207 protein-coding genes, 1 tRNA gene, 1 pseudogene and 1 riboswitch (2 of these 210 only partly in view) are annotated in these 228,743 nt (G+C 68.0%); of the genes and pseudogenes, 108 read left to right on the top strand and 101 right to left on the bottom strand.

Annotated elements, in window-relative coordinates; genetic code table 11:
* On the top strand, window positions 1-39 hold the final stretch of the coding sequence (locus tag IEW34_RS17370) for a hypothetical protein (RefSeq protein WP_188610480.1). Its footprint begins 546 nt before the window's first position; only the last 39 of its 585 coding nucleotides appear in the window; the start codon falls outside the window, past its left edge; it ends in the stop codon at window positions 37-39.
* A gap of 7 nt (window positions 40-46) precedes the next feature.
* Here IEW34_RS17370 and IEW34_RS17375 read toward each other — a convergent pair whose 3' ends face one another.
* The 3 genes from IEW34_RS17375 to IEW34_RS17385 form a co-directional block, all read right to left on the bottom strand.
* On the bottom strand, window positions 47-394 hold the full coding sequence (locus tag IEW34_RS17375; RefSeq protein WP_188610481.1) for a DUF1491 family protein: 348 nt from the start codon (window positions 392-394) through the stop codon (window positions 47-49).
* A gap of 164 nt (window positions 395-558) precedes the next feature.
* On the bottom strand, window positions 559-1,203 hold the full coding sequence (locus tag IEW34_RS30310; protein WP_210324524.1) for a peptidoglycan-binding domain-containing protein: 645 nt from the start codon (window positions 1,201-1,203) through the stop codon (window positions 559-561).
* A complete protein-coding gene (locus IEW34_RS17385) occupies window positions 1,196-2,044 on the bottom strand; it encodes a sensor histidine kinase (protein ID WP_188610483.1) in 849 nt (282 codons plus the stop codon). The genes IEW34_RS30310 and IEW34_RS17385 overlap by 8 nt, the downstream gene beginning before the upstream one ends.
* Before the next feature lie 219 nt (window positions 2,045-2,263).
* Between IEW34_RS17385 and IEW34_RS17390 the strand changes: the two genes are divergently transcribed.
* The 4 genes from IEW34_RS17390 to IEW34_RS17405 all read left to right on the top strand — a co-directional run bounded on the left by IEW34_RS17390 (window position 2,264) and on the right by IEW34_RS17405 (window position 6,007).
* Window positions 2,264-2,590 (top strand): hypothetical protein, encoded by a 327-nt coding sequence (locus IEW34_RS17390; RefSeq protein ID WP_188610484.1) that lies wholly within the window; start codon window positions 2,264-2,266, stop codon window positions 2,588-2,590.
* A 60-nt stretch (window positions 2,591-2,650) separates the two neighbouring features.
* Window positions 2,651-3,094, top strand: a complete 444-nt coding sequence (locus IEW34_RS17395; protein ID WP_188610485.1) for a SufE family protein — start codon at window positions 2,651-2,653, stop codon at window positions 3,092-3,094.
* A gap of 91 nt (window positions 3,095-3,185) precedes the next feature.
* Entirely contained in the window at window positions 3,186-5,285 is a 2,100-nt protein-coding gene (locus tag IEW34_RS17400) for a S9 family peptidase (RefSeq protein ID WP_188610486.1), read from the top strand.
* Window positions 5,286-5,371: 86 nt separating this feature from the next.
* Window positions 5,372-6,007 carry a LysE family translocator gene (locus tag IEW34_RS17405; protein ID WP_188610487.1) on the top strand — a complete coding sequence of 212 codons (636 nt, stop codon included), beginning with the start codon at window positions 5,372-5,374 and terminating at the stop codon, window positions 6,005-6,007.
* Window positions 6,008-6,027: 20 nt separating this feature from the next.
* On the opposite strand, the gene IEW34_RS17410 is transcribed toward IEW34_RS17405, so the two are convergent.
* Complete coding sequence (locus IEW34_RS17410) at window positions 6,028-7,089, bottom strand: hypothetical protein (RefSeq protein ID WP_188610488.1); 1,062 nt, start codon at window positions 7,087-7,089, stop codon at window positions 6,028-6,030.
* Between the two features lie 208 nt (window positions 7,090-7,297).
* Here IEW34_RS17410 and IEW34_RS17415 point away from each other — a divergent pair, with 208 nt between their 5' ends.
* On the top strand, window positions 7,298-7,891 hold the full coding sequence (locus IEW34_RS17415) for a superoxide dismutase (protein ID WP_188610489.1): 594 nt from the start codon (window positions 7,298-7,300) through the stop codon (window positions 7,889-7,891).
* A 15-nt stretch (window positions 7,892-7,906) separates the two neighbouring features.
* Here IEW34_RS17415 and IEW34_RS17420 read toward each other — a convergent pair whose 3' ends face one another.
* The gene (locus tag IEW34_RS17420; protein WP_188610490.1) at window positions 7,907-8,752 is read right to left on the bottom strand and encodes a ChbG/HpnK family deacetylase; all 846 of its coding nucleotides are present in this window, start codon (window positions 8,750-8,752) and stop codon (window positions 7,907-7,909) included.
* A 186-nt stretch (window positions 8,753-8,938) separates the two neighbouring features.
* Between IEW34_RS17420 and IEW34_RS17425 the strand changes: the two genes are divergently transcribed.
* Entirely contained in the window at window positions 8,939-10,021 is a 1,083-nt protein-coding gene (locus IEW34_RS17425) for a glycosyltransferase family 2 protein (protein WP_188610491.1), read from the top strand.
* The gene (gene murJ, locus IEW34_RS17430; protein ID WP_188610492.1) at window positions 10,021-11,550 is read left to right on the top strand and encodes a murein biosynthesis integral membrane protein MurJ; all 1,530 of its coding nucleotides are present in this window, start codon (window positions 10,021-10,023) and stop codon (window positions 11,548-11,550) included. The genes IEW34_RS17425 and murJ overlap by 1 nt, the downstream gene beginning before the upstream one ends.
* Before the next feature lie 159 nt (window positions 11,551-11,709).
* Here the strand turns inward: murJ and IEW34_RS17435 are convergent, their stop codons facing one another.
* The 3 genes from IEW34_RS17435 to IEW34_RS17445 all read right to left on the bottom strand — a co-directional run bounded on the left by IEW34_RS17435 (window position 11,710) and on the right by IEW34_RS17445 (window position 15,363).
* Window positions 11,710-12,246: a nuclear transport factor 2 family protein gene (locus tag IEW34_RS17435; RefSeq protein ID WP_188610493.1), complete on the bottom strand. Its 537-nt coding sequence runs from the start codon at window positions 12,244-12,246 to the stop codon at window positions 11,710-11,712.
* A 155-nt stretch (window positions 12,247-12,401) separates the two neighbouring features.
* Window positions 12,402-13,787, bottom strand: coding sequence for a M20/M25/M40 family metallo-hydrolase (locus IEW34_RS17440; protein WP_188610494.1), 1,386 nt, complete (start codon window positions 13,785-13,787; stop codon window positions 12,402-12,404).
* Between the two features lie 52 nt (window positions 13,788-13,839).
* A complete protein-coding gene (locus tag IEW34_RS17445; protein ID WP_188610495.1) occupies window positions 13,840-15,363 on the bottom strand; it encodes a helicase HerA-like domain-containing protein in 1,524 nt (507 codons plus the stop codon).
* Window positions 15,364-15,764: 401 nt separating this feature from the next.
* Here IEW34_RS17445 and IEW34_RS17450 point away from each other — a divergent pair, with 401 nt between their 5' ends.
* Window positions 15,765-17,705, top strand: a complete 1,941-nt coding sequence (locus IEW34_RS17450; RefSeq protein ID WP_188610496.1) for a methylmalonyl-CoA mutase family protein — start codon at window positions 15,765-15,767, stop codon at window positions 17,703-17,705.
* Window positions 17,706-17,806: 101 nt separating this feature from the next.
* The gene (scpA, locus tag IEW34_RS17455; RefSeq protein ID WP_188610497.1) at window positions 17,807-19,969 is read left to right on the top strand and encodes a methylmalonyl-CoA mutase; all 2,163 of its coding nucleotides are present in this window, start codon (window positions 17,807-17,809) and stop codon (window positions 19,967-19,969) included.
* A 4-nt stretch (window positions 19,970-19,973) separates the two neighbouring features.
* Here the strand turns inward: scpA and IEW34_RS17460 are convergent, their stop codons facing one another.
* Window positions 19,974-20,402: an anthrone oxygenase family protein gene (locus IEW34_RS17460; protein WP_188610498.1), complete on the bottom strand. Its 429-nt coding sequence runs from the start codon at window positions 20,400-20,402 to the stop codon at window positions 19,974-19,976.
* 293 nt (window positions 20,403-20,695) lie between these two features.
* On the opposite strand from IEW34_RS17460, the gene IEW34_RS17465 reads away from it, so the two are divergent.
* The gene (locus IEW34_RS17465; protein WP_188610499.1) at window positions 20,696-22,072 is read left to right on the top strand and encodes a cytochrome P450; all 1,377 of its coding nucleotides are present in this window, start codon (window positions 20,696-20,698) and stop codon (window positions 22,070-22,072) included.
* A gap of 36 nt (window positions 22,073-22,108) precedes the next feature.
* Here IEW34_RS17465 and IEW34_RS17470 read toward each other — a convergent pair whose 3' ends face one another.
* On the bottom strand, window positions 22,109-23,116 hold the full coding sequence (locus tag IEW34_RS17470) for an alpha/beta hydrolase (protein WP_188610500.1): 1,008 nt from the start codon (window positions 23,114-23,116) through the stop codon (window positions 22,109-22,111).
* Window positions 23,117-23,349: 233 nt separating this feature from the next.
* On the opposite strand from IEW34_RS17470, the gene meaB reads away from it, so the two are divergent.
* Complete coding sequence (meaB, locus tag IEW34_RS17475) at window positions 23,350-24,321, top strand: methylmalonyl Co-A mutase-associated GTPase MeaB (RefSeq protein ID WP_373288268.1); 972 nt, start codon at window positions 23,350-23,352, stop codon at window positions 24,319-24,321.
* A gap of 127 nt (window positions 24,322-24,448) precedes the next feature.
* On the top strand, window positions 24,449-25,123 hold the full coding sequence (locus IEW34_RS17480) for a pyroglutamyl-peptidase I family protein (RefSeq protein ID WP_188610501.1): 675 nt from the start codon (window positions 24,449-24,451) through the stop codon (window positions 25,121-25,123).
* Here the strand turns inward: IEW34_RS17480 and IEW34_RS17485 are convergent.
* On the bottom strand, window positions 25,083-25,853 hold the full coding sequence (locus IEW34_RS17485; protein WP_188610742.1) for an SDR family NAD(P)-dependent oxidoreductase: 771 nt from the start codon (window positions 25,851-25,853) through the stop codon (window positions 25,083-25,085). The two genes, IEW34_RS17480 and IEW34_RS17485, sit on opposite strands and share 41 nt — an antisense overlap.
* Window positions 25,854-26,027: 174 nt before the next feature.
* Here IEW34_RS17485 and IEW34_RS17490 point away from each other — a divergent pair, with 174 nt between their 5' ends.
* Window positions 26,028-26,816, top strand: coding sequence for an FkbM family methyltransferase (locus tag IEW34_RS17490; RefSeq protein WP_188610502.1), 789 nt, complete (start codon window positions 26,028-26,030; stop codon window positions 26,814-26,816).
* Here the strand turns inward: IEW34_RS17490 and IEW34_RS17495 are convergent.
* The 10 genes and pseudogenes from IEW34_RS17495 to IEW34_RS17540 form a co-directional block, all read right to left on the bottom strand.
* The gene (locus IEW34_RS17495; protein WP_188610503.1) at window positions 26,800-28,125 is read right to left on the bottom strand and encodes an adenylate/guanylate cyclase domain-containing protein; all 1,326 of its coding nucleotides are present in this window, start codon (window positions 28,123-28,125) and stop codon (window positions 26,800-26,802) included. The genes IEW34_RS17490 and IEW34_RS17495 overlap by 17 nt on opposite strands.
* A 1,108-nt stretch (window positions 28,126-29,233) precedes the next feature.
* Window positions 29,234-29,641: pseudogene (locus IEW34_RS17500) on the bottom strand (Ros/MucR family transcriptional regulator); the annotation flags it as partial.
* A gap of 1,245 nt (window positions 29,642-30,886) precedes the next feature.
* A tRNA-Pro gene (locus IEW34_RS17505) sits at window positions 30,887-30,964 on the bottom strand.
* Between the two features lie 218 nt (window positions 30,965-31,182).
* Window positions 31,183-31,965 carry a MerR family transcriptional regulator gene (locus IEW34_RS17510; protein ID WP_244642049.1) on the bottom strand — a complete coding sequence of 261 codons (783 nt, stop codon included), beginning with the start codon at window positions 31,963-31,965 and terminating at the stop codon, window positions 31,183-31,185.
* A 268-nt stretch (window positions 31,966-32,233) separates the two neighbouring features.
* Window positions 32,234-32,581 carry a GatB/YqeY domain-containing protein gene (locus IEW34_RS17515; protein ID WP_188610505.1) on the bottom strand — a complete coding sequence of 116 codons (348 nt, stop codon included), beginning with the start codon at window positions 32,579-32,581 and terminating at the stop codon, window positions 32,234-32,236.
* Window positions 32,582-32,965: 384 nt separating this feature from the next.
* Window positions 32,966-33,280, bottom strand: a complete 315-nt coding sequence (locus tag IEW34_RS17520) for an integration host factor subunit alpha (RefSeq protein WP_188610506.1) — start codon at window positions 33,278-33,280, stop codon at window positions 32,966-32,968.
* A 100-nt stretch (window positions 33,281-33,380) separates the two neighbouring features.
* Window positions 33,381-34,358 (bottom strand): beta-ketoacyl-ACP synthase III, encoded by a 978-nt coding sequence (locus tag IEW34_RS17525; protein ID WP_188610507.1) that lies wholly within the window; start codon window positions 34,356-34,358, stop codon window positions 33,381-33,383.
* 13 nt (window positions 34,359-34,371) lie between these two features.
* The gene (gene plsX / locus IEW34_RS17530) at window positions 34,372-35,418 is read right to left on the bottom strand and encodes a phosphate acyltransferase PlsX (protein ID WP_188610508.1); all 1,047 of its coding nucleotides are present in this window, start codon (window positions 35,416-35,418) and stop codon (window positions 34,372-34,374) included.
* A gap of 270 nt (window positions 35,419-35,688) precedes the next feature.
* Complete coding sequence (locus IEW34_RS17535) at window positions 35,689-36,234, bottom strand: YceD family protein (RefSeq protein ID WP_188610509.1); 546 nt, start codon at window positions 36,232-36,234, stop codon at window positions 35,689-35,691.
* Entirely contained in the window at window positions 36,231-36,800 is a 570-nt protein-coding gene (locus tag IEW34_RS17540) for a ubiquinol-cytochrome C chaperone family protein (protein ID WP_188610510.1), read from the bottom strand. Before IEW34_RS17540 ends, IEW34_RS17535 begins: the two co-directional genes overlap by 4 nt.
* Window positions 36,801-36,959: 159 nt before the next feature.
* Here IEW34_RS17540 and IEW34_RS17545 point away from each other — a divergent pair, with 159 nt between their 5' ends.
* Complete coding sequence (locus IEW34_RS17545; protein WP_188610511.1) at window positions 36,960-37,421, top strand: outer membrane protein assembly factor BamE; 462 nt, start codon at window positions 36,960-36,962, stop codon at window positions 37,419-37,421.
* A gap of 424 nt (window positions 37,422-37,845) precedes the next feature.
* Here IEW34_RS17545 and IEW34_RS17550 read toward each other — a convergent pair whose 3' ends face one another.
* The 11 genes from IEW34_RS17550 to IEW34_RS17600 form a co-directional block, all read right to left on the bottom strand.
* On the bottom strand, window positions 37,846-39,984 hold the full coding sequence (locus tag IEW34_RS17550) for a sodium-translocating pyrophosphatase (protein ID WP_188610512.1): 2,139 nt from the start codon (window positions 39,982-39,984) through the stop codon (window positions 37,846-37,848).
* 383 nt (window positions 39,985-40,367) lie between these two features.
* On the bottom strand, window positions 40,368-41,372 hold the full coding sequence (gene thiL / locus IEW34_RS17555) for a thiamine-phosphate kinase (protein ID WP_188610513.1): 1,005 nt from the start codon (window positions 41,370-41,372) through the stop codon (window positions 40,368-40,370).
* 91 nt (window positions 41,373-41,463) lie between these two features.
* The gene (nusB, locus tag IEW34_RS17560) at window positions 41,464-41,937 is read right to left on the bottom strand and encodes a transcription antitermination factor NusB (protein ID WP_188610514.1); all 474 of its coding nucleotides are present in this window, start codon (window positions 41,935-41,937) and stop codon (window positions 41,464-41,466) included.
* Window positions 41,930-42,418, bottom strand: a complete 489-nt coding sequence (gene ribH / locus IEW34_RS17565; RefSeq protein WP_188610515.1) for a 6,7-dimethyl-8-ribityllumazine synthase — start codon at window positions 42,416-42,418, stop codon at window positions 41,930-41,932. Before ribH ends, nusB begins: the two co-directional genes overlap by 8 nt.
* Before the next feature lie 100 nt (window positions 42,419-42,518).
* Window positions 42,519-43,157: a riboflavin synthase gene (locus tag IEW34_RS17570; RefSeq protein ID WP_188610516.1), complete on the bottom strand. Its 639-nt coding sequence runs from the start codon at window positions 43,155-43,157 to the stop codon at window positions 42,519-42,521.
* On the bottom strand, window positions 43,157-44,323 hold the full coding sequence (gene ribD / locus IEW34_RS17575; protein ID WP_444542163.1) for a bifunctional diaminohydroxyphosphoribosylaminopyrimidine deaminase/5-amino-6-(5-phosphoribosylamino)uracil reductase RibD: 1,167 nt from the start codon (window positions 44,321-44,323) through the stop codon (window positions 43,157-43,159). Before ribD ends, IEW34_RS17570 begins: the two co-directional genes overlap by 1 nt.
* On the bottom strand, window positions 44,323-44,805 hold the full coding sequence (gene nrdR, locus IEW34_RS17580) for a transcriptional regulator NrdR (RefSeq protein ID WP_188610518.1): 483 nt from the start codon (window positions 44,803-44,805) through the stop codon (window positions 44,323-44,325). Before nrdR ends, ribD begins: the two co-directional genes overlap by 1 nt.
* Window positions 44,806-44,832: 27 nt before the next feature.
* Window positions 44,833-46,134 (bottom strand): serine hydroxymethyltransferase, encoded by a 1,302-nt coding sequence (glyA, locus tag IEW34_RS17585; RefSeq protein ID WP_188610519.1) that lies wholly within the window; start codon window positions 46,132-46,134, stop codon window positions 44,833-44,835.
* A gap of 415 nt (window positions 46,135-46,549) precedes the next feature.
* Window positions 46,550-47,866 (bottom strand): L,D-transpeptidase family protein, encoded by a 1,317-nt coding sequence (locus IEW34_RS17590; protein WP_188610520.1) that lies wholly within the window; start codon window positions 47,864-47,866, stop codon window positions 46,550-46,552.
* Window positions 47,867-48,095: 229 nt separating this feature from the next.
* Entirely contained in the window at window positions 48,096-48,563 is a 468-nt protein-coding gene (locus tag IEW34_RS17595; protein ID WP_188610521.1) for a DUF6163 family protein, read from the bottom strand.
* A gap of 183 nt (window positions 48,564-48,746) precedes the next feature.
* The gene (locus IEW34_RS17600; protein WP_244642050.1) at window positions 48,747-49,817 is read right to left on the bottom strand and encodes an enoyl-CoA hydratase/isomerase family protein; all 1,071 of its coding nucleotides are present in this window, start codon (window positions 49,815-49,817) and stop codon (window positions 48,747-48,749) included.
* A gap of 253 nt (window positions 49,818-50,070) precedes the next feature.
* Between IEW34_RS17600 and hemB the strand changes: the two genes are divergently transcribed.
* The 5 genes from hemB (at window position 50,071) to IEW34_RS17625 (ending at window position 54,087) form a co-directional block, all read left to right on the top strand.
* Complete coding sequence (gene hemB, locus IEW34_RS17605; RefSeq protein WP_188610523.1) at window positions 50,071-51,132, top strand: porphobilinogen synthase; 1,062 nt, start codon at window positions 50,071-50,073, stop codon at window positions 51,130-51,132.
* Complete coding sequence (locus IEW34_RS17610) at window positions 51,125-51,622, top strand: hypothetical protein (RefSeq protein WP_188610524.1); 498 nt, start codon at window positions 51,125-51,127, stop codon at window positions 51,620-51,622. The genes hemB and IEW34_RS17610 overlap by 8 nt, the downstream gene beginning before the upstream one ends.
* An 81-nt stretch (window positions 51,623-51,703) precedes the next feature.
* Entirely contained in the window at window positions 51,704-52,162 is a 459-nt protein-coding gene (locus IEW34_RS17615; RefSeq protein WP_188610525.1) for an RDD family protein, read from the top strand.
* A gap of 132 nt (window positions 52,163-52,294) precedes the next feature.
* Complete coding sequence (locus IEW34_RS17620; protein WP_188610526.1) at window positions 52,295-53,041, top strand: arginyltransferase; 747 nt, start codon at window positions 52,295-52,297, stop codon at window positions 53,039-53,041.
* The gene (locus tag IEW34_RS17625) at window positions 53,038-54,087 is read left to right on the top strand and encodes an acetyltransferase domain-containing protein (protein WP_188610527.1); all 1,050 of its coding nucleotides are present in this window, start codon (window positions 53,038-53,040) and stop codon (window positions 54,085-54,087) included. The genes IEW34_RS17620 and IEW34_RS17625 overlap by 4 nt, the downstream gene beginning before the upstream one ends.
* Window positions 54,088-54,639: 552 nt before the next feature.
* Here IEW34_RS17625 and IEW34_RS17630 read toward each other — a convergent pair.
* From IEW34_RS17630 to IEW34_RS17640, 3 genes are read right to left on the bottom strand one after another with little or no spacing between them, the layout of a single operon-like run.
* On the bottom strand, window positions 54,640-55,836 hold the full coding sequence (locus IEW34_RS17630; protein WP_188610528.1) for an acyl-CoA dehydrogenase family protein: 1,197 nt from the start codon (window positions 55,834-55,836) through the stop codon (window positions 54,640-54,642).
* A 16-nt stretch (window positions 55,837-55,852) separates the two neighbouring features.
* A complete protein-coding gene (locus IEW34_RS17635) occupies window positions 55,853-57,007 on the bottom strand; it encodes an acyl-CoA dehydrogenase family protein (RefSeq protein WP_188610529.1) in 1,155 nt (384 codons plus the stop codon).
* A 2-nt stretch (window positions 57,008-57,009) separates the two neighbouring features.
* Entirely contained in the window at window positions 57,010-57,858 is an 849-nt protein-coding gene (locus IEW34_RS17640; protein ID WP_188610530.1) for an enoyl-CoA hydratase, read from the bottom strand.
* Between the two features lie 199 nt (window positions 57,859-58,057).
* On the opposite strand from IEW34_RS17640, the gene IEW34_RS17645 reads away from it, so the two are divergent.
* Window positions 58,058-58,498, top strand: coding sequence for a hypothetical protein (locus IEW34_RS17645; RefSeq protein WP_188610531.1), 441 nt, complete (start codon window positions 58,058-58,060; stop codon window positions 58,496-58,498).
* A gap of 21 nt (window positions 58,499-58,519) precedes the next feature.
* Here the strand turns inward: IEW34_RS17645 and IEW34_RS17650 are convergent, their stop codons facing one another.
* From IEW34_RS17650 to IEW34_RS17710, 13 genes are all read right to left on the bottom strand, one after another.
* Window positions 58,520-59,110, bottom strand: coding sequence for a GNAT family N-acetyltransferase (locus tag IEW34_RS17650; RefSeq protein ID WP_188610532.1), 591 nt, complete (start codon window positions 59,108-59,110; stop codon window positions 58,520-58,522).
* Between the two features lie 70 nt (window positions 59,111-59,180).
* The gene (gene parC, locus IEW34_RS17655) at window positions 59,181-61,424 is read right to left on the bottom strand and encodes a DNA topoisomerase IV subunit A (RefSeq protein ID WP_188610533.1); all 2,244 of its coding nucleotides are present in this window, start codon (window positions 61,422-61,424) and stop codon (window positions 59,181-59,183) included.
* Between the two features lie 59 nt (window positions 61,425-61,483).
* Window positions 61,484-62,752, bottom strand: a complete 1,269-nt coding sequence (locus IEW34_RS17660; RefSeq protein WP_188610534.1) for an MFS transporter — start codon at window positions 62,750-62,752, stop codon at window positions 61,484-61,486.
* Window positions 62,753-62,812: 60 nt separating this feature from the next.
* Entirely contained in the window at window positions 62,813-63,601 is a 789-nt protein-coding gene (gene recO, locus IEW34_RS17665; RefSeq protein ID WP_188610535.1) for a DNA repair protein RecO, read from the bottom strand.
* A 168-nt stretch (window positions 63,602-63,769) separates the two neighbouring features.
* Window positions 63,770-64,363, bottom strand: coding sequence for a fasciclin domain-containing protein (locus IEW34_RS17670; RefSeq protein ID WP_188610536.1), 594 nt, complete (start codon window positions 64,361-64,363; stop codon window positions 63,770-63,772).
* 232 nt (window positions 64,364-64,595) lie between these two features.
* On the bottom strand, window positions 64,596-65,348 hold the full coding sequence (locus IEW34_RS17675; protein ID WP_188610537.1) for an anti-sigma factor: 753 nt from the start codon (window positions 65,346-65,348) through the stop codon (window positions 64,596-64,598).
* On the bottom strand, window positions 65,345-65,962 hold the full coding sequence (locus tag IEW34_RS17680; protein WP_188610538.1) for a sigma-70 family RNA polymerase sigma factor: 618 nt from the start codon (window positions 65,960-65,962) through the stop codon (window positions 65,345-65,347). The genes IEW34_RS17675 and IEW34_RS17680 overlap by 4 nt, the downstream gene beginning before the upstream one ends.
* A 149-nt stretch (window positions 65,963-66,111) precedes the next feature.
* On the bottom strand, window positions 66,112-67,035 hold the full coding sequence (era, locus tag IEW34_RS17685; RefSeq protein ID WP_188610539.1) for a GTPase Era: 924 nt from the start codon (window positions 67,033-67,035) through the stop codon (window positions 66,112-66,114).
* Window positions 67,032-67,742 (bottom strand): ribonuclease III, encoded by a 711-nt coding sequence (gene rnc / locus IEW34_RS17690; protein WP_188610540.1) that lies wholly within the window; start codon window positions 67,740-67,742, stop codon window positions 67,032-67,034. Before rnc ends, era begins: the two co-directional genes overlap by 4 nt.
* Window positions 67,743-67,752: 10 nt before the next feature.
* Window positions 67,753-68,523 carry a signal peptidase I gene (gene lepB / locus IEW34_RS17695; protein ID WP_188610541.1) on the bottom strand — a complete coding sequence of 257 codons (771 nt, stop codon included), beginning with the start codon at window positions 68,521-68,523 and terminating at the stop codon, window positions 67,753-67,755.
* 256 nt (window positions 68,524-68,779) lie between these two features.
* A complete protein-coding gene (gene acpS, locus IEW34_RS17700; RefSeq protein WP_188610744.1) occupies window positions 68,780-69,196 on the bottom strand; it encodes a holo-ACP synthase in 417 nt (138 codons plus the stop codon).
* A gap of 168 nt (window positions 69,197-69,364) precedes the next feature.
* The gene (gene aqpZ / locus IEW34_RS17705) at window positions 69,365-70,069 is read right to left on the bottom strand and encodes an aquaporin Z (protein ID WP_188610542.1); all 705 of its coding nucleotides are present in this window, start codon (window positions 70,067-70,069) and stop codon (window positions 69,365-69,367) included.
* Between the two features lie 630 nt (window positions 70,070-70,699).
* The gene (locus IEW34_RS17710) at window positions 70,700-71,449 is read right to left on the bottom strand and encodes a pyridoxine 5'-phosphate synthase (RefSeq protein WP_188610543.1); all 750 of its coding nucleotides are present in this window, start codon (window positions 71,447-71,449) and stop codon (window positions 70,700-70,702) included.
* Window positions 71,450-71,665: 216 nt separating this feature from the next.
* Here IEW34_RS17710 and IEW34_RS17715 point away from each other — a divergent pair, with 216 nt between their 5' ends.
* Complete coding sequence (locus tag IEW34_RS17715; protein ID WP_188610544.1) at window positions 71,666-72,355, top strand: dienelactone hydrolase family protein; 690 nt, start codon at window positions 71,666-71,668, stop codon at window positions 72,353-72,355.
* Window positions 72,356-72,507: 152 nt separating this feature from the next.
* On the opposite strand, the gene IEW34_RS17720 is transcribed toward IEW34_RS17715, so the two are convergent.
* Window positions 72,508-73,746 carry a diguanylate cyclase domain-containing protein gene (locus tag IEW34_RS17720; RefSeq protein ID WP_188610545.1) on the bottom strand — a complete coding sequence of 413 codons (1,239 nt, stop codon included), beginning with the start codon at window positions 73,744-73,746 and terminating at the stop codon, window positions 72,508-72,510.
* Window positions 73,747-74,459: 713 nt separating this feature from the next.
* Between IEW34_RS17720 and rpsF the strand changes: the two genes are divergently transcribed.
* The 6 genes from rpsF (at window position 74,460) to alr (ending at window position 80,218) form a co-directional block, all read left to right on the top strand.
* Window positions 74,460-74,948, top strand: a complete 489-nt coding sequence (gene rpsF / locus IEW34_RS17725; RefSeq protein ID WP_188610745.1) for a 30S ribosomal protein S6 — start codon at window positions 74,460-74,462, stop codon at window positions 74,946-74,948.
* Complete coding sequence (rpsR, locus tag IEW34_RS17730; protein WP_188610746.1) at window positions 74,945-75,187, top strand: 30S ribosomal protein S18; 243 nt, start codon at window positions 74,945-74,947, stop codon at window positions 75,185-75,187. Before rpsF ends, rpsR begins: the two co-directional genes overlap by 4 nt.
* Before the next feature lie 208 nt (window positions 75,188-75,395).
* Window positions 75,396-76,346, top strand: a complete 951-nt coding sequence (locus tag IEW34_RS17735) for a DUF2232 domain-containing protein (RefSeq protein WP_188610546.1) — start codon at window positions 75,396-75,398, stop codon at window positions 76,344-76,346.
* A gap of 29 nt (window positions 76,347-76,375) precedes the next feature.
* Window positions 76,376-76,942 carry a 50S ribosomal protein L9 gene (rplI, locus tag IEW34_RS17740; RefSeq protein ID WP_188610547.1) on the top strand — a complete coding sequence of 189 codons (567 nt, stop codon included), beginning with the start codon at window positions 76,376-76,378 and terminating at the stop codon, window positions 76,940-76,942.
* A 540-nt stretch (window positions 76,943-77,482) separates the two neighbouring features.
* On the top strand, window positions 77,483-78,976 hold the full coding sequence (locus IEW34_RS17745; protein WP_188610548.1) for a replicative DNA helicase: 1,494 nt from the start codon (window positions 77,483-77,485) through the stop codon (window positions 78,974-78,976).
* A 93-nt stretch (window positions 78,977-79,069) separates the two neighbouring features.
* Window positions 79,070-80,218, top strand: a complete 1,149-nt coding sequence (alr, locus tag IEW34_RS17750; RefSeq protein ID WP_188610549.1) for an alanine racemase — start codon at window positions 79,070-79,072, stop codon at window positions 80,216-80,218.
* Window positions 80,219-80,243: 25 nt separating this feature from the next.
* Here the strand turns inward: alr and IEW34_RS17755 are convergent, their stop codons facing one another.
* Window positions 80,244-81,455 carry a cytochrome P450 gene (locus IEW34_RS17755; RefSeq protein ID WP_188610550.1) on the bottom strand — a complete coding sequence of 404 codons (1,212 nt, stop codon included), beginning with the start codon at window positions 81,453-81,455 and terminating at the stop codon, window positions 80,244-80,246.
* The gene (locus IEW34_RS17760; RefSeq protein ID WP_188610551.1) at window positions 81,452-81,673 is read right to left on the bottom strand and encodes a ferredoxin; all 222 of its coding nucleotides are present in this window, start codon (window positions 81,671-81,673) and stop codon (window positions 81,452-81,454) included. The genes IEW34_RS17755 and IEW34_RS17760 overlap by 4 nt, the downstream gene beginning before the upstream one ends.
* Before the next feature lie 199 nt (window positions 81,674-81,872).
* Here IEW34_RS17760 and radA point away from each other — a divergent pair, with 199 nt between their 5' ends.
* From radA to IEW34_RS17780, 4 genes are all read left to right on the top strand, one after another.
* Entirely contained in the window at window positions 81,873-83,279 is a 1,407-nt protein-coding gene (radA, locus tag IEW34_RS17765) for a DNA repair protein RadA (RefSeq protein WP_188610552.1), read from the top strand.
* Window positions 83,280-83,352: 73 nt separating this feature from the next.
* The gene (locus IEW34_RS17770) at window positions 83,353-83,967 is read left to right on the top strand and encodes a CvpA family protein (RefSeq protein ID WP_188610553.1); all 615 of its coding nucleotides are present in this window, start codon (window positions 83,353-83,355) and stop codon (window positions 83,965-83,967) included.
* A 401-nt stretch (window positions 83,968-84,368) separates the two neighbouring features.
* Entirely contained in the window at window positions 84,369-85,817 is a 1,449-nt protein-coding gene (purF, locus tag IEW34_RS17775) for an amidophosphoribosyltransferase (protein WP_188610747.1), read from the top strand.
* Window position 85,818: 1 nt separating this feature from the next.
* Window positions 85,819-86,559 carry an SDR family NAD(P)-dependent oxidoreductase gene (locus tag IEW34_RS17780; protein WP_188610554.1) on the top strand — a complete coding sequence of 247 codons (741 nt, stop codon included), beginning with the start codon at window positions 85,819-85,821 and terminating at the stop codon, window positions 86,557-86,559.
* 20 nt (window positions 86,560-86,579) lie between these two features.
* Here IEW34_RS17780 and IEW34_RS17785 read toward each other — a convergent pair whose 3' ends face one another.
* Window positions 86,580-87,149: an FMN-dependent NADH-azoreductase gene (locus tag IEW34_RS17785; RefSeq protein WP_188610555.1), complete on the bottom strand. Its 570-nt coding sequence runs from the start codon at window positions 87,147-87,149 to the stop codon at window positions 86,580-86,582.
* Between the two features lie 80 nt (window positions 87,150-87,229).
* Here IEW34_RS17785 and IEW34_RS17790 point away from each other — a divergent pair, with 80 nt between their 5' ends.
* Window positions 87,230-87,634 (top strand): winged helix-turn-helix transcriptional regulator, encoded by a 405-nt coding sequence (locus IEW34_RS17790; protein ID WP_188610556.1) that lies wholly within the window; start codon window positions 87,230-87,232, stop codon window positions 87,632-87,634.
* A 220-nt stretch (window positions 87,635-87,854) separates the two neighbouring features.
* On the opposite strand, the gene der is transcribed toward IEW34_RS17790, so the two are convergent.
* The 9 genes from der to IEW34_RS17835 form a co-directional block, all read right to left on the bottom strand.
* Window positions 87,855-89,231, bottom strand: a complete 1,377-nt coding sequence (der, locus tag IEW34_RS17795; protein WP_188610557.1) for a ribosome biogenesis GTPase Der — start codon at window positions 89,229-89,231, stop codon at window positions 87,855-87,857.
* Between the two features lie 7 nt (window positions 89,232-89,238).
* Complete coding sequence (locus IEW34_RS17800) at window positions 89,239-90,030, bottom strand: tetratricopeptide repeat protein (RefSeq protein WP_188610558.1); 792 nt, start codon at window positions 90,028-90,030, stop codon at window positions 89,239-89,241.
* Between the two features lie 302 nt (window positions 90,031-90,332).
* Window positions 90,333-91,160 carry a 3-methyl-2-oxobutanoate hydroxymethyltransferase gene (gene panB, locus IEW34_RS17805; RefSeq protein WP_188610559.1) on the bottom strand — a complete coding sequence of 276 codons (828 nt, stop codon included), beginning with the start codon at window positions 91,158-91,160 and terminating at the stop codon, window positions 90,333-90,335.
* A 194-nt stretch (window positions 91,161-91,354) separates the two neighbouring features.
* A complete protein-coding gene (locus IEW34_RS17810; protein ID WP_188610560.1) occupies window positions 91,355-91,927 on the bottom strand; it encodes an NnrU family protein in 573 nt (190 codons plus the stop codon).
* Between the two features lie 145 nt (window positions 91,928-92,072).
* Window positions 92,073-95,246: an efflux RND transporter permease subunit gene (locus tag IEW34_RS17815; protein ID WP_188610561.1), complete on the bottom strand. Its 3,174-nt coding sequence runs from the start codon at window positions 95,244-95,246 to the stop codon at window positions 92,073-92,075.
* A gap of 32 nt (window positions 95,247-95,278) precedes the next feature.
* Entirely contained in the window at window positions 95,279-96,484 is a 1,206-nt protein-coding gene (locus IEW34_RS17820) for an efflux RND transporter periplasmic adaptor subunit (RefSeq protein ID WP_244642052.1), read from the bottom strand.
* Between the two features lie 216 nt (window positions 96,485-96,700).
* Window positions 96,701-98,140 carry a UdgX family uracil-DNA binding protein gene (locus IEW34_RS17825; RefSeq protein ID WP_188610563.1) on the bottom strand — a complete coding sequence of 480 codons (1,440 nt, stop codon included), beginning with the start codon at window positions 98,138-98,140 and terminating at the stop codon, window positions 96,701-96,703.
* Window positions 98,140-99,351 (bottom strand): putative DNA modification/repair radical SAM protein, encoded by a 1,212-nt coding sequence (locus tag IEW34_RS17830; protein WP_188610564.1) that lies wholly within the window; start codon window positions 99,349-99,351, stop codon window positions 98,140-98,142. The genes IEW34_RS17825 and IEW34_RS17830 overlap by 1 nt, the downstream gene beginning before the upstream one ends.
* An 84-nt stretch (window positions 99,352-99,435) precedes the next feature.
* A complete protein-coding gene (locus tag IEW34_RS17835) occupies window positions 99,436-100,113 on the bottom strand; it encodes a GntR family transcriptional regulator (RefSeq protein WP_188610565.1) in 678 nt (225 codons plus the stop codon).
* Between the two features lie 162 nt (window positions 100,114-100,275).
* On the opposite strand from IEW34_RS17835, the gene IEW34_RS17840 reads away from it, so the two are divergent.
* The 9 genes from IEW34_RS17840 (at window position 100,276) to atzF (ending at window position 110,493) form a co-directional block, all read left to right on the top strand.
* The gene (locus tag IEW34_RS17840) at window positions 100,276-101,901 is read left to right on the top strand and encodes an ABC transporter substrate-binding protein (RefSeq protein ID WP_188610566.1); all 1,626 of its coding nucleotides are present in this window, start codon (window positions 100,276-100,278) and stop codon (window positions 101,899-101,901) included.
* Between the two features lie 219 nt (window positions 101,902-102,120).
* Window positions 102,121-103,134, top strand: coding sequence for an ABC transporter permease (locus tag IEW34_RS17845; RefSeq protein WP_188610567.1), 1,014 nt, complete (start codon window positions 102,121-102,123; stop codon window positions 103,132-103,134).
* On the top strand, window positions 103,131-104,039 hold the full coding sequence (locus tag IEW34_RS17850; RefSeq protein WP_244642054.1) for an ABC transporter permease: 909 nt from the start codon (window positions 103,131-103,133) through the stop codon (window positions 104,037-104,039). The genes IEW34_RS17845 and IEW34_RS17850 overlap by 4 nt, the downstream gene beginning before the upstream one ends.
* A 14-nt stretch (window positions 104,040-104,053) precedes the next feature.
* Complete coding sequence (locus IEW34_RS17855) at window positions 104,054-105,751, top strand: dipeptide ABC transporter ATP-binding protein (RefSeq protein WP_188610568.1); 1,698 nt, start codon at window positions 104,054-104,056, stop codon at window positions 105,749-105,751.
* Window positions 105,744-105,959 carry a DUF4089 domain-containing protein gene (locus IEW34_RS17860; protein WP_244642056.1) on the top strand — a complete coding sequence of 72 codons (216 nt, stop codon included), beginning with the start codon at window positions 105,744-105,746 and terminating at the stop codon, window positions 105,957-105,959. The genes IEW34_RS17855 and IEW34_RS17860 overlap by 8 nt, the downstream gene beginning before the upstream one ends.
* A 9-nt stretch (window positions 105,960-105,968) precedes the next feature.
* Window positions 105,969-107,336 (top strand): AtzE family amidohydrolase, encoded by a 1,368-nt coding sequence (locus IEW34_RS17865; protein WP_244642059.1) that lies wholly within the window; start codon window positions 105,969-105,971, stop codon window positions 107,334-107,336.
* A gap of 14 nt (window positions 107,337-107,350) precedes the next feature.
* Window positions 107,351-108,019: a cysteine hydrolase family protein gene (locus IEW34_RS17870; RefSeq protein ID WP_188610570.1), complete on the top strand. Its 669-nt coding sequence runs from the start codon at window positions 107,351-107,353 to the stop codon at window positions 108,017-108,019.
* A gap of 75 nt (window positions 108,020-108,094) precedes the next feature.
* Window positions 108,095-108,478: an oxalurate catabolism protein HpxZ gene (gene hpxZ, locus IEW34_RS17875; protein ID WP_188610571.1), complete on the top strand. Its 384-nt coding sequence runs from the start codon at window positions 108,095-108,097 to the stop codon at window positions 108,476-108,478.
* A 239-nt stretch (window positions 108,479-108,717) separates the two neighbouring features.
* Window positions 108,718-110,493 (top strand): allophanate hydrolase, encoded by a 1,776-nt coding sequence (atzF, locus tag IEW34_RS17880; protein WP_188610572.1) that lies wholly within the window; start codon window positions 108,718-108,720, stop codon window positions 110,491-110,493.
* An 85-nt stretch (window positions 110,494-110,578) separates the two neighbouring features.
* Here the strand turns inward: atzF and IEW34_RS17885 are convergent, their stop codons facing one another.
* Window positions 110,579-111,406, bottom strand: a complete 828-nt coding sequence (locus tag IEW34_RS17885; RefSeq protein WP_188610573.1) for a hypothetical protein — start codon at window positions 111,404-111,406, stop codon at window positions 110,579-110,581.
* A 352-nt stretch (window positions 111,407-111,758) separates the two neighbouring features.
* On the opposite strand from IEW34_RS17885, the gene IEW34_RS17890 reads away from it, so the two are divergent.
* Complete coding sequence (locus tag IEW34_RS17890; RefSeq protein WP_188610574.1) at window positions 111,759-112,565, top strand: hypothetical protein; 807 nt, start codon at window positions 111,759-111,761, stop codon at window positions 112,563-112,565.
* A 284-nt stretch (window positions 112,566-112,849) separates the two neighbouring features.
* Here the strand turns inward: IEW34_RS17890 and IEW34_RS17895 are convergent, their stop codons facing one another.
* The 5 genes from IEW34_RS17895 to IEW34_RS17915 form a co-directional block, all read right to left on the bottom strand.
* Complete coding sequence (locus tag IEW34_RS17895; RefSeq protein WP_188610575.1) at window positions 112,850-113,683, bottom strand: enoyl-CoA hydratase/isomerase family protein; 834 nt, start codon at window positions 113,681-113,683, stop codon at window positions 112,850-112,852.
* A gap of 13 nt (window positions 113,684-113,696) precedes the next feature.
* The gene (locus tag IEW34_RS17900; protein ID WP_188610576.1) at window positions 113,697-114,122 is read right to left on the bottom strand and encodes a VOC family protein; all 426 of its coding nucleotides are present in this window, start codon (window positions 114,120-114,122) and stop codon (window positions 113,697-113,699) included.
* Window positions 114,123-114,207: 85 nt separating this feature from the next.
* The gene (locus tag IEW34_RS17905) at window positions 114,208-115,815 is read right to left on the bottom strand and encodes an AMP-binding protein (RefSeq protein WP_188610577.1); all 1,608 of its coding nucleotides are present in this window, start codon (window positions 115,813-115,815) and stop codon (window positions 114,208-114,210) included.
* A gap of 47 nt (window positions 115,816-115,862) precedes the next feature.
* Window positions 115,863-119,150 carry an acetyl-CoA carboxylase family protein gene (locus IEW34_RS30925; RefSeq protein WP_188610578.1) on the bottom strand — a complete coding sequence of 1,096 codons (3,288 nt, stop codon included), beginning with the start codon at window positions 119,148-119,150 and terminating at the stop codon, window positions 115,863-115,865.
* A gap of 73 nt (window positions 119,151-119,223) precedes the next feature.
* Entirely contained in the window at window positions 119,224-120,444 is a 1,221-nt protein-coding gene (locus IEW34_RS17915) for an ABC transporter substrate-binding protein (protein WP_188610579.1), read from the bottom strand.
* Between the two features lie 150 nt (window positions 120,445-120,594).
* Between IEW34_RS17915 and IEW34_RS17920 the strand changes: the two genes are divergently transcribed.
* The 13 genes from IEW34_RS17920 (at window position 120,595) to IEW34_RS17980 (ending at window position 134,849) form a co-directional block, all read left to right on the top strand.
* On the top strand, window positions 120,595-121,320 hold the full coding sequence (locus IEW34_RS17920) for a TetR/AcrR family transcriptional regulator (RefSeq protein WP_188610580.1): 726 nt from the start codon (window positions 120,595-120,597) through the stop codon (window positions 121,318-121,320).
* Between the two features lie 964 nt (window positions 121,321-122,284).
* Window positions 122,285-123,592, top strand: coding sequence for a transporter substrate-binding domain-containing protein (locus IEW34_RS17925; protein WP_188610581.1), 1,308 nt, complete (start codon window positions 122,285-122,287; stop codon window positions 123,590-123,592).
* Window positions 123,593-123,695: 103 nt separating this feature from the next.
* Window positions 123,696-124,571 carry an urea ABC transporter permease subunit UrtB gene (urtB, locus tag IEW34_RS17930; RefSeq protein WP_373288270.1) on the top strand — a complete coding sequence of 292 codons (876 nt, stop codon included), beginning with the start codon at window positions 123,696-123,698 and terminating at the stop codon, window positions 124,569-124,571.
* A gap of 16 nt (window positions 124,572-124,587) precedes the next feature.
* Entirely contained in the window at window positions 124,588-125,691 is a 1,104-nt protein-coding gene (urtC, locus tag IEW34_RS17935) for an urea ABC transporter permease subunit UrtC (protein WP_188610583.1), read from the top strand.
* 1 nt (window position 125,692) lies between these two features.
* Complete coding sequence (gene urtD / locus IEW34_RS17940) at window positions 125,693-126,436, top strand: urea ABC transporter ATP-binding protein UrtD (RefSeq protein ID WP_188610584.1); 744 nt, start codon at window positions 125,693-125,695, stop codon at window positions 126,434-126,436.
* A gap of 3 nt (window positions 126,437-126,439) precedes the next feature.
* Window positions 126,440-127,138 (top strand): urea ABC transporter ATP-binding subunit UrtE, encoded by a 699-nt coding sequence (urtE, locus tag IEW34_RS17945; RefSeq protein WP_188610585.1) that lies wholly within the window; start codon window positions 126,440-126,442, stop codon window positions 127,136-127,138.
* 53 nt (window positions 127,139-127,191) lie between these two features.
* On the top strand, window positions 127,192-127,632 hold the full coding sequence (locus IEW34_RS17950; protein WP_188610586.1) for a N,N-dimethylformamidase alpha subunit family protein: 441 nt from the start codon (window positions 127,192-127,194) through the stop codon (window positions 127,630-127,632).
* Window positions 127,633-127,998: 366 nt separating this feature from the next.
* Window positions 127,999-130,392 (top strand): N,N-dimethylformamidase beta subunit family domain-containing protein, encoded by a 2,394-nt coding sequence (locus IEW34_RS17955; protein ID WP_188610587.1) that lies wholly within the window; start codon window positions 127,999-128,001, stop codon window positions 130,390-130,392.
* A 74-nt stretch (window positions 130,393-130,466) separates the two neighbouring features.
* Entirely contained in the window at window positions 130,467-131,564 is a 1,098-nt protein-coding gene (locus IEW34_RS17960; protein WP_188610588.1) for a Rieske (2Fe-2S) protein, read from the top strand.
* On the top strand, window positions 131,561-132,274 hold the full coding sequence (locus tag IEW34_RS17965; RefSeq protein WP_188610589.1) for a tetratricopeptide repeat protein: 714 nt from the start codon (window positions 131,561-131,563) through the stop codon (window positions 132,272-132,274). The genes IEW34_RS17960 and IEW34_RS17965 overlap by 4 nt, the downstream gene beginning before the upstream one ends.
* 8 nt (window positions 132,275-132,282) lie before the next feature.
* A complete protein-coding gene (locus IEW34_RS17970) occupies window positions 132,283-132,597 on the top strand; it encodes a hypothetical protein (RefSeq protein WP_188610590.1) in 315 nt (104 codons plus the stop codon).
* 451 nt (window positions 132,598-133,048) lie between these two features.
* The gene (locus IEW34_RS17975) at window positions 133,049-134,272 is read left to right on the top strand and encodes an ABC transporter substrate-binding protein (RefSeq protein WP_188610591.1); all 1,224 of its coding nucleotides are present in this window, start codon (window positions 133,049-133,051) and stop codon (window positions 134,270-134,272) included.
* Window positions 134,273-134,414: 142 nt separating this feature from the next.
* Complete coding sequence (locus IEW34_RS17980; protein ID WP_244642061.1) at window positions 134,415-134,849, top strand: acyl-CoA thioesterase; 435 nt, start codon at window positions 134,415-134,417, stop codon at window positions 134,847-134,849.
* Here IEW34_RS17980 and IEW34_RS17985 read toward each other — a convergent pair.
* The 8 genes from IEW34_RS17985 to IEW34_RS18015 all read right to left on the bottom strand — a co-directional run bounded on the left by IEW34_RS17985 (window position 134,846) and on the right by IEW34_RS18015 (window position 143,334).
* The gene (locus tag IEW34_RS17985) at window positions 134,846-135,376 is read right to left on the bottom strand and encodes a MarR family winged helix-turn-helix transcriptional regulator (RefSeq protein ID WP_188610593.1); all 531 of its coding nucleotides are present in this window, start codon (window positions 135,374-135,376) and stop codon (window positions 134,846-134,848) included. The two genes, IEW34_RS17980 and IEW34_RS17985, sit on opposite strands and share 4 nt — an antisense overlap.
* Before the next feature lie 132 nt (window positions 135,377-135,508).
* The gene (gene ssuE / locus IEW34_RS17990; RefSeq protein ID WP_308424383.1) at window positions 135,509-136,153 is read right to left on the bottom strand and encodes an NADPH-dependent FMN reductase; all 645 of its coding nucleotides are present in this window, start codon (window positions 136,151-136,153) and stop codon (window positions 135,509-135,511) included.
* 60 nt (window positions 136,154-136,213) lie between these two features.
* The gene (locus IEW34_RS17995; protein ID WP_188610595.1) at window positions 136,214-136,969 is read right to left on the bottom strand and encodes an ABC transporter ATP-binding protein; all 756 of its coding nucleotides are present in this window, start codon (window positions 136,967-136,969) and stop codon (window positions 136,214-136,216) included.
* A complete protein-coding gene (locus IEW34_RS18000) occupies window positions 136,966-137,973 on the bottom strand; it encodes a FecCD family ABC transporter permease (protein ID WP_188610596.1) in 1,008 nt (335 codons plus the stop codon). Before IEW34_RS18000 ends, IEW34_RS17995 begins: the two co-directional genes overlap by 4 nt.
* The gene (locus IEW34_RS18005) at window positions 137,970-138,875 is read right to left on the bottom strand and encodes an ABC transporter substrate-binding protein (RefSeq protein WP_244642063.1); all 906 of its coding nucleotides are present in this window, start codon (window positions 138,873-138,875) and stop codon (window positions 137,970-137,972) included. Before IEW34_RS18005 ends, IEW34_RS18000 begins: the two co-directional genes overlap by 4 nt.
* Window positions 138,872-141,034 carry a TonB-dependent receptor gene (locus IEW34_RS18010; protein WP_244642064.1) on the bottom strand — a complete coding sequence of 721 codons (2,163 nt, stop codon included), beginning with the start codon at window positions 141,032-141,034 and terminating at the stop codon, window positions 138,872-138,874. Before IEW34_RS18010 ends, IEW34_RS18005 begins: the two co-directional genes overlap by 4 nt.
* The gene (locus IEW34_RS30610) at window positions 141,031-141,774 is read right to left on the bottom strand and encodes a class I SAM-dependent methyltransferase (RefSeq protein ID WP_244642065.1); all 744 of its coding nucleotides are present in this window, start codon (window positions 141,772-141,774) and stop codon (window positions 141,031-141,033) included. The genes IEW34_RS18010 and IEW34_RS30610 overlap by 4 nt, the downstream gene beginning before the upstream one ends.
* 313 nt (window positions 141,775-142,087) lie before the next feature.
* Window positions 142,088-142,297: riboswitch (cobalamin riboswitch) on the bottom strand.
* Window positions 142,298-142,344: 47 nt separating this feature from the next.
* A complete protein-coding gene (locus IEW34_RS18015) occupies window positions 142,345-143,334 on the bottom strand; it encodes a helix-turn-helix transcriptional regulator (protein WP_244642066.1) in 990 nt (329 codons plus the stop codon).
* Window positions 143,335-143,484: 150 nt separating this feature from the next.
* On the opposite strand from IEW34_RS18015, the gene IEW34_RS18020 reads away from it, so the two are divergent.
* Genes IEW34_RS18020 through IEW34_RS18030 form a run of 3 tightly spaced genes read left to right on the top strand, consistent with a single transcriptional unit; the run spans window position 143,485 to window position 147,895 of the window.
* Window positions 143,485-145,479, top strand: coding sequence for a TonB-dependent receptor (locus IEW34_RS18020; RefSeq protein WP_210324525.1), 1,995 nt, complete (start codon window positions 143,485-143,487; stop codon window positions 145,477-145,479).
* Window positions 145,479-146,726, top strand: coding sequence for an MFS transporter (locus IEW34_RS18025; protein WP_188610599.1), 1,248 nt, complete (start codon window positions 145,479-145,481; stop codon window positions 146,724-146,726). Before IEW34_RS18020 ends, IEW34_RS18025 begins: the two co-directional genes overlap by 1 nt.
* A complete protein-coding gene (locus IEW34_RS18030; protein ID WP_188610600.1) occupies window positions 146,723-147,895 on the top strand; it encodes an FAD-dependent monooxygenase in 1,173 nt (390 codons plus the stop codon). The genes IEW34_RS18025 and IEW34_RS18030 overlap by 4 nt, the downstream gene beginning before the upstream one ends.
* 72 nt (window positions 147,896-147,967) lie before the next feature.
* Here the strand turns inward: IEW34_RS18030 and IEW34_RS18035 are convergent, their stop codons facing one another.
* The gene (locus IEW34_RS18035) at window positions 147,968-149,059 is read right to left on the bottom strand and encodes a citrate synthase (RefSeq protein WP_373288264.1); all 1,092 of its coding nucleotides are present in this window, start codon (window positions 149,057-149,059) and stop codon (window positions 147,968-147,970) included.
* Between the two features lie 81 nt (window positions 149,060-149,140).
* Here IEW34_RS18035 and IEW34_RS18040 point away from each other — a divergent pair, with 81 nt between their 5' ends.
* The gene (locus tag IEW34_RS18040) at window positions 149,141-150,328 is read left to right on the top strand and encodes a citrate synthase family protein (protein WP_244642067.1); all 1,188 of its coding nucleotides are present in this window, start codon (window positions 149,141-149,143) and stop codon (window positions 150,326-150,328) included.
* Window positions 150,329-150,869: 541 nt separating this feature from the next.
* The gene (locus tag IEW34_RS18045) at window positions 150,870-152,303 is read left to right on the top strand and encodes a flavin-containing monooxygenase (protein ID WP_188610601.1); all 1,434 of its coding nucleotides are present in this window, start codon (window positions 150,870-150,872) and stop codon (window positions 152,301-152,303) included.
* On the opposite strand, the gene IEW34_RS18050 is transcribed toward IEW34_RS18045, so the two are convergent.
* Genes IEW34_RS18050 through IEW34_RS18060 form a run of 3 tightly spaced genes read right to left on the bottom strand, consistent with a single transcriptional unit; the run spans window position 152,289 to window position 155,427 of the window.
* The gene (locus IEW34_RS18050; RefSeq protein ID WP_188610602.1) at window positions 152,289-152,801 is read right to left on the bottom strand and encodes a hypothetical protein; all 513 of its coding nucleotides are present in this window, start codon (window positions 152,799-152,801) and stop codon (window positions 152,289-152,291) included. The two genes, IEW34_RS18045 and IEW34_RS18050, sit on opposite strands and share 15 nt — an antisense overlap.
* Window positions 152,798-153,865, bottom strand: coding sequence for a phosphotransferase family protein (locus tag IEW34_RS18055; protein WP_188610603.1), 1,068 nt, complete (start codon window positions 153,863-153,865; stop codon window positions 152,798-152,800). The genes IEW34_RS18050 and IEW34_RS18055 overlap by 4 nt, the downstream gene beginning before the upstream one ends.
* Before the next feature lie 8 nt (window positions 153,866-153,873).
* A complete protein-coding gene (locus IEW34_RS18060) occupies window positions 153,874-155,427 on the bottom strand; it encodes an acyl-CoA synthetase (RefSeq protein ID WP_188610604.1) in 1,554 nt (517 codons plus the stop codon).
* Between the two features lie 203 nt (window positions 155,428-155,630).
* On the opposite strand from IEW34_RS18060, the gene IEW34_RS18065 reads away from it, so the two are divergent.
* Window positions 155,631-156,842, top strand: a complete 1,212-nt coding sequence (locus IEW34_RS18065; RefSeq protein WP_188610605.1) for an ABC transporter substrate-binding protein — start codon at window positions 155,631-155,633, stop codon at window positions 156,840-156,842.
* Window positions 156,843-156,911: 69 nt separating this feature from the next.
* Window positions 156,912-158,027, top strand: coding sequence for an Rv3169 family protein (locus tag IEW34_RS18070; protein ID WP_188610606.1), 1,116 nt, complete (start codon window positions 156,912-156,914; stop codon window positions 158,025-158,027).
* A gap of 38 nt (window positions 158,028-158,065) precedes the next feature.
* On the opposite strand, the gene IEW34_RS18075 is transcribed toward IEW34_RS18070, so the two are convergent.
* On the bottom strand, window positions 158,066-158,731 hold the full coding sequence (locus IEW34_RS18075) for a TetR/AcrR family transcriptional regulator (RefSeq protein ID WP_188610607.1): 666 nt from the start codon (window positions 158,729-158,731) through the stop codon (window positions 158,066-158,068).
* Between the two features lie 512 nt (window positions 158,732-159,243).
* Here IEW34_RS18075 and IEW34_RS18080 point away from each other — a divergent pair.
* The 13 genes from IEW34_RS18080 to IEW34_RS18140 all read left to right on the top strand — a co-directional run bounded on the left by IEW34_RS18080 (window position 159,244) and on the right by IEW34_RS18140 (window position 173,244).
* The gene (locus tag IEW34_RS18080) at window positions 159,244-160,566 is read left to right on the top strand and encodes a phytoene desaturase family protein (protein WP_188610608.1); all 1,323 of its coding nucleotides are present in this window, start codon (window positions 159,244-159,246) and stop codon (window positions 160,564-160,566) included.
* A gap of 5 nt (window positions 160,567-160,571) precedes the next feature.
* Window positions 160,572-161,426: an ABC transporter ATP-binding protein gene (locus tag IEW34_RS18085; protein WP_188610609.1), complete on the top strand. Its 855-nt coding sequence runs from the start codon at window positions 160,572-160,574 to the stop codon at window positions 161,424-161,426.
* Window positions 161,423-162,241 carry an ABC transporter ATP-binding protein gene (locus tag IEW34_RS18090; protein WP_188610610.1) on the top strand — a complete coding sequence of 273 codons (819 nt, stop codon included), beginning with the start codon at window positions 161,423-161,425 and terminating at the stop codon, window positions 162,239-162,241. The genes IEW34_RS18085 and IEW34_RS18090 overlap by 4 nt, the downstream gene beginning before the upstream one ends.
* The gene (locus IEW34_RS18095) at window positions 162,234-164,168 is read left to right on the top strand and encodes an AMP-dependent synthetase/ligase (protein ID WP_188610611.1); all 1,935 of its coding nucleotides are present in this window, start codon (window positions 162,234-162,236) and stop codon (window positions 164,166-164,168) included. Before IEW34_RS18090 ends, IEW34_RS18095 begins: the two co-directional genes overlap by 8 nt.
* The gene (locus IEW34_RS18100) at window positions 164,165-165,037 is read left to right on the top strand and encodes a branched-chain amino acid ABC transporter permease (protein ID WP_188610612.1); all 873 of its coding nucleotides are present in this window, start codon (window positions 164,165-164,167) and stop codon (window positions 165,035-165,037) included. The genes IEW34_RS18095 and IEW34_RS18100 overlap by 4 nt, the downstream gene beginning before the upstream one ends.
* Window positions 165,037-166,083, top strand: coding sequence for a branched-chain amino acid ABC transporter permease (locus IEW34_RS18105; protein ID WP_188610613.1), 1,047 nt, complete (start codon window positions 165,037-165,039; stop codon window positions 166,081-166,083). Before IEW34_RS18100 ends, IEW34_RS18105 begins: the two co-directional genes overlap by 1 nt.
* A gap of 212 nt (window positions 166,084-166,295) precedes the next feature.
* Window positions 166,296-167,453: an ABC transporter substrate-binding protein gene (locus IEW34_RS18110; RefSeq protein ID WP_188610614.1), complete on the top strand. Its 1,158-nt coding sequence runs from the start codon at window positions 166,296-166,298 to the stop codon at window positions 167,451-167,453.
* 197 nt (window positions 167,454-167,650) lie between these two features.
* On the top strand, window positions 167,651-168,388 hold the full coding sequence (locus IEW34_RS18115) for an NAD(P)H-dependent oxidoreductase (RefSeq protein WP_188610615.1): 738 nt from the start codon (window positions 167,651-167,653) through the stop codon (window positions 168,386-168,388).
* 149 nt (window positions 168,389-168,537) lie between these two features.
* The gene (locus tag IEW34_RS18120; protein WP_244642068.1) at window positions 168,538-169,788 is read left to right on the top strand and encodes an aromatic ring-hydroxylating oxygenase subunit alpha; all 1,251 of its coding nucleotides are present in this window, start codon (window positions 168,538-168,540) and stop codon (window positions 169,786-169,788) included.
* Window positions 169,788-170,279 carry an aromatic-ring-hydroxylating dioxygenase subunit beta gene (locus tag IEW34_RS18125; RefSeq protein WP_188610617.1) on the top strand — a complete coding sequence of 164 codons (492 nt, stop codon included), beginning with the start codon at window positions 169,788-169,790 and terminating at the stop codon, window positions 170,277-170,279. The genes IEW34_RS18120 and IEW34_RS18125 overlap by 1 nt, the downstream gene beginning before the upstream one ends.
* 184 nt (window positions 170,280-170,463) lie before the next feature.
* Window positions 170,464-171,255 carry an enoyl-CoA hydratase/isomerase family protein gene (locus tag IEW34_RS18130; RefSeq protein WP_188610618.1) on the top strand — a complete coding sequence of 264 codons (792 nt, stop codon included), beginning with the start codon at window positions 170,464-170,466 and terminating at the stop codon, window positions 171,253-171,255.
* A gap of 1 nt (window position 171,256) precedes the next feature.
* Window positions 171,257-171,991 (top strand): SDR family NAD(P)-dependent oxidoreductase, encoded by a 735-nt coding sequence (locus IEW34_RS18135; protein WP_188610619.1) that lies wholly within the window; start codon window positions 171,257-171,259, stop codon window positions 171,989-171,991.
* 56 nt (window positions 171,992-172,047) lie between these two features.
* The gene (locus IEW34_RS18140) at window positions 172,048-173,244 is read left to right on the top strand and encodes an acyl-CoA dehydrogenase family protein (protein ID WP_244642069.1); all 1,197 of its coding nucleotides are present in this window, start codon (window positions 172,048-172,050) and stop codon (window positions 173,242-173,244) included.
* A gap of 90 nt (window positions 173,245-173,334) precedes the next feature.
* On the opposite strand, the gene IEW34_RS18145 is transcribed toward IEW34_RS18140, so the two are convergent.
* The 4 genes from IEW34_RS18145 to IEW34_RS18160 form a co-directional block, all read right to left on the bottom strand.
* Window positions 173,335-173,643: a 2Fe-2S iron-sulfur cluster-binding protein gene (locus IEW34_RS18145; protein ID WP_188610620.1), complete on the bottom strand. Its 309-nt coding sequence runs from the start codon at window positions 173,641-173,643 to the stop codon at window positions 173,335-173,337.
* The gene (locus tag IEW34_RS18150; RefSeq protein WP_188610621.1) at window positions 173,640-174,896 is read right to left on the bottom strand and encodes an NAD(P)/FAD-dependent oxidoreductase; all 1,257 of its coding nucleotides are present in this window, start codon (window positions 174,894-174,896) and stop codon (window positions 173,640-173,642) included. Before IEW34_RS18150 ends, IEW34_RS18145 begins: the two co-directional genes overlap by 4 nt.
* Before the next feature lie 162 nt (window positions 174,897-175,058).
* A complete protein-coding gene (locus tag IEW34_RS18155; RefSeq protein WP_188610622.1) occupies window positions 175,059-175,829 on the bottom strand; it encodes a PspA/IM30 family protein in 771 nt (256 codons plus the stop codon).
* Window positions 175,830-175,836: 7 nt separating this feature from the next.
* The gene (locus IEW34_RS18160) at window positions 175,837-176,280 is read right to left on the bottom strand and encodes a DUF2170 family protein (protein WP_188610623.1); all 444 of its coding nucleotides are present in this window, start codon (window positions 176,278-176,280) and stop codon (window positions 175,837-175,839) included.
* Between the two features lie 271 nt (window positions 176,281-176,551).
* Here IEW34_RS18160 and IEW34_RS18165 point away from each other — a divergent pair, with 271 nt between their 5' ends.
* Genes IEW34_RS18165 through IEW34_RS18180 form a run of 4 tightly spaced genes read left to right on the top strand, consistent with a single transcriptional unit; the run spans window position 176,552 to window position 179,431 of the window.
* Window positions 176,552-177,208, top strand: coding sequence for a DUF2491 family protein (locus IEW34_RS18165; RefSeq protein WP_188610624.1), 657 nt, complete (start codon window positions 176,552-176,554; stop codon window positions 177,206-177,208).
* A gap of 16 nt (window positions 177,209-177,224) precedes the next feature.
* Window positions 177,225-177,629, top strand: a complete 405-nt coding sequence (locus tag IEW34_RS18170; RefSeq protein ID WP_244642070.1) for a DUF350 domain-containing protein — start codon at window positions 177,225-177,227, stop codon at window positions 177,627-177,629.
* A 48-nt stretch (window positions 177,630-177,677) separates the two neighbouring features.
* The gene (locus IEW34_RS18175; RefSeq protein ID WP_188610625.1) at window positions 177,678-178,268 is read left to right on the top strand and encodes a DUF1190 domain-containing protein; all 591 of its coding nucleotides are present in this window, start codon (window positions 177,678-177,680) and stop codon (window positions 178,266-178,268) included.
* Window positions 178,268-179,431, top strand: a complete 1,164-nt coding sequence (locus tag IEW34_RS18180) for a glutathionylspermidine synthase family protein (RefSeq protein ID WP_188610626.1) — start codon at window positions 178,268-178,270, stop codon at window positions 179,429-179,431. The genes IEW34_RS18175 and IEW34_RS18180 overlap by 1 nt, the downstream gene beginning before the upstream one ends.
* 6 nt (window positions 179,432-179,437) lie before the next feature.
* Here the strand turns inward: IEW34_RS18180 and IEW34_RS18185 are convergent, their stop codons facing one another.
* From IEW34_RS18185 to IEW34_RS18205, 5 genes are all read right to left on the bottom strand, one after another.
* Window positions 179,438-179,818 (bottom strand): DUF930 domain-containing protein, encoded by a 381-nt coding sequence (locus IEW34_RS18185; protein ID WP_188610627.1) that lies wholly within the window; start codon window positions 179,816-179,818, stop codon window positions 179,438-179,440.
* A gap of 320 nt (window positions 179,819-180,138) precedes the next feature.
* The gene (locus IEW34_RS18190) at window positions 180,139-181,419 is read right to left on the bottom strand and encodes an acyl-CoA dehydrogenase family protein (RefSeq protein WP_210324526.1); all 1,281 of its coding nucleotides are present in this window, start codon (window positions 181,417-181,419) and stop codon (window positions 180,139-180,141) included.
* 79 nt (window positions 181,420-181,498) lie between these two features.
* Complete coding sequence (locus IEW34_RS18195) at window positions 181,499-182,935, bottom strand: LLM class flavin-dependent oxidoreductase (protein WP_188610629.1); 1,437 nt, start codon at window positions 182,933-182,935, stop codon at window positions 181,499-181,501.
* 69 nt (window positions 182,936-183,004) lie between these two features.
* A complete protein-coding gene (locus IEW34_RS18200) occupies window positions 183,005-183,805 on the bottom strand; it encodes a MetQ/NlpA family ABC transporter substrate-binding protein (protein ID WP_188610630.1) in 801 nt (266 codons plus the stop codon).
* 228 nt (window positions 183,806-184,033) lie between these two features.
* Window positions 184,034-185,608 carry a rhodanese-like domain-containing protein gene (locus IEW34_RS18205; protein WP_188610631.1) on the bottom strand — a complete coding sequence of 525 codons (1,575 nt, stop codon included), beginning with the start codon at window positions 185,606-185,608 and terminating at the stop codon, window positions 184,034-184,036.
* 389 nt (window positions 185,609-185,997) lie between these two features.
* Here IEW34_RS18205 and IEW34_RS18210 point away from each other — a divergent pair, with 389 nt between their 5' ends.
* Entirely contained in the window at window positions 185,998-186,231 is a 234-nt protein-coding gene (locus tag IEW34_RS18210) for a hypothetical protein (RefSeq protein ID WP_188610632.1), read from the top strand.
* 157 nt (window positions 186,232-186,388) lie between these two features.
* Window positions 186,389-187,009: a helix-turn-helix domain-containing protein gene (locus tag IEW34_RS18215; protein WP_188610633.1), complete on the top strand. Its 621-nt coding sequence runs from the start codon at window positions 186,389-186,391 to the stop codon at window positions 187,007-187,009.
* 167 nt (window positions 187,010-187,176) lie between these two features.
* Here the strand turns inward: IEW34_RS18215 and IEW34_RS18220 are convergent, their stop codons facing one another.
* Both IEW34_RS18220 and IEW34_RS18225 read right to left on the bottom strand, forming a co-directional pair.
* Window positions 187,177-187,503, bottom strand: coding sequence for a hypothetical protein (locus IEW34_RS18220; RefSeq protein WP_188610634.1), 327 nt, complete (start codon window positions 187,501-187,503; stop codon window positions 187,177-187,179).
* Window positions 187,504-187,735: 232 nt separating this feature from the next.
* Window positions 187,736-188,626, bottom strand: coding sequence for a LysR family transcriptional regulator (locus tag IEW34_RS18225; protein WP_188610635.1), 891 nt, complete (start codon window positions 188,624-188,626; stop codon window positions 187,736-187,738).
* Between the two features lie 341 nt (window positions 188,627-188,967).
* On the opposite strand from IEW34_RS18225, the gene IEW34_RS18230 reads away from it, so the two are divergent.
* The 11 genes from IEW34_RS18230 (at window position 188,968) to IEW34_RS18280 (ending at window position 199,607) form a co-directional block, all read left to right on the top strand.
* Window positions 188,968-189,702, top strand: a complete 735-nt coding sequence (locus IEW34_RS18230) for an SDR family NAD(P)-dependent oxidoreductase (RefSeq protein WP_188610636.1) — start codon at window positions 188,968-188,970, stop codon at window positions 189,700-189,702.
* A 203-nt stretch (window positions 189,703-189,905) separates the two neighbouring features.
* Window positions 189,906-190,508, top strand: a complete 603-nt coding sequence (locus IEW34_RS18235; protein ID WP_188610637.1) for an NADPH-dependent F420 reductase — start codon at window positions 189,906-189,908, stop codon at window positions 190,506-190,508.
* A 210-nt stretch (window positions 190,509-190,718) separates the two neighbouring features.
* Window positions 190,719-191,084, top strand: a complete 366-nt coding sequence (locus IEW34_RS18240; RefSeq protein WP_188610638.1) for a nuclear transport factor 2-like protein — start codon at window positions 190,719-190,721, stop codon at window positions 191,082-191,084.
* Between the two features lie 195 nt (window positions 191,085-191,279).
* Window positions 191,280-192,956 carry an FAD-dependent oxidoreductase gene (locus IEW34_RS18245; RefSeq protein WP_244642071.1) on the top strand — a complete coding sequence of 559 codons (1,677 nt, stop codon included), beginning with the start codon at window positions 191,280-191,282 and terminating at the stop codon, window positions 192,954-192,956.
* Between the two features lie 7 nt (window positions 192,957-192,963).
* Window positions 192,964-193,272, top strand: a complete 309-nt coding sequence (locus IEW34_RS18250) for a UBP-type zinc finger domain-containing protein (protein ID WP_188610639.1) — start codon at window positions 192,964-192,966, stop codon at window positions 193,270-193,272.
* A gap of 236 nt (window positions 193,273-193,508) precedes the next feature.
* The gene (locus IEW34_RS18255; protein ID WP_188610640.1) at window positions 193,509-194,222 is read left to right on the top strand and encodes a hotdog fold domain-containing protein; all 714 of its coding nucleotides are present in this window, start codon (window positions 193,509-193,511) and stop codon (window positions 194,220-194,222) included.
* A 57-nt stretch (window positions 194,223-194,279) separates the two neighbouring features.
* Window positions 194,280-195,329, top strand: coding sequence for a phosphotransferase family protein (locus tag IEW34_RS18260; RefSeq protein WP_244642072.1), 1,050 nt, complete (start codon window positions 194,280-194,282; stop codon window positions 195,327-195,329).
* A gap of 241 nt (window positions 195,330-195,570) precedes the next feature.
* Window positions 195,571-196,803: an acyl-CoA dehydrogenase family protein gene (locus tag IEW34_RS18265; protein WP_188610641.1), complete on the top strand. Its 1,233-nt coding sequence runs from the start codon at window positions 195,571-195,573 to the stop codon at window positions 196,801-196,803.
* Window positions 196,804-196,958: 155 nt separating this feature from the next.
* The gene (locus tag IEW34_RS18270; RefSeq protein WP_188610642.1) at window positions 196,959-197,741 is read left to right on the top strand and encodes a GntR family transcriptional regulator; all 783 of its coding nucleotides are present in this window, start codon (window positions 196,959-196,961) and stop codon (window positions 197,739-197,741) included.
* A 67-nt stretch (window positions 197,742-197,808) separates the two neighbouring features.
* A complete protein-coding gene (locus IEW34_RS18275; RefSeq protein ID WP_188610643.1) occupies window positions 197,809-198,891 on the top strand; it encodes a phosphotransferase family protein in 1,083 nt (360 codons plus the stop codon).
* Between the two features lie 113 nt (window positions 198,892-199,004).
* Entirely contained in the window at window positions 199,005-199,607 is a 603-nt protein-coding gene (locus IEW34_RS18280) for a TetR/AcrR family transcriptional regulator (RefSeq protein ID WP_188610644.1), read from the top strand.
* 39 nt (window positions 199,608-199,646) lie between these two features.
* Here IEW34_RS18280 and IEW34_RS18285 read toward each other — a convergent pair whose 3' ends face one another.
* Together IEW34_RS18285 and IEW34_RS18290 are read right to left on the bottom strand one after the other, a co-directional pair.
* Complete coding sequence (locus tag IEW34_RS18285) at window positions 199,647-200,876, bottom strand: MFS transporter (protein WP_188610645.1); 1,230 nt, start codon at window positions 200,874-200,876, stop codon at window positions 199,647-199,649.
* A 164-nt stretch (window positions 200,877-201,040) separates the two neighbouring features.
* Complete coding sequence (locus IEW34_RS18290) at window positions 201,041-202,081, bottom strand: molybdopterin-dependent oxidoreductase (RefSeq protein ID WP_188610646.1); 1,041 nt, start codon at window positions 202,079-202,081, stop codon at window positions 201,041-201,043.
* A gap of 106 nt (window positions 202,082-202,187) precedes the next feature.
* On the opposite strand from IEW34_RS18290, the gene IEW34_RS18295 reads away from it, so the two are divergent.
* Window positions 202,188-203,093 carry a LysR family transcriptional regulator gene (locus tag IEW34_RS18295; protein WP_188610647.1) on the top strand — a complete coding sequence of 302 codons (906 nt, stop codon included), beginning with the start codon at window positions 202,188-202,190 and terminating at the stop codon, window positions 203,091-203,093.
* Between the two features lie 34 nt (window positions 203,094-203,127).
* Here IEW34_RS18295 and IEW34_RS18300 read toward each other — a convergent pair whose 3' ends face one another.
* The gene (locus IEW34_RS18300; protein ID WP_188610648.1) at window positions 203,128-203,820 is read right to left on the bottom strand and encodes a winged helix-turn-helix transcriptional regulator; all 693 of its coding nucleotides are present in this window, start codon (window positions 203,818-203,820) and stop codon (window positions 203,128-203,130) included.
* A gap of 143 nt (window positions 203,821-203,963) precedes the next feature.
* Between IEW34_RS18300 and IEW34_RS18305 the strand changes: the two genes are divergently transcribed.
* Window positions 203,964-205,121, top strand: coding sequence for an acyl-CoA dehydrogenase family protein (locus IEW34_RS18305; RefSeq protein ID WP_188610649.1), 1,158 nt, complete (start codon window positions 203,964-203,966; stop codon window positions 205,119-205,121).
* Window positions 205,122-205,206: 85 nt separating this feature from the next.
* Here IEW34_RS18305 and IEW34_RS18310 read toward each other — a convergent pair whose 3' ends face one another.
* On the bottom strand, window positions 205,207-206,817 hold the full coding sequence (locus tag IEW34_RS18310) for an MDR family MFS transporter (protein ID WP_188610650.1): 1,611 nt from the start codon (window positions 206,815-206,817) through the stop codon (window positions 205,207-205,209).
* Between the two features lie 260 nt (window positions 206,818-207,077).
* On the opposite strand from IEW34_RS18310, the gene ftsH reads away from it, so the two are divergent.
* Window positions 207,078-208,904, top strand: a complete 1,827-nt coding sequence (ftsH, locus tag IEW34_RS18315; protein WP_188610651.1) for an ATP-dependent zinc metalloprotease FtsH — start codon at window positions 207,078-207,080, stop codon at window positions 208,902-208,904.
* 172 nt (window positions 208,905-209,076) lie between these two features.
* Window positions 209,077-210,222 (top strand): S1C family serine protease, encoded by a 1,146-nt coding sequence (locus tag IEW34_RS18320; RefSeq protein WP_188610652.1) that lies wholly within the window; start codon window positions 209,077-209,079, stop codon window positions 210,220-210,222.
* A gap of 84 nt (window positions 210,223-210,306) precedes the next feature.
* On the opposite strand, the gene IEW34_RS18325 is transcribed toward IEW34_RS18320, so the two are convergent.
* The gene (locus tag IEW34_RS18325) at window positions 210,307-210,738 is read right to left on the bottom strand and encodes a DUF6841 family protein (protein ID WP_188610653.1); all 432 of its coding nucleotides are present in this window, start codon (window positions 210,736-210,738) and stop codon (window positions 210,307-210,309) included.
* 671 nt (window positions 210,739-211,409) lie between these two features.
* Window positions 211,410-212,192: an NYN domain-containing protein gene (locus IEW34_RS18330; RefSeq protein WP_188610654.1), complete on the bottom strand. Its 783-nt coding sequence runs from the start codon at window positions 212,190-212,192 to the stop codon at window positions 211,410-211,412.
* Between the two features lie 308 nt (window positions 212,193-212,500).
* On the opposite strand from IEW34_RS18330, the gene IEW34_RS18335 reads away from it, so the two are divergent.
* The 3 genes from IEW34_RS18335 to IEW34_RS18345 all read left to right on the top strand — a co-directional run bounded on the left by IEW34_RS18335 (window position 212,501) and on the right by IEW34_RS18345 (window position 214,384).
* Window positions 212,501-213,004 (top strand): peptide deformylase, encoded by a 504-nt coding sequence (locus IEW34_RS18335; RefSeq protein WP_188610655.1) that lies wholly within the window; start codon window positions 212,501-212,503, stop codon window positions 213,002-213,004.
* 118 nt (window positions 213,005-213,122) lie between these two features.
* Window positions 213,123-213,914, top strand: coding sequence for an SDR family NAD(P)-dependent oxidoreductase (locus IEW34_RS18340; RefSeq protein WP_188610656.1), 792 nt, complete (start codon window positions 213,123-213,125; stop codon window positions 213,912-213,914).
* Window positions 213,915-213,925: 11 nt separating this feature from the next.
* Window positions 213,926-214,384 (top strand): PPC domain-containing DNA-binding protein, encoded by a 459-nt coding sequence (locus tag IEW34_RS18345; RefSeq protein WP_188610657.1) that lies wholly within the window; start codon window positions 213,926-213,928, stop codon window positions 214,382-214,384.
* Between the two features lie 27 nt (window positions 214,385-214,411).
* Here the strand turns inward: IEW34_RS18345 and IEW34_RS18350 are convergent, their stop codons facing one another.
* A complete protein-coding gene (locus IEW34_RS18350) occupies window positions 214,412-215,185 on the bottom strand; it encodes an SDR family oxidoreductase (RefSeq protein ID WP_188610658.1) in 774 nt (257 codons plus the stop codon).
* Window positions 215,186-215,530: 345 nt separating this feature from the next.
* On the opposite strand from IEW34_RS18350, the gene IEW34_RS18355 reads away from it, so the two are divergent.
* Both IEW34_RS18355 and IEW34_RS18360 read left to right on the top strand, forming a co-directional pair.
* Window positions 215,531-216,748, top strand: a complete 1,218-nt coding sequence (locus IEW34_RS18355) for an adenylate/guanylate cyclase domain-containing protein (RefSeq protein WP_188610659.1) — start codon at window positions 215,531-215,533, stop codon at window positions 216,746-216,748.
* The gene (locus tag IEW34_RS18360; protein WP_188610660.1) at window positions 216,735-217,391 is read left to right on the top strand and encodes a uracil-DNA glycosylase family protein; all 657 of its coding nucleotides are present in this window, start codon (window positions 216,735-216,737) and stop codon (window positions 217,389-217,391) included. The genes IEW34_RS18355 and IEW34_RS18360 overlap by 14 nt, the downstream gene beginning before the upstream one ends.
* A gap of 118 nt (window positions 217,392-217,509) precedes the next feature.
* Here the strand turns inward: IEW34_RS18360 and IEW34_RS18365 are convergent, their stop codons facing one another.
* Window positions 217,510-220,362 (bottom strand): ATP-binding protein, encoded by a 2,853-nt coding sequence (locus tag IEW34_RS18365; RefSeq protein WP_188610661.1) that lies wholly within the window; start codon window positions 220,360-220,362, stop codon window positions 217,510-217,512.
* Between the two features lie 180 nt (window positions 220,363-220,542).
* Between IEW34_RS18365 and IEW34_RS18370 the strand changes: the two genes are divergently transcribed.
* The 5 genes from IEW34_RS18370 to IEW34_RS18390 all read left to right on the top strand — a co-directional run bounded on the left by IEW34_RS18370 (window position 220,543) and on the right by IEW34_RS18390 (window position 225,906).
* Complete coding sequence (locus IEW34_RS18370) at window positions 220,543-221,817, top strand: epoxide hydrolase family protein (RefSeq protein WP_188610662.1); 1,275 nt, start codon at window positions 220,543-220,545, stop codon at window positions 221,815-221,817.
* A 31-nt stretch (window positions 221,818-221,848) separates the two neighbouring features.
* A complete protein-coding gene (locus tag IEW34_RS18375; RefSeq protein WP_188610663.1) occupies window positions 221,849-222,268 on the top strand; it encodes an Ohr family peroxiredoxin in 420 nt (139 codons plus the stop codon).
* 165 nt (window positions 222,269-222,433) lie between these two features.
* Window positions 222,434-223,501 carry an alpha/beta fold hydrolase gene (locus IEW34_RS18380; RefSeq protein WP_188610664.1) on the top strand — a complete coding sequence of 356 codons (1,068 nt, stop codon included), beginning with the start codon at window positions 222,434-222,436 and terminating at the stop codon, window positions 223,499-223,501.
* A 29-nt stretch (window positions 223,502-223,530) separates the two neighbouring features.
* A complete protein-coding gene (locus IEW34_RS18385; protein ID WP_188610665.1) occupies window positions 223,531-224,040 on the top strand; it encodes a cytochrome P460 family protein in 510 nt (169 codons plus the stop codon).
* A gap of 162 nt (window positions 224,041-224,202) precedes the next feature.
* A complete protein-coding gene (locus IEW34_RS18390) occupies window positions 224,203-225,906 on the top strand; it encodes a dihydroxyacetone kinase family protein (protein WP_188610666.1) in 1,704 nt (567 codons plus the stop codon).
* On the opposite strand, the gene IEW34_RS18395 is transcribed toward IEW34_RS18390, so the two are convergent.
* Window positions 225,901-226,746: an oxidoreductase gene (locus IEW34_RS18395; protein WP_188610667.1), complete on the bottom strand. Its 846-nt coding sequence runs from the start codon at window positions 226,744-226,746 to the stop codon at window positions 225,901-225,903. The two genes, IEW34_RS18390 and IEW34_RS18395, sit on opposite strands and share 6 nt — an antisense overlap.
* A gap of 52 nt (window positions 226,747-226,798) precedes the next feature.
* Between IEW34_RS18395 and IEW34_RS18400 the strand changes: the two genes are divergently transcribed.
* On the top strand, window positions 226,799-227,452 hold the full coding sequence (locus IEW34_RS18400; protein ID WP_188610668.1) for a TetR/AcrR family transcriptional regulator: 654 nt from the start codon (window positions 226,799-226,801) through the stop codon (window positions 227,450-227,452).
* Window positions 227,453-227,551: 99 nt separating this feature from the next.
* Here IEW34_RS18400 and IEW34_RS18405 read toward each other — a convergent pair whose 3' ends face one another.
* Window positions 227,552-228,743, bottom strand: the 3' portion of a protein-coding gene (locus IEW34_RS18405; RefSeq protein WP_188610669.1) for an FAD-binding oxidoreductase. It continues 542 nt past the right edge of the window; the window shows 1,192 of its 1,734 coding nt (coding positions 543-1,734); its start codon lies beyond the right edge, outside the window — the gene reads right to left on this strand; it ends in the stop codon at window positions 227,552-227,554.

Below are 228,743 nucleotides of genomic sequence, written 5' to 3' on the forward strand. Positions count from 1 at the left end.
GTCACCTGCACACGCGAGGACGGCTCGGAGGCCGAATAGGCACCCCTCAGGCCGGCGGGCCCACCAGATCGAGAAAGCAGCGGCCGTCGCGGTCCTCGATCTCGACGATCCAGAGATCCGGGTCGAAGGCCCGCTCCTTAGCCAATCTCTCCTCGGCCTCCAGCGGCGTCGACGCGGCGAGCGGCACGGGCGCGAACAACCGCTCCTCCGGCCGATCCATTGTCCAGCTCTGCGGGGCCGGGCCGAACAGCGCCACCGTGCCATCGAGCCTATCCAGCTTGACGAAGATGGCCCCCGCCTCCTCGGCCCCACGCTTACGCAGTACCGCCGCCGCCCCTTCCAGGTAGCAACGGCGAATATAGGCGGCGACCCAGAAGTCGGCGCGTAGCCTCATGGCGGGTTCCTGCCCGGCACAGTCATCGCCCGGCCTCGGGCGCATCCGTGCCAATGAATGTCATCATCCAATGGCACGGACATGCCCATCAGCCCTTTTTTGAGATCCGGAGCGCTTCGCGATGGGTGGTTTTTGCCCATCGCGGAGTGCGCAAGCCTGGCATCCTATTCGATCGCCATGCCGGCCGCGGAAGCAAGCGCCTTGATGGTCCGCGGCCCGAACTCGCCGGTGACCGGCAGGGCCTTGTCCCTCTCGAAGCGCTCGAGCGCGGTGCGGGTGCCCGGGCCCGCGACGCCGTCGGCCTTGAGCGGACCGTAGCCCAGCTTCGTCAACGCGCGCTGACCGGACATGACGATGCCCGCCGCAGCCGGGCGTGTCGCGTCGGCCGGCACCTTCGGCGCGCCGCCGCCGCGAATCAGGTCGCCGATGATGTCCCTGCTCCGGCTGGAAGCCGGGGGCGGGGGTGGGGGCGCCGTCTCGTCGGCCAGTGGCGCAAGGCTGGGAGGCTGGCTCGGCTGACCGATGGCGCGACCGACGGCCCTCGTCGCCCCCATGCTATGGCTCGCGACGGCCGGCGCGGCGGCTTGCGGGGCGAACAACGGGGCCGGGTGTTGCCCGGTCTGCATCAGGAGCGCGTTGGCAATCACGCCGCCGGCGAGACCGACGGCGCATAGGCTGAACAGCAGGCGACCCAGGCGCGGGAGGCGTCGCGCGGCCGACTTGCGCTTGGCTTCCGGCTTCCGCCCGCGTGGCGTAGGGCGATCGTAGACGACAACGTCATGGTGGGAGCGGGCGAGGGCTTCACGCACAAGAAAGAGCCATTCTGTAGGAGTTGGATGAGGAGGAAACGGCAGCCGCGGCGGTTTCGGGCAAAGTCTCCATCGGCGCCTCGTCCGGGCTCAGCTGCCGCGGCAGCGTGACACGGACCAGGGTGCCGGCCGGATCGACGGGGCGGATCGCGAGCTCACCGCCGTGCAGTCGCGCAAGACTACGCACGAGGCTGAGGCCCAGGCCACGTCCCTGCCCCGGATGCGGACCGGCCGCCTCGCTCGAGCCGGCCATGCCCACCCCGGTGTCGACGATGGTGAGCACCGCCAGTTCGCCCTCTGTCGTCGTCGCCGCCCGGATGGCGCCACCGGGCGGCGTGAACTTGATGGCATTGCCGAGCAGGTTGAGCACGATCTGCCGAACGGCTCGGGCATTGCAGATGGCGTCGATTCTCGGTGCACCACTCGGCGCGTGCAGCATCACCCCTCGTCTCTCCGCGTCGAGCCGCACGAGTTCGCAGCACTCCGCCAGCACCGTCGACAGGTCGACCGGCTGGCGGTCGAGCCCTGGGCTCGAGAGACCGCGGGCGCCTTCGTCGACCACGGCCTTGACCAGTTCGTCCAGATGCCTGGCGGCAACGTAGCAGGCGGAGGCATAGGCGCGCCGCTGCGCCTGGTCCATATCGCCGTCGGCCTGGAGCAGTTCCGCGTAGCCGAGCAAGGCTGCGAGCGGCGTGCGCAGCTCGTGCCCGAGGGTGGCGATCACATCGGACGGCAGCGCCGGCTCCATGGTGGCGGCCTGTTGCGGCGCGGCGGCCTTGGCCGGCCGCACGCGCGGTATCACGCGACCGACAGCACGGCCGAGCGCTCTAGCTGTCTTCATGAGCGTCGTTCGTTCCGGCAAGAATCGCCCCCACTGCACGCAGTCCCGTCGGCTCCGTCACCCGTCCCGCGACATTGGCAGAAGCGTCTTTACGCAATGCTAAAGCCTTGGCGCGACACTGGCGCGTGCGGCGCCGGCTGGCCCGGCGGCGCACGACGCCGCAGGCACCAGCCGGCGGGGATGCCGACCATTCTCGTGCGCCCAACGAAGGACGCGGCCATGCGCCATCTCGTGAAGTGCCTGATCGGCATCGGCGTCGTCTATGCGCTGTCGCCGCTGCATGTCGACACCAAAGCGCCGCCGAGCCCTTCCGAGCCGCAGGCCATGGCAACCCGGTCGATGAAGGACCTCGCCGCGGCAGCGGCGAGCGCCGACGCCGCCGCCAGGACCATCGATTGGTCGCAGCTCGCCAGCATCGGCGAGGCCGGCGCCACCGAGCTTTCCCGGGTCGCCACCTTGCTGGCGGCGCGCCTGCTGTCCGCGAAGACCGAGGCCGGTCCGCCGGCCGAGCGGCCGGCGGCGCTCGCGACCGACCCAGATCGCTGATCTCGAAAACGCCGGCCGAAGGGCTTAGGTTGATGGCAGCCCCTTTTGGACCGATGTTTCATGCCTGCTTCGATCGATACGATTCTCGATGACTTCGCCTTCCTCGACGAGTGGGAAGACCGCTACCGTTACCTGATCGAGCTCGGCCGGACGCTGGAGCCCCTGCCCGACGAGGCGCGCTCGGACGCCAACAAGGTCCGCGGCTGCGCAAGCCAAGTCTGGCTCGACAGCCAGGTCGCGGCGACCCCGGACGGGCCGCACCTGACGTTCAGGGGCGATAGCGACGCCCATATCGTGAGGGGGCTCATCGCGGTGACGCTCGCGTTTCTCTCCGGCCGCCCCGCGCGCGACATCGTCACGGCGGACACCCAGGGTCTGTTCGCCAAGCTGGGCCTCGCCGGACATCTGACCCCCCAGCGCTCCAACGGGCTGCGTTCGATGGTCGACCGGATCAAGCACGACGCCGCCACCGCCCTGTCGCACTCCGCCGCCGCGCCGGCGTGAGCGCTCCGGAGCCACCCGCCTCCGCATCATCTGTTTGACCGGGATGCCGGGCCGCTCGCCCACTTCGCCTCTCCCCCATCAGGTACACGCCATGACAGCGCCCTCCCCCGAGCCGGCCGCACTCCCGCCCAAGGCTTCGCCGCAGCCGACCACGCGTCTCGTGCATGGCGAACGGCTCACCGACGAGTTCGGCTGGCTGCGGGCGGACAATTGGGCACAGGTGCTGAAGGATCCGGGCGCGCTGCCGGCCCCGATCCGCACCCATCTGGAGGCCGAGAACGCCTATTGCGCCGCGGTCATGGCACCCGCGAAGGCGCTCCGCGCCAAGCTCATCAAGGAGATGCGCGGACGGATGAAGGAGGACGAATCCTCCGTGCCAGAGCCGGACGGCCCGTTTGCCTATTATGAGCGCTACAATGCCGGCGCCGAGCATCCGCTCGTCTGCCGAACCCCGCGGGACGGCGGCATCGAGGAGGTACTGCTCGATGCCGAAGCCTTGTCCAGCGGCAAGCCGTTCTTCGATCTGGGCGGTGTGACCCATACCCATGACCATGCCCGCATCGCCTACAGCGTCGACGAGCGGGGATCGGAGTACTACCGCATCCGGATCCGCGACCTGCCGGACCGGGATCTGGGCGATACCGTCGATGACACGACCGGCGACATCGTCTGGACCGCCGCGGGAGACGCCTTCTACTACGTCATGAACGACGACAACCACCGTCCCAGCCGCGTGTTCCGCCACCGCGTGGGCGCACCGCAGGCGCAAGACGACCTGATCTATGCGGAGGCGGACCCTGGCTGGTTCGTGAATATCGACTCGACTCAGTCGAGCCGCTTCCTGGTCATCGCCGCGGGCGACCACGAGACCTCGGAATCCTGGCTGGTGGAGCTCGACGATCCGCAGGCCAGGCCCGTGCTGGTGGCGCCGCGCCAGGGCCAGGTGATGTACGACGTGGAGCACCACGGCGACCGCCTGATCATCTCGACCAACGCCGACGGCGCCGAGGACTTCAAGCTGGTGGAAGCGCCGGTCGCCAGCCCTGGGCGCGACAGCTGGAGCGATCTGGTGCCCTACCGTGCCGGCGTCATGATCCTCTCCCACATCGCCTTCGCCCGGCACCTGGTGCGGATGGAGCGGCAGGACGCCCGTCCGCGCATCGTCGTGCGCACCTTCGCGACCGGCGAAGAGCACGCCATCGCCTTCGACGAGGAGGCCTACGCACTCGGCCTGGATGGCGGCCTCGAGTACGATACGGATGTGGTCCGCTTCATCTACGCCTCGCTGACCACCCCGGCGACGACCTACGCCTACGACATGGCCACGCGGACGCGGACGCTGCTGAAGCAGCAGGAGGTGCCGTCGGGGCACGACCCGGCCGCCTACGTAACGCGGCGCCTGCTGGCACCGGCCCCCGACGGGGCACTCGTACCGGTCTCCCTGCTCTATCGGCGCGGCACCCCACTCGACGGCACGGCGCCGGCGCTCGTCTACGGCTACGGCGCCTACGGCAGCGCCATGTCGGCGTCGTTCCGCACCAATCCGCTCTCGCTCGTCGACCGCGGCTTCATCTATGCGATCGCCCACGTCCGCGGCGGCACCGAGAAGGGATGGGCCTGGTATCTGGACGGCAAACGGCACAAGAAACCCAACACCTTCAGCGACTTCGTTGCCGTGTGCGAGCACCTGGTGGCGGAAGGCTTCACCGGGCGGGGCCGCATCGTGGCCCATGGTGGCAGCGCCGGCGGCATGCTGATGGGCGCCGTCGCCAACATGGCGCCGGCGCTCTTTGCCGGCATCGTTGCGGACGTGCCCTTCGTCGACGTGCTCAACACCATGCTTGACGGCGAGCTGCCGCTGACCCCGCCCGAATGGCCCGAATGGGGCAATCCGGGCGAAAGCCGCGCCGACTTCGACTTCATCCAATCCTATTCGCCCTACGATTGCATCCGCCCGCAGGACTACCCGCCGATCCTGGCGCTGGGCGGCCTCACCGATCCGCGCGTCACCTATTGGGAACCCGCAAAATGGGTGGCCAAGCTGCGTGCGACCATGACGGGGGGCGGACCGATTCTGCTCCACACCAACATGGATGCGGGCCACGGCGGCGCCGCCGGCCGCTTCGACAGCCTGAAGGAGACGGCGCTGATCTACGCCTTCGCCCTGCAGGCCGTGGCTGGTTTCGACTAAAGCCCTTGGCGCTCGGGCAAATCACCCGAACGCCAAAGAAATGCTCCGGGTATAGTGGAGCGAGCCTCAGCCGGAGCCGTCAGGCCATGCCCGACATCGAGCATCTGTTCGCGTTCGCCTTGCTCGCCTTGGGGTTTGTGCTGACCCCCGGGCCGAACATGATCTATCTCGTGTCGCGCTCCATCAGCCAGGGCCCCATGGCCGGGCTGGTCTCGCTCGCGGGCGTTGCCCTGGGCTTCGTCGTCTACATGGTGTGCGCCGCGTTCGGCATTACCGCGCTGCTCATGGCCGTGCCCTACACCTACGATGCACTGCGCGTCGGCGGGGCGCTCTATCTGCTCTACCTCGGCTGGCAGGCCCTGCGGCCGGGCGGTCGTTCGCCCTTTCAGGTGCGGAGCCTACCGAAGGACAGCGCCCGCAAGCTTTTCGCCATGGGCTTCCTGACGAACCTGCTCAATCCGAAAATCGCAGTGATGTATCTCTCTTTGCTGCCCCAGTTCATCGACCCTGGGCGCGGCGAGGTGCTGGCCCAGTCCCTGGTTCTGGGCTCGGTCCAGATCGCCGTCAGCATCTCAGTGAACGCGCTCATCGCCCTGCTGGCGGGTTCGGTCGCCACGATGCTGGCGGGGAGGCCGACGTGGCAACTCGTCCAACGCTGGCTGATGGGCACGGTCCTCGTCGGGCTGGCGGTCAAACTGGCCGTGGACGGCAGGAAGTCGTGACGCGCCGAAAGCTGCCGGGCTCAGCTCATCTCGCCTTTCGACACATGCTCCTTGAGCGCGTCGAGTGACGCGAAGCGCAGGACGCCGGTCGCAGTCTCGGCCTCGATCGAACCATCCGAGTACATCACATACAGCGTGCTTCCGGCGGTATAGGTGCCGACCACCGTGGGGGACGCAGCCTGGGCGGCCTCGGATGCGGGCGTCGAGGCCGGCTCATCGACAGGCTCATCGAGAGCCTCTTCGAGAGGCTCTTCGGCAGGCTCTGGGGCAGGCGGTCGCGGCTCCGGTCGCTCGGCACGGAGCGGCTCCGGCCGTTCGGGCCACTCGGGGCGTGGCGGCTCGGCCGGCTCGGGGCGAAGCGGGTCCGGCCGCTCGGGGCGCAGCGGCCCGGGCCGCTCGGTGCGAATCGGCACGTCGGCGGTGGCCTCGGCGGGCTCGGGGAGGATCGGCGGCACCGGGGGCGCCGCCCGATCGCGCACGCGGCCGAACAGCGCGCCGATGCGGCTCGTTCGGGCCGCTTCATCTGGCTGGGCCGGCCGGGACCCGAGCGGCAGGGGGACCCGCGGCGGTGGCGCCATGGTTTCGGAGACCGTGATCCGGGTATCACGCTCATCGAGCGGCTCGACCGCTCCATCGCGGCCGGCCGGGGGCACGATCGGGGTATCGCGCTCAGCCCGCACCGGGACTGCCCGCTCCGGGGCCTTCTCGCCAGCCGGCTTGCTCACCCCGTCGGCCTCATCGTCCTTGAGAGGCACGAGGGGTGGCACGGACGGAGCCTTGGGGGCCTGCCCCGGCAGGTCCGGCAGCGCCGGCCGGAGCGCGGTGCGTGGCGCTGCCGCAGCGACCGCCTCGACGTCCGGCACCAGTTCCGGGTGAGCCGCCTCGAGATGGTCGGGCAGCCGGTGCAACGCCCGCACGATCAGCGCGAGAGCGAAGACGATGAAGCCGGACGAGGCGAACATGCTGCCCGCGATGATCCAGGTCCAGCCGCGTTCCATCACGATCAGGGGAATGCCCCAATAGATCGAGTAAAACCCGCCGCCGACCAGCGCCAGGGCAAGGACAAACAGCACGTTCACCATAGCGGGGCCTCAGGGAGTGTGAGGCGCGGATGCGCACGCAACATAAGTCTCAGGACTCTTGATATATGCCATTGGGGCATGTGGCCAGATGAACCGAGCGCTTGCCGTCGCGCTATGGCTTGCCGCCATCGCGGCCGGGCCTTAACTAGCCTGGCATCCGGGCGTCGCATCGGCGCCATCGGACCTGCGGAACCCAAGGAAGGAAGCCATGACCTTCACGCTGCCCGACCTGCCCTACGCCTATGACGCCCTCCTGCCCCACATGTCGAAGGAGACGCTGGAGTACCACCACGACAAGCACCACAAGGCTTACGTGGACACCGGCAACAAGCTGCTCGCCGGTACCGATCTGGAAGGCAAGAGCGTCGAAGAGGTCGTCAAGGCTGCCTTCGGCAAGAACCAGCCGCTCTTCAACAACGCCGGCCAACACTATAACCACCTCCATTTCTGGCAGTGGATGAAGCCCAACGGCGGCGGCGCCGTTCCGGGCGCGCTGGAGAAGAAGATCATCGCCGATCTCGGCTCCGTCGATAAATTCAAGGAAGACTTCATTCAGGCCGGCGTCGGCCAGTTCGGCTCCGGCTGGGCGTGGCTCGCCGTCAAGAACGGCAAACTCGAGATCATGAAGACGCCGAACGGCGAGAACCCGCTGGTCCATGGCGCCAAGCCGATCCTCGGCGTCGACGTGTGGGAGCATTCCTACTACATCGACTATCGCAATCGCCGAGCCGACTATCTGAAGGCGTTCATCGACAACCTGGTGAACTGGGAGCACGTCGAGAAACTCTTCAACGAGGCTTGATCGGCCGGCTTCCCGTCAGTGCCAATCCCGTGCGAGGCGCATCCGCGCCGCCTCGCACACCTCCTCGAGGTCACGGGAAACCAGGAACATGAGTTCGCGCGGCCGCGATTCGACCGCTGGGTCGAGGCCGCGCAGTTCGTCGTCGACGTAGCCGGGATGGCACATCACCAGGTGCCGCTGGCCCGGAGCGATCAGGTAGGTCGCGAACTCCCCCGCATAGTCGCCGGCCGCTGCGAAGCGGCTGAAGCCGGCGAACCCCGCGTTGGTGGCGAACCCCGATCGCCGGGCCGCAGCGGCGAAACCGTGGGCGAACAGACGGAGCAGCAGCGCCTTGCGTGTGCAATGGCGCCGGGCGAGAATCGCCGCCGGCATGTCGCCGGGGTCGCGGATCCACAGGCGGCCGGCAAGCCCCTCTCCGCCAAGGACGGCGAGCAGTTGCTCGCGCACGCCCGGCAGCACATGCACGTGCTGATGTCCGTCCACGTAGTCGGGCATGCGGCCGAGGCCCTCGCCGAAAGCATCCAATTGCGCCGCGATCTCGGCCCGCAGCTCCGCCGCCACGAGTCGGCCGGCGAAGGCCCGGCGCACGATCTCGCCGAGGGGCCGGAAGCGGCCAGCCGCGGCAAGGCTCGGCGCCCGCGTCAGCGGCTCGCCCAACGTCAGGTTGAGGTGCAGGCCCACGCTGAGCGGCCGACCGAGAGCGCCGAGCGCGGGCGCCAGACGCCGCCATTGAGGCCGGTTGGTCATCGCGCTGGTCGCTCCGAGGCGCCCGGCGGCGGCAAGCTCCAAAATCCCGCGGCTGACGCCATCGGTGAGTGCGTAATCGTCGGCGCAAAGGATGAAGGGTTTGAGGGCAGGCATGTCCATCCGCAAGCTTGGATGCCGGGGAACGCATCCTCATGTTGACATCGCAGGCCCGGCGCGGCCACGCCGCAATTCCGCGGTCGTATTCGCGGCGGCGGCGCTGAGATAGGCTTTCCACCCTGCGGGTGGACCTCGAGCGGGCTTTTGTTGCGGCCGATGCAGGCACCCGGGAGCGGACCCGACATGTCCCAGTTCAAACCCACGCCCCCCTTGAGATCGGTCGCCGCCGCGCGCGCGGCCGGCGAGAGCCGCACGCGGCCGGACGTCGAGCTCTCGGTGGTGGTTCCGGTCTACAATGAGCAGAGCAACATCGCGCCGCTGCTGGCACGCCTGCGCCCGGTGCTCGAGCGCCTGGCAGCGCACTATGAGATCATCTTCGTCAACGACGGCAGCCGCGACGAGACGGTCGTCGCCATCAGGGCGGAGCGCGCCGCCGATCCGCGCATCGGCCTGCTGTCGTTCAGCCGCAACTTCGGCAAAGAGATCGCCATTGCCGCCGGCCTGGAGCATGCCCGCGGCCGCGCCGTCGTGCTGATGGACGCGGACCTGCAGCACCCGCCCGAACTGATCGCGGACTTCGTCGCCAAATGGCACGAGGGTTACCAGATGGTCTTTGCCGAGCGGAGCGACCGCGCTGCCGATGCGCCGGCGCGGCGCTGGCTGGCCCGCGCCTTCTACCGGCTGTTCAGCGCCCTGGGCGAGGTGACGTTGCCGGTCGGCGCCGGAGACTTCCGCCTCATCGACCGGGCGGCTGCCGATGCCTTGGGGACCATGGGCGAGCGCGCGCGCTTCTCCAAGGGCCTCTATGCCTGGGTCGGCTTCTCGTCCGTCGGCGTGCCCTACACCGTTGCCGAGCGCGAGAGCGGCTCGTCGAAATTCAACCTGCGGCGCCTGGTGCATTTCGCCCTCGACGGGATCACCTCGTTTTCGACCGCGCCCCTGCGGGTGTCGACCTACTTCGGCCTCATCATCTCGGCCGCGTCGATCGCGTCGGCGGCCTTCTTCCTGATCAGGACAATGTTGTTCGGCACCGATCTGCCGGGCTATCCGTCGCTGATCGTGTCGATCATGTTCTTTTCGGGCATCCAGTTGCTGTCCCTCGGCGTGATCGGCGAGTATATCGGGCGCATCTTCGCCGAGGTGAAAGGCCGCCCCCTGTACATTCTGGCTGAATCGCTGGAGCCGCGGATCCAAGCCGACATGGGCTCGGGCGAACCGCCGGCTCCTCCCCATCCTGCCGACCATCCCCTGTCCAACAGCCGCTGATGCTCCGCAAGATCCTGTCGGTCGGCGGCTTCACGCTGCTCTCGCGGCTCACCGGCTTCGTCCGCGACGTGATGATGGCCGCCGTCATGGGCATCGGCCCGGTGGCCGACGCCTTCGTTGTGGCCTTCAAGCTGCCGAACCACTTCCGCGCCATCTTCGGCGAGGGCGCGCTCAACGCCGCCTTCGTCCCGGCCTATTCACGCATCCACGAGACCCGGGGGAGCGAAGCCGCCCGCCTGTTCTCCGATCGGCTGTGGACGGCGATGGTGGCGCTGCAGGCCGTCCTCCTCGTGCTGGCCTGGATCTTCATGCCGCAGCTGGTCGAGCTGCTGGCGCCCGGCTTCGTGGCCGAGCCGCAGAAGTTCGAACTCGCCGTCACGCTGACCCGGATCACCTTCCCCTACCTGCTGTTCATCACGCTGGTCACGCTGATCTCGGGGGAGCTCAACGCCGTCGACCGCTTCGCGGCCGCAGCGGCCGCACCCATCCTGCTCAACGTCGCCATGGTGGCGGCGCTCGCGGTCGCCTTCCTGTTCCCCACCGCCGGCCACGCGGTCGCGTGGGGAGTCACCATCTCCGGCCTGCTGCAGCTCGCCCTGGTCGTCGCTGACGCGCGCCGGGCCGGCATCGGCCCCCGCTGGCGCAGGCTCGCGTGGGACGACGACATGCGCCGCTTCTTCAAGGTGCTCGGGCCGGCGGTCGTCGGCTCGGCCGGCGTGCAGATCGCCATGTTCGCCGACACGATCATCGCCTCCCTCCTGCCCACCGGCGCCGTATCGTCGATCTACTACGCCGATCGCCTCTACCAGCTGCCCGTGGGCGTGGTCGGCATCGCCGCCGGTACGGTGCTACTGCCGGAGATGAGCCGCAAGCTGGCGCTCCACGACGTTAGCGGCGCGCACGGCGCACAGAACCGCTCGATGGCGCTGACCCTGCTGCTCGCCGCGCCGTTCGCCGTGGCGTTCCTGACGGTGCCGACGCTGATCATGCAGGCCCTCTTCGGACGTGGCGCCTTCACCGCCGCGGATGCCGCCGCCTCCGGCGCCGTGCTCGCCGCTTACGCCATCGGACTGCCCGCGATCGTGCTGATCCGCTCGGCGGTGGCGAGCTTCTATGCCCGCCACGACACCACCACGCCGCTCATCGCCTCGCTCACCGCGGTGGCCGTCAACGTCGCGCTGAAGATCGTGCTGGCGCAGGACTGGGGCGCGCCCGGGCTGGCCGCCGCGACGGCTGTCGGCGCCTGGGTCAATGTCGCGCTGCTCATCGTGTTGGCCACGCGCCGCGACTGGATGAGCACCACCCCCGTCTTCCTCCGGACCGTCGCCTGCATCGCGGTGGCCGCCGCCGCCCTGATCGTCACGACCGTGCTGCTCGATCCGATCGCCGCAGGCTGGGCGGCAACGCTCCCCGCCTGGCAGGCGGAGGCGCACCTGGCCGTGCTGGCCCTTGCCGGGCTCGTCGTCTACGGCGGGCTGAGCGTTGCGGGGCTGAAGCTTACGGGCGTCGGCTGGCGCGGCCTGCGCTGAGCGGCGAGCGGCGGCAAGGACATGTCCCGATCAGATGCAATCATCCGGTCGGACCGAAAATGCCCCAGGACGACGGATCCGAAAGCGCGCGTTCAGATCGGTGAGTTCACCCGATCGGAACGCGCTCAAGCATCAGCGGCACGCAACAGTAAGCAGACGTTACCGCGGCTTCGGCACGCGGTTGGCTTGGCTGACCGCCACTTTCCAGGCGCCGTCGGTCTTCACATACACCGTGAGCCACTGGAACTGCGCGGACTTGCCGTTCCTGCGGTCCTTGATCGGGCTGACGCCGCTCAGCACCACCGTGTCGGGGCCGTAGGCCTGGATCAGCATCTGGTCGTCAGGCGCGATCTCGATCCCATCTTGGCCCGACAACAGCAGATCGATGCGCTCGCGCTTCAGGTCCGTGCGGCCATTCTCGCGGATGTGGTTGAAGCGGTCATCGTACAGCGCCTCGAGCGCGGCGCGATCCTTGCGAGCGATGGCCGTACGGATCTTCTCGCGCAGCGCAAGGATCTGCTGGGTGATCGGGTCGTCCTGCACATTCGTGGTCTGCCCCCAGGCCGCGACGGGCGCGCAGAGCAGCATTGCTCCGACCCACAGAATTCGCCAGCTTCGCATCGGCCCTGCCCCCAGCACCTCGATCGAACGAGCATTAGATCGATTCGCGCCGTCGCGCAGGGGCGGCACCCGCATCGGCTGCGAATCGGGGCGAAATTCCCGATCTCGGCAGGCACTCAAGCATTTCTAACCGATCAGATGGAACCATCTGATCGGTTAGAAATGCTCCAAGTCTTTGAATCCAGGGCACTTCTCCTTGATCGGGTGGTTCCACCCGATCAGGGAGCGCTCTAGGCCTGCGCCAGGGCCGCCAGGATGCGCGCCCAGCTGCGCGTGCCCTTGTGGAAGCTCGTCAGGTCGTACTTTTCGTTGGGCGAGTGGATGCGGTCGTCATCGAGGCCGAAGCCCACCAGCAGCGTATCGAGGCCGAGCGTCCGCTTGAAATCGCCGACGATCGGGATCGAGCCCCCCGAGCCGATGGCGAGCGCCTCCCGCCCCCATTCGTCGGTGAGCGCCTGCTGCGCCCGCTTGAGGGCGGGCATGGTGTAGGGCAGCGCCACCGCCGGGGACGAGGAGAAGGCGCCGAACTCGGCCTCGCAATCGGCCGGCAGGCGATCGCGCACGAAGGCGCGGAAGGAGGCGCGGATGCGATCGGGATCCTGGGCGCCAACGAGTCGGAAGGAGAGCTTGGCCGTCGCCTGCGCCGCGATCACCGTCTTGGCGCCGGGGCCGGTGTAGCCGCCGAAGATGCCGTTGACGTCGCAGGTCGGGCGTGACTGGATCTGCTCGATGACCATGCGGTCGCGCTCGCCGGCCGGCACCGACAGCCCGACGGGCCCCAGAAAGGTCTCCGCCGTGAGGCCGAGCCCCCGCCATTGCTCCACGACGTCGGCCGGCGGCTCTGGCACGCCGTCGTAGAACCCCGGCAAGGTCACGCGCCCTTGCGGGTCGTGCAGCGCAGCGATGATGGCGGCGAGCACGCGGATCGGGTTCTGCGCGGCACCGCCGAACAGTCCGGAGTGAAGATCCCGGTCCGCCGCCTTGACGGTGACCTCCTCGTAGACCAGCCCCCTGAGCGATACGGTGATGGCCGGCGTGCGCGGATCCCACATGCTGGTATCACAGACCAGCGCCACGTCGGCCTCCAGTTCATCGCGACGGCTCTCGACGAAACCGGGCATATGGCGGGAGCCCACCTCCTCCTCGCCCTCGACCAGCAGCGTCACGTCGACCGGCAGCGAGCCGGTGACCGCCTTGAAGGCGCGGCACGCCTCGACGAAGGTCATCACCTGGCCCTTGTCGTCGCAGGCACCGCGCGCCACGATCGCCTTGCGGCCGTCGGCCAGCGTCGCCACGCGAGGCTCGAAGGCCGGCGTCTCCCACAGCTCCACCGGATCGGCCGGCTGCACGTCGTAGTGGCCGTAGAACAGCACCCGGGGCTTGCCCGGCGCCGGCGCGCGGCCAAGCACGATCGGATGCCCTGCCGTCTCCTCCAGGCCGGCGGTGAAGCCGAGACCTGAAATGTCGCGCGCGAGCCATTCCGCGGCGCGGCGGCAGTCCCCCGCATGGGCGGGATCCGCCGACACCGACGGGATCCGCAGCCAGTCGAACAGCCGTTCGAGGGATGGGTCGAGATCTGCGTCGATCCGGGCGAGGACGGCATCGAGCTCGGACATGGAAACCTCTCGACGGACGGTGGAAGGGGGACTGAGAACGACGGCCCGGGCGCTACTGGCGTGACATCGAGCCGAGGACGCCGCGCAGGATCGCCCGGCCGATCTGGGTGCCGATGGTGCGCGCCGCCGACGACGCGACATTGCCGATGACGCGCTCGGACAAGGTCTGCGAGCCGCGGCGCCTGCCCTTGCCCGATCCGCCACCGCCCATGAGATCATCGACGACGGAGCCGAGGATGCCGCCGAGACCGGATTGCGCGGGCGGCGCCTCGTCGGGCACGCTGGCCTCGGTCCGCTTCTGCAGGAGCTCGAAGGCGGACTCCCGGTCGATGACGTTGGCGTATTTGCTCTTGAAGGGGCTCGTGTCGATGAGGGCCTGGCGCTCCTGCGCGGTGATCGGCCCGACCCGCGCGGCAGGCGGCGCCACCAGCGTGCGCTGCACGATCGACGGAGTACCTTTGTCCTCGAGCACCGACACCAGCGCCTCGCCGACGCTGAGCTCGGTGATCACCCGGGCGGCGTTGAAGGTGGGATTTTGCCGAAACGTATCGGCCGCGGCCCGGACGGCTTTCTGATCGCGCGGGGTGAAGGCACGCAGTGCGTGCTGCGCGCGGTTGCCGAGCTGGCCGAGCACCGAATCCGGCACGTCGAGCGGATTCTGCGTCACGAAATAGACGCCGACGCCCTTGGAGCGGATCAGCCGCACCACGCGCTCGACGGAATCGAGCAGCGCTTTGGGCGCACCGTCGAACAGCAGATGGGCCTCGTCGAAAAAGAAGACGAGCTTGGGCTTGTCCGGGTCGCCCACCTCCGGCAGGGCCTCGAACAGCGACGACAGCAGCCACAGCAGGAACGTCGCGTAGAGACGCGGATTGTCCATCAGCTTGTCGGCAGCGAGGATGTTGACGATGCCGCGGCCGCTGGCGTCGACGTGCAGCAGATCGTTGATGTCGAGCGCCGGCTCGCCGAAGAACTCATCGCCCTTCTGATTTTCGAGCACGAGCAGGCGGCGCTGAATGGTGCCGATCGACAGTTTCGAGACGTTGCCGTACTTGGCCGTGATGTCCTTGGCGTTGTCGGACACGAAGGTGAGGATGGCGCGCAGGTCCTTCAGATCGAGCAGCAGCAGCCCCTGCTCGTCGGCGACGCGGAAGACGATGTTGAGCACGCCCTCCTGCGTGTCGTTGAGCTCGAGCAGGCGCGCCAGCAGCAACGGCCCCATCTCCGAGATGGTGGCTCGCACGCGGTGCCCCTGCTCGCCGAACAGGTCCCAGAAGATCACCGGAAAGCGATCGGCCTTGTAGTCGAAACCCAGCTCCTTGGCCCGGTTGACGAAAGCCGGCTTGCCATCTCCGAGCTGCGAGATGCCGGACAGGTCGCCCTTGATGTCCGAGGCGAAGACGCTGACACCGGCCGCCGAAAGCCCTTCGGCCAACACTTGCAGGGTCACCGTCTTGCCGGTGCCCGTGGCTCCCGCAACCAGCCCGTGGCGGTTGGCGAGACGCAACATCAGTTCCTGGGGCTCCGGATCCTCACCCGTGCTCACGCCGATCAGGACGAAGCCGTCGTTGGCCATGTAACTGATTCCTCCGTTCGAATCGCGAAACCGGCAGCGCTCCGCAGCGCGGCGTCGCGGCAGGTCCCGCATGCGCCCAAGCAGTCGCGCCCGCTACCGCCCTTATAGGCGATGGCGGGGGGCGCGGCCAGACAAGCGGGCGCCCGGCCGGGAGGGCCCGGCGGCACGGCCATGGCGGGGCGCGATCAGCACAGGCGGCGCATCAGACTGTCAAGCAAGCGTTTGAAGCATACGCAGATCGTGGCATCTTGCGGCTGCCGGCAAGCAACGCGGCGCACAGCACTTGCGACGACCTCCTGGCGCCGAAATTGACGGTCGCGCGGCACATGCTCTAAGACCCGCGAGGGAAAGGCTCAGCACCTGTCCCGCCCACGCCCTCTCGGTGAAGGTCGCGCCGCGCCATGGACGATACCAGCCTCGCCCCCGCATTCCCGGCCTATACGGACGCCGACTGGCGTCAACTGGTCGACAAGGTCCTGAAGGGCGGAGACTTCGCCAAGAAGCTGGTCGCCCAGACCTACGAGGGCATCGCCATCCAGCCCCTCTACCCCAAGGCCGAGGGCGACACGGCGCGGGCGGTCCGCGCCGGCGACGGGCCGTGGACCACCATCCAGCGCGTCGATCATCCCGCGCCGGGCGATGCCAACCGCTACGCCCTGGCCGACCTCGAGGGCGGGGCGAGCGGTCTTGCTCTCATCCTGGCCGGGGCGCCGGCGGCGCACGGCGGCGGCGTGCGCATCGAGACCCTCGCGGATCTGACCGCCACGCTCGACGGCGTCATGCTCGATCTGGTGCATCTGCGGGTCGAGACCGCACCGTTCATGGGCCGCCATGTCGCCGCCCTGCTCGCCGCCCTCGTCGATGCGCGCAAACTGGCACCCGACGCGGTGTCCATCGACTTCGGCCTCGATCCAGTGGGCGACATGGTGCGCACGGGCGTGAGCCCGCTGCCGGTCGACGGGCTGCTCGACAGGCTCGGCGAGACGGTGCGGGACCTGGCCGCCCGCGGCTTCAAGCGCTCGCTGGTCCGTGTGGATGCACGCGCCGTGCACGAGGCCGGCGGCTCGCAGGTCGACGAACTGGCCTTCGCGCTGGCGACCGGCGTTCACTATCTGCGGGCGCTGGAGGCGCGCGGCCAGTCGCTCGAGGCGGCCCGGGACGCGCTCTCCGTGCTGCTGGCCGCGGACGACGACCAGTTCATGACCATGGCGAAGTTCCGCGCCATGCGTCTGCTCTGGGCCCGCGTCGAGGAAGCCTGCGGGCTGGCGCCGCGGCCGCTCGGCCTCGCCGCGGAGACCTCCTGGCGGATGACGACGCGGCGCGATCCCTGGGTCAACATGCTGCGGGTGACGGTCGCCGCCTTCGCCGCCGGCCTCGGCGGCGCCGATTCGGTCACCGTGCTGCCGCTCACCGCCGCGCTCGGCCTCGCCGACGGCTTTGCCCGCCGCATGGCCCGCAACACGCAGCTGATCCTGCTCGAGGAAGCCAACCTGTGGCGGGTGGCCGACCCGGCCGCCGGCGCCGGCGGCATCGAGACCCTTACCGACGAGCTCGCGCACCGCGCCTGGGATGCCTTCCAGACGATCGAAAAGACGGGCGGCATCGTCGCGGCGCTGGGCTCCGGGCAGGTCCAGTCGGGCATCGCCCAAGTTCGCGCGGCCCGCCAGAAGGCGATCGCGCAGCGCAAGGTGCAGATCACCGGCACCAGCGAGTTTCCCAACGTCCACGAGGCGGCGGTCGAGGTGTTGACGCCGGCGCAGGCCAATGCCACGCCGCACGCCGAGCGCATCGCGCCCTCCGGCCCGTTCCCCGATCTCATCGCCCAGGCGCGCGCCGGTGCCGCAATGCCGGAAGGCTTCGCCCGCGTCGCCACTCCCGTGTTCGCCGCACTGGCCAGCCATCGCGACGGCGAGGCGTTCGAAGCACTACGCGACGCCGCCGACGCCAAGCTCGCCGCGAGCGGCAGCCGCCCGAAGGTATTCCTGGCCAATCTCGGGCCGATCGCCGCCTTCACCGCACGCGCCACCTTCGCCAAGAACTTCTTCGAGGCGGGCGGCATCGAGGCTCTCTCCAACGACGGCTTCCCGTCGAACGAGGCCATGGCCGAGGCCTTCAAAGCCTCCGGGGCGCGCATCGCGTGCCTGTGCTCGTCCGATGACGTCTATGCGGCGTCCGCCGTCGAGGCGGTGGGGGCCTTGAAGGCGGCCGGCGCTGGCGAGATCTATCTGGCAGGGCGGCCCGGCGACCTGGAGGCCGCGCTCAAGGATGCGGGCGTGACGCGCTTCGTCTACGCCGGCGCCGATCTGGTCGCGACGCTGACCGAGGCGATGGAGCACGCGTGAGAGAGGGGCGACGGCGACGTCGCCCGTTTCGCCGCGATACATTGAAGGCGGCCCGGGATCAGGGCTAAGTTGAATGAGTATTTAAGAGTGGTGGCCGGCCGATGACCCGCATCCCTGACTTTACCGCCTTGGCCTACAAGGCGCCGCACCTGCCCGCGCCGGCGGCGTCGGGCGAGGCGTGGACGACGCCGGAGGGCATCGACGTCAAGTCGGTGTACACGGCGGCCGACCGCGACGGCCTCGCCTTCGTCGACACCTTGCCCGGCCTGCCGCCCTACGTCCGCGGCCCCTACCCCACCATGTACGTCAACCAGCCGTGGACGGTGCGCCAGTACGCCGGGTTCTCCACGGCCGAGGACTCCAACGCCTTCTACCGGCGCAACCTGGCCGCCGGCCAGAAGGGCCTGTCGGTCGCCTTCGACCTCGCCACCCATCGCGGCTACGACAGCGACCACCCGCGCGTCTCCGGCGACGTCGGCATGGCGGGCGTGGCGATCGATTCCATCTACGACATGCGCACGCTGTTCAGCGGCATCCCGCTCGACCAGATGAGCGTGTCGATGACCATGAACGGTGCCGTGCTGCCGGTGCTGGCCCTCTACGTCGCCGCCGCCGAGGAGCAGGGCGTGCCGCCGGAAAAACTCGCCGGCACGATCCAGAACGATATCCTCAAAGAGTTCATGGTGCGGAACACCTATATCTACCCGCCCACGCCCTCGATGCGGATCATCGGCGACATCTTCGCCTTCACCTCCGCTCACATGCCGAAATACAACTCGATCTCGATCTCCGGCTATCACATGCAGGAGGCGGGAGCGACGCAGGACCTGGAGCTCGCCTACACGCTGGCCGACGGCGTCGAGTACATCCGCGCCGGCCTCGCCGCCGGGCTGACCATCGACCAGTTCGCCCCCCGCCTGTCGTTCTTCTGGGCGATCGGCATGAACTTCTTCATGGAAGTCGCCAAGATGCGCGCCGCCCGCCTGCTGTGGGCGCGCCTGGTGAAGGACTTCAATCCCAAGAGCGACAAGTCGCTGCCGCTGCGCACCCACTCGCAGACCTCCGGCTGGTCGCTCACCGCCCAGGACGTGTTCAACAACGTGTCCCGCACCTGCCTGGAGGCCATGGCGGCGACGCAGGGCCACACCCAGTCGCTGCACACCAACGCCCTCGACGAAGCGCTGGCGCTGCCGACCGACTTCTCCGCCCGCATCGCCCGCAACACCCAGTTGTTCCTTCAGCAGGAGAGCGGCACTCCGCGCATCATCGACCCGTGGGGCGGCTCCTATTACGTCGAGCGGCTCACCGCCGAGCTCGCCAAGAAGGCCTGGGCACACATCGAGGAGGTGGAGAAGCTGGGCGGCATGGCCAAGGCCATCGAGGCCGGCATCCCCAAGCTGCGCATCGAGGAAGCGGCGGCCAAGACCCAGGCGCGCATCGACTCCGGCGCCCAGTCGGTAATCGGCGTCAACAAGTTCAAGCCGAACGGCGAGACGCCCATCGACGTGCTCAAGGTCGACAACTCGGCCGTCCGCACGCGCCAGATCGAGAAGCTGGAGCGCCTGCGCGCCGAGCGCGACCCCAAGGCGGTGGAGCAGGCCCTGGCGGCGCTGACCAAGTCGGCCGAGACCGGCGAGGGCAATCTGCTCGGCCTTGCCATCGACGCCGCTCGCCACAAGGCGACCGTCGGCGAGATCTCGGCAGCCCTCGAGCAGGTCTGGGGCCGTCACCAGGCGGAGATCCGCTCGATCTCCGGCGTCTACAAGCGGGAGGCAGGCGGCATGAGCGACACCGTGAAGCGCGTTCTCGCCCTGGTCGATACCTTCGCCGAGGAGGACGGCCGTCGGCCGCGCATCCTCGTCGCCAAGATGGGGCAGGACGGCCACGACCGCGGCCAGAAGGTGATCGCCTCGGCCTTCGCCGACCTGGGCTTCGACGTCGACATCGGCCCGTTGTTCGCCACCCCCGCAGAGGCGGCGCGCCAGGCCATCGAGAACGACGTCCACATCGTCGGCGTCTCTTCGCTCGCGGCCGGCCACCTGTCGCTGGTGCCTGAGCTCAAGGCAGCGCTCGCCGAGCAGGGCGGCCCCGACATCATGATCGTCGTCGGCGGCGTGATCCCGCCGCAGGATTTCGATGCGCTCTACAAGGCCGGCGCTGCCGCGATCTTCCCGCCCGGCACGGTCATTGCCGATGCGGCCGAAAAGCTGATCCAGGATCTGCGCCAGCGGCTCGGCTACGCCCCGAAGCAGGCGGCAGAATAGGCTTTCACGGCAAGGCCGCCCACAGCAGGATGACGGTCGCGGCGAGCCCCAGGGCGCTGCGGCCGGCATGCAGGCGGCCCCAGGCTTGCACCAACTTGCGCGTCTCAGGCCCGGCATCGGCCGGATCGGTGGCTTTCAGCCGGCTGTTCGTCGGCATGATGGCGGAGAGCGTGTAGGGCCAGTTGGCGAGGAGGACCAGCCCGCCGACCAGAAAGGCCGGGTTCCCCGTCTGCCACGCCGCCGAGGCTCCAAGGAGGAAGCCCACAATTGCCAGGCTCGCCTGCATGAGGGCGGCCCGCTCGTAGGAGCGTTGCCATTGGATGAGCATGGCGGGATCGCCGAGGGCCAGCCGCGCCGGCTGCTCGGCAACGTTGATGTAGAGGGCAGCGCCCGCAAACAGGGCAGCCACGACCAACGCCAGATACCCCGCCATCATCGTCGTACCTTTGTGTTCCGTCCCGATCGAAGAGCGGTGCGGCCACGCAACCAAGCCGGCGCGATTCACGCCGCCCGCACGAACCGCACCAGCAATGCTCTCGCCCCGCGCAGCGTTCAAGGAGCGGTAGGGCGCCGCGTTCGCCGCGGGCGAGTGGCAAGTTTTGTCTGCAAGGACATGATCGGTTGCGCTTCGATCCTTTCGGCACGACATTTCGCCGCCGGGCGTGCACCGGCAAGTTGCGGCGGCATCAGCCCCGTCGCAGGGCGTGAGCGGTCGATGGACATTGGATGAACGCACCCCCGCCCCACGCGACGATCAAGGCCGTCGTCCCGGCCGAGCGGCGCAGCAAGCTCACCACCCTGCGCTACGTCCTGCGCAATCCGCTCGAGGGCTGGCCGGAGGAGGTCTACAGCGCCCCCATGGTTCGGACCCGCACCATGGGCCACCCGACCCTGTTCGTGATGGATCCCGACCTGATCCGGGAGGTGATGGTCGAGAAGGCCGACGCCTTCCACAAGGACCCTGCCACCAAGCGCGCCCTCGGCCCCGCGTTGGGTCGCGGCATCCTGACCGCCGATGGCGCCCATTGGCGCTGGCAGCGCCGACTCGCCTCGCCCGTCTTCCGCCACGAGAATGTTCAGACCTTCCTGCCGGCCATCGTCGCCGCCGCCGGGCGTACGCACGACGAATGGGCCGACGCGGAGGGGCGCCAGATCGACGTCCTGCACGCGATGATGCGTACCACCTTCGACATCATCATCCAGACCATGCTCGCGGGCGCGCCGGACATGGACGTCGACCGCGTCGCCGAAAGCATCACCGCCTATCTGCGCACCAGCGGCTGGGCCGTCGCCATGGCGCTGCTCAGAGCCCCGTCGTGGATGCCCTATCCCGGCCGTCGCCGGGCCCGGCGCTCCGGCAGCTACCTGCGCGGCGCGCTCCAGCAGGCCATCACGGCGCGGCGCGACAGCGGCGCATCGGGCAGCGACCTCACCGGCCTGCTCCTGGCTGCATCCGACCCCGAGACCGGCCAGCGGATGGAGGACGGCGACATCGTCGACAACCTCCTCACCTTCATCGCCGCCGGCCACGAGACCACGTCGCTCACCCTGAGCTGGAGCTTCTATCTGCTGAGCCGGCATCCCGAGGTCGAGGCGAAGGTGCTTGCCGAGATCGCCGCGGTGGCCCCGCAAGGCGTCGGACCGGAGCACATCGAGCGCCTCGTCTACACGCGGCAAGTGGTGCAGGAGGCGATGCGCCTCTATCCGCCCGCTTCAGTGCTCATGCGCCTGGCGGTGGCCGACCTGACCATTGGCGCGGAAGTGGTGCCGGCGGGCACGACGGTGATCTTGCCGGTCTTCGCCATTCATCATCACGAGGCGCTGTGGACAGATCCCTATGACTTCGATCCGGATCGCTTCGGGCCGGAGGCTGTGAAGGCGCGCCATCGCTATGCCTACATCCCCTTCGGCGCCGGGCCCCGTATCTGCATCGGCATGGGCTTCGCCCTGCTGGAAGCGACCGCGATCCTCGCCACGCTGATCGCCCGTTACCGGCTGACCCCGGTGCGCGACACGCCGCCCCGGCCGTTGCTGCACGTCACGCTCCGGCCGGACGGCGGCATGCCGATGCGGATTGCGCGCCGCGCCGCTCGGACGCGTTGATCGCGGCGCATCGCGCCCGGCTGCACGAGCAGCCCATCAAGCCTGCGCCCCGCGCTCGACCGCGCGCTTGAGCGCAGCGCGCACGTCACTGTTGGAGATGAATACGTCATGGCCGATCAGGCCCCAGCCGTAGCCCGACGCGTCGACGACGCGCACGCCGAGTTGCTCCAGCCGGTCGCGCTCGGCCGAGCCGACGCGCGTTACGCCGCCCGCAAGACGCCTGGAAACGGCCAGCGCCCGGTCGCCGGTGGAGGTGAAGACGGTCAGGTGGCGCGCGAGCGGGCCGATCCGCGGCAGGCTCGCCGCGAACAGGTCGATGTCGATGTCGGGCGCCGCGAAAACGATGGCACCGATGCGGGCGGCGACGTCGGGCGTGCCGCTGGCCAGCCAGAACTGCCGGAGCGTCTCAAGCGTCAGCAATGTGCCCATGCTGTGGGCGATGATGTGCACCTTGCCGCCGGATGGGCTCTTGGCCAGCGCCTCCAGCATGTCCTGCATGGCATCGCGCGACCACAGCGCGCTCTCGCGGTCGTAGCCGTAGTCGAGTAGGTCCGCCCTGGACGGCCAACTGAAGGCGACCGGTGTCCCTTGAAAGCCGATGCCTTCCGCGATCTCGGCGACACCGATGACCGAGCTCTCGAACGATGTGTTGTAGCCGTGCACGTAGACCAGCACGTCGGTGTTCGCCGTCTGCCCCACCAACGCTGCGATCGGATCGTTCTTGCCCAGCGCCTCGACCCGGTTGATACGCCAGCGGCCGGTGACGCTCGCCGCCACGCGACCGATCAACGAGGTGCCGAGCGGCTCGAACACGACGCGGACGGCACGGGTGGCGCCTGAACGGCCGGCGCCGAACCACGGCTCCTCCGCCGCGCCGTCGATCGGTTTGCGCGTCGTCACCGCGATGACCGACGGCTCGCGCTTCTCGGGCGGCGTCAGGCTCGCCAGTGAGCCCGTGGCGTCGGTGGAGTTGCAGCCGGCGAGCGCGAATGCGGCGCCGGTCCCCAGAAATGAACGACGTGAAAGAATGGTCCTGTCTCGCATGGTCGGCCTCGCCCACCTAAGAGCAACACCGGTGAATGCACCTCTAACGGCGAGCGAAGAAGGCGAGCTTATGACGCAACGGCGACGGCCCGCGTTGCATCGCGCGCGGATTCGTGGCGAAGACACGCGGCATGGCAAATGCGGACTCGTTCTGGCGCAAGGAGTGCGAAGCGGTGGCCTCGAACCGGCAAACGATGAGCAGCGCAGCTTTGAACGGCCAACGGCGGCTCGACATGGACGACCTCGCCCGGCGCCTGGTGGCCGGTGAGCGCGGCGCCCTGGCGCGCGCCATCACCCTCGTGGAGTCGCGCCGCTCCGATCATCGTGCGGCGGCCCTCACGCTGCTGCAGCGCATCATGCCGCAGACCGGAGGCGCGATCCGTGTGGGCGTGACCGGCGTGCCGGGCGTCGGCAAATCGACGCTGATCGACATGCTCGGCTCCAATCTGACGGCCGCGGGACACAAGGTCGCAGTGCTGGCGGTCGACCCCTCGTCGGCCCGCACCGGCGGCTCGATCCTGGGCGACAAGACGCGCATGCAGCGGCTGGCCGTTGCGCCCAACGCCTTCATCCGCCCCTCTCCCAGCTCCGGCACCCTCGGCGGTGTCGCGGCCAAAACGCGCGAGACGACGTTGCTCTGCGAAGCGGCGGGCTTCGATGTGGTGATCGTCGAGACGGTCGGCGTGGGTCAATCGGAAACGACTGTCGCCGAGCTCACCGACTTCTTCCTGGTGCTGATGCTCCCCGGCGCCGGTGATGAGCTGCAGGGCATCAAAAAGGGCATCATCGAGCTCGCGGACATGATTGCGGTCAACAAGGCGGAGGGCGAGGGCCTGCGGCGGGCCCAGGCGGCGGCGGCCGAATACCTCGCCGCCCTCCACATCCTGGCGCCGGCCTCGAAGGTGTGGTCACCGCCGGTCATCACCGTGTCGGGCCTGGCCAACGAGGGCCTCGACGTTCTCTGGCGCCACATCCTCGACCATCGCGGCCGCCTGGAGGCCGCCGGCGAGCTCACCGCCAAGCGCCGAGCGCAGGAGGTGCGCTGGATGTGGACGCTGGTCGACGAGCGCCTCCAGGCGCGCCTGCGCAACGATCCGGCAGTACGTGAGCGCGTGCCGCAGATCGAGGCGGACGTCGCCGCCGGCACGACGCCGGCCACGGTGGCCGCCGCGGCGATCGCCGAGCTCGCGGGCCTGGGCGACTGAGCGCTCGGGCCTGGCAATCGAGGACGCCGACCGACACGAGGCCGGTGCCGACCTCAAGGGCTTGCAGCTTTTCCCCGAACGGGGTGCATGCTCGGCAGGACACCGCCTGCCCCACGCGAACAGGCCCATGCTGCGCATCGTCGTCACCGGCTTCGGCCCCTTCCCCGGCATGCCGGCCAACCCGACGGCGCTCCTGGCACCGGCGCTCGCCCGCTCACGCCGCCTGGCGCGGAACGGCCTCGACGTCACGGCGATCGTTCTCGACACCAGTTATGTCCGTCTCGAGCCGCGGATCGGCGCCTTGTTGGCGTCCCCCGCGCCCGACGTGCTGCTGATGCTGGGCGTCGCGGGCCGGGCCAAGGTGCTCCGGGTCGAGGCACGGGGCCTCGGGCGCGCCAACACGACGAGCGCCGATGCCGCCGGGCGCACACCGCGCCGGCGACCGCGCGGACCGTTGATTCGTCGCAGCCGTGTGGCGCTCGTCCCAGCCGTCGTGGCGCTGCGCCGCCGCAGGCTGCCGGCCGATCGGTCGATCGACGCAGGACGCTACCTATGCAACGCGGCCTATCACGAGGCGCTCGGCCAGGCGGACGGCACGCTCGTCGTGTTCGTGCACGTGCCAAAGCCGCGCCCGCATGCAGGCACGCGGCGCAGGGGCCGGCCCTCGCGGCCGCCGCTTCTGCACATGGAACAGGGGCTGACCGATCTCGTGCTGCTGCTCGCACGCGCGGCATGGCGCCTGCGAGCAGACGCGCATCGCCCTACAGCGTCGAGACGCGATGGCCGCCGTCGACGGCGATGACCTCGCCGGTCATCCAGCTCGATGCGTCGGTGGAGAGCAGCAGCAACGCTCCGTCGAGCTCCTGCGGCCGGCCCAGCCTGCGCATGGGAATGCGCTTCACCATCGCTTCACCGGTCTCGGTGTGGAAGAAATCGCTGTTGATATCGGTCTCGATGTAGCCGGGCGCCAGGGCATTGACACGGATGCCATAGCGCGCCCACTCGAGCGCGAGCGCCTTGGTCATCTGCACCACTGCCGCCTTGGATGCGGCATAGGGTACGAGCGCACCGGCAACTCGCTCCGCCAGGATCGACGCGATGTTGACGATCACGCCCGGCCGCCCGGCCTTCTGCCAGCGGCGACCGAGGTCGGCGCAAACCAACCAGACACCGCGTAAATTGGTGGCGATGACGTCGTCGAAGTCGGGAGCGCTGAGCTGCAGGGCCGGGTAGGGTCGCGAGATGCCTGCGTTGTTGACGACCACATCGATCGGCCCGAGCGCGGCCTCCGCTTCGCTCACCGCGGCCGCCACGGAGGCCTCGTCGGCCACATCGAGGCTGACGGCAAGCGCCTGCGCGGCGCCCAGCTGCCGCAGTTCTTCCACAAGGCTCGCCAGCCGGTCGGCGCGGCGGGCGCCGACCGAAACAACGGCGCCATTCGCCGCGTACAGGCGGGCGAAATGCGCTCCCAGACCTCCGGACGCCCCGGTGACGAAAACGTGCTTTCCTTTGATGAGCGCTCCGAGATCCATAACTCCTCCCCTTGCGGCCGCGACGCGATCAGGACCGACTTCGATGACTTGGCGCCTCAGAAAGACTTGGCACCTCAGAATGACTTGGCACCCCAGAATGACTTGCCACCCCAAATGGCCGGGGCCGACTGTCCGCCGTGGCAGCCGCACGGCCACCGTGGCCGGCATAGAACCATGAGCGGACCCTTTGCCATGCCGCACGACAAGGTCAAGCCCGGGCGGACGCTGCGGCTGGCCGGCCATGCCATCGTCGTCGACGACGATCAGCCGACATTCTGGGACAAGGTTGAGCAGGGGCGCTGGGAGCCCGGCACCATCGCCGTCCTGGCGGACAGCGTCGGACCGCACACGACCTTCCTCGATCTCGGCGCCTGGGTGGGTCCCACGACGCTGATCGCCGCGGCGGCAGGCGCGCGGTGCATCGCTGTCGAAGCGGACCCCAGCGCGCTCGCGCAGCTCCGCCGCAACCTGGCCGCCAATGCAGCGCTGCCGGGCCGGGTCACGGTGGTCGACCGGGCCGTCAGCGCCGCGCCCGGGCTCGTCCGCCTGGGCGCCCGCCGCAAGCCGGGCGACTCGATGTCGAGCGTGCTGCTGACGGGCTCCGCCACGACCTGGGACAGCGAGGCGATCACGCCGGCCGATCTCGCCGTCCTGGTCGGTTCGGCGCCGGACCTCTTCATCAAGATCGACATCGAGGGCGGCGAGTTCGGCCTGGCTCCGGCCCTGGCGCCGCTGCTGGCGGGGCCGCGGGTCAGCGTCTTGCTGTCGCTGCACCCCTCGATTCTGCGGGACGGCGTGGGCGCCGACGCCGCGCTGGGCCAGGTGACGCGTGCACTCGCTCCGTTCACCGGCTGGGGCGCCCGTCCTGTCGGCACGGAGGTGGGCGAGCCGCAGACGCCGCGGCCGCAGGCCATCCTCGACGGCCGCCAGAGCGACGAATGGCTGCTCACCAAGGTGTCCTGACGCGCGCCAGCTCGTCGTTGCGCTGAAGCGGAACGTAGAGCAGGTCGATCGGGGCTGCGACGCCTTCGACAGTCTCGCCGGCGCGGCTCAGGAACTGATGGCTCTCGAAGCCTTGAGTTCGGGCGCGCTCGAATGTTGCCCTGTCGACGACCGCGCGGGCGCCGATGACCTTGTTGTGCTTCTCCAGCTTGGCCGCAAGGTTGGCGGCCTCGCCGATCACCGTGAACTCGAGCCGGTCGCGATCGCCGACGGTCCCGAACAACACCCGGCCGGCGACGACCGAAAGGCCGATATCGAGAGCCGGGCGGCCCTGCGCGATAAGGTCCTGCTTGAACCGCTCGGCCGCCTCGACAAGCGCCGTGAGCGCCGTGAGCGCGTCGGCCGACTCGGTCTCGCTCGGGCGCGTGCAACCGAATGTCGCCAGGATGCCATCGCCCAGATACTTGTCGATAGAGCCGCCGTGACCGGCGATGACCAACCCCATGGCACGCTGGTAGTCGACGACCAGCTTCAGCACGTCGTTGGGATCGAGTTCCTGCACCAGCCGGGAAAAGCCGCGGATATCGGTTACCAGCACGGCGCAATCGCGCGCCTCCCCCCGTCCGGGCTCGAGCAGATCGGAGTTGGTGATGCGGTCGGCAATCTCGGGGTCGAAGAAGCGGGACAGATCTTCCGTCGCAGACGTCTCCACGGCCGCCGTCACCAACTGATGACGGCCGCGCATAATGGCGATGGTCAGGACGCCGGTGACCAGGAGGATCGCGACGATCTTCTCGACCTCGGCGCCGACGAGCAGTCGATTCGACGTCAGATAGACGTCGAAATCATGGGTCACTTCCACGTTGGGGGCCGACAGCGCATTACAGACCACGACGATCCAGCCGACGGAGGCGACCAGGCCTGCGGTGATGACCGACCATGGCTCGAACCGGAGTGCACGGACGGCGATGAACAGAAATACGAAAAGGAACGTGGGCGCCTTCAGGGAAAACGACGCCGGTTGGCCATACTGCCAGTTGAAGCTCCAGATGAGGCCGTAGAGCACGGCAAAGTCGGCGATAGTGACGATAAGGACGGCGCCCCGGTTCATCTTGCGCGCGTACGCCAGCATCAGGCGTATGATGGCAATGGTCAGGCCCAACGCGACGGCGACGGGAACGGGGCGCATCTCTGTCATGGATGTGAACATCTTGGGCGAGATCAAATAGAGCCCGCCCAGAAACAGCGTACTGGCAAAGACGAGCCAGCCGGCCATGATCTCGGCCGCGGCCATCTCATGGTCGACGATGGCTTGGGCGCGCGGCGGCAATCGCCCCCATCCGCGGCCCACATGCCGGCGGAACCATCCGGGTCTCTTACCGCATGACGCGGCCGCATCCGGCTCATCACTCTCGCAGGACGCCAGAAGGGCCATGGGGCCAGCCAGCGGCCCGCGCCTCCCCGCCTGAGATGCGCCGCCAGCAGGATGCGCCGACCGGGTGGACTGAAGCATGCCTAGAGCCCTGCCTTCATTGATGCATCATCGCCGCTCGGACACCTCGGGCAGCCGCGTGCCCCACAACCGTGTCAATTCTTGGGGGCCGCGTCCGATACCGCTTGCCAATCGTCCGACTCGTTGGCGCCTGGCCAAGTCCGATCGGCGTTTGAGCGAGAGTCTCCCGGCGCCGGCCAATGACCCACATGGTGGTATGACATAACGTCGAATGGGTCGATTTCGGAAATACGCAACACGAACGGCGTAATGCCTTCGTCCATCGCTCGCGGCACCGTGTCGCGGACGCGGGAAGCCAAGACTTCGAACGGCCGGTCGGACGAAGCGGCGCCTAGACGGCAGCAGCGCCGCCAACGTCATGCTCGGGGCCGCCGCGGACGACATCACGCGACGGAAAAAAGGCGCTCGAAGAGCTGGAGCATTTCGCTATTGGATGAGGTCATCCATGCCGGACTGCTCTTCATCCTTTGAATGGAGCACTTCATTTGCGCGCTCGACAATCGCGATCGGCTCCAAACGAGCATCTGATCGGAAAAAGCGCTTCGATCATCCGGCTGTTCGCGACGCGGCAGAAAAGACATACCGGGGGCACGGCAGGACGAGGGCCATGAGCCCGCTCGTCGAGGCGGCTCGCCGCTGCCCCCACCGCCTGAGGCCGGCAGCCCGGCGGTCAATTCCACGACGGCATCGCCCAAAGGCGGAGGGACCGCACAGGTGAACTGCCCCATCCCTCAGGATGGGGCATGTTCTCGCATTGGTGCGCTCAGGCGTCCGTCTGGGCGCGCTTGCGCGGCCCCGCCGATGTGCGCTTGGCAACAGCGCCTGTGCTTTTCGCCGCAGCCTTGGCGGGCGATGCCTTGGCGCTGCTGGCCCTGGTCTTCGCCGGCTTCTCGGGCGCGACGGGGGCTGCCGGCGCAGGCTCGGCACGCTCGCGGCGCTGCTGACCGAGCCCCATGGTCTTGGCCAAGTGCGAGCGCGCGGCTGCGTAGTTCGGCGCCACCATAGGATAGTCCGGCGGCAGCCCCCACTTCGCGCGATACTCCTCCGGGGTCATGCCATAGGCGGTGCGCAGATGACGCTTGAGCGACTTGAACTTCTTGCCATCTTCCAGACACACGATGTAATCGGGAGTGATCGACTTCTTGATCAGAACCGCAGGCCGCTGCTGCTGCGGCGGCTCCTCGGCAACTCCCGACGACAGCTTGATCAGCGACGCGTGCACGGAGCTGATGATCGAAGACAGGCCGGTCGCGTCCATTTGATTGTTCGCCACGTAAGCCGCAACGATATCGGCGGTCAGCTCGATGAGCTGTTGATCGGTTTCCTGGGTCATGATTCCCCTTTCGTGTTAAGCAACATCATAGTCTCGATAGCAGGAAGAACAAACATTTATCTTCCAAGCTCGTTGGCTTTCCGCACCGCATGCTGCCAAGCGCCTACCGCTCCCAAATTCTCCTTACGCCCCTAAGTCAGCACCAAGTTCCTTCGTAAGACGTCTTGCTGCAGCAAAAGCAATTCCGTCCCGCGCTTTACGTCTCGACCGCTCCGCACACGGCTCGCCGCGTTTCAACCTGTGGCACGAATTGAACGCCACGACCATTAATTGCGCGGTCGATACATGACATATGGCGATGAGGCAAGAGAAAGGCAATCGTAAAGCTATTCCGCCCGGCTGCACGCCCTCGCGCGGACAATATTCGGATTGCCCGAAGCCTCGCTGCGAAACTTGCCTGGTGCGACGGACCGTAGCGCGGCATCTCCTTGTCGCATGCCCGCAAATTGTAAGGCCGCCCCGATGGCTATCGTCTTCCGCAGCAGCGGGCCAAACAATGCGACAGTTCAGACTGAAGATCCCGCATCCGCCCCTCGGACGCCATCCAACCGGGTCACGCGGATACAGGCACAGACCTGATCTATAGCTAAACAGTGCAGCTTCGGCTGCTTGTCGAAACTGCTGCGCTACCGTCAGGAGAGCATCTTAGCCCGACACAACAGGGCGCCGCAAACCGCAAGTCCGACGCGAAGCGATACCTGCTAAATCATCTTGTCCTCGGACAGGAGGACTCGAATTGTTCAGCGCCACAAGCGGCAATAGACATCCACGTGAGGCAATCGTCCTAGGATTGCCGCCGGCCCCGCCGACGTCGGCGAGACCGACCTCCTCTACCAGCAAAGCTGGCCTACGGGCTCAGGTGATGCGCGCACAATACTGGGCCGATCACCGGACACCGCAGCCTCGCACGCACGGACCTTGTCCGTTTTATCGAAGGCAAGCAGGCACAACCTGGGTGGCGCGTTCGGCGCCGCGCGAAAGGCGCTGCGGGTAGCCGGTCGCAGCGTATGCCACGCGCCGCATAAACGCGCCATGAACAGCCGGCCAACACATGCGCAACTGTTCGCAGTCGGACGAGATCATCGTTCAAAATGCGTCAAATGCTTCAGCCCTTTGGACCTGGAGCGCTTCCGCGATCGGCTGATGCCACCCAACCGCCAAGCTATCCAGCCGCAAGCACGCCCGCCTGCGGCCAGCGCTCTCGTCCCGGTATTGTTGGGCTTGCTTGGAGTATCGGAAGGTCGATGGTCGGGCAGGCGGGATTCGAACCCACGACCCCTAGTCCCCCAGACTAGTGCGCTAACCGGGCTGCGCTACTGCCCGCCACAGACCTACCCGCACGCGGGATGTCCCCGGCTTCATATCGAGTGCCGACGGACCGCCGCGAGACGGATGCCGGCGCACGACGGTGACGGCCGTCTGACGGTTTGGGCCTTATAGAGGCTGAAGGAGCCCTCCGCAACGGCCGATTTCGAATCTCGTCGACCGGCTCGACTCGGCCCGCGTGGACACCGGACGACCGTAGCGTCCACGTCTCGATTTTAGTCGGAGCCGCCGGCGCGCGCGGCGGTCAAGAGACGTCGGCATTCAATCAGTTCGGCGAGTGCTTCCTGCAGCCGGCGGCGGCCCTCAGGCGACAGGCGGTCCGCCGCCCGCGGTGATTCGGCGCGCGCCTGCATACCCTCACCGTATAGTGGTGCATCAGGGCCCGTGGCGCCGGCGCGGGCAGGCGCCGCGGACCAAAGGGACTCAAGGCCCGCCGGCATTGGCACGGCCGCCCGCTGCGGCGCCGTGGCTGGCTGATGTCGAGCGTTGAGCCCGAACCCGGCCGCCCCCTCTCCCTCTTGGTCGACGGCCCCCTCGCCCGGGCTGCCGCCCGACGCCATATCAGGCTCGCGCCGCACCACCGCGGCCGCCTGGGCTGCAGAGATGGGCTCAGTGGCCGAAGCCTCGACAGCCACATCGCGCGGACGGACGGGATCCGCCGCCGCATCATGCGCGGCCTGCGCCCGGCCAACCTCCGGAGCCACCCAGCCTTCGCGCCACGCCGTCTGCACGAAGCGGACACCCTCGTCCTTGAGAATGCGCTGGACACCCCTGATCGTGTAGCCTTCGCCGTAGAGAAGATGGCGAATGCCGCGGATCAGGTCGACGTCGTCCGGCCGGTAGAAGCGGCGGCCGCCGCCCCTCTTCAAAGGCTTGATCTGCGCGAATCGGCTTTCCCAGAAGCGCAGGACGTGCTGGGGCACATTGAGCTCGTCTGCCACCTCGCTGATGGTGCGAAAGGCGTCCGCACTCTTCTCTACCGCCGATTTATCCGTCAAGACACTGGCCCGATTGCTGTTGCTGGCTCCCTCGCCGGCCAGCGAGCTGAAGCATTGCCCATCGACGGGGGCGGCCGATCGGACAGCAATGCGCCAACTCCCGATTCGAGAGCATGGTCGCATCGGGAGGGGGAGTCCATCCGAAGAAGGACCAAGCCGCTCGTCGCAAAACGGGCAGGCTCGTCGTCGCATCCGAGGTCATCTGCACAGCGCGATACGGGTGCGGGCTTGCTGCCGGCCGCGGCAACCGAGCGGCCGGGAAACTCCGTCACTCAAGGTAGCGCTTCGCGATCACAATCTCGGCGCGCAGGGCATCGGCGCGATCCGGTCTCTCGAGGCGGCTCATCTCAGCCGCCGCGCGCTCGCGCTCCTCAATTTCCGTCAACAGGACCGCGCGCACCCGTGCCGGGTCCAGATGCAGCCTTTCGATTTCAGCCGATCCATCGCGAAAGCGATGTTGATCCGTCCGGCTGGCTTGCAGCGGCGGCGCTTCGGCGTTGTCGATGGCCGCGACAAGCGCCCGGATCAGACTGGCTTCGCCGGTGCGCCTCTCCTTCATGGCCGCCCGCAGATCGGTCCGGAGGCGAGCTTTCATGTCGTATCCGGCCTCGCGCATCAATTCGCGTCCTCCGAAATTGGCGGCAGCGCGATGACCGAACCCCGTCTATCGCAACGCCCAAGCTGCGCACGCGATCGCGGCACAGTACAGGAACGTGCTGGAGCGGTGGCCGGTCGCATCGTGACGTTTCGGGAACAGGTTCGGCGATCGGCCAAATGACCGCTTCGGACCAGGGCCCTGCCGCGCGACCGCCATGAGTCACGGGACCGTCATGGACGGAAGGTCCGGGAGGGTGAGGTCTTCGGGCCCACTCAGGCGCAAAGCCCTTGTCTCATGGGTCCAGAGCATTTCCGCGTTTCTTCGAATCGCCGAAATGCTCTATCTATTTGTTTTAACGCGTTTTCTTCACGCTAACCGGCGTCCACTTCGCTCGAAAACGCTCTAATCTTCCTCGGCGGGATCGGCCGCCCCGTTGATCCGCGCCTTCAGCACGTTCGATGGCTTGAACACCATGACGCGGCGAGGCTCGATCGGCACCTCGATGCCCGTCTTGGGATTGCGGCCGATGCGTTGGCCCTTGTCGCGCACGACGAAGGAGCCAAAGGACGACAGTTTGACAGTTTCACCCTGAGCCAGGCAGTCGCAGACCTCCTTGATGACCCGCTCGACGAGTTCCGCCGATTCGGTTCGGGAGAGTCCCACCTTCTGATAGACAGCCTCGCAAAGGTCCGCGCGCGTGACCGTGCGTCCCGTCATGTCGCCCCACCTCTCGCCTATCCCCCGGAAAAGACAGGCTAATCGCCCGGCGCGTGCGGGTCAATCGCCGCCGCGGCTTTGGCCGTAAAGTGAGCCGGCTTTACCACCGGATGAGGGCGCTGCCCCAGGTGAAGCCGCCGCCCATGGCCTCGATCATCACCAGTTCGCCGGCCTTGATACGGCCGTCCGCCGCTGCTTCGGCCAGCGCCAGCGGAATCGAGGCCGCGGACGTGTTGCCGTGATGGTCGACAGTGACGACAACCTTCTCGCGCGCGATGCCGAGCTTGTCGGCGCTGGCATTGATGATGCGCCGGTTGGCCTGATGCGGCACGAACCAGTCGAGGTCATCGGCGCTGGTTCCGGTGGCAGCGAAGGCGTCCTCGATCACGTCCGTGATCATGCCCACCGCATGGCGAAACACCTCGCGCCCCTCCATGCGCAGATGACCGACGGTCTTGGTGGATCCGGGGCCGCCGTCGACGTAGAGCTTGCTGCGATGGCGCCCGTCGGAGCGCAGATGCGAGGTCAGCACGCCACGGTCGGTGGGAGCACCCTCGGCCTCCTGCGCCTCGAGCACGATCGCGCCGGCACCGTCGCCGAACAGGACGCACGTGGTGCGGTCGGTCCAGTCGAGAAGGCGGGAGAACGTTTCCGCGCCGACGACCAAGGCCCGCTTGTGCGAGCCGGAGGCCAGGAACTTGTCGGCTGTCGCAACGGCGAAGACGAAGCCAGAACAAACCGCCTGTACGTCGAAGGCGACCCCGGCGGTGATCCCCAGTCCCGCCTGAATCTGTGTTGCCGTTGCCGGAAAGGTAAAATCGGGCGTCGATGTCGCACAGATGATAAGGTCGATATCCTGCGGCGCGAGCCCCGCGTTGTCGAGTGCCGCCCTGGCGGCCTTGATGCCGAGCACCGAGGTCGTCTCATCGTCGGCCGCGATGTGCCGCTGGCTGATCCCACTGCGCTGGACGATCCACTCGTCGGATGTATCGACGCGCTCGGCCAGGTCGGCATTGGTGACGACACGCGCGGGCAGAAACGAGCCACAGCCCCGCACGACGGAACGCAAACAGGTCACGAACGGTATCTCCTCAGGCGCGAGCCGGCACCGCCGGCGGCTCGACCTTGCGCATGACCATGCTGCGGATATTGGCGAGCAGGTCGAAACGGGCCATGTCGTAGGCGAGCTCGATCGCGCTGGCAAAGCCAACCGCGTCGGTGCCGCCGTGGCTCTTGATCACGACGCCCTCGAGGCCCAGGAAGACGCCGCCGTTGGAGCGGCGCGGGTCCATCTTCTCGCGCAATGCCTCGAAGGCGCCGCGAGCGAAGAGATAGCCTATGCGCGCCGATAGCGTCCGGCTCATGGCACGCCGCAGGTATTCGGCGAATTGCTTGGCAGTTCCCTCCGCGGCCTTCAGAGCGATATTGCCGGTGAAGCCCTCGGTCACGACGACATCGACCGTGCCTTTGCCGATGTCGTTGCCTTCGATGAAGCCGACATAGTCGAGGCTGGGCAGGTTCGAATCGCGCAGGATCTTGCCGGCCTCCTTGACCGCTTCGTTGCCCTTGATCTCTTCCACGCCGACATTCAGCAGACCGACGGTCGGACGCTCGATGTCGTAGACGACGCGCGCCATGGCAGCGCCCATGATGGCAAGATCGACCAAGTGCCGCGCATCGGCCCCAATGGTGGCTCCCACGTCGAGGACGATGCTTTCGCCACGCATGGTCGGCCAGATGCCCGCGATCGCCGGGCGTTCGATCTCGCCCATAGGCTTCAGGCAGAAGCGCGCCATTGCCATGAGCGCTCCCGTGTTGCCGGCGGATACGGCGATCTCGGCATCGCCCTTCTTGACCGCCTCGAGCGCCATCCACATGGACGAATGATACCTGCCAGCGCGCAGCGCCTGACTCGGTTTGGCGTCCATGGCAACGGCGATCTCGCTATGGCGAACCGTCGAGACGGCGGCCAGCTTGGGATGCTCCTTCAGCAGCGGGCCTACGATCCGCTCGTTACCCGTGATGACAAAACTCAGATCGGGTCGACGCTCCAGGGCGACCGCGGCACCCTGGATCGTAACCGACGCTCCATTGTCACCACCCATGGCGTCGATCGCAATGCGGACGGATCGGGACATGTGTCGTAAAAATGATCCCCTGGCCCTAAGGCCCTACATCCGCCCTGGGAGACGCGGCGCGCGGACAATAGCGCCTCACCGTCCTGCCGCAAGCGCTTTTGCGCCGGCAGGGCAAATCCGGAATGCGCGTCTGCGGAGGGTCGCGTACCGCGGCACTTTCGGAAGCCCGGGGGCACGCCATTTCGTGATTGACGTAGGAGCGACAGATCGGAGGAGCGCGCCTCGACGACAGAGCGGCGGCGCAGCCGCCGAGGCCGCGGCGCCCCGCGTTCAGACGTCGTCCTCCGTGGGCGAGCCCTTGAGCCTAACCAGACCTGCGAAGGGCGATGTGCCGGAGCCGTCCGCGCCGTCGTGGGTGAACTCGGCCCCGGGCTTGCGCGGATAGGGATCCAGACCAAGCGCGAGAAACTCGGCGGCGAGCGCCCCCAGATCGATCCGGCCCTCGATGATCGGATCCGGCGCCTCCCGCCGGCTCGTACCGTCATCCTCCGTTTGCGGAATGCCACCCTCCGGCGGAATGTCTTCGGAAAAGGTCACATCCACGTCTTCGTGCACCTGATCGTCGAACGGATCGAGCGTGACCACGCAGGTCTGGCGGATGTCGGCGTCGACGTGGCCGCGCACCTTGAGACGCCTCGCCGTGCCGGCCAGATCGAAGCTGGCCACGAAGCGCGGCAACGCAACCAGGTCGAACGCGGCGGCCATGGCGTCCCGCTCGGCGCTGGTGGCCTCGAAAGCAACGTGCAGCCCTTCGGGCGGTACGTCGACGACATCGACCAGACGCGACAGCGGTGGCTTCGACAATGGGCCCGTCATGGCGCCCTCCTTGCAAACGCGGCCGGGTCCGGCGCCAACGGCGGCTCCGTCCCCTGCCCTCCGCGAGCCCCGGACCCGAGCAGGTCATCGAGATCGAAACGCCCCAGCGCAACCTCGACCGCACGCGCGTAGGCGGCAAGCCCCGGCGCCGGCTCGCTTGAATCCAAGATATTGCGTGCCAGCGCGACCGCCAGGGGGCCGTCGCTCTCCTCGTCGAGCCCCGCGTCGTAGCGCTCGGCCCGGCCATAGAACGACTTGGCGATGGCTTTCATGCGCTTGGGCACGGTGGTATCGCCGATGCCGATCTCGCGGAACGCATGCTCGATCTGCTCGAACGTCGTATCGACGAGTTCCTGCGCCACGTCCGCCGCCGGGGGCGGCAATTGGCGAAGGCGGCGCAACACAAGCACCACGTGCATAGCGAGGCTCTCGAAACGCCCCTGGGTCGTGTCCGGAATGCCATGCATGGCGTATAGCGCCGGCTGCCGCGATGCCTCGACGATGCGCCCGTAGAGGGCATCGATCGCCGCTTGGCGTGGATTGGTTTTGAACAGTTTGAAGACCATTGGATCGGGCTTTTACCAAACGTCAGGAAGACCGGGCCATAGTCCGTCACGGTGAGGCGCCGCCTTGCCATCGCCACGGACGCGCGCTAACCCCAACGCCCGATCAGGCGCGGATTAGACGCTCCTACACCGCGCCGCTCGACCAGAAAAGGTGAATAGATGGCTTTGGCTTCGATGAGAGGCGTCCTCACCGCGGCAGCGCTGGCCACGTCGGCGTTGACGCTCGGCGGCTGCGCCCGCGAAGTGATCGTGCATGGCTACATGTTTGACGAGAAGGCGCTGTCCGCCGTGAAGGCCGGAACCAGCGTCGACGCCGTGCTGCAGGCGATGGGCACGCCATCAACCGTGTCGACCGTCGGCAACAAGACATTCTATTACATCACCCAGGTGCGCACGCGCCGGGTCAACTTCCTGGAGCCGACGCTGACCGACCAGCGCGTCGCCGCGATCTACTTCGACAAGAATTTCAAGGTTGAGCGGGTCGCCCTCTATGGCATCCAGGACGGCGAAGTGTTCGACTTCATCAGCCGCTCCACGCCCACCAGCGGCCAGGAGCGGTCGTTCGTCCGCCAGATGTTCAAGGGCCTTGGTGCCGGCAACCTCAACCCGTTCGGCGTCTGATCGCCATCGAGCACCGGTCCGACCCGGACGCACTTTGCGCCCGGGTTGGAATCACCCGAGCACAAAAAGGGGCGCGCCGGTTTGGAGGACGATGGGCATGGCTCGCCGTTGGATGACCGCATCCAACGGCGCAATGCTCTGGCTGAGATGCCCGCGCCCGACCGCAGTTCGCGGCGGTTCCCCGACCGGAGAGCCCGTCTGATCGTGGAAGGCAATCTGCTCCCTACGAAAAAAGCCCGCGGCGACGCCGCGGGTTTTTTCGTGGGGATGGCCGGCAGGGCTTCGCGAATTGGGTGGGACCACCCAATCGCGAAAGAGGCGCTCCAGCTTCAAAGCACCATGAGCAATCTCTGCGCCACTGGATGGCCCCATCCAATGGCGCAATGCTCTTGGGGGCGGGCCGCAGCGCGGCGCCGCGCCGTGTTCACGCCATATGGGACAGTACGGCGAGTAGCAGAAGCGCCACGATGTTGGTGATCTTGATCGCCGGATTGACCGCAGGACCCGCGGTGTCCTTGTAGGGATCGCCGACCGTGTCGCCGGTGACCGACGCCTTATGCGCCTCCGAGCCCTTCTGGTGGACGACGCCGGACGAATCCTTGAAGCCGTCCTCGAACGACTTCTTGGCGTTGTCCCAAGCGCCGCCGCCCGAGGTCATCGAGATGGCGACGAAGAGACCGGTCACAATGACGCCGAGCAGCATGGCGCCGACGGCGGCGAAGGCCTGGCTCTTACCCGCCACCGCATTGATCACGACGTAGAGCACGATGGGCGCAAGCACCGGCAGCAGCGACGGCACGATCATCTCGCGGATCGCGGCCTTGGTCAGCATGTCGACCGCCCGCGCGTAATCGGGCCGGTCCCGGCCTTCCATGATGCCCGGTTTCTCGCGGAACTGGCGCCGCACCTCCTCGACGACCGCGCCAGCCGCACGCCCAACCGCGGTCATGGCAATGCCGCCGAACAGGAACGGGATCAGGCCGCCCAGCAGCAGGCCGACCACCACGTAGGGGTTGGCCAAGGAGAAGTCGACGTTGACCCCCTGGAAGTAGGGAAAACGGTCCGCGTTTGCCGTGAAGAACTTGAGATCCTCGTTATAGGCGGCGAACAGCACCAGGGCGCCGAGGCCGGCCGAACCGATGGCGTAGCCCTTGGTCACGGCCTTGGTGGTGTTGCCGACCGCGTCGAGAGCATCCGTCGACTTGCGGACCTCCTTGGGGAGGCCGGCCATCTCCGCGATGCCGCCGGCGTTGTCGGTCACCGGGCCGAACGCGTCGAGCGCCACGATCATGCCGGCAAGGCCCAGCATCGTCGTGACCGCGATGGCGATGCCGAACAGACCGGCGAGCTTGAAGGCCACGACGATGCCGGCGACGATGACGATCGTGGGCAGGGCGGTCGCCTCGAGCGACACCGCCAAACCCTGGATGACGTTGGTGCCGTGACCGGTGACGGAGGCCTGAGCGATGGACCGGACCGGGCGGAAATTCGTGCCGGTGTAGTACTCCGTGATCCACACGATCAGGCCCGTCACCAGGAGTCCCACCAGACCGCAGACGAATAGCCTGAAGCCGTTGAGCACGAGGCCGTTGGCCCCGGGGAGGTCGCCCCAGCCGGTAACGAACTGCGTCGCCAGGGCCAGCCCGACGACCGAGAGCAGTCCGGTCGCGATCAGCCCCTTGTAGAGCGCGCCCATGATCGATTGGTTTGCACCCAGCCTGACGAAATAAGTGCCGACGATCGAGGTGACGATACAGGTGGCGCAGATTGCCAGCGGGTAGAGCATGGCCGAGCCGAGCAGCGGGGTGCCGGCGAAGAAGATGGCGGCCAGCACCATGGTCGCGACCACCGTCACGGCATAGGTCTCGAACAGGTCGGCCGCCATGCCGGCGCAGTCGCCGACGTTGTCGCCGACGTTGTCGGCGATGGTGGCCGGGTTGCGCGGGTCGTCCTCGGGAATGCCGGCCTCGACCTTGCCGACGAGATCGCCGCCGACGTCGGCGCCCTTGGTGAAGATGCCGCCGCCGAGGCGGGCGAAGATCGAGATCAGGGACGCGCCAAAGCCCAGCGCCACCAGCGCGTCGACGACGACCCGCTCGCCCGGCTGATGGCCGAGACCGACCGTCAGCACCATGTAGTAGATGGAGACACCGAGCAGCGCCAGGCCGGCGACCAGCATGCCGGTGACCGCGCCTGCCTTGAAGGCGATGTCGAGGCCCGCGCCGAGCGAGTTGGCCGCAGCCTGCGCCGTCCTGACGTTGGCCCTCACGGACACGTTCATGCCGATGAATCCCGCAGCACCGGACAGAATCGCCCCCACGGCGAAGCCGATGGCGACCAGGATGCCGAGCAGCCAGGCGATGAGTGCGAAGAGCACGATGCCGACCAGGCCGATCGTGATGTATTGGCGTTTGAGGTAGGCCTGCGCGCCCTCGCTGATGGCGCCGGCGATTTCCTGCATGCGCGCACTACCGGCATCGGCCGCCATCACGGAGCGGATGGTGACGACGCCGTAGGCAATGGAAAGTGCTCCTAGGACGATAACGATCAGTAGTGCGATCATGCGTTTTTCTTCCCTGACATTGTTGGTCACCGGTGACCGCCCTGTCCGGGTACGGCACGACCGATCCCACCCCACTCTGAGGGGCAGGACATGACTGCCAAAGTTTCGCCATCAAGGCAAACGCCATAACTCGACTTGTGCCGCGAATGCTTGATCGGTGCGCGAGCGATGTGGGGCGGCAACACGTTCGAGCTTGAACAGTTCGAAAATGCGCCACAGCATTCCGGTCGGGGGGAACCACCCGATCCGGCGCAATCGTCAGATCGGTTTCAAACGCTGGGTCTGGAGTATTTCCGCGTTTCTTGGAATCGCCGAAATGCTATATCTGTTTGATTTGTCGCGCTTTCTTCACGCGACCGGCGTCCACTTCGCCCGAAAACGCTCTAGAAGTGGCTGTAGGAGCCCCGCGCGAAGTCCACCTCGCGGCCGGCCGAGAGGAACGCCGGGGGCGCGGTTCCGGCGACCACCTCGCCGATCACGGACAGGCCGATCCCCGCCGCCCGGGCCGCCCGCCCCAGCGGCTCGACCTCGCCCGGCGCCACGGTGACGAGGAGTTCGTAGTCGTCGCCGCCCGCAAAGATCGTCATGGCCAGCGATGCATCCGCCGCGAGCGCCCGCCGGGCAGCAGGCGACAGGGGCACGCGGTCGAGGTCGACGTGGGCCGAGACGCCGGAGGCGCGGAGCATCTTGCGCAGGTCTCCGACCAGCCCGTCTGAAACATCCATGGCGCAACGGGCGCGGGCGCGCATGGCCGACGCCAGCGCCAAGCGCGGCTGCGGGTGCAGATAGCGGTCGAGGATGTGCGCCTGTTCCCCCGCGCTCAAGGCGGCGGCCCAGGCCGGCGCCTCGGCCGCAGCCACGCCCAGGCGCAAGCCAAGCCCGAGCGCGGCGTCGCCGATCGTGCCGGTCACCGCCAGGACGTCTCCGGCACGCGCAGCCGTTCGCTTCACCATGGTGCCGCGGGGCACGTGTCCGAGGCCCGTGATCGACACGGACAGCGGGCCGGGCGTGCGCACGGTGTCCCCCCCGACGAGCGGGCATCGGTAAGCGGCGGCATCGCCGCCGAGCCCGCCCGCGAAGGCCTCGAGCCACGGCCGCGTCCAGCCCTCCTGCAGCGCGAGCGTCAGCAGGAATCCGAGCGGCTCCGCCCCCTTGGCGGCCAGGTCGGACAAATTGACGCGGAGCGATTTCCGGGCGATCGCCTCGGGCGGATCATCGGCGAAGAAATGCACGCCGGCCACGACGCCGTCCGTAGTGGCCACCAGTTCATGCCCATCGGGCAACGAGAGCAAGGCGACGTCGTCCTCAAGCCCCAGGCTGCCGGGGCCGGCGAGCGGCGCGAAGATGGTGGCGATCAGGTCGTCTTCCGAAAGCGGGCCGCTCCCCATTGCGAGCCTCCATTTCCGCCGGCTGCGGCGGCAGGCGCCGTCCGTGGCGCGACCTCCAGCTATCCCATCCGAATGGAACGCGCCGCGGCACTCAGGTGCGTTTGCCGAGCTCGTCGGCGCGAGTCTGACGGGCGAGCTGGTCGAGGACCGCGTTGACGAGCCCCACCTCCTCACCGTCGTAGAAGGCGCGCGTGACGTCGACGTACTCCGATATGGCGGCCTTGGCCGGCACGTCACGCCGGTACAGCAGTTCGTAAGCCCCTGCCCGCAGCACGGCGCGCAACACCGGCTCAACCCGCTTCAGCGGCCATTTGGCGACGAGCGCCTCGTCGATCTTGCGATCGATGCCGCCCTGCTCGCGGACAACACCGCGGAGGATGTCGCGGAAGAAGGCCGCCTCCGCCGGCTGGAATTCCACCCCCTCGACTTCGCGGCCGATCCAATGGGCCTCGAATTCGGCCATCGCTTCCAGCACGCCCTTGCCCGAGACCTCCATCTCGTAGAGCGCCTGCACCGCCGCGAGGCGGGCTGCGCTCCGCATCTGTCCACGCGCAGGCTCAGCCATGGGTTGTCGTCCGCTTGATACGCAATACGGCGAGCGCCGCCTCGGCGGCGCCGCCACCCTTGTTCATGTCCGAGACCCGGGCCCGCGCCCATGCCTGCTCGTCGGTCTCGACGGTGAGGATGCCGTTGCCGAGCGGCAGCCGCCGGTCGACCGAGAGGTCCATCAGAGCGCGCGCGCTCTCGCCCGCGACGATGTCGAAGTGAGCGGTCTCGCCACGGATGACGCAGCCGAGCGCCACCGCAGCCTCGAACGGCTCGGTCGTAGCGGCGGCGGCGTCCACGGCGATGGCGATGGCGGCCGGGATCTCCAGGGCACCCGGAACCGTCACGACCTGATAGCCGGCGCCGGCCGCCTCGACGGCGGCAACCGCACCGGCGAGCAACTCGTCGGCGAGATCTTCATAGTAACGCGCCTCGACGATGAGGACGCGGGCACCCGCGAGCGAGACGGACGCGGATGCCGAGCGGCGCGGAGCGACCATGCGTCGAAGACCTTCCCCATTGCGGCACCGGAAACGCCCAGGGCCATCCGCCGGACCCGCGTCCGGCGCCAACGCCGCGATGTCGGGCGGGTGGGAGGCGTCAGTACCCGCTCGCCTGCGCCTCGGCAAGCCGCGCCGCATAGCGCGCCATCAAATCGACTTCGAGATTGACCTCGTCGCCGGGCCGGCGGCCGCCCCAGGTGGTGACGTCGAGCGTATGCGGAATGATGAGGACACTGAAGACATCCCGCTCCACATTGTTGACGGTCAGCGATGTGCCGTCGAGACCGACCGACCCCTTCTCGGCGATGAAGCGGGCGAGGTTCGCGGGAGCGCGGATGGTGAAGCGTGCAGTGGCGCCCCAGGGGCTGTCCGCATCAGTGATCTCGTCGCGGCCGACCAATTGCGCCAAGCCGTCGATATGACCGGTGACGATGTGGCCGCCGAGCTCGTCGCCGATCTTCAGCGAACGCTCCAGGTTGAGACGGGCGCCGAGCTGCCATCGGCCGGCATTGGTGCGCTCCAGCGTCTCGGCCGCCACGTCCACGTCGAACCACGCCCCTCCGCCGTGCGCTCCCACGGCGACGACAGTGAGGCAGGGGCCGGAGCAGGCGATCGACGCGCCGATGGCGATGCCCGCCGGGTCGTAGCTCGAGGCAATGCGCAGACGGCGCAGCTTGCCAGCATGGTCTTCGGCGGCGATGACCTCGCCCAAGTCGGTGACGATCCCGGTGAACATCAGGGCTGCCTCTCGTAGAATGCAAAGCGGTCGGGGCCAGCCCGCAACGGCGGCAGGGCCCGCATGCCGGCCAGGGCGCGGGCGAGCGACGGGCCGACCGCGGCAAGGCCGGCCACCTCAAGCCGGACGCCGCCAGTGACGATCACGACCTCATCGATGAGATCGTCCTCCGCCAAGGCGTCCGCCAGCGCGGGCCCGCCCTCGCAGAGCAGGCGTGTGAGGCCGCGGGTGGCGAGCAGGCGCAGCGCCGCCGCGGGGTCGAGCCGCCCGGCAGCACCGGCCGGCGCGACCCGCAGCACCTCGACGCCGGCCGCGACCAGCATCGCCTCCCGCGCCGCCGGCGCGCTCTCGGCAGCCACGACCCACGTCGGCACATCGCGGGCGGTCGCCACGAGGCGAGCCGCGAGGGGAATATTGAGCTGACTATCGAAGACGATGCGGATCGGCGAGCTCTCCGCCATCCCCGGCAGCCGGACATTCAGTGCGGGGTCGTCCGCGAGCACGGTGCCGAGCCCGACGAGGATGCCGTCGGCGTGGGCCCGCATCAAGTGGACGCGGGCGTTGGCGGCACCCTCCGTGATCATCAGGCGGGAACCGCCGACACGGGCCGCAAAGCCGTCGAGGGTCCGGGCAAGCTTCAGCGTCACGGCCGGCCGGCCTTCGCGCACGCGAGTGAAATGGCCAAGGTGTGCCTGCCGTGCGGCAGCGGCTTCGACGCCGACCACCACGTCCACGCCAGCAGCGGCCAGGCGCGCATGCCCGTGTCCGGCGACGAGCGGGTTCGGATCCTCGATCGCCGAGACGACCCGGGCGACGCCGGCCTCGATCATGGCGTCGGCACAGGGCCCGGTGCGGCCCACGTGCGAGCAGGGCTCCAGGGTGACGTACAACGTGGCTCCGCGAGCCGCGGCGCCCGCCTGCGCGCGCGCCACGACCTCGGCATGGGGGCGGCCACCGGGCTGCGTGGCGCCGCGGCCAACCACGACCGGACCGTTGGCGGTTGGCCGCACCAGGACGGCCCCGACCGAGGGATTGGGCCACGTGCGGCCCAGATGGCGATGCCCGAGCGCTAGAGCCTGGCGCATGAAGCGGCCATCGTCGTCGGCACGAGACCGCTCGCCAGCCGAGGCCGCGGTTGCCGCAATACCGTTGCTCGGGGCGCCCATCACGCCAGCTTGTCACGGCCCGGCGCGCCGTCGTCGCCCGCCAGTTCGCCGATGATGTCGCCAAAATCCTTGGCTTCGCGGAAGTTGCGATAGACCGAGGCGAAGCGCACGTAGGCCACGTCGTCCAGATTCTTCAGGCCAGCCATGACGAGCTCACCGACCTTCTCGCTCGGGATCTCGCTATCGCCCATGCTTTCGAGCTGACGCACGATGCCGTTGATGAGGCGTTCGATGCGCTCCCCGTCGACCGGCCGCTTGCGCAACGCCACCTCGACCGACCGCTGCAGCTTGTCGCGGTCGAAGGGGACGCGCCGGCCCGAGCGCTTGATCAGGACGAGTTCGCGCAGCTGCACGCGCTCGAAGGTGGTGAAGCGGCCGCCGCAATCGGGACAGACCCGCCGCCGGCGGATGGCGGAGGAATCGTCCGTCGGCCGCGAATCCTTCACCTGCGTATCCAGGCTGCCGCAATACGGACAACGCATCACCGACCCTCGCGCCGTGCCGACCGGTCAGGCGTAGATGGGGAAACGGCGCGTGAGTTCCCTCACCTCGGCGACGATGAGCTGCTCCACCTCGGCCTCGCCCGCCTCGCCCGCCTTGGCGAGCCCATCCAGCACCCGCACGATCATGCCGCCCACGTGCTGGAACTCGGCGACGCCGAAACCGCGCGACGTCGCTGCCGGCGTGCCGAGGCGAATGCCCGACGTGACCGTCGGCTTTTCCGGATCAAACGGCACGCCGTTCTTGTTGCAGGTGATGTGGGCTCGCCCCAGCGCCGCCTCCGCCGCCTTGCCCGTCAGGCCCTTCGAGCGCAGGTCGACCAGGATCAGGTGGTTGTCGGTGCCACCGGCGACGAGCGAATAGCCGCCGGCGGTGAGCGTCGCGGCCAGGGCCCTGGCATTGTCCACCACGCCGCGCGAGTAGACCTTGAAATCGGGTCGCAGCGCCTCACCGAACGCCACCGCCTTGGCGGCAATCACATGCATCAGCGGTCCGCCCTGGAGGCCCGGGAAGATCGCCGAGTTGATCTTCTTGGCCATGCCCTCGTCGTCGCTCAGGATCATGCCGCCGCGCGGGCCGCGCAAGGTTTTATGGGTGGTGGTGGTCACAACGTGGGCGTGGGGGAACGGCGACGGATGGACGCCGCCGGCCACCAGACCGGCGAAATGGGCCATGTCGACCATGAAATACGCGCCGACCTCGTCGGCAATCTCGCGGAAGCGGGCGAAATCCCAATGCCGCGAATAGGCCGAGCCGCCGGCGATGATGAGCTTGGGCTTGTGCTCGCGCGCCAGGCGGGCGACGTCGTCCATGTCGATGCGCTGGTCGTCGGGCCGCACGGTATAGTGGACCGGCTTGAACCACTTGCCGGACATGTTCGGTGGCGCCCCGTGGGTGAGGTGCCCGCCCGCGGCCAGATCGAGCCCCATGAAGGTGTCGCCCGGCTTGAGCAGGGCGAGGAACACGGCCTGGTTCGCCTGGGAGCCCGAATTGGGCTGGACGTTGGCGAAGCCGCAGCCGAACAGCCGGCAGGCGCGCTCGATCGCCAGATCCTCGGCGATGTCGACGAACTGGCAGCCGCCGTAGTAGCGGCGGCGCGAATAGCCCTCGGCATACTTGTTGGTGAGGACCGAGCCTTGGGCCTCCAGCACGGCGCGCGAGACGATGTTCTCTGAGGCGATCAGTTCGACCTCGTCGCGCTGACGGCCGAGCTCGAGGCCGACGGCGCGGGCGATCTCCGGGTCACTGTCGGCCAGCGACGCCGAGAAGAAGCTGTTGGAGAGGTGTGGCTTCGTCTCGCTAGCGCTCATGGGACACCTACCGTTGCTGCCGCGACCGACGTCGTCCAGGGCCTCGCCATATGGGGTCGGATGTCGGCCGATGCTCGATCGCGACGCCCTCGCGATTCCGGTTGCGGCGGACGCGCGGTCCTTAGCACGGCCCTCCCGGCCCGCCAACCGGATCGGCATGGACGGCGGACACGGCCCTAGAGCGCTTCACGATTGGGTGGAATCACCCGATCGCGAAGAAGCGCTCCAGATTCAAGATGCTTGAGTCGCGGGAATTCGCCGATGCGCTGCGTCGGCCCGGCGCCGCGCATCGGCTGCAAAAAGCAATGGCCGGGCGAGCCCGGCCACGCTTCCAAACTTGGAGCCTGCACATCACGCCGGCTCTGACCGATGGACGGCCGGGACCCTCCGGCCATCGCCTCGGGGCGGGTGCGGATCAGTGCGCCGCCGGGACCTGGTCGGCGGCCGCAGCAGCCATCGCCGCCGCCGGGCCGAGGCCGTCGCGATTGTAGATGTCGTCGCGGAACTGCACCATGCCGTCCGGTCCAGCCCAGGCCGTGACATAGCTCCAGTAGGTGGGCACCGGCTCGGCCAGGCGCGCGTCGATCCTGTTGCCGGAATCGATCGCCTGGGCGATCCGCTCGGGATCCCAGCCGGGCGTATCCTTCAGCAGGAAGGCAATATAGTCACGCACATTCTGCACGCGCACGCAGCCCGACGACACGAAGCGGAAGTCGTCGCCGAAGATGCCCTTGGCGGGCGTGTCGTGCATGTAGACGCCGTGCGGATTGGGGATGTTGATACGCACGAAGCCCATCGAATTCAGGTCGGCACCGGGATCCTGCCTGAACATGTAGTTCGTCGCTTCGTTCGACCGCCAGTTGATCTGGCTCGGCTGAATCTGGCTGCCGTCCTTGCTGTAGATGCGGATCTTGTTGTCGGTCAGGTAGTTCGGGTCGGCCTGCATCTTCGGGATGAGATCCTTGCGGATGATCGACGCCGGCACCGTCCAGAACGGGTTGAAATTGATCTCGGTAATCTTGGCGTTCATGATCGGTGACTGGCGGTCGATCTTGCCGACGCCCGCGGCGTGGCGGGTCGCGACCTGGCCGTTCTCCACCGTCTCGACCAGCGCGGCCGGGATATTGACGATCACATAGCGCTGCCCGAGGTTGCCCGAGAACGAGCGCAGCCGCACGAGATTGGTCTCGAGCTGCTTCAGGCGCGTGCTGGCGGGCACATTGAGCGCGACGACGGTCGTATTGTTGAGCACGCCGGTGGCGTTGAGGCCATGGCGTGCCTGGAAGCGCTTGACCCCGGCTTCGACATAGGAATCGTAGACCTCGGCGGCCCCACCGGTCGGCTGCATGTCGCCGGACTGAATCAGCCGCTGGCGCAATGTCGCCACCGCCGGGCCGCGAGAGCCCAGCCTGAGCTTAGCCGCCGGCGACACCTGCTGCCAGCCACCCGACGCCACGATCTCGCGGTAGCGCGTGATCGCCTGCTCGGTGCCATCGACCGTAGCGGGCGACAGGATCGGCGTGGACGAGCGCCGGACGCGGCTGCGAGCCGCGGAATCATAAGGCTGGCTCCACTCCGCCTGCTCGCCGCCCAATTGCTGCGCGGAGACGGGCGAAGCGGCCACGACCGCGGTGGCGAACGGAGCAGCGACGATCGCGCCCAAGGCGAGCGCCCGGGACGCGTGCAGCGAAAATCTGGGCTGGAAATCGGGCATGCGGAGCTTCAAGAGCATGGTCCTCAAACTGCGCGGTTGCGACGCGGGGAGGAGGGCTGGGCGGAGTGCCGGCGTTGGCGCGGCGCCTTCGGCGACTTGCTTAGCCTTGCAGCGTTACCAAACGATGAGCAGTCCGGCCTTTTTGTGGCGCCGCTACCGATGATGCCCGTCTGGCCCCGGCAGCAGGGGCGACCGTGTCCGATCCGCAACATCGCCCGTCGGCAGCCCCCAATTCATCGCCGGGCTCTCACTCCTGGTCGTGCGCCGCGAGCCACGAGATCGTCAGGTAGATGGCGATCAGGAGGCTGAACATGACGATGGTGAAGCTGCCGCTGGCGACGGCGCGCGGCACGAAGATCGCCAGGATCAGCTGGCTCATCACCGCGAGCAACCACATGATGCCGCCCCAGGTACTGGTCAGCCACAGGCCGACGGCAGCCACGAGGTTGAGCACGGCAAAATAGACCAGCGTCGCCTGCGCGCCGAACGTCCGGTCCTCGAACGGCGCGGCCGCCGGCAGGATGCCGAGGATGTCGGCCCAGGTCGTGAGGCCGAGAACCATCCACACGACCGCCATCAGCCGCATGAACCACACGAGGATGCGGCTCCAGCGGATGTGCGCGACGCCGGTGCTCTCGCGCAGCGCCTCGAGCACGCCGCGCTCCGCGCCGTCGGTCTGTTCGCGCTTCGCCAGCAGCCCCTTCAGAATAGTCATCCCGTCGTACGCCTCACACGCCTCGGCCCTGATGGGGCACGACCGCCCGGCTGCCCCTCACCTGCCAAGCCTCCGGGCAGGACCGCTCGCGCATGATCCCAACAAATGGACACCGGCTTTGGACCAAGCTCACCCTCGAACAAAGACTTAGTGCGGGATGCTGCAACGAAGAGTCATCCCGCTCTAGAACGACAGCTCATCTGCTCCGAGCGGCGCGAAATAGGCCTCGATGTCGGCGGGGCTCACCTGATCGAGCTCGCCGGGCTGCCATTTCGGTGCCTGGTCCTTGTCGACGATGACGGCGCGCACGCCCTCGTAGAAGTCATGGCCCTGAGCAATCCGGGAGACGATCCGGTATTCGAGCTGCATCGCCTCGCGGAAGCCGATGCCACGGCCGCGGCGCATCTGCGCGAGCGTCAGCGCCAGGCTGGTCGGAGACTTCGTCCGGATCGTGCCGGCCGTCTTGGCGGCGAACGGCGAACCGGGCGCCGCCTCGTCGAGGCGCGCCAGAATCTCCGCCACCGTCGGCGCACTGAAGCAGTGATCGATGAGATCCTGCTCGGCCATCAGCGGTGAGTTCTTCGGTTCGGCGTCGAGACCCTCCAGCACGCTCGCCACCGGCTCGCCGGCGATGAGCTTGTCCCGTAGCAGAGCGAGGTCCCCCGACGCCGTCGCGTGAGTGGCGAGCCCAAGAGCCAGCGACTCGGCCTGGCCGACCCGGTCGCCGGTCAGCGCCAGGCACGTGCCGATCTCGCCCGGCAGGCGCGGCAGCACGTAGGTGGCGCCGACGTCGGGAAAGAAGCCGATACCGACCTCGGGCATGGCAAAGGTGAAGCGCTCACCGGCCACCCGGTGACTGCCGTGAACCGAAACGCCGAAGCCGCCGCCCATCACGATGCCCTCGACGAGCGCCACGTAGGGCTTACCGTACTCCTTGATGCGGACGTTGAGCTGGTACTCCTCGCGCCAGAACGTCAGCGCGTCGGCGCCGCGGCCGCTGCGACCCTGCTCGTACAGCGTGCGGATGTCGCCGCCGGCGCAGAAGGCGCGATCGCCGGCGCCAACCACGACCACGTGCTTGACCTGATCGTCGTGCTCCCAGGCGTCGAGCGCCGCACGCAGGCCACGCACCATGCCGAGCGTCAGGGCGTTCAGCGCCTTGGGCCGATTCAGCACGACCACGCCGGCAGCTCCGCGGCGCTCGCAAAGAACCTCGTCGTTCTGGCGGATCTGGTTGTCTTGGCCGTTCTGCACGCCGCTCGTCCCTATCGTTTCGCCGCTGCTCTTCAATTGGGGCGGACTGTGGTGGCTCGCGGCGACCACGTCAACGGCGCAGGTCCGCACGCCCAGCATGCGGTTCCCCGCGCAATAGGCCGCATGTTCACCCGAGGGGCGGAGGTGTAGCCGACGGTCGACAGGCTTGCGCCGGACCCATGGCCGCGCGAAACCTTCTACGAGAGGCCCGTGTTCGCGCTACATTCAGCGCAGAGCGTGACGAGATCGATCGATGACCGCATCACCCATCCGCCCCCTGCGCCGCCAGGCCGAGGCGCCGTCCGACGCACGTAGGCCCCAGGCGCACGACCTCGGCCTGATCCATCGGCCCCGGCGCAACCGCAAGTCCGATTGGGCGCGCCGGCTCGTGCGCGAGAACGTGCTGACGACCGACGATCTGATCTGGCCGCTGTTCGTGACGGAGGGGAGCGGCGTGCGCACGCCGGTGGCATCCATGCCGGGTGTCGATCGGCTGTCGGTCGACGTCATCGTGCGAGAGGCGGAGCGGGCGGTGAAGCTCGCCATCCCGGCGATCGCCCTGTTTCCCTATACGGACAAGGCGTTCAAGGATGCGCGCGGCAGCGAGGCGCTGAACGCCAACAATCTGGTCTGCCGTGCCGTGCGGGCGGTCAAGTCGGCCTTCCCTGACCTCGGCATCGTTACCGACGTGGCGCTCGATCCCTATACGGATCATGGCCATGACGGCGTCATCGCCGACGGCCGCATCATGAACGACGAGACCGTCGCGATCCTGGTGGAGCAGGCGCTCGTGCAGGCCGAGGCGGGCGCGGACGTCATCGCACCGTCCGACATGATGGACGGCCGTGTTGCCGCCATCCGCGCCGGGCTCGACCGCGCCGGCCTCATCGACGTGCAGATCATGGCCTATGCCGCCAAGTATGCGTCGGCCTTCTATGGCCCGTTCCGCGACGCGGTCGGCTCCGGGGCGCTGCTGATCGGCGACAAGCGGACCTATCAGATGGATCCGGCCAACAGCGCCGAAGCCCTGCGCGAGGTGGCGCTCGACATCGAGGAGGGCGCCGACATGGTGATGGTGAAGCCGGGCCTGCCCTATCTGGACATCATCTGGCGGGTCAAGGACAGCTTTGGCGTTCCGACCTTCGCCTATCAGGTCTCCGGCGAGTACGCCATGATCGAGGGCGCCGCGCGGGCCGGCTGGCTCGACGGCGACAAGGCCATGGTCGAGAGCCTGATCGCCTTCAAGCGCGCCGGCGCCAGTGGAGTCCTCACCTATTTCGCGCCACGCGTGGCCGAGCGGCTCGCCCGTGGCTGAAACGCCCTCTCGACCGCGCGAGCGGGGGCCGACGCGCGTTGCCCTTCTCATCGCCGCGGCGGTCGGAGCGCTTGGCGCCTGCATCGTCATCGCCGTGCTGACCAGCCTGCCGCCAGCGCTCGACGCGGCGGCGGCACGCCTGTGCCAGGCAGCCATTCCCGCGCTGAACGACGACGGCGTCGGGCTGAAGTTCGGCCGCGCGGTGACGGGGCCGGTGCAAGACAGCTTGCGCATCGATTACATCGCCACCGCAGCCGGCGGGGCGGCCCGCCGGCGTGAGGTCACCTGCCGCTTCGAGCGAACCGAGCCTCACCGGGCCCCCCGGCTGGCTGGCATCGCCACGGAGGGCGGCCCGCTGTCCGACAGCTCATTCTATTTTCTCAACCGCTTCTTCCTGGAGCAGTCCGGGGAAGGCCCGGCCGCATCTCCGCCCGCGCCGCCGCCAGCGACGACCTCCAACGGCTCCCCGGGGCGGAATGGGGAAAAGTGACCGACCTGGCACGCCCGACGTTGGCCTGAAGCATTGCATCCCTATATTGCGTCGATCGCGAATTGAAGGGCCCGCCTCGCCATGTCCAACACCATGCCGCAGACCCTGCCGGAGCGGCCTTACCGCACCGACGGCGTTCTGGTGTCGCGCTTCTTCGCCTACTTGATCGACCTCATCCTGATCGGTGTGTGGTGCCTGTTCCTGGGCTTCATCATCCTGGTCCTCGGCGTGGTCACCTTCGGCCTGGGGTGGGCGCTGTATACGATCCTGATTCCGGGAGCCGGCATCCTCTACAGCATGATCACGGTAGGCGGCTCCAAGCAGGCGACCATCGGCATGCGCATGCTCGGCCTGCGGGTGATCCGCCGCGACGGCGCGTTGGTCGATCCGGTCACCGCCGGTGCCCACGCGCTGTTCTTCTATGTGGCCGGGATTACCGGGCTGCTCCTGCTCATCGACATCGTCGTCGGGCTGGTGGACAGCGACCGGCGCATGCTGCACGACCAGCTCGCCGGCGTGACCGTGGTTCGCTCCGCCTGACGATATGCACAATGGACTTGAGAGCGTTCCGCTCGATGATATCGTTGCCGGTGGCGAGCGGCGAGCCCACGCGAATCCGCTTCGCCGACCGAGGCCGCCCGAAGCGGCGGCGCAACGGGGCTTGATCCGGGATTGACGACCCAACCGCGCGACGCGCCGCAGTTCTATCTCACCGCGCCTTCAGCGTGCCCGTACCTCCCCAACCGCGAGGAGCGTAAGGTCTTCACGCACCTGGTCGGCAAGCGCGCTCCGGAAATCAACGACATTCTGAGCCACGGCGGCTTCCGCCGTTCGCAGACGATCGCCTACCGCCCCGCCTGCGAGGGCTGCCGCGCCTGCGTCTCGGTGCGCGTGATGGTGCCGGATTTCGTCGAAAGCGGCAGCTTCAGCCGCGTATTGCGCGCCAACGCCGACCTCGTCGGCGCCCTGGGGCAGCCGACACCGACGAGCGAGCAATACTCCCTGTTCCGCCGCTACCTGGACGCCCGCCATGCCGAGGGCGGCATGGCCGACATGACGGTGCTCGACTATGCGATGATGGTGGAGGACACGCACGTCACCACGCGCCTCATCGAGTACCGCCGCCGCGGCCCGGACTCGGCGATCACCGGGCGGGGTGCAGGCGACCTCCTCGCCGTCGCCCTCACCGACGTGCTCGGCGACGGGCTGTCGATGGTCTACTCCTTCTACGATCCGCAGGAGGAGCGGCGCAGCCTCGGCACGTTCCTGATCCTGGACCATATCCGGCGCGCCCGCGCCCTCGACCTGCCCTACGTCTATCTCGGCTACTGGGTCGATGGCTCCAGGAAGATGGCCTACAAGGCGCGCTTCACGCCCCAGGAGCGGCTCACGCCCGAGGGTTGGGAGAGGTTCGGTTGACGGCAGTCGCCACCCTGTCGCAGCCCGCTTCGTCCCCCGCCCTGTCGACCGCGCGATTGCCGATCGTGGATGCGGCACGCGGCGTCGCCATCGCGGCCATGGTCGTCTACCACGCGGCCTGGGACATCACGTTCTTCGACCTGGCGCCGGTCGACGCGGTCGGGTCGCCGTTCTGGCGCAACTTCGCCCACGCCATCGCCGCAAGCTTTCTGTTCCTCGTCGGTGTGGGCCTGGTCCTGGCGCAAGGCGACGCTCGGCGGCCGGGCGCGAGCCAGCCGCCGAGCGCGCTCCAACCGCAGCGCTGGCGTCGCTATCTTCGGCGGCTTGGAGTGATCGTGGCCGCAGCCTGCGCCGTGACGCTCGCCACCTGGATCGCGACTCCCGACCGCTTCATCTACTTCGGCATTCTGCATTGCATCGCCGCGGCGAGCGTTCTGGCCCTGCCGTTCCTGCGGGCGCCGGCGGCGCTGACCGCCCTCGTCGGCCTCGCGGTCATCATCCTGCCCTTCCGCTTCAGCTCGGCGCTGTTCGACCCGCCATGGCTCGCGTGGCTCGGGCTCGGCGCCACGGTGCCGAACACCAGCGACTACGTCCCGGTCTTTCCGTGGTTCGGGCCGGTGCTGATCGGCGTCGCCCTCGCCAAGGTGGCGCTGCCCCGGCTCACGGCGGGGCCGGCCGGCCGCTGGGCGCCCAGCGGCGCTGTCGGGCGCGTCCTGGCCTGGAGCGGGCGCCACAGCCTGGTCATCTACCTCACCCATCAGATCGTGCTGATGGGCATCTTCTGGACGCTCTTCCAGCTTGCCGGCCCGAACGCGACGGCCCAGGCCATGCGCATGCGCGATTCCTGCATCGCCAGCTGCGTAGAGACCGAGGCCGATGCGGGACAATGCCGGCTCACCTGCGCCTGCACCATGCGGACGCTCAGGCGCGAGGGCTTGCTCGGCGGACTGGCCGCCGGCCGGATCGACGACGAGCAGCGGCCGCGCCTGTCGGCCATCGTTCGGCAGTGCCGGATCGTGGACCCACCCCTGCCCGGCCCGCGCTAAAGCGCTTCGCGATCGGGTGGAATCACCCAATCGCGAAGAAGCGCTCCAAATTCAAATGATTATGAGCATTTTTCTGGCATTGGATGGACTCATCCAATGCCAGAAATGCTCTCGGGCACTCCCAAGGGATGGGGCCTTCCCACCGTAGAGAAATGCTCCAACTCATTGAATCCTGGTGCTTCTCTTCTCTTGCGATCGGGTAGTAGCCCGACCGCAAGCGGAGCTCTCGGGGCCCTGCGGCCGGCTGACATCTTGAGTCATGCCCCCGCCGCAAGTCTTTGTTTCAACACCTTTTCCAAAGGCTCGCGCCGGAGCGCGCCTGTCCTAGCGAATGATCGAGCTGTTCGGGGATGCTCTTTGAGCATCCGGCGATTGGATGGCGATCTCCAACAGCGCAGAAATGCCTCATGATCCTTTTGAATCTGGTGCGCTTCTTTTGTGCTTTAGACGAGAGCGTTTTCGAGCGAAGTGGACGCCGGTTTCGCGTGAAGAAAAACGCGACAAAACAAACAGATAGAGCATTTCGGCGATTCGAAGAAACGCGGAAATGCTCTAGAGGCCCAGCATCAGCTTGGCCATGATGTCGCGCTGCACCTCCGACGTGCCGCCGAAGATCGTGTAGGCGCGGCCGTCGAGGTACTCGGGCACCACCGGCAGTTCGTCCTCGGCGATCGGCGTCGGCTCGTTCAGCGCGTAAAGTGGCCGCGCCGGCTGCCACACCAGCGCGTCGTAGCCGATCACGTCGACACCGAGCTTGGTGATGGCCTGCTTGATCTCGCTGTTGCGCAGCTTGAGCATGGATGAGACGGCGCCCGGGTTCTGGCCCGTCTGCAGCGCCGACATGATGCGCAGCTCGGTCATCTCCAGGGCGTCGATATCGACCTCGATCTCGGAGATTCGCGTGGCGATCGACGCCTCCTCGATCGGCCGGCCGACCTCGTCGGAGCCAGCCAGCGTCACCACTTGGCCGAGAGCCTTGCGCAGGCGCGCCGACGTGATGCCGCCGCCGCGCTCGAACTCGAGCAGGTACTTGCCATAGGTCCAGCCCATGCCCTCCTCGCCGATGCGGTTGGTCACCGGCACGCGCACGTCGTCGAAGAAGACCTGGTTCACCTCATGGTCGCCGCCGATGGTGATGATCGGCCGGATGGTGATGCCCGGCGACTTCATGTCGATCAGGATGAAGCTGATGCCGTCCTGCTTGCGCCCGCCGTCGCCGGTACGCACCAGCGCGAACATGCGGTTGGCGTAGTGCGCATGCGTCGTCCAGATCTTCGTGCCGTTGATGACGTACTCGTCGCCGTCTCGCACCGCACGCGTCTTCAGCGAGGCGAGGTCCGACCCGGAGCCCGGCTCGGAATAGCCCTGGCACCAATAGTCTTCGCCGGACAGGATGCGCGGCAGATAGAAGGCCTTCTGCTCCGGCGTTCCGAACTTGATGATCACCGGCCCGACCATGCGCACGCCCATGGGCGACACGCCCGGCGTCCCCGCGGCGGCGCACTCGGTCTCGAAGATCCAGCGCTGGGCCGGCGTCCAGGTCGGCCCGCCGGCTTCCACCGGCCAGCCTGGTGCCACCCAGCCCTTGGCGGCCAGAGCCCGGTGCCACGGGCCGGAGATATCCGGCTCGTAGAACACCGAGGGCGTGAGCGCCGCCGCCCGCTTCAGGTCCGGCGTCAGATTGGCGGCGATGAAGTCGCGGACCTCCTGCTGGAAGGCGCGCTCCTCGGCGTTGAACGAAAAGTCCATGAGTTCCTCCCCGCGGTCAGGCCGCGCGCGACGACAGGCGCCCGCTCGCCAGGGCATGGCGGCGCAGGTGGTGATCGACGTCGCCGAACAAGGCTTCGAAGGTAATGACGCGCTTGAGGTACGCGCCGATCTCCAGTTCCTCCGTCACCCCCATGCCGCCGTGCAATTGCACCGCTTGCTCGGCCACGAAGCGAGCGCCGCGGCCGATCTTGATCTTGGCGCCAGAAATCGCGCGAATGCGCTCGGGATGCGGGGCGTCGGCGAATAGCGCGGCCCTGAGCGCCATGGAGCGCCCCTCCTCCACCGCGCTCGCCATATCGGCCAGGCGATGGCGCACCGCCTGATTGAATGCCAGGGGCTTGCCGAACTGCTCCCGCGTCTTGGTGTAGGCCGCGGTCGCCTCCAGCAGCGCCGCCATCATGCCGACGGCCTCGCTGCAAAGCGCTGCCAGCGCACGATCGACCGTCCGCTCGATGGCCGGCAGGGCGTCATCGGAACCGCCGAGCCGGACGACGTCAGGCACCCGAACCCCGTCCAGCTTGACGCTTGCCGCCCGCCCGCCGCCGAGTCGGTCATAGGGGGTGAGGCTAAGGCCGGCCGTCTGGCGCGGCACCACGAACAGCGCGATGCCCTCGGGCGTCCTGCGGTCGCCCGCCATCCGCGCCGAAACGATCAGATGATCGGCGCTCGGCGCGTCGAGGACCGCGATCTTGGTGCCGTCAAGCACCCAGTCGGCTCCGTCGCGGGCCGCGCGCGTGGCGATGTCGGCCAGATCGAAGCGCGCCTGGCGCTCGCTGTGGGCGAAGGCGAGCAGGGAGCGCCCGGCCGCGACCTCCGGCAGCACGGTGGCGCGCTGCTGCTCGGTGCCGAGGTCGGCCACCAGGCCGGCGCCAAGCACCACGGTCGACAGATAGGGCTCGGTGATCAGACCGCTGCCGAACGCTTCGGCCAGGATGCCCACCTCGACGGCACCGCCGCCGAGCCCCCCGTGGGCGTCGGGCAGCGGCAGCGCGAGCCAGCCGAGCTCGGCGAATTCCGCCCAGACGGCCCGGCTGAAGCCGTCCGGCTGGCCCGCCGCTTTGCGGCGGGCATCCGGGCTATAGGCCGTCCGCACGAAGCGTTCGGCGCTCTCGCGCAGCAGGCGCTGCTCCTCGGTGGCGGTGAGATCCATGATCAGACGCTGGCCTTCTGCTTGACCGACGGGTGAAGACCGGCGGGATCGACGATCATCTTGAATTCCTGCAGGTTGTGGGCGTGGCAGAGGTGGTGCAGCGCGAACGCCTGATCGATGGCGCTCTGCTGACCCATGATGTCGAGGCTGCGGTTCACCGCCTCCTTGCTGAGCTTCAGAGCAAAGCTGGGCTTCGCGGCGATGCGGCCGGCCAGGTCGAGCACGAAGGCGGAAAGCTCTGCGCGCGGCACCACGTGGTTGACCATGCCGAGGCGGTGCGCCTCGTCCGCGCTCCAGGCATCGGCCGTGAACAGGAACTCCTTGGCCTTGCGCGCCCCGACTTCCCAGGGATGGACGAACCACTCGACGCCGCACACGCCCATGGCGACGACGGGATCGCAGAACTGGGCGTCGTCGCTCGCCACGATCATGTCCATGGCCCAGGCGAGCATCAACCCGCCGGCGATGCAGCGCCCCTGCACCTCGGCGATGGTCGGCTTGGGGAGATTGCGCCAGCGGCGCGTCATCTGCAGGTAGATCTCCTGCTCGCGCGCGAAGCGGCCGTGGGCGTTGGGCTCGTCGAAGCCGCCCCAGCCGAACACTGCCGGAAAGTCGACCCCCGCGTGGTCCTTGCCGCTGGCGCGCAGGTCGTGGCCCGCGGAGAAATGCGGCTCCGCACCGGCCAGGATGATGACCTTGACGCTGTCGTCGTAGGACGCGGCATCGAACGCGGCGTTGAGGTCATAGGTCATCTGAAGATTCTGCGCGTTGCGCGCGTCGGGCCGATTCATGACGATGCGCGCGACGTGCTCCGCCGGCCGCTCGACGAGAATGGTTTCGTAGCTGACCATCGACTTTCCTCACCCGTTCGGATCACGGCTCGTCTTGCGCGAGCCGCACCAAACAATCGTTAGATCGTCACCCCGCGCCCGTCTAGACGCGATCATCGTCCGTCTCGCGCGGGTGCGCTGGCCCTCGCCCCCCGCGCCGGCTACAAGCGGGCGGCAGCCGGCAGCGGGCGGCAGCCCCCTTCCCGGCGACAGATCCTCGATGGCCCTTGACACCCCGATCTCACGCGCCGGTCCTCATGCCGCGCTCGTCCTGACTCTGCTGACGCTGGCCGCCTGCCAGAGCGCGCCACGCAGCACGTTCGGCTATATGCAGGAGGTGAGGTCCGGCCGGATGGAGGTTGCCGGCGACTACAACACCGTGTCCGGCGACGGCGGGCGGAGCTGCCATCAGCAGCGCCTGCCGACGGTCACCATCGTCGAGCCGCCCCGCCACGGCACATTGAGCGTCGCCGCGGCGCCGAAGCCGTTGCGCGCGACGGGCCACTCACCTTTCTCCGGCTGCCACGGACAGACCTTCCTCAGCCAGGTCGTGCACTACCGGTCCGCGCCCGGCTACCGCGGCGACGATCGGGCCGTCTACCGGGTCCGCTACGTCGACGGTCAGAGCGACACCTACGAGAAGCTGTTCCGGGTGCGCTGAACCGCCTCTCCTCGCGGATGATCACAGCTGATCGGAACGTGCTCCAGGTTCGGCGCGCCGCGCCCGCCATTCGTCCCGCGTGATCTCCCACATCTGCGCCGCGAGCCGGCCGCCGACGAAATCGCGCGGCTCGGTGCCCACGACGCGCATCCCGGCGCGCTCGGAGATGCGCCGCGAGGCCGTGTTGGCGATCGCCTTGGGCACCCGCAGCACGTCCTTGCCCAGAACGTCGAACCAGAAGCCGGTGACCGCCGCGACAGCTTCGGTCATCAGCCCTTGGCCCTGCCAGGCCGGATCGAGCCAGAAGCCGCGGTTGTCGTCGCCTTCATCGATGAGACCGATGACGCCGATCAGTTGGCCGGGCAGCGCCCGCGGCCTGATCGACCAATGCCACTGCGTGCCCCGCTCGATCGCCGGCAGCAGTCCATCGCGGATGAAGACCAGCGCGCCGTCGGCCGGATAGGGCCACGGCACCTTGGCGGCGAGATAGCGGACGATCTCCCACTGTGGAAACACGGCTTGCACCGCGTCGGCATCGGTCAACTGGAGCGGACGCAGGACGAGGCGCTCGGTCGTGAGCAGCGGCGTGGTCACGGCGGATGGAGGCGACATCGTCCAAACATGCGCGTTCCGGACGCGTTTGGCACGTGCCGTCGGCTCGACGGCACGGCCGGTCAACGCGTCAGCCGAACTTGTTGTTGCGAGGGAAGCCCTTCGGTGGCAGCCGGCCAGCCTCCGCCCGGTTGCCGATCCACTCGGTCAGATCGGTGGCGATAACGGTCCAGGTGCGGCCGGAGGTATCCTTCCACGTCAGTCCGTCGGCGAGATTGAACACCTTCGCATCGCTGACGCCCCCGTCCCGGTAGCGCTGGAGCCGCACGCCCTTGCCGCGCGACATCTCCGGCATCTGTACCGTCGGAAAGATCACCAGCTTGCGATTCTGACCGACGATGGCGACGTGGTCGCCTTCGGCCGGAACGCACAGCGCAAGCTTGGCCGGTGCATCGACTACCAGCACCTGCTTGCCCTTTCGGGTGTTGGCGACGATGTCGTCCGCCGGCGCCACGAAGCCGCGCCCGTCCGTGGTGGACAGCAGCAGCTTCTCGCCCGGACGATAGGGGAAGGTGGCGACCACCTCGGCCCCCTCGTCGATATCGACCATGATGCGGATCGGGTCCCCGAAGCCGCGTCCGCCCGGCAGCTTGGCGGCGTCCAGGGTGAAGATCTTGCCGTTGCCGGCGACGACGAGGATCTTGGCGGTGGTCTCGGTAGGAAAGGCGATGGCGAGCCGGTCGTCGCCCTTGAACTGGAGAGCGCCGGTGTCGGCGACGTGGCCCTTGAGCGCCCGGATCCAGCCCTTCTCGGACACCACCACGGTGATCGGCTCGCGCTCGACCATGGCCTCGGCCAGGTCCAGCGCGGCGGCCTCCGGGGCCTCGGCGTAGTCGGTACGCCGCTTGCCGAGCGCAGTCGCCGGCCCGAACGTTTTGCGCAGGTCGCGGATCTCGGCCGAGACCTTGTTCCACTGAGCCCGCTCCGAGCCGATCAGCGCCAGCAACTCGTCCTTCTCCGCAATGAGCCCGCTCTGCTCGCGCTTGAGTTCCATCTCTTCGAGCTTGCGCAGGGCGCGCAGGCGGGTGTCGAGAATCGCGTTGGCCTGGATCTCGGTGAGCTCGAAGGCGCGCATCAGCTCCCCCTTCGGCTCGTCCTCCTCCCGAATGATGCGGATCACCCGGTCCAGATCGAGGTAGACGATCAGGAGCCCGCCGAGCACCTCCAGGCGCCGCCCGATGACGCCGAGTCGGTGGTTGGCGCCGCGCTGGAGAACGTCGCGACGATGGTCGACCCACTCGCGCAGCGCCTCGGCAAGGCCCAGCACACGCGGGACGCGGCCGGCGGTGAGCACGTTGAGATTGAGCGGGATGCGGCTTTCCAGCTCGGTCAGCCGGAACAGGCTTTCCATCATCACCGCGTCGTCGACGGTGCGCGAGCGGGGCTCGAACACGATACGCACGTCGGCCGCCGATTCATCGCGGACGTCGGCGACCAGCGGCAGCTTCTTCTCGTTCAGCAGATCGGCGATCTTCTCGATCAGCCGACCCTTCGGCACCATGTAGGGAATTTCGGTGACCACGGCGACCCAGGTGCCGCGGCCGGTGTCCTCGCGATGCCATCGGGCCCGCACCCGGAAGCCGCCGCGGCCCGTGCGATAGGCCTCGGCGATGGTCGTCGGTCCATCGACGATGATGCCGCCGGTCGGGAAATCCGGCCCCTTGACGAAGTTGAGCAACTGCTCCGACGTGGCCTTGGGGTGGGTGATCAGATAGAGCGACGCGTCGCAAAGCTCGGCCACGTTGTGCGGCGGGATCGAGGTCGCCATGCCCACGGCGATGCCCTGCGCGCCATTGGCCAGCAGATTTGGAAACGCCGCCGGCAGCACCGTCGGCTCCTCGTCCGAGCCGTCGTAGGTTGGCCGGAAATCAACCGTATCGTTGTCGATGCCCGTCAGCAGCAGTCGGGCGACCTCGGTCAGCCGCGCCTCGGTGTAACGGTGCGCGGCGGGTCCGTCGCCGTCGATGTTGCCGAAGTTGCCCTGGCCCTCGACCAACGGGTAGCGCGACGAGAAGTCCTGCGCCAGGCGCACCAGGGCGTCGTAGATCGCCGTATCGCCGTGCGGATGGAACGATCCCATCACGTCGCCGACGACCTTGGCCGATTTCTTGAACGGGGTGCCGGGATCCAGCCGCAGCAGCCGCATCCCGTAGAGAATGCGGCGATGCACCGGCTTCAGGCCGTCGCGGGCATCGGGCAACGCCCGGTGCATGATCGTCGACAGGGCATAGTCGAGGTAGCGCCGCTCCAGCGCGTCCTTCAGCTCGACATTCTCGATGCCGTTCTCCGGCGGCGGATCGATCACCTTAACCATGCAGAACAACTAGCGAACGTCCGGCGTCGGAGCAAGGACGCAACGCCTGCCGTCAACGGCTATCGAGCAGTTCTCTCACCCCGCGTGCCGCCGCGCCACAGGATGCCCGCGGCGCCGGCCAGCTCGAGGGCGATGCACAGCGCGAGGGCGGTGCCGTAGCCACCGAAGAGGTCGTGCACATAGCCCAGCAGGGCCGGAGCGAAGGCATAGACCAGTTGGCCGATCGCCGTGGATAACCCGACGATCAGCCCAAACGCGGCGGGGGCGAACTCGCGCTGCACGATCAGCGCCGGCAAGGTGATGAGATTGCCGACCGACAGCCCGAACAGGATGACCCCGCCGTAAAGTACCAGGGGCGTCTGCGGCCACAGGGCGATGGCGGCCAGCGCCGCGGCCTGGCTCACCAGGGACATCGCGGTGACCAGACGCTGGTCCAGCCGGTCGATCACCAGGCCGAGCCCCAGCCGGCCGCAGATGGCCGCGGCGCTGCCCAGGATCAGCGCCAGACTGGTTCCTGCAGCCTCCAGCGTCGGCAGCAGGATGGCCACCTGATGCATCAGGTAACCGGCTTGCGCCGCCAGGCCGAGCGCGAAGGGCACGGCGAGCGACCAGAAATGCAGCGAACGGAGCGCTTGCGCCGACGTCATGCCCGGGCCGGCCGGAGCGGCGCCGGCGCGGCCGCGATCGTCGCCGGAGCCAGATGCGGCAAGCGGCATGGCCGGCGGCCTGAGGGCGGCGAGCAGCAGCGGCACCAGGACCACAAACAGGGCCGCCGCAAGCACGGCCACCGCCGCCTCCAGCCCGACGCGGGCGCTCAGGAAGACAAGTGCAGGCGCGACGCTCAGGCCGGAGAAGCTGGCGCCGTTGAGAGCCAGGCTGATGGCGAGCCCCCGCTTGCGATCGAACCAGCGGGCCAGGGTGGTGGCGATCGCCGTCGAGCTGGTGCAGGCCCAGCCGAAGCCCAGCACCACGCTGGCGGCGAACAACTGCCACGGCTGCGTCGCCGCCGACATGGCGATCGCGCCGGCGCCGAGCGCCGCGGCGCCGCCGCCCAGCACCAGCCGGATGTCGAACTGGCGGAACAGCTTTGGGACGATGGCGAGCCAGCCGGCGCCGAACAGATAGTAGGCCGTCGTGGCCGTCGCGACGAGCGACGTGGACCAGTTGTTGATGCGCTGGAGTTCGGCCAGATAGACGGCCTGGCCATAGAAACCAAAGCCCCAACTGAAGACGGCGAGGACAAAGCAGGCGGCAACGACGGGCCAGCCGTGACGAAACTCCCCCGGGGCCTCACGCGCACCCGGGCTCGCCGCAAAGGGCGCATTCATGGGTTCGTCTCCTCCCCGTGGCCGTGTCACGCGACATCTGGCACGCGGCCTGCCGTCCGGTCACCCTGCTTGTTGCCCGTTCGGCGGAGGGCCCCCCGCCGTCGGTGATGTTGGGGGCCCGGCGGCCCGCGAGCGCACGATCTCGACCACGCGCGCCCGTCCGTCGGGCGGCGCCACGCCGCGAGGCTCGTAGACATGGCGCAGCAGGAAGTGGCCGGTGATGGCAAAGCCAGCCAGCACCTGGGCAGCGTCGGGCGCTCCGGAGGTGAACCCGGCGCGCAGGAATGGAGGGAGCGCGAGCAGCTTGCGATGGTAGGGCGCGCCGGCGCCGGCCGAGACGGCGCGGCCGGATCGGGGCGACACGTAAACCAGATCGTCAGTGACGCCGGTGGCCACGCAGCGTTCCAGATCGAGGCCGAAGCCCAGCTCGGCCAGCATGGAGAGCTCGAGCCGCACCATGAGCGCTGGCGCCAGGTCCGCATCGTCCATGTGCTCGGCCAACAGGACAAGCTGCTCGAAGACGGCCGGATGGGGGTCGCGCTCAGGCAGCATCCGGGCCAATGCGGCAACGCTGCCGAGCACGTTGAGCGCCAGCGCCGACGGCATGTAGCGGGCGGCGCGAAGCGTCAGGCCCTCCACCTGGAAGCTGCCCAGATGCTCGTCGAGACGCGCCCGCCAGTTGAGCGCGACGGAATTACCCGGTTGCAGCAGGGGCTGGTGGCGACTGGAGCGGCCGCCGCGGACGAGGCCCAGATGACGCCCGTGGGCGCGCGTCATCGCCTCGAGGATCACGCTTCCTTCGCCGTGGCGCCTGACGCCCAGAACGAAGCCTTCGTCCGACCAGTGCATGACACGACAATGCCGAGGCGGCGCCGGTTGTCAAAAGCCGCCTTCCGCGTCGGCCGCGGAGGCGCCGATCCGAGCCGGCATCCGCAAGCCGGCCCTGTCCGAGCGTCGGGCGGAGGGGAAGCGATCCGCCGGACGGGCCCCTCCCGCCAGGTGTCGTGGGACGGCCCGTCAGGGCATCAGCACCCGGTCGACCACATGAATGACGCCGTTGGACTGCATGACGTCAGCGATGGCGACGGTCGACGTGCCGCCCTTCGCGTCGGTGACGACGATCCACTTGTCCTTCATCGTCGCGCTCAGGGTCTCGCCCTGGGCCGTCTTGAGCACAGCCTTGCCTTCGCCCTTGTCGATCGCGGCGGCCAGGTCCTTGGCCGTCAGCCGGCCGGGGACCACGTGATAGGTCAGCACGGCCGTCAGCGTCGCCTTGTTCTCGGGCCTCACGAGGCTGTCGACGGTGCCTGGCGGCAGCTTGGCGAAAGCGGCGTTGGTCGGCGCAAATACGGTGAAGGGCCCCCGCCCGGACAGGGTATTCACGAGGCCCGCGGCCTTCACGGCGGCAACGAGGGTGGTGTGGTCCTTCGAGTTGACGGCGTTCTCGATGATGGTCTTGCTCGGGTACATCGGTGCGCCGCCGACCATCACGGTTTTCTCAGCGGTCTTCCCAGTGGTCTTGGCAGCCTCGCTGAAGGCGCTCGGTGCCAAAGAGATCACGCTCACGGTCGCCAGCAGGGCTGTGCCGAGACGGATTGCTGTCCTGGACATGGGTTGTGCTCCTGGAATGGACCTCGCTTGAGGAGGTACACCAGGGACTACGGCGCGACCGGCGATTGGATCTCTGCAAGCCGATGCACCGTCGTCACAGCCTCGTGAGCGAACCGCCAGATGTCACCGCTCGCGGCCGCGGCGGCACGCGCGCTGTTGCCCGGCCCCATCCCTGCCGAACGCGCCGATTCGGCTCGGCAGAGCACCGGCGACGGCGCCCGCAGAATCGGGCTCAGTGCGACAGCCTCTCGAACTGACCTCGCGCGACAACGGGACCGCTCGGCTGGTTGCCGGGCGCCCCGCTGGGCGGCTCGAGCGTGATGGCGAGGTGCGAACGCTCGACCAGCTCGCGCCGGATGTCCTTGGGGATGGCGACCCGCGTGGGGCGTGAGGAATCGAGCCGGCCCAGCGATCGCGGCAGCTCTCCCGGCGCGATCAGCCAGAGCTGGGGCACACGATGGTCGGCGGCAGATCCGGCAGGCGAGATCACCAGCTGGCCCTTCCCCGTATGCGCTGCTGCAACCAACGATGGGCCGCCGCCCAGCGGCACCAAGGTCGCAAACAGCGGCTCGACCGCGTTCTCCACAATGAAGGTCGCGGCGATGATGCTCGCGAACGCCGTGCCCATCGAGCCGAAGCTCAGCCAGCGCCAGAATGCCAGGCTGGACCAGAGCGCCCCCTGCCGCTGGGGGGCGGCGGACTGCGCGACGGCGCGCGTTGGCGGCGCGCTCGAAGCGTCGGCGGGTGTCGCCGGCAGCGCCGCCTCGATGCGCGACCAGACGCGGCTCGGCGGTTCGACGACGGGTACGGCAAGGGCCAAAGGGGCAAGCCGCTCTGCCCACGCGTCGACATCGTGGGCAAAGGCCACGTCCATCGCAGCCCTGGCCTCCACGCGGCGACGATCGGGCGCGTCGAGCACGCCGAGGGCGTATTCCGCAGCGAGCAGATCGTCGTCGGCCGGATGAGATTCCACGTCGCTGGTCATCGTTCCAGGCACGATCTCAATTTGAGCAGGCCCCGCCGCACCCAGCTCTTCACGGTTCCGAGAGGCGCGCCCGTGCGCTCGGCCAAGGCCTCATAGGTGACGCCTTCGAGGAAGGCGGTGCGAATGACATGCGCCTGCTTCTGGTCCAACTCCTCCAGGCATTCCATCAGCTGCCTGTTCTCGTCTGCCGCTTCGATCCCCGATAGCGCATCGGGAGCCGGATCGCTCAGGTGCATGACCTCATCGATCGGCTCGGAGCGGGGGCGGCCGGAGCTGGTGCGGAGCCGGTCGATCGCCCGATTGCGTGCGATGGTTGCCAGCCAGGTAATCGGGCTTGCGCGGGCAGGGTCAAACGTACCCGCCTTGTGCCAGACGGTCAGATAGACCTCCTGAAGGACGTCCTCGGCCTCCGCACGGTTTCCTAAGATACGGATGCAAACGCCGAATAGTTTCGCCGCTGTCATGCGATAGACGTCGCCGAGCGCCGCCCGATCGCCCGCGGCGACGGCCGACAGGCGCTCGACGAGGTGCTCGCGCTGCACCGACGGGACGCGATTCCCACCCCTCACCCGCGGCCGCTCGTCGACCGCCGTTTCGGGCGCGTCGTCACTCATCGGCCGCCTCGCGCTGACGCGACCGGGCCCCAGGCTCGGATCTCGAAAATCACGGTGGTCATCTTAGAGCATGCGGGCCGAGAATTGTATGTGGGATCGGCATCGGCAGGGGACGGCAACGGGGTGCGCGTGCGCCGTCCTACCGGCCGTCATCCCCGCGGAAAATCCAGCCCCATCTCGCGGTATCGCGCCGGATCGTCCCCCCAGTTCTCTCGGACCTTGACGAACAGGAACAGGTGAACCTTCGCCTCGGCCGCTTCGGCGATGTCGGCCCGCGCGGCCGCGCCGATCGCCTTGATGGTCTGGCCCGCCTTGCCAAGCACGATCTTGCGCTGCGACTCGCGCTCCACGAAGATCGTCTGCTCGATGCGGACAGAGCCGTCCTTCTGCTCCTTCCAAAGGTCGGTCTCGACCGTGGAGGCGTAGGGGAGTTCATCGTGCAGGCGCTCGAACATCTTCTCGCGCGTAATCTCGGCGGCGAGCTGACGCAGAGGCGCATCGGACACCTGGTCTTCGGGATAGTGCCACGGGCCCTGGGGCATGCGCTCGGCCAGCGCCGCCTTCAGATCGTCGACGCCGTCGCCATTGATCGCCGCGATCATGAAGGTCCGCTCGAACGCCACCCGGTCGTTCGCCGCAGCGGCCAGCGCCAGCAGCCCCGATCGCGCCACCGTGTCGATCTTGTTGAGCAGCAGGAACTTGGGTTGCCGCAGTTCGCTGAGGCGATCGAGGATGGCGCCCGTCTCGTCGTCGATGCCCTTGCGGGCGTCGACGAGCAGGCAGATCAGGTCGGCATCGGTGGCGCCACCCCAGGCGGACGCCACCATGGCCCGGTCGAGCCGGCGCTTGGGCGAGAAGATTCCCGGCGTGTCGACGAAGACGATCTGCGCGGCGCCCGCCAGCGCGATGCCGCGGACGATGACGCGCGTCGTCTGCACCTTGCGCGAGACGATCGACACCTTGGCGCCGACCATCGCATTGAGCAACGTCGACTTGCCGGCGTTCGGAGCGCCGACCAGGGCGACGAAGCCGCAACGCGTCTGCTCTGGCAAGAAGTCCTGGCTACCGCTCATGCCGTCGTATCCTGCTCGGCCCGCACACCTTCCCGCACCAGGAAGCACTCGGCCGCCGCTTGCTCCGCCTGGCGTTTGGATGGCCCCTCTCCTTCCCCCGGCGCAAAGCCGTCGACCACGGCCGCGATGCGAAAAACCGGCGCGTGGTCGGGGCCCGAGCTTGCCAGCATCTCATAGCTGGGATTGGGCAGCCCCTGCGCGTGCGCCCATTCCTGCAATGCCGTCTTGGCATCCTGCAGCGGGCCGCGGGGCGCGCGCATCCGTTCGGAGTAGGCGCGCTCGATCACGCCCCTGGCCGCCGGATAACCCGTATCCACGAACACGGCGCCCACGATCGCCTCACACACGTCAGCCAACAACGAGACGTTCTGGCGCGCCCTGGGGAAGGCACCGCCCGACGCCAGACGCAGATATGGCGGCACGCCCCAGTCCCGCGCCACCTCGGCGCAGGTCTCCCGGCGCACCAGCTCGGCGAGACGGCGCGACAGCTCGCCCTCCTCCGCCCCCGGGAACGTCTTGAACAGCATATCGCAGATGGCGAGCCCGAGCACGCGGTCGCCCAGGAACTCCAACCGCTGATAGGATCCGATTCGTTCGCCGCCCACGGCGCTGACGTGGGTCAATGCCCGCTCCAGCAGCGCGCGGTCAGCAAATCGATGGCCTATCGCGCCCTCCAGGGCCGCCAGGTCGTGTTTGCGATGGGCCACCGTGCATGCTCTACTTCACGCGCGTGAAGATGCGGTCCCAGCGGACCGTCCACGGCCACTCCCACACCTTCCAGGCAGACGCGTTCTCATCGATCGAGAAGAAGACGATCTCGGCGCGGCCGACGAAGTTCTCGAACGGCACGTAGCCGACCGAGGCCTCGTCGCGGCTGTCGGTGGAATTGTCGCGGTTGTCGCCCATCATGAAGTAGTGGTTCGCCGGCACCTGGTAGACGTAGGTGTTGTCCCAATAGCCCTTGTCGCCGTCGCGCTCGATGACGACGTGGCTCACGCCGTTGGGCAGCGTCTCCATATATTGTGGCACCTGCACCTGCCGTCCCCAGGAATCGTTGGTCTGATAGTCCTGGATCCGCTCCCGCTTCACCGGCTTGTCGTTGATATAGAGGAGACCTTCACGCACCTGAATGCGGTCGCCCGGCAGGCCGATCACCCGCTTGATGTAGTCGGTCGAGTTGTCCTTGGGCAGCTTGAACACGGCAATGTCGCCACGCTTGGGCGGCGAAGCGAAGATGCGTCCGTTGAACAGCGGCGGGCTGAACGGGATCGAATGCTTGGAGTAGCCGTAGGCGTATTTCGACACGAACAGGTAGTCGCCGATCAGCAGCGTCGGAATGAGCGAGCCGGACGGAATGTTGAACGGCTGAAACAACAACGTGCGGACGACGAGCGCGATGAGCAGCGCCTGGACGATGACCTTGATGGTCTCGTAGATGCTGCCTTCCGAGGTGTCCTTGCGCTTCCCGTCAGCCTCGGTGCGTGCCATGGCGTTGGCCTTCCATCTCCGGCGGCGGGCCGGCTCGTCGGTCTGGTGGTGTGCGGCTCGTGGTGACAGCGCCGCTCAGCGAGAAAACCGCCTCGAACCAATGACTTGAAATCCCCATCCGCTGCCGCGGGCGGGGATCCGATCCGATTGCTGTACCGTATGGTGTGCAGGCCCGCAATGCTCGCCTCGGACGCGGCAGGGTCGCACCGGCCGAGCCGGCGCCGCGTCGCAGGCTGTCTCCACGGCAAATGCGGCGTCACCGCGGCAGGCTCGGGGCGGCTGGACGCGCCTCGATAATCACAAATGCCAGTGCCATCGGTGGGTCGTCGGTCAGCGACACATGGATGACGGGCTCGTGGCCCTCCGGCACCAGGTCCGCCAGGCGCGCCAGCGCCCCGCCGGTCAGCCGCATCGTCGGCCGACCGCCGGGCATGTTGACGACCTCCATGTCGCGCCAGAAGACGCCGAGCCGCAGCCCGGTGCCGAGCGCCTTGGCGCAGGCCTCCTTGGCCGCGAAGCGACGCGCATAGGACGCCGCCCGCGCTGCCCGCCTGTCGCTGCGCGCCCGTTCGCCCGGCGTGTAGACGCGGTGTGTGAAGCGATCGCCGAAGCGCGCGAGCGAGCGCTCGATCCTCGTGATGTCGCAGAGATCGGAACCGATGCCGAGGATCATGCGGGCCATGCGCTCGAGCCAGCCGCCGACGGCGATCGCGATCGGCGGCGGTAGGCCGGCGGAAAAGGAAAGCGCCCGGCCGCCGAGCGGCCGGGCGCCGATTGCCCTTTCATATAGGTCCGGGCGACCTGCGCCCAGCCCCGGATTGCGCCCCGCGCGGGGCGCCCCTCAGCCCTCGGCCGGCTCGTAGAGCCAGCGGGCCACGAACCCGGCGATCAGCGCGCCCACGATCGGTGCCAGCCAGAACAGCCAGAGCTGCGAGACGAACTCGCCACCGGCGAACAGGGCCGGCCCGGTGCTGCGCGCCGGATTGACCGAGGTGTTCGTCACCGGGATCGAGATCAGATGAATGAGCACCAGGGCAAGCCCGATCGGGATGCCCGCGAAGCCGACCGCGGCCCCCTTAGATGTGGTGCCGATGATGATGAAGAGGAAGAAGAAGGTCAGCAGGACCTCGATCAGGAGACAGGCGGCAAGGCTGTACTTGCCGGGGCTGAGCTCGCCGAAACCATTCGACGCGAAACCGCCCGGCACCCATCCCGCCTTGCCCGAGGCGATGGCATAGAGGACAGCGGCGGCGGCAATGGCCGCGATGACCTGAGCGATGATATAGGGAATGACATTCTTGGTGGGGCAGCGGCCGGCCGCCCACAGGCCAACGGTCACCGCCGGGTTGAAGTGGCCTCCGGAGATGTGGCCGACCGCGTAGGCCATGGTGAGCACCGTCAGACCGAAGGCGAACGCGACACCCAGGAAACCGATGCCAAGCTCCGGAAAGGCGGCGGCCAGGACAGCCGCGCCGCAGCCGCCGAACACCAACCAGAATGTCCCGAAGAATTCGGCGACCGCGCTACGCGCAATACTGTTACCCATCCTAAGCCCCCTTCGTTAGCCATCCGTTCGGTGGACTCGGCGAATCAATGCTCGATTCGCCTCGCGACTATATGGCATTGAGCCCGAGCAAACGATATTCGTAAAGAATTGACGCATCGCTTCTTGTAGAACGAAACCAATCTGGCGATGATGTCGGGCTTGCAGACCTTGTCGACCGATCGCCCGGCGCGGCCCTGAACCGTCGACGACGTCCTCGCGATTCTTGCACCTATGCTGCTCGGCCCTATCGGAATAACCTCCATGACCATGCGGCACGCGCTGCCGTCTTGTCACTACGGCTCGATCACACCGGCCGACGCCGCCACACCGCAGCCTGGAGTGGCGAGGGCACCCGTGGCGAACGACTACAAGCTATCCCGTGGCGCTATGATTTATGCTCGCCTTCGACAAACAGCAAAACCATCGCACTAGGACGCCGACGCCCACTTCGACGCTCAGCCGCCCACGCCATCCATCAGCAACGCATGCCAATTTGGCGCCGAAGCGGACGCATACTTGGCGAGCTTGCCTCTCATGACTGTTCTACGCGACCCGCGATGTCGGGGGAAAGCGTGAATGCGCGTTTTTGCAGCGAGGCGAATAAATCATGGGCAGTGTTGCAGGGATGAGTCACACGCCGCTGCGCGCCCTGACCATGGCTTGCCGCATCTCGGCCATCGCCTGCGGCAACCCTACGGTGATGGCCTCGCCGATCAGGAAATGGCCGATATTGAGTTCAGCGATCTGAGCAAGGGCAGCGACGGGGCCGACCGAGGCCGTGGTCAGTCCATGCCCTGCATGGATTTCAAGGCCGAGCCCGTGGCCGTAGGCGGCCGCATCGCCCAGCCGCTCCAGGGCTGCGCAGGCGGCCTCGTGCCCCCCCTCGTTGAAGCGGTCACAGTAGACGCCGGTATGCAGCTCGACAACAGGCGAGCCGAGCTCGGCCGCGACCTCCATCACCTTTCGATCCGCCTCGACGAACAAGGACACGCGAATGCCCGCGGCCTTGAGCTCGGCGACGACGGGCTTCAGCTGCACGGCGGCAGCGACGATGTCGAGCCCGCCCTCGGTGGTCCGCTCTTGGCGGCGTTCGGGCACCAGGCAGACTGCGTGGGGCTTCAGCCGCGTAGCGATCGCGACCATTTCCGCGGTGGCGGCCGCCTCCAGGTTGAGCGGCACGTTCAGCTCCGCCATCAGGCGGACGACGTCGTCGTCGCGAATATGGCGCCGATCCTCGCGCAGATGCGCGGTGATGCCGTCTGCGCCGGCGGCGACAGCCACGTGCGCGGCCTGCACCGGGTCGGGATGCAGGCCGCCGCGCGCATTGCGCACGGTGGCGACATGATCGATGTTGACCCCAAGGCGCAGCGGCAACGGCATGCGGTTGTCCTCAGCGCAGGATCCGCCGAAGGGGACCAAGCGCGCAAAAAGGTGGCGCTGGAACAAAGACATGAACTGCGGCCAGCCACGGCGGGCATGACCGGCCTCCCCTGTGCGCCCCTGGCGGGGGTGGCCACCGCCTCGGGCGCGGGCGACGTAGACCGGCCTATGCCATTATCGCCGCCGTGCGGCAACACCAGACCATTGAGGCGCAGGATGACCCAAGGCATCAAGAGCGAGACCATCACGCTGACCGCGGCAGACGGAGCGACCCTCTCCGCCTACAAGGTCGGGCCTGCAGCGGCCCCGCGGGGCGGCATCGTGGTCATCCAGGAGATCTTCGGGGTCAACGGCCACATCCGCAACGTGGCCGACGGCTTCGCCCGAAACGGCTACCTCGCCGTCGCGCCGGCGTTGTACGACCGGCTGTCACCCGGCACCGAGCTCGGCTACACCGCCGATGACATGCAGCCTGCGCTGGACTTGCGCGCCAAGAGCGATCCGGCCAAGGCGTTGCTCGATATCGCGGCGGCCGTGCAGGTCGCTTCTGCCGCCGGGCCGGTCGGCGTCGTCGGCTATTGCTGGGGCGGCTATCTGAGCTGGCTGTCGGCGGCGAAGGTCAGCGGCGTCTCTGCCGCTGTCGTCTATTACGGCGGCGGCATCGGCTCAGCGGCACAGGAGGAGCCGCGCTGCCCCGTGCTCGGGCATTTCGGCGAGCGCGACAAGCATATCCCCATCCTCGATGTGCAAGGCCTCGCCAAGCGATATCCGGAGCGGGTCGAGATCCACATCTACGCTGCCGACCACGGGTTCAACTGCGACGAGCGGGCGAGCTATGATGCAGCCAGCACAGCCCATGCGCTGGAGCGCACGCTGGCCTTCTTCGGCTCGCACCTGCGCGGCTGAACCGGGCTAGAGCGTTTTCGAGCAAAGTGGACGCCGGTTCGCGTGAAGAAAACGCGACAAATCAAACAGATAGAGCATTTCGGCGATTCGAAGAAACGCGGAGATGCTCTAACCGGTCGGGCCATCTCGACCGATCCGTACGGGAAGGCTGATCAGCGTGGGAAGTCCGCCGGGGGGACCGACACGGGGATCGGCGCCGTCTCGGGCCAGCGGCTGAGAGGCGGCTTGCGCACGCCGGCCTCGGCCGGTGGCGCTCTGTAAAGGCAGACGCTGCCCGGCCCATTCTCCTTGGCCTCTTCCACCGCTGCATCGGCAGCCAGGATCAACGAGCGCAGATCGTAGCCGACCTGCGACGAACAGACCGCCCCGACGGTCATCGTCAGCGGGCTCGGATCGGTTGCCGCCGCCCACTCCTGCGCCATCCTGACCGTCCGCTCTCCGATCTCCCGCGCCTGGGCCGGGCCAACATTGGGCACGACCAGGGCAAAGTTCTGCGCGCCGACGCGGGCCAGCAGGTCCGTCGGGCGCAGGCGGGTCACTGCCTGATCGTAGAAGGCGCGCAGATCGTCGTCGTCGATCTTGCGGTGCACACCGCCGCGCGTGGACTCGTCGCCGAGATGCATGAGCAGCAGCGACACCGGCTTGCGGTCCTTCATCTGGCCGGCCACCAGGCGCGCGGCATGGCTGAGGAAGGACCCAAGGTTGAGCGCACCCGTGGCGGGATCGAGATAGATATGGGCAAACTCCATCTGCTGCATGCGCTCCTTGGCGAGCGCCAGGGCGAGCGCGGCAGCGGCCGACATCGACACCATCGTCAGCAAGGTCAACCACGGCGACCAGTCCGGCCGGTCGGCCAGGCTGGCCGTCCCGGGATCGACGGATAGAAGCCGCAGGACGAAGCTGAACGCGGCCGCGCCCAGCGCCAGGGCCAGGAGCAACCGCGAACCCAGGCGATCCGATCGCCCGCGCCAGATCTCGACGATCGCCAAGACGAGGTAACCGATGATCGCGATCACCAGCAGATGGCGGCGTGAAAGCGCCGCCCAGTACAGGACATTGGGGTCAAGTGCGCTTTGGCCGAGCCACAGCAATGCCGGGGCGATCAGGAGCAATGGATTGACCGGGCGACCATCGAACGACCGTGTCGCTTGCCAGACCAGCGCGTAGGCCAGGATCATCAACGGTGCAGAGACGTAGACCGAGAAGAAGCTCGGAAGGCTGCCGTGCGCGCTCACCAGCACCAGCGCGCACCCCATCGCCAGGAACGCGGCAGCCCACCACCGCAGAGCGCGCGAGCGCCGGTCCAAACCCCACAGGAGCAGCAGAAAGGCTCCCTGCGTCACCGCGATGGCCGCGCTGACGCTCAGAACCGTGGTGTAGTGCAAACTCATAATGGGCCTCCAGCCACCAAGCCCATGCGCCATCTCCACTCAGAGACTAGCATCGTTTCCAGAAATAAAAAGTTGCGCCGTTCACCCATTCTCCTTCCTCGGAGGCGGCGAATACAACTTCCGGATGTCATTTCCCGGTCTGTCGCCGTAAACGTGCTAAGTGCAATCGCTGCAGCCCCAGTCCGTTCGGCGGACCGCATTGGCGCCCTTCGCGCTCGGGTGGAATCACCCCATCGCCGAGAAGCGCTCCAGATTCAAAAAGTTGGACCATTTCTGCATTGGACGAGCTCATCCAACGCAGAAATGGTCGAGTGGGGCAGCACTGAGATCGTGACCGGTTTTGGGCCCCGGCGACGGGTTTGGGCTTTCAAGTCGAGGCATGGTCGCTCAAAGAGTCAAAATCACTGGCTCGAGCCACTCGCGCCACTTCATCCGGCGCGGGGCGCGCTGTGGCTTCACGCTCGCACGTCGGGCGCCAGCGGCAGGATGATTCTGTCGACACACCCTTGCATTCGGCCGCCTTTTCCGTTAACGACCGCGCCTTCGCGTTCGCTCCGGCCGGGGGCTGAACGGACGGTGGTCGCGCTCGCGGCCGCAGGGCCTCAAACCCGTTGTCCCGTGTTCCCGCCTTCGATCCCATGCTCGGGCCTTGTCAAAGAGGCTCGAAGGGCTTGGCGCCGGGGCAGCGCATGATTGAGAAAGGCCCTTTGTCCATGCCGCTTTACGAGCATGTGTTTCTGGCGCGTCAAGATGTGACCGCCCAGCAAGTCGAGGCCCTGGTCGAGCAGTACCGGGGTGTGATCGAGGCCGGTGGCGGCGCCTTCAGGAAGGTCGAGCCGTGGGGCGTCAAGTCGCTGGCCTACCGCATCAAGAAGAACCGCAAGGCGCATTTCACGCTGCTCAACATCGAGGCCCCTCCGGCGGCGATCGCCGAGATGGAGCGCCAGATGGGCATCAGTGAGGATGTCCTGCGTTTCATGACCATCCGTGTCGAGATCCACGAAGACGGCCCCTCGGCCATGATGCAGAAGCGCGATCGTGACGAGCGCCGCGAGCGCGATGGCTTCGACCGTGGCGGCGGCTTCGGTGGCGGCGGCCGCTTCGGCGGGGACCGCGGCGGCGACCGCTTCGGCGACCGCGGTCCGCGCCGTGAGCGCCCGCGCGAGGCGGAAGCTGCGACCGAGACGACGGAGGAGAACTGATCATGGCTGCTGCGCCCCGTCGCCCCTTCTTCCGTCGCCGCAAGACCTGCCCCTTCTCGGGCCCGAACGCGCCGAAGATCGACTACAAGGACACGCGCCTGCTCTCGCGCTATATTTCCGAGCGCGGCAAGATCGTGCCATCCCGGATCACGGCCGTTTCGGCCAAGAAGCAGCGCGAGCTCGCCCAGGCGATCAAGCGCGCCCGCTTCCTCGGCCTGCTGCCTTACGTGATCGGCTGATCGCAGCCTGGAGTGGCTCGCTGCAATTGGATGAGATCATCCAATCGCCAAGCGCTCCTGCCCTGATCGTCGGCCCGCACGCGGGCTGGCGATGTTCAATCAGTCGCCGGCGGCAGCCACCGCCGCCGGTATTGCTGGGGCCTCCCCCGCCCACGACATTGCGGGCACGGGGCTCCTAACCCTGCATCGGCAGCGGGACAGCAGGACGATGATGGCATCTCTCGGCGTGGGTATCGGCTGCGGCCTGGTATCCGCACTCCTCTTCGGCGTGATGACGACGGGAACCCCTCTCGGGGTCCTGCTATCCTATTTCGCGCCGCTGCCCATCTTCATCGCCGCCGTCGGCTGGCCCCACCGCACGGGCCTGCTCGCGGCCTGCGTGGGCATTGCGGTGAGCACCGTCGCGATCCGCTGGTCCGCCGGCCTCGCCTACGGCGTCAGCCTGGGGCTGCCGGCCTGGTGGCTCGGCTATCTTGCCATGCTCGGCCGGCCCATGCCCGACGGCAAGAGCGAATGGTACCCCACCGGCCGGCTGCTGCTGTGGATCGTCGCCATCGCCGCGGTGGTGACCATCCTTGTCCCGCTCGCCCAAGGCAGTTCGCTGGCGGCCTACCGCGAGGCCATGCGTCGCATTCTCGACGCAGCACTGCGCGGCGAAGCCGGTGCGGACGTCCCGCTCAACTTGCCGGAGGGCGTCAGCCAGGACGACGTCATTGCGGTCATCGTCGCCGCCATCCCCATCATCAGCGCCATGTTCTTCGTGCCGATCCAGGCCTTCAACCTGTGGCTGGCGGGCAAGGTCGTCGCGCTCTCGGGGCGCCTGGCGCGGCCCTGGCCGCAGGTCAGCGACACGTTGATGCCGCGCTTCGCGCTGGCGCTGCTCGTCGCCGGCGTGGGGCTGGCGCTGCTCGGCGACGGTCTCGTGTCCTTCGTCGCCCAGGCGCTGTGCGGCGCCCTCGCTGCCGCCTTCGCCCTGCAAGGCCTCGGGGCGCTCCACGCCCTGACACGGGACAAGCCGGCCCGGCCCGCCATCCTCGGCGGCGTCTACCTGCTGCTCGCCATCCTCAACGTCTGGATGCTGCCGCTGCTCGCGCTGGGCGGCGCCGTCGACACCCTATTGCAGCGCGGGCGAACCGCTCCGCCGCCACTCAAATCCTGACCCAAATCCGAACGACTGGAGAAAGTACCATGGAAGTCATACTGCTGGAGCGCGTGGCCAAGCTCGGCCAGATGGGCGAGACCGTCCGTGTCAAGGACGGCTACGCTCGCAATTTCCTGCTGCCGCGCGGCAAGGCCTTGCGCGCCACCAAGGACAATAAGGCGAAGTTCGAGACTCAGCGGGCGCAGCTGGAGGTGCGCAACCTTGAGCGGCGCGCCGAGGCCGAGAAGGTGGCCGAGAAGCTCGACGGGCAGAACTTCGTCATGATCCGGCAGGCCGGCGAAACCGGCGTGTTGTACGGTTCAGTCGCCCCCCGCGACATCGCCGAGGCGCTGACCGGCGGCGGCTTCACCGTGGCCCGCCAGCAGATCTGGCTCAGCGAGCCGATCAAGACCCTCGGTCTGCACCAGGTTCCGGTGAGCCTGCATCCGGAGGTCGAGGTGCACGTGACCATCAACGTCGCCCGCAGTGCCGAGGAAGCGGAGCGCCAGTCGCGCGGCGAAGAGGTGACCGTTCGCGAGGAAACCAACCTCGACGACCTGGGCCTCGAAGTCGGCGCGGCGCTCGCCGAAGCGGGCGACAACGTCGAGCTCTAGAGCATTTCCCGATCAGATGGAATCATCTGGTGCGCTTCTCTCTGATCGGGTGATTTTACCCGATCAAGAAGCGCTCGGAGCGAGCCTCGGACGAGCAGACCGACGGGCGCCGCGGCAACGCGGCGCCCGTCGGTGTTTTCGCGTTGCACTTCAGGTTCGAAGGGACGATGAGCATTTCGCCGTCGGACGGCCTCATCGAATCGCGAAATGCGCGAACAGCTCTGTGAATCACTGTGGATGGGTGCACGCCACAGCGGCCCGCCCAAGGCGACGCCTGTGGATCGCGCGACGACGCGCGCGCCTGCGTCGTGCATGTCACAGCGGGCCCGTTCCGCCGTGGTAGCGTCCGCGGCTCGACTTGGAACGCTTTCCGATCGGACGGGTACATCCGACCGGGGCGGCGCGCTCCAGGATCATGCCGCGATCGGACACCGCCCGTTTGGTATGCTCCGACTGCTTCGATTCGGAGCGCTCATCCTCGCGCCGCGCGCTGCCGCCGGGTGCGGGATTAGCCTCCCGGCACGCACGGATGGGACCCCGATGGCTTCGGCAAATGCGCTTGCGACCCGCCTCGACGTTCCGACCGAGCCCGACTACCGCCTGGCGCCCCACAACCTTGACGCCGAAATGGCCCTGCTCGGAGCCATCCTCGTCAACAACGACGCCTTCTACCGAGTCTCCGACTTCCTCGAGCCCATCCACTTCTACGAAGAGCTTCACCGGCGCATCTTCGAGATCGCCTCGAGCCTGATCCGCGCTGGCAAGGTGGCGACGCCGATCACGATGAAGACCTTCATCGGCGAGACCGACCTCGGGGGCCTCACCGCGTCGCAATATCTGGCGCGGCTGGCAGCCGAGGCGACGACGATCATCAATGCGGAGGACTACGGCCGCACCATCTACGACCTGGCGCTGCGCCGCAATCTCATCGGCATCGGCGAGGACATGGTCAACCTCGCCTACGACGCGCCGGTCGAGGCCTCGCCGCGCGATCAGATCGAGGAGGCGGAGCGCAAGCTCTATGCGCTCGCCGAGACCGGCCGTTACGAGGGCGGCTTCCAGGCGTTCTCCGGTGCTCTCGCCACTGCCATCGACATGGCGGCGGCGGCTTACAAGCGCGACGGCCAGCTCTCGGGCGTCGCCACGGGCCTCAGCGACCTCGACCAGAAGATGGGCGGCCTGCAGCGGTCGGACCTGGTGATCCTCGCCGGCCGCCCCGGCATGGGCAAGACGGCGCTCGCGACCAACATTGCCTTCAACGTGGCCCGCGCCTACGCCAGCGAACGGCGCCAGGACGGTTCGCTCGAGACCGTCAACGGCGGCATCGTTGGCTTCTTCTCGCTGGAAATGTCGGCCGAACAATTGGCGAGCCGCATCATCGCCGAACAGTCGGGAGTGCCCTCCTACAAGATCCGGCGCGGCGACCTGCACGAGGACGAATTCGTCAGGATCACCGACGCGGCGCGCGAGATGCAGACGCTGCCGCTCTACATCGACCAGACCGGCGGCATCTCCATCGCCCAGCTCACGGCCCGCGCCCGGCGACTGAAGCGTCAGAAGGGCCTCGACATGCTCGTCGTCGATTATCTCCAGCTGCTATCCGGCTCCAGCAAGAAAGGGGACAACCGCGTGCAGGAGATGACCGAGATCACCACCGGCATGAAGGCGTTGGCCAAGGAGCTCAACGTCCCGATCATCGCGTTGTCGCAGCTCTCCCGACAGGTCGAGCAGCGCGACGACAAGCGGCCGCAACTCTCGGATCTGCGCGAATCCGGATCGATCGAGCAGGATGCCGACGTCGTGATGTTCGTGTTCCGCGAGGAGTACTACTTGAAGAACAAGGAGCCCAAGATGGGCACCGAAGAGTACTTCAAGTGGCAGACTGACATGGAAGCGGCGCACAACAAGGCCGAGGTCATCATCGGCAAGCAGCGCCACGGGCCGACCGGCATGGTCCCGCTAGCCTTCCACGCCGAGGTCACACGCTTCTCCAACCTGGCGCAGGACGACCGGTTGCCGCAGCAGATACCGTAGCGCGTGGCGCCGTCGGCCGGGCGTGCCGGCGCCCGAGCGGGGAAGCGGGACAGCCGCGGAGGAAGCGCCACACGGATGGGATCGGGAGAGACCATGCAGCAGGACGGTGGCGGCGCTGAGGCCGAGCAACTCGCAGGCGCGCTCCTGACCATCGATCTCGACGCCCTGGCCGCCAACTGGCGCGCTCTGGCGGCCAGGGCCGCCGAGGCCGAATGCGCCGCGGTGGTCAAGGCCGACGCCTATGGCATCGGCATCGAGCCGGCGGTTGCAGCGTTGGCCAGGGCCGGCTGCCAAACGTTCTTCGTCGCCCATCCAGGTGAGGGGGTTCGCGCGCGAGCGGTCGCTCCCGGCGCGACCGTCTACGTGCTCAACGGTCTGCCACCGGGGGCGGCCGGCGCATTCGTCTCGGCGGGCCTGCGCCCGGTGCTCGGCGCGCCGGCCGAGGTCGACGAGTGGTGCGAATTCGCCGCCACCCGCGGCGGGCCTCTGCCGGCGGCCGTCCACATCGACACGGGCATGAACAGGCTGGGGCTGACCCTCGCGGAGGCGCGCGTCCTGGCAGCGCGGCGCACCGAAGGGCCTTTTTTCCAGATCGCCCTGGTGATGAGCCACCTGGTGGCCGCCGAAGAGGCCGACAGGCCGATCAACCGGCTGCAGATCGAACGATTTGCGGCGGTGCGCGCCCTGTTTCCGCGCGTTCCCGCCTCGCTCTGCAATTCCTCCGGCCTGTTCCTGCCACAATCTCCCTGTCTCGACCTGGTCCGGCCGGGCTACGCGCTTTACGGCGGCAACCCCACGCCCGGCCAGCCCAACCCGATGCGCCCCGTCATCGGTCTCGCCGCTCGGGTCATCCAGGTGCGCGAGGCCGCGGCCGGCGACACGGTTGGCTACAACGGCCGCTGGGCGGCGCGTGCGGGATGCCGCATCGCGACGATCTCGTGCGGCTATGCCGACGGCATTCCGCGGGCTGCCAGCGGCACTGACGGCAGGCCGGCGGGGCTCGGCGGGGTTGCCCTGGTCAACGGCCAGCCGTGCCCGTTTGCAGGCGTCATTTCCATGGACCTGATCACCGTCGACGTCACCGACACTCCCCCCGGCGCGGTGAAGGTGGGCGATCGGGTCACCTTGATCGGTGGCCCGCTCGACCTGGAGACGGTGGCTGCGCGGGCCGGCACCATCGGCTACGAGATCCTGACGAGCCTCGGCCGCCGCTACGCGCGCCGCTATCTGGGCGGTGCGTGAGGCAAGGCCGCTCCGCTCGCCGACCTCATGCGGCCGCGAAAATGAGCGGCAGAGACCGGGGGCCGCGCACCGTGCCCTCCGACCAGGTGATCGGCAGGCCCGGGTCGGGCCGGAACTCCGGAATGCGCCGCAGCCACTCCTCGATGGCGACGGTCATCTCCATGCGGGCCAGATTCGAGCCGACGCAGCGGTGGATGCCGAGGCCGAAAGCGGCATGGGGGTTGATCTTGCGATCGATGAGAACCTCGTCCGCCCGCGCGAACATGGCCGGGTCGCGGTTCGCCGCCGGAAACGACAGCAGCACCATCTGACCGGCCTTGAACGGACAGCCGTTGACCTCGGTGTCCTCCATCACCTCCCGCGCCATGGTGACGGGCGCGTAGGCGCGCAGGAATTCCTCTATCGCCGTCGGCATCAGCTCCGGTTCGGTGATGAGCCTCTGGGCGTCGGAGGGCGTGCGCGCAAGGTGCCATAGCGATGCCCCGATGGCGCTCCATGTCGTGTCGATGCCCGCGATGAGCAGGAGCCGCAGCATGCCCAGAGCCAGATCGTCGCGGATCGGCTCGCCGTCGATGCGCGCCTCCATCACCCGGGTGATCAGATCGTAGCGCGGTGCGCCTCGCCGCTTGTCGATCTCTGCCGAGAAGTAGGCGGTCATCTCGCCCACGGCCTTCCACAGCAGATCGTCGTCGGTGATCCCGAGTTCCAGGATCTCATGGATCCAGCGGATGTAGAGGTCGCCATCCTCCTCGGGCACGCCGAGCATTGCCGCGATGACCCGGACCGGGATGTGCCGGCTGTAGCGCTGCGCTGCATCGCATCCCCCGTCGGCAATGAAGTCGTCGATCAGCTGATTGCAGATCCGTCGCGCCTTCGGTTCGATCCTGGCGATCTCGTCGGGGGTGAACGGCGGCAGCAGCACCTGCTTCAGGGCCTTGTGGCGCGGCGGGTCGCTGGTGATCGGCGGCGCCGGCGAGGCCTGCTCGGGACGGTGCTCGCGCACGATGACGCGCCGGGAGGAGAAATGTGCGGTGTCGTAGGCGATCGCCTTCACGTCCGCGTAGCGCGTCGGCAGGTAGGCTCCGAGGAATCGGTCGGTGTGCGCCACCGGACAGCTGGCACGCAGCTCATCCCAGATCGCATACGGGTCGGCCTGCCAGCGCGGATCCAGGTGATCCCAATCGTTTGCCCAGTCGCGCACCGGCGGGCGGCTGGAGGTGGAGTGTGCGTCGGTCATCGCCGGTCCTCCCCAGCCAGTTCCACCGCGAACTCCGGGCAATTGGCCCGGGCCAGCGCCGCCTTCTTCTCCAGGCCGCGCGGCACCGTGCCGTCGCCGACCTCACGGGCATTGCCGAACTCGTCGAGCTCGAACAGCTCCGGCGCCAGGGCCTTGCAGCGATTGTGCCCCTGACACTTGTCCGGATTGACGTGGATCTTTCGCGTGCTCTCGGGCATTCGATGTTCCTCCCGCCTGTCCTTTTGCGGTGAGGGTAGCGCAGGCTCGGGCCCGCATCCATTCGCCTTCAGTCCACCTGGCGCCGCGGCCGCAGGTGCCGCCGCGCCGGCCACTTTTGTGCGCCGGGTAGAGTATGCAAGGACGACGAGCGCGCCCGACGACGAATCGGGCGCGATGGACTTTTGACACAGGCGTACGATGGCCCGTTCCGCCCCGACCTTCATCTGCCAGAGCTGCGGCAGCGTCTACACGCGCTGGCAGGGCAAGTGCGACGCATGCGGCGCGTGGAACAGCATCGTTGAGGAGGGGGCGACCGCGCCGGTCGCCGGGGCGGCGGGGCCCGCGGCGCGGCGGCGCGGACGCACCTTCACATTGGAGAGCCTGAAGGGAGAGAGCGCCGAGCCACCACGGCTTCCGACCGGCATCGACGAGCTCGACCGCGTCACCGGCGGCGGCTTCGTGCGCGGTTCCGTCGTGCTGATCGGCGGCGATCCCGGCATCGGCAAGTCGACGCTGTTGATCCAGGCTTGCGCGGCCCTCGCTCGCCAGGGCCACCGCGTCGCCTACATCTCCGGCGAGGAGGCGGTGGCCCAGGTGCGCCTGCGGGCCGAGCGCCTGGGGCTCGCCGATGCCCCGGTCGAGCTCGCCGCCGAGACCAACGTCGAGGATATCATCACGACGCTGGGCCGCGGTGCGCCCCCACGTCTCACCGTCATCGACTCGATTCAGACCATGTGGACCGGCGCCATCGAATCGGCGCCCGGCACCGTCACCCAGGTGCGCGGCAGCGCCCAAAACCTCATTCGCTTCGCCAAGACCACGGGTGCCGCCCTCATCCTCGTCGGCCACGTGACCAAGGACGGGCAGATCGCCGGCCCCCGCGTGGTCGAGCACATGGTCGACGCCGTCGTGTCGTTCGAGGGCGAGAGCGGCCACCACTTTCGCGTGCTGCGGGCGGTAAAGAACCGTTTCGGGCCCACCGACGAGATCGGCGTGTTCGAGATGACCGGCCGGGGCCTCTCCGAGGTCGCCAATCCGTCGGCGCTGTTTCTCGCCGGGCGCGACGTCGGCGCCGCAGGCACGGCGGTGCTGGCCGCCATCGAAGGCACGCGGCCGCTCCTGGTCGAAGTGCAGGCGCTCGTTGCCCCCAGCACGCTGGGGACGCCGCGGCGCGCCGTCGTCGGCTTCGACTCGAACCGTCTGTCGATGATTCTGGCGGTGCTCGACGCCCACGGCGGGGTCAAGCTCGCCCAGCACGACGTCTACCTCAACGTGGCCGGCGGCCTGAAGATCGGTGAACCCGCCGCCGATCTGGCGGCGGCGGCGGCGCTCGTCTCGTCGCTCTCCGGCCAGGCCATCGCCGCCGATACGGTGTTCTTCGGCGAGATCGGGTTGTCCGGCTCGATTCGCCCCGTGACGCAGGCCCCGTCGCGGGCCAAGGAGGCGGCGAAGCTCGGCTTCGCCCGCGCAGTGGCGCCGGCGATGCCGCGGGACGCTGCGGACGCCGGTCTGAGTGTCGAAGCTTTGTCACACATCGGCGAACTTGTGGCGCAGATCGCCTCGGGCGCGGGAAAACCGCGCCGCGGCCAACGCAGTGACGGATGACGGCCGGATCAACGTCCGATATAGAGCAGCACACGCCGGCCCGTTGGCCGGGCGACGTCAGCCGGTGCTGCCAATGCCGATCTCTCTTCTCGACCTGATCGTTCTCGGTGTCGTTGTGATCTCCGCGCTGCTGGCGGCAGTGCGAGGCTTGACGCGCGAAGTCCTCGCCATCGCCTCGTGGGTGATCGCCGCCATCGCGGCGCTCATGTTTCATCCGCAGCTCGTGCCGATCGTCCAGCAACATATTTCCAACCCCAACGTGGCGCTGGCCATCTCGATCGCCGCCATCTTCCTGGTGACGCTCGTGGTCATCTCTTTCATCACTGTGCGGCTGTCCGACCTCGTGCTCGACTCGCGCATCGGGGCCATCGACCGCACGCTGGGCTTCCTCTTCGGCGCGGCGCGCGGGCTGCTGGTCTGCATCATCGCCTTCATCTTCTTCACCTGGTTGGTGCCCGAGAAGATGCAGCCCGACTGGGCCAAGAGCGCGCGCATGAAGCCATTCCTCCAGAGCAGCGGCGATAAGCTCATGGCGATGCTGCCGGAGGATCCCGAAGGGCTCATCTCCAAGTACCGCAACAGGCAGAAACAGAACGAGGGCAGCGAGCCGCCCGCGGAAGGCGACACCACCGCCAAGCCGCCCGCCGAGACGCCCGCTCCGGCCCCGGCGACTCCCGGGCGATCGTAGCGCGCAGGCCCGCGCGCCGCCGCCCGTCGCTCGGCCGTTCTGGTCGAGCCGGGCAAACGATGTGGGGATGGGGACGATGCGGATCGTCGGCCCGACGCTTGCTATGACTGGTAGCGCGTGACCGCGTGTGATCCCGGTTTTGACGCGACCGCCGGCGGCGCGCTTTGTCGCATGTTCCCGCCTTCGTTGAGCCGAAGTCGCGGTCCACAGCCGCACTTTCGCCGGGGGGCCCGAGCCCCTATGTGACGGTCGCACGACGGCCGCGGTCAGTTGTTTGGAATGCACGCGACGCACCGTATGCGCTGGAGTGGTTGACGATGAATCCCGACCCCAAGCATGGACGCGAAGAGACCGCCAGGTCCCAGATCTGGGATATCGGCGCCGCCCGGTCGGCCGCGGCGATGCAGGACGACGACCTGGACGGCGATACGTTGCGCGAAGAGTGCGGCGTCTTCGGCATCTTCGGCCATCCCGAGGCGGCCGCGGTCACTGCGCTCGGCCTGCATGCCCTTCAGCATCGCGGCCAGGAGGCGACCGGCATCGTCACCTACGACGGCGCCCGCTTCCATTCGGAGCGGCGCCTCGGGCTCGTCGGCGACAACTTCTCCGACGCGGCGACCATCGAACGGCTCAGCGGCAGTTCCTCGGTCGGTCACGTGCGCTATTCGACGACCGGCGAAACGATCCTGCGCAACGTCCAGCCACTGTTCGCCGAGCTCGACGGCGGCGGCTTCGCCGTCGCCCACAACGGCAATCTCACGAACGGCATGAGCCTGCGCCGGCAACTGGTGCGAGCCGGCGCGCTCTGCCAGTCGACCAGCGATACCGAGGTGATCCTGCACCTGGTGGCCCACAGCCGCCGCAACCGCTTCATCGACCGTTTCATCGAAGCCTTGCGGCAGCTCGAGGGGGCCTACGCGTTCGTCTGTCTGACCAACAAGAAGCTGATCGGCGCCCGCGATCCGCTGGGCATCCGGCCGCTGGTGCTGGGCGAACTCGACGGACGCTACATCCTGGCGTCCGAGACCTGCGCGCTCGACATCATCGGCGCTCGCTTCGTCCGCGATGTTGAGAACGGCGAAATCGTCGTCATCTCCGAGGACGGCGTCGAGTCGCTCAAGCCGTTCCCGCCGCAGCGGGCGCGCCCGTGCGTGTTCGAATACATCTACTTCGCCCGTCCCGATTCGGTCGTACACGGTCGGAACGTCTACGAGGTGCGCAAACGCTTCGGGGGCGAGCTGGCGCGTGAGGCGCCCGCCGATGTCGACGTCATCGTCCCGGTCCCCGATTCCGGCGTGCCGGCGGCGATCGGCTTTGCGCAGGCGTGCGGTGTGCCTTACGAGCTCGGCATCATCCGTAACCACTACGTCGGCCGCACCTTCATTCAGCCCACCCAAACCATTCGCGAGCTCGGCGTGCGCATGAAGCACTCGGCCAACCGGGGCGCGGTGGCGGGCAAGCGCATCGTGCTCGTGGACGACTCGATTGTCCGCGGCACCACCTCGGTGAAGATCGTGCAGATGATGCGCGATGCCGGCGCCCGCGAGGTTCACTTCCGTATCGCCAGTCCGCCCATCATGTTCCCGGACTATTACGGCATCGACACGCCCGAACGCGAGAAGCTGCTGGCAGCCACCCACTCCCTGGAGGAGATGCGCCGCTACATCGGCGCCGACAGCCTGGCATTCCTGTCGGTCGACGGCATCTACCGGGCCATCGGCGAGGAGCGGCGCGACCCGGTCCGGCCGCAGTTCACCGACCACTGCTTCACGGGCGAATACCCGACGGCGCTGACCGACATCGTCGGCGAGGCGACCAAGCAGCTTTCGCTGCTGGCGGAAGCAGGCTGACATGGCCGCTCCCATGGCAGGCCGCGTCGCCCTGGTGACCGGCGCCTCGCGCGGCATTGGCCGCGCCCTGGCGGTGGCGCTGGCCGGCGAGGGAGCCCACGTCATCGCGCTCGCCCGCACGGTCGGCGCGTTGGAGGAGCTCGACGACGAGATCCGCGCCGCGGGCAGCACCGCAACCCTCGTTCCTGCTGACTTGGCAGACGTCGAGGCCCTCGATCGGCTCGGCCTTGCCATTCACGAGCGCTGGGGCAAGCTCGACGCGATGGTGGCCAACGCAGGCGCGCTGGGCCCGATCACGCCGCTGGGCCATGTGGAGCCCAAAGCCTTCGACGACATCATGGCCATCAACGTCACGGCGACGTACCGCCTCATCCGCTCCATGGACCCGCTGCTGAGGGCGTCCGACGCCGGCCGGGCCATGTTCATGTCGTCCGGCGCCGTCCACAACTGCCGGGCCTACTGGGGCCCCTACTCGGCGTCCAAGGCGGCGGTGGAGGCTCTGGCCCGCACCTATGCGGCGGAGACGCTCACCACCGCCATCCGTGTGAGCATCGTCAATCCTGGCCCCCTGCGCACGCGCATGCGCGCGGCCGCCATGCCGGGCGAGGATCCGATGACGCTGCGGACGCCGGAGGATCTGGCGCCGAAGCTGCTGCCGATGCTGCGGCCGGCCTGGACCGAAACCGGCCGGATCTACGATTTCCCGCAGGACAAGCTGCTCACCCCGCAAAAGCCGGCGTGAGCAGCCTTTGATCTTCAGCCTCAAGCCGCCTTCAGCCGCGAGACCGCATCGGAGGCCGCGGCAAGAGCCGACTCGCGGTGCTCGGGCCCAGCCTGCAGCCCCTCGGCGATGATGAGCTCGGGCGTAACGCCGATGAAACCGAACACGCCGCGCAGATAGGTCTCGAGGTGCTCGAGGGCCGCCGCCGGCGTGCCGGCACCGTAGAAGCCGCCGCGCGACAAGGCGACGATCACCCGCTTGCCGCCGGCAAGCCCCTCGACCCCCTGGGCCCCGTAGCGGAAGGTCTCGCCGGCGATCAGGATGCGGTCGATCCAGGCCTTCAACTGGCTGGGCACGGTGAAATTGTACATCGGCGCGCCGACGACCACGATGTCGGCATCGAGAAACTCGTCCAGGACGACCCGATTGGCACCGTCGGCCTGCGGCATTCGCGTCAACGTCAGATGCTCCAGTGGTTCCTCAGCCAAGTCTCGGTAGGTCACGACAACGCCGGGTTCCGCCTGCCGCAATTGCCCGACGATGCCGGCGGTCAGCTGCCGACTGACCGAATTGCCGCCGGTGATGCTGGAATCGATGTGAAGGAGCTTCATGGCTGGTGCTTCCAGTATAAATCCGTTACCAAGGCTCACAATGTGACCGCCGGCCAACGCGGGCGCAAGGAGGCACATTCTTGTTACCTAAGCACACGGATGTAAGCGTCACCGCGCATGGGCTGCACATTCCCAGCTGTCGCAAGATAAGCCCGGTCTTGGCGCGGATCGGCGACAAATGGAGCATCTTGATCGTCATGGTTATCGCGGACGGTCCTCGTCGTTTCAACGAGATCAAGCGCATGGTCGATGGAATTTCGCAGCGGATGCTCACGCTTACATTGCGAGGACTTGAGCGCGACGGCCTGGTGACCCGTACCGTCTATCCAACGATTCCGCCCCGCGTCGATTACGAGCTGACGCCTCTCGGCCAGTCCCTGCGCGCGCCTGTCATCGAGCTCGGCCGGTGGGCATCCGAACACATGGACGAGATCGAGGCCTCCCAATCGGCGTTCGACGCCAGAGGAGGCATCGATCGGGGCTGAAGCGCCGAGCGGCATGGCCATCGCAGCCTTCGGCAGCGCCGTTTCAGGTTCTTGAAACTGGAGCACGTCCTTCCGACCGGGCGGGACCATCCGATCGGGCGCGATGCACGCTCGAGAGCGCATTCGAGCGAAGTGGACGCCGGTTCGCGTGAAGAAAACGCGACAAATCAATTAGATAGAGCATTTCAACGATTCGAAGAAACGCGGAATTGCTCCAGCCCTAATCGCGCGTGCGCTTCTTCTTCTCGAAGGGGTTGGCACCGGTGCGCAGCGAGAGGCGGATCGGCACGCCGGGCAGATCGAAGACCTCGCGCAGGCCGTTGACCAGATAGCGCGTGTAGGATTTCGGCAGGCTCTCCAGCTGATTGCCGAAGAGCGCGAAGTGCGGCGGACGCGCCTTCACCTGGGTCATGTAGCGGATCTTGATGCGCCGACCGGCAACGGCGGGCGGCGGATGTCCGTCCAGCACCTCGCCCAACCACTGATTGAGCCTGGCGGTGGCGATCCGCCGGTTCCAGACGGCGTGGGTGGCCACCACCGCTTCCATCAGCCGGTCGATGCCCCGCCCCGCCAGGCCTGACAACGGCACCACGGCGGCACCCTTGACCTGCGGGAGCAGGCGCGCCGCATCTTCGCGCAGCTCCTTGAGGAGCCCCGCCTGATCGGCGACGAGGTCCCACTTGTTGAGGCCGATGACCAGCGCCCGCCCCTCCTGCTCGATCAGGTCGACGATGGTGAGGTCCTGCTTCTCAAAGGGGATGGTGGCATCGAGCAGCGCCACCACCACGTCGGCAAAGCGCACCGCCCGCAGGCCATCGGCGACCGACAGCTTCTCCAGCTTGTCGTCGATGCGGGCGCGCTTGCGCAGCCCGGCCGTGTCGAACAACTTGAACGCCTGGCCGCGCCAATCCCAATCGAGCGAGATCGAATCGCGGGTGATGCCAGCCTCCGGGCCGGTGAGCAGGCGCTCCGTGCCCACCATGCGGTTGATCAGCGTCGACTTGCCGGCGTTGGGCCGGCCGACGATGGCGACGCGGATCGGCTTGTCTGCCCCGTCCCGCTCGTCATCCCAATCGTCGGTCGCCTGGGCCGCGGCAGCCTCCGGAAGCGCTTCCAGCAAGGCTTCGAGCAGCGTGCCCATGCCCTCGCCGTGCTCTGCCGACAGCGGGACGGGATCGCCCAGACCGAGCGCGAAGGCCTCGTAGGCGCCGGACAGCCCCTGACCGCCTTCGGCCTTGTTGGCGACCAGCACGACCGGCTTGCCCGACCGTCGCACCAGCTCGGCGAACTGCCGGTCGGCGCCGGTCAGGCCCGCCCGCGCATCGACCAGGAACAGCACGGCGTCGGCGTCGGAGAGCGCCAGCTCGGTCTGGCCGCGCATGCGCCCGGCGAGCGAGGATGCGTCGGCATCTTCGAGGCCGGCCGTGTCGACGATGCGGAAGTTGAAGTGGCCGATGCGGGCTTCACCCTCACGCCGGTCGCGCGTGACCCCCGGCCGGTCGTCGACGAGAGCCAGCTTCTTGCCGACCAGCCGGTTGAACAGGGTGGATTTGCCGACATTCGGGCGCCCGATGATGGCGACCGTGGGGATTATCACTGTCGTCTCACTTGCCAGCGTCGGGGCCGGGCGCCGGTGGGGCGGCTGGCGCAGCCCCCGGGGCGGGCGCGGTCGATGATGTCGGAGGCGTCGCCGGCGTGGCACCGGCCGCGGGAGCCCACGGCGCCGGCGCCGGGACGGCGGCGGTCGTTACCGGGCCGCTGCGAACAAGCTCGAGATAGATCTGGGTGCGCGAGCGGAGCGCCGACGGTGTCTCAGGATCGACCACGATCTGGTCGAACCAGCGGCCAGCGGCCTCGAAGTCGCCAGCCTTCAGGTCGGACAGGCCCAGCAGTTCGCGGGCCGAGTGCCGCCAGGGGCTGGTGGGACTCGTCAGGCCCTCGATCTTGGCCGCAAGCTCCTTGGGCCCGACGCGGTCGATCTGGAGCATGGCGGCCCGGATACGGGCCAGGTTCTGTAGCAGCTCGCCGACGGAGGCATCCTGGGCGATGCCCTCGAACCGGGCGATGCCCGCGGCCGCATCGGCCTTGGCCTCCTGGGTCGCCAGGCGAAACCGCGACAGTGTCGCGTAGCCCCTGGGTCCCTCGGCCACGAGCTTTTGAAGCGCCTGCTCGCCCTCCGGCGCCTTGCCGTCGCGCAAGAGCTGTAGCGCGTCCTCGAAGCGGGCCCCGGCCTCGGCGGCGCGCGTCACCTGAACGTGCTGCCAATAGCGCCAGCCTGCGACGCCCGCCACGAGTGCGACGGCGAGGATGATCAGCAGGACGCCATAGCGCTGCAGCAACTGGGCCGCGCGATCCCGCCTCAGATCCTCCTCGACTTCACGAAAAATGTCGGTCATCGCTCACTCGTCCGCCGTGCCCGCAGCGCCTGCCGGGCGAAGGGTCGGCGCGCCTGGAGCGATCCCGATCCCCTCGGATGCTCCAACTCTTTGAATCTGAGGCGCTTCCCTACAGCCGGAGGTTTCCGCCTGCCGCGCGAGAAGCGCTCTAGCACAGCGCCGCGGCGGAAGCGACCCTCGCCGGCCGTCCTGAAGCATTTCCCGATCAGTTGCGCGCAACTGATCGGGCTGCGGCGCTCCAAATTCTTGAATCTGGAGAGCCCCCGAGGCGAACGGGCCCCGATGATCCAGGGCCCTCGCCGTCAGGTCTTGGCGACCTTCTTGGGGTAGGTGTGCTCCTTGGCCGGGAAGCTGCGCGAGCGGACATCCTCGGCATAGGCCTCGACGGCCCGCGCGATGGAGGGGCCGAGGTCGGCGTAGCGCTTCACGAACTTGGGGACCCACGGGCTCAGGCCGAGCATGTCCTCCAGCACCAGGACCTGCCCGTCGCAGGCCGCCGACGCGCCGATGCCGATGGTCGGCACGGACACCTGCGCGGTGATCTTCGCTGCCAGCGGCTCAGCGACAGCCTCGATGACCATGGCACAGGCGCCGGCATCGGAGATCGCCTGGGCGTCGGCCTCGATTGCCGGCCAATCCGCCTCGTCACGGCCCCGCGCCTTGAACGAGCCGAGGGTATTGATGGATTGCGGCGTCAGGCCGATGTGGCCGACCACCGGAACGCCGCGCTGCACGAGGAAGCGGACGGTCGGCGCCATCAGTAGCCCGCCCTCCAGCTTGACCGCCCCGCAACCCGTCTCCTTCAGCACGCGCGAGGCGCTGCGGAAGGCCACCTCCGGGCTCTCCTCGTAGGACCCGAAGGGGAGATCGACGACGACGAGGGCGCGCTCGGAGCCTCGCATGACGGCAAGACCCTGCAGGATCATCATGTCGAGCGTGACGGGAACCGTGGTCTCCAGCCCGTGCATGACCATGCCGAGCGAATCGCCGACGAGGATAGCGTCGCAGTAACGGTCGACCAAGGAGGCGGTGTGGGCATGGTACGAGGTCAGCATGACGATCGGCTCACCGCCCTTGCGAGCGTGAATATCCGGCGCCGTCAGGCGCTTGATCGCGGATTGCACGGACATCGGGACTCCTCCCACAAACACATGCCGGAGACGGGCAAGCGGCCAGTTCCCCTGCCTTCATCGCCGGATTTTGCGCCGCAATGAAGGGAACGCGCGTCGCTGTCAACCACGGCAGGCGCGCGTCACGATGAGCAGCGATCGCGTCAGCGCATGAGACGTGCTTCAGCCGCAGGCCGAAGCACCATGGCCCGGCATCAGGACAGGACCGGCACGCCGATCAGCAGCGGATGCAGGTAGCCGATCACCAGCGCGTAGGCGACGAGACCGCCGGCGACGGCCACGACATCGGCCTTCCATGAGGCCGGCCTCGCCGGAAGCCCCTGGTCGCCGCGTCGCTTGACCGCGATGCGTGCACTGACCGCCCAGGCGAGAAAAGAGCTGAACAGCAGGATCGACCCGAGGTCGCCGTTGGCAAGCAGATGGGCCGTGGCCCAGATCTTCACCGCCAGCAGCATGGGATGCTTCACCCTGAGCTTGATGAAGCCCGGTGCATAGGCAGCGACGAGGAGGATGAAGACCGGCAGGTTGAGGAGCAGCGCCAGGTGCCGGGTCCAGACCGGCGGGTCCCAGACCTGGATGTAGCCGGTCTCCCGGTAGGCGCCGAAGCCGAGCACGATCAGGATCAGGCCAAGGGCGGAGACGACGGAATAGGCGAGCTTGTACGGCCCCTCGCCGAGAAGACCGACGAAGCGGGCCCGCGGCGCGCGCAGCATCGTGAAGATGTGCGCAGCGAAGAACAGGACGAGACCCAGGACGAGAATCGGCACGCGGAGCCCCCATGCGGCTCAAGCCACCGGCCGCGCTCCTGCTTTAGAACGGTTCCAACACCGGGTCCAGCGCCGGCTCACCCGCAGCGTTGGTGAGGCGGATGCGAAGCCGTACCGCGCACCCGTACGCAACCGGCCGGCCGCCTCAGGCGGCGCTGCCCTCGCCCGGCGTCGTCGCAGCGCCATGCCCGATCTTGGGCTTCTTGGACTTGCCTTCCTCGAGGCGCTGCAACACGGCGAAGAACGACGGCACGAACAGCACTGCAAGGCAGGTCGAGGCCAGCATGCCGCTGACCACAGCGATACCGATGGAGGCGCGGGACGCCGCCCCCGCCCCGGTGGCGAAGATCAACGGCACCATGCCCAAGATGAAGGCGAAGGACGTCATCAGGATGGGCCGGAAGCGCAGCCGCGCCGCCTCCGTTGCCGCCGCGTCGATCTCCATGCCTTCGGCGCGCTTCTCGCGCGCATACTCGACGATGAGGATGGCGTTCTTGGCGGCCAGCGAAATCAGCAACACGATGCCGATCTGGGTGTAAAGGTTGTTGGGCAGCCCCAGCGCATTGAGCGCCAGCACCGTTCCGAGCAGCGCCAGCGGCACCGCGAGGATCACCGACAACGGCTGGATCCAGCTCTCGTACTGGCCGGCGAGAACGAAATAGACCAGCACCAGCGCCAGAGCGAAGACCATATAGATCTGATTGCCGACAATCTGTTCCTGGTAGGACATGGCGGTCCAGGCCGTGTCGGTGCCCGGCGGCAGCGTCTGCTTGGCGATCTGGTTCATCAGGTCCATGGCTTCGCCGGAGCTGAAGCCAGGTGCAGGGCCGCCAGCCAGGGTGACTGACGGGTAGAGGTTGTAGAGCGTGATGAGCGGCGGGCCGACCTCTTCCTTCAGGCTCGCCAGCGTGCCGATCGGCACCATTGTTCCGTTTCCAGCCTTGACCTTGAGCGCCAGCACGTCCTGGGGGCGCAGCCGGAAGATCGAGTCGGCCTGTACATAGACCTGGAAGACGTTGTTGAACTTGGTGAACTGGTTGACATAGGTCGAGCCGAGGAAGGCTTCGAGCGTCGAGAACACCTGCCCCACGGTGACGCCGAGGGTCTCTGCCTTGATGCGGTCGACCTCGAGCCGGAACTGCTTGACGTCGGCTTTGAAGGTGGTGTTGACGCGCTGCAAGGCCGACTGCGTCGAGGCGTTCTGGATCAGCTGCTGGACGACATTCTGCATCTTGCTGAAGTCGGAGCTGCCATCCTTGGTCTCCACCATGATGGTGAAGCCGCCGGTGCTGCCGATGCCCTGGATCGGCGGCGGCACCAGCACGAAGGCCGTCGCATCCTGAAGCTTGCCGAGGCCCTCGTTCAGGCGGCCGTAGATGCTCCTGAGGCTCAGCTCGGGCGTGGTGCGCTCCGACCAGTCCTTCAGGATGACGTAGAGCATGCCCGCGTTGAACATGGTGGCGTTGTTGTCGAGCGGTGAGACACCGCTCACGCCGACCACGTTCTCGACACCGGGCGTGTCCAGCGCAACCTTGGTAGCCTGGGCAACGACCCGGGTGGTGCGCTCGATCGAAGCGGCGTCCGGCAGGTTGAGGCTGACGACGAGGTAGCCCTGGTCCTCGTTGGGCAGGAAGGCCGTCGGCACCTTGGTCATGCCCCAAAACGCGGCGCCAATGAGCACAAAGCCGACCAAGACCGTCAGCACGCTGTGCGCCACCAGGCGGTGGACGAGGCCGGCGTACCAGTGCTCCGCCTTGTTGTAGACCGCGTTGAAGCCGCGATAGATGACGTTGCGCTGCTCGGGCGGGGTCGGCACCTTGAGCCATAGCGCGCACTGGGTGGGCTTCAGCGTGGCAGCGTTGATGGCGGAGATGAACGCGGTCGCCGCGATGACGAGGGCGAACTGCTGATACATCTGCCCGGTCAGGCCCGGCAGCGAGGCGGCCGGCAGGAACACGGCCATCAGTACCAGGGTGATGCCGATGATCGGCCCGAACAGCTCCGACATGGCCTTGACCGCCGCGTCGTGGCTGCTCATTCCCGCCTCGAGGTGGCGCGAGACGCCCTCGACGATGACGATGGCGTCGTCGACGACGATGCCGATGGCGAGCACGATGGCGAACAGCGTGGTCGTGTTGACCGAGAAGCCCATCGCCGCCATCGCCGCGAAGGCGCCGATGATGGTGACTGGCACCGTCGTCGCCGGCACCAGCATGGCACGCCAGTCCTGCAGGAACATCAGGATGACGATGAGCACCAGGACGGCAGCGATGATCAGCGTGACGTAGACCTCGTGAATCGAGGCGGACACGAATTTCGTGGTGTCGAAGGGTATCTCGTAGACGAGGCCGGGCGGAAACGCCTTGGCGAGCTCCGCCATCTTGTTGGTGACTTCGGTCGCCACCGCCAGGGCGTTCGCATTGGGCAGCAGGAAGATGCCGATCGCGGCCGACGGCGCTCCGTTGAACATGGCCTGGTGGCTGTAGGACTGGGAGCCGAGCTCGACGCGGCCGATGTCGCGCACGCGCACGATCTGGCCGCCGTTGCTGTTGTCGACCTTGACGATAATGCTCTCGAATTCGGTCGGGTTGTCGAAGCGGCCGTTGATGTTGATGGTATACTGGAAGTTGAGGTCCTGGGGCGCCGGCGGCATGCCGACCATCCCCGCGGTGACCTCGGTGCTTTGCTGCTGGATGGCGTTGACGACGTCGTTCGGCACGAGACCGAAGGCCTGCAGCTTCTGCGGGTCCATCCACACGCGCATGGCATAGGGGCCCGAGCCGAAGACGGTGACATTGCCGACACCGGGAAGCCTGGCGAGCTCGTTCTGGAGGTTGATGCCGGCGTAGTTCGACAGGAACAGGTTGTCGAACTTTCCGTCGGGCGAATGCAGGTTGATGAACTGGAGGATGGACGTGGATTTCTTCTGGACGTTCAGACCCTGCACGGCGACGGCCTGCGGCAGCTGCGCCTGGGCCAACGAGACGCGGTTCTGCACCAGCACCTGCGCCATATTTGGATCGGTGCCGATGTCGAAGGTGATGATTAGGCTGTAGCTGCCGTCGCTGGCGCTCGTCGACTGCATGTAGATCATGCCCTGAACGCCGTTGACCTGCTGCTCGATCGGCAGCGCGACGGTATCCATCACCGTGCGCGCGCTGGCGCCCGGATAGGAGGCGGTCACCGACACCGTCGGCGGCACCACGTTCGGGTATTGGGAGACGGGCAGGCTCAGCAGGGAGACGGCGCCGAGCAGCACGATGACGAGCGCCAGCGTGTTCGAGAGAACCGGCCGCTCGATGAAAAATTTCGAGAACATTCAGGCCGCCTCGTTCGCGTTTCCGGTCCAGATCAGGGTTTTGCCGGCGCCGCAGCCGGTGCGGCGGCAGGCGTCGCAGCAGGTGGAGCGGCAGGCGCCGGCGCTTGAGCCCGGGCCATCTGCCCCTGCTGGGGGGCGACCTTGTTGCCGGGGATCGCCCGCTGCACGCCCCCGACGACGACCTGGTCGCCGGGCTGAAGGCCGTCACTGATCACCCGCAGCTGGCCGTCGAGCTGTCCCGGCTTGATCTGGCGCTGCTCGACGATGTTGTCCTTGTTGACGACCATGACGTAGCTGCCGACCTGATTGGAGCCGATCGCGGCGTCGTCGACCAGGAGCGCATTGGGCAGCTTGTTGACCGGCACGCGCACACGCACGAACAGGCCCGGCAGCAGTTCGAAATTCGGATTGTCGAAGATGCCACGGATCTGCAGCGTGCCGGTGTTCGGGTCGATCTGGGGCGCGATGTAGTCGATCTTGCCCTTGTGCTTGAACTCGGTCTCGGTCTGGAGGGCGATCTCGACCTCCATGCTCTTGTTGTTCTCGCGCAGCTCCTTGAGGCTGATGCCCTGCTTGGCGAAGCCTTCGCGAAGCGTGAGGACCTGCTGCTCGCTGACATTGAAGTAGACGTAGATCGGATTGATCTGGACGATCGTCGCGAGCTTGGTCGGCCCGGAGTAGCCGACCAATGCGCCCACATCCACCAGGTGGCGGGTGACGACGCCGTCGAACGGAGCCGTCACCGCGGTGTAACCCAGGTTGATGGTGGCGACCTGGACGTTGGCCTTGTCCGCCGCGACCTGAGCGACCGCCGCGTCGAGGTTGGTCTTGGCGTCGTCGACCGCCTTCTGCGATGCGAAATCCTGACGGCCCAGTTGCGCCTGGCGATTGTATTCGAGCTGCGCGTTGGTCTGCTTGGCCTGGGCGCTCGCCAGCTCGGCCTTCTGGAGATCGAGCTGCGCCTGATACTGGTCCTTCTCGATGCCGAAGAGCAGCTGGCCCTTCTTCACCGGCTGGCCGTCCTTATAGTTGATCGACACGAGGAAGCCCTGGACGCGAGCCTCCAGATCGACCGCGTTCACGGCCGCGGTGTTGCCCGTGAACTCGGCGTAGACCGTCACGGGCTTCTGCACCGGCTGGGCAATGGTGACCGTGGCCGGCGGCGGCGGCACGTAGGCATTCTTCTCGTTGCAGCCTACCAGCGCGGCAACGGCGGCGCCGGCGAGCGCGATGCGCATGCGGCCCCGCAAGCGGCCCAAGCGTCTGAACTCTGCCCCCATGAGAACCGTCGCCCCCTGTCGCGCCTCGCCTCACATCGCCCGCCGTGGGTGATCACGCCCGGCAGCGGACGCACACGTGTAGCTGAAGGTCGCGGTCGAGGCTATGGCCGACGGCACACACGCGCGGGGGGATTTGTTGCACTGCGCAGGCCGCCAAGCCCCCCCGCCCGTGCGTTATTCTGCCGCGGACAGCGTTCGGCCGTCGCCGCTCGCCGCGAGCGCATGAATTTGCACGAGGTCCGCAACGAACGCCGCATAGGCCTCCCGCTTTGCCGCTTCGTCCGGCAGACGCAGCAGATAGGACGGGTGAACCGTAATGAAGCCGGCAAAGCCGTCGAGGAACTGCGCCGACCCCCGCGAGCGTCCGATCGGCAACGCCTTGCCGGCGAGGGCCAGAACCGCTGTCGCACCGAGCGCCACGACTAGGCGGGGTTGAACGAACTCGAGTTCGCGGATCAGCCACCAGCGATAATGCTTCACCTCGCCGGCGGTCGGGGTTTGGTGCAGCCGCCGTTTGCCACGCTGCTCGAACTTGAAGTGCTTCACCGCATTGGTCACGTAGGAGCGGCTCCGGTCGACGCCCGCCTCCGCCATGGCGCGGTCGAGGAGCTGACCTGCCGGACCGACGAACGGCCGTCCCTGCACGTCCTCCTGATCCCCTGGCTGCTCGCCGACGAAGGCGAGGGGCGCGCCGACCGGCCCCTCCCCCAGCACCGCCCGGGTCCCCCCGTGCACGAATGGCTCCGCCGCAGCGATGATGCGGTTAAGGGCGTCGAGAGTCTCGGGATCCTGGTTCGCCATGGCGGCGACGGCCTTCTGCGGATCACGCTTGGTGGGCATGGCAGCCTCCCGTTGCAGCATGTCCTCAACGCGCGAAGAGGCCGATCGGATGAGGGCCGGGATGGCGGCCGTCTCCGGCATGTTGCGCCAGTACTTGCGTGGCATCTCGCCGCGCATGGCCGCAGGATTGAGGCGAGCGGGATTGAAGGTGCTCTCGTAGTAGCCGCGCCAGCTTGCCTCGAATGCATCGGTCGGCGGCGCATCCGCGCGCCGACCGGACGGGCCGAAGGCGAGCTCCGATCCATCCCAATGGGCCGAGCCCATCGGCGTCAGGATCGACCAGCGCATGCGTCTGAAGCGGTCGACGAAGAACGGCGCCGCAGCTTCCAAAATGAAGTGGTCGGGCTCGAACCACGCGGTGAAGCGCTCCGCCCCGGCCTCCTCGTCCGCGCGGCGAAAGCGCAGGAACGCATGCATCTTGTGCAGGTCGCGGCGCACGGCCTTGTCCATCAGCGCCAGGCGATGGACGAGCGGGTCACTCGCCACCTCCAGCAACGAGCGTTCGCCCATCTGGATGCGCCAGACCAGAGCAAAGAGCAGCGCGTAGCGCTCCGGATCGGAATGGCACACCACGTGCGAAATCAGTTCGCCCACGGCTCTCGGCAAGGCGACGGGCGGCCCGTCCGGCAAGGCCTCGCTGCCGAACAGGCCCGCCCCCTCCGCCGACCACTCGACGTCGTCGGGGACGGCGGACGCGGCGAGAAGCGCCCGCACGGCGCGGCGAAAACCGGCCAGATCGGCGCCGCGGGAGAGGACGACATGATGGCTCGCCATCAGAACAGGCTCAACTGGCGGGGCGGCGTGACGAGCCGGGCCCGAAGGTCCAGACGATCGGTCAGGCCGACGGGCCGGTGGTCGGCGGCGATCAGGAAAGGCCGCGCGCGCTTGAGCCCCGCGGTAAGCCGGGCCACGTCGGCCAGGCGTAGCGTCGTCCAGCGGCGCGCCGCTACGATTCGGTCGACGGCCCGTTTGCCGAGGCCCGGCACGCGCAGCAGCAACTCACGCTCGGCGCTGTTGACATCGACGGGATAGCGCTCACGGTGCTTGAGGGCCCAGGCGAGCTTGGGATCGATCTCCAGATCCAGCATCCCCCCGGCCCCGCCGGCGACGATCTCCGGCACCGTGAAGCCGTAGTGCCGCAGCAGCCAATCCGCCTGATAGAGCCGGTTCTCGCGGATCAGCTGAGGCGGCTTGATCGGCAGAACCGGACTCGCCGCGGGGATGGGGCTGAAGGCTGAATAGTAGACGCGGTTGAGCCGGAAGCCATCGTAGAGCCCCGCGGACATGGCCAGCACGCCTTCATCGGTCGTATCGTCGGCACCGACGATGATCTGAGTGCTCTGACCCGCCGGCGCAAAGCGGCGACGTTCGGCCTTGGCCTCGCTGATGCGTTCCGACATCTGCCCCATCGCAGTGCGGATCGAGGCGCTGTCCTTCTCCGGCGCCAGGCGCCGCAGGCTCTGCGAGGACGGCAGCTCGACGTTGACCGACAGCCGGTCGGCCCATAGCCCCGCCTGTTCGATGAGCCACGGGCTCGCCTCGGGAATGGTCTTGAGATGAATATAGCCAGCGAAGCCCTCGTCCCGGCGCAGCCGCTTGGCCACCAACATCATCTGCTCCATCGTATAATCGGGCGAGCGAATGATGCCCGACGACAGAAACAGCCCCTCGATATAGTTCCGCTTGTAGAATTCGACCGTGACATTGACGATCTCGTCGACGGAAAATCGTGCGCGCCTCACGTTCGACGAGCGGCGATTGATGCAGTAGGCGCAATCGAACAGGCAGACATTGGTCATCAGGATCTTGAGCAGCGACACGCAGCGCCCGTCCGGCGTGTAGGCATGGCAGATACCCGCGCCCGTGGTCGAGCCCAGCCCCTCCCGGCCGGCCGCACGTTTGGGCGCCCCGGACGACGCGCACGAGGCATCGTATTTCGCGGCGTCCGCGAGGATCCTTAGCTTGACCGTGAGCGATGTATCCAATGCTTCATCTCCGTGTTCACTATATGTTCCATCAAACACGGAAGGCAAGCGGCGCTCGTGCACGCGCCGCGGCGATCGGCGGCATCAGCCGCGGATGCGGCGCTCCGAGGCGGCCAAGGCGAGTTGGTCGACGGCATCCTCGACCAGGCTGACGTGGTGCAGCATCGTCGTGTGGGCTTGAACCGCGTCCCCCCGCGCGATCGCCTGAACGACGGCGTCGTGCTCGGCATACGAGAGGCGCAGGCGCCCCTCGGCGCGGAACTGCGCCCGGCGAAACGGCGCCAGGCGGCGGCGCAGACTGGACGCGATCTCGGCGACGATGCCGTTGTGTGCGCCCTTGTAGATGGTGGAGTGGAAGCGAACGTTGGCGTCGGCATAGGCGCTCTCGTCGCCACGCTCGACGATCTCGGCCATGGCCTGATGCAGGCTGGCGAGGCGGCGGCGCTCGATCGGCGTCATGCTCATGGCGGCCAGGCGCGCGCAGGTCGCCTCGATCTCGCCCATGGCGACGAACAACTCCTCGAGCTGGGCGGAGGTGACGTGCGTGACCGTCGCGCCCCGCCGAGGCTTTGCATCGATGAGACCGGTGGTGGCGAGTTGGCGCAGGGCCTCGCGGACCGGGGTCCGCGAGACGCCGTAGCGCGCGGCAAGCCCGGTCTCGTCGAGCCGTGCGCCCGGCGCGAGCTCTCCCGTCAGAATGGCGTCGGCAAGCTCGCCGGCGAGCCATTCGGCCCGAGTCTGCGCTGGTGAATCGCTCTGCATCACCCTGCCTGTCTTAGCGGCTAGCAGCGCCGCCGCGCTGCTCAAATTCTACGCGTCACCGGTTCCAAATTTAAGCATGCAACGACAACATTTAGGCATGCAACATCACATTATTGTATGCAAAATTCCACCTTAAGCATGCAATTTTGCGAGGAGGTCATGATGGATCGTCGGCAGTTCCTGAAAACGTCGGTTGCGGGAGCTGCGGCATCTGTGGCCGGCGTAACCGCTCCGGCCGTCTGGTCGCCGGCCAAGGCGCAGTCGCGCGCCGAGACATTGCTCATCGTCTCGGAGAGTGGGCCCAACAACCTCGACATCCACGGCGTCGGCACCAACGTTCCCGGCTACGAGGCGTCCTGGAACTGCTACGACCGGCTGATCACGCACGGCATGAAGACCTTGCCCAACGGGGTCGCCTATTATGACCGCGACAATATCATTCCCGAACTCGCCGAGGACATGAATCCCGGCGACATGTCGGTCACCTTCAAGTTGCGCAAGGACGCGGTATTCCAGGACGGAACGCCGGTGACGGCCAAGGACGCGAAGTGGTCGCTCGACCGCGCCGTCTCGGTCGGCGGTTTCCCGACCTTCCAGATGAAGGCCGGATCGCTGGAGAAGCCGGAACAGTTCGTCATCGTCGACGATCGCACCGTGCGCGTCGACTTTCTGCGCAAGGACAGGCTCACGGTTCCCGACCTCGCCGTGATCGTGCCGTGCATTGTCAATTCGGAGCTGGTTAAGAAGAACGCCGGCGCCAACGATCCCTGGGGGCTCGACTATACTAAGCAGAACACGGCCGGCTCGGGCGCCTACAGGGTCACCAAATGGACCCCGGGCACCGAGGTGGTCTTCGAGCGCAACGAGCTGTGGAAGGCCGGCCCGCTGCCGAAGATCAGGCGCGTGATCTGGCGCATGGTGCCGTCCGCCGGCAACCGGCGCGCGCTTTTGGAGCGCGGCGACGCCGATGTGTCCTACGATCTGCCGAACAAGGACTTTGCCGAGCTGAAGAACTCGCCCAAGCTCAACATCGTCTCGACGCCCTATTCCAACGGCATCCAGTATATCGGCATGAACGTCACCAAGCCGCCCTTCGACAATCCGAAGGTACGCCAGGCCGTGGCCTATGCCCTGCCCTACCAGAAGATCATGGACGCGGTGCTGTTCGGGCTCGCCAAGCCGATGTTCGGCGCACCGGCCGACGCGCCGACGCAGGTGGCCTGGCCGCAGCCGCATAAGTACAACACGGACATCGACAAGGCCAAGCAGCTGCTCGCCGAGGCAGGGCATGCCAACGGCTTCGAGACGACGATCTCGTTCGACCTCGGCTTCGCGGTGGTGAACGAGCCGCTGTGCATTCTGGTCCAGGAGAGCCTTCAGCAGATCGGCATCAAGACGACGATCAACAAGATCCCGGGTGCCAACTGGCGTACCGAGCTCAACAAGAAAGAGATGCCGCTCTTCACCAACGTCTTCTCCGGCTGGCTCGACTATCCGGAGTATTTCTTCTTCTGGTGCTACGACGGCCAGAATTCCGTCTTCAACACCATGAGCTACAAGAGCCCCGAGATCGACACGCTGATCGCGGGCGCCCGTGCCGCGGCGGCCGACGGTGATACGGCGACCTACGACAAGGACGTCAAGGGCTTCGTCGACCTCGCCTTCCGCGACATTCCGCGCATTCCGCTGTTCCAGCCCTTCGTCAACGTGGCGATGCAGAAGAACATCTCCGGGTACCAGTATTGGTTTCATCGCCGGCTCGACTATCGCGCCCTGGTGAAGAGCTAATCGAGTTGCACGGAAAAATTCTCGACGGAGCCCACCACCACGTACGTCCGAGTTGATGGATGGTCGGGTCAAGCCCAACCATGACACTCCGGAAGCGAAGGGCCCTCCCTCAGGCGTCCTGGTCGGGCTTGACCCGACCATCCATCCAAAAGCGTTCGTGCCGGCCCCGCCGACCCAAAACCCGCCCGATCCCGTCATCCGCGTCCCACGAGGTCGCACATGGTCAAGACGCTTGTCGATCGCCTGCTGACGACCATCCCCGCGCTGATCGGCGTGGTCGTCATCAGCTTCCTGCTCACCCGCGTGCTGCCGGGCGACACCGCCTCGTATTTCGCCGGCCCCGCCGCCACGCCCCAGGCGATCGCCGAGGTGCGCAAGCAGCTCGGCCTCGACAAGTCCCTTCCCGAGCAATTCCTCCGCTACGTCGGCGACCTGGCGCACGGGCATCTCGGCCAGTCGCTGACCACCGGCCAGTCTGTCGTCTCCGACCTCGCGAGCCGCCTGCCGGCGTCGGCCGAGCTCACCCTGTTCGGCCTCTTTCTGGCGCTCGTCATCGCCATTCCGCTCGGGGTGGCGGCCGCCGTGCGGCAGGGCTCGTGGATCGATCATGCCTGCCGCATCATCGCCACGGCGGGCGTGTCGCTGCCGGTGTTCTTCACCGGCCTGATCCTCGTCTATGTCTTCTACTTCGTGCTGCAATGGGCGCCGGCGCCGCTCGGGCGGCTCGACGTCTTCGCCAGCGCTCCGCCCACGGTGACCGGCTTCTACCTGATCGACAGCTTGATCGCCGGCGACCTGGAGACCTTCCGGGCGGCTCTCGCGCAGATCCTGGTGCCGGGTATCACGCTCGCCATCTTCTCGCTCGCCCCCATCGCGCGCATCACGCGCGCTTCGATGCTGTCAGTGCTGTCGTCGGAATTCGTGCGCACGGCCCGGGCCTCCGGTCTCGGCCCGCGCACCGTCATTGTCACCTACGCGCTGCGCAATGCGCTGCTGCCGGTCGTCACCACGCTCGGCATGGTGTTCTCTTTTCTTCTGGGCGCCAACGTGCTGGTGGAGAAGGTGTTCGCCTGGCCGGGCGTCGGCTCCTACGCAGTGGAGGCGCTGATTGCCTCGGATTTCGCCCCGGTGCAGGGCTTCGTCCTCGCCATGGCGATCCTCTACGTCGCGCTCAACCTGATCATCGATCTGGCCTACGGGCTGATCGATCCGCGCGTGAGGAGCAGCTCATGACGATGGCGGACGAGCAGACGACGGCGGCGGCCCTCCCCGTCGCGCCCCCGAGCCCCCGCTTTGGCGAGACCTTCGCCCATGCACGCTACGTCGTCGGCGACAACCCGGTCACCGGCGTCTCGTTCGGGCTGCTGCTGATCCTGGTGATCTGCGCCCTCATAGGGCCGTCGATCGTGCCCTACGACCCGCTGGCGAGCGATACGGCCGCCGCCCTCCAGCCGCCGTCGGCGCAGCACTGGTTCGGCACCGACCAGCTCGGCCGCGATATCTTCAGCCGCGTCGTCGTGGCGACGCGGCTCGACCTCGCCATCTCCGTATTCTCGGTGGCCCTGGTGTTCGCGCTCGGCGGCCTGGCCGGGGTGGCTGCCGGCTTCTTCGGCGGCTGGACCGATCGCATCGTCGGCCGCATCGCCGACACCATCATGGCCTTCCCCCTGTTCGTGCTGGCCATGGGCATCGTGGCCGCGCTCGGCAACACGGTGACGAACATCGTCATCGCCACTGCCATCATCAACTTCCCGCTCTATGCCCGCATCGCCCGGGCGGAGGCGAGCGTGCGCCGCAACGCCGGCTACGTGCTCGCCGCGCGTCTCACCGGCAACAGCGATGCCCGCATCGTGCTGACGACGATCCTGCCCAACATCATGCCGATCATGGTGGTGCAGATGTCGCTCACCATGGGCTACGCCATCCTCAACGCGGCCGGGCTCTCCTTCATCGGCCTCGGCGTGCGGCCGCCCACGCCGGAATGGGGGATCATGGTCGCCGAGGGCGCCGCCTTCATCGTCTCCGGCGAGTGGTGGATCGCCCTGTTCCCCGGCCTGGCGCTCATGCTCGCGGTGTTCTGCTTCAACCTGATCGGCGACGGGCTGCGCGACATCGTCGACCCGCAGCGGCGCACCTGAGGGAGGAAAGGGCCATGTCCGCCGTGCCGCTGCTCGACGTCCGCGACCTCACCGTCGAATTCGCCACCCGCCGCGGCACCGTCAGAGCGGTCAGGAAGGTCGACCTCTGCATCGCCAAGGGCGAGACCGTCGGCATCGTCGGCGAATCCGGCTCCGGCAAGTCGGTGACATCTTACGCCGTGATGCGCATCCTCGATCGGGCTGGCCGCATCGCGCAAGGCAGCGTCGCCTTCTCCGGCGTCGACCTCAAGGCGGCGTCGGAGCGGGAGATGCGCGACCTACGCGGCCGCGAGATGTCGATGATCTTCCAGAACCCGCGCGCGGCGCTCAACCCGATCCGCACGGTGGGACGACAGATCGAGGACGTCCTGCGCCAGCACGCGCTGGCGGGCTCCGGCGACCTCAAGCAGAAGGCCATCGACGCCCTGGAGCAGGTCCGCATCGCGCGGCCCGAGGAGCGCTATGGCGCCTACCCCTTCGAGCTCTCGGGCGGCATGTGCCAGCGCATCGTCATCGCGCTGGCGCTGGCCTGCCGGCCTCAGCTGCTCATCGCCGACGAGCCGACCACCGGCCTCGACGTGACCACCCAGAAGGCGGTGATGGACCTCGTGGTCGAGCTGACGGCCGAGCGCGGCATGTCCACCATCCTCATCACCCACGACCTGGGGCTCGCCGCCGCCTATTGCGGCCGCGTCGTCGTCATGGAGAAGGGCGAGGTCGTGGAGACCGCGCACTCCAGCGCCATCTTCCGTGCCCCGGCCCACGCCTACACCCGCAAGCTGATGCGGGCCACGCCCCGGCCGGGCATCACCCTGCGCGACCTGCTGCCGGAGGACGCCGAGCACCCGCCCGCGCCGGCCGCCCCGGCGGCGAGCGAGACGCTGCTCAGCGTCGAGCACCTGGTGAAGGAATACCCGCGCAACGCGGCCGGCGCCTTCGCCCGCCTGCTGCGCAAGGGCGGCGAGGAAGCGCCGTTCCGGGCCGTCGACGACCTGTCCTTCGAGGTCAGGCGCGGCGAAAGCGTCGGCCTCGTCGGCGAGTCCGGCTGCGGCAAGTCGACGACGTCGACCATGGTCATGCGCCTCGCCGACCCCACGGCGGGTCGCATCGCCTTCAAGGGCGAAGACATCGGCGCCGTGCCGGCCAGCGCGTTCTCGCACCATCCGCTGCGGTCGAAGATCCAGATGGTGTTCCAGGACCCATCCGACAGCCTGAATCCGCGCTACACCGCCGCGCGCGCCATCGCCGACCCGATCCTGCGTTTCGGCGCCGCCAAGGGCGCTGCCGCGGTCCGCGCGCGCTGCGAGGAACTGGCGCGGCTGGTGGGGCTGCCGGGCGAATTGCTCGACCGCTTTCCGCATCAGCTCTCGGGTGGGCAGAAAGCCCGCATCGGCATCGCCCGCGCCATCGCCCTTGACCCGGACCTGGTCATCCTCGACGAGCCTACGGCGGCACTCGACGTCTCGGTGCAGGCGATCGTGCTCAACCTCCTCGCCGACCTCAAGGCCAAGCTGGGCATGAGCTATCTCTTCGTCAGCCACGACCTCAACGTGGTGCGCCTGCTCTGCGACCGGGTGATCGTCATGCGGCAGGGGCGGATCGTCGAGCAAGGCGCCGCGGCCCGGGTGATCGACGATCCCCAGGCCGACTACACCCGCGAGCTGATCGCCGCTATTCCACACCCGCCCGTGCAAGAGGTGACCCATGTCTGACCTGCAGCTCGAGCCGCTGGCCGCGCTCGACGAGACGAGCGCCCGCACCCTGACGCGGCTCATGGCGCCGATGCTGGGCATCCCGCTCGACCCCGACTGGATCGAGACGGTGGTGCGCAACCTCACGGCCAACGCCCAGGTGGCCAGGTTGGTCCTCGACTTTCCGCTTGCGGACGAGCTCGAGCCCGCCGCCGTGTTCAGGCTTTGAGGAACGATGATGGCAAGCAACCCACCGCTGCCCCCCGCCCAGTCGCGCGACCACGCCAGCCGGGCGGCCGTGGCGGAAACCTTGCGGCGCATCGAGCGCCTGGATCCGCTGGTCAACGCCTTCACCGACGTGACCGCCGAGCGCGCAAACAGGGCCGCCGAAGCGCTTGATGCCGGCCGCGCGACGGGACCGCTGGCCGGCGTGCCCTTCGCGGTCAAGAACCTTTTCGACATCGCCGGCCTGCCGACCCGCGCCGGCTCCAGGATCAACCGCGACCGGGCGCCGGCGGAGCGCGACAGCCCGCTGATCAGCCGCCTGGAGGCGGCCGGCGCCATCCTCGTCGGCGCCCTGAACATGGGAGAGTATGCCTACGACTTCACCGGCGAGAACGTCCACGACGGCCATTGCCACAACCCCCATGCGCTCGACCATATGGCCGGCGGCTCGTCGAGCGGCGCGGGCGCGGCGGTCGCCGCCGGCCTGGTGCCGCTGGCGCTCGGCTCCGACACCAACGGCTCGATCCGCGTCCCCGCCGCCTTCTGCGGCGTCTTCGGCCTCAAGCCGACCTTCGGCCGCCTGTCGCGGGCGGCGAGCTTTCCCTTCGTGACGAGCCTGGACCATCTGGGGCCGTTCGCGAGATCGGTCCGCCTGCTCGCCGGAGCCTACGACGCCATGCAGGGTCCCGATGCCGACGATCCGACCTGCACCGCGCGGCTGCCGGAACCGAGCGTAGCGCAGCTCGATGACGGCCCCGGCTCGCTGCGCATCGCAGTTGCCGGCGGCTACTTCGCCACGGGCGGCGATGCGGATGCCTACCGCGCCGTGGCCGCGGTCGCCGCAGCCCTCGGGGCCAGCCGCACCATCGACATACCCGAAGCCGCCCGCGCCCGCGCCGCCGCCTACCTGATCACGGCGAGCGAGGGCGCGGCCCTGCACCTCGACCGGCTGCGGTCCCGTCCGGCCGACTTCGACCCGGCGGTGCGCGACCGGTTGATCGCCGGAGCGATGATGCCCGCCTCCTGGGTCAACCGCGCCCATCGCTTCCGGCGCTGGTACGGGGAGCGGTTCGCCGAGCTGTTCAAGGACGTCGACATCATCCTGGCGCCCTCGACGCCGTGCCGAGCGCCCAAGCTCGGCCAGACCACGTTGGTCTTCGGCGGCCAGGAGCTGCCGCTGCGGCCCAACATCGGCGTCTACACGCAGCCGATCTCGTTTGCCGGGCTGCCGGTCGCGGCTGTGCCGGTGTTCCTCGACGGCGGGCTGCCCCTCGGCGTCCAGGTGATCGGCGCGCCGTGGCGGGAGGACAGCGTGCTGCGCATCGCCGCCTTCCTGGAGCGCGAGGGCGTCGCCGCCGCGCCGATCGCCGCGCTTGGCTAACCGGAGTTGATCCCATGCAGATCCTCGTCGACGCCGAGCCCGCCCCGATCAGCCTCGATCCGGCCCGTACCGCGCTGATCATCATCGACATGCAGCGCGACTTCCTGGAGCCCGGCGGCTTCGGCGAGACGCTCGGCAACGACGTATCGCGCCTCACCCCGGCCATAGCCCCCTGCCGGCGCGTGCTCGACGCGTCGCGTGCCCACGGCCTGCTGGTCATCCACACGCGCGAGGGCCATCGCCCCGACCTCTCGGACGCGCCGCTCGCCAAGGTGCAGCGCGGCCTGCCCTCCCTGCGCATCGGCGACCCCGGACCCATGGGGCGCATCCTCATCCGCGGCGAGGCCGGACACGACATCATCGCCGCGCTCACGCCGGCCCCCGGCGAGCCGGTGATCGACAAGCCGGGCAAGGGCGCCTTCTACCAGACCGACCTGGAGCTGATGCTGCGCAACCGCGGCATCGACACGCTGCTGGTCTGCGGCGTGACCACCGAGGTCTGCGTCAACACCACGGTGCGCGAGGCCAACGACCGCGGCTACCGCTGCGTCGTGCTCGGCGACTGCTGCGGCTCCTACTTCCCGGAGTTCCACGAGGCGGGGCTGGCGATGATCAAGGCGCAGGGCGGCATCTTCGGATGGGTATCGTCATCGCAGGCGGTGCTGAGGGCCATCGGGGCCTGACGGCCAATCGAAGAGGGCCGATACATTGGAGCGGCGAACGGGGTGCGCGCCGGCCGTCGCAAGCAGGAGACGCGAGTGGACATCGACATTCCCGAAATCGTCGCCGAGGTCGAGGCGGCCTTCGCCACCTACGAGCAGGCTCTGGTGACGAACGACGTGCCGACGCTGGAGCGGCTCTTCCATGATGCGGCGACGACCATCCGCTACGGCATCGGCGAGAACCTCTACGGCATGGACGAGATCCGCGCTTTCCGCCGCGGCCGGTCGCCGCTTAATCTGACCCGAACTCTGGAAAAGACCGTGATCACCACCTACGGCCGCGACTTCGCCACGGCCTCGACGCTGTTCAGGCGCGGCCCCGGAGCGGCCGGGCGGCAGATGCAGACGTGGGTGCGATTTTGCGACGGCTGGAAGGTGGTAGCCGCGCACGTCAGCGTGATCCCGGACTCGCTCGGCTAGAGCGTTTTCGAGCGAAGTGGACGCCGGTTCGCGTGAAGAAAGCGCGGCAAATCAAACAGATAGAGAATTTCCGCGATTCAGAGAAACGCGGAAGTGCTCTAGCGCCATCCCCCGGTCAGGCGACCCGTCTAAACCGACGACAGGTTCTCCAGGTCTTCGAACGCCTGTCCCCTGACTGGGTGGTTCCACTCAAGACCGCTCCGGCGAAGAGTTCGCGAAAAGAGAGAGAGACGAGACCCGTGCGTACCATTCAGGACTACCGCAGCGCCTATGCCGACGGCGCCGCGACGCCATCGTCGGCCATCGCCGACGTCTACGGGCGGATCGCCGCGTACGGCGATGCAGCGGTGTTCATTGCGCTGCGTCCGATCGAGGCGGCGCTGGCCGACGCGCGCGCGCTCGAAGGCCAGGGGCCCCAGGGGCGGCCGCTGTACGGCATCCCGGTTGCGGTGAAGGACAACATCGACGTCGCCGGCCTGCCGACCACGGCCGGCTGCGCGGACTTCGCCTATACGCCAGAGGTCGACGCGATCGTGGTGGCGCGCCTCCGGGCCGCCGGCGCGATCATCATCGGCAAGACCAACCTCGACCAGTTCGCCACAGGGCTCGTCGGCGTGCGCTCACCCTATGGCGTGCCCCGCAACACCATCGACCCGGCCCTGGCGCCCGGCGGCTCCAGCTCGGGCTCGGGCGTGGCCGTCGCGGCCGGACTGGTGCCCGTCGCGCTCGGCACCGACACGGCGGGCTCGGGCCGCGTGCCTGCCGGGCTGAATGCGATCGTCGGCCTGAAGCCGAGCCTCGGCGCACTGCCCACGACGGGCGTCGTGCCGGCCTGCCGCAGCCTCGACTGCGTTTCCGTCTTCGCCCACTCCGTCGCCGACGCCTGGGAGCTGTTCTCGGCCATGGCAGGGCCCGATGCGGCCGATCCCTACTCGCGGCAGACGCTCTCTGCTCCGGCGCGCCCCGCCGACGCTCCGCTGCGCGTCGGGGTGCCCGATGCCGCCAGCCGCAGATTCGGCGGCGACGCCTTGTCCGAAGCGGCATTCGACGCGGCGCTGAGCGCGGCGCGCGCCGCCGGCGCCGCGCTTGTACCGATCGATCTGACGCCCTTCTACGCCACCGCCGCGTTGCTCTACGACGGCCCATGGGTGGCGGAGCGCTATGCCGCGATCCGCCCCTTCATCGAGGCGCAGCCGGAGGCATTGCTGCCGATCACACACGGCATCATCGCTGGTGCGACGCGCTTTTCGGCGGCGGACGCCTTTGCCGGGCTGTATCGGCTGGCGGAGCTCAAGGCGGCAACGTCCCCTGTCTGGGCGGACATCGACACGCTGATGGTCCCGACCTTCCCGCGGCCGCGCACTCTGGCCGATCTCGAGGCCGACCCGCTCGGCCCGAACGCGGAGCTCGGCACCTACACCAACTTCGTCAACCTGCTCGACCTCTGCGCCCTCGCCGTGCCCGGCCCGGCGCGCACGGACGGCTGGCCTGCGGGCGTGACCTTTATCGGGCCCGCAGGCCACGACGCCGATATCGCCGATATTGCGGGCCGGCTGTTCGGCACGCCGGGCGCGGCCTCCCTCCCGGCCCCCTCGGCTCACGGCGCAGTGGCTCCGATCGAACTGGTCGTCGTGGGCGCGCACCTGTCCGGGCTCGCGCTCAACCACGAGCTGACATCCCGCGGGGGCCGGCTCTTGCGGGCGGGGCAGACCACCAGTGACTACCGGCTGTTCGCTCTGGCGGGCGGGCCGCCCCACCGCCCCGGCCTGCTGCGGGTGGCGGAGGGCGCGGGCCGCCCCATCGAGACGGAGGTCTGGGCCCTGGAGCCGCAGGCCTTCGCAAGCTTCGTCGCTGCCGTCCCGTCGCCCCTCTCCATCGGTACCGTCAGGCTGGCCGACGGCTCGCGGCCCAAGGGCTTCCTGGTGGAGGTGGAAGCCACGCACGATGCCGCGGACATCTCGCATTTCGGCGGCTGGCGCAGCTTCTGCGCGGCCCCGCCGCAGGCGCAGGCCTGACGGGCTCCGCATGGACCGGTCGCGATGACGCCGCGACGTCGCCGGTCCGTGCAGGGCTGGCTCTGGCGAGCGTGAGCCCCCTACATCATTGCGACACCCGCGTCGCGCCGCGGCCGAACAGGGCAAGCGACCCCTTGAGCTCGGCCTCGGTAAAATGCCGATAACCCCGGATGGTCGCCTCCAAGATTTCGAGGTAGACGACGTATCTGGGGTCGAAGAACTCTCTCATCTCGAGCCAGGTCGGCGTCCCGCAAAACGTGGCGTAACGTGTGCGGTACGTCTGGTTCCTCACACCCCACTGATTGTAGGGCCAGCCGTGATGGGACATGTGAAAGCCGTGAACGGGCCTGCCGATGCTGCCGACACGCGGCTCGGTTCGTGCAGACACAATCTGGTAGAGCAGGTCCTCGTCGGAATTCCACTTGAGTGACGGCAGATCGATATCGTCGGGGATCGCAACGGGATAGTAGAAATCATATTCAGAAAAATGAAGGCCCGTCATCTTGTTCAAACCGAGCGTCTGGAAGCTCGACCTGACCTCGTTCGAGTATCTGATGTTCTCCCGCTCCATGATGGCGATGTGCCTTGGCGCGATCGCCTCCAACACGAGGATATCGATGTCACCGATATAGACGTAGGTAGCCCGCATCGACGGTTGTTTGATGAATCTGATCACCGACCCCGGCGCATCGAAGTTCACCTGCGTGAGCAGCAAACGATCCGGGAACAGGTGCTGAAGCTTGGCCAGCCCGGCCGTGTAGGCCTGCTCGATCTGGGCCCTGTCGGGAACGAAGATCTCCAGAGCGCTATCGTCATTGTGATGCAGGACCGAAGCAGCATAGGGCAAGACGAAGGGCAGATAGGCGCGGTCCGCGGCTGTCACAACGAGCAGTTCCGGCATCACCGCACCCATCGCTTCGCCAGCGGGCCCATGGCGCCGGGAGCCAAGGCAAAGCTGGCGGCGGGTGCGACGCCCGCCTTCGCGCAACAAAAAAAGCGACAGACCACCACCAAACCCACCCTCCCCTGGCCCGACGTCTCCGGCGGAGCAGCGCGAAGCAGGCGTCCGCCACCGGCCGCTGGGCGCAGCGATGCAGTGTAAGGCTCGCCTCGTTCGGCCGAAACCCTGCCATCCTCACGAACAAGTGAGAGACATCCAGCGCCGCGGCCAGCCGTGCCGATACGCCTCAAGCTAGCTTGATTGCCGGAGCAGAACCCGCTAGGCAGGATGGGCGTATCAGGGATAGCGGCCGCACAAAGACATCATGGTCGAACTGTTAGTATTGACCGCTGCCGACGGCCCATATCTTCCCTATGCTCTTCCGTATGCAACGTCTGTCCTGCACCACAACGACGATTGCAAGGTCGAGATATTCGTGCCGGATCGGGATCACTTTTGCCAAGCGCATGGGCGAGCGATCGCCAAATTGGCCGAGTTCGTCGGCCCCCGGCTCGTCGTATCCGAAGCCGAATTCGATACGCACGCATCGATTGTCCGCTTCATCAAGCAACCTGCGACCACGGCAGCATATGTCTACATCGGCGACATAGACGTTCTGGTTCTGGAGCCGATCGCACCGCAGCACATCGAGATCATGCGGAAAAACAAGCTGCGGTACTCAAATGAGGTAAAGGCAAATAAAGACGGCCCCACGATGACGGGCCTTCATTTCTCCGAGTATGATTTCTACTATCCAGTTGAAATTCCAGACGATATCGATCTGGGATCGCTCGATTGGGACGCGGATGGAAGCCTGCTCTACCGGATGGTCTCGGCCAAGGCCAAGCCGCGCACCGGCAAGATCGGCAGACCGCTGCACGGGTTCCATATGTCTCAGTATGGCTGGCCCCTCAACCAGTGGGGCGTGCGAGACCGGTCGCGCCGAGACAAATATGAGGCGCTACGAGGTACGCCCCTCTGGCGGGAGATGAGGGCCCTGTTCGATCCGCGATACCTCGTTTATCTCGATATCCTCGAAGCCGCGATCAAAGGATGCGATTACTTCACGGATCAGGACATCAAGGACTCCAGCATTCTATCCGGTCGCGGAGCCCAGACACACTTGCGATAGCCCCGCGCGAACGATGCGGGCGGACGGCCCCTTGTCGTTCGCGCCGACGGCCCGCTCGCTGGCCGAACCCTCAAGAGCATGTCCGATGAAACTGGTTCGCCGAGCATGCCCTGTCTCGTTGTTCTGACGCAAGGCGGGACGCAGAATCGCAGCAGACTTCTGCTGGGATCGTTCTGGAGCACTTCTTGATCGGGTGGAACCACCCGATCAAGGAGAGCGCTCCAGATTAAAAGACTTGGAGCATTTCTACCCGATCAGATGATTCCATCTGATCGAGAAATACTCTAGCGCCCCTTGAACCGCGGCGCCCGCTTCTCGCGGAAGGCCTGGGTCGCCTCCCGCACATCATCGGCCGGATTGGCGATCATCACGGCCAGCTGCGCGTCGCCCAGCGACGACTGGTAGGTGGAATCGAGCGCCCGCATCATCATCGTCTTGGTCAGCCGCACGGCGAGCGGCGCCTTGCCGGCCAGGGCCTCGCAGAAGGACAAGGTACGTTCCTCCAAATTGCCGGACACGATCTCCGTGACGAGGCCCAGGCGGAAGGCCGTCTCCACGTCGTAGATCTCGTGCAGCAGGGACATCTTGAGGGCCTTGTCGTAGCCCATGACGTGCGGGAACAGCCACGCGCCGCCTTCGTCCGGCAGCAGGCCGAAGCGGTTTGAGGTGTCGCCCAGCTTGGCTGCGGGCCCGGCGAAGCGGAAGTCGCAGCCGAGTGCCAGGGCGAGCCCGCCGGCCACGGCGTAGCCCTGGATCATGGCGACCGACGGCTTGTCGATGCGCCGCAACTCGGCCACCACCGGCTGCATGCCGTCGCGCATCTCGCGCCCCATGCCCATGGGCGCCCTCTGCACCCGTTCGCGGTGCTCCGGTTCGCTGTCGCCGATATCGCCGCCGGTGCAGAAGGCACGGTCGCCGGCACCGGCGAGGACGAGGGCGCGCAGGTCGTCGTCGTCGCGATAGCATGCCACGGCGCGCTGCAGCTCCTGGGTCATCGCGAAAGTGTAGGCGTTCATCGCCTTGGGCCGGTTCAGCGTGATGCGCGCCACATGCGGGCGCGGCACGTCGCAGATCAGCGTCTCGAAGTCGGCGTTGGCGAATGCGGTCGAAGCTGACATGGCGGCTCTCCGCTCAGCGCCGGATCGACAGGAGCTCGAGCTCGCGCCCCTCCGGGTCGAGCACGAAGGCGGCCCGCATCGGGCCGGTGTCGAAGGGCGGCCGATGCGCCTTCGCCCCGGCATCGACCGCATAGGCGTACGCCGCATCGACATCGCGCACATAAAGCCCGAGCGGTCCGTGCGCGTCGCCCACGGCAACGGGGCGGCGATCGTGTGGGCCGTAGAGGATCAACGAGAAGCCGTTGTCGTCGCCGGGCCGGCGCAGCACGAGTTCGGTCGCGTCGGCGAGCTCGATGGTCTGCGCCACCTCGAAGCCGAAGATGCGCTGGTAGAAGGAGGCCATCGCTTCGAGATCGCCGACGACGAACTTGACGAAGGCGAAACGGAATGACGGCCCCTTGGCCGTCTGTGGGCGTGCGGACGCGGCGGCGTCGGTCATCGGCAGTCCTCCCTGATCGCGTTGTTCTGTCGCGATCAGAGTAACGGCCGCGCCTGGCCTCGCAAGCTCCGGCGCCGAAGGGCCGCTATGCGCTGGTCAGCCGCTCGCGCTTGATGACGATGCCAGCCTTGTCCCGGTCCCAGGTCTCGTCGGTCACCCCCTCCGTGCGGATCAGGTGCTTCTGCACCTTCTGGGTCGGTGTCTTGGGCAGGTCGCCAATGATGCGCACGAAGCGCGGCACCATGAAATGGGCCATGCGCGGCCGCAGGAAGTCGATCAGCTCGGCCGGGTCGAGGCTCGCGCCTTCGGCCAGGGACACGGCGACGAGCACCTCGTCCTCCGAGACCTCGCTCTTGACCGCGACCGCCGCCGCCTCGCGCACCGCCGGGTGGGCGCAGACCTCCGCCTCGACCTCGAAGGAGGAGATGTTCTCCCCGCGCCGGCGGATCGCGTCCTTCATGCGGTCGACGAAGAAGAAGTTGCCGGCCTCGTCGCGCCGGAAGCCGTCGCCCGTGTGGAACCAGCCGTTGCGCCACGCCTCGGCCGTCGCCGCGGGGTTCTTGTAGTAGCCGTGGTTCATCGCCCAGGGCCGGTCGGTGCGCACGATCAGTTCGCCCACCTCGCCCGGCGCCACCTCGCAGTCGTTGGCGTCGACGACGCGGGCCTCCACCCCGGGGCGCGGGCGCCCGCACGAGCCGACGAGGGTCGGCCCCACCTCCGAGACGAGCGGGCAGGACACCTCGGTCATGTTGAAGACGGTGATGACGTCGACACCGAAGCGGCGGCCGAAGCCGATGGCATCCTCGTCGAGCGGCAGCGCGGTGACCCAGCGCAGCGAGCGCGTCTGCTCGGCCGGCGGGTCCGGCCGCTTCATCAGGAAGCCGCCCATCACCCCGAGCAGGATGACGGTTGTGGTCTGCGTGCGTTGCACCACCTCCCAGAAGCGCTCGGTGCTGAAGCTCTCGACCAGGGCAATGGAGCCGCCGCGCGCCAGCATGAGATAGATCGGGATGGTGCCGCCGGCGTGGAACAGCGGCAGCGTCACCATATGCCGGTCGTCGGCGCTGGCCAGCGGAAAGCCGTCGCCGGACGAATAGAGGTGCAGGTAGGACGACAACACCGCCTTCGACGGACCGGTGGTGCCGGAGGTGTAGATGATGCAGCCCGCATCCCACGGCTCGATCGGTCGCTCGGGCTCGGTGACGTCGCCGATGGCCTGGTCGAGCACGCTGGCCGCGTGCAGACGCAAGCCGTCGAGCCGCTCGCCCTTGTCGTGCAGCACGACGATATCGGCGAGCCGCGCCCGGTCCACGTCGGCCAGGCGGCCCATCAGATCGCCATGGACGATGCCGAGGGCCGCATCCGACAGCGCCACCACATGCTCCAGCACCCGGCCGCGATAGGCGGTATTCAAGGGCACGTAGACGGCGCCGATATAGTTGATGGCAAACCAGATCTTGAGGCAGTCCGGCCCGTTGGGGAGCCAGACCAGCACATGGTCGCCCTGTTTCACGCCGAGATCCTGAAGAGCCCGGGCGGCGGTGCGCACGCGCTGCCGCAGCTCAGCATAGCTCCAGGCTGCGCCGTCCTCGAACACGACGAAGGGCTTGTCGGGCATCTGGTCGGCACGCGCGTCCAGGAGGTAGCGCAGCACGCATTCGTCCCTCGGCGGCACGCGCGGATCGAGCGGCATTCCTTGTCCTCCGTCAGCTCGGCGGGTGGGCCCGCCCTCTCGTGTGATCAGATCGGCGAGATCGGTCGGAACCTTGCCGGCACGCCATTGTCCCGCCGGGCCGGCACGCGGTCCAGCACCTCGATCAACCGCGCCCGGGTGCTGCGCGGATCGATGATGTCGTCGATGCCGAAACCTTGCGCCGCCTGCAGCGGCCCGATGCGGCTTCTGATATCGTCGATGATCTCCTGGCGCCGGGCGACCGGATCCGAAGCGGTCTCGTAGGCGCGGCGATGCGCGACGTCGACCGAGCCCTCCACCGACATGGCGCAGATCTCCGCCGTCGGCCACGCCAGCGCGGCATCGGCATCGAAGCTGCGGCCGCCGGCCATGGCGACGTAGCCTAGCCCGTAGCCCTTGCGCAGCACCACCGACAGGCGCGGCACCGTCGCCTGCCCGAGCTCGAAGATGAGCTTGGCGCTCCTCTTGCCCAACGTGGTCCGCTCCGCGTCGGAGCCGATTGAGAAGCCGGGCACGTCGATGAGGTAGACGAGCGGCAGGCCGAAGGCGTCGCACATGCCGACGAAATGGGCCGCCTTCTCGCACGCCGGCGAATCGAGCATGCCGCCGAGCACCGCCGCCTGGTTGGCGACGAAGCCCACCGGCCGACCGCGCAGCCGCCCCAGCGCCGTGACGATATTGCCGGCGAAGGTCGGCTTGAGCTCCATCACGCTGTCGGCGTCGGCCAGCCGTTCGACGATGCGGCGCACATCGTAGCTGCGCCGTGAATTGGCGGGGATGATGCCGAGCAGATCCTCCGCCCGCGCCTGCTCCACGGCCGCATCCTCGGCATACGGTACGGTCGGCCGTGCCGCCTGGGCATTGTCCGGCAGGTAGGAGAGGAAGCGCCGCAGCGTGGCGATGGCCTCCTCCTCGCTGGCGACGCCGAGATCGGCGAGCCCGTGGTGGTCGACCTGGGCTTCTGCGCCGCCGAGCGCCTGGATCGAAATGTCCTCGCCGGTGCCGGCCTTGACCAGGGCCGGGCCGGCGAGACCCATGGTCGACTTGCCGCGCACCATGACGATGAGGTCGGCGAGGCCCGAGAAATTGGTGTTGGCGGCAAAGCCGGCGCCGAGCACGGCGGAGACCACGGGCACCCAGCCGGACAGGCGCGCCAGATCATGGAACGTGGGCGAGCCGTGGGCGTAGTGGCGCGAGTTCTGACCGTCTTGGATGCGATGACCACCGCCGTCGAGCAGCATGACGAGGGGGCGGCCGCTCTTCAGCGCGACGGCGATGCCGCGGTCCATCTTGGCGGTGCCGAGGTGACCGGCGCTGCCGCCGAAGACACTGAAATCCTGGGCCACGACGACGACCGGCCGACCGGCGACACGTGCCGTGCCGACGACGACGCCATCGCCGGGCGCCTCGGCGCCCAGCCCCTCGGCCAGCGCCAGGCCGCCGATCTCCGTGAACGAGCCGTCATCGGCGAGCAAGGCGATACGCTGGCGCGCCGACAGGGATTGGCGCCTGGCGAGCCGCGCCATCGCCTCGGGGCGCTGCGCGTCCAACGTCCTGGCGCGCACCGTCTCGATCTCGGCCAGGGCCTCGCCACCAGCCGCCTGCCCCTGCGACCCGACGGCGGCGGCAGCGGCTGCCGTCTCGCCCGGCCGGATGAGCAGCAGCGGGGCCTGGCTCTGAACCGTATCGCCCGGCGCGACCAGCACCCGCTCGACCGTGCCGGAGCAGGCCGCGACGATCGCATGCTCCATTTTCATGGCCTCGACCACGACGACTGTCTGGCCGGCGCCGACGGCTTCGCCCTCTGCCACCTCGACCGCGACGACGCGGCCGCGCATCGGAGACCGCGCCGGCTCGGCCCCATCGGCGTCGACATCGTCGGCAATGACGCGAAGCGCCTGGCCCGCGGCGGCCCGCGGGGCGTGGAAGGACGGATGTGCGGCGGCGCCGTCGATCAGTTCGGGGGCGGCACGCTCCACGAAGCGTGTATCCGCACGGCCGGCGCGGAAATCGTCGTGGCGCAGGATCGCCTGCAGCAGCGGGATCGAGGTGGCGACGCCGCTCACCTCGAACTCGCACAGGGCGCGATAGGCCTTGGCCGCCGTCTGGTCGAAGCCGCCGCTGCGCGTATGGACGACGAGCTTGGCCAGCAGCGCGTCGAAACCCGGGTGAATCTCGTAGCCGGAATAGCCCGACGTCTCGACGCGCACGCCCGCGCCGCCCGGCGGCGCGAAGGCTGCCAGAACGCCGCCCGACGGCAGCGTGGTGCCGTCGGCCTGCAGGGTCTCCATGTTGACGCGCAGCTGCATGGCGTGGCCGCGCACGGACGGCGGCTCGGCTAGGTCCAGCTCCGCCAACGTCGTTCCGGCGGCGAGTGCCAGTTGCAGATGCACCAGATCGACCCCGGTGACCTCCTCGGTCACCGTGTGCTCCACTTGGAGCCGTGGGTTCATCTCGATGAACACGTGGCGGCCGGTGGCACGCCCTTCGGCATCCACCTCGACCAGGAACTCGACGGTGCCGATGCCGACATAGCCGGCGGCTTTCGCGAGACGGACTGCGTCCCGGCACAGCGCCGTGCGCAGGGCGGGCTCCAGCCACGGGCTCGGCGCCAGCTCGATCAGCTTCTGATGCCGGCGCTGCACGCTGCATTCGCGCTCGTGCAGATGGATGACGTGACCCGAGGCGTCGCCGGCGACCTGCACCTCGATGTGGCGGGCGCGGCCGATCAACTCCTCGGCGTAGACGTCCGCGCGGCCGAAGGCGGCCTGCGCCTCTGAGGCGCAGCGCTCCCAGGCGGCCGCCAGCTCAGACGGGTCGTGAACGACACGCATGCCACGGCCGCCGCCGCCAGCGACCGCCTTGATCATGATGGGCGTCCCGGCGGGCAGCGCCGCCATGAACGACCGGATGGCCTCCGGGCTCGCCGGCGCGTCGGTGTTGCGCGCCACCGGCACGTCGCAACGCCGGGCGAGGCCGATCGCCTTTGCCTTGTCGCCGAAGAGTTCCAACGCCTCTGGCGACGGCCCGACGAACTTCAGGCCGGCCGCCGCGCAGGCACGGGCGAATTCGGCGCTCTCGCTGAGGAAGCCGTAGCCCGGATGAACCGCGTCGCATCCGCTCGCCAGCGCAGCGGCCACCAGGGCCTGCCCGTCCAGGTAGGCGGCGGCGCCGGCGCCGGGGATGCCCACGGCCCTGTCGGCCTTCGACATGTGCAGGGACGAGCGGTCGTCGTCCGGCGCTACGGCGACGGCTCCGATGCCGAGTTCGCCGCAGGCCCGAGCGATTCTGATCGCCACCTCGCCACGGTTGGCGATAAGAACGTTCTTGAGCATGGGGCCTACTCTTGATGACTGTGGCGCCGGCCGCCGCTCGGCGACCGGCGCATTGCTCGCAACGTGGGGCGAGTCAGCGCTTGGCGAGCCGCGGGCACTCGCTCTCGGCCGCCGGCCGGAACCCGTCCTTGCCCGGGACCGTGGCGACGATGGTGAGGTAGTCGCTGTCGTATTTGGACTGGTCCGGCGCCTTCACCTCGGCGAAATACATGTCGCGCAGCACCCGGCCGTCGTCGCGAACTGCAGCGTCCTTGGTCATGAAGTCGTTGACCGGCAGTGCCTTGAGCGCGGCGATGACCGCCTTGGTGTCCTTGCTGCCGGCCTTCTGCACGGCCTTGAGATAGTGCAGCACGCTGGAATAGACGGTGGCCTGCACATCGGTCGGCTTGCGCTTGTGGATGGCCTCGAAGCGCTTGGCGAAAGCGCGGGTGTCGTCCGACTGGTCCCAGTAGTAGTCGAGCACCACCGGCGCCCCCTGCACCATGTCGAGGCCCATGCCCTTGATATCCATGGTCGTGAGGAACAGGGGCGCCACCTGCTGGGTCAGGCCGAACTCGCGCGACTGCTTCAGGATGTTCTGCATGTCGGCGCCCCCGGTCGCCAGCGCGATCACCTGCGCGCCCGATGCCTGCGCCTGCAGCAGGATCGAGGCGAAGTCCTTGGTGCCGAGCGGGTAGCGGATCTTGCCGACGACCTTGCCGCCGTTCTTGGCGACGACCTTCATCGCGTCCTGCTCGAGGTTGTGGCCGGAGGCATAGTCGATGGTGATGAAGTACCAGCTCTCCGCGCCCGGCTTGCGCATGATGCCGGTGACGTTGGAATTGGCCAGCGAGTAGCTGTCGTAGCCCCAGACGAAGCCGTGCTCGGAGCAGCGCTTGCCGGTGAGGTCGATGTTGTTGGCGCCGGAGAAGAAGACGAGCTTGTTCTTCTCCTCGGCCAGGATCTGCATGGGCAGCGCCAGGCCGGAGTTCAGCACGTCGAAGACCGCGTCGACGCCGTCCGCGTCGAACCACTGCCGCGCGATGCCCAGCCCGATGTCGGGCTTGTTCTGGTGGTCGGCCGATATCAGCTCGATGGGCCGTCCGAGGAGCGATCCGCCAAAATCGTCGATCGCCATCTTGGCAGCCACGACCGACCCCTGGCCGCCGAAATCGGCGAAGATCGAGGCCTTGTCGGTGATGACGCCGATCTTGACCGGCCCCGACGCGGCGCTCTGAGCGTGCACCGAGCCGCCGCCCAAGGCGGTGAGCAACAGCGCCGCGCCCCCTGCCATCATCGCCCCGATCCGTCTCATGTCGTTCCTCCTACTGGCTTTTTCACGCGCGCCGCGGCCGAGCAGCAGACGATCGCGGCGCATAATTGCGCAGCCTAATAATTTTTTCAAGCTGATCTATTAATTTGACACCGGCAGCGCGGCCGGGCTTCCTGTGACGCGGAGAGCGATGTGCCGGGCGACCGCAACAACAGATCGACGACGCGTGGAGCGCCCCTGGGGGAGCGCAAGGCGGCAAAGCCCGCGGGACGGCCGCGCGGGCGGCCGCCGAAAGACCTGGGCGCCGGCGACACCTCGCGCGACAAGCTGCTCGACGTCGCCATCGATCTCTTCGCCGCCTACGGCTACGACCCGGTGAGCACGGCCGCGGTCGCCGACGCCGCCGGGCTGACGCAATCCATGGTGCACTATCACTTCGGCACCAAGGAGCAGCTCTGGAAGTCCGCCATCGACCGGCTGATGCGCCGCCGCGGCCGCTTCTTCCCCGTGTCACGGCTGGAGTTCGCCGACATCGGCCCGGTCGACCGGCTGCGGATCCTCATTCGACGCCTGGTCGAGGCGAACGCGGCCGAGCCCAACTATGCCCGCATCCTCATGCACGAGGCGATGGCCGGCACGCCGCGGCTCGACTGGCTGATGGAGCGCTTCGTCGGCCCGGGCTTCGCCGCCTTCGACGAAGCCGTGCGCGACGCTCTGGCGGCCGGCCTCATCCGCCCCCTGCCGGCGCACGACATCACCAACATCGTGACGTCCGCCGCCTCGCTCACGCTGAGCATTGGCGCAGTCACCCAGTGGGTCTACGGCATCGACGTGGCCGACGAGGCGCACGTACGGTCCCTCAGCGACAGCATCGCCACCATCCTCCTGAACGGCCTGCTGCCCCCTCCGCAGACCTAGGATCTCTGGGCCCGCCGTGGGCCCTGTGTGCGGCGGTTGCGGTGCGAACTCGCGCCGGACGGCCATCTCGGTCGTGCCGACGCCGCGCGCATCGCAGACCCTGCCGCAACAGAACCAGGGCAAACAAAAGCAGGAAAGCCGTGCCCCTCGTGCAAATGACGACGCATTAGGCAGACGTGGCCTACAGCGTGCGCCTCCTCCGGAAACTGCCGCGTCATCCGCCGATCTCGGGGCAAGAAGTGGTGCCCGCCGCCGGGTTTGGATGCGCCTCGTGATGAAATATATGGCTATTATTCAAATTCTCATCATCTAGTTCAAATATGTAACAACTGTCGCAACTCTGAGCAGTAAGCGGGCTGTTTAAAATTTCGCCTTGACCCTAGGATGCACTTAGGAAAGGTTATTTCCTGACGGGAAACGAAAGCGATCCGCGCCGCTTCAGGGCGCGGGCCTGACAAAGCGTCTCGTCGGCACCACGAAGGATCGATCGCCCAGGGCGGCGAGACGCCAAGAGCGATCGATGGCGCGTCGGGAGCACGCGCTCAAGTGGGCCGAAAGCAGGCTGCGCCGGAACGCCGCACGAGCGTGGCTGCCGCCGAGCAATACAGCTCGCGTGGTCGCGCGGCGATATTTCTGGTGGTGATCTTACGACTCGGCAAGCTCCGCGCTCGCCGACAAAGGGGAATGTTGCGCGAGCAGAACAAGAAGATGCGCTGATACGACATGCTCTAGAGCGTTTTCGAGCGAAGTGGACGTCGGTTCGCGTGAAGACAACGCGACAAAGCAAACAGATAGAGGATTTCGGCGATTCGAAGAAACGCGGAAATGCTCTATCGACTTACGAAGCATGTGGGCCAGCCAGCAGTCTCTCGCCGATGCAGGACGATGAACATCCATGGCAGCTGCTGTCGCGCGCGACGTCGGCTGCCTGCCGACCGGACAACAGCTCATCGGAGTCACATACATGAAGGTTTCACGTCGCGGGTTCATCAAGTCGACCGTCGTCGCCGCGGGTGCCGTCGCGGCTCCCCACGTGTGGCTGCCGGTCTCCTCGGAGGCTTGGGGCGCCACCCTGAAGAAGGGGGAGCCGATCAAGGTCGGGTTGCTGTTCTCGCTGACGGGATCTCTGGCGGTCCCCGAAGAGGACTCGACGCTCGTGATGCAGTACGCCATCGACGAGATCAACAAGGCGGGCGGGATTGCAGGCAGCCCCATTCAGCCGGTCATCGTCGACGCGAAGTCGGATTTCGCCGTCTATTCGGAAAAGGCTAAAGAACTTATTCTGCGCGACAAGGTGATCGCGATCTTCGGTTGCTACACATCGGCCAGCCGCAAGGCCATTCTGCCGACGGTCATGGCCAACAATCATCTGCTGTACTACCCGACCTGCTACGAAGGCGCGGAGTGCACGCAGAACACGATCTGCACCGGCCCCCTGGCCAACCAGCACTCGAAGGACCTCATCCCCTTCATGGTGCAGAACTTCGGCAAGAAGGTCTTCTTCGTCGGCTCCAACTACGTCTGGCCCAAGGAGTCCAACAAGAACGCCAAGGTGTGGCTGCAGCAGGCCGGCGGCGAGCTGCTCGGCGAGGAGTACATCCCGCTCGGCAGCTCGGAGTTCGGCCCCGTGCTGAACAAGATCCGCGAGGCCAAGCCCAGCTTCATCTTTTCGACCGTCGTCGGCGCCTCCGACATCGCCTTTCACAAGCAGTTCAAGCAGGAAGGCTTCAAGGTCGACTCCATGCCGATCGCCTCGCTCACCACCGGCGAGATCGAGACCCGCGCCATGGGCAACGAGTTCGGCGCCGGCCACTTCCTGTCGGCACCCTACTTCCAGGCCCTCGACAACCCCACCAACAAGAAGTTCGTCGAGAACTTCCTCGCCAGCAAGTATGGCAAGAACGGCGTCACCCACTACAACATGGAGGAGACCTACACCTCCGCCTACGTCTTCAAGTACGGGCTCGAAGCGGCGGCCGCCAAGCTCGGCATCGAGAACGTGACGCCGCGCGCCATTCGCGACAACAGCGGCGGCATCAAGGTGGGGGCCGATGTGTCGCCGGAAGGCCCGATCTGGATCGACGAGCAGAACTTCAACTGCTGGCTGGTGCCCAAGATCGGCCAGTGCCAGGCGGACGGCAGCTTCAAGATCGTCAAGCAGGCTGCCGAGCACGTGGCACCGGACCCCTATTCGATCTACCCCAACCTCGGCACGTGCACGAAGGACGGCCTCAAGGCCCCCGACGGCAAGATCCGCAAGAACGTGATCTGACATCCGCCGCGTGAACCACGATGCGCCCCGTTCGGGCGCATCGTCGGACCAACGAAATAGAATTATACTATTTTAACTTGAGGGCGGCTCGGCCGTGGGCAGCTTGGATCTCAATTCGCTAATCAACGCACTGGTGCTCGGCCTGAGCATCGCGAGCATCTGGCTCCTCGCCGCCATCGGGCTCACGATCATCTACGGGGTCGTCGGGGTCATCAACATGGCCCACGGCGAGTTCATCATGCTCGGCGCCTACAGCTCCTATCTGCTGCAAAGCTATTTCGGGCTGCCGTTCCTGCTCTGCATCCCCGCCTCCTTCGTCGTCGTGGCGGCCATCGGGCTGGTGATCGAGCGCGGACTGATCCGCTACCTCTACAACCGGCCGCTCGATACGCTGCTGGCAACGTGGGGCGTCTCCATCGTGCTGATGCAGGCCGTCCGCCTGATCTTCGGCAGCGATCCCAAGTATCTCGCCGTGCCGGCCCTCTTCAGCAGCAACCTGCAAATCGGCTTCATCAACCTGTCGGTGTTCCGCATCGTCGTGATGGCGGTCACCGCGCTCGTCGTCGCCGGAACCTGGTTCCTGTTCTACCGCACGCGCTTCGGCATGCAGGTCAGGGCAGTCACCCAGAACAAGGAGATGGCGGCCTCCTTTGGCATCAACGCGTCGCGGGTCTACATGCTGACCTTTGCGCTCGGCGCGGGGCTCGCGGGTGTCGCGGGCTCGCTGTTCGGCGTGCTCAACATCGTGCTGCCGACGATGGGCACCGCCTATGTGGTGCAGGCGTTCCTCGTCGTCGTGACGGGCGGCGGCACCCTCCTCGGCAGCGTCTTCGCCGGCGGCCTGACCGGTGAGTTGCAGTCGATCTTTGCAGCGGTGACCAACGACACCTTCGCCCGGTTCCTGCTGTTCCTGCTGATCGTCGTCTTCCTCTGGTTCCGCCCGCAAGGTCTGTTCGCGCCGCGCTCGGTTCGTCGGTGAGCGGGGAGCGTTGGCGATGAACCTCTATCACAACAAGCTGGCTCAATGGGCGGCCTACGGCGTCTTCTTCGCGATCATCGCCGCGGTGCCCCTGTTCGTCAGCGACAGCTTCCTGCTGAACCAGCTCGGCACCTACGGCGTCTACGGCCTGCTCGCCCTCTCCATCAGCCTGTGCTGGGGCTTCGGCGGCATCCTCAACCTGGGCCAGGGCATCGCCTTCGGCCTGGCGGCCTACGGCATGGCCATGACCATGCAGATGCAGACGCAGGATCCGGAGTCCAATCCGATCCCGCCGTTCATGCTCAACAACAGCCTCGAGCAGCTGCCGGCGCTCTGGGAGCCGTTCTGGAGCACGGGCCTCGGGATCACCCTGGCGCTCGTGGTGCCGACGCTGTTCTACGTGATCTTCGGCAACCTGATGTTCCGCGCGCGGGTCTCCGGCCCGTTCTTCGCCATCATGTCGCTCGCCATGCTGAGCGCCTTGTTCACCATCATTCTCGACATGCAGCCCTACACCAACGGGGCCAACGGCATCACGCCGCCGCAGCCGCTGACGATACTGGGCACGCCTCTCGATCCCTACGGCCCCGCGACGTACTGGCTGGTCTGCGGCCTGCTGATCGCGCTGACCGTCGGCGCCAAGCTCCTGACGCAGAGCAAGTTCGGTCTGCTGGTCCAGGCGGTGCGCGGCGACGCCGAGCGCGTCCGCTTCCTGGGCTACAACGTCGCCGCGTATGAGACGGCGATCTACGCCCTGTCCGGCTTCATCGCCGCCGTCGCCGGCTGCTGCTGGGTCATCCTGGTGCAGTATGTGTCGCCGGCGCAGCTCGACGTCAGCTTCAGCGTCACCATGGTGATCTGGGCCGGCATCGGCGGCCGCCTGTCGCTGCTCGGCTCCATGCTCGGCGCCTTCATCATCCAGGGCGGCCAGAGCTACCTGGGCGATGCCCTGCTCAGCACCTGGCTGCTCGGCCTGGGCGCCTTCTTCATCATCGTCGTGCGCTTCCTGCCCAAGGGCCTGGCGGGCCTGCTCGAAATGGGCCTGGGCGCACTGTCCTCGGGCCGGCGGCCCAAGCAGCTCGAGCCGGCGGACCGGGCCAACGCAATGGCGGGAGAGTGACGTGGCAGGCCTTCTGGAGATCAAAGACCTGCACAAGAGCTTCGACGGCACGCCGGTGATCAACGGCTTCAGCCTCGAGGTGACGGAGATGACGGTGTGCTGCGTCGTCGGCCCCAACGGCGCCGGCAAGACCACCACCATGGACCTCATCACCGGGCGCCAGAAGCCCACCTCCGGCACCATCCACTTCGCCGAGGAGGACATCACGGGCCTGGGCGAGCACGAGATCGCGCGGCGCGGCATCGGCCGCAAGTTCCAGGTGCCGGCGGTGTTCCGCGAGCTCTCGGTGCGGCAGAACCTGGAGGTCGCCTACAGCAAGCAGACGAACGCGCTCAAGAACATGTTCGTCTTCGGCGATGCTGCGATGAAGCGCAAGCTCGACGAGATCGCCGCCCTCGCCAACCTCACCGAGCGGCTGGAGGTGGAGGCCGGCACGCTGTCGCACGGGGAAACCCAGTGGCTCGAGATCAGCATGGTCTTGATGCAGAACCCGCGGGTGCTGCTGCTCGACGAGCCGGTGGCCGGCCTGACCGAGGGCGAGATCATGAAGACCGCCCGCCTGATCAAGCAGCTCAAGGAGACCAACACGCTGATCGTCGTGGAGCACGACATGGGCTTCGTGCGCGAGATCGCCGACGTGGTGACCGTCATGCATATGGGCACCCTTCTGGCGCAGGGCACGATCGGCGAGATCGAAGCCAACGACCGCGTCCGCGAGGTCTACCTCGGTAGCGAGGAGCACTGAGACATGGTGCTCGCCCTCGACAACATCGCCTCCTACTACGGCAAGACACCGATCCTCTGGAACGTCTCCTTCGACGTGCCCAAGGGCGCCTGCCTCGCCGTGCTCGGCCGCAACGGCGTCGGCAAGACGACGCTGATGCGCACGATCATGGGGCTCACCGACCGCTCCACCGGCTCGATCCGCATCGCCGATACGGACCTCAGCGGCGCGCCGACCCACATCCGCGCCACCTACGGCATCGGCTACATCCCGCAGGGCCGCCAGATCCTCGGCAAGTTCACCGTGCGCGAAAACATCCTGCTCGGCACCTTCGCCAGAAAGGACGGCAAGGAGGATATCCCCGAACTCTGCCTCAAGCTGTTCCCCTATCTGGCCGAGAACCTCAATCGGCGCGCCGGGTTGCTGTCCGGCGGCCAGCAGCAGCAGCTCGCCATCGCGCGCGCCCTCGCCACCGGGCCGCAGATCCTGCTGCTCGACGAGCCGACGGAGGGCATCCAGCCCAACATCGTGCACGAGATCGGCCAGACCCTGCGCATGCTCAACAAGGAGCTCGGCATCACGCTGATCCTCACCGAGCAGCACATCAAGGTGGCCCGTGCCCTGAGCGACTACTTCATCATTCTCGACAACGGCCGCATCGTCGCCCGCGGGCCGACGGCCGAAATGAGCGATGCGCTGATCGAGAAGCATCTGACGATCTGAGGGCCCGGGTGGCCACGGGCGGCCGGGCCGCAACCCGTAAGGAGGCAAGACCCATGATCTCGATCCCCAAGCCCGGCACGCCGGAGCGTCAGCGCCTGATCGACGCGCACAAGCGGTGCGTGGAGTCGATGAAGGGGGTCGCCGGCTTCTCCGTGCTCGAGTGCCAGACGCCGGGCGACACCACCATCGTCACCGGAGGCGTGCACGAGGATTATCTGCTGCGCCGGGTGCTGCTGCGCATGCGCGGCGAATCGCCGGCCGGAAAGCTCATCGTGATCTGCACGAAGCCCGACGCGGCGTGGCGGATCGGCCGACTGTCCGGCGTCCGCGGTGTGCCACCGGAGTTCGTGGGCGACAAGATCTATACCGACGAACAGGAAATTCAGCACGACATCTTCCTGATGCGTCTCGATGAACTGCCGGAAACAGCGGGCAACCCGGAGGACTTCCACATGGGCTGGAAGCGCCGGAGCGACAACTGGCCCGTGACCTAGTCGGCTGCCAGGATGCCTGCACCGAGGTGTTGATTCCTTAGCGATGGATGGTCGGGTCAAGCCCGACCATGACGTTGGAGTTAAATGACTTTCACTCCCATCACGTCATAGTCGGGCTTGACCCGACTATCCATCGACTTGAATGCCGAGCGGTCGCCGTAGTGCAAATGAGGCGAGGCAACCAAGTGTAAGTATTCTATAATCCATCTGAACGTTGGATTGTTCGATCGTCCGAGAAATACACTTTCTCCGGGTTTCGGGCGGCGAGCATTCCTCGTATGAATATTTTGACCTGCGGGGGCCCTAACCCGGAGCACGGGACCGGCCGCCCACCGCCAACCTGACCACGCGCAGGAGGGGAAAACCATGTGCGCCATGCGCCTGACCGGATATGCCGACAAATTCGGCGTGCATCCCGGGGACACCATCAAGTTCTATGTCAACACCGACGGGCCGGCGGAGTACAAGGCCGAGTTGGTACAGATGATCAACGGCGACACCAATCCGCGCGGCCCCGGGCTCATCGAGAAGCCGCTCGCCGCCGACATCAACAAGACCTATCCCGGACGCAAGCAGGTCGTGCACGGCGGCTCCTACGGCTACGTGCCGAATTGCAAGGCGCTCAACGTCGACAGCTTCACATTGCAGTGCTGGATCTGGCCGACCACGCCCAAGACCCATCCGCGCTACTGGAAGCACGGCGCGCAGGGCCTCGTCACCAAATGGTGCGACGGCAGGGGCTACGGCCTCTTCATCAACGAGGAGGGCTGCGTCGAGGCGCGCATCAACGAGCACAGGATCGCCATGGCGCTGCCGCTGCGCGACCACGCCTGGCACTTCCTGGCGGTGACCTTCGATGCGGCGACCGGTAACGTGGTGCTCTACCATGAGCCGCAGATCCAGTACGCGCTGGATCCGGTGATCGAGCCGGTCAGGACCAACCTCCGGACCGTGCTGAAGGCCGAGCCGATCCCGCTCGCCATCGCCGCCTACGTGGAGAGCCTCGACGGCGGGCCGCTGGCCAAGTCCTCCCTGCCGGCGGGCATCGTCTTCAGCGGCAAGTACAACGGCAAGATCGACAGCCCGCGCCTGTGCAGGAAGGCGCTGTCGCGCTTCGAGATCGAGACGATGAAGCTCGGCGCCCAGCCCGGGCTCACCGAACGGCGCAACTGCGGGCCGACCGACGCCCTCTCCGAGGTCATCATCGGCTCCTGGGATTTCTCCGCCGGCATCGACACCATCGCGGCGAAGGATCTGGGGCCCTACGGGCTCGACGCGCCGCTGGTCAACTGCCCGACCCGGGCGATGACCGGCCATAACTGGAGCGGCCAAAACTTCGACTGGAAGCACGCGCCGAAGGAATACGGCGCCATCCACTTCCACGACGACGACGTCGACGACGCGCGCTGGGAGGTGGACTTCGCGTGGTCCGTTCCGGCAGACTTCAAGAGCCGCTTCTACGCCGTCAAGCTGACGACCACAGAGGGCGACGAGGACTATATCCCGTTCTGGGTGGTGCCGCGCGTCGGCGAGGAGCAGTCCAAGATCGCCTTCATGGTGCCGACCATCAGCTACATGGCCTATGCCAACGAGCATGTGGCCTGCAACGCCGGCGGCGCCGAGCTGTTCGTCTACCGCGTGCCGATCATGCAGCAGCAGAACATGTTCCTGGCCGAGCACCGGGAGTACGGCGGTTCCATCTACGACACCCACACGGACGGCAGCGGCATCTGCCTGTCGTCGCGGCTGCGGCCCATTCTCAGCATCCGGCCCAAGTACGACCACTTCCTGGCCCAGGCGCCCTGGCAATACCCGGCCGACCTGCACTTGATCTATTGGCTCGAGACCATGGGCTACGACTACGACGTCATCACCGACGAAGACGTCACCTACGACGGGGTGGCCCGACTGGAGAACTACAACGTCATCATCACCGGCTCGCATCCCGAGCACAATTCGGGGCCGCAGCTGGATGCTCTGCACAACTACACTCAGCGCGGCGGTCGTCTGATGTATATGGGCGCCGATGGCTGGTACTGGGTTCATTCCTACCACCCGGCCTACGACGGCTCCGGCCGGGGCGTCGTCACCGAGATGCGCCGCTGCGAATCCGGCATCCGCACCTGGCGCGCCGATCCCGGCGAATACTACCACCAGGGCACCGGCGAGCTCGGCGGCATGTGGCGCTTCCGCGGCCGCTACCTGCATTCGGTGGCCGGCGTCGGCATGTCGTCGGAAGGGTTCGACATATCGAGCTACTTCACGCGCACGCCGGAGAGCAACAATCCGCGCGTCAGCTGGGCCTTCGAAGGCATCGACTACGACGAGAAGCTGGGCAACTTCGGCCTGGTCGGCGGCGGCGCCGCGGGCCTGGAGCTCGATATCGTCGACACTATGCTCGGCTCGCCGCCCCACACCCTTGCGGTGGCGACCTCGGCCGGCCGGCACACGGAGGCCTATCTCCTGGTCATGGAGGACTTCGGCTTCAACCAGCAGGGGCTCGACGGTACGGTGCATCCACGCGTGCGCGGCGACATCGCCTACCACGAGACCCCCAACGGCGGCGCCTGCTTCTCGTTCAGCTCCATCGCCTATTGCGGCTCCCTGCCCTGGAACAACTGCGACAACAACATCTCGCGGCTGACCAAGAACGTGCTCGACCGCTTCGCCAAGGACGGCCCGCTGCCGCCGCCGCCGGCGGGCGCGGTGCGCTACCGCGGCCGGGCCGACTACGAGTCGCCGGCGCTCGAAACCGCCTGACGCCGGGCAGCGCCGTAGCCTCCGCGGCCACGGCGCTCCCGTCCCGTGCCCGAGACACGAACAGGGTGAATTGCATGGCCAGCGAAGTTGCGCCGCGAGAATTGCCGCCGGCGCAGCCGGACTTCTCAGCGGCGGCCTTCTATGCCGAGGCGCTGCTGCCGCCGGGCCGGGCCCGCGTGCTGCCTCCGGCCGCGTTCCGGTCTCTTGCCTTCGCGCGTCAGGAGGACATCGCCGTCTGGGCCTGCGACTGGATCTGCGTCGGCGCCCACGCGGAGATCCCCGAGGTCGGCGATCTGCTGCCCTTCACCGTCGGCGACCATGGCCTTCACGTGCAGCGAACAGCGGACGGCCTCACGGCGCGCTTCAACAAGGCGCAGCACGGCGGCTGCCGCGTCGTGCCGCTGCAATGCCAGCAGGGCAGCAAGACGCGCTGCTCGTTCACCTCCTGCGGCCACAGCCGCGACCGCGGGCCGATCGCCGCGGGCGAACTCGGCGATGGCACGCCGCAGATGCACCAGTATCTCGGCCTCCGGCCGGAGCGATTGCTCACCGCCCAGGCGCGCAGCTGGGGACCGCTGATCTTCGTGAACCTCGATGCCGCTCCGCCCGACTTCGCGGAAGCCGTCACCGGCGCCGGCACGGCATTCGGGTTCTTCGACAACTCCCGCGGGGATCGCCTCGCCACCACCTGGCGCGAATACCGGGCCAATTGGAAGCTGCTTGCGCTGGGCCTCACCGGCCTCGTGGACACGCCCGCGGCGAGCACCTCCTCCTGGCTCGCCGGCCGCGCCGATAGCCATGGCCTGGATGTCGCCTGGCTGTTTCCCAACCTCGTGCTGCTCGCCGATGCCGAGCAGACCTGCGCCCTGGTGCTGCAGCCGACCGCCCTTGGGCAGACGCTCGCCCGCATCACCGTCTTCGGCCGCGGCGAAGCGCGGCCGGGCGATGGGGAGCGCTGGCTCGGCCTGATCGACGCATTGGCGCGGGCGGCGGAGAGCGCCCACGTTGCCGCCCTGAAGTGGGGCACGGCCTCCAGGCCGGACACCATCGACGCGCCGCTGCCGCTGCAGGCGAGCGCCAGCGGCCACTGGATGCAGCGCGCCTTGTCGGCACGCATGACCGCGGCGCGCATCGACCCAACACCGATCTATCAACCGTCGAGGGCCAGATGACCGCCACCGCCCCTATCCATGAGGCCGGCTCCGCCGGCGCGCCACCGCCCCTGGCGGCCGGCGTCGCCGCCTATCGCAGCGGCGACTTCGAACAGGCCTTCGCCACCTTCTCCGACAGCGCCAGGCAGGGCGACGTCGAGGCAGAGGTCTGGCTCGGCGCGCTCTATGCCAACGGCGAGGGGGTCGCCGCCTCGTTGCCGGCGGCCTTTGCCCATTACCTGGCGGCGGCGGAGCGCGGCCACCCCCAGGCGCGCACCAATGTCGGCGCCATGCTGATCATGGGGCAAGGCGTCGAGCGCGACGAGGCGCGGGGCGCCGGATGGCTGGCGCGCGCGGCCGAACAGGGGGACGCCTATGCCCAGTTCAACTATGCCGTGCTGCTCGGCAAGGGCCAGGGCGTCGCCAAGGACGAGACGCAGGCGACGACCTGGTACCGGCGCGCCGCCGAGGCCGGACATTACCCCTCGCAGGCCCGCCTCGGCTTCCACTATGCCAACGGCATCGGCGTCGACAAGGACCTCGTCGCGGCGTTCCTGTGGCTGTCGCTGGCCGCCCAGCACGGCGTCGGCAGCGCCCTCAAGGCGCTCGAGGGCGTCATCGGCGAGATGTCCGCCGACGACAAGCGCAAGGGGCTGGCACTGGTGGCGCAGTGGCGCGGCCGCACCGCGGCGATCTCCGAGCAGGCCCGCCTCAATCCCCTGCCCGGCTGAGGCCGTCCATGATCTTCAGCCCGCAGCAGATCAAGTTCGAGTTCCTGTCGTATCTCAAGGAGTTCGGCGCCCGGCCCGAGGAATGGCGCATCGGCGTTGCCGATGACGCCGAGCGGGCGCTGTTCGCCGACAACGAGGTCGATCGCGCGCACGACATCTGGCTGTGGAAGCCGGCGCTCAGCGCGACTGCCGCGCGCATCGTGCTCTCCTACTTCGCCGAGCGGCACGGCATCGCGCCGGCCCGCTACGAGGCCGGCACCACCGCGCGCCACGTGTTCCTCTTCAAGCGGCAGGGACCGGCCGGTCAGGGCGCCGCTGGCTGACCGCCGCAGCGAGCCTCGAGCCGCAATGCTTCCGACCGATGCCGGGCCGAGCATTTCGCGCCTTGCCCGCGGAGGCGTGCTCGCAGCGCTCCACCCGCATGCCGTTGGTCGTCAGCTGGCCGCGTAGTTGGGTGTGGCCCAACGCGCGCGTGGCCTCCGAGCAGGATCCGCCCGGGTCTTCATCCATTCGTCGAAGCTCGATTGAATTGACCTGATGGTTTTGTACTGCAACATTACAAATAGCAGACAGTACTGCATCCGCCCTCCGATCGGCTGCCTCACCAAGGCGCTGGACGATGACGGTGGCCGAGAGCGACAGCGAGGCCAGCGTTGCCTCGCCGACGTCCTGGAGAAGCGCACGGCGAAGGTGGCGCCGGGCTGATCAGACAAATCCACCCCGGCCATAAGCCGCAGCAAGCGGCGTGCCGGCACCGGAGCGGAGGAAACGATCATGAAGGCATATCGGACCTTAGCGGCCATCGGCACGGCTGCCGCGTTGGCCACGGCTCTCGGCGCCTCAGCGGCACGTGCCGCCGACAAGCCCGTGCGCATCGGCGTGCTGAACGATCAGTCGGGGGTCTACGCCGACTACCAGGGCGTCGGCTCGGTCCTCGCCGCGCGCATGGCGGTGGAGGACTTCGCCAAGTCCTCGCGCCTGCCCGTCGAGGTGGTCTCGGCCGATCACCAGAACAAGACGGACGTCGGCGTTGCCATTGCCCGCCAGTGGTACGACGACGGCGGCGTCGATCTGATCATCGACGTGCCGAACTCGGCCATCGCGCTCGGCGTCGCCGGGCTCGCCCGCGACAAGAACAAGGTCTTCATCGGTTCGGGCGCCGGCACGGCGGACCTCACCGGCAAGGCCTGCTCGCCCAACACCGTCCACTGGACCTACGACACCTGGGCCCTCGGCCACAGCCTGGCCAAGGCCCTGGTCGCGCAGGGCGGCAAAAGCTGGTTTTTCATCACGGCCGACTACGCCTTCGGCAAGGACCTGGAGAAGAACGCCGCCGAAGAGGTCCTGACCCAAGGCGGCAAGGTGCTCGGCAATGCGCGCCACCCGATCGGCACGGCCGACTTCTCCTCCTTCGTGCTGCAGGCCCAGCAGTCGGGCGCCGAGGTGATCGGCATCGCCAATGCGGGCGACGACACCACCAACACCATCAAGCAGGCGGCCGAATTCGGCATCGAGAAGAAGCAGCGGCTGGCCGGCTTGATCCTCAACATCAACAGCGTTCCGGCCATCGGCCTGCCGGCGATGCAGGGCGCCTATCTGGTGACGGGGTATTATTGGGACCTGAACGACGGCACGCGCGCTTTCGCCAAGCGCTTCGAGGAACGCCATCCTCGCCACAACGCCCCCAACGACATGCAGGCCGGCGTCTATTCCGCCGTCACCCACTACCTGAAGGCTGTCGCCAAGCTGAAGAGCGCCGCAGACGGCCGCGCCGTCGTGGCGCAGATGAAGGCGCTGCCCACCGACGATCCGATCTTCGGCAAGGGCTCGGTCCGCGAGGACGGCCGCAAGCTGCACCCGATGTATTTGCTGGTAACCAAGACGCCGGCGGAGTCGAAGCGCAAGTGGGACTATCTTAGGACCGTGGCCACTATTCCGGCCGACCAGGCGTTTCGACCCCTCGCGGACGGTGGCTGCCCCCTCGTCAAGGGCCAATAGACGATACCCGCGGGGCGGGCCCGGCGCGAGGAGACCGGCCGGACGCCCCTTGTGCCCGGTCCGGCTCGGGCAGGCGGCACTGCTGCGCCTGGGCCGCCTGGCTTGAATGCATCACCGTCACACCAAAAGGATCTCGTTCATCGTGCCCGGCTTCAGCAACACGCGGCGCCTCGACATCGAATGGGGACACTGCGACCCGGCGGGGATCGTCTTCAATCCGCGCTTCTTCGAGTTCTTCGACTGGTCCACGGCGCTGCTGGTCGAAGCGGCGCTCGCCATGCCCAAGCTCGCAATGATCGATGCCTACGGCCTCGTCGGCATCCCGCTGGTCGATACGCGCGCCAGCTTCGCGACACCCTGCCGCTTCGGCGACAGCGTCGAGATCGTCTCGACGGTGGTCGAAGTGAAGCGCACGAGCTTCGCCGTGCGCCACCGGCTGCTCAAGGGGGAGACGCTGTCGGTCGAAGGGCACGAGGTGCGAGTCTGGGCCGGGCGCGACGCGGCCCACCCCGAGCGGCTCAAGGGCAAGGCCATTCCCGACGATGTCCGCGCCCGGCTGATGCCGGCGGAAACTTAAGGGACGTCTCCGTCCGTCTCCGGCTCGTCGTCCTCGGCCGAGGAGCCGCGGCAGCCGGCTGCGATCTGGCCGAGGAGACGCAGCAGATCGCGCCGCCCCTCATCGCCGATCGTCGCGCTGATCTGCCGCTCGAAGGCGGCCTCCCGCGCCTGCAGCTCGGCGACGAGCGTTTGCCCCAGCGGACTGAGGTAGAGCCCCAGCGCCCGCCGGTCGGATTCCAGCCGCTTGCGCTCGATGAGGCCCCGCGCCATCAGGCCGTCGAGCAACGGACCAAAGTTGGTGCGCTTGATGCCGAGGGCCGCGCCGACAGCGGTCTGCTTGAGGCCCGGGTTGTTGAGGACGACGGTGAGCACACCGAGTTGCACCGGCCGGATGTCGTAGTCGGCGAACGCCTCGCGGAAGCGCCTGAACACGGCCATATGGGTGCGCCGCAGCGCGTAGCCGACCAGGTCGGGCAACGGGCTGAGGTCGGGGGCGGGCTCGGCGACCGGCAGGTCGGATGCAGCCCGGGCTGGTGCTGGCTTCAAGATTCGACTTCCACCTGGATGCACGCGCGTGGGGGCCAAACGCGCGGGAAGCTACAGCCAACGGAGCAGAGCTTCAACGAACGTGCCGGGCGCGCGCACCCCGCTCGCTGGGTCGGTCAGCCGGGCGTTCCCTCAGCCGGAGGCCGTGCCGTCCGCCCGCTCCGGTCTGGGATGACCCAGTTGGTCGTGCGGCGGCGCATGACCGAGGGCGCAGCGAAAGTGGTAGATGGCTTCGAGGAGTGTCGCTCCGGTCACATCGTCGACGCTCAAGCTGTCACCCTCGATCTTGAGGTGCGGCTCCAGCACGAACTGACTCTGGACGATGTGGCGCGCGCCCATCGACTGCAGCACCGGCCGCAAGCCGTAGTCGAGCGCCAGCACGTGGGCCAGGCTGCCCCCCGTGGCGCACGGCAGCACGATCTTGCCGGCGAGCGCGAACTGCGGCAGCAGGTCGAGGAACACCTTGAGCAGCCCCGAGTAGGCCGCCTTGTAGATCGGTGTCGCGATGACGATGCCGCTGGCCTGCTCGACCGCCGCTACCGCCTCGGCGATCTGCGGATCGGAGGCATCGGCGCGCAGCAGCGCTGCCGGCGGCAAGTCCCTCAGCCGGATATGACGAACCGTGGCGAGCGGCCCTTCGAGCTGGTGCAAAATATGCTCGGCGACGCGTGCTGTCTTCGATGTCGAGGATGGACTGCTCGACAGCACCAGAATCGAAGGTTGGACCATTACCGTGCTTTCAAGAGGACTCGTTGGTCCGGCGAAGGGTGGCCGCATGCCGCCGCGGCGGCAACCCCAAATGATCGCCCTCCACGAACGGCGGCGGCCCCCTACCGATCATGACGGCCCGGACGGCTCGATCGGAAACAGATGAAGGGCGCCGTCCGCCACGGCGACGCGACGGAAGCGCAGGCCGAAGCTGCGATCCAAGGCGTCGTCGCGGATGACGGCGTCGGCGGCCCCGTCCAGCACGATTTCGCCGGCCGCCATCAGCACCAAGCGGTCGCAGAAGCGGGCGGCGAGATCGAGATCGTGGAGCACCACCACCACCGTCCTGTGCCGCGCCTCCGCCTTGAGCCGCCGCAGCAGCGCCAGGCGATGGCCCATGTCGAGACTGGCGCCAGGCTCGTCAGCGAGCAGCACCGGACAGGGGGCGGCCAGCACCGAGGCAAGCAGGGTGCGCGCCCGCTCGCCCCCCGACAGCTGCGACCAGCGACGGGCGGCCAGCGTCTCCAGGCCGTGATCGCGCAGCAGACCCGCGAGCGCCGGCGGCCGCTCGGCCCGCCGGCTCCCGAGGTCGAGAAGATCGCGCACCGAATAGTCCCAGGCCGGCGTGAAGTGTTGCGGCACATAGGCGACGAGGCGGCTGCGCTCGCCAGCAGCCATCTTGCCCACGTCCAGCCCGGCCAAGGCCACGCGCCCGCTCGTGGGCGCCACCAGCCCCGCCAGCACCCGCAGCAGCGTCGACTTGCCGGCGCCGTTGGGCCCGATCAGCCCGACGAGCGCGCCGGGCTCGAGCGTCAGCGCGGCCCGTGCCACGATGGCCCGCCCACCCCGGCGCACCTCGACGGCTTCGGCACGGAGTGCGCTCATGACCTCAGCTTCCGCGCCAGCACCAGGAGAAAGAACGGGCCACCGACCACTGCGGTGATCAGCCCGAGCGGAATCTCCGCCGGGGGCAGCGCCGCGCGGGCCAGGGCGTCGCACACGAGAACGACGGCCGCGCCGATGCCGGCGGTGACCGGCAGCAGCGCGGCGTGGCGCGGCCCCACCCACCACCGCGCGACATGCGGCGCGATGAGCCCGACGAAGGCGACCAGCCCGCCGTAGGCGACGGCCACGGCGACGATCAGGGCGCCGACCAGGATCGCACGCGACACGAAGCGATTGGTATCGAGCCCAAAGGCGCGCGCCTGCTCCTCGTCGAGTCCGAGCAGGTCGAGCCCGTGCGACAGGCGCTGCGCCAGGACAAAGCCGGCCACGGTCAGCGCCGTGAGCAGGGCGAGGCCAGGCCATGTCGGCGTCTGCACGCCGCCCAGGACCCAGCTCAGCACGACCTGAAGGCTGATCGTCTCATCGGAGAGCGCGAACATCAGGAACGAGCGGACCGCCGCCAGCATGGCGGCGACTGCGACGCCGGCCAGCAGCAGGCCGGCCGCATCGAGGCTCCCGGCCATGCGCGCGAACAGCACCACGAGCCAGGTCGCGCCCCAGGCGCCGAGGAACGACAGGCCGGCGAGCAAAGGCGCGGCCGGCAGCCCGAGCGGCACCAGCAAAGCAATCGCGGCGCCCACGGCCGCTCCGCCCGCGCTGCCGAGCAGATAAGGCTCGGCCAGCGGGTTGCGGAACACGCCCTGAAAGATGGCGCCGCCGAGACCGAGCAGTGCGCCGACGAGACCGGCAGCCATCACGCGCGGCAGGCGCCAGTCGAGCAACAGCCGGGCCCGCATCGTGTCGGGATCGGCGAGCGCCCTGGCCAGATCGACGGGACCCGCCCAATCGTGGCCAGCGCAGATGCCGAGCACGAGGCCGAGCGCGAGTGCTGCGGGAAGTGCGAGCGGCCAAGGGCGGGGAAAAGTGCGCGGCAAGGGCGTCATCGTTCCCGATCGCCTGGATGCAGCAGCATCGCCAGCCGCTCGATGCCGTCGATCGTGCGTGGGCCCGGGATCAGCAGCTCGGCACGCGGCACGATGTGCGCACGGCCGGCCTTGACCGCACGCAAGTTGCGCCAGCCTGGCCGGGCGACGAGGGCGTCGAGTTCGTCCTGCCGGCCGGCGAGCAGCAGCACGTCCGGGTCGGACGCCAGAGCTGACTCGGGCGAGACCTGGGGCAGTCCGGACGCAGTCACCAGCGCAAGGTCAGCCCCGGCAAGACGGAGCGCGTCGGCCGTATAGGTGGCGTCGCGCACGACGAGGATGAGCCCGTTGCCGAGTTGCCCGGTCACCAGCAGCACCTTCGGCCGGGGCCGGCCGTCAATGCGCGCGCGGACAGCAGCGAGGCGGCCGGCCAAAGCCCCCGCAACGGCCTCGCCCCGCTCGGCAACGCCGGTGGCCCGCCCCAGCAGGCGAATGTTGTCCAGCACCTCGTCGACCGAGCGGGCGAGCAGGACGAGCACGGGAATGCCGACCCGCGCCATGGGGTCGAGCACCTGATGCATCGCCTGCCGCGACGGCGTCAGCACGACCAGGTCGGGTGCCAGGGCGACGATGCGGTCGACCGAGAAGCCGAGTCGCCCGCCCACGAGGGGACGCCGCCCCACCACCTCCGGCGGGTAGCGCGTATAGCTCTCGATGCCGACGATCCGGTCCGCGAGGCCAAGCGCCGCAACCAGCTCGGTGTTGGAGGCGAAGATGGTGACGAGGCGCCGGGCCGGACGAGGCAGCACCACGTCACGGCCCATGGCATCGCGCAAGGTGACGGTCTCGGCCCGCACTGGCGCGGCAGCGGCGATGGCTGCCGCCGCCGCAACGGCGAGCAGGAGGCTGCGTCGCCCGCTCAAAAGCGCGCCTTCACGCCGGCGAGCAGTTGGCGGCCGGGCATCGAGGTGCCGTAGCCGCCGTTGAAGAAGCGCACGTCGGCGAGGATCGGGGCCTTGTCGAGCCCGATGAAGATCGGGTGCTCGTTGACGTTGAAGACGTTGTTGACGCCGGCGAAGACCTTGACGTTCTTGAACACCTCGACCTCGGCGAGCACGTTCCAGATCCAGAACGGATCCTTGCGGTGGATGTATTCGCGGTTCGGCTCGGCGAACGGAATCAGCAGGTTTTCCTCGGTATTGTACCACATCGGGCCACGCAGTACGCCCTGGACCTGGAACGACCAGTCGTAGCGATCGAGCTTCTGGCCGAAGCGTGTGCCGATCGCCGCCTGGTACTTGTACATGCGCTCGACGTTGTTGGTGTTGGCGGTGACGAGCGCGCCCTTGTCGGTCATCTCGAAGTTATAGAAGCCGTTGGCATAGGCCGTCCAACGCCAGTTGCCGGCATCGCGCCCGAGCATGCGGAAGACGTCGGTGTCGAACTGCATCTCGATGCCGCGCACCACCACGTCGGCGGCGTTGTTGGCGTAGTCGGAGGTGTTGGCGACGCCGGCCCTCAGCTTGGTGATGATGCGGTCGGAGATCACGTTCTGGAACACCGCCGTGTCCCAGCGCCAGCCGGGGCCGGTCAGCGTCATGCCCGCCTCGATCTGCTCGGCCGTCTCCGGCCTGAGATCCGGATTGCCGAAGATGCGGCCGCCGCCGAGCGCCGTAAAGTCGGCGGCCAGCTCGCTTGCCGTCGGCGCCCTGAAGCCCGACGAGGCGCCGACCCGGAAGCCCAGCCAGTCGAGCGCCTGATAGGTGGCCCCGCCGGCATAGGTGGTGGCGCTGTAGGGCACCGTCCGCTGGCGCTGGTTGGCCAGGTTGGGCGTCCAGTCAAAGCTGGTGGTTCCGTAGGTCTGGCGCACGCCGCCGCGCACGGTCACCTTGCCGTCGAAGAAGGTTTGCGCGTCCTCGGCATAGAAGCCGTTGGTGGTGTCGGTCTGGTTGTTGTCGATCGGCGCGATCTGCGAGAGCGGGTTACCGGGCACCCCTTCGCGAAAGCGATTGGAGCGCAGCGGGCTGGTCTCCCAGTCCCAACCGAGGATCAGCTTGTTGCCTTCCCAGAGATTGGCCCAGGGCTGGACGCGGGTGCCGTAGACCTCGAGCCGGCGCCGGTTGAAGTCGGCGGCAGTGCCCTTCGCCGGCAGGCCATTGGAGCCGCGCTGCACGGGCGAGGCCCATTTGAAGCGATCGACGTCGTTGTCGTAGTAGGCCTGCGCCATCAGGCCGACGCGGCCGTCGGGCGACTGGCCGTTGTAGGTGACGTCGGCGCCCTGGTTGTAGCGGTCGTCGCGGCTCAGATAATTGGCGCCCGAACCGCGAAAGCCTGCATCGTAGATGCCGTCGGAGCGCACGCTGACATCGACGCGGTGGTCCTGGTTGATCTGCAATCCCAGCGCGCCCGCCCAGCCCTTGCGCGCCCAATCGGTGTTGACCTGCCGGCCGCCGCCGCTGCCCGCGTCATAGTCGTCGCTTTGGCCGCCGTTGACGCCGAAATACCAGTCCACCGCCTCGTAGACGCCGCCGGTGGCGGCCCGCCCTTGCACCAGGCCCCAGTTGCCGCCCGATGCTTCGACGGTATTGCCGGGCGCGGTGCGGCCCGTCTTCAGGATTATGTTGATGACGCCGCCGATGTTCTGGCTGCCGTAGATCACCGAGGATGGACCGCGCACGATCTCGATGCGCTCCACGTGCGCCAGCGACAGCTTGGAGAGATTGGCCGTGCCCGCCCGGTGGCCGTTGATCAGCACCAGCACCTGGCTGCGGAAGTCCTTGCCCTGGCCGTCTGTGGAGCCGCCGCGGATGTTGATCGACGTCTGGCCGGGGGTCCATTCGCTGAAAAAGCCGACCGCATTCTCGGCCAGCAGGTCGGTGATCGACCTGGCCGTCGAATGCTCGATCTTGGTCTGGTCGATGACCTGGACCGTGCCCGGGATGCGGCTACGCTCCTCGGGCCGCCCCGTCGCCGTCACGACGATCTCATCGAGCCGCGTCACCTCCTCGGCCGAGGCGGGACATGCGGCGACCGCGCCAGCGACCAGCGCCGCAAAGCCATGGCAGACTGCTCTCGAGATCACGTCTTGCACCCCCAGGTGAGAAGCGCCGATCGTCTCGGCACGTTGAGCCGGCGTCCGCCGGCGTCGGTCTCGGCGAGCCCCTCCAGGCGCGCCGCAAGGGCGGGCCGGCGCTCGTCCGTGTCGCGCCATCCCAGCCGATCGGCGAGATAGGCAGCGAGAGGGCCGATGTCGGCGACCACCAGCGAAAAGGTCCAGTCGATCAGCCGGGAGCCGTCCGGGCGGTGCGCCTCGCCCAACGCCGCGAGTACGATGTCGACGCCCGGTGTCTCGTCCTCGCCGTGCCACTCCGCCGGCAGGCAGCCGGCCAGGCACAGGCCGCGCGGCCCATGCTGCGCCGGCACGAGCCAGGCGACCGGGCCGCTGCTCCACCCCCGGCAGCGGGCGAGAAACGGCAGCGGCGCCTGGAGCGGCGCCGGCATGTTGGCGGCCAGCACCGTGTCGAAGCGGCCGAGGCCTGCGGCCTCCTGCCAGCCGCACGCGATGATGCGCGACGGCCCGCCCGGCGCCGCGAGCCGCGCGCGCATGACGGGCGCCGGCTCGATCGCCGTCCAGCTGCAGCCGGGATCGCGCAGCGCACGGCCGAGCTGTCCGCCTCCGGCGCCGACATCCAGGAAGTCGCCGAAGCCGCCGACCGCCTCACGCAGCAGCGGAGCGGCCTTGGCGGCATAGTCCGACGTATCGATGCCGGATGCGTAGAGGCCCAGCGCATCGAAGCGCCCGGAACCCGGCTGGTCGAGCATGCATGTCACCTCAAATGCAACGATATAACATTACATATCTGGGGAGATGCGCGAAACGTGACTGGCCGTCAAGACGGCCTTCCGGCGCGGTGGCAGCACCGACGGTCCATCGACCGCGGCCGATCGCTGCGGAGCGCGGTGACCAACCGTAGGCGGAGCCCGCGGTAGACGCTGTGATCTGACGGGAAAAGCAGACCTGCATTGCCAAAGACCCCAACAAACCGGGGCTTGGGCCGAGCAGTCGCATGCAGGGGATCGCATCGGATTAAGGAGCCGATGCGCGCAAGCGATCCGCCGGGACACCCCGCCCGAGGACGTTCATGGTGTCGCGGCAGGTCTCCTGGCTCGCGGGTCAACGCCTTCCATCCCGCCTTCCCGAGGCCATCGGCCTCAGTGGCTTAAGGTGGACGTAGGCTCGCCGCTTACAGTTGCGGGGGCAGCTCCGGCTTTGCCATACGGCGCACCGGCTTCCCTCTTAGCTCTCGATCTTGCGATTCGAGAGACCGTGACAATGCTATGTAGCGTTGCCGTGCCCAGGCGCGCAACTGCGATTGCGGAGGCTCCGAAGGGTCAAGTGCGCCCGAGGTAGCGGCTCGGGGCAACGCCCTTGGCGGCGGTGAAGACCTTGCTGAAGTGGCTCAGGCTGTCGAAGCCGACGGCGAGCGCCGTCTCGGTCACCGTCGCACCCGCCTCGAGCATCGTCGCCGCCGCGTCGAGCCGCACCTGGCGCAGGTAGGCATGCACCGAGTTGCCGACGACGGCGCGAAAACCTTCCTTGAGCTTGCGCTCGTTCAGCCCCACCTCGCGCGCCAGCCTGGCGATCGACAGGTCCCGACCGAACTGGCCCTCGATGATCGCCCTGGCGCGCTCGACGCGCTCGCGATCCTCGCGGCGGACGGCGACACGCTTGAGCGTCGTGTGGCCCAGCGTCTGCACGACGACGCTCAGGCAATGGATCGCCTTGCTGTAGAGAAACAGGTTGCGGGACAGGCCCTCCGGCAGTGCGCAGGCGGCAATGTCGCGGGCCGACTGAAGCAAAGCGGCCGGCGCGGGAAACCCCACGAGAAAGACGTCCTGGTCGGGCCGGCTGTGCTCGCTGAGAAGATCGCCTCCGAGCCGCGCCAGCGGCGCGCCGCCAGCCTTCAGCAGGAAGCGCCGCTCGAAGCGCAGGTCCAGCATATGGACACGCTGGCCACCGGGAATCGTGTTGAGCCCGCCGGTCTCGCGCCCGCTGGTGAACAGCACGCCCATGGCCGGTGCGACGGCGAGCGGCGCGGCGCCATCGACGGACAACGTGCCGGCGCCGTCGAAGACGACGCTGAGCGAGAACGTCGCGGGACCGCGCGGCCGAAAGGTCAGGTCGTGCGGCGTGACGGTGTCGAAGACGAAGATGGTGACGTCCTCTTCGGGCCGATCGACGCGGGTGTGCTCGGCCCAGCCCAAGGCGGCGATCTCGTGGTCGACAGCCTCTCGCCAAGTGGCAGCCCCGGCGTCCGATTTCCCGTCGTCTTCGAACTGTTGAGCGCAGAGCACACCGGCATTCAAATCGGCAATCCCCACGGCAAGTGTCCCGCTTGCGTCAATAGCAGTCCCGAAAACGTTAGACAACGATTGCGAACCACCGGAGGACGAGAGCAAGAATCCACATCGGCGCCTGAAAGTTTAGAAATGTTCTCAAGTATTTCCCGCCTTGGATCGACCGCGTTCCTCTTGCTGATCGGTTCGACAATAGTCGGCCGGGCGCAGGACAACGGCAGCACCGTCAATTTGGACGAGATCACGGTGACGGCCAACAAGCGCGAGCAGCCGCTCGACAAAGTCGACGGCGGCGTCTCGGTCGCAACCGGCGAGGAACTGCGCGAGCGCGACGTGCGCACCGTGACCGATCTGCAGAAGGTCTTTCCGGGGCTGGTCATCGACAGCCGCGGCAACCGCGCCTACGCCAACTTCACCGTGCGCGGCATGTCCTCGCCCGACTATTACAATCCCGCGGTGCAGGTCTACGTCGACGGCGTGCCGCAGGCGGCCTCCGCCATGGTGCAGGAGCTGGTCGACGTTGAGCGTGTCGAGTTCCTGCGCGGGCCGCAGGGCACGCTCTACGGGCGCAACGCCTATGCCGGCGTCATCAATATCATCAGCCGGAAGCCGCGCGAGCAGACGGCGGCGGTGTTCGGCACGGCGGCCAGCGGCCTGTTCCAGGTCGGCGCCACGGCCACGGCCGTGCTGGTGCCCGAGACCTGGTTCCTCGATCTGGCGGTCAAGGAGAGCTACACCCCGGGGCAGATTCGCGACATCGACCGCGGCAGGGACGACATCAACTGGTGGAATGCGTTCAACGGCCGCGTGGGCCTGCGCTACGCGCCGGCCGGCGGCGCGTTCGATGCCAACGCCTGGGTCTCGCACGAAGCGCTGCGCTCCCGCGAGGAGACGTCGATCCTCGACCAGGACGTGCGGCACCGCTTCTATCGCAGCTCCGTGATCGGGCCCTACAGCTTCCTCGATCGCAACATCACCACTGCCGGGCTCACCTGGAACTACCGCTTCAACGCCTTCACCCTGTCGAGCACCACCGCCTACCAGGACGTGGACCTCAAGCGGAAGATATTCGGCAGCGACTTCCCTGAGACCGACCGCAGCATAACCCAGGAGCTCAAGCTCACCTACGACGACGGCGGGCCCCTCAAGGGCGTCGCAGGCCTGTCCTATTGGGCCGACTGGTTTACCCGCGACGCCGTCGGCTATCCGGGCTTCTATGCCGCGTCGCGCAACAAGGTGGACAGCCAGAGCGCCGGCATCTTCGGCGAGGTGACCTATGCCCTCACCGAGCGGCTGACCCTGACGGGCGGCGTACGCGGCTCGTACGACTGGTCGTCGGTCGACTTCGTGCGGCCCGATGTCTACGGCAACGGCCAGGGCTTCGACTTCGACCGATCGGCCAGCTTCCGCAGCCTGCAGCCCAAGCTCTCGCTCGGCTACCAGATGACCGACAGCATCCGCGTCTACGCCCTGGTGTCGGAAGGCTACAAGCCGGGCGGCTTCAACCGTGCCGTGTCGTTTCCGCAGGATGCCACGCCCTACAAGCCCGAGACGGCCTGGAACTTCGAGGTCGGCGCCCGCACGTCGCTCTGGAACGGCTGGCTCACCCTGTCGACGGCACTCTACTATATCAGGTCGCAGGACAAGCAGATCTACGTCGGGCCCATCGGCCTCCAGGTGATCCGCAACGCCGGCGAGGCCGAAAGCCTCGGCGTCGAGGTGGAAGCGACGCTGCGCGCCACCGAACGGCTGACGCTCACAGCCACCGGCAGCTTCGGCCGGTCGACGTTCTCGGACATGGTCGATCCGCTCAGCGGCGCCGCCTACGACAACAAGCGCGTCCCCTACGCGCCGGACGTGACGGCCAACTTGGCGGCCCGCTATGTACTGCCCCAATCGTTCTTCCCGGGCCAGGTGGTCGCCACCGGCGCCGCCCGCATGATCAGCCGCACCTACTTCAACGAGGCGAACACGCTGTACCAGCCCGCTTACGCCACCTTCGATGCGGGGCTGGAATTCGTCTTCGACAAGGGCCCGACGCTCAAGCTGTTCGCCGACAACCTGACCGACAAGGTCTACCGCACATCGAGCTTCGAATACGGCGGGGCGGTGCTCAGCACCATCGGCCAGGGCCGCATCGTCGGCGTGCAGATGCGGACGCAGTTCTGATGGATGCGCTCGCGACGGCCACAACAAGGGCGGACGAGCGGCTGCCGTTCGGGCAGGTGCTGATTGCCATCGGCGGCATCTACCTGGCCCAGAGCCTCGTCGGCAGCCTGACGTTCCAGGGTGTGCCTGCGGTGCTGCGCAGCACCGGCGCTGAGCTCGACACGATCGGGCTCGTCGCGCTGGTCATGCTGCCGTGGGCCCTGAAGTTCTTGTGGGCGCCCTATGTGGAGCGCTACCGCCTTCCTGTTGGACGGAGCCGGCGCTCGCGCCGGATCGTCGTCGCCGGCGAGGCCATCGCTATCTTGGCATTGATCGGCCTGGCGTTCACCGCGCCGGCCGGCCACGCGCCTCTCTTCATGCTGCTCGGCGCGGTCGCCCTGGCCTCGGCAACGGTCGATATCGCCTGCGATGCCTTCGCCATCGAACAGCTGGCTCCGGCGGCGCGGGGATGGGGCAACACGGCCCAGGTGGGCGGCGGCTATCTCGGCATCCTCGTCGGGTCCGGCCTCTTTCTCATCCTGGTATCGACCGCGGGCTGGACCGTTGCGGTGCTGTCCCTCGCGTCCATGATCGCCGTCCTCACGCTGCCATTCGCGCTCGCCGGGGAGCCGGGCCGTCCCCTTCCTCCGGGGACTGCGCGGCCGAGCCTCAGGGCGGCGTGGGCACGGCCGGCGATCCGCTGGGGCCTGCTGCTGACCGTCGCCTTCGAGATCGGCGTGCGACTGGTGCAGGGCATGATCGGGCCGCTGCTCATCGATGGGGGTCTCGACCTCGCCACGCTCGGCATGATCAACGGCCTGGGCGGCGTGATCGCGGGCGTTTCCGGCACCCTGGCCGGCGGCGCTCTGGTGCGCGCCCTCGGCGCCCGCCGCGCGGTGCTGACCGCCGCCGCCCTCCAGGCCCTCACCCTGGCCCTGCTGGCCGCCGCCGTGGCTGGCGGCCTTGCCGGCACGGGCCCCCTGGTCGGTCTCGTCCTGATTCAAGCCGCGGCCATGGCGATCGGCTTCGTGGCGCTCTATTCGCTGCTCATGGGCCTCGCTTCGCCGGCCCAGGCGGGCGTGGACTTCACCCTCTTCCAATGCGCCGATGCCCTCGTCGCGGGCTTGTGTGGCTTCGGCGGCGGCGTGCTGGCCAAGGCGTGGGGTTACGGACCCTTCTTCGTCGCGGCCGCGGCACTCGCCGTCGCCGGCGTCCTGGCCATGCCCTTCATCTTGAGACGCAGCCTCGCGCAGGAGCAGCAACAATGACCCCTCCCCTGGCCCTGATCGCGGGGGCCGGCGTCGCCGGGCTCTCCGCCGCCTGGTGGCTGGGGCGGGCCGGCTGGCGCTCCGTCATCGTGGAGCGCGCGCGGAATCTGCGCGGCGGCGCCTACATGCTCGGCCTCTCGGGCCCCGGCTACGAGACAGCCGGACGCATGGGCCTGCATGCAGAGCTGGCGGCGGTCGCCTATAAGGTGGACGAGAACGTCTACCGCGACCGCTATGGACGCGAGCTGCTGCGGCTGCGCTACCGCGAGTTCATCCGGGACCTGCCCTACGTCGCCCTGCGGCGCAGCGACCTGGTCGCTGCTCTGCACGGCGCTCTGCCGGCAAATACCGAGCTGCGCCTCGCCACCACGATCACCGCCATCGACCAGGACGGCCGCAAGGCGAGCGCGGTGCTCAGCGACGGCGCCCAGGTGGATGCGGATCTCGTCATCGCCGCCGACGGTTTCCGCTCCACCTTGCGGCCGCTCATGTTCGGCCCCGACGATCCGCGCCTGAAGCCGCTCGGCTATCGGTTTGCCGTCTACGACATCGACGATCCGATCGGGCTCGGCTCGGACTTCCTGTCCTATGCCGAGCCCGGTCACCTAGCCGAGTATTATGCCCTCAGGGGCGATCGCCTCGCCGCCCTGCACGTGTGGCGCGACGGGCGAACCGGTCCTGTCCCCGCCGACGCGCGCTGGCCGCTGCTGGAGCACGTCACGGCGCGCAGCTTCGGGCGTGTGCGGGAGCTGATGGCCAAAGCCACGGCCGATGGCGTCGCGCCGATCATCGACGACCTGACGCTGGTCGACGCCCCCGTCTGGTCGAAGGGCCGCGTCGTCCTCCTCGGCGATGCCGCCCACTGCCTGACGCTGATCTCCGGCCAGGGCGCCGGCATGGCGATGACGTCGGCAGAGATGCTGGGGCGCGAGCTGGCGCGGTCGGGCGACGTCGGCGCGGCGCTCATCGCCCACGAAGCGCGCCTGCGCCCCGCCATCGAGCGGCTCCAGCAGCGCAGCCGCCGGATGGCGTCGATGTTCATTCCGGAGAGCCCGCTCGCGTTCCATGTCAGGAACGTCGTCCTTCGCCACATGCCGCGCGCCTGGCTCGGCCGCTATTTTCTCAACGCGGTCAAAGCGGAGATCGGGCTGGTGCAGGAGGCGGCATAGCGATGGCCCGATCGCTCCAGGGCTGGCCGTCGAGCATATCCCTGCGATCGGACGATCTCGTAGCGGGCAGGCTCAGGCCGCCCGTGCCGGCATGGGCCCCACGTAGCGCGACTGCGGCCGGATGATCCGGCCCGCCGCCTCCTGCTCACGCACATGGGCGACCCAGCCCGCGACCCGGCCGATCGCGAACAGCGGTGTGAAGCCGGCCCGCGGCACGCCGAGGGCTTCGAGCAGCAGCGCCGTATAGAATTCGACGTTGATGTCGAGGGGGCGGCCGCTCCTGTGCGCCGCGAGCTGGCGGAGCGCGGCTTCCTCGACCGCTTCGGCGAACGCGATGCGGCCGGGACGATCGGTCAGGCGGCCAATCGCGGCCTTGAGCACGTCGGCTCGGGGATCGCGCACCCGGTAGACCCGGTGGCCGAAGCCCATCAGCCGATCGCCGCGCGCCAGCGCCGCGGCGAGCCACGCGTCAGCGCGCTCCGCTGTTGCGATGGCATCGAGCATGTCGAGCACCGGCCCCGGCGCGCCCCCGTGCAGGGGCCCCTTCAGCGCCATCAGGGCCGCCACCACCGCCGATGGCAGGCCCGCGGCCGTCGAGGCGACGACGCGGGCCGTGAAGGTCGACGCGTTGAGCCCGTGATCGAGGATCGTCACGAGATAGGTGTCGAGCGCCGCCACATGCGCCGGCGCCGGCGTCCTGCCCGAGAGCATGCGCAGCACGTCGGCGGCATGGGACAGGGCGGGGTCGGGTGCGAGCGGCGCACGGCCCTCGCTGAGACGGACGGCCATGGCGGCAGCGACGCCCACGGCGCCCACCAGTGCCGCCGGAACGGCGAGCGCATCCTCATCTGCGATGGCCGAGAGGAACAGCCGCAGCCCCTCGACCGGGCTCAACCCGGCCGCGGCGCGCTCGAGCGGCGCAAAGCGGCCGAAGGCTGCCACGCGGCCGGCGCCCATGTCGCGCCGCAGCGCCGCGACGCCGCCACCGACCGGAACGAAGCCGTCCCAGAACAGCGCCACGGCGGCTTCGTAAGGCACCCGTCCCGCCAACTCCTCCACATCGTGGCCGCGCAGGATGAGGCGGCCAGCCTCACCGTCGACGTCGCTGAGACTGGTTTCGGCGGCAACGACATCATCGAGGCCGATGGCTCTGGGCATGGTCATGCCGGTCTCCCTGCTCACGCATTCACTGCGCCATCACGAACCGACTTGATCAACACGTCAATCTTGAATCAATATATCAATATGAGTCTTGCCCCTGCCCGCCCCGCACTGATGTCCGCCGACGAGGCGGCGGCGCGCCTCAAGGTCAGCCGCGCCACGCTCTACGCCTATGTCAGCCGCGGCCTGATCCGCTCGGCGCCCCATCCCACCGACCCCCGCGGCCGGCTCTACGCAGGGGCCGACGTCGATCGGCTCATCGACCGCAAGGCGCGTCTGCGGCGGCCATCGACAGCCGCGGCGTCGGCGCTCGACTGGGGACTGCCGGTTCTGGAGACGCGCATCACCGCCATCGACGGCGGCCGCCTGCTCTACCGCGGCCGTGATGCCGCCGAGATTGCCGAGACGTATGCGCTGGAAGAGGCGGCACGGCTGCTCTGGGCCGCGGTGGACGCCGACCCGTTCCCGCCCTCCGGCTTCGATCCGGCGGCGGTTGCCGGCTGGAGCGAGACGGCGCGGCGGCTCCAGGCCGCAGCGGCAACGGACAAGGCCATCGCCCTGCTCGCCCTGCTGCTCGACGAGGAGCCTCCCGGACTGCCCGAGGCTCAGTTTCCCGGCCGCGGCGCACGACTGATGCAGGCCTTGGCGTCGGCCTTCGCCGGCACCGCGATCGTACCCGGCGCGCGCCTGCACGAGGCCCTGGCCCAGGCCTGGGGCCGGCCGGCCGCCGCGGACCCCATCCGCCGCGCCCTGGTGCTCTCGGCCGACCACGAGCTCAACCCGTCGACCTTCGCGGTGCGCGTCGTGGCGGCAACCGCCGCCAGTCTCACCGCGAGCCTCATCGCCGGCCTCGCCGCCCTCGGCGGGGCCCGCCATGGCCGCATGACCGAGCAGGTGACGGCGCTGTTCGACGAGATCGAACGGGCCGGAGGCGCGGCTCGCGGGCTCAAGGCCCGCATGGCCCGCGGCGAAGCCATTCCCGGCTTCGGCCACGCGCTCTATCCGGACGGGGATCCGCGGGCTCGCGCCCTGATCCGGCACATCGGCGGATCGGCAGACACCCTCGAACTAGTCGCGCATGCGGAGCGACTCACCGGCCGCCTTGCGACCATCGACGTGGCGCTCGCCGCCATCGCCCGCGGCCACGACCTGCCGGCGGGAGCGCCGCTCGCGCTGTTCGCCCTTGGCCGCACGGCGGGCTGGATTGCCCATGCGCAGGAGCAGCGCGCCACGGGCCAGCTCATCCGCCCGCGCGCAAGGTTCGTGAGCTGAAGGGGCGGCGAGCCCGCCGCCCGGGTGTGCCGCGACACCGACGTCATCCACAACAAATGGTGTGAATGCCGCTGGAAAGCGACGTTGTGGCTTCTGTCAGCGAAGAATCATGCGTGTAATCGTATCCAGGTCCTCAGGCGTCCGTCGCGGCGAATACCATTGCGCATCCGCCTGGCCGGGGCCTCGATTCCCGGCTCGGCAGCGGCTGGGCGGGCGCATGCGACCTCGTTTTGCGCAGCCCCCGGCGCCTCCGGAGGGGGCCGGTGAAGCCGACTATTTTTTTACTATGGAAAGGACGGCACGGCCGGCTATTCTACGCGGCGGATCTAGAGCATCGGACCCATCGGCAGTCGACAGCTTGGGCGGTCCAAACTGGCGATCATGCGGGGGAGGGCCAGCACGTTCGATAGACCAGGGAGACGGGTCGTCATGAGCCGCATTCTCGCCGTCGAAGCCGGGCGCCGTCCGCGCATGCAGGACGCGACGGGCGCGCTCGCTCCACCTCCTGTCCCCCTTGCCATCCCCGGCCGAGGCTGCTGACATGGCCCGCCGCAGCGCCTGGTCCGATCTCGACGATGCGGCAGCGGCACGGCGACCGTCCCGGTCCCCCGACATCTGCATCATCGGCGCCGGCGCGGCCGGCATCACCGTCGCCAAGGCGCTGCATGAGCGAGGGCTCGACTTCGATTGCTTCGAGAAAGGCTCGGACCTCGGTGGGCTATGGCGCTATCAGAACGACAACGGCCTGTCGTCCGCCTACGCGAACCTGCACATCAACACCAGTCGCCACCGCCTCGGCTATTCGGACTTCCCGATCCCGGAGACGCTGCCCGACTTCCTCTCCCATCGGCAGGTCCTCGCCTACCTCGAGAGCTATGCGGATGCGTTCGGCATCCGGCCGCTGATCAACTTCCGCACCACGGTCGACTCCGTGACCAAGGGATCCAACGGGGGATGGCGCGTCCATCTATGGGGTGGCGGGGTGCGCCACTACCGCGCCGTGATCGTGGCCAGCGGCCACCTGTGGAACCCCCGGCTGCCAGCCTTTCCCGGCCTCTTCTTCGGCGACACGACGCATTCGCACCACTACCGCACCGCGCAGCCCTATGTGGGCAAGAAGGTGCTGGTGGTCGGCATGGGCAATTCGGCCATCGATATCGCCGTCGACCTCTGTCGGCGCGCAGCCGGCGTCACCTTGTCCACGCGCCGCGGTGCCTGGATCACCCCCAAGTACCTCATGGGGAAGCCGACCGACGAGTGGGCGGCCCTGCTGTCCGGCAGGATGGGGCTGCCGGGTTGGCTGACGCGGACCGCGCTGGCACCGCTCATTCGGCTGGCCGCCGGCGATCAGCGCCGCTTCGGCCTCCAACGGCCGGCTCATCCCATTTGGCGCGAGCACCCGACCGTGAGCCAGGAGCTGCTGCCCTGCCTCGGCCACGGCCTGATTTCGGTCAAGCCAAATGTGCGTCTGCTCGACGGAACGGAGGTGGAGTTCGACGACGGCAGCCGCCAGGCATTCGATTCGATCGTCTATGCCACCGGCTACCGCACCAGCTTTCCGTTCCTCGCCAAACCGCTCTTCGATCCCGAGGCCGATACCGGCTCGCTCTACCGCCAGATGGCTTCACCCAAGCATCGCGGGCTGATGTTCGCTGGCCTGGTCGAGCCGGTCGGGCCGACGATGCCGGTGGTCGAAGCCCAGGGCCGTTGGCTCGCGGCCGCCCTGGCGGGGGACATAACCCTTCCGGACCCGGAAACGCAGGTGCGCGAGGCGGCGGCGCGCCGCAAGCACCAACGCGCCACCTATCTGGATTCCGAGCGCTACGCGCTTGCTGTCGACGATCATGCCTATCTGCGCCAACTGCATGACGACATGCACCACCGCGAGGGCCGGCGCCGCCATTTCGGCGAACTCGCGACCACCGCGATCGCCACGCTCAACGCCTGGCGCCTGCGCAGCCTATCCGCGCGCTGACACCCCCGGCGGGCTGTCTTCGCCGGTCGCAAGCTCGTGAAACATGGACTTTGCCATCGTGCCGATATCGAGCGTCATCTGCTCGCGCATGAAGCGGCGCAGTGTGTCCTGGATCTCGCCGGCGACTGCCTGATCCTGCGACGCCGCATCGCCGGAGGCCCACATCAAGAGCGCGCCCAGCTGGCGGTCCCCCTCGTCGCGCAAGGCCTCGAGGGCCGCGCCGTCGGTGACGCCTCCGGCCAGCCGCGGCAGTGCCGGGATCGGCGGATGCGACAGGCCTCCCGCAAGGTGAGACACGGCCGCGAAAGCCTTGTCCTGCAGCGCCACCTGAGCCAGCAGCGGCCCGGCGGCCCAATCGGCGCCGAGCTTCAGCCCGTTGAGGGCGAAGATGACGCCGTAGGCCTGCCCGCGCACAAAGCTGTCGCTCAGGTGCGGCAGGATGGTGGTGCGGAGGGCCTCGATCGCTCCGTCGAGAACGCGTTCGAACGATTGGCTCATGCGGCGGCCTCGATGGCCCGGTCCAGGGCGCGGATGATGGGGGCCATGCGGGTGGCCATCGCGGCCATGCGCATGTCGTTGCAGCGGTCGACCTCGAAGGCGTAGGCCCCGCAGAGCTGGATGCCGGCCGCCTGGTACAGGGCGAAAGCCTCATAAAAGGCAAGGCTCCTGGTCGAGACCGGGATGCCCGAACGCCTGGCGTAGCGCTCAAGGACCTGCTCGCGCTCCATGACGCCGTAGAGCTTGCGACTGCCGGCGTTGAAGGTCGGCATCAGGGCCCAGCCCAGGTCCTCGTGTGGATCGCCGATGTGAGTGAGCTCCCAATCGAGGATGGCGGTGATGCGGCCCTCATCCTCCAGGAAGTTGCCGACGCGGTAGTCGCCATGGACGACCGTGAGCCGCGGCGGCTTGGGGCAGTTCTCGCTGAGCCAGTGCCCGGCCCAATCGAGCAGCGGGTAATAGCGCTGCATGGGCCGGGCGATCAGCCGCCGCCAGCCGGCGATCGGCCGCAGCTCCATGCGCCCCTCCGCCGCGTCCGGCGACGGCAGTTCCGCCAGGGCCGATGCGGCCCAGTCGAGCCGGTGCAAATCGCCCAGAATGTCGACGAACTGCTCGGCGATGCGCAGCCGATGCTCCTCGCCCGCCGAGCTGCCGGTCCACGGTGCGGTCACGTGACCTGCCACGTGCTCGCAGACGAAGAACGGGAACCCCACGACGTCCCCCTGCTCGGCATGGGCGACGAGCCCGGGCACGGGGATGCTCGTCCCGGCCAGCGCCTGCAGTGCATAGACCTGCGGCAAAACGGAATAGGGCGCGAACAGCCCGCTCGGCGGCCCCAGCCGCAGGATCAGTTGGCGGGTCTCACCCGACGGGTAGCGCGCCCTGAAGCTGTAGGTGAGCCAGGAGAAGCCGGGCGACAGCCGATCGAAGGCGGTGATCGCCACCGGCCCGCCGGCGGCCCGGGACAGGTGCTCGCCCAGGCCGGCCCGCACCAGGCTGTCGTCGACTTCGGTCGCCGGCGCGTTTGCCAGTGGGGCGGATTGTCGTGTCTGCATCGTCGACATGGCCCCGCTCAATTCACCGCCCGGCCGTGGCCGCGCCATTTCTCTTCGCGCAACTGCGCCTTCATGATCTTGCCGCTCCCTGTCAGCGGCAGCGCCTCACCCCGGATCTCGACGGAACGAGGACACTTGTAGCCTGCGATCAGCGTGCGGCAGTGCGCGATGACGTCCGCCGGCAGCATTTCGCGCCCGTCCTTCGGCACGACAATGGCATGGACCGCCTCGCCCCACGTCTCGTCGGGCACCGCGATGACCGCGCATTCGCGCACGTCGCCATGCTGGTAGATCGCGTTCTCCACTTCGCCGGAATAGACGTTCTCGCCCCCCGAGACGATCATGTCCTTGACCCGGTCGACGATGTAGATGAAGCCGTCCTCGTCCATCCAGGCGCCGTCCCCCGTATGCAGCCAGCCGTTGCGGAGCGCCCGCGCGGTCTCTTCGGGCTTACGCCAATAGCCGAGCATGACGCCGGCGCCGCGGATGGCGATTTCGCCGACCTTGCCGCGCGGCAGCTCCCGGCCGTCCGCATCGACGATGCGGATCTCGACACCGGCGGCGGCCCGGCCGGCGGACTTGCGCTTCTCCGCCAGCGGCCCCTCCAGCGCGTGGCAGCGCCAGGGCAGCAGGGAGGCCAGCGCGGCGCATTCGGTGAGACCGTAGCCCTGATGGAAACGCCAGCTCGGCAGCTCCTTCATGATCCGCACCAGCAAAGCGTCGGGCATGGGCGAGGCGCCATACTCGCAATCCTTGACGCTGCTCAGATCATACGTGCCGAACGAGGGATGATTGAGCATCATGTTCAGCATCGTCGGCACGAATAGACAGTAGTTCACCTTGTGCGCGGCAATCGCCTTCATCGCCGCCTCGGGCTCGAATTTCGGCAGGGTGACGTGGGCGCCGCCGACGAGGGTCAGCGCGACCATCGGCGAGGTACCGGCGAGATGAAACAGCGCCGCCGAATGCAGATAGACAGTCTCTTCGGTGAAGCCGAGCGAATAGATCCAGACCACCGACTCGTAGACGATGTTCCGGTGCGACAGCATCACCCCCTTGGGAAAGCCGGTCGTGCCGCCCGTATAGAAGATGCCGACGAGATCATCGTAGGCGCCGGACAGGTCGGCGATCGGTGCGCCCGCGGCCAGCGCCTCGAAATGGATCGCGCCGTCCGGCTCGGCGCCATCGTCCATGTAAACGATGGTCAGATGCGGCACGGCCTGGCGCAGAAACGCCGCCTGATCGGCGAAAGATGCATCGACGAGAAGGACATTCGCCTCCGAATCCTTCAGCGCGTACTCGTTTTCCGCGAGCGCCCAGCGTGTGTTCAGGGGCACGACCACGGCATTGGCCCAGGCGACTGCGAAGAAGGTCTCGACGTAGCGGTCACTATTCATCGCCAGCACCGCGACGCGGTCGCCGTCATTGACGCCGATGCTCCGCAGCCCGCCGGCGACGCGGGCCACGCGCTCGCCCGTCTCGCCCCAGGTGCGGGTGCGGCCGAAGTGGACGGTGGATGTGCGATTGCGATGCTGTTGCACGGCAGAGCTTAGCGCCTGCGTAAATTTCATTGAACGTCTCGCTCCCGAAGTCTCCGCCCTCGCCGGCCGGATGCGTCGCCGGCCGCTACCGGCCCGCGCACGCCTCCGCGTTCGATCTGAAATCGAATATAGACCGACCAGACGGATTATGTTTATCATCGCGGCGAGCGCTTGTGAACAGGCCGAATGAGGCCGCCTCGCGGTTCAAACCGGCGCCAAGACGGGAGGGGAAGATGCGGATGCGTTCCATATGTCTTGCGGCCGCCGCCGCAGGCGGCCTGTTGGCCAGCGGCAGCGCCATGGCCCAGAAGCGCTATGACAGCGGCGCCAGCGACACCGAAATCAAGATCGGCCAGAATGCGCCGTTCAGCGGCCCGGCGTCCGCCTACTCCAGCTTCTCGCGCACGATGCAAGCCTACTTCAAGATGCTGAACGAGAAGGGCGGCATCAATGGCCGCAAGATCACGCTGGTGGCGCTCGACGACGGCTACAGCCCGCCCAAGACCGTCGAGGTCGTCCGCAAGCTGGTGGAGGACGACCAGGTGCTGGCGATCGTCGGCCCGTTCGGAACCCCCACCAATGCGGCGATCCAGAAGTATCTGAACGCCAAGCAGGTGCCGCAGCTCCTGGTGCAGAGCGGTGTGTCGCGCTGGAACGAGCCGAAGGACTTTCCGTGGACGACGCCTTATTCGCCGTCCTATTTGAACGAGGGTAAGAATATCGCCGGGTTTATCCTCAAGCAAAACCCCTCAGCCAGGATCGGCCTGTTCATGCAGTCCGACGACATCGGCAAGGAATACGCCAAGGGTGTGCGCGAGGCGCTGGGCGACAAGGCCAATACGATGATCGTCAAGGAGACGAGCTATCAGGTCACCGATTCGACGGTCGACTCGCAGATGCTCGCGCTCAAGAACGCCGGCGCCGACGTCGTCCTGGTCGGCGCCCAGAACAAGTTCGCGGCGCAGGCCGTCCGCAAGATCCACGAGCTCGGCTGGAAGCCCCTGGTGATCCTGCCCTCGATCTCCAACTCCGTCGCCGGCGTGCTGGAACCGGCCGGACTCGAGGCCGCGGTCGGGGTGGTGACCACGAGCCCCTACAAGACGCCGAGCGACCCGACCTGGGCCAACGACCCCGGCATGCGGGACTATCTGGCGTTCATGAAGAGCTACCTGCCGAGCGACAAGCCGGACGACATCATCGCCGTCACCGGCTACTCGACCGCCCAGGCTGCCGCCGAGATCCTCAAGCGTTCCGGCGATGATCTGACCCGGGCCAACGTCCTGAAGCAGGCCACCCATCTGGAGGGCCTGTCGCTGCCGCTGCTGCTGCCCGGCATCGTCTTCCAAGCCTCCGGCGGCGGCTATCCGACGCTCGAGGAAACCCGCTTTGCGCGCTTCGACGGCAAGACCTGGGTCCTGTTCGGATCCGGGACGGCCGCGCGCTGACGCCCGCGGCACCGGACGTCCTCGGACGGGCGGTGCCGCACCGAGATCGATAGAGGCGAAGGACCCGCAATGCTCACTCCCCAAGACGACCTCATCGGCCATCAGGCCGCCGCGCCGTTCGCCTGCGCCGGCGGCGGCGATCCACGCTTCACCGAGCGTTACTGGTACACCGGGCACCCCATCGACGGCACCGAGCTGCTGCTCGACCTCGGCCTCGGCTACTACCCCAATCGCGGCATCATGGACGCCTTCGCCGGCGTCACGGTGGGGCGCAAGCAGCACAATTTCCGCGCCTCGCGCCAGCTCGGCGACACGCCGCTGGAGACGACGGTCGGCCCGCTGCGCTTCGAGATCGTCGAGGGCATGAAGCGCCACCGCGTGACCCTGGCCGACAACGGCTCGGGCATCAGTTTCGACCTGACGTTCGAGGCGACCTTCCCCGCCGCCCAGGAAAAGCAGAGCTTCCGCGAACGCCACGGCCAGGTCGAAGAAGACCTGACGCGCGTCGCCCAGTTCGGCCGCTGGCGCGGCTGGCTCGCCGTCGACGGCCGCCGCCACACGGTCGAGCCGTCGCTATGGTGGGGCCAGCGCGACCACTCGTGGGGCCTGCGCTCGGAGATGCGCACCGACGAGACGCGGCCGCCGGCCGCCACCCACAAGAACTTCTTCTGGACCTGGTCCATGTTCCAGTTCGAGGAAACGAGCCTGTCGATCTTCCTCAAGGAGCGCAAGCCCGGCCTGCCGATGTACCTGTCGGGCACCGAGTTCCGCCGCAACGGCGACGGCACGGTCAGCCACCGCGAGATCCTGGCGGCGAGCCACGACATCGAATGGGCGCCCGATCCGCACGGCCAGTCCATCGCCACCGCGGAGTTCCGCCTGGAGTTCGACGAAGGCCCGGCGCGGCTGGTACGCATGGAGAGCCTGCCCACCCGCTTCTATCTGAAGGGCGGCCTCTATGGCGGCTTCAAGGGCTGGAACCACGGGGACGACCGGGGCGCCCTGCACAGCGCCCATGATATCTGGGATCTGGACGATGAGGCCGTGCGGGCTGCCGCGCGCACCCTCTCCGACCACGTGGTGCGGCTGACCAGCGAGGGCGCCACGGGCTGGGGCATCAGCGAATACGGCGTCGCTGCGGGCTACCCGCTCTACCCCCATCCCCAGCGCTTCCCGGCGCTTTAGGGCTGCGCCCGGGCGGGCCGTCCCATAGCGGGGGCGTCTCAGCTCCCCGCTCGGGTCCGTCTGCGGGGCGCCGCCGGCGGATCGACCGGCACGGGGCGCGGCACCGCACCGGCTGAAGCGGCAAAGCCGTCGAGGAAGGTGTCGCAGATGATCGCGGCGAACTCCCTCGGCTCCACGGAGCCGGCGGGGTCGAACCACGTGTAGGAATAGTTGATCATGCCCAGCAGGCTCATCGTGTAGACCTTCTTGGTCTTGCGATCGATCCGGCCATGGCTGTCGACCCGGACCAGCGCATCGGCGAACAGGTCGACGATGTGCCGCTCGAGCCCCTCGATGATCTCCTGCTCCTTCTTGTCGAGGAACGTCAGGTCGTTGAGCAGGACGACCTGCTCGCCGGGCGAGCGGGCATTGTATTCCACGATGGCCTCGACCATCCGGTGCAGCTGGGCGCGCGCGCCTTCGCGCTCCCCCGCCGCAGCCTCGATGATCGCCAGCAGCTTGCTGACATGGTTATGGAGGATCGCGAAAAGGATTGCCTCTTTAGAATCGAAGTAATGATAGAGCGCACCACGCGATACCTCGCAAGCGTCGGCCAGATCGGCGATCGTGCTCCTCATATAGCCTTGACTGGCGAAGAGATCGACCGCCTGCTTCAGGATCGATTGCTGGATCGCTTCAAAATTATCTGATCGGGTGCGTGCCATCTCAACCTTCTTCTCGGCGCCGGCCGGTCAATCAATTCGACCATATCATCAGAAGATTCAATAACCCATCCGGACAGCTGTTTGCAGCCCCATCCCCGGCTGCGGCGCCACGCCGCTCGCGCGCTTCGCGATCGTGAGGAACCGTCCAACCGCCCAGAATCGCTCCAAATTCAATGACCTGAAGCATGTCTGCGCAATGCGATGAGCTCATCCCATTGCGAAAGGCTCTGGCGTCCCCGCCGGCGCTTGTGGCGCGTCCGATTAGCTGAACGGCTGGACGGCCTATTATAGACCCAATTCTTTTCCCGCTCCAGATGCGGCAGCGCCGGCCAAGCCGGCCCTTCGCGATGTCCGGGAGCAGATCACCGTCCCGCCGGGTCATTCCCCCGCCCATCATGCTCTCACAAATTTGTTGAACGTCCATCCGAATTATTATAATTTGCTCTTTACCAACGTCGGCCGGGCGCAATGCCCGGGGCCGCCAAGAAATCAGAGCGAAGGGAACGTGCCGCATGCAGGAGGTTCATGCCGATGCCGTGGTGATCGGTGCTGGGGCCGGCGGCTTGAGCGCGGCGGCCCGGCTTGCCCACGCCGGCTTCAATCCGATCCTCGTGGAGGCGCTCGATCACGTGGGCGGCCGTGCCGCGACCGAGGAGATCGAGGGCTTCAAGGTCAACATCGGCGCCATCGCCCTGGAGCTGGGCGGCGTCTTCGAGGAGACCTTCCGGCTGGTGGGCGCGCCGCTCGACGTGCGCATGCCGGAACCGGCGTCCGCCTTCTACCTCGACGGCAAGGTGGTGGACATCAGCCGCGGCGGCTGGGGGCTGCTGCTCGGCCAGATCACGAAGCAGGCCTCGCGCGTGCTCGAGAAGATCGCCGACGCGCGCGCCGGCAATCTTCCGGACGGCCGCCAGTCCACGGCCGAATGGCTCGCCGGCTACACCAGCAACAAGACGGTGCACGCCATCTTCCGCAACCTGTGCGCGGCGATCTTTGCCTGCAACGCCGACGAGTTGCCGGCCCGGGCCTTCCTGACCTATTTCACCAGCAAGGGCGCCTTCAAGCGCTTCGGCTTCTCCCCCACGGGCACCATGGGCGCCTGGAACGCCCTGGCCCGGGCCACCGAGGCGCACGGCGCCCAGGTCTGGCTGTCGAGCCCGGTGACCGGCATTTCCGTCGCCGAGGGGGCGGTCAGGGGCGTCACCGTCACGCGCGACGGCGTGCCGACCCGCATCGTCAGCGATCTGGTGGTCAGCGACGCGGGCCCCGCGGCGACCGTCGCCCTGGCGGGCGAAGCCCACTTCCCCGCAGCCTATGTCGATCAAGTGCGTACCGTGCTGCGGCCGGCCGCCAACATCGTCATCAACTTCGCAACGCGCGAGCCGCTGTTCCCCGCCCCCGGCATCATCACCTTCGGCAAGACGCGGCGCCTCTGCAACATGGCCAACATGACGGCAACATGCCCGGAGCTGGCGCCGCCCGGCTGGCACCTCTACGTCGCCTACGCCGTCCCCGTGCCGGCGCTCGGCGACTTCGACGAGACCGCCGAGGTCGAAGAGGCGCTGGCCGACCTGCGTGAGATCTTCCCCGGCTTTGCCGGCGCCAAGATGTTGTCGATCCGCGTCATGCGCGACGGTTGGCCGGCCCAGCGCAGCTGCGCCGGCTATGACCTGCCGCGCGAGACCGGCGTCGGCGGTCTGTGGTGCGTCGGCGACGCGGTCAAGGTGTACGGGAATGGCGGCACCCAGGCCTGCGCCGAAACGGCGAAACTGGTGGTCGATGCGATCGTGGCGGCGCGCGGCGCCCGCCCCTCCCCGGCGCGCCGGACGGCGTGAGCGCCATGCTCGTCCCACCCCACCCACAGGACGGGCCGGCCTCATCCGTGGCGGCGCCTCCCCAGGCGGCGCTGCTCGAATTCCGCAACGTCCAGATCGTCTACGACAACGCCATCGAGGCGGTGCGCGACGTCAGCATCGAGGTGCCGAAGGGGCAGATCGTCGCCCTCCTCGGCTCCAACGGCGCGGGCAAGTCGACCCTGCTCAAGGCCATGTCCGGTATCCTGCACACCGAAGACGGCTCCCTCGACAACGGCAGCATCCATTTCGGCGGCGAGGACGTCAGCCACCTTGCGCCCGATACCATCGTGCGCCGCGGTCTCGTCCAGGTGCCCGAGGGCCGGCGCATCTTCCCGGCGCTGACGGTGGAGGAAAACCTCGTCATCGGCGGCTACACGACTGCGGCGGCGGTCGTGCGCGAGCGGCGCGAGCAGGCCTTCACCCTGTTTCCGCGCCTGGCCGAGCGGCGCCACCAGATCGCGGGCTACATGTCCGGCGGCGAGCAGCAGATGCTGGCCATCGGCCGCGCGCTGATGGCCAAGCCGGCGCTGCTGGCGCTCGACGAGCCTTCGCTCGGGCTGGCGCCGCTGATCATCGACCGCATCTACGAGGTGATCGCCGCGCTGCGGCGCGACTTCGCCATGACCGTGCTGCTCGTCGAGCAGAACGCCCAGCGAGCTCTCCAGATCGCCGATGCCGGCTACATCCTGGAGAACGGCCGCGTCGTCCTCGACGGGCCGGCGGACAAGCTGGCCCGCAACCAGGATGTGCAGGAGTTCTACCTGGGGCTCTCCAGCGCCGGCCACAAGTCGATGCGCGAGGTGAAGCACTACAAGCGGCGCAAGCGGTGGCTGTCATGACGCCTTTGCTTCACCTGCAGTCCGTGTCCAAGCAGTTCCGTGGACTGACTGCGGTCTCCGAGGTCGGCTTCGACGTCAACGCCGGGGAGATCTGCAGCGTCATCGGCCCCAACGGGGCCGGCAAGACGACGCTGTTCAACATGATCAGCGGTGTGCTGCGGCCGAACGCCGGGACCATCACCTTCGGCGGACAGGATCTCGCCCGCGTCAAGCCATCGCGCTTCGCGGCGATCGGCATCGGCCGCACCTTCCAGAACCTGGCGCTGTTCAAGCACGGCACCGTCGTCGAGAACATTCTGGTCGGCCGCCACGTGCACCTGCGCTCCAGCGTGCTGGAGGCTGCCTGGTTCTTCGGACGCACCCGCCGCGAGGAGATCGCGGCGCGCCAGCGGGTCGAGGAGATCATCGACTTCCTGGAGATCGAGCACATCCGCGACGCGGTGGTCGGCACCCTCTCCTACGGCCAGCAGAAGCGGGTCGAGCTCGGCCGGGCGCTCGCCTGCGAGCCCAAGCTGCTGCTGCTCGACGAGATGGTCTCGGGCATGAACCTGGAGGAGACAGAGGATATCGCCCGCTTCATCCTCGATATCCGCGACGAACTCGGCATCACGGTGCTGATGATCGAGCACGACATGCGCATCGTCATGGACATCTCCGACCGCGTGCAGGTGCTGAACTTCGGCCGCCGCATCGCCGGTGGCACGCCGGCCGAGATCCGCAACGATCCCGCGGTGCTCGACGCCTATCTCGGCCGCAGCGCCGGGCAGGCGCAGGCGCAGCCGGTCGAACAGCAAGGGGCCGCCGCCGATGCTTGACGTCGCCCGCACGGCCGAACCACCGGGCGCCCGCGGCGCCGCGATCAACCGCATCGCAGCGGAAGCCCCCGGCGCGATCGAGGCCATGCTGCCGGACGGCAGCATCACCCTGCCCCGCCTGCTGCGCCACCGGGCGCGGACCATGGGCGCCGCGCTCGCCTTGCGCGAGAAGGACTGCGGCGTCTGGCACAGGTATACCTGGTCCCATTATTACCAGCGCGCGCGGCTGTTCGCCTTCGGGCTGTGGTCGCTGGGGCTCAAGGCCGGCGACCGCATCGCCATCGCCGGCGAGAACACGCCGGAGTGGTACTACGCCGATCTCGGTGCCCAGATGATCGGCGCCCAGGTGGTCGGCATCTATCCCACCAATCCGTGGCCGGAACTCCAGTATATCGTGCGCCACTGCGGCGCCCGCCTGGTGGTCACCGGCGATCAGGAGCAGACGGACAAGGTCATCGAGGCGCTGGCCCATGACGGCGGCCTGCCGGCGGTCATGGCGATCGCCTGCGTCGACATGAAGGGCATGCGGGCCTACGACCGGCCGGATCTCATGTCGTTCGACGCCCTGTGCGACCGGGGCGCCGCCTATGCCGCGGACCGCCCCGGGGCGGAGGAGGAGCTCGACCGGACGATCGAAAACGCCGCGCCGGACGACACCTGCATCCTGGTCTACACGTCGGGCACCACCGGGCCGCCGAAGGGCGCGATGCTCTCCCACCGCAACCTGGTCTACTCGGCCTATCACTACGCACTGGCCACGGGCACGCTCGGCCACCGCTTCGAGAGCGTCTGCTATCTGCCGCTCTGCCATGTGGCCGAGCGCTGTTACTCCATGGTGCTTCAGCTGGTGCTGGGCGGGGTGGTGAACTTCGCCGAGTCGATCGACACGGTGGCCACCAACATCCGCGAGATCGGGCCGACCTTCTTCATCGGCGTGCCGCGCATCTATGAGAAGCTGCAGCAGAATTTCTTCTTCAAGCTGGGCGACAGCCATCCGGCCCAGCGAGCCGTGGCAAACTGGTGCATGGCGCGCGGTCGTGCCCTGTCGGACCGCCGTCAGGCCGGCCAGGAAGGGGCGGTCGACCGTCTCGAACGGCGGCTGCTCGACGGCCTCGTGTTCGCCAACCTGCGCCGCCATCTCGGTCTCGACCGCTCGCGCCACCGGTTGTGCGCAGGCGCCTCCATCTCGCCGGAGATGCTGCGCTTCTTCGACATCATCGGCCTGCCGGTGGCCCAGGGCTACGGCATGACCGAGTCGGGCGGCGTCAGCTTCATCCAGAGCGGCAAGCACATGCGCATCGGCGGCTGCGGCCTGGCCATCGGCGGCACCGAGTGGCGGCTGGACGACGACGGCGAGATCCTGCTGCGCAGCCGCGGCATATTCCAGGGCTACTTCCAGGACGAGGCGGCGACCGCCGCAACGCTGGGCGCGGACCGCTGGCTGCGCACGGGAGACATCGTCGAAGTGCTCGACAACGGCGAGATCGCCGTGGTGGACCGCAAAAAGGCGATCATCATCACCTCGGGCGGCAAGAATATCGCCCCCTCCGAGATGGAGAACGCGCTCAAGGACAGCCCCTTCATCCGCGAGGCCATCGTCGTCGGCGAAGCCCGCAAGTTCTTGGGCGCCCTGATCCAGATCGACTACGACGAGGTGGGCCGCTGGGCCCGCGACCGCACCCTCGCCTACACCAACTACAAGTCGCTGGCGCAGCTCTCCGACGTGGTCGAGCTGATCGACGCCATCGTGCGCGAGACCAACAAGAAGTTCGCCAGAGTCGAGAACGTCCGCAAGTTCGTCATCCTGGAGAAGGAGCTCGACCACGACGACGGCGAGCTCACCGCCACGCAGAAGGTGCGCCGCGGCGCCATCAACAAGAAGTTCGCGCGCGAGCTCGAGCTGATCTACGGCAAGGACGCCAGATGAGCTTCCTCATCGATCTCACCGTCTCCGGGCTCGCCATCGGAGCCCTCTACGGCCTCATCGCCATGGGCTTCGCCGTCATCTACAAGGCGACCGGCCTGGTCAATTTCGCCCAGGGCGAGATGACCATGATCGTGGCCTATCTCGCCTGGACCATCGCCACGACGCTCACCGGCAACGTCTTCGTCGTCGTGGCCGGCGCCGTCATCGGCGCCGCCGTGCTGGGGCTCGCCATCGAGCGCATCGTCATGCGGCCCATGCTGGGCGAGCCGCTCTTCGCCGGCGTCATGGTGACGGTGGCACTGGCCGTCATCCTGCGCTCGTCGATCACCTTCATCTGGGACGCCTACCCGCACGCGCTCGATCTCGGCGTCGGCCGCGACGTGCTCCGCGCCGGGGGCCTCAGCCTGCGCGGCGCGCAGGTGGCGGCGATCGTGACCTTGCTCGGTCTGCTCGCCGGCTTCTACGTCTTCTTCCGCTTCAGCAAGTTCGGCATCGCCATGCGCGCGGTGGCGGCCGACGACCGCGCCGCCCTGCTCATGGGCGTCTCGGCGGCGCGCATCCATGCCCTGGCCTGGGCCGCCTCCTCGGTCATCGCCGGCATCGGCGGCGTGCTCTTCGCCATGGTCTACGACCTGTCGCCGGCCATGTTCGCGCTCGGGCTGAAGGGCTTCCCTGCAACCATTCTCGGCGGCCTCGACTCCGTGCTCGGCTCGGGCGTCGCCGGCCTCATCATCGGCGTCACGGAGAACCTGGCCGGCGGCTACCTCACCCCCGGCATGAAGGATATCGCCGGCTTCCTGATGATCATCGTCGTTCTGATGGTGCGGCCGTTCGGCCTGTTCGGCGAACGTGAGATCGTGAGGGTCTGATGCGCAGCGGCGATTTCAAGGAGACCTATTCCGGCCTCATCGTGCTCAGCGATTCCACCTGGGTGTGGATCTGGTCGGCGCTGCTGGCGGCGGCGCTGGTCTGCGCCCCCTTCGTGCTGAACGCCTACGCCCTGTCGCTGCTGACCTTGGTGCTGATAACCCTGATCGGCGCACTCGGGCTCAATATCCTGACCGGCCTCACCGGCCTCATCTCCCTCGGCCACGTCGGCTTTCTCGTCGTCGGTGCCTATGCTTACGCCATCGCCGTCACCAAGCACGGCCTGCCGCCGCTCGCGGGCTTTGCCGCCTCGGGCCTCGTCGCGGCGCTCGCCAGCGTCATCGTCGGCGTGCCGTCGCTGCGGCTGCGCGGCCTCTACCTCGCCATCACCACCCTGGCGTTCTCCTTCATCATCAACAACGTCATCCTGGAGGCCGCCGCCGTCACCGACGGCGCGCGCGGCATCTCGGTGCTGCGCCCGACCATCCTCGGCATCGACTTCGACAGCGACGCGGCCTTCGCGCTGCTCTGCCTCGCCGTCACCGTCCTCACGCTCTTCGCCTGCCTGAATATCCGCCGCAGCCGGATCGGGCGGGCCCTGGTCGCCATCCGCGACAACGACACCGCCGCCCGCACGATGGGCGTCAACCTGGTGACCTTCAAGCTCTACGCCTTCGTCACCAGCGCCTTCATCACCGGCATCGCCGGCGCGCTCCTCGGCATCTACCTGAGCTTCGTCAGCGTCGAGGGCTTCCCTTTCCTGCTCAGCATCGAGGCGCTTGCCATCCTGATCGTCGGCGGCCTCGGTTCGGTGCTTGGGGTGGTGCTCGGCACGGTGTTCATCATCCTGCTGCCGGAGGTGGTGCAGACGGTCCTTCACTTCGCCGGCTCCGGCGTGGAGGCGCTGTTCGCCAATGGCGTGCACGAGCTCAAGGCCATGCTGTACGGGGTCGTGATCATCCTGTTCCTGCGCTTCGAGCCGCGCGGCCTCGTGGGCATCTGGCACGACGTGAAGCGCCTCTGGGTGCATTGGCCGCTGCGCTTTTGAGATCTGAGTGGATAGATGGTCGGGTCAAGCCCGACCATGACGGGCGAAAGCAGAGATCATTTACATTGAATTTCATGGTCTGGCTTGACCCGACCATCCATCAACTTGAAAAATCAAGCTGTTAACTTGAGAAGAAAACGATCATGATTTCTGTGCTGCACGCGCCCTGCGGCGGCGGGCACCGGACGAAACAAAAAACGGGAGGACACCAGATGTTGCACGCATTGAAGGCCGCGGCTCTCGCCGCCATCGCCGGCCTGGCGCTCACCCAGGCAGCAGCGGCCGCCGAGCAGGGCTTCACCGACAGCGAGATCACGGTCGGCGAGATCAATCCCTACACCGGCCCCCCCGCGCTGCTCGGCGTCGCCCATGCCCAGGGGGTCAAACTAGCCTTCGCCGAAGCCAACGCCGAGGGCGGCATCAACGGGCGCAAGATCAAGCTGATCACCGAGGACGACGGCTATGTCCCCTCCCGCACCCTGCAGGCGGTGCGCAAATTCGCCGACGTCGACAAGGTGTTCGCTCTCATGGGCGTGTCCGGCGCCGCGCAATCGACGGCGGCACTACCGCTCATCGAGAAGACCGGCCTGCCCACGATCATCAGTGTCGCTCCGATGCCGGTGCAGTGGACTCCGCCGCGCAAGAACATCTTCGTCCTCGGCCAGGCCTACGAGGAAGGCGTGCGGCAGCTGATCAACTACCTGGCCGACAAGAACCCCGGCAAGAAATGGGCGCTGGTGACCCAGGACGACGACTATGGCCTGGCGGTCCGCGACGGCTTCCAGGCGGCCGCCAAGGAGAAGAAGCTCAACGTCGTCTTCACCTCCACCTACAAGAAGGGACAGACCGACTTCTCCTCCGAGATGCTGCGCCTGAAGGAGTCGGGCGCCGAGATGTTCATGGCCGGCGGCATCATCTCCGAGAACGTCGCCATGATGAAGGAGCTCGAGAAGCTCAACGTCAAACCGGTGACCGGCATCTTCTGGCCGGGCCGGATCGAGGCGCTGCTCAAGCTGATCGGGCCGGCCAGCGACGGGCTCTACGCGGTCGACTACGTCGAGCCGCTGGCGAGCCCCGCCGGCAAGGCCTTCGTCGACAAGGCCAAGACGCTGCTCGGCGACGAGGCGAAGGGCATCAACCGCTATACCGAGGTCGGCTATGCCGCCGGCCGGCTGCTCGTCGACGCCATCAAGCGCTGCGGCAAGGACCTGACCCGCGCCTGCACCATCGCCGAACTGGAGAAGACCAAGGACCTGGCGACCGGTGTCATGGCGCCGATCAGCTTCGGGCCGGGCAACCGCTTCTCGTCCCAGGTCGTCAAGATCATGCGCGCCAACCACGGCGACCTGAGCTTCGTGCCGGTGGACTAGAGCGTTTTCGAGCGAAGTGGACGCCGGTTCGCGTGAAGAAAACGCGACAAATCAAACAGATAGAGCATTTCGGCGATTCGAAGAAACGCGGAAATGCTCTAGACCGCCCGAATGGATGTGTCGTTTCGATGGATGGCCGGGGCCGACCCGGCCATCCATCCACTTCGAGAACGTCAACAAGCAGCAGGCTCGCCCCGATGAAAGTCCTGATCGTCTATGCCCATCAGGAGGAGAGATCCTTCAACCGGGCGCTGCTGCAGCGCGCCCTCGACGAGCTCGCCGCCGGGGGCCACGAGGTCCAGGTCTCCGACCTCTACGCGATGGGCTTCGACCCGGTGGCGAGCGAGGCCGATTTTTTCGAGCGCCGCTTTCCGGACCGGCTGCAATACGACCGGGAACAGAAGCACAACCACCAGCACCAGTCGCTGCGGGCCGACATCGCCGGCGAGCTCGACAAGCTCATCTGGTGCGACACGCTCATTCTTCAGTTTCCGCTCTGGTGGTTCTCGGTTCCCGCCATCATGAAGGGCTGGATCGACCGCGTGTTCATCAACGGCCCGGTGTATGGCGGCGGCAAACGCTATGACACGGGCGGCATGCGCGGCCGGCGCGCCATGGTCGCCACCAGCACCGCCGCCTACGACACGATGTGCGCCCCCGACGGCCTGGTCGGCGCTCTCGACGTGATCCTGTGGCCGATCCAGAACGGCATGCTCGCCTATGCCGGCTTCCAGGTGCTGCCGCCATTCGTCGCCTGGTCCGTCAACTTCGTCGATGAGGCAACGCGGCAGGGCTACCTCGACGGCTATGCCGAGCGCATTCGCGGGCTCGACGCCACCCGCCCCCTGTTCTTCCATCCCCTGAACGACTTCGGCACGGATTGGCGGCTCAAGCCGGACATCGCAGCCGCCACTGTCGGCCAGCGGCGAGCCTAGTGGCGCTTGAACGGCGCCTAGGCGCGTGCTAAATACGAACGACCAGTCGGATTATTTAATGTCGAGATCGAGTCGCCGATAGCCGCCGGGTGCGGACGGCGGCTCCATCGACGACGAAGGATGCGGAACGGAGAGCGGCGATGAATGTCATGACCCGAGCTTCGCAATGGGGCGAACTGATCCGGCCGGATCGCGTTCACGGCTCGATCTACAGCGATGCGGACATCTTCGAGGCCGAGCTGAAGCAGATCTGGTACAAGACCTGGGTCTACGTCGGCCACGAAAGCGAGATTCCGGAGCGCGACGACTTCGTCGTGAAGTCGATCGGGCCGCAGCCGGTGATCATGACCCGCGACAAGGACGGGCAGGTGCACCTGCTGCTCAACCGCTGTTCGCATCGCGGCAATCAGGTGTGCCTGGCCGACAAGGGCAACCAGCGCACCTTCACCTGCCCGTTCCACTCCTGGACCTTCGCCAATGACGGCCACCTGATCGGCTATGCCTTCCCCGACGGCTACCAGGGCCAGGACAAGTCTCAGCTCGGCCTCGGACGGGTAGCGCGGGTCGCCTCCTACCGGGGTTTCGTCTTCGGCTCCTTCGCCGCCGAGGGGCCGTCGCTGGAGGAGCATCTGGGCGGTGCCGCAGAGACCATCGACCGCCTGCTCGCCACCTCCCCCACGGGCGAGATCGAGATCACGGCCGGCTTCCTCAAGCACCGCGTCAAGGCCAACTGGAAATTCATCCTCGAGAACGAATGCGACGGCTATCACCCAGCCTTCGTGCACGCCTCGATCTTCAGCGTCGCCGACAGCGGCATCGGCTCGCTCTACGGCGCCAAATCCACGGCGGTGACGCGCGACTATGGCAATGGCCACACCGAGGTGGACCTGCGGCCCGAGTTCCGCCGCATCGGCAAGCCGCTGGGCTGGTTCGGCACCAACACCGAGCGCCTCTCCGACTACGCCGGCAAGATGCGCACGGCCTACGGCGAACAGCGTGCCGACGAGATCATGATCGACGGCACGCCCCACGTCATGATCTTCCCGAACCTGTTCATCGCCGAGATCCAGATGTTCGTGCTGCAGCCCCTCGCCGTGGACGACACGGTGCAGCACGTCACCGCGCTCCAGTTCAAGGGCGCGCCGGACATGAACCGCCGCATGCGCCAGCAGACCATGGGTTCGGTCGGCCCCGCCGGCCTGCTGCTCGCTGACGATTCCGAGATGTACGAGCGCTCCCACCGCGGCGTGCTGATGCGCGAGCCGGAGTGGATCTACCTCGGCCGCGGCCTGCACCGCGAGCGCCGCGACGAGGACGGCTACCTCGTCGGCCACGCGACCGACGAGGTTCCCTCGCGCGGCATCTGGAACCACTACCGCCGCGTCATGGAGGCCCTGTGATGGGTGATCGCGTCAGCCTCGAATTGCTGAGCGACGTGCAGCAGTTCGTCTTCCGCGAGGCGCGGCTGCAGGACGACCACCAGTACCAGGCCTGGGAGTCGCTGTGGACCGACGACGGCGTCTACTGGATCCCGGCCAACGGCGACAGCAGCGACCCCGAAAGGGAGATGTCGATCGTCTACGACAACCGCTCCCGCATCTCGCTGCGGGTGAAGCAGTTGCTGACCGGCAAGCGCCATACCCAGGCCCCGCCCTCGCGCCTGCGCCGGATCGTCTCGAACGTCGAGGTCCTCGGCACCACCGACAGCGGTGACATCAAGGTCGGCGCCAACACCATGATCTTCGAATCCAACCTGCGCGACGACACCATCTGGGCGACGCGCAACGAATATGCGCTGCGGCCGCAGGAGGGCGAACTGCGCATGGCGTACAAGAAGGTACTGCTGGTGAACAACGAGAAGGCGCTCTACACGCTGTCCTTCCTCGTTTGAGCAACGATGCAGTGGTTTTAATGTTTTGGTGGATGGATGGTCGGGTCAAGCCCGACCATGACGAAGCTGAGAGCGGAAGCAGCCAATCTCAACGTCATGGTCGGGCTTGACCCGACCATCCATCTACTTAAGGGCCCAGCAAACGATCGGACCTCTGGGCCGCACCATTTGGGAGAGAACGGATATGGCCGCCGACCCCGTCCTGCTGACCGTCGATGACGGGCTTGCGCACATCCGTCTCAACCGGCCGGATGCCTCCAACGGCATGAACATCGCCCTGCTCAAGGCGCTGTACGATGCCATCATGACCTGCCACGGCGATCCCGAGGTGCGCGCCGTGCTGCTCACCGGCGAAGGCCCCAACTTCTGCGCCGGCGGCGATGTCAAGGATTTCGCTTCCAAGGGCGAAGCGCTGCCCGACTACCTGCGCCAGACCTGCACGTATCTGCAGATTTCCGTCGGCGCGCTGCTGCACCTGCAGCCGCCGGTCGTCGTCGCCGTGCACGGCTTCGCCGCCGGCGGGGGCGGCTTCGGCCTCGTCTGCGCCGCCGACCTCGTCATCGCCGGGCAGTCGGCCAAGTTTCTCGCCGGCGCCACCCGCGTCGGCATGGCGCCGGACGCGGGCGTGTCGGTGACCTTGCCGCGCCTCGTCGGCTTCCGGAAGGCGGCCGAGATCATCCTCACCAATCCCGTGCTCAGCGCCGAGGAGGCCAAGGCACTCGGCCTCGTCAACCGCATCGTGCCGGACGAGGAGGTCGTCGATGCCGGCCTGGCACTGGCGCGCGAGCTCGCCGCCGGCGCCCCCCGGGCCTTGGCCGCCGCCAAGCGCCTGCTGTGGAACGGCATCGGGCTCAGCGTCGACACCTGCCTGCCGGAGGAGGCACGCACCGTGGCCGAGCTGTCGGGCACCGCCGATGCCCGCGAGGGCCTCGCTGCGGTGATCGAGCGTCGCAAGCCCACCTTCGTTGGGCGCTGACATGACCAGCCTTGCGGGCCGCCGCGCCTTCGTCACCGGTGCCGCCAAAGGCATTGGCGCCGCTATCGCCCGCGCCTTCGCCGAGGCGGGCGCCGACGTGGTGATCGCCGATCTCGACGGCGACGCCGGCACGGCGCTCGCCCGCGCGCTCGGCGCCACCGCCGTGCGCCTCGACGTCACCGACGTCGCCGCGGTGACCCGGGCGATCACCGACGCGGCCCCGGTCGACATCCTGGTGAACAATGCCGGCGTCGACCAGCACGCCTTCTTCACCAAGACCACCGAGGCCGATTGGCGCCGGCTCATCGACATCAACCTGATCGCGGTGCTGGCGACGACGCACGCGGTGCTGCCGGGCATGCAGGCCGCCGGCTTCGGCCGCATCGTCAACATCACCTCCGAGGCGGGCCGTATCGGCTCCAAGGGCGGCTCGGTCTACTCCGCCGCCAAGGGCGGCGTGATCGCCTTCACCAAATCGATCGCCCGCGAGAACGCGCGCTTCGGCATCACCGTCAACGCCGTCGCCCCCGGCCCGATCCGCACGCCGATGCTCGAGGACGCGGTGCGGCAGGGTGGCGACAAGATCCTGAAGGCAATGACCGACGCCACGCTCCTGGGACGCTTGGGCGAGACCGAAGAGGTCGCAGCCGCCGCGCTGTTCCTCGCCTCCCAGGAAGCGGCCTTCATCACCGGGGAGACGCTGAGCGTCTCGGGCGGCATGGGGCTGGGCGGCTAGCTGCCGTATGACCGCGCGCCCGCAAGCTCGGAACGCGCCACGACTGGGAGGACACCATGAACATGCAAGCGCGCGAGGCCCCGCCCGTCAGCCCTGCCGAGCCGTTCCGGCCGGCCGATCCGCCGTGCCTGACCGAAGAGCTGCGGCTGATGCGCGATCAGGTCCGCCGCTTTGTCGATCAGGAGGTGCTGCCCCACGCCGACGCTTGGGAGAAAGAGGGCAAGATCCCGCGTCCCGTCTTCCGCCGCATGGGGGAGCTCGGCTTTCTGGGCATGCGCCATTCGCCGGACTACGGCGGCACGGACATGGGGCCGCTGGCGTCCATGGTCTTCGCCGAGGAACTGGCACGCTCGGGCTACGGCGGCTTCACCTCTTCGGTCCTCGTCCACACGGACATGTCGGCCTGCCACATCACGCTGCGCGGCACGCCGGAGCAGAAGGCCAAGTACTTGCCCGCCATCATTCGCGGCGAGACGGTCTGCTCCATCGCCGTCACCGAGGCTGACGCCGGCTCCGACGTCGCTGGCCTGCGCACGCGCGCCGCGCGCGACGGCGACCACTGGGTGATCAACGGCTCCAAGATGTTCATCACCAATGCCTTCTACGGCGACCTGCTGATCGTCGCCGCGCGCACCGATCCCGGCGCCAAGGGCAGCCGGGGGATCTCCCTGTTCATCGTCGAGCGCAACCTGCCGGGTATCACCGCCACCAAGCTCGACAAGCACGGCTGGCTCTGCTCCGACACCGCGGAGCTCGGCTTCGTCGACGTGCGCGTGCCGGCCGATGCGCTGCTCGGCGAGGAGAACCGCGGCTTCTACGGCATCATGGAGACGTTCCAGAACGAGCGCATCTGCATTGGCGGCATCTGCGCCGGCGAAAGCGCCAAGGCGATCGAGTTCACGCTCGACTACGTCAAGACGCGCCAGGCCTTCGGCGGCCCGCTGTGGAACCAGCAGGGCGTGCGACTGAAGCTCGCCCTCCTCGCCTCCAAGGCCGCCGCCGCCCGCCAGCTCGCCTATCACGCGGCCGAGCTCGCCAGCCTCGGGCAGGACTGCATCCGCGAGGTGTCCATGGTGAAGGCGCTGGCGCCGGAGGTGCTGCAGGAGGTGGTGCACGGCTGCCTGCAGCTGCACGGCGGCACCGGCTACATGCGCGGCACGCCGATCGAGCGCATGGTGCGCGATGCCCGCATCCTGACCATCGGTGGTGGCGCCACCGAAGTCATGCTCGAAGAGGTGGCCAAGCGGATGTAGCTGCCAAAGCGCTTCGCGAGCGGGGAATCACCCCCGAGAGAAGAAGCGCTTCAGATTCAAGAAAAGGGATCTGGAGCAATTCTCCACGCGTCACGGCACGCTGAGCGCCAGTCCGTCGAGCTCGTCGCTCACCTGGATCTGGCACGACAAGCGCGAGAAGGGCCCCACGTTGTCGGCGAACTCCAGGAGCGCCGCCTCGTGCTCCTCGGGCGCCCCCACCCGCTCCAGCCACTGCGCATCCACGTGGACGTGACAGGTGGCGCAGGAGCAGGCGCCGCCGCAATCGGCGGTGATGCCCGGGACACCGGCGCCTACGGCCGCTTCCATCACCGACGCACCGGCGTCAGCCTCGACCTCGTGCCGGCCCCCGTCGGCGGTTGCAAAGACGATCCTGGTCATGCGCAAACCGCCGCGCTCGAAGCTACGACCTCCTTCATCGGCACGCCGGTGTCGACGAGTTGCGCAACGTCGACCGGCTTCTGCGAGGCGATGAGCAGCTTGCCCGCCATGAACTCCTGCGGCGCGTTGACGGCTTCAACGGCGACGACGGCGCCCGATCGCAGATGAAAAGCGGCGAACCGCCCGGATCCCGCGTTGCCACGGATCAGCACCTGATCGGCGGCGATGGGCAGGCCGGCGATCTGCAGCTTGAACTCATACTGGTCAGACCAGAACCACGGCACCTCCGGTGCCGGTGCCGGTCGCCCGGTGATGGCGGCAGCCGCCTGCTTGCCTTGTTCCAGCGCGTTCGGCACGCTCTCCAGCCGCCAGGTGCACCCGTAGAGCGGCAGCGGCCGCCGGGTCATGTCGCCGATGGCGAAGATCGCGGGATCGGACGTACGCGCCTCCAGATCCACCACCACCCCGCTGTCGCAGGCGAGCCCCGCCGCTTGCGCAAGCTCGTCGTTGGGCTGGGCACCGACGCCGACGAGCACGGCGTCGCAGGCGATCACGTTGCCGTCCGACAAGGCTACGCCGCAGACCTGCCCAGCCGTGCCGGTGAGCGCCTCCACCCCGGCGCCGAGCACGAAGCGCACGCCACGCGCCGTGTGCGTGTCGGCGTAGAACGCCGACAGTTCCGGGCAGGCGACGCGGGCGAGCAGGCGGCTCTCCCGCTCGATGACGGTGGCCTCCGCCCCCAGGTGGCGCGCCGACGCGGCCACCTCCAGGCCGATATAGCCGCCGCCGATGATCGCCAGCCGCAGGCCGGGCCGCAGCACGGCCTTGAGGCGGTCCGCATCGGCGATGGAGCGCAGGGCGAGAACACCGTCGAGCCCCGCGCCGGGCACCGGGAGCGTGCGCGGGCGGGCCCCGCAGGCGAGGATCAGGCTATCGTAGGGGTAGACCGAGCCGTCGGACAGCTGCACCGCCCTGCCCTCCCGGTCGAGCGCCGTGGCCGTCGCGCCCAGCCGCAGCTCGATGCCGGCGCCGGCATAGTAGTCGGCCGGCCTGAGCAGCAAGGTCTCGCTGCCGGCCTCGCCCTTGAGCCAGGCCTTCGACAGCGGCGGCCGCTGATAGGGCGGATAGGCCTCCTCGCCGACGAGCGTGATCGGCCCGGCGAACCCGAACTGGCGCAGCTGCGCGGCGACGGCGCCGCCCGCATGCCCGGCGCCGACGATCACGACACGACGATCAGTGCTGCTGCCGCTCAAGGCGCGTCCCCATGCGTCAATTAATAAACCGGACGTTTAATATATAATTGAGCGAGACGCAAACACCCGCAGGTCCTGCGCCGCGGACGACCACGGCCGACGGCGTCCTGCGGTCCCCGGCGCCGGCTCTCCCGGCCGGCGCCGCGTGGAACGCGCCGAGCCTCAGGTCGACGGATCCTGCTCCGGCACCCGGGCCGACGGCATCGGCAACGCGGCTGTCGCCGGTGGCGCGCCGAGCGCCGGATTGGCCGAGCGTGCCTTGAGGCGGGCCAGGACCGACGCCCCCGAGCCCGGCCCCTGCAGCAACCCCGCATCGGCCAGCCGCCGGTCGAGGTCGCCGCCGGTCTGGATCTCCTCCAGCTGGTTGGCCGCGTCGAACTGGGCGGCGCGGGCCGCCTGCTTCTCCTTCAGGCGCTGCAGCGAGGCGGCCGCGTTGTTGAGGGTCGACACGGCGCCGGCGCCGTGGCTGACGATGGCCTCCTGCGCCTTCTGCACCGATTCCGTTACCTTGACGGTATCGATCTCGCGCTTCATCGCCTGGATCTTCTGGCGAATGCGGACCACCGCCTCGCGCAGCTCCGCTTCCTTCCTGGACAGCGCCTCGAGCACGCCGCCCTCGCGTTCGATTTCGCCCTCCAGCAGAGCAATCCGGTCGGCGAGCTCCTGGGCGAGCTGGTCGTGCCCCTGCTCCACCGCCCGCTCGAGCACGGCCATGTCGCGCCCGTGCTTTTGCTGGAGGTCGCCGACCTTGTCGCGCGCCAGCTTGGCCTTGCCCATGAGGCCGGCAAGATCGGTCTGCGCCTTCAGCAGCGCCGTCTCGGCGTCGCGGAGCTGCTGATCGAGAATGCGCATGGTCTGTGAATCGGCGATGGTCTCGGCCGTCTCGTTGACGCTGCCGCGCACTGCCGTGAACAATCGTCCCCAAACGCTCATATCGTCCTCACCCCGTCTGTCCGGCCTTCCAGGCCTCGATCATCTCGGCCGCATCGATGGCGTTGCGGCCGAGTGCTTCGAGCTCCTCGATGATCTCCTCGAGCTCGGAGCCGGCGCTGAGCTGGCCGAAGATCTCATAATACTCGCGCCCGTCGATGTCGGTGATGCCGAAGGTCGACAGCGGCAGCAGCTTGTTGGCGCGCAGCAGCCGGTGCTCGAAGACCGCCCCGTCGACGATTTCGTCGACCGGCACGAGCGCCACGCTCGCCTGTACCTCCAGCCCGGCGACGCCGACGACCACTGCGAGATCGCCGTGCTCGTGCAGGATGACCTCGATCACCCCGGCGCCACCGGGCGCGGCGGCGACGCTCATCTGCCCGTTCTGGACCTGCTCGCAGGTCGCCAGGGCACTCGCCAGCCCCGCGGTGTCCCAATATTGCCCTTTGTCCATTGCCCCCACCTTGTCTACCCTCGGCCCATGGTCTTCAGAGCGAACAGGGCCCCGATCCGGATGTGGCGCCCCATGGTCCCTTCCGCCACCCGAGCATCGGGCGCGCCAGGCGACGCGGCCGACAGCCGACGTCATTCGTTGTCCCCTTTGTGCCTCAACTCGGCATCCTCTGTCACCGGCGTGTGCCGGCGCGCTGGCACAGGTTCGCTCGGCGCGATCCACGACGCCGGTCGCCGATGACGAGGCGCGCAGCCCTCCAAGGACGTACAGCATGGTGTTCAAACGCCTGAGCGGCCTGTTCGGCGAGAGGCCCGGCGCCACGCCGGCGAGGCGCGGCCCGTTCGGCCTTGGATTGGGGCGCGCCGTGTCCTTCGATCTGCTGCGGCTCAAGCTGGAGCTCGACAAGCTAGCCATGCAGCCGCCGGCCGAGACGCTGGTGATCTCGGGCCATGGCATCGCCCAGCTCGACGCCTCCGCGCTGATCCATCGCTACTACAACGACGACAACACCATCCTTCAGGTGCTGTGCAGCGACGGCATCGGCGACGAGAACATCCGCGAGATCACGCTGTTCCATCCGTGGGACGAGGTCGTTCCGTCCTCGCCGGCGGAATGGGCGGCATGGGATGGCACCAACGGCCGGATCGGCGCGCCCGCCTTCGAGGCGGACGGCTTCCATTTCGAGCGCGTCTGGGGCGAGCCCGCGACCGCCTGGGTGCCGCCGGCCGAGTTCACCGAGGAGGTGGCGGCCGGCGACGGCGAGCCGCGGCTGATCCACCAGAAGATCATGCCCTACCGGCGCCAGGTCGGCACCCTGGTCGAGAACCTCCTGATCACCGTGGAGCGTGACCTCGCCTCGCGCGATCGTGGCAGCATCAGCTTCATGATCGGCTATGGTCTTGCCAGGGCCGACGTCACACCGGTCTGAGTACGAGGGAGCACCGATGCTGGCGGGGTATCTCAGCGGCCTTCCGGCCTTTCTCATCTATTTCGTCGCGGCGAGCGCCCTCGTGGTCATCTTCGCCGCCGCCTACGTGCAGGTCACGGCCCACCACGAGCTCGCTCTAATCCGCCAGGGCAACCTCGCCGCGGTGCTCGCCTTCCTCGGCGCGCTCGTGGGCTTCGTGCTGCCGCTCACCACGGCCATGCGCTTCAGCGTCAACATGGTGGATTTCGTCGTCTGGGGGGTCATCGCCGCCATCGTGCAGATCGCCGCCTATTTCGTCGCGCGGCTGCTGATGCCCGGCGTCGTCGACCGCATCACCGCCGCCGACATCGTCGGCGGCGCCTGGCTCGGCGGCATGGCCGTGGTCTTCGGCATGGTCAACGCCGCCAGCATGACGCCCTGAAGCGGCCGGCCGAGAGCCGCACCGAGCGAGGAGGATAAACGAGGCCCGATGAAGCGTTCATCATCCGTCCGCCTGAGCCTGATGGGAGCGGCCGCGGTCACCAGCCTCGCCGCCTGCGACTCCTCGCCGACGGCCAGCAGTGTCGCTTTCACCTCGATCGCCGAGTGTGTTGCCGCGAATTACAGCGAGAGCCAGTGCCGCAGCGCCTATGACGCCGCCCTCACGGCACACGCGGACAAGGCGCCGCGGTTCAAGACCCGCGACGAGTGCCTGCGCGGCGTCGATGTGGACAATTGCACCGAGACCGCCGTGCGCAACCCGGACGGCACGTTCAGCCAGGTCTTCCTACCGCTGATGGCCGGCTACATGCTCGGCAACGCTCTGGCGCCCCGCCAGCAGCCAAGCGGCCCGTCGTCGGGTGGGGGCTATGCGGGCGGCGGCCGCTGGGGCGGCTATACCAGCAGCACGCCCCTGTACCGCTCCCGCGATTACCCGGCGAACTACCGCGATTCCGGCAATCTGACGAACAGCCGCCCGCCAGGAGCCACAGTTTCGCGACCGCCGAACGTCAACACGACCACGATCGCCCGCTCCGGCTTCGGCTCGACCAGCCGCTACTTCGGCGGAGGCTCGAGCTGATGCGGCGCCTCGCCATCGCCGAGCGGCCGGACTGGCAGGCGACGGCCGAGGCCTGCGGCTTCAACTTCCACCACATGTACGGCGAGGCATACTGGGACGAGACGGCGTGCTTCGCCTTCACGCTCGAGGAGATCGAGCGCGACATCGAGGAGCCGTCGCGCGAACTGCACGCCATGTGCCTCGACCTCGCCGACCGGGCCGCGGCGGATGAGGAACTGCTCGAACGGCTGGGCGTGCCCGAGCCGTTCCGCGACTACGTGGCCGGCTCCTGGCACAAGCGGGAGCCGACCGTCTTCGGCCGGTTCGACCTCGCCTATCGGGGCGACGGACCGGCCAAGCTGCTCGAATATAACGCCGACACGCCGACGGGCCTCTACGAGGCGGCCTATTTCCAGTGGGTCTGGCTGGAGGAAGCCAAATCGCTCGGCATCGTGGCCGCCACGTCCGATCAGTTCAACTCGATCCAGGACGAGCTGATCGCCGCCTACGGGGCGCTGCCGAAGCGCTCGATCCTGCATTTCAGCACGGATGGCGGCAGCGTCGAGGATTTCGGCACCATCACCTACATGATGGACTGCGCGCTCCAGGCGGGCCAACGCCCCAAGTTCGTCGACATCGCCGCCATCGGCCACGACCTCGCGGACCGCTTCACCGACCAGGATGATCTCGTCATCGATGTGCTGGCCAACATCTATCCGTGGGAGTGGCTCTTCACCGAGGAGTTCGGGCCGAAGATCCCGCGCTCCGGCACGCGGTTCATCGAGCCGGCGTGGAAGGCGATGCTCTCCACCAAGGCCATTCTGCCGCTGCTCTGGGAGCGCCATCCCGGCCACCCCAACCTGCTGCCGGCCTTTTTCGAAGGCGATCCGCGAGCCGGCGGCCTGACCGATCATGTGCGCAAGCCGCTGTTCTCGCGCGAGGGGGCCAACATCTCCCTCAATCGGGGCGGCCGCACCGTGGCGCACATCGACGGCCCCTACGGCGGCCAGGACCGCTGGGTGCGCCAGCAGGCGACGGAACTCTTCTCGAGCGCGCACGGCCACGCGGTTCTCGGCACCTGGATCGTGGGCGACGAGCCCTGCGGGCTCGGCATGCGCGAGGACGCCTCGCCGATCACCATGAACCTGTCCCGGTTCGTGCCGCACATCATCGTCGAGGAATGACCCAGGCTAGCGCCAGAGGCCAAGCTCCTCCCACTTCGACTGGGGGATCTCGCCGAGCAGCTTGTAGTCGAACGACCGAACTCGCATCCGGTCTGGCGTCGTCTCGCAGACGAACGAGAGGCCATACCAATGCCCCTTGCTGCGGATGACGGCCCCTTCGCCGGTCGCCGTATCCCCGACACGCTTGACCGGCCCGGCCGCATCCAGCATGGCGCGATCGGGGCGCAGGCCCGCCTCGGACTTGCCGATCGCCGCCATGGCCGCCATGTCGCAAACCTGATTGAAGCGGGAATCCGGCTCGAGCCGCTTCAGGACGTGATCCAGATGGCTCTCTGCTGCCGCTTGCGCCACGCCCAACAGTGTCACGCCCATCGCAAGCACAGCCATTCGTATCATTCGGACACCTTCCTCAACGCTGCGAGCCACCCGACCCGATTCAAGGGCCCATCGCTTTAGAGGAGGTGTGTGGCGATGGCGAGCCCGGCGGCGTGCGCATGCCGCAGGCCGGACAAGCCACCCGAGCGCGGCGAAGGGACTGGCGGGGGTCGGCCCAGCCGCGCGCCGCGGCGCCTGTGCGACACGATTGGTCGCCTGGTCCAGCTCATTTGCCGATCGCTCTGCCCTGATGTTTTGCGGCTTTGAGCGCATGGATGGCTGGCCTGACCCACCTTCCCACGAAAGCCCCTACGCTGGGCAGCGGCCGCCATTCACGGCCAAGGAGCTGAAGCGGGGAACGCGTCGGACCGCGCCGCTTCAGCGGCAGGGCTGATGCCGACATCGTCGCCCGGGACGAAGATCGGCGGCGGCGTGCCGTTCAAATGAAAGCCGCCGACACGCCGGGCCTTATACAGATAGGGGTTGTGAGACGATACGGCGCGGGCGTTGCGCCAATGGCGATCGAGCGCCCCTTTCGCGTCGATCGCCGAAGCGCCGAGCGCATCGAAAAGCTGCGACGCCGCGCCCAGGACCAGCGGAACCAGAACCACCTGTGCAGAGGAAATGGCGATATCCGCCTCGACATAGGCTTCGTCCGTCGTCGGGGCGTAGGCGCCGTCGTGCTTCCATCGGTGCCAGGCGTCGTCGAGCGAAGCGGCGGCACCCAGCACGATCGAGCGGGCAGCACGGGCCACCGCGTTGATCTTGCCGACCTCGGCCTGAATGATCGGATCGTTGCGGGCCAAGTCTCCCGACCCGGTGGAATAGATGCGCCGCCGCGCCGCGACCTTGTCGGTCACGTCGCGGGCCGCCGCAGCGGCGATGCCTGCAAGCGTCGCCAGATGCACCAGCTGCGGGAAGTTGCCGCCCACCCGCGTGATCCGCTTGTCAGCGCCCAGAATTTCATCGGCGTCGACGACGACATCCTCGAAGACCGACGTCCCCGTCGCGGTCAGTCGCTGGCCGAAGCCGCCCCAGTCGTCGACAAGCGTCACCCCTATCCTGTCGGCGGGAACGACCACGGTGATGCGCTCGCCTTGATGGTCGACGGCGACGACGGGAATCCATTGGGCGTACAGACTACCGGTGCCGTAGGCCTTTCTGCCGTTCAGCCGGTAACGCCCATCCCCATGGGGCAGCACCTTCGTGCGGATCTCACCGATGGGCGTATCCGGCGGCTCGGTCGTCGCATTGCCGAACAGATCGCCTTGCGCCACCCGCTCGAGCCAAAATTTCTGCTTCGTCCACTCCGTGCGGAACATCAGATGCTCGACGTGGTGGAAATGCAGCCGCAACGACTGGGGCAGGTTGGATTCCGCCGCCCCCAGCTCGATCAGCAGCTGAAACAATTGCACGAGCGACGCGCCGTGGCCGCCCCATTCGACGGGCAGGCGCAGCGCACCGAACCTGTGCTCGCGCAACCATTCCACCTGCTCGAAGAGCAGGGTCCGATCGAGCTCCCGCGATACTGCGCTCTGCCTTATCGTCTCGAATACGGGCCGGAACCTCGCAAGCAGCTCACTGTCCTTCGGCCGATCTTTGCCTGACGTCACCGCTCGTCTCCACGCTGTCCGTACCAATGCGCTCAGGAAGAAGCTGGCTCGCCCTCGCCGCGGCGCTGCGAGGCTCCCCTCACGTGCCGCGTCGTCCCGCCTGCCGGGACACCGCCTCATCGGCCCATTCGCCGGCCCCATAGCGAAACCGCCGGCCATAGTGGCGGGAGGGCAGCTGCCCTCCCCGCCCGGCAAACAGCCTGTCCCGTAGGGTTCCCTCAGCGTAGTCCTCCTTGTAGGCGCCACGCTGCTGCAACTCGGGGACGACCAGGTCGACGAAATCCTCGTAGCTCTCCGGCGTCACCGCGCGCATGAGATTGAAGCCATCCACATCGGTCTCGCGAACGAAGGCCGTCAGTTGATCGGCTACCTGAGACGGCGAGCCGACGATGGGCGTATTGCGCGCGCCGAGCTTCATGAGCTCGAGCAGGCGCCGCACCGTCCAGGGACGGCCGGGGTTGTATCGCGTGATCGATTCCAGCGCGGCCACCATGGCCTGGGTGCCCTCCATCTCGATGGGCTCATCGGGACCGTAGCGGGAGAGGTCCACCCCGATCGAGGCACAGAAGTGCGTCAAGCCCGCCGCGGGACTTGCATAGCGCTGATACTCGCGGAGTTTCTCCTGGGCCGCCTTTTCGGTCCGGTCCACGATCACGATGACGCCAGAGAATATCTTGATGTCTTCGGCGGCCCGCCCGTTGGCGACGGCGCGCCGGCGCAGATCGGCAACGATGGACCTGGTCAGATCGACGGTCAGCGAGTTCGTGAAGACGCATTCCGCATGCCGCGCCGCGAAGGCCCGGCCGCGCGGCGATCCGCCGGCCTGGTACAGCACGGGGGTGCGCTGCGGCGACGGCTCGCAGAGGTGGATGGCATCGAGCTGGTAGAACGGACCGTCGTGGCGGATCCGGTGCACCTTGGCCGGATCGGTGAAGCGCCCGTTGCGCGCGTCCCGCACGACTGCATCGTCCTCCCAGCTTCCCTCCCAGAGCTTGTAGACGAGATCGAGATAGTCGTCCGCCATGTCGTAGCGATCATCATGACGGATCTGCTCCGTCAGCCCCATGGCGCGGGCGGCACTGTCCAGATAGCCGGTTACGATGTTCCATCCGATGCGGCCGCCCGTCAGATGGTCCAACGTCGAAAAGCGCCGCGCCAGCAGGTAGGGCCGTTCATAGGTGAGGTTGGCCGTCACGCCGAAGCCCAAGTGCCGCGTGGCATAGGCCATGGCCGAGATCAGGACGATCGGATCGTTGATCGGCACCTGAACCGACTGGAGCAGGGCGGCATCCGGCGAGGCGCCATAGACGTCGTTGGCGCCGATCACGTCCGCCAGGAACAATCCGTCGAACTTGCCCCGCTCCAGCGTCTGCGCCAGCTTCACCCAGTAATCCAGCCGCGCATAGTCGGCCGATTGGTCGCGCGGGTGGGTCCACAAGCCGTGGCATATGTGCCCGACGCTGTTCATGTTGAACGCGTTCAGCAGGATCTTCTTGTCTACGCCGTCGGGTCCCATGAGCCGCTACTGATCCACTAGAGTATATCCGGAGCTGAATTGGATGAAAACATGCAACCGCAACGCGCTCTACCAGGCAAAGCCGATCTGTCCGCTGTAGAGCTTGGTCAGGATCGATTTCACCTCCGGGTCGCCGTTGTAGACCTCGATGAATTGCGCCACCCGCGGATCGCCGGCGTCCTGGGCGCGCGTCACCCAGTGGATCGCATAGGTGTTGCTCGGCCTCTCGAAGGCGAGCGCGCCGGCGGGATCCTGGCCCGCGAGCTTGACGAAGGACGGAAACGTCAAGCCGAGGTCGACGTCCGGCAGCGAACGCACCACCTGCTGCGCTTCGACCTGGACGATCTTGATGCCCTTCGGATTGGCGATGATATCGCTCGGCGTGGCTTTGAAGTCGGCACCGTCCTTCAGCTTGATGACGCCGAGGGCTTGCAGGAACAGCAGTGCTCGCCCGGTGTTGACCGGATCGTTGGCAATCGAAATCTTGGCGCCATTCGGTAGATCGTCGATCGACTTCAGCTTGTTCGAGTAAGCACCGAGCCAGGAGATGTATCCCGGGGCGACTGCGGCCAACTTCCAGTTGTTGGCCTTCGTGGCGTTCTCGAGGAAAGGGATGTGCTGGAAGTAGTTCACGTCCACATCGCCGTCGGCCAAAGCCGTGTTGGGTGTAACCCAGTCGGTGAACTCGACGATCTTCACCCGCAAGCCTTGCTTTTCGGCCAGTTGCGCGGCGTGGCGGACCGCCTCGTTGGCGGGGCTCGAGGCCAGCCCGATGCGCAGCGGCTGGTCGGCCCGGGCCGAACCGAAGGAGAGCCCGGCCACCAGGACGAGGCCGAATTGGAGGGCGCGGAGAAGCCGACGCGAAGCCATGATCAGAAGCTCACTGATTGCGGGTGATTGCGAAACGCGGAGGTCGACCGGGACGATGCCTCTCTAAGTCATCGTCCCTCGCTCATTCTTGTTCAGGCGCACACTCTTCCGAGGTCCGGCATTCGCTTAGAGCATTTCCGCGTTTCTTCGAATCGCCGAAGTGCTCTATCTGTTTGATTCGTCGCGCTTTCTTCACGCGAACCGGCGTCCACTTCGCTCGAAAACACTCTAGGAGATGGCGCCCTCGGCCGCCCCGGGGCCAAGCCAGCGGAAGCGGACGGTATCGTCCTGCGGAACGCTGTGACCCAGGCCGCGCTCCCATGTGAGATAGTCGCGAAACGGCTGGTCGCGCTGTACCTTGAGGCGCATGGGCGAGCCCCAGTCGTCATCGAAGGGCGAGAGCAGTTGCGCCGGCTCGTAGTCGACCTCGATCGGCAGGCCGGCCGCACGCCAAGCCTGCGTTCCGCCGGCCACCGTATAGGCGTCGATGCCGAACAGGCGGCGGCTCTCGGATGCCGCATAGGCGGCGTTGAGCCCGTCGGGCGAGGTGAAGAGCACGGCCTCCGGCGCGCCGTGGGCCGCGATCCAGGCCGGCCACGCCGACCGCAGCACGAAGCGCGCCCCCGGAATATGGCCCTGCTCGAAGCCCAGGCTGGGGCCCACATCGACCACCTGAAGGCCGTCAGCGATGCGGGCGGCGGCTTCCTCGGGCGCCAATTGCCTGACATCGTCGGGCTCGGCTGGCAACGACGCGGCGGCGAGGGCTGCGCTGCCGGGCGCATCCAGGGGAAGGATATGGATCTCGGCGTCATCGAAGTGCGACAGCCAGAATGCGGTGACCGCGGCGCGCTTCAAATGAGCGTCATCGACGAGAATGATGCGGGCCCCTCGCACGGCAACCTGGACGTCATACGTCATCACCAATTGTCCGCCGGGTGACGACAAAGCTTCAGGCAGGTGCCCCTGCCGGTAGGCGGCCTCCGGCCGAACGTCGAAGACGTAGAGCGTGCGCTCCGCGCTCTCGGCGACGAAATTCAGGTACTGCGCCCGATCGATGACGCGCAGCCCGTATTGCTTCACGATGCCTTCGGCCTGATGCCGCAGCGCATCCTCGGCGGTAAAGGGCGCCGGCGGCGGCGCGCGCGAATGTCCCGGACCGGTCGGCAGGCCGTGCAGGACGGCCGCCATGATGCCGTCTTCGAGGAAGGCCACGTTGGCGCGCCTGTCCAGGCGCGCCAACGTCGTCGTCCCGACGATGCCGCGCGTGCGGCTGAAGCAGCTGACGACCCAGAGATGATCGGGGTCGGCGTTGGCGTGCAAGTCGTGGAGCGCTAGCTCCACGCCCGCCGCATTGCGGGCGCCGGCCAGCGACAGATTCTGGTGCTCATGGGCGGGGCGGCAATCGATGAGCGTCGTCGGCTGCCCGCGGTCCAGCCGGCCTTGAAGCTGTGCCGGCGTGATCGTCGGCGTGCCGTAGCGCGCATGCGCCAGATCGGCGAACGCCTTGACCAGAGTGTTGTATCCCGTGCCGAGTGCATATCCGCCGGCTGCCCAGGCGGCGATGCCGCCCGCCAGTATGCGCACGTCGACATAGCCGAGACTCCTCAGCCTGTCTTGCGCGTCATGGGCCAGTTCCTTGCCTTCATCATCGACGATAACGATCGGGACGGATGTCCGCGGTACCGTCCTCGGTATCTGGACCTCGAGACTGCTCAGCGCCTGATGCGACGAGAGGTTGATATGGCCCTGCGCAAAGACCTTTGCCTCACGGACATCGATCAGCGCGATCTCGTGCCGCCCCATAAGCTCCTGATGGAGCCAACGGGTATTGACCTGAGTATCTGATGGCGGAACCGCGGATCTGAACTGCACTCAACACGCCCTTGCTCTTGCGCGAACGTGCCATCGAACAATCGGCGCATACAATAGAATGTCTTTTCTTTTTTCCCACCGACTGTAGGACGAAACCAACGTCTGCGCGGGCAATCTTTGCCGCAGTTCTGAGCGCACTCGCGCAAGCGTTGAAGCCTCGCAGCGAGGCTCAACGCTTGCGCACCGCGTCCCGTGGCATGTTTTACTCTTTTACTTCGCATCCGCAGATCAACGTTCCTGCGCGTGCGGCGATATTGACATTCAATTCCATTGCCGACCGCGCCGCACTTTCAATAATCGGACCACGTTCGGAGGGCCCCGTGAGCGACGCAGCGATTTCTTCACGCAGCAACGTCATCGACCTCGCCACCCATCGGCGGGCGCGGGCTGCGGCGGACGCACGCCGTGGCGAGGCCGCGCCCTCCGGCCATCCGCTGCAGGCCACGCCGCCGCACGGCATCGTCTGGGTGCCGGTGATGATGATGGCGCCGTTCGGGGTGGCGATGGGGCTGCCGTTCACCGTGCCCATGATGGTGCCCTGCGGCATCGGCTGAGCCGCGCGTCCCTTCTGGCCAACGCTCGATTTGCCGGCCGGGACCGCCGCCGCCGCGCTGGACCCCGAAATTCGCCTCATCTCGATCACGGCCCGCCGCTCGGCGGGTCCGCCCGCTCGGACGCAGGTCAGGCGGTCAACCGGAACTCACGGACCCGATGTCGCTGCAGGACGAGGATACGGACGCAATCCCTGAGATCGACGAGGCGCTCGGCGACCTTGCCGGCACTGTCGGCGCCAATCTGAGACGGATCCGCACCCGGCGTGGCCTCTCCCTCGAGCGGCTCGCCAAGCTGTCCGGGGTCAGCCGCGCCATGCTCGGCCAGATCGAAACCGGCAAGAGCGTGCCGACGATCAAGATCCTCTGGAAGATCGCCCATGCCTTGGCGGTCCCGTTCGCCACGCTGATCGCGACCAACGACCTGGGCAGCCTCGTGGTGCTCCGCCAGGACGACGCCAAGGTGCTGAGCTCCTCGGGCGGCAAGTTCACGTCGCGCGCCCTGTTTCCCTTCGACGCCGATCGGCGGACCGAGTTCTACGAGTTGCGCATGGCTCCTCGCCACGGCGAGTGTGCCGACGCGCACTCGCCGGGCACGCGAGAGAATCTCATCGTCGTGCGGGGCACCGTGGAGATTACGGTCGACAAGGAGCCCGCCGTTGTCTTGAGCGAGGGCGACGCGGTGTTGTTTGCGGCTGACGTGCGCCACCGCTACCGCAATCTGGGCTCGGACGAGGCCGTGCTTTATCTCGTCATGACCTATGTCGAGGAATTGCGCTGAGCGCCAGGGGCGCGCCGCAACCGGGTGACTCGCCCCGTCGCAAGAGCAGCGCTCCAGACGCAAGACATGATGGCATGCGCGCGTGCCATCGGTGTCGCCATCCCGCGGCGGACGGGTCCGGCCGGCGGATGAACGGGCCCGCGCGGGGCCCGTCCGATGTGCGACGATCAGGCGGCCGCCGGCATGCAGCACATCATCATGCCGCCGCAGCAAGTCATCAACGGCATGCCCGACCCCATCATCTTCATCATGCTGTTGCAGCACTCCATGAACATCTCGCTCGACATGCCGGCCATCGGCTTCATCTCGCAGATCATGCCGGTGTCGGTCATCCTGCAGGTCATGGTGCACATCATCATCGGCATCATGCCGCTGGTCATCATCGGGTTTATCCCCATCATGGGGTTCATGCCCATCATCATCGGGCCCATGCCGCTCATCATCGGCATCATGTTGGGCATCGGCATCGGCATCATGGTCATGGCGGCGGTCATCGGCTTGTCTCCAGTGGGTTTCTGTCAGTCAGCTCGACGCCATGCGCGCCAGCCATGGGGCTTTCCCTCTACGCACCACGCCATGACCGCAACACGCATCACCGCTCACCCTGCCGTTTCCTCCACTGGCGTCAGCAGGCCCACGATCAAAGCAGCGGATGCATCGGTGAAAGCGGAGAAGCGTCCGTTATCGCGGAGGACCCAGCCCACCGCGTCCGGCCTGAACGCCCGGTCAGTCGTGCGATACGGACAGTCCCGCGAAAAGCGGCGCGTACGCGGCGAGCCTGCGGGATACGAACTCCGTGAACAGCCGCACGCGCTTCGTCTTGCGTGTCTCCCCGTGGGTGAGAAGCCAGAGCGTTCCGTACAGGTGCAGGTCGGTGCCCGGCACCCTCACCAGCAGGGGGTCGGCATCTCCGACGAAGCACGGCAGTGTCGTCATCCCGAGCCCTTGCCTTGCCGCAACGATCTGCGCCTCAGCGTCCGTGGTCCTGAACGGAACCCCCGTGGTGCGGACCTCGCGGGCCCAGTCCGGGATTCCATGAATGCTTATGACGATCCACCGGTTGGGATCTGGCGCGCCCGCATGCGATGCGGCTAGTCGTTCGCGGGACATGTAGACGCCTCCGAACAGCTCCGGTCCCTTCAGGCCGTGAAGATTGAGCGGCAGGGTTTTGCGGTCGTAGACGACGCGGATCGCCACGTCGGCCTCTCGGTTGGTCAGATTTGCCAGCTCGCCGGACGACAGGATCTCCATCTCGATGTCCGGATACAGACGCGCGAAATCGGTGAAGTCCGGCATGAGCAGGTGGGTCGCGAGGGTCGGTGCCAGTGTCACCCGCAGAAGCCCGCGCACGCTCTGGTCGCGGCCGAAGACCCGCGTCTCCAGCTGGTGCGACGACGCTTCCATCTGGTCCGCGAGCTCGAGGACCTCCTCTCCCACGGCCGTCAGGCGGTAGCCCGAAGGCAGCTTCTCGAACATTTGCGCCCCGAGGCGTTCATCGAGCTGGGCGACGCGTCGCAGCACGGTCGAGTGATTCACCCCGAGGCGCTCGGCGGCGGCCCGCACCGAGCCTGCGCGCGCGACGGCAAGAAAGTAGCGGACGTCATCCCAGTCGATCATGGTGCATTCCGGCACCGCTGGGTGCGCCTGCCAAAGCTCGTGTCCGACACGTCGGACAGCATCTCGTATGTGGATAGCACGGGCGGTCATCAGAGCCCATGCCGACAAGCGCGGCCCGATTTCGAACGGCGGACACCAATCGTTGCGGCTGGTGTCAGTCGTCCAGCCGGATCGATTTCGCACCACCGATGTGCGCGCTTCCGCACTCAACGCCTGACGCCGATGGGCCCATCTCGAGGTCCTCGGGGACCTCCCCGGACGACCCAAAGATGGAGCCTGAAGGAAGCTTCATGTCCCAAACGGGAACAGAGACGCTGTCCGACACGACGAAAGGAGAAGTCATGGGAAAGCTTGAAGGTAAGGTTGCAGTCATCACGGGCGGATCGAGCGGCATGGCGCTGGCGAGCGCCAGGCGGTTCGTTGAAGAAGGCGCCTATGTCTTCATCACGGGCCGGAGGCAGGATGCGCTCGACGAGGCCGTCGGGCTGATTGGCCGGAACGTGACCGGCGTGCGCGGCGATGCGGCCCATCTCGACGACCTCGACCGTCTGTTCGACACGGTCAAGCGGGAAAAGGGCAAGATCGACGTCCTGTACGCCAGCGCCGGCACGGGCGAAGCGGTCCCACTGGGCGAGATTACCGAGCAGCATTTCGATGCGACCTTCGGCCTGAATACGCGCGGCACGCTCTTTACGGTTCAGAAGGCGTTACCGCTGTTCAACGATGGCGGATCGATCTTCATGACCGGGTCGGTTGCTTCGGTGAAAGGTTTTCCTGGTTACGGCGTGTATTCGGCGAGCAAAGCGGCGTTGCGCTCATTCGCACGCACTTGGCTCAACGAACTGAAGGGCAGGAATATCCGGGTGAACGTGCTGAGCCCAGGGCCGATCGCCACACCGATGCAGGACCAGGTTCTCAACGAGGAGGCGAAGCAGATGTTCGAATCCCTGATCCCGCGGGGAAAGATGGGTCGTCCTGAGGAAATTGCGGCGGTGGCGCTGTTTCTTGCTTCAGACGATTCGAGCTTCGTGAATGGGGTGGAGTTGTCTGTCGACGGCGGCTTCTCGGCCATCTGAATTCGCGCCGGATCGCCGGAAGCGGCTGGATCCGGAAGGCGATCACGGCAGGCCGTCTACGCGTCAATTCAGGCATTCGAGCGATGACGCGCCTCGCTTGGGGTGGCGTCCGAAGTTCTCGCGAAGGTCGTCATGCAGCGAAACGGACAACCAGCGCCGCTGAAGGCCGGGCGATCAATATCAACACGGATCGGAGAAGCATTATGAGCTATGCGATTGTAGGATTCGGTGCGGTAGGCCAGGCCCTCGCCCGCGCCTTCGCCCGTAAGGACATCAAGGTGGCCGTCGCGAGCCGCCGGCCGCCCGAGGCGTTGGCGCCGCACGCTCTGGCGATTGGACCCAAGGTCGTCGCCAAGTCGCTGCGGGATGCAGCCGAGGCCGACACAATCATCTTGGCGGTCCCGTTCGGGGAGCATCGCGAGGTCGCGAACGCCCTGCCGAGCTGGGAAGGCAAGACGGTCGTCGACGCGACGAACGCGTTTGGAGTTCCCCTCGAGGAGCTTGACGGTCTCCCGTCCTCCGCCTTCGTCGCGAAGGCATTCACCGGCGCCAAGCTCGTGAAAGGTTTCAGTCACTTGGTTGCGGCCACCCTGGCTGCCGATCCGGTCGTCGAGGGCGGCCACCGGGTCGTCTTTCTGTCGAGCGACGACGAGGACGCAACCGCTCCCGTGGCGGCCTTGGCCAAACAACTCGGGTTCGCACCCGTCACACTGGGAAAGTTCAACGAGGGTGGCGCGCTGGTGCACGCACGCGGCCGCACTTGGGGCCAGCTGATCTTCCAGGACCTGTTCAAGAAGGAACCGTGACCGATGTACGACCACGTGATCTGGCCCGAGCGGTATGTTCCGAAGACCTCGGGCACCTATCGTGGGCCGCCGTGAAATGCCCGCACCCCACCCCGAACCGAGTTTCGGAAGGTCGGCTTAACAAACGGCCGCCATGGCGGCACCATCTCCTGATCAGCGTTTTTGCACAGCCTGCCCCGCAACCCTCTCACGCTCCAGGAGACATCGCCGATGCCAACCCATGAGACTGTCGAAACCTTCATGGCCGCTGTCGAAAGCGGCGACTATATCGGCGCCATCGAGCGCTTCTACGATCCGGCGGCGTCGATGCAGGAGAACAACGACCCGCCACGGGCCGGCCGCGACCTGCTCGTTGAGGGCGAGCGCAAGGTGATGGGCGCCTTCAAGTCGATCGTCGCCAGGCGCCTGGCGCCGCCGCTGATCGGCGCCGAGCTGGTGGCGATCCGCTGGGCCTTCGTGTTCACCCCGTTCGAGGGCCCCCCCTTCGAGCTCGACGAGATTGCGTTCCAGACCTGGCGCGGCGAGCGGATCGTGGAGGAGAAGTTCTTCTACGACCCCAAGCAGATGGGGCGTTGAGGCAGGGCGCTCCGCGTCGTCGGCGAAGGGCGGCCGCGTGTGCGCGAAGCCGACCATGGCGAGCGCCTGAAGGTGTACTGCCTGTGTCAAACGTCGCGGGGCTTCCCGGTCCGCGCCGTGGCGGGAACCGGCAAGCGCGTGCGTTTCCGGAGGGCCGCCCTCGCTATTGCGCTGCGGCGCCGATAACATCGCGACATGATGGATCCGGCGGCCAACGGTGCCCTCAGGCTCGACCCCGACGACCCCTATGCGCGCGAGGCGCAGACATTTCCGCGCCTGGGCGCCGACACGATCCAGCGCGTCGCGCGCTACGGTGCCGAGGAGACGTTGGCGCCCGGCACCGTGTTGTTCGAACGCGGCCAGCGCAGCGTCGACTTCTTCCTGGTGCTGTCGGGCCTGATCGAAATCTTCGATCGCGACAAGCACGACGCGCCCCATGTCTTTGCGACCCATGACACGGGGCAGTTCACGGGCGAGCTCGACCTGTTCAACGAGCGGCAGGTCCTGGTTTCGGGCCGGGCCGGCGGGCCCACTCGGGTCATCCGCGTCAAACGGGCAGATTTTCGGCGAATGGTCTCGGCGGAGACCGACATCGGCGAAATCGTCATGCGCGCGTTCATCCTGCGGCGCGTCAGCTTCATCCGCCACCTGCATGGCGGTGTGGCGCTGATCGGATACGGGCACGCCAGCGACACCTTGCGCTTGCAGCGCTTCATGACGCGCAACGGCTATCCGTTTCGCCTGCTCGACACCGAGGAGGATCCGGACGCGGGTGGATTTCTTGAATGCTTCGAGCTGACGCCGGCGTGCCTGCCCGTGGTCGTGCTGCCCGGCCATCAACTGCTGCGGAACCCGAGCACGGCCGCGCTGGCCGACGCCCTGGGCCTGACGGAATCGCTCGATCCAGGTGTCGTCTACGACGTGGCGGTGGTCGGCGCCGGACCTGCCGGGCTGGCTGCGGCCGTCTATGCCGCCTCCGAAGGCCTATCGACGATCGTTCTGGAAAATACGGCGCCGGGCGGCCAAGCCGGTACCTCGTCGAAGATCGAGAACTATCTCGGCTTTCCCACCGGCATCTCCGGCCAGGCGCTCGCCGGGCGAGCTCAAGCCCAGGCCCAGAAGTTCGGAGCACGCCTGGCGATCGCGCGGGCGGTCCTCAGCCTCGACTGTTCGGACCGACCGTACCGGCTCGCACTCGACAACGGGCATGAGGTCAGGGCGTGCGCGGTGGTGGTGGCCACCGGCGCACGCTACCGCAGGCTCGATCTGGAGAATTTCGCCAAGTACGAGGGGCAGGGCATCCACTACGCGGCAACCGCCATGGAGGCGCGCCTCTGCGAAGGCGAGGAGATCGCGGTCGTCGGCGGCGGCAACTCCGCGGGCCAGGCCGCCGTCTTCCTGTCCCGGACGGTGCGCCACGTGCATATCGTCGTGCGCGGCCCCGGGCTGGCGGACACCATGTCGGACTATCTCGTGCAAAGGATCATGACGTCGCCGACGATCACCGTGCACCCCTTCAGCGAGGTCACGGCGCTGGAGGGAGACACCTATCTGCGCCGCGTCACCATCACCAGCCGCAGCACCGGCGGGAGCACCGGTCACGACATCTCCAACCTGTTCCTGATGATCGGCGCCGAGCCCAACACCGACTGGCTCGACGGCTGCCTGCGGCTCGACGGCAAGGGCTTCGTCGAGACCGGGCAGGACGAGCAGGGCCAGGCGCTGGCCTCGCCCTACGCCACGACCATGGCCGGCGTCTTCGCGGTCGGCGACGTCCGTTCCGGCTCGGTGAAGCGGGTCGCCTCGGGCGTCGGCGAAGGCTCGGTCGTGGTGCAGGCGATCCACCGCTTCCTCAATCCCGGTATCGCCTGAGGTCCCCATGGCCGACACCTGCTCACATCTCCTGACGATCGCCTCCGTCGAGCCTAGCGCCCGGGGCTGCGAGGAGTGCCTGAAGACCGGCAGCCGCTGGGTGCACCTGCGGCTCTGCCGTGCCTGCGGCCACGTCGGCTGCTGCGACCAGTCGCCTGGCCGGCATGCCACCGCCCATTTCCGGGCCTCCGGCCATCCCGTCATCGAAGGTTACGATCCACCCGAAGGCTGGGGCTGGTGCTACGTGGACGAGGTGTTCATCGACCTCGGCGACAACGTCACGCCGCAGGACGGCCCCATCCCCCGCTACGTCTGAGTGCGGCGGTCCGCCCGCGTGCCCACCCGCTGCCACGCGGGCTCCTCGCCAAGAGAATTGGCTGACCATGAGTGCTGGTGGCCATGACCGCTCACGGTCGGGCATCGGCTTTGCCCCGCCGCGGCGATGCCGTGGCTTGATCGGGGCGACGAATGCCCGTAGCAGCCGAGCGCAGGCTCGGCCCGCCAACAGCGGACGATGGCATTTGGCCGGCCGCTTCAGCAAGGGACCGCAGCATGACGACCGTCCGCATCGACGCGTGTTTTCGGGGGCCGCCGCAAAGCGGCAACGGCGGCTACGTGGCGGGCGTGGTCGCCGCCGCCCTGGGCGGCACCGGCTGTGAGGTCACCCTGCACCGCCCCCCGCCCCTCGACCGGGACCTCGGCCTGGAGGTGACCGGCACCCGCGCCGCGCTGATCGACGGCGACCTGCTGCTCGCCTCCGCGGTCGCGAGCAACGCCGGCGTCGAGCCGCCGCCGCCGCCCACGGTGGAGACCGCGATCGCCGCGGAGCCGGGCTACAAGGGCTTCTCCGGCCACATGTTTTCGACGTGCTTCGTGTGCGGCCCGCAGCGGGCCCACGGCGACGGGCTGCGCATCTTCGCCGCGACCATTCCCGGCGAGCGCGCCGAAGCCTGCTCCCAAGTCGGCGCCCATTGGCGCCCGGCGGCCAATTTCGGCGACGCCGACGGCCTGGTGCGCAACGAGTTCCTCTGGGCGGCCCTCGACTGCCCCGGTTACTTCGCCGTCGAGCATCGCGCGGGGCCGGCTGTGCTGGGCCGGCTCGCCGCCGACGTCATGCGCCGGCCGCCCGTGGACGAGCCGCTCGTCGTCACCGGCTGGGCGATCGGCCACGATGGCCGCAAGCATGTCGCCGGGACTGCCCTGCACGACCGCCGCGGCGCGCTCGTGGCCGTCGCGCGCGCCGTCTGGGTCTCGCTCAAGCGCTAGACGAGCCTGCCCCGTATGGGCATGGGGCAGTGAATAGCTGCGTCAGGAGGAACATAGGTGAATCAGTCTGCCGAAAACGTCACCGAGCCCGTCGGCGAGAAACATCGCTTCGAGGTGGCGCCGCTGGACGCCTGGATGCGGGCGAACGTCGAAGGCTTTGCCGGGCCGCTCACGGTCCGCCAGTTCCAGGGCGGGCAGTCCAACCCGACCTACCAGCTGGTGACGCCGGCCCGCTCCTACGTCATGCGGCGCAAGCCGCCGGGCAAGCTGCTGCCGTCGGCGCATGCCGTCGACCGGGAGTTCCGCGCCATCTCGGCTTTGCAGCCAACAGGCTTCCCGGTGCCCAGGAGCTACGGTCTCTGCGAGGACGAGAGCCTGATCGGCACCGTGTTCTTCGTCATGGACATGGTGGACGGACGCATCATGCGCGAGCGGGCGCTGCCGAACTGCCCGCCGGCGGAGCGCCGCGCCATTCTCATGGCCATGGTCCGCACCATGGCCCGCCTGCACCAGATCGACCACGTGGCCATCGGCCTTGCCGACTTCGGCCGGCCCGACAACTACCTCGCCCGCCAGATCGCCCGCTGGACCAAGCAGTACCGCGCGTCCGAGACGGAGCGTTACGAGGCCATGGAGCGGCTCCTCGCCTGGCTGCCGGAGACGGCTCCCGCCAATTCGCGCACCTGCCTGGTGCACGGCGACTACAAGCTCGACAACATGGTGTTCGACCGCACGGAGCCCGAGGTGCGAGCCATTCTCGACTGGGAGCTGTCGACCATCGGCGATCCCCTGGGCGACCTCACCTATCTCCTGATGAACTGGGTGCACGGGCCGATCAGCGAGCTCGACGATCCAGAGGCGCACGGCGTGCCCAGCATTGCGGCCTGCGTCGAGGAATACTGCCGCCTGACCGGTCGCGACGGGCTACCCGACCTCGACTGGTACTTCAGCTACAACCTGTTCCGCCTTGCCGCCATCCTGCAGGGCATCGCCGGCCGCGTCCGCGACGGCACCGCCAGCCACCCCAAGGCTGCCGCGCACGCCCGCCAGGTGCCCATCCTGGCAGAGGCCGCCTGGCGCATGGCGGTGCGGGCCGGCGCTCGTTAGAGCGCTTCCCATCGGGTCGAACCACCCGATCGGGAGCACGGAGCTCTCCCGCCCCGGTTTGATCCGGACGACGCGGGCCATCGCGGCGGATGCCGCAGGCGACCGCTCGCGCCGTCCCTGCATCATGGCGCCGGCATCCGGCAGGCCCCGAGCGTCCGGCGGCTCGGGCCGAGCCGTCGACCCTTGACGCATGGACGAAATCGTCGAACGATCTCGCCTGACAAAAGACAGGGAGGACGCGGTGGATTTTTCGATCTCCGAGCGGCAGCGCTATTGGCGGGACCGGGTGCGCAACTTCATGGATGCGCACATCTACCCGATGAGCGACACCTACGAGCGGCAGGTCGAAGCCTTCGGCGACGACCGCTGGCAGGTCATCCCGGTCGTCGAGGAGATCAAGGCGAAGGCCCGCGCCGAAGGGCTGTGGAACATGTTCCTGCCGCCATCGGCGGAGCACGACGACGACGCATTCCACGGCGCCGGGCTCACCAACCTGGACTATGCCCTGTGCGCCGAGGAGATGGGCCGGCTGCACTTCGCGTCGGAGTGCTTCAACTGCTCGGCGCCGGACACCGGCAACATGGAGGTGCTGCACCGCTACGGCTCGAAGGCGCAGAAGGAGCAATGGCTGCGCCCGCTGCTGGGCGGCGAGATCCGCTCCGCCTTTCTGATGACGGAACCGGCCGTCGCTTCCTCCGATGCCGCTAACATCGAGACCTCGATCCGCCGCGACGGCGACGACTATGTCATCAACGGGCGCAAGTGGTTCTCGTCCGGCATGGGCGATCCGCGCTGCAAGATCACAGTGGTGATGGGCAAGACCGATCCATCGGCCCCGCGCCATCAGCAGCAGTCGATGATCCTGGTGCCGGTGGGCACGCCGGGCATGACCATCGTGCGCATGCTGCCGGTGTTCGGCTTCGACGAGGTGCCCTACGGCCACGCCGAGGTGCTGCTCGACAACGTGCGCGTGCCGGCGGGCAACCTGCTGCTGGGCGAAGGCCGCGGCTTCGAGATCGCGCAGGGGCGCCTGGGGCCCGGCCGGATCCACCACTGCATGCGCACCATCGGGCTGGCCGAATTCGCGCTGGAGCAGATGGTGCGGCGCCTCAACGCCCGCGTCGCCTTCGGCAAGCGGGTCATCGAGCAGTCGGTCTGGGAGCAGCGCATCGCCGAGGCGCGCATCGACATCAACCGCACCCGCCTGCTGGTGCTGCAGGCAGCCGACATGATGGACAAGGTCGGCATCAAGGAGGCCCGCACCGAGATCGCCATGATCAAGGTCGCCGCGCCGCGTATGGCGCTGCGGATCATCGACGATGCCATCCAGGCCCACGGCGGCGGCGGCGTGTCGGCGGATTTCGGTCTGACCAAGGCGTTCGCCCTGGCCCGCACCCTCCGGCTCGGCGACGGGCCCGACGAGGTCCACAACCGCACGGTGGCCCGGAGCGAGTTGCGGCGCCACTTCGGTTGAGGCGAGCCGCTGCCGCCCGGCGAGCAGCAGGCCCTGCAGAGCGGGCGAGGAATCGCGTCGCATTGAGCCAGTCTGATAGGCTGCGCCCGTCGCAGGGCGGCCAGGTGAGTCCGGGCGCGGGCCGGCAAAGCCCAAGCCGAAGGCGGGATGAGGCCTTGAATTCGAGAGCACGCAAGACGGAGCCGCCGGCGACGGCCGACGACGGAGCGGGCGACAGCGCATCGGCGCTGCGCCTGAGTTCGCCCGACCATGTGGTCGATTGCATCACGCGCGGGCTGATCTCGGGCAGATACGTACCGGGCCAGCGGCTGGTGGAGCCCGACCTGATGCGCGAGCACAAGGTCAGCCGTGGCTCGGTCCGGGAAGCGCTGCGGCGCCTGTCGGCGGAGGGCCTCGTCACCCTCACGCTACACCGGGGCGCCTACGTGCGGGCGTTGAGCCGGCGCGAGGTGCACGACGTGCTCGATATCGTCGAGCTGCTTACCGGGCTTGCCGCCCGCAAGGCCGCGCTCGCGGTGAAGGCCGGTGCGTCCGCCGGGCCCGTCGGCAAGGCGCTTGACCGCCTGGTCAAGGCGAGCCAGGGCAACGAGCCCTTCGCCGTGATGCAGGCTCGCAACGACTTCCACCGGAGGGTCGTGCGGCTGGGCGGCAACCACGAACTGGAGCGGCTGCTCAAGGTGCTCAACCTGCACCTGCTGCGCGTCCAGTTCCGCAGCCTGCTCGGCAGGGCCGAGGTGCGCAAGCTCGACGACTACGAGCGCTTGGCCGGCGCCATCGGCCGCGGCAACGCGGCCGAAGCCGAACTCGCCGGCCGGCGTCATGTGCGCAACGCCGTCCGCGTCTTCAAGGACCTGCCGAACGAGGCTTTCGCCGCCGACGATGCGGCCGAGGTGCCGCCCGGGGAAACGCCGGCGCGGGCTGGCGCCGTCTCGGTCTAGGCGGCGCCTGCCTGGCGGCTCCACCCATGTGGCGCCGACAACGACAAGGGAGGAGAGCCCGGTGAGAATGGCCGACGAGGCAGAGGCCTTCAGCAGGTCCGTGCCCCTGGACGTGCACGAGCGGTTCGACACCCAGCGCCTGACGGCCTGGCTCGCCGCCCACATCGACGGCTTCGGAGGCCCCATCGAGGTGATGCGCTTCAAGGGCGGGCAATCCAACCCCACCTACGGCGTCAACACCCCTCGGGCCCGCTATGTTCTTCGGCGCAAGCCACCCGGCCGCCTGCTGCCCGGCGCCCATGCGGTGGACCGGGAGTTCGCGGTTCTGACGGCCCTGCGGGACACGCCGGTTCCCGTCGCCCACGCCAGGGCGCTCTGCCTCGACGACGGCATCATCGGTACCGCCTTCTATGTCATGGACCACGTGGACGGCCGCATCTTCTGGGATCCGGAATTGCCGGATCTCGTGCCGCGCGATCGGGCATCGATCTATGCCTCGATCAACGGCACGCTGGCGACGTTGCACCGCATCGACCCCGCCCGCATCGGTCTGGCCGCCTTCGGCCGCAGCGGCAACTATCTGGAGCGCCAGATTGCCCGCTGGACCAAGCAATACCGTAGCGCCGGCACCTGCCTGATCCCGGCGCTGGACCGCCTGGCCGACTGGCTGCCGGAACGTGTCCCGCCCCAGCAGGGAGCCTGCCTGGTGCATGGCGATTACAACATCAACAACATCATGATCGCGCCCGACAGGCCGCAGGTGGCCGCCGTGCTCGACTGGGAGCTCGCCACGCTCGGCGATCCGCTCGCCGATTTCGCCTATCACCTGCTGCCCTGGCGCATGCCGCGCGGGCTGCTGCTGGGTATGGCGGATATCGATTTCGAGGGCACCGGCATTCCCACCGAAGCCCAATACGTCGCCGCCTATTGCAAGGCCAGCGGCCGCGACCGCATCGAGCACCTCGACTACTACGTGATCTTCTGCATCTTCCGCATCGCCGCAATCCTGCAAGGCATTCTGCGGCGCGCGATGGACGGCACCGCCGCCAGCGACAAGGCACAGGAGGTGGGCTCGCAAGCGGTGCGCGTCGCCGACTACGGCTGGGCGCTGGTCGACGCTTTGGAGGCCTCGGGCACGGCCCGGCCCTGAGCGGCCACCTCGCTCCGATCACCCCGTCACCGCCGCGTCCCACCGCGCTGGACCTGGTAAACCGAGTTGTGCAACTAACTAAGCCGACCCCGTTCAGCCCGTCGGTGTGATCGATGAAGCCGCGCGATACCTCGGCCACGCGACAGCGGATCCTGGCGGCCGCCGACCGGCTCTTCTACGGCCAGGGCATCCGCGCCGTCGGCGTCGACACGATCGCCGCCGGTGCCGGCATCAGCAAGCGCACTCTCTACAACCATTTTCCCTCCAAGGACGAGCTCATCGTCGCCTATCTGCAAGGGCGTATGCAGCCGCCACGCCCCGCCTCGGGCGATCCGGCCGGCGAGGTGCTGCGGCTGTTCAAGCTGATGAGCCGGGTCTTCGCGCAGGAGGGCTTCCGCGGCTGCCCCTTCGTCAACGCCGTGGCCGAGGTCGGCGACGACAATCCCGCGGCCCGCGCGCTCGCCGTCGCATTCAAGGAGCAGCGGCGCCTCTGGTTTCGCGACCTGCTCGTGCTGGCCGAGGCACGCGATGCGGACGGGCTCGCCATGCAGCTCATGCTGCTGCTGGACGGCGCCATCGCGGCGGCGCTGGTGCGCCGCGACCCCTCCGTGGCGGACGCCGCCTGCGCCGCCGTCCGTACGCTGCTGGCAGCTGCGGGCGTCCCGGCCGATCGCCTGGACGAGGTCGCGGCCGCCAAGCCGCGCACCGGCGTCTGAGTTCGTGCGCGGCGCGCTCGAGCGGCTGCCGCCGCGCTGTCACGCTGGCATGAGCCGAGGCGGCGGCGCGGTCGGCCGGGACAGGGCGAATACGATCTGCACGGCGCCCGCGGTCAGTCCCACCGCGACGCCGATCTGCCACGCCAGGCCGTAGGAACCGAGGCGGTCGTAGATGACGCCGCCGCCATAGGCCCCCAGGAAGCTGCCGAGCTGGTGGCTCATGAAGGCCAGGCCGCTGATCATGGCCTGCCACTTCAGGCCGAACATCTCGACCACCGCGCCCGCCACCAGCGGCCCGACGCCGAGCCACAGGAAGCCCATGAGCGCGCCGAACACCAAGGTCGACGCCGGCGATGGCGGCGCCATGAAATACCAGCCGAGGACCAGAGAGCGGCCGACATAGATCAGGCCGAGCAGCGCCAGCTTGTTCCACCGTCCCCCGGCCCAGCCGAAAAACAGGCTGCCGAGCACGTTGAAGCCGCCGATGACACCGAGCGTCTCCGCACTCAGCATCGGGTCCATGCCGCAGATCGCCAGGTAGGAGGGCAGATGCGTGGTGATGAACACCAGTTGCATGCCGCAGACGAAATAGGCGCAGGTCATGACGACGAACGGTGCGTGGCCCAGAGCGGCCCCGAGCACCTGCGGGACCGAGCGGTCGGGCCCCTCGCCAGGCGGCGGGGCCGGCAACGGAATGCGGTCGACCCGGCCCGCGTACCAGGCTGCCGGCAGCATGACGAGGGACAGAACGACGAAGCTCGCGACGCCGATCCGCCAGCCGAAGTCCTGGCTCAGGAACTGCCCGAGGGGCGCCGCCATCAACGCACCGAGTGATCCGGCGGCGGAGACGACGCCGAGCATGGTGCTGCGGATCGCCGGCGGCACCGCGCGGGCGGTGACGGAGAGCGCGATCGCCGCAGCCGTGCAGGCCAGCGACGCGCCGATCAGCACGCCCGCGCCCATCATGACGGCGAACAGCCCCTGCGCCGTCGCCATCAGCGCCAGGCCGAGCACGTAGAGCACGGCGCCCGCCACCATGACCGGCCGGAAACCGAAGCGCACGGCCCAGGCGCCGGCCACGGGCTGCAAAAATCCCCACGCCAGGTTCTGGACGGCGATGGCGAGGGTGAAATCCGCGACCGATATCGCAACGTCGCGGGTCAGCGGCTGGAGGAAGATGCCCAGGCTCTGGCGCAGACCCATGCTGAGGCTGAGCATCAACGCCGTGCCGATCAGGATCGGCATGACGGGACGAATGGCGTGCAGCATGCGCGAAGGGCTCCGCTCCCGCCCGTGGCCCAAGCTGATCGAGGATGCTCGGTTGCACGGCACACCCCGAGTGGGCCGTGCGTCGCCGGCGCCTGTCAAGCCAAAATGCACAGATCTGTGTAAAATTTGCCCCGGACATCCGAGCTCGCCCAACGGGCGGGGCTTCAGGTCACGGTGACCAGGACACTGTGGACCGCGTTGCGCGCGCCATCGGCCGGCTGGCTGGTCCCGTCGGCATCGAAGGCGCGCGCCTGGATCTGCACGGCGCCACGGGTCGACGGCCACCAGGTCAGCGAGAACCGTTGCCAGGCCCATTCCCGCCGCGGCTCAAGCACCGCCCGTGCAAACGAGGCGCCCGCGTCGACGCTGACCTCGACCCCCGACACCCCCCGGCACGACCATGCCCAGCCCCAGATGGCGCAGGGCACCCCCACCGAAACCTCGCCGTTCGGAGCAGGCGACACGGTGACGGCTTCCGGGGCAATCGCCCACACCGGCCGCCGGGCCGGCTGGCCCGCCGCGATCGCCTCCGGAACGGCGCGGTCGTTGTAGAAGGTCGTCGTGAACGGGCTCTCGGCCCGGTCCGCGGCGAGGTGGAGCCGCCAGAGCCATTTCACGCTGTTGGTCCCGTAAAAGCCCGGCACGACGAGCCTGACGGGGAAACCGTGCTCCGGCGGCAGCGGCGCGCCGTTGAGCTCGTAGGCGAGCAGAACGTCCCCCGCCGCCAGCCGCTCCAGCGGCAGGTCCTTGACGAACCAGTCGCAGGAGACCCCGCCGAAAGCGCCGCCATCGAGGCCATAGGCCCAGAGGAAGCGCGCGCGGCGGTCGACACCGAGCTCGTCGAGCAGCGCGGCGAGATCAACGCCGCGCCAGCACACGTTGGCGACCCGCCGGGTCGGCACGGTCGGCTCGATCGGGCTGCCGCAGCATTGGTGCACCGCTTCGACGGTTGTCGCAGGCCGGCGGAGCAGGTCGTCGTAATCCAAGCTCACCGCACGCCCGACGAGGCCGTTGATGATCAGCGACCAGCGCGCCGCATCGATGCGCGGGACGCCGAAATGGGCAAGGACGAAGAGGTCGGCTGCGGGAGTGACCGGCTCCGCCATCTGATGCGGGCGCAGCTTGATCTCGCGCACGCCCGCTGCAGGGTCCAGGAGGGCTCGCGGGGGACGGGGCCCGGGCCCGGTCAGGTGATCCATCGCCATCGTTTGCCTCCACGTTCGCACCGTTCCGCAAGACGTATGGCGACCGGAATATCGCGACAATCGGGGCTATCCTTGAGACACTCTTCCGCGGCGCGGGAGAATTGCGATGGACCGCATGGACGACCTTGAGGCCTTCGTCGCCATCGTCGACAGCGGCAACCAGACCGGTGCCGCACGCTACCTGGGGCGCTCACTGCAAGCGGTCAGCCGGTCGCTGGCAGCGCTGGAGCAGAGCGTCGGCGTTGAGCTGGTGCGGCGCACGACGCGCCGGTCGCAGCCGACGGAAGCGGGCCTCGCTCTTTATCACCGGGTCAAGCCGGCACTGGTGGAGATCGCCGAGGCGAAGGTCGACGCGGCGAGCGCCCGGATCGAGCCATCGGGGCTGCTGCGGGTCAGCGCGCCATTGGCGTTTGCGACCGCCTTCGTCGCCCCGGCAGCCTGCGATTTCATGGAGCGCCATCCACAGGTTGCCGTCGAGCTCATCGTCTCCGACCAGCCCGCGGATCTGGTCGCAGCGGGTCTGGATATCGCGGTGCGGATCAGAGAGCTGGCGGACTCCTCGCTCAGGGCACGCCATCTCGGTGCGGTGCGGGTCGTGGTCTTCGGCGCCACGCCCTACCTGGCCGCACACGGCCGGCCGGCCCGGCCCGAGGATCTGGATCGGCACCCCTGCATCGTGCGCGGCGCCGGCGGGGCTGAAGAGACTTGGCCGTTCGTCGTCGGCGGCCGCCGACGAGCCGTGCGCGTCCGCGGTCGATTCACCGTCGACAATGTCGCCTCGGCCGTGGTCGCCGCCCGGCGAGGCCTGGGGCTCGCCCGCGCACCTCTCTGGCAGATCCGCGAACTCGTCGACGACGGCATACTGGAAGCGGTGCTGGAAACCTACGAGGCCGCGCCGCTGCCGATCTATGCCGTATTGCCGCCGAGCCGGTTTCCCGCCGCCAAGACGCGGCTGTTCGTCGACATGCTGGCCGCGGGGCTGAGCCGCAGCTTGCCGACGCAGCAGCTCTGAGGTCCAGCGCGCTCCGCGCGTGCGTCTGGGACGGCTAGGATACCCGGCGCGGCTCCGCCGCGAACGGGCTGAGGCCGAGCCACTGCTGCATGGCACGGGCGATCTTGGGATCTCCGTCGAGCGCGAGCCGGCCGGCGTCGATCTCGGTGCGGACGACGCTCAGACCCATCCAGACCGCCGTCATGCTTCGAAGCGGGCAGGTCACGAGCAGGTCGACGTCGAAGCCCGGATCGAACGAGCACAGGTCGACGGAGCCTGCATCGACGATCAGCCACCAGTTCTGCCGCGACGGCGGCAATTCCGGGTACAGAAACTGAATCGTGCAGCGCTTGGCCGGCAGCGGCTCGGGATTGAGGTTGCGCCGCATGTCCCACATGAGAAGGGAGGGGTCGAGGTTGCGCAGCGACAGCTCCGATTCCACCCATCGCTGTCCCCAAAGCCCAATCCCCATAACGATCGGCCGCAGATCATTGCCGGCGTCCGTGAGACGGTACTCGGGCGTGGAGCCATCGCCGCGCGTGGCCTGGACGATGCCGGCCCGCTCGAGATCCTTCAGCCGCTTCGACAACAGCGCGGGCGACATCCGCGGCACGCCCCGGCGCAGGTCGTTGAAGCGTGTCGTGCCGCTCAGCATTTCGCGGATGATCAGAGGGGTCCAGCGCGAGCACAGGATCTCCGCCGCCATCGACACCGGACAGAACTGTCCATACCCGCCACGCTCGTCCATCGATGCGTCACTCCCCGAAGCCTCGCAAGTTGTACGGCGAAATCGTCGTGGCAGGAACTGCCGCCAGTACAGTTTGTGAACTCGACAGCGCCGATGTTGAAGCCCAACTTACATCCTACCTTGAATACAAGGAGGGGAACACCATGACCAGCACATCGAATCTTGCAGCGTACCCGGCCGCGTCGGCGCCGCCGCGGAGCGTAATCGACATCGCGGGCGAACTCGCGCCCCAGTTGGCGGCGCGCGCGGCCACCTTCGACGAGAGCGACGCCTTCGTGGCCGATAACTACACCTTGCTCAAGGACGCGGGGCTCGTGGAAGCGGGCGTCCCGATGGAGCTGGGCGGAGGCGGCGCCGATGTCGAAGCGCTCGCCGGCATGCTGCGCCTGCTCGCCCACGGCTGCGGCTCGACGGCGCTCGCCTTCGCCATGCACACGCACCAGGTCGCCATCCCGGCCTGGCGCTGGCGTCACCAGCGCGTCGCCGCCGTCGAACCGCTGCTCAAGCGGGTCGCGGCAGAGCGGATCATCCTGCTGTCCAGCGGCGGCTCCGACTGGATCGGCGGCTCGGGGACCGCGACCAAGGTGGAGGGCGGCTACCGCATTTCGGCGCGCAAGGTGTTCACCTCGGGCGCAGAAGCGGGAGATCTGCTGATGACGTCGGCACTGACCGAGGACGGCACCTCGGTCATCCACTTCGCCGCTCCCATGAAGGCGGCCGAGGTCTCCGTGACCGACACCTGGCATACGCTCGGCATGCGCGGCACCGGCTCGCACGACGTGATCATCGAGGGGCTGATGGTTCCCGACGCGGGGGTGGCGCTGACCCGGAAGGCCGGCGAGTGGCACCCCCTGTTCCAAATCATCGCGACGACAGCCTTCCCGCTGATCTATGCGGCCTACCTCGGCGTCGCCGAGAGCGCCCGTGACATCGCCGTCGGCCTGGCGAAGGGCAAGCGGGGCGCATCCTATGCCGTGGAGCTCGCGGGACGCATGGACACCGAGCTCAGGGCGGCGCAGCTGGCTCATCGCTGGATGATCGAGATCGTGGAGCGCAACGCCCCCTCGGCCGACTCGGTCAACGAGATCATGATCGGGCGGGCGCTGGTGGCGCGGCACGCCATCAGCGCCACCGAACTGGCGCTGGAGCTGGCCGGCGGCGCGGGCTTCTACCGCCGCCACGGGCTCGAGCGCCACTTCAGGGATATCCAGGGCGCCCGCTACCATCCGCTGCAGGCGGGCCCGCAGGCCCATTATGCCGGCGCCATGGCGCTCGGCCTGCCGGTCGCCAACGTCTATTGACGTCGGCACTCCGTCGTTCGGTGCGATCGGCGGGCGCATCTGCCCGCCCGCCGATCACCCGAAGGACCCGACCCGGCCGTCGCCTTCAATGGGCCCCGCCACCGCCCGCGGCGTCCGCCTTCTTCAGCAGCAGGACGGCCGCGAGGGCGACGACGAGGGCGGCGCCGAGCAGATAGAAGGTGTCGCTGAAGGCCATGACATTGGCTTGCTGCCGCACGCGCGCGCCGATCGCAACGATGGCCTTGTGGGTCGCCAACGCCGGGTCCGAAACGCCGTGGTTCAGGAAATAGGCCGTGAGCTTGGCGATCCGCTCGCGCGTGGCCTCATCGAACTGCGACACGGCGTTGGTCAGGATGTTGGAGTGGTACTGCTCGCGCTTGTTGAGGAACGTCTGCAAGGCCGCGATGCCGACGGCGCCGCCCAGGTTGCGCATCATGTTGAACAGGGCGGAGGCGGAGCCGGCGTTCTCCCTTTCGATGCCCGCCGTGGCCACGGCCGAGAGCGGCGCCAGCACCAGCGCCTGCCCGACCGCGCGAACCACGTTGGGCCAGAACAGCTGGTCGCTGGCGTAGTCGGCGGTCATGTGGATGTTCATGAAGTTGCTGGCGGCAAACAAGGCAAAGCCCACCGCGATCACCCAGCGCGCGTCGAAGCGCTGCATCAGCCGCGGCACCAGCGGGATCAGCACCAGCTGCGGCAGGCCGGTCCAGGCCAGCACCATCCCGATCTGCTCGGAATTGTAGCCCTGGATGCGGGCCAGGTAGAGCGGCAGGATGAACACCGAGCCGTAGAGGGCGAAGCCCAGCAGACAATTGGCCAGGATGCCGAAGCCGAAGTTGCGGCGCAGCAGCAGCCTGAGGTTCAGGAGCGGACGAGCGGTGGTGAGCTCGATCCAGATGAAGAGCGTGAGCCCCACCGCGGCGATCACCGACAGGCGCACGATGAAGGGTGAACCGAACCAGTCGTCCTTGTTGCCCTCCTCCAGCACCGTCTGCAGGGCGGCCAGGCCGATGGCCATGGTGGCGATGCCGGCCCAATCGCCCTGGGCAAGCAGGCCCAGGCGCATGGGCGAACGCTCCAGCGAGATCCAGAGCATCGCGATCATCACTGCGCCCGGCACCAGATTGACGTAGAAGATGTACTGCCAGCCCCAGTTCTCGGTGAGATAGCCGCCGATGGTCGGCCCGATGGCCGGCGCGAAGGTGGCCGACAGCGCGAACAGCGCCAGGCCGATGGGCTGCTTGGCCTTGGGCAGGAATGTCAGGGTGATGGTGAACGCGAGCGGGATCAGCACGCCGCCGCAGAAGCCCTGCACCGCTCGCAGCACGATCATCTGCTCCAGGTTGGCGGCGAAGGCGCAGGCCACCGAGAAGAAGAGGAACAGGACGGCGTTGACCAGCAGATAGCGCCGCAGCGAGAACACCTGGACCAGCCAGCCAGTGAGTGGAATGACGACGATCTCGGCGATCAGATACGAGGTCGAGATCCAGCCGCCGTCGTCGACGCCGGCGCCGATGGCACCCTGAATGTCGGCCAGCGAGGCGTTGACGATCTGGATGTTCAGCACCGCCATGAAGGCGCCCAGCGTCGAGCCGATCACGGCGACCCACATGGTCAACCCGCTGAGAGGGGCGGTCGCCGGCTGCGGGCCGGCCGGCGAGGTGGGCATCGTGCCGGCGGCGCTCGGGCTGGTCATGGGTGCTCCTCCGGCCGGCTGCGGGCCCGCAGCCGGCCGGAAGATGGGCTGCCACCCGCTCGACGATAATCGAGCAGAAGCGGGAAGGATTATCCGGCAGGACTTGAAGATCGACCGCCGTGGCACCGAGGGGTTACGGCTCCGCCCTCCTCCGGCCCATCCGCGCACTGACGACCTGTTGATGCCTCGCAGCCACCCGGCTGGCCCCGACGTCCCTATATTCTTCGACAGGCGACGCCGCCGGCCGCAGGACACGCCGCATGGGCCCCAACCGCAAGACGACGTTCAACACCTGGTACTGGATCGCCGCCTTCATCGGCCTGCTGCTGTTCCAGTATCTCTTTGCGACGACGACACAGGTTGCGCAGATCCCCTACAGCCGCTTCGAGACGTATTTGTCGGAGGGCAAGATCGCCGAGGTGGCGGTCTCGGACCGCTTCATCCAGGGTCGGTTCAAGGAGCCGGTCGACGGCAAGCCGCGGTTCGTCACCACGCGCGTCGAGCCGGATCTGGCCCGGCAGCTTCAGGAACGCGGCGTAGTCGTGACCGGGCAGATCGAGAGCACCCTGCTGAGGGATCTGCTCTCCTGGATCGTGCCGGTCGCGCTGTTCGCCGGCATCTGGATCTTCGTGCTCCGGCGCATGGGCGGCTCGCTTGGCGGCGGACTGATGCAGATCGGCAAGTCCAAGGCGAAGGTCTATGTCGAGTCCGATACCGGCGTGACCTTCGCGGACGTGGCCGGCGTCGACGAGGCCAAGGACGAGCTCAAGGAGATCGTTGATTTTCTGAGGGATCCGACGGGCTATGGCCGTCTGGGCGGGCGCATGCCCAAAGGGGTCCTGCTGGTGGGCCCACCCGGCACCGGCAAGACGCTGCTGGCCAAGGCCGTCGCGGGCGAAGCCCGTGTCCCGTTCTTCTCGATCTCCGGCTCGGAGTTCGTGGAGATGTTCGTCGGCGTCGGCGCGGCGCGCGTGCGCGACCTGTTCGAGCAGGCCCGCGCCAGGGCACCCGCCATCATCTTCATCGACGAGCTCGACGCACTCGGCCGGGCACGCGGCATCGGTCCGATGGCCGGGGGCCACGACGAGAAGGAGCAGACGCTGAACCAGCTCCTGGTCGAGCTCGACGGCTTCGATTCCTCCACCGGCCTCGTCCTGCTGGCGGCGACCAATCGGCCCGAGATTCTCGATCCGGCGCTGCTGCGCGCCGGCCGTTTCGACCGCCAGGTGCTGGTCGACAGGCCCGACAAGGTCGGCCGCGTGCAGATCCTCGCCGTGCATCTGAGGAAGGCGAAGCTGGCTCCGGATGTGTCGGCCGAGCAGATCGCGGCCCTGACGCCCGGCTTCACGGGCGCGGATCTCGCCAATCTGGTCAACGAGGCAACGCTGCTCGCCACCCGGCGCAAGGCCGATGCGGTGACGATGGACGACTTCAACAACGCCGTCGAGCGGATCGTCGCCGGCCTCGAGAAACGCAATCGCCTGCTCAACGCCAAGGAGCGCGAGATCGTCGCCTACCACGAGATGGGCCACGCGCTGGCCGCCATGGCGCTGCCGGGCGTCGATCCCGTGCACAAGGTCTCGATCATCCCACGCGGCGTCGGCGCGCTCGGCTACACCATCCAGCGCCCGATCGAGGACCGCTTCCTGATGACGCGCGAGGAGCTGGAGAACAAGATGGCGGTCCTGCTCGGCGGCCGGGCGGCGGAATGGATCGTTTTCCGTCATCTCTCCACCGGGGCCGCCGACGATCTGGCCAAGGTGACCGACATCGCCCGCGCCATCGTGACCCGATACGGCATGACCGAGAAGCTGGGCCACGTGGCGCTGGAGAAGGACCGCCGATCCCTTCTCGCCACCGACCAACCCTACTACGGGCCGCAGGAGCGCTCGTATTCCGACGAAACCGCTGCGGCCGTGGACGAGGAGGTCCGCCGCATCGTCGACGAGACGTTCACACGGACGGTGGCGCTGCTCGCAGCCCGGCGCGACGCGCTGGAGCGCTCGGCGCGACGACTGTTGGAAAAGGAGACCCTTGACGAACAGGAGATCGGCGCGTTGATCGGCGTGGCCGCGCCGGTCGCGTGAACGCGGCACGAGAGGAAGCGATGGTGACCACCAGGACCTGTGTCCGTCGATGCTGCGGCCCATCCTGCGCGCACGCAGCAGGCCCATGCCTGGCGGGCCGCGCCCGGGAGCAGGAGAAGCGGGCCGCCCGGCGGCTCGCCCCGGCGGGCTGGCGCGAAGCGGGCCACTACCGATGAGCTTCTTCTCCACCTTTCTCGGCCGGCTCGTCGCCGTCACGCTGGCGCTGCTGCTGCTCATCGCGGCCTGGCAATCCATCCCGCTCATCCAGTCCGAACTGCTGGGTTGGCGGGCGCAGCCCCGCCAGGTGACGGCGCGCGGCGACCTGGCCGAGGACGAAAAGAGCACGGTTGCCCTGTTCGAGAGCCGCAGCGGCTCCGTGGTGTTCATCACGACCGTGCAGCGGGGCGTGAACCCTTGGACCGGCAACCCGTTGCGGGAGCGGGCGGGCACCGGATCCGGCTTCATCTGGGACGACCTCGGGCATGTCGTGACCAACTATCACGTCATCGAGGGCGCCACGGAGGCGCTGGTGAGCCTTGCCGACGGACGCTCGTTCCGCGCGGGGCTGGTGGGCGGCAGCAGCGAGCACGACCTTGCCGTGCTGCGCATCGGCGTCGGCGTCGACCGGCCGCCGCCACTGCCGATCGGCACCAGCAGCGACCTCAAGGTCGGCCAGAAGGTGTTCGCCATCGGCAATCCGTTCGGCCTCGACCGTACGCTCACGACGGGCATCATCTCGGCACTGAACCGCAGTCTGCCGGAGGAGAGCGGCCGCACGCTGACGGGGCTGATCCAGACGGATGCGGCCATCAATCCCGGCAACTCCGGCGGCCCCCTGCTCGACTCGGCCGGCCGCCTCATCGGCGTCAACACCGCCATCTACAGCCCGTCGGGTGCCTCGGCGGGCATCGGCTTCGCCGTGCCGGTGGACGAGGTGAACCGCGTCGTGCCACGCCTCATCGCCACCGGCCGCTACGTGGGCGCCAGCCTCGGCGTCAGAATTGAGCCGGAGATCAACGCCGCCCTGTCCGAGCGGCTGGGCACCGAAGGGGTGTTCGTTTTGGACGTCGAACCGGGATCGGCCGCGGAGCGCGCCGGCCTGCGGCCAGCGCGGCTGTCACGGGACGGCGGCTTCCAGGTCGGCGACGTGTTGGTCGCGATCGACGGCCAGACGCTGCGGACGCCCGCCGACCTGACGCGCGCCCTGGACCGGCTGGAAGCCGGCGTGCAGGCCAAGCTGACCCTGCTGCGCAACGGCACGCGCCTGCACGAGACAATCGTCCTCGGCGCGAGCGGCCGCGGCGCAGGCGGGCGCTGAGCTCGCCCGCCACGCCGCAAGCATCTGCCGCGGGGCGTCGAATCCCCTGAAAGCGGAGGCTCATTCTGTCGTCGGGAACTCAGATCACTCGATTACACCGTGCCTCCGGAGCTCAGCATCCTCATCGCCGGTGATCCAACCGAACACGGTCGCTCGATCACCTTTCAAACGTGCGAGATAGGCGTTCGTAAAATCAATCACCTTCTCCCCACCGCCGACAATGTAGACGGCTCGCCAGTCGACGCGAGCGATCGCGTGAAGCTCGTCAATCGGCTCAACCCGAATTTTTCGGACTTCCATTCTTTGCGTGCCGATATCGCGATAATGTGAGAAGCCGGCTGTCATGACTTTCTTCAGTTCTTCGTCGTTCTGGCCTGTCATGACTCCGGCGGGCGTCGCCGCAATGAAAACGTCGTCGTAGAGACGGCTGATTGCTTCCAGGTCCGGCTCGCCGGCCAGAGCGGCGTTGAACTCCCGCTCATATCGTTCAAACAGCTCGGTCACGACTTCGCGCATGGCACATTCCTGTCTGGCCTTCGCCGCCGCAGCGTACGCCGGTCAACGGATCGGCGGCTCTATTCAAATGGCCGACCGACTCTTGGGTTCCCCGGCCAGCTCGCCGCCGAATTGCCGTCGATCCCCGCCCTCCTCACAACAGCGGGCAGCCCAGGCTTGAACTTCACCGGATCGCGCGGGAGGCCCTCCGTCCAGTGGACCGACGCATCGGACGGCGAACTTGACTCATACGCGCGTCTGGCAGAGCATTTCGATGCTGCCCCTGATAAAGGTCGTGAGTCGATCTCAGGCTTTGCAGGACATGGCTCCTGATCATGTGATCGGCGCAGCCAGCAGCAGGCGCGGACTTGGTGTCCGCCGGCTCACTGTTGGTGAGGAGTAGGCACCCCAAGCACAACACAATGGCCTTGCCCAAGCGCAAGGCCGCGGCGCAGGTCACGGCCAGCCGCAGTTGTTAGCCGTCATTGTGCCGTCCGACAATCGAACTGAGTTGCGAGGCTGACACGCCTATCCCAAGCGTTACCAAGTCTCGACACCTGGCGCATACCAGAGCGCTTCGCAAGACGAAGCTCAGGGCCCCGCGATGCTGTCATGCACCGGGGCCCGCATGCGTTCAGCGCGATGGCGGACGATCGCAATGTGCGGTGTGCGGTGTGCGCGAGGACGTTTCGCTAGGCAGACTTCCTCTTGCGCGAGCGCCGCGTGCCGGTTGTTGGCTTAGCAGTCGAAGATGGCTGCACCGGCCTTGCTCTGATCCGCATCGCACGCCCCTCCTGGTCCACGTCGAAGGCTTCCGTGTTGCGGACCAGGTCGCTGAGCTTTCGATAGCCATAGGTGCGAGGATCGAAATCGGAGGCGATGTTGGCGAGGCGCTGTCCGACGGCACGCAGGCTCACCCAACCGTCCTCCGTCTCCATCTCGGCGATGGCCTTGTTCAATACGGGAACAGCCGTGCCCGGAGCCTGCAGAGCCTTGACCGGCGACCCTTCGTCGGATGCCGAAGCCAGGGCCTCGGGCAAGAGGTTCTCCGTGTAGATGAACCGGCGACATGCCTGCCGGAAGCTCTCCGGGGTCTTGCGCTCGCCGAATCCGTAGACGTCGGCCCCCTCTTCGCGAAGGCGGGAGGCCAGACGCGTAAAGTCGCTGTCGGACGACACGAGACAGAAGCCGTTGAAGCGGCCGCTGTGCAGCAGGTCCATGGCATCGATCACCAGAGCGATGTCGGAGGCGTTCTTCCCCGTGGTGTAGGCGAACTGCTGGTAGGGGTCGATCGCATAGCGCGGGAGGATATCCGCCCACGACTTGAGGCGCTGGCCCGAGAAATCACCATAGATCCGCCGCACGCTCGCCTCCCCGAACTTGGCGATCTCCTCGAAGAGCCCGGCGACGATACGCGGCGACGTGTTGTCGGCATCGATGAGAACAGCAAACCGCGGCAGCCGATCATCCGCCATGTTTCATACCTCCATTAACAGATTTTTTACAAGCGAGACCAGGCGAACAACATCGTAATACCAAATAGTCTCGCGCCAATACCACAATTTTTCTAACGGACGATAGCGCTGACAACTTCGATCGCCTGCCTCGTGCCGGCTCTTCGTCGTTCAGCATATCACGGTTCGGGACGCGGCAGCTGTCGGCGACGTCGATCACATGCCACGGGCGGAATCGACCCGTTGGAGGCCTCCTGCCACCTGACAACGGATGTCATCGTCGATACTGAGGCTCTTCGCCCGACGGCCCCGCAACGCAGAGAGAGCCCGTGACGGTCCGACCGATCGTAAGATTTCCCGACCCGCGTCTTCGCCAGGCGGCTGAGCCCGTGGGCAGCTTCGACGAAGCGCTTCGCAGCCTGGCGGCCGATCTTCTCGACACGCTGCGAGCGGCGCCGGGCATCGGCATCACGGCGCCCCATGTCGGCATCCTGCAGCGGCTCGTGGTGCTCCAGCTGGATGCGGGCGCGGCCGCCCGGGTCTACGTCAATCCGCGGATCGTCTGGACGTCGGAGGAGCGGATCCGCCACCGGGAGGGCAGCATCTCCATGCCCGGCGTGGCGGAGGAGATCGAGCGACACGCCCGGGTGCACGTGCGCTACCAGGACCTGAGCGGCACCGAGCAGATCGAGGAGGCGGACGGCCTGCTCGCCGTCTGCCACCAGCACGAGAGCGATCAGTTGGACGGCATCTTCTGGATCGATCGACTGTCGCGGCTGAAACGGGAGCGCGCGATCAAGCGCTACGAGAAGCAGCGGCGGGGTGTCTCGTAGTCGCGAAACAAGGGCGGGATCGCCGAGTTCCCTGTGCGGCGGCTGCGACGCCCGGCGCAGCCCCTGCTATGCTCGACCCTGACACGGGTCGCCTCACCGCGCAGTTGGAGCCGATACGATGGATCTGGAGCTGACAGGCAGGCGTGCTCTCATCACCGGCTCGACCGCCGGCATAGGCCTGGAAATCGCCCGCAAGCTGGCGCAGGAGGGTGCGGACACGATCATCTGCGGCCGTGACGCTGCCAAGCTCGACCGCGCCATCGTCGATATCAGGTCAAGCGGCGGCGACAGCATCGGCGGCATCGAGGCTGATCCGGCAACCGTGGCGGGCGCCGAAGCCCTGGTGGAGGCAGCGGCCAGCGTCGATATCCTGGTCAACAACCTCGGAATCTACGAGTCCAAAGCCTTCTCGGCCATCACCGATGACGACTGGCGGCGCTTCTTCGAAGTCAACGTGCTCAGCGGCGCAAGGCTCGCTCGGCATTATCTGCCGGGCATGCTGGAGCGGAACTGGGGGCGGATCATCTTTATCGCCAGCGACTCGGCGCTCGTCATCCCGCCCGACATGATCCACTACGGCATGACCAAGACCGCCCAGCTCGCCATTTCGCGGGGCCTCGCCGGCCTGACCAAGGGAACGCGGGTTACGGTCAACGCCGTGCTGCCGGGCACGACCCGCTCGGAAGGCATCGTCGACTTCCTGAAGAGCGTCGCCAGCGATCCGGGCGCATCATCCGGCGAGATCGAGCGCGAGTTCTTCGCCAACGAGCGGCCGACGTCGCTCATCCAGCGCATGATCGAGCCGCAGGAGGTCGCCAATCTCGTCGCTTACGTGGCGAGCCCGCTCGCGGCGGCCACCAATGGCGCGGCGCTGCGCGTCGACGGCGGCATCACGCCGACGATCGTTTGAGGACACCTTACATGGCCGCGACCACCGACATCCCCCGTTTCGTTTCGACACCGACCGGCTTCCTCCTGGTGCTGCGCCAGGGCGACGACGCCTTCGCCGCGCTGGAGCGCCTGACGAGCGACCACGCCATCCCCGCGGCGAGCTTCATGGGCTTCGGGTTCGCCGGTGAAGTGACGTTCGGATTCTTCGATGCCGAGAGCCGGCAGTACCAGCCGCGGACCTTTCACGACGTGGAGCTCGCCAGCATGACCGGCAGCCTCGCCTGGAAGGACGGACGGCCGTCGATCCATGCCCATGGCGTGGCGGGACGCAAGGATTTCGCGGCCGTGGGTGGCCACCTGCTCGGCCTCAAGGTCGGCACCGGCTCGCTGGAGATCACGGTGATCGTGCACGACCAGCGCCTCGAAAGGGCGACCGACGCCGCCGTCGGCGCGAACGTGCTCCAGCTACCCGAGCATCGTCCGGGCTGACGACGCAGCGCAAGCGGCCTCCACCCCTCACGCGCCGGCGCTGCGGCCGCCGTCGATGGTGACGATGACGCCGGTGGTGTAGCCGGACCGCTTCGAGGCCAGGAAGGCCATCATATCGGCGATCTCGCGCGGCTTGGCGGCGCGTCCGAGCGGGAAATTCGCCATCAGCTCGGGATAGCGGCTTTCGTCGCCGAAGCGGTCCAGCGCATAGGTCTTCATCAAGCTGATGATGCGATCGGTCTCGACCGGCCCGGGGTTGAGACCTACGACGCGGATGTGATCGGCGAGGCTGCGGCTGCCGAGCGCCCGCGTGAACGCCATGAGGGCCGCATTGCCGGCACTGCCCGCGATGTAGTTGGCATCGAAGCGCTCACCGGCCGCGCCGATGTCGTTGATGATGACGCCGCCGCCACGCGCCTTCATCTGTGCATAGACGAGGCGGGTCAGGTTGATGAAACCGAAGACCTTGAGCTCCCATGCGTGACGCCAGGTCGCCTCGTCGATCTTGTCGAGGGAGCCGCCCGGGATATCGCCCGCATTGTTGACCAGGATGTCGCAATCGGCCGCCGCCGCGGCGACACGGGCCACGTCGGAAGGCTGCCTGAGGTCGGCCGCATGGACGTCGACCGCAACGCCGTGTGCCGCCGCGAGTCGGTCCGCCACGGCCGCGAGCGCCTCGGCGTTGCGCGCGACCAGCCGCAGGTGGCAGCCCTCTTCGGCGAATGCCTCGGCGGCAGCGGCGCCGATCCCCTTCGATGCGCCGGTAATCAGCACGCGCTTGCCGCGCAGATGCAAATCCATTGACCGTCCTCCCCTGCCCTTCGGCCGACTTCGCCGCGGTGATCCTGCCCCGTGGGAGGGGCGCGGTCATCTGCGGGCCGGCGCAGCGGTGACCGGCGTCAGTCGCAGGGCGGTCGCAACCGAGCCGAAGCCCTGCCCGAAGCGCGGGCACCTGCGGCTTCCTCATCAGGCGGCGCGCCTCGTGCGGTCCTTGGCGGCGCGTCGCGCACCGGGAAGCCGCCGGCAACTCGCAGCCCGACCGGCGCGCATGCGAGCATCGCTCCGATCGGCACGCTCCTAGCGAATTTGAAGTTCCGTCGGCGCGGTGCCATGTGAGCACACAGGAATGCTATATCCAACCTCACGATGTCCCACACCAACAGTCCGCCATTCGATTTCGCCGGCTTCGTGAACCCGATCCTTCGGAAGGGTCTCGCAGCAGCCGATGGCGACGACTTGCTCGGCATCCTCGGCCGTGCCCTGAACGCCGCCGGCATGCCGGTCATGCGCCTGAGCATCGGCATGCCGACCCTGCATCCGTCCCTCGCGAGCATAAGCCTCAGCTGGCGGCGCGACGGCGAGGTTCAGGTCGTGGAGGTCAGCCGTGGCGACGGTGAAGCCGAGTTCCTCCGCAGCCCGATCCACGCGCTGATCGCAGCGGAACAACAGACCGGCCGCTGGCGCATCGGCAACGGGGAAGGCTGCAACGAGTTCCCGGTGCTGGCCGACATGCGCCGCGAGGGCGCAACCGACTACCTGCTCAGGATCGTTGCCTTCGCGCCGGACATCGCCATCCTCGGGGCCGCCGTGAGCTTCGCGACCGATCGGCCGGGCGGCTTCACTGAGCACGATCTGGCCACGGTCGAGGCGCTGCTCCCCTCGGTGGCGCTGGTGTCGTACCGTTTCTGTCTGAGCGCGACCTTGAAGGAGGTGCTCGGCGCCTACGTCGGGCCGCGAACCGCCAGCCGTATCCTCGACGGGCGGATTCGGCGCGGCGAAGGCGAGGTGATCTCGGCCGCCATTCTCGTGGCCGACCTCAGGGCCTTCACCTTGCTCGCCGATCACGAGGATCCGCTCCGGGTCGTCGGGTGGCTCGACCAGCACCTGGAGGCCCTCGGCGAACCGGTTGAGCAGGCCGGCGGCGAAATCCTCAAGTTCACCGGCGACGGCTTCATGGCCGTGTTCCCGGTCGAGGACCCGCTGGCGCGCCCGTGTGGGGTCTGCGATCGCGCCCTGGCGGCGGCGCAAGCCGGGCTGGCGCGCAACCGGGCGCTGGTGCTCGCGCGGAGCGCTGCCGGAGAGCCCGCCCTGGCGGCCGATCTCGCCCTGCACTACGGCGACGTGGTCTACGGCAATGTCGGCATCACCGACCGGCTCGATTTCACCGCCATCGGCCGGGCCGTCAACGAGGCGAGCCGCATGGAGAAGCTGTGCGACGAGATCGGTCGCAACCTGCTGCTCTCCGACAGCTTTGCCCAGCGCTGCGCCGGCCCGCTCGTCGAGCTCGGCGCCTTCCCGCTGCGCGGCGTCGGTGGCCCCCAGCGGCTCTGGACCGTGGCCGACCCCGCCGATGCCCCGATCTAGCCAGGTGCCGGGCGGCGGCCTGCACGAGCCCCTCCCCGCCCTACTCGACGAGCTTCGCCGCTGCCGCATCTGCCGCGACGCCCCCCGCTCCGGCGGCCCTCTGCCGCATGTGCCGCGGCCGGTGATCCAGGCTTCGGCCGAGGCCCGCATCTGCATCGCCGGCCAGGCACCGGGCACCCGCGCCCACGCCTCCGGCCGGCCCTACACCGACCCGTCCGGCGTGCGTCTGCGCGCCTGGCTTCAGCTCGACGAGGCGACCTTCTACGATCCGCGCAAGATTGCCATCGTGCCCATGGGCTTCTGCTTTCCCGGCCACGACGCCCTGGGCGGCGACCTGCCGCCCCGGCGCGAGTGCGCAGATGTCTGGCGCGCCCGCGTGATGGCGCGCCTGCCCAACATCGAGCTGATGCTGCTCATCGGCCAGTACGCCCAGCGTTGGCATCTGGCGCGGACCGCGACGGTGGGCGGCGTGACCGGAACCGTCGGGCGGTGGCGCGAGATCTACGGAGCGAGCTCCCGCCCGCGGCTGCTGGCGCTGCCGCACCCGTCGTGGCGCAACAGCGGCTGGCTGAAGCGCAACCCGTGGTTCGAGATGGACCTGTTGCCGGTGCTGCGGGCCGACGTGGCGCAGCTGGTGGCATGACGGGGCACCCCCGGGCCGAGCTTATCGGCACGACGCCTCGCTCGGTGTCCCTCGCGCCACCGCACGGATGCCCCAGGCCATGCTCTCGCAGGGCTTGGGACACGCGGCCGAGGCCTGCTCAGCCCAGTTGCGCCAGCAGACTCGCGGCGGTCTTCAGATCGGCGCTCGCGGCGCCCTCGGCGAAGCCCATGTACAGCGGCGCGAGCAGCGCCTGGGCGCGGGCAGCTTCGCCGCGCGCGGCCCACAGGCGGGCCAGGTCGATGGCGGCGCGTAGCGCCCAGCCTCGCGCGCCCTGCCGGCGGCTGAGCTCCAGCGACCGCATGAGCCACATCTCGGCCGTCTCGGTCGCCGGTCGCAACCGGGCGAGGGCGAGCGTGCCCTCGATGCGCAACAGCTCGGGCAGGTAGCAGAGATCGCCGCTCGCCTCGACCGATTGGGTCGCCTCGGCGCTCAGCGCCGCAGCCTCATCGAGCCGTCCCGTGGCGATGAGCCCCTGGAGCAGCGAGATGCGCAGCGGCGTGGTGAGCAGTTCGTAAGGAGCCGCGTGCAGCTCGGCGAGGCCGGCCTTCAGGTCCGCGACCCCGCCATCGGCGGCGCCGCGGCGAATGGCGAGCTCCCCCTGGAAACCACGTCCCACTGCCAGATAGGGTCCGAGCGAGTGCAGCTCCGCCCGCGCGAACAGGCGATCGATCGAGGCCTGCGCCCTCTCGAGATCGCCCACCCAGAGGAGCACCGACACCGCCCAGACCAGCGCGATCGACAGCGTCAGGGGATGGGCGACAGCCTCGGCCTCCTCGGTGGTCAGCACCGCACGCTTTACCGCCTGATCCGGATAGCCGCGCAGCCAGAGCGTGCGCGCCAGAATCGCGGCCGCCAGGACGCGGCCGTCGAAGCCCAGGTAGCTCGTCGTGCTGCGATCGGACCGCGGCCCCGACCACACCGCTGCGTCGAGCGCCGCCTGGGCGCGCCCGAGATCGCCGCCCAGATGAAGCGAGATCCCCATCAGCGCGTGCGCCAATGTCGTCGACGACGTATCCTCGAGGGTGGCCGCGGTCGCGGCGCAGCGCTCGGCATAGTGCAGCGCCGTTCTGAACTCACCGACGCGAAGATGGAACATCTGCAGCGGCCCGAGCACGTGAAGCCGGTCGAGGGCGTCGCCCTGCGCCTCGGCGATGGCAAAGCCTCTGCGCAATGCCGCACCGGCGGCGTCCCTGCCGCCGCGCGTGAACATCAGCGATACCCCCAGGGCCGCCTGAAGGTGCATCTCCTCGCGGCCACCGCGGGCCCCTGCCGGCAAAGCCCGAAGCGCCTGGTCGGCCCAGCGATGACATTCCGTCAGCAGGGACATCGACAGAAAGACCGGCGCGGCCGCAGCGGCCAGCCGGATGCCGACCTCGGTATGGCCGCCGGCTTCGAGGCACCACAGCAGCGCCGAACGCACGTTGGCCAGATTGGCAAGGTGCTGCGCGCGCTGCGTCGCGCTCGACAGGCTCGGCCACTCGGCCCCGACCGCCTCGAGCCATCCCAGATAGTAGGTCGCGTGCCGCGCGGCGACGTGCGGGAGCTCGGGATCGTCGCCATTGAGCTGGCGGGCATAGGCCCGCGTCGTATCGAGCAGCCCGTAGCGCATCATCGCACCGGCGGGGCTCGTCGCCACCATGGACTTGGCCACGAGGCTGTCGATGGCGCCGAACACCATCGTCTCGTCGACCGCGCCGCTCGTCACGACCGCCAACACGGCATCGATGGAGAAATGCCCCACGAACACGGCGAGCCGGCGCAGCACCAGCCGCTCGAACGGCGACAGCAGCTCATAGCTCCAGTCCAGCGTGGCCTGGAGCGTCTTCTGGCGCGGCGGCGCACTCCGCTGCCCCGGCCACAGCAGCGCCAACCGCTGGTCCAACAGCGCCGCCGTCTGCCGCAGGCCAAAGCTCACCACGCGTCCGGCCGCCAGCTCGATCGCCAGTGGCATGCCGTCGAGCTTGCGGCAGATGCCGGTCACGACCGCGGCATCGGCATCGTCGAGCGCGAGGCTCATGCCGGCCGCCGTCGCCCGCTCCACGAACAACCGCGCCGCGGGAAAGGCCTGCGCGGCTGCGGCGGTGAGGGCCGGATCATCGGGCGGGCATCGCAGCGGCGTCAGCTTATGGACGTGCTCGCCCTCCACGTGCAGCGCCTCCCGGCTCGTCGCCAGGAGACGGCCCCGGGGCGCGGTGGCGAAAATGCGGGCTGCCAGGTCCGCCGCCGCGTCGATGACATGCTCGCAAGTGTCGAGGATCAACAGGAACCGCCGCTCCGCCAGATAGCCGAGCAACGCCGGCATGGCCTGCTCGGGCTGCACCGACAGTCCCAGCGTGGAGGCCACGGTGGTGGCGACGAGGCGAGGATCGGTCAGCGCCCCGAGATCGACGAAATTCACCGCACCGGCGAACGCATCGACGAGTTCATGCCCCACGGCCACCGCGACCGTGGTCTTGCCCACTCCGCCCGTGCCGACCACCGTGACGAAGCGTGAGGTGGCCAGTTGGCCGCGGAGCGCGGCCACGTCGTCGGCCCGTCCCACCATGCGGGCGAGGCGGCTCGGCAGATTGGCCTGCGGATAACGGACCGCCATCTCCTTGAGGCCGTCGACGTGGCTCTCCGCCCGCGAGACCGGCGCGACCAGGCTGTAGCCGCGGCCGGTCAAGGTGGCGATGTAGCGTGCGCCGTCCTGTCCGTCGCCCAGCGCCTTGCGCAAGTTGGCCATGTGAAAGCGCAGGCTGCCCTCTTCGACGGCCACGTCCGGCCAGACCTGCGCCAACAGCTCCTTCTTGCTCACGACCGCGTTGGGGCGGGCGGCCAAGGCGACCAGGATATCGAAGGCGCGCGCGCCCAGCTCCACGGCAACCCCGTCGCGTAGCAGCAGACGTTCGCCAGGCGCAAAGGTGAAGGGGCCGAAGGAGACGATGTCGGTGTCGGAGCTCTGAACCATCGGCCTCGTCGCAGCGTCCCGCTCGCTGGTCACGCGGCCGGAGCGAGGAACCGGCCCCCTTCCCCGGCCGCGACTGGCAAGCGCTAACACCGCCTCATAACGCATAACGGGCGCTGCGGGCGACCTCCCTCTATCTGTCGAGCGGCAGGACGTCCCCCTGCCTGGACGGAGATCAAGATCATGTCCGCACGCTCGCCTGCACTGACGCGACGTCACCTTCTTGCCGGAGCGGCGGCTGCGGGGGCCCTCGGAATGGGCGCCGCACGGGCGGGCGCGCCGGCCGTCGGGGACGCGATCCGCCCCTACCGTATCGCCATTCCGGACGACGCCATCGTCGATCTCCGCCGCCGCCTGGCGGCGACGCGCTGGCCCGATCGAGAGACCGTCGGCGACGGGTCCCAGGGCGTGCGCCTAGCCGCCCTCCAGGATCTCACGCGCTACTGGATGACCGACTACGACTGGCGCAAGGTCGAGGCGAGGCTTAACGCCTTGCCCATGTTCGTCACCGAGATCGACGGCCTCGACATCCACTTCATCCACGTGCGCTCGCCCCATCGAAACGCGCTGCCGCTGATCATGACCCACGGCTGGCCGGGCTCGATCCTGGAGTTCCTCAAGGTCATCGGCCCGCTCACCGATCCCACGGCCCACGGCGGCGCGGCGGCTGACGCGTTCCACCTGGTCGTGCCCTCCATTCCCGCCTTCGGCTTCTCGGCGCGGCCGGCACAGGCCGGTTGGGGCTCAGACCACATCGGGCGAGCCTGGGCCGCGCTCATGCAGCGGCTGGGCTACACGCGCTACGTATCGCAGGGCGGCGATTGCGGCTCGGTCATCTCGCAGCGCATGGCGCTCCAGAATGTGCCCGGGCTCGTGGGCATCCACCTCAATATGCCCGCCACCGTGCCGAAGGACATCGCCGCGGTGCTCGCCGCCGGCGGCGCCCCGCCCAGCCATCTGACCGAGCCGGAGCGAGCCGCCTTCGCTGCGCTCGACACCTTCTACAAGGACAGCTCCGGCTATGCGAGCATGATGGTCACGCGGCCCCAGACCATCGGCTACGGGCTGGTGGACTCGCCGGTCGGCCTGGCGGCCTGGACCTACGAGAAGATCGCCGCCTGGACCTACAGCGGCGGCGAGCCGGAGCGGGTGCTCACCAGGGACGAGATCCTCGACGACATCTCGCTGTACTGGCTGACCGGCACCGGCGCCTCGGCGGCGCGGATCTACTGGGAAGATCATTCCAACAACTTCAACGCCGTCGACATCGCGACGATGCCGGTGGCGGTGACCGTGTTTCCCGGAGAGATCTATCGGGCGCCGCGCAGCTGGGCCGAGCGCTGCTATCACAACCTGGTCTACTTCAACGAGGCCGACAACGGCGGCCACTTCGCGGCGTGGGAACAACCGGACCTCTTCACCCGCGAGGTCCGGGCCGCCTTCAGGACGCTGCGCTGACGCCGGCCGCTCCATACGGGCAAAGCGGACCATGAGCGAGCAAGCGAAACGGCTCTACACCGCCCGCGTCCGCACCACGGGCGGCCGCGACAAAGGCGTGTCGCGCAGCTCCGACGGACGGCTGGATCTGCGGCTGTCCCCTCCCGGCGGTCCAGGCACGGGCACCAATCCGGAGCAGCTCTTCGCAGCCGCCTGGTCGGCCTGCTTCGACGCCGCGATGGAGCGCGCAGCCAAAGCCATGGACATCCGACTGCCGGCCGACGTCGTCGTCGAGGTGGAGATCGACCTGGTTGCGGCCGACGGCGGCCACGTCCTGCGCGCCCGCCTCGCCGTCACCGTGCCGGGGCTGGCACGCGATGCGGCCCAGGCCGTGGTCGACGCCGCCGAGGCGGCCTGCCCCTACTCGAACGCCCTTCGCGGCAACATCGCCGTCGCCATCACGCTGACGTGAGGCCAGGGGGGGTGCCCCTGCCGGAAACCAGGATGGTTGGAAATAAACTACGTAACATCAATAACTTATATCCACCCTATCCGTTCATATGATTCCGCCGGTAACGGCCGTGCCCTAGCCCTGTGCGAGCCGGCATCGACAGCCGCCCACCAAGGAGACACACCCATGGCTGCCAACACACCGTCTCAGCCGGTCAACGCCGCGCGCCGCCGCTTCTTCGGCGCGGCCATGGCGACGATCGCCGCCGCCCAGCTCGGCATGACCCGGATGGCGCACGCCCAATCGGCGGGCCCGGCGCCGGCCAAGCTGCCGCCCGTCAACCCGGGGAGCCATACCTCCTTCCGCCCGCTGAAGCAGATCGATGCGGGCACCCTGAACGTGGGCTACGCCGAGGACGGGCCGGCCGACGGCCCCCCGGTCCTGCTGCTGCACGGCTGGCCCTACGACATCTACGCCTATGTGGACGTTGCGCCGCTGCTGGCGTCAGCGGGATACCGGGTCATCGTACCCTATCTGCGCGGCTACGGTACGACGCGCTTCCTGTCCGACGCGACGCCCCGGAACGCCCAGCAGGCGGTGATCGCCGCCGACATCGTCGCGCTGATGGACGCGCTGAAGATCGACAAGGCGATCATCGGCGGCTTCGACTGGGGCGCACGCACGGCCAACATCGTCGCCGCGCTGTGGCCGGAGCGCTGCCGCGCCATGGTGTCCGTGAGCGGCTACCTGATCGGCAGCCAGGAAGCCGGCCGCAAGCCGCTACCGCCCGCGGCCGAATTGCAGTGGTGGTACCAATATTACTTCGCCACCGAGCGTGGCCGGGCCGGCTATGCGCAATATCGGGCCGATTTTTCCCGGCTCATCTGGCGGCTCGCATCGCCCCAATGGCACTTCGACGACGCCACCTTCGCCCGCACCGCGGCATCCTTCGACAATCCCGACCACGTCGCCATCGTGATCGACAACTACCGCTGGCGGCTCGGCCTTGCCGAAGGGGAGCGCAAGTTCGACGCGATCGAGGCGCGGCTGGCCACATTCCCGGTCATCGGCGTGCCCACCATCACGATGGAAGGCGACGCCAACGGGGCGCCCCACCCGGACCCCAGCGCCTATGCCAAGAAGTTCTCGGGCAAATACGCCCACCGCCTCATCAAGGGCGGCATCGGCCACAACCTGCCCCAGGAAGCGCCGCACGCCTTCGCCGAGGCGATCGTCGAGGTCGCTGCGCTGTGACCGCTCACGGGACCGGAAGGAATTTTCCGATGCGATGGACTTATCCTGTTGTCGCCGCAAGCCTCCTGGCATCGTGCGGGCTGGCGGTGTCGCTGGCCGCGGCGCCGGCTCCCCAGCCCCAGGACGCCTCGCCGATCTACGGCGTCACCATTCCGGAGGGATACCGGCGATGGCAGCTGATCGCGCCGGCCCAGGAGGCGGAGCCCCTAAACGAGCTGCGCGCCGTGCTCGGCAACGCGACCGCGATCGAGGCCTATCAGAAGGGCACCCTGCCCTTCCCCGACGGCACCGTGCTGGCCAAGCTGGCCTGGAAGCATGTGCAGTCGCCCGACTTCGCCTCCGCCTCCATCCCCGGCGCGGCCACGACGGTGCAGATCATGGTCAAGGACAGCAAGAAATACCCGGCCACCGGCGGCTGGGGGTTCGGCCGCTTCGTCGACGGCAAGCCGGTCGACGCTGCCCAGCATGAGACCTGTTTCGCTTGTCATGAGGCGCTTGTGAAGGATCGCGACTTCGTCTTCACGCGCTACGCGCCTTAGTCGCAGAGCGCCGCCGTCTGCGTCCGCTTGCCAAGACGCGGCGTTGCGGAGACAGCTGAGGCGGACGGACACGGCGCGCGCCGTCGAGGCGCGTGGTGCAGGTCCGCCGAAGCGGCGCGTCGTCGCCGACCCCGCTGCCCGTCACCGCCCGGGAGGTGCCGCATGAAGAAACTGATCAACGACCCTCGCCGCGTGGTCCGCGACATGCTGGAAGGGCTGGCGGATTTTTCGCCGCACCTCGGCCTGCTGGCGGACGAGAACGTTATCGTCCGCTCCGACCTGCCGCCTCCGGCCGCTCGCCCCGTGGCCGTGCTCTCGGGTGGCGGCAGCGGCCACGAGCCGGCCCACGCGGGCTATGTCGGGCCTGGCCTGCTCAGCGCGGCCGTAGCCGGCGACGTCTTCACCTCGCCCAGCGCCGACGCGGTGCTCGGGGCAATCCGTATCGCGGCCGGCCCCGCCGGCGCCGTGCTCATCGTCAAGAACTACACCGGCGACCGGCTGAATTTCGGCCTCGCCGCCGAGATGGCGCGGGCCAAGGGCATCCCCACCGAGATCGTCGTGGTCGCCGACGACGTCGCGTTGCGCCATAGCGTCGAGCCAGCGCGACGCCGCGGCATCGCCGGCACAGTGCTCGTCCACAAGGTCGCGGGGGCAGCTGCCGCCGCGGGGCTGACGTTGGCCGAGGTGGCGCAGCGCGCCCGCGCCGCGGCGGACGAGCTCGGCACCATGGGGGTGGCGCTCGGTGCCGCCACATTGCCGGGTGCCAGCCAGCCGGGCTTCGTCCTCGCCGAAGGGGAGATCGAGCTCGGCCTCGGCATTCACGGCGAGCCCGGCGTCGAGCGCGCCGCCATGCAGCCCGCCGACACCCTGGTGGCGGCGATCGTCGCGACGATCGCCGAGGACCGTGCCTTGGCGCCGGGTGAGCGCGTCGCCCTGCTCGTCAACGGGCTCGGCGCAACGACGCCGCTCGAGCTCGCCATCGTGGCCCGCGCGGCCCTCGCGGCCCTGCGCGGACGCGACCTCATGGTGGCGCGTGCCTGGTGCGGCAACTTCCTCACCGCGCTCGACATGCCGGGCTGCTCGCTCTCCGTGATGCGGGTCGACGATGCGCGTCTGGAGGCGCTCGATGCCCCGGCGGAGGCCCTCGCCTGGCGGCCAGGCGAACGGCCTGGGCCGGCGCGGAGCATGATCGCAGCCACGACCGACATGGCGCCGGCCACCTCCGCCGCCATCCAAGGGACCGGCCTGCCGCCCGCTTGGCAGACGGCGCTGGCAGCGGTCTCGAGGGCGCTGCGCGAAGCGGAGCCGGAACTCGCGGCGCTCGACGGCAAGGCCGGCGACGGCGATCTCGGCGCCAGCATGGTGCGCGGCGCCGACGCCATCGATGCGCTACCCGCCTCCGCCTGGGCAAACCCCAGCACGCTGCTGGCCGCGCTCGGCCATGCGCTGCGGCGCGCCATCGCCGGCAGCAGCGGCCCCTTCTACGCCACCGCCGTGCTGCGCGGCGCGCGCCAGCTTGCGGGCATCGACGCGCCGACGGCAGCCGAGCTGGCGCAGGCTTTCGACGCGGGCGTGGCCAGCATCGCGGAGCTGGGCGGCGCCGTGGTCGGCGACCGCACCATGCTGGATGCGCTGCGCCCGGCCGCCGATGCCTTCGGCGCAGCTGCCGCGGCTGGCCAGCCGTTGGCCCAGGCCTGGCAACAGGCGCTCGACGCCGCCGAGGCGGGTGCCGCCGCCACCGCATCCATGCGTCCCCGCCTCGGCCGCGCCGCCTATCTCGGCGAACGGGCCATGGGCGCGCCGGACGGCGGTGCCGTCGCAGTCACCCGCTGGATGGCGGCCTTGGCGACGGAGGCCGGATCATGAGGGGAAACTCGTCGAGCGGGACAGGGTCTCCCAGGCAGTCATCTCGGCCTTCATCTGCTCCAGCTTTTGGGAGACGAGGCCAAGCGCATCATCGCCAAGAAACAGCCGAACCGGGGGAGCATCCGCCTCCACCAGCTTGAGCAGCACCTGGGCGGCTCGCACCGGATCGCCGGATTGACGACCGCTCTTGGCCTGCCGCGCGGCCCGTATCGGGTCCATCACCGCGTCGTAATCGGCGACGCTGCGCGGCGTGCGATCCATCGACCGCCCCGCCCAATCGGTGCGGAACTGGCCGGGGGCAAGGGCAGTCACGCGGATGCCGAGACCGGCGACCTCCTTGCCGAGCGCTTCCGAGATCCCCTCGAGCGCGAATTTGCTGCCACAGTAGAACGTGATGCCCGGCATGGTGATGAAGCCGCCCATCGAGGTCACGTTGACGATGTGGCCTCGACGGCGCTCGCGCATCCCTGGCAGCACGGCCTTGATCATCGCGACTGGGCCGAAAACGTTGGCGGCAAACTGGCGTTGAAGGTCGGCCATCGCGGATTCCTCCAGCACGCCTTCATGGCCGTAGCCGGCATTGTTGACCAGCACGTCGATCGGTCCCGCCGCAGCCTCTGCCCGAGCGATGGCTTCCGGGATGGCATCATAGTCCGTGACATCGAGGACGAGCGGATAGGCGCGCCCGGATGCGTGAGCCGAAAAGGCTTCCGCATCCTCCAAGCGGCGGACGGTGCCAATGACAACGTGCCCGGCTTCCAAGGCGCCTGCGGCGAAGGCGTTGCCGAGACCCGAGCTGACGCCCGTGATGAGGAAGGTCTTGGTGACGGATGCATTCATAGGAGCCTCCATGAATCCTTGAGGATTATATCATGATATAATAAGGTCGCGCATGCCCACTCGCAAGACCGGTTCATCGATGCCATCGTCCACGACGCGAGAACGCGTGCTCGCAGCAGCCGAAAAGCTGCTTGGCCAAGGTGCGGCGGAATTCTCGATGCGCGATCTGGCAACGGCGGCTGGTGTCAGCTTCGCCACGCCGTTCAACCAATTCGGCAGCAAGCTGGCGATCATGCGGACGCTGTCGGCGCAGCGAATAGCGACGATGCATGAGCGGCTGGCTGTCGCTGATCTGCCGGACACGAGCCCGGATCGGGTGCTGGAGGCCGTGCGAATCGCGGCTGAGGTCATGGTGGAGGCGCCCGCCGTGAACCGAACGATCATGGGGGTGATCGGCGCGCCGGGTTCCGAGCCGGGAGAGACGCGGGGGCGATCGCAGAGATTCTGGACAGAGGCGCTCGGTGACGGAACAGGCCTGTCGCCGGCTGCCAGAGAGCTTGGGCTGTTGCTCTTGCCCGATCATCTGGCGATCGCATTCAGGGGGGTGCTGTCATTCTGGACCGCCGGCGAGATCCGGGACGATGACCTCGTCGCAAATGCCCAGGCCGTGGCAGCGGCGATGCTGCTCGGGTTTGTCGAAGGCGACGAGCGCGAGTTGCTGACCGGGTTGCTGGGCCGGGTCGCCCGTCGCCCCCTGGCCCCCTGACTTCGCACAACCATCGAGCTCGATCGCTGCATCGAGGAATGCCGATCGTGCCGCAGCGATCGGCTCGGTGACGCCCGCAGGCGTGCGATCAGCCGCGGGTCAGCCCGGCTCGACGCAATAGTGGCCGCGGAAGATATTGTCGGGATCATAACGGCGCTTGGCCGCCGCGAGCCGCCGGTAGTGACTGCCCCAATAGGCGCGCTGCCAGTCCGGCTGGAAGAAGTCGCTCTCCGACACGTAGGTGCCCGCTTGCGGCGTCAGCTGGCGCAGCGGTGCCATCGCCCGGGCGACGGCACCGGCATTTCGCCGTGCGGCGGTCGGGTCGGGCTCGTGGCCGGGAATGCCGGGCCACGCGGGCGGCGCGACAGCGGCGACGATGGCGAGCGCGAAGGCCTCGTTGACCTGCGGATTGGTCGCAGTCTCGCGTGTGGCAGCCAGCGCCTCGGCGGCGCCGCCGGCGAGCCCCTTGTTGGTGTGCAGGGTAACCTTCCAGTGGCCGGAGGCGGCGACGAGTGCATCGGCCAGCCCGCTGCGGCTCTCCTGCGCCAGCAGGCGCGCCGGCAGCCAGGCCGACTGGTAGGCCTGCAGCACCTGCCCCGCCTCGCCCAGGTTGGACGCCCAGAAGATGTTGTCCGCCGCCGCGGCCGGCCGGTTGTCGGCGAGCACCACGCCGGGAACCGACCTGAGCAGCGCCGGATCCCAGAAGCGATGGGCGGGGATCGCCACGATGAACGGATCGCCCACGATCTCGTAGTCGGGATGGGCGGCGAGGGAGGCGAGAAACGGCTGCCACAGTGCCCGGGCCGCGCCTTCGTCGAGCCCCCGGAACACCATCGCCACCGTGAGCCGCCGGCCCGGACCGAAGCTGATCTGCTCGCCCCAGTCCGGGTTGAACAACGCCGCCGCGTAGAACTCGACGATGCGCGCCACCAGAGCCGCCCAGGCGGTATCGCTGCGGGCCGCGATGACCACCTGCACGGCACCGATGGTGGCGGGGAGCGGATGGGTGGCCAACGTCAGCCGGGTGGCGATGCCGAACGTGCCGCCACCGCCGCCCCGCAGCGCGAAGAACAGCTCCGGCTCGCGCCACGGGTTGACGATGCGGGCCTGGCCGTCGGCGGTGACCACCTCGGCCTCCAGCAGGCTGGCCGCGCCGGTGCCGTAGCCCTTGGACAGGCTGCCGAAGCCACCGCCGAGGACGAAGCCGGCGACGCCGACGGTGAGGCAGCCGCCGCCCTGGACGTAGCGCCCACCCTCCACCGATACGGCGCGGTAGGTCTCGCCCCACAGG

Origin of the sequence: Chelatococcus reniformis, assembly GCF_014640075.1 — a bacterium.
Taxonomy (GTDB): Bacteria; Pseudomonadota; Alphaproteobacteria; order Rhizobiales; family Beijerinckiaceae; genus Camelimonas; species Camelimonas reniformis.

Coding starts and splice junctions, on each gene's coding strand:
- IEW34_RS18200 (WP_188610630.1), bottom strand. CDS start 183,805: ATGGCTTCGCGTCGGCTTCTCCGCGCCCTCCAATTCGGCCTCGTCCTG.
- IEW34_RS17590 (WP_188610520.1), bottom strand. CDS start 47,866: ATGCTCTTGAAGCTCCGCATGCCCGATTTCCAGCCCAGATTTTCGCTG.
- IEW34_RS18170 (WP_244642070.1), top strand. CDS start 177,225: ATGCTGGCGGGGTATCTCAGCGGCCTTCCGGCCTTTCTCATCTATTTC.
- IEW34_RS17435 (WP_188610493.1), bottom strand. CDS start 12,246: ATGCGGGTGCCGCCCCTGCGCGACGGCGCGAATCGATCTAATGCTCGT.
- IEW34_RS17870 (WP_188610570.1), top strand. CDS start 107,351: ATGCAGATCCTCGTCGACGCCGAGCCCGCCCCGATCAGCCTCGATCCG.
- IEW34_RS18300 (WP_188610648.1), bottom strand. CDS start 203,820: ATGGACGAGCGTGGCGGGTATGGACAGTTCTGTCCGGTGTCGATGGCG.
- IEW34_RS18390 (WP_188610666.1), top strand. CDS start 224,203: ATGAAGAAACTGATCAACGACCCTCGCCGCGTGGTCCGCGACATGCTG.
- IEW34_RS18250 (WP_188610639.1), top strand. CDS start 192,964: ATGGCCGACACCTGCTCACATCTCCTGACGATCGCCTCCGTCGAGCCT.
- IEW34_RS18105 (WP_188610613.1), top strand. CDS start 165,037: ATGCGCAGCGGCGATTTCAAGGAGACCTATTCCGGCCTCATCGTGCTC.
- ribD (WP_444542163.1), bottom strand. CDS start 44,323: ATGGGCGCCCCGAGCAACGGTATTGCGGCAACCGCGGCCTCGGCTGGC.
- parC (WP_188610533.1), bottom strand. CDS start 61,424: ATGGTTAAGGTGATCGATCCGCCGCCGGAGAACGGCATCGAGAATGTC.
- IEW34_RS17415 (WP_188610489.1), top strand. CDS start 7,298: ATGACCTTCACGCTGCCCGACCTGCCCTACGCCTATGACGCCCTCCTG.
- IEW34_RS18135 (WP_188610619.1), top strand. CDS start 171,257: ATGACCAGCCTTGCGGGCCGCCGCGCCTTCGTCACCGGTGCCGCCAAA.
- IEW34_RS17845 (WP_188610567.1), top strand. CDS start 102,121: ATGGTCAAGACGCTTGTCGATCGCCTGCTGACGACCATCCCCGCGCTG.
- IEW34_RS30925 (WP_188610578.1), bottom strand. CDS start 119,150: ATGCTCAAGAACGTTCTTATCGCCAACCGTGGCGAGGTGGCGATCAGA.
- IEW34_RS17460 (WP_188610498.1), bottom strand. CDS start 20,402: ATGGCGGGGTATCTGGCGTTGGTCGTGGCTGCCCTGTTTGCGGGCGCT.
- IEW34_RS18000 (WP_188610596.1), bottom strand. CDS start 137,973: ATGACGCCCTTGCCGCGCACTTTTCCCCGCCCTTGGCCGCTCGCACTT.
- recO (WP_188610535.1), bottom strand. CDS start 63,601: ATGCACTGGTCGGACGAAGGCTTCGTTCTGGGCGTCAGGCGCCACGGC.
- IEW34_RS18070 (WP_188610606.1), top strand. CDS start 156,912: ATGCTCACTCCCCAAGACGACCTCATCGGCCATCAGGCCGCCGCGCCG.
- IEW34_RS18040 (WP_244642067.1), top strand. CDS start 149,141: ATGAGTCTTGCCCCTGCCCGCCCCGCACTGATGTCCGCCGACGAGGCG.
- IEW34_RS18025 (WP_188610599.1), top strand. CDS start 145,479: ATGGATGCGCTCGCGACGGCCACAACAAGGGCGGACGAGCGGCTGCCG.
- IEW34_RS17960 (WP_188610588.1), top strand. CDS start 130,467: ATGGCCAGCGAAGTTGCGCCGCGAGAATTGCCGCCGGCGCAGCCGGAC.
- IEW34_RS18145 (WP_188610620.1), bottom strand. CDS start 173,643: ATGACCAGGATCGTCTTTGCAACCGCCGACGGGGGCCGGCACGAGGTC.
- ribH (WP_188610515.1), bottom strand. CDS start 42,418: ATGGTCGCTCCGCGCCGCTCGGCATCCGCGTCCGTCTCGCTCGCGGGT.
- hemB (WP_188610523.1), top strand. CDS start 50,071: ATGACCGCATCACCCATCCGCCCCCTGCGCCGCCAGGCCGAGGCGCCG.
- IEW34_RS18195 (WP_188610629.1), bottom strand. CDS start 182,935: ATGGGACCCGACGGCGTAGACAAGAAGATCCTGCTGAACGCGTTCAAC.
- IEW34_RS17825 (WP_188610563.1), bottom strand. CDS start 98,140: ATGGCGAGCCATCATGTCGTCCTCTCCCGCGGCGCCGATCTGGCCGGT.
- IEW34_RS17820 (WP_244642052.1), bottom strand. CDS start 96,484: ATGCGCATCGCGCTCGCCGGCGCCGCCGTTGCCGCGCTGGTAGGCTGC.
- IEW34_RS17835 (WP_188610565.1), bottom strand. CDS start 100,113: ATGCAGAGCGATTCACCAGCGCAGACTCGGGCCGAATGGCTCGCCGGC.
- IEW34_RS17385 (WP_188610483.1), bottom strand. CDS start 2,044: ATGAAGACAGCTAGAGCGCTCGGCCGTGCTGTCGGTCGCGTGATACCG.
- IEW34_RS17375 (WP_188610481.1), bottom strand. CDS start 394: ATGAGGCTACGCGCCGACTTCTGGGTCGCCGCCTATATTCGCCGTTGC.
- radA (WP_188610552.1), top strand. CDS start 81,873: ATGGCCCGTTCCGCCCCGACCTTCATCTGCCAGAGCTGCGGCAGCGTC.
- IEW34_RS17570 (WP_188610516.1), bottom strand. CDS start 43,157: ATGTTCACCGGGATCGTCACCGACTTGGGCGAGGTCATCGCCGCCGAA.
- IEW34_RS18175 (WP_188610625.1), top strand. CDS start 177,678: ATGAAGCGTTCATCATCCGTCCGCCTGAGCCTGATGGGAGCGGCCGCG.
- IEW34_RS17895 (WP_188610575.1), bottom strand. CDS start 113,683: ATGTCAGCTTCGACCGCATTCGCCAACGCCGACTTCGAGACGCTGATC.
- IEW34_RS18060 (WP_188610604.1), bottom strand. CDS start 155,427: ATGAAATTTACGCAGGCGCTAAGCTCTGCCGTGCAACAGCATCGCAAT.
- meaB (WP_373288268.1), top strand. CDS start 23,350: ATGGACGACCTCGCCCGGCGCCTGGTGGCCGGTGAGCGCGGCGCCCTG.
- IEW34_RS18380 (WP_188610664.1), top strand. CDS start 222,434: ATGGCTGCCAACACACCGTCTCAGCCGGTCAACGCCGCGCGCCGCCGC.
- IEW34_RS17450 (WP_188610496.1), top strand. CDS start 15,765: ATGGACGATACCAGCCTCGCCCCCGCATTCCCGGCCTATACGGACGCC.
- IEW34_RS17395 (WP_188610485.1), top strand. CDS start 2,651: ATGCCTGCTTCGATCGATACGATTCTCGATGACTTCGCCTTCCTCGAC.
- IEW34_RS18235 (WP_188610637.1), top strand. CDS start 189,906: ATGAGCTATGCGATTGTAGGATTCGGTGCGGTAGGCCAGGCCCTCGCC.
- IEW34_RS18295 (WP_188610647.1), top strand. CDS start 202,188: ATGGACCGCATGGACGACCTTGAGGCCTTCGTCGCCATCGTCGACAGC.
- IEW34_RS17595 (WP_188610521.1), bottom strand. CDS start 48,563: ATGACTATTCTGAAGGGGCTGCTGGCGAAGCGCGAACAGACCGACGGC.
- ssuE (WP_308424383.1), bottom strand. CDS start 136,153: ATGCGGCCACCCTTCGCCGGACCAACGAGTCCTCTTGAAAGCACGGTA.
- IEW34_RS17405 (WP_188610487.1), top strand. CDS start 5,372: ATGCCCGACATCGAGCATCTGTTCGCGTTCGCCTTGCTCGCCTTGGGG.
- IEW34_RS18165 (WP_188610624.1), top strand. CDS start 176,552: ATGGTGTTCAAACGCCTGAGCGGCCTGTTCGGCGAGAGGCCCGGCGCC.
- IEW34_RS18155 (WP_188610622.1), bottom strand. CDS start 175,829: ATGAGCGTTTGGGGACGATTGTTCACGGCAGTGCGCGGCAGCGTCAAC.
- IEW34_RS18305 (WP_188610649.1), top strand. CDS start 203,964: ATGACCAGCACATCGAATCTTGCAGCGTACCCGGCCGCGTCGGCGCCG.
- aqpZ (WP_188610542.1), bottom strand. CDS start 70,069: ATGGGTAACAGTATTGCGCGTAGCGCGGTCGCCGAATTCTTCGGGACA.
- plsX (WP_188610508.1), bottom strand. CDS start 35,418: ATGTCCCGATCCGTCCGCATTGCGATCGACGCCATGGGTGGTGACAAT.
- IEW34_RS17545 (WP_188610511.1), top strand. CDS start 36,960: ATGGCTTTGGCTTCGATGAGAGGCGTCCTCACCGCGGCAGCGCTGGCC.
- rpsF (WP_188610745.1), top strand. CDS start 74,460: ATGCCGCTTTACGAGCATGTGTTTCTGGCGCGTCAAGATGTGACCGCC.
- IEW34_RS17390 (WP_188610484.1), top strand. CDS start 2,264: ATGCGCCATCTCGTGAAGTGCCTGATCGGCATCGGCGTCGTCTATGCG.
- glyA (WP_188610519.1), bottom strand. CDS start 46,134: ATGAGCGCTAGCGAGACGAAGCCACACCTCTCCAACAGCTTCTTCTCG.
- IEW34_RS17675 (WP_188610537.1), bottom strand. CDS start 65,348: ATGACCAGCGACGTGGAATCTCATCCGGCCGACGACGATCTGCTCGCT.
- IEW34_RS18325 (WP_188610653.1), bottom strand. CDS start 210,738: ATGCGCGAAGTCGTGACCGAGCTGTTTGAACGATATGAGCGGGAGTTC.
- IEW34_RS18050 (WP_188610602.1), bottom strand. CDS start 152,801: ATGAGCCAATCGTTCGAACGCGTTCTCGACGGAGCGATCGAGGCCCTC.
- IEW34_RS18095 (WP_188610611.1), top strand. CDS start 162,234: ATGCTTGACGTCGCCCGCACGGCCGAACCACCGGGCGCCCGCGGCGCC.
- IEW34_RS18140 (WP_244642069.1), top strand. CDS start 172,048: ATGAACATGCAAGCGCGCGAGGCCCCGCCCGTCAGCCCTGCCGAGCCG.
- IEW34_RS17615 (WP_188610525.1), top strand. CDS start 51,704: ATGTCCAACACCATGCCGCAGACCCTGCCGGAGCGGCCTTACCGCACC.
- IEW34_RS17550 (WP_188610512.1), bottom strand. CDS start 39,984: ATGATCGCACTACTGATCGTTATCGTCCTAGGAGCACTTTCCATTGCC.
- IEW34_RS18365 (WP_188610661.1), bottom strand. CDS start 220,362: ATGGTTCAGAGCTCCGACACCGACATCGTCTCCTTCGGCCCCTTCACC.
- IEW34_RS17420 (WP_188610490.1), bottom strand. CDS start 8,752: ATGCCTGCCCTCAAACCCTTCATCCTTTGCGCCGACGATTACGCACTC.
- IEW34_RS17800 (WP_188610558.1), bottom strand. CDS start 90,030: ATGACCGACATTTTTCGTGAAGTCGAGGAGGATCTGAGGCGGGATCGC.
- IEW34_RS17970 (WP_188610590.1), top strand. CDS start 132,283: ATGATCTTCAGCCCGCAGCAGATCAAGTTCGAGTTCCTGTCGTATCTC.
- lepB (WP_188610541.1), bottom strand. CDS start 68,523: ATGGCACGCACCGAGGCTGACGGGAAGCGCAAGGACACCTCGGAAGGC.
- IEW34_RS18255 (WP_188610640.1), top strand. CDS start 193,509: ATGACGACCGTCCGCATCGACGCGTGTTTTCGGGGGCCGCCGCAAAGC.
- IEW34_RS17635 (WP_188610529.1), bottom strand. CDS start 57,007: ATGGATCTCACCGCCACCGAGGAGCAGCGCCTGCTGCGCGAGAGCGCC.
- IEW34_RS18230 (WP_188610636.1), top strand. CDS start 188,968: ATGGGAAAGCTTGAAGGTAAGGTTGCAGTCATCACGGGCGGATCGAGC.
- IEW34_RS17965 (WP_188610589.1), top strand. CDS start 131,561: ATGACCGCCACCGCCCCTATCCATGAGGCCGGCTCCGCCGGCGCGCCA.
- IEW34_RS17855 (WP_188610568.1), top strand. CDS start 104,054: ATGTCCGCCGTGCCGCTGCTCGACGTCCGCGACCTCACCGTCGAATTC.
- IEW34_RS18245 (WP_244642071.1), top strand. CDS start 191,280: ATGATGGATCCGGCGGCCAACGGTGCCCTCAGGCTCGACCCCGACGAC.
- IEW34_RS18280 (WP_188610644.1), top strand. CDS start 199,005: ATGAAGCCGCGCGATACCTCGGCCACGCGACAGCGGATCCTGGCGGCC.
- IEW34_RS18345 (WP_188610657.1), top strand. CDS start 213,926: ATGGCCGCGACCACCGACATCCCCCGTTTCGTTTCGACACCGACCGGC.
- IEW34_RS18275 (WP_188610643.1), top strand. CDS start 197,809: ATGGCCGACGAGGCAGAGGCCTTCAGCAGGTCCGTGCCCCTGGACGTG.
- IEW34_RS18185 (WP_188610627.1), bottom strand. CDS start 179,818: ATGGCTGTGCTTGCGATGGGCGTGACACTGTTGGGCGTGGCGCAAGCG.
- ftsH (WP_188610651.1), top strand. CDS start 207,078: ATGGGCCCCAACCGCAAGACGACGTTCAACACCTGGTACTGGATCGCC.
- IEW34_RS18370 (WP_188610662.1), top strand. CDS start 220,543: ATGTCCGCACGCTCGCCTGCACTGACGCGACGTCACCTTCTTGCCGGA.
- IEW34_RS18160 (WP_188610623.1), bottom strand. CDS start 176,280: ATGGACAAAGGGCAATATTGGGACACCGCGGGGCTGGCGAGTGCCCTG.
- IEW34_RS17760 (WP_188610551.1), bottom strand. CDS start 81,673: ATGCCCGAGAGCACGCGAAAGATCCACGTCAATCCGGACAAGTGTCAG.
- IEW34_RS18035 (WP_373288264.1), bottom strand. CDS start 149,059: ATGACCATGCCCAGAGCCATCGGCCTCGATGATGTCGTTGCCGCCGAA.
- IEW34_RS17480 (WP_188610501.1), top strand. CDS start 24,449: ATGCTGCGCATCGTCGTCACCGGCTTCGGCCCCTTCCCCGGCATGCCG.
- IEW34_RS17890 (WP_188610574.1), top strand. CDS start 111,759: ATGGTCGAACTGTTAGTATTGACCGCTGCCGACGGCCCATATCTTCCC.
- IEW34_RS18375 (WP_188610663.1), top strand. CDS start 221,849: ATGAGCGAGCAAGCGAAACGGCTCTACACCGCCCGCGTCCGCACCACG.
- IEW34_RS17670 (WP_188610536.1), bottom strand. CDS start 64,363: ATGTCCAGGACAGCAATCCGTCTCGGCACAGCCCTGCTGGCGACCGTG.
- IEW34_RS17975 (WP_188610591.1), top strand. CDS start 133,049: ATGAAGGCATATCGGACCTTAGCGGCCATCGGCACGGCTGCCGCGTTG.
- IEW34_RS17720 (WP_188610545.1), bottom strand. CDS start 73,746: ATGAGTTTGCACTACACCACGGTTCTGAGCGTCAGCGCGGCCATCGCG.
- IEW34_RS18075 (WP_188610607.1), bottom strand. CDS start 158,731: ATGGCACGCACCCGATCAGATAATTTTGAAGCGATCCAGCAATCGATC.
- acpS (WP_188610744.1), bottom strand. CDS start 69,196: ATGATCCTCGGCATCGGTTCCGATCTCTGCGACATCACGAGGATCGAG.
- IEW34_RS17640 (WP_188610530.1), bottom strand. CDS start 57,858: ATGGTCAGCTACGAAACCATTCTCGTCGAGCGGCCGGCGGAGCACGTC.
- IEW34_RS18030 (WP_188610600.1), top strand. CDS start 146,723: ATGACCCCTCCCCTGGCCCTGATCGCGGGGGCCGGCGTCGCCGGGCTC.
- purF (WP_188610747.1), top strand. CDS start 84,369: ATGCAGGACGACGACCTGGACGGCGATACGTTGCGCGAAGAGTGCGGC.
- IEW34_RS18065 (WP_188610605.1), top strand. CDS start 155,631: ATGCGGATGCGTTCCATATGTCTTGCGGCCGCCGCCGCAGGCGGCCTG.
- IEW34_RS17490 (WP_188610502.1), top strand. CDS start 26,028: ATGAGCGGACCCTTTGCCATGCCGCACGACAAGGTCAAGCCCGGGCGG.
- IEW34_RS17440 (WP_188610494.1), bottom strand. CDS start 13,787: ATGTCCGAGCTCGATGCCGTCCTCGCCCGGATCGACGCAGATCTCGAC.
- thiL (WP_188610513.1), bottom strand. CDS start 41,372: ATGGGGAGCGGCCCGCTTTCGGAAGACGACCTGATCGCCACCATCTTC.
- IEW34_RS18130 (WP_188610618.1), top strand. CDS start 170,464: ATGGCCGCCGACCCCGTCCTGCTGACCGTCGATGACGGGCTTGCGCAC.
- IEW34_RS18340 (WP_188610656.1), top strand. CDS start 213,123: ATGGATCTGGAGCTGACAGGCAGGCGTGCTCTCATCACCGGCTCGACC.
- IEW34_RS17745 (WP_188610548.1), top strand. CDS start 77,483: ATGGCTTCGGCAAATGCGCTTGCGACCCGCCTCGACGTTCCGACCGAG.
- IEW34_RS18120 (WP_244642068.1), top strand. CDS start 168,538: ATGACCCGAGCTTCGCAATGGGGCGAACTGATCCGGCCGGATCGCGTT.
- IEW34_RS17915 (WP_188610579.1), bottom strand. CDS start 120,444: ATGAGACGGATCGGGGCGATGATGGCAGGGGGCGCGGCGCTGTTGCTC.
- IEW34_RS18320 (WP_188610652.1), top strand. CDS start 209,077: ATGAGCTTCTTCTCCACCTTTCTCGGCCGGCTCGTCGCCGTCACGCTG.
- IEW34_RS18085 (WP_188610609.1), top strand. CDS start 160,572: ATGCTCGTCCCACCCCACCCACAGGACGGGCCGGCCTCATCCGTGGCG.
- IEW34_RS17885 (WP_188610573.1), bottom strand. CDS start 111,406: ATGGGTGCGGTGATGCCGGAACTGCTCGTTGTGACAGCCGCGGACCGC.
- IEW34_RS17660 (WP_188610534.1), bottom strand. CDS start 62,752: ATGAATGCGCCCTTTGCGGCGAGCCCGGGTGCGCGTGAGGCCCCGGGG.
- murJ (WP_188610492.1), top strand. CDS start 10,021: ATGCTCCGCAAGATCCTGTCGGTCGGCGGCTTCACGCTGCTCTCGCGG.
- IEW34_RS17860 (WP_244642056.1), top strand. CDS start 105,744: ATGTCTGACCTGCAGCTCGAGCCGCTGGCCGCGCTCGACGAGACGAGC.
- IEW34_RS18110 (WP_188610614.1), top strand. CDS start 166,296: ATGTTGCACGCATTGAAGGCCGCGGCTCTCGCCGCCATCGCCGGCCTG.
- IEW34_RS18400 (WP_188610668.1), top strand. CDS start 226,799: ATGCCCACTCGCAAGACCGGTTCATCGATGCCATCGTCCACGACGCGA.
- IEW34_RS18395 (WP_188610667.1), bottom strand. CDS start 226,746: ATGAATGCATCCGTCACCAAGACCTTCCTCATCACGGGCGTCAGCTCG.
- IEW34_RS17780 (WP_188610554.1), top strand. CDS start 85,819: ATGGCCGCTCCCATGGCAGGCCGCGTCGCCCTGGTGACCGGCGCCTCG.
- IEW34_RS18080 (WP_188610608.1), top strand. CDS start 159,244: ATGCAGGAGGTTCATGCCGATGCCGTGGTGATCGGTGCTGGGGCCGGC.
- IEW34_RS17815 (WP_188610561.1), bottom strand. CDS start 95,246: ATGTTCTCGAAATTTTTCATCGAGCGGCCGGTTCTCTCGAACACGCTG.
- nusB (WP_188610514.1), bottom strand. CDS start 41,937: ATGGCTGAGCCTGCGCGTGGACAGATGCGGAGCGCAGCCCGCCTCGCG.
- IEW34_RS18055 (WP_188610603.1), bottom strand. CDS start 153,865: ATGTCGACGATGCAGACACGACAATCCGCCCCACTGGCAAACGCGCCG.
- IEW34_RS17400 (WP_188610486.1), top strand. CDS start 3,186: ATGACAGCGCCCTCCCCCGAGCCGGCCGCACTCCCGCCCAAGGCTTCG.
- alr (WP_188610549.1), top strand. CDS start 79,070: ATGCAGCAGGACGGTGGCGGCGCTGAGGCCGAGCAACTCGCAGGCGCG.
- IEW34_RS18355 (WP_188610659.1), top strand. CDS start 215,531: ATGTCCCACACCAACAGTCCGCCATTCGATTTCGCCGGCTTCGTGAAC.
- IEW34_RS18240 (WP_188610638.1), top strand. CDS start 190,719: ATGCCAACCCATGAGACTGTCGAAACCTTCATGGCCGCTGTCGAAAGC.
- IEW34_RS17995 (WP_188610595.1), bottom strand. CDS start 136,969: ATGAGCGCACTCCGTGCCGAAGCCGTCGAGGTGCGCCGGGGTGGGCGG.
- IEW34_RS17865 (WP_244642059.1), top strand. CDS start 105,969: ATGGCAAGCAACCCACCGCTGCCCCCCGCCCAGTCGCGCGACCACGCC.
- IEW34_RS17410 (WP_188610488.1), bottom strand. CDS start 7,089: ATGGTGAACGTGCTGTTTGTCCTTGCCCTGGCGCTGGTCGGCGGCGGG.
- IEW34_RS18125 (WP_188610617.1), top strand. CDS start 169,788: ATGGGTGATCGCGTCAGCCTCGAATTGCTGAGCGACGTGCAGCAGTTC.
- IEW34_RS17645 (WP_188610531.1), top strand. CDS start 58,058: ATGGCCCTTGACACCCCGATCTCACGCGCCGGTCCTCATGCCGCGCTC.
- panB (WP_188610559.1), bottom strand. CDS start 91,160: ATGTCCGTGCAATCCGCGATCAAGCGCCTGACGGCGCCGGATATTCAC.
- IEW34_RS18180 (WP_188610626.1), top strand. CDS start 178,268: ATGCGGCGCCTCGCCATCGCCGAGCGGCCGGACTGGCAGGCGACGGCC.
- IEW34_RS17485 (WP_188610742.1), bottom strand. CDS start 25,853: ATGGATCTCGGAGCGCTCATCAAAGGAAAGCACGTTTTCGTCACCGGG.
- urtE (WP_188610585.1), top strand. CDS start 126,440: ATGGTGCTCGCCCTCGACAACATCGCCTCCTACTACGGCAAGACACCG.
- IEW34_RS17900 (WP_188610576.1), bottom strand. CDS start 114,122: ATGACCGACGCCGCCGCGTCCGCACGCCCACAGACGGCCAAGGGGCCG.
- IEW34_RS18360 (WP_188610660.1), top strand. CDS start 216,735: ATGCCCCGATCTAGCCAGGTGCCGGGCGGCGGCCTGCACGAGCCCCTC.
- IEW34_RS18330 (WP_188610654.1), bottom strand. CDS start 212,192: ATGGCGGATGATCGGCTGCCGCGGTTTGCTGTTCTCATCGATGCCGAC.
- IEW34_RS18285 (WP_188610645.1), bottom strand. CDS start 200,876: ATGCTGCACGCCATTCGTCCCGTCATGCCGATCCTGATCGGCACGGCG.
- IEW34_RS18290 (WP_188610646.1), bottom strand. CDS start 202,081: ATGGCGATGGATCACCTGACCGGGCCCGGGCCCCGTCCCCCGCGAGCC.
- IEW34_RS17470 (WP_188610500.1), bottom strand. CDS start 23,116: ATGCGAGACAGGACCATTCTTTCACGTCGTTCATTTCTGGGGACCGGC.
- IEW34_RS17955 (WP_188610587.1), top strand. CDS start 127,999: ATGTGCGCCATGCGCCTGACCGGATATGCCGACAAATTCGGCGTGCAT.
- IEW34_RS17650 (WP_188610532.1), bottom strand. CDS start 59,110: ATGTCGCCTCCATCCGCCGTGACCACGCCGCTGCTCACGACCGAGCGC.
- IEW34_RS18220 (WP_188610634.1), bottom strand. CDS start 187,503: ATGACCGCCGCCATGACCATGATGCCGATGCCGATGCCCAACATGATG.
- era (WP_188610539.1), bottom strand. CDS start 67,035: ATGAGCGGTAGCCAGGACTTCTTGCCAGAGCAGACGCGTTGCGGCTTC.
- IEW34_RS17755 (WP_188610550.1), bottom strand. CDS start 81,455: ATGACCGACGCACACTCCACCTCCAGCCGCCCGCCGGTGCGCGACTGG.
- IEW34_RS17630 (WP_188610528.1), bottom strand. CDS start 55,836: ATGGACTTTTCGTTCAACGCCGAGGAGCGCGCCTTCCAGCAGGAGGTC.
- IEW34_RS17785 (WP_188610555.1), bottom strand. CDS start 87,149: ATGAAGCTCCTTCACATCGATTCCAGCATCACCGGCGGCAATTCGGTC.
- IEW34_RS17950 (WP_188610586.1), top strand. CDS start 127,192: ATGATCTCGATCCCCAAGCCCGGCACGCCGGAGCGTCAGCGCCTGATC.
- IEW34_RS17850 (WP_244642054.1), top strand. CDS start 103,131: ATGACGATGGCGGACGAGCAGACGACGGCGGCGGCCCTCCCCGTCGCG.
- IEW34_RS17735 (WP_188610546.1), top strand. CDS start 75,396: ATGATGGCATCTCTCGGCGTGGGTATCGGCTGCGGCCTGGTATCCGCA.
- IEW34_RS17520 (WP_188610506.1), bottom strand. CDS start 33,280: ATGACGGGACGCACGGTCACGCGCGCGGACCTTTGCGAGGCTGTCTAT.
- IEW34_RS17515 (WP_188610505.1), bottom strand. CDS start 32,581: ATGCGCGAGGCCGGATACGACATGAAAGCTCGCCTCCGGACCGATCTG.
- IEW34_RS17465 (WP_188610499.1), top strand. CDS start 20,696: ATGAACGCACCCCCGCCCCACGCGACGATCAAGGCCGTCGTCCCGGCC.
- IEW34_RS18090 (WP_188610610.1), top strand. CDS start 161,423: ATGACGCCTTTGCTTCACCTGCAGTCCGTGTCCAAGCAGTTCCGTGGA.
- IEW34_RS18215 (WP_188610633.1), top strand. CDS start 186,389: ATGTCGCTGCAGGACGAGGATACGGACGCAATCCCTGAGATCGACGAG.
- IEW34_RS17540 (WP_188610510.1), bottom strand. CDS start 36,800: ATGGTCTTCAAACTGTTCAAAACCAATCCACGCCAAGCGGCGATCGAT.
- IEW34_RS18205 (WP_188610631.1), bottom strand. CDS start 185,608: ATGGGGCGGCACGAGATCGCGCTGATCGATGTCCGTGAGGCAAAGGTC.
- IEW34_RS18225 (WP_188610635.1), bottom strand. CDS start 188,626: ATGATCGACTGGGATGACGTCCGCTACTTTCTTGCCGTCGCGCGCGCA.
- nrdR (WP_188610518.1), bottom strand. CDS start 44,805: ATGCGTTGTCCGTATTGCGGCAGCCTGGATACGCAGGTGAAGGATTCG.
- IEW34_RS18100 (WP_188610612.1), top strand. CDS start 164,165: ATGAGCTTCCTCATCGATCTCACCGTCTCCGGGCTCGCCATCGGAGCC.
- IEW34_RS30610 (WP_244642065.1), bottom strand. CDS start 141,774: ATGCTCGACCAGCCGGGTTCCGGGCGCTTCGATGCGCTGGGCCTCTAC.
- IEW34_RS18310 (WP_188610650.1), bottom strand. CDS start 206,817: ATGACCAGCCCGAGCGCCGCCGGCACGATGCCCACCTCGCCGGCCGGC.
- IEW34_RS17840 (WP_188610566.1), top strand. CDS start 100,276: ATGGATCGTCGGCAGTTCCTGAAAACGTCGGTTGCGGGAGCTGCGGCA.
- IEW34_RS17925 (WP_188610581.1), top strand. CDS start 122,285: ATGAAGGTTTCACGTCGCGGGTTCATCAAGTCGACCGTCGTCGCCGCG.
- IEW34_RS17535 (WP_188610509.1), bottom strand. CDS start 36,234: ATGACGGGCCCATTGTCGAAGCCACCGCTGTCGCGTCTGGTCGATGTC.
- IEW34_RS18045 (WP_188610601.1), top strand. CDS start 150,870: ATGGCCCGCCGCAGCGCCTGGTCCGATCTCGACGATGCGGCAGCGGCA.
- IEW34_RS17680 (WP_188610538.1), bottom strand. CDS start 65,962: ATGAGTGACGACGCGCCCGAAACGGCGGTCGACGAGCGGCCGCGGGTG.
- IEW34_RS17770 (WP_188610553.1), top strand. CDS start 83,353: ATGCCGATCTCTCTTCTCGACCTGATCGTTCTCGGTGTCGTTGTGATC.
- IEW34_RS18350 (WP_188610658.1), bottom strand. CDS start 215,185: ATGGATTTGCATCTGCGCGGCAAGCGCGTGCTGATTACCGGCGCATCG.
- IEW34_RS17445 (WP_188610495.1), bottom strand. CDS start 15,363: ATGGCCAACGACGGCTTCGTCCTGATCGGCGTGAGCACGGGTGAGGAT.
- urtC (WP_188610583.1), top strand. CDS start 124,588: ATGAACCTCTATCACAACAAGCTGGCTCAATGGGCGGCCTACGGCGTC.
- IEW34_RS17425 (WP_188610491.1), top strand. CDS start 8,939: ATGTCCCAGTTCAAACCCACGCCCCCCTTGAGATCGGTCGCCGCCGCG.
- IEW34_RS18385 (WP_188610665.1), top strand. CDS start 223,531: ATGCGATGGACTTATCCTGTTGTCGCCGCAAGCCTCCTGGCATCGTGC.
- rplI (WP_188610547.1), top strand. CDS start 76,376: ATGGAAGTCATACTGCTGGAGCGCGTGGCCAAGCTCGGCCAGATGGGC.
- IEW34_RS17715 (WP_188610544.1), top strand. CDS start 71,666: ATGACCCAAGGCATCAAGAGCGAGACCATCACGCTGACCGCGGCAGAC.
- IEW34_RS17905 (WP_188610577.1), bottom strand. CDS start 115,815: ATGCCGCTCGATCCGCGCGTGCCGCCGAGGGACGAATGCGTGCTGCGC.
- IEW34_RS17710 (WP_188610543.1), bottom strand. CDS start 71,449: ATGCCGTTGCCGCTGCGCCTTGGGGTCAACATCGATCATGTCGCCACC.
- IEW34_RS18115 (WP_188610615.1), top strand. CDS start 167,651: ATGAAAGTCCTGATCGTCTATGCCCATCAGGAGGAGAGATCCTTCAAC.
- scpA (WP_188610497.1), top strand. CDS start 17,807: ATGACCCGCATCCCTGACTTTACCGCCTTGGCCTACAAGGCGCCGCAC.